This window comes from Parabacteroides leei, from assembly GCF_023369805.1.
In the GTDB taxonomy this organism is placed as follows: Bacteria; Bacteroidota; Bacteroidia; order Bacteroidales; family Tannerellaceae; genus Parabacteroides; species Parabacteroides leei.
This window is the reverse complement of record NZ_JAMBQG010000005.1, coordinates 57,672-288,357: the sequence shown is the minus strand read 5'-3', so window position 1 is coordinate 288,357 and position 230,686 is coordinate 57,672. Positions and strand designations below refer to the sequence as shown.

The following is a 230,686-nucleotide window of genomic DNA, read 5'->3' as shown; positions in this document are numbered from 1 at the left end:
CTGCTAATCGGAGGAGGTAATTATTACAAAATCATGGACCATAAAAACCAGATCATCCGCGAGGTGGAAAGTAAGATACAAACCGATCCCCGCAACCGAATGGATCCGGCGCAACAATTGGATGCAATCCATATCCAAAACTTCTTCGATGCAATCAAAAAAGGAGAAAAGCTAAATGCGGGAATAGAGTCCGGCCACATAAGTACATTACTCGTCCAGTTGGGAAATATAGCCCAATGTTCAGGAGAAAAACTGGAAACAGATCCGACTAACGGACATATCAGAAACAAACAAATTGCGGATAAATACTGGGGAAGAACTTATCAAGAAGGATGGGAGGTAAAATTATGACAAACAATTATCATGCAACAGAAAAAAGACAAGTCATAACAGGAATCATTATCATCGGAATCGTATTCTTTATCATAGGCTTTGTATCATGGGTCAACTCGATACTGATTCCTTACTTCAGGATTGCCTGCGAATTGACAAATTATCAATCATATTTTGTTACATTCGCTTTCTATATAGCCTATCTCATCATGTCGGTTCCGGTTGCCTACCTGTTAAAAAAGACAGGATACAAAAAAGGGATGATGTACGGCTTCTTTTGTCTGGCAGCAGGAGCTTTGCTATTTGTACCCGCTGCACTGGACAGAGTATACTGGATATTCCTTACCGGCCTATTCACGATGGGTACAGGATTGTCAGTTCTGCAAGCTGCAGCAAATCCATATATCACGATCATCGGTCCCATTGAAACAGCAGCCCGGCGCATCAGCATAATGGGTGTATGCAACAAGTTCGCCGGTATCGTTTCACCTATCATCTTTGCTGCAGTCGTGTTGGGGAAAAGCCAGAATATCCTGACACTCGTCGAATCCGGACTCCTCAACGGCATGGAAAAGGAAGCAGCACTCGATGAACTCATACGTGGAGTTATACTTCCTTACAGCATACTTAGCCTCACCCTTCTCACAATCGGATTGTTTATCTATAAATCAAAATTACCGGACATCAACCCTGAAGAGGAGAATGAAGAGGTAGCAACCGCCAATTGTGGAAAAACCTCCGTCTTTCAATTCCCCTACCTGCTACTCGGCGTATTGGCCCTGTTCCTGCATGTCGGGACACAAGTTGTGGCCATAGATACAATCATCAGTTATGCAGGTTCTATGGGCGTAGGACTTTTGAACGCTAAGTTCTTTCCTTCCTATACGCTTGGAGCAACAATTCTGGGCTACCTGCTGGGAATCCTGTTGATCCCGCGTTTTATATCCCAGAAAAATGCATTGATCGTTTGTACGATTTTAGGACTCGTCCTCTCACTGGGAGTAATTTTCACCCATACGAATATTTCCCTACTAGGACATAATGCAGGTTTATCCATCTGGTTACTGGCTTCCCTCGGTTTACCGAACTCTTTGATATATGCTGGTATCTGGCCCCACGCCATCCGGAATCTAGGGCGTTTCACCAAAATTGGTTCATCCATGCTGGTTATGGCATTATGCGGAAATGCCATCCTTCCCCTTGTTTACGGCAAACTGGCAGACATGACTTCTTTGCAAGCTGGATATTGGGTATTGATACCTTGCTATTTATATCTGATATGGTATGCCGTCTGGGGATATCGCATCGTAAGTTGGTCATCAAAAGTATAAATACAAGCACCGACTTCCTATAGCCTAATAACAGTTTCTTCCTGATGAAACAAATGTTTCACCTAAGAGGAACAAATGTTTCACCAGCATGAAACAAGTGAAACAAACGGAAAGATCACGTTAGCTAACAGTATAAATCTAAAATAGTCAATATGATAAATTTAAAAAAGAACAAGCTTACTGTACAGGTATTCCCTGACAGGCAATCTATGGGAAAAAGTGCGGCATCGGATGTTGCGCAGGCTATATGCAAATTATTAAAAGAGAAGGAAGAGATCAATATGATCTTTGCCGCCGCTCCCTCACAAAATGATTTCCTAGCAGCACTCATTGCTGATAAATCGATCGTATGGAACCGGATCAACGCTTTCCACATGGATGAGTATATCGGATTAGATCCCAATGCTCCGCAAGGGTTCGGCAATTTCCTGAGTGAACATATATTCTCGAAAGTAGCCTTCAAACAGGTCTATTATATACAAGTGAAGAAAGACGGTTTTGAAGCCGAATGCGAACGCTATACCCACCTGCTGTCTGAACGAGCGATCGATATCGTTTGTATGGGAATAGGGGAAAACGGACATATCGCTTTCAACGATCCGCATGTAGCCGATTTCAACGACAAAGACTGGATGAAGGTAGTCGACCTTGCCCCCCAATGCAGGGAACAGCAGGTGCACGACGGTTGTTTTCAATCTCTCGACGAAGTCCCCACACAAGCATTCACGCTCACCATCCCGATCCTGATGTCTGCAGCATATACATTCTGTATCGTCCCAGCCTCCACAAAGGCAGAGGCTGTTTACAATACCTTATATGCTCCTCTATGTGAAGAATATCCCTCTACGATCCTGCGCGAAAAAGAAAACGCCCGGTTATATCTGGATATGGAGAGCGCTTCGCTTCTACCTGTAGAAATACAGGAAAATAATTAACAAATCCCTAAAAAGAACAGCTTATGAAACGGAATGTATTATTATTGCTCGTTATCCAGTTTCTTGCCATAACTTCACTTCATCCGCAAGAGATCATCCGATTAGGCATTATCGGACTGGACACCTCTCACTCCGAAGCTTTTATCAAATTAATAAACGGAGAGAGCCCGCAACCAGATTATACCGGTTTCAAAATAGTAGCCGCCTATCCATACGGTTCCAGAACCATCGAGTCCAGTTATAGCCGCATTCCCCAATATACGGAAACAGCCCGGAAACACGGAGTAAGTATAACTTCATCGATCTCGGAACTTCTGAAAGAGGTAGACTGTGTATTGTTAGAAACAAATGATGGGACTTTGCACCTCGAACAGGCAAAAGAAGTGATAAATAATGGTAAACCCCTATTCATCGATAAACCGGTTGCTGCACAGTTATCCGATGTACTGAGTATCTACGGAATGGCAGAAAAAAAACAGGTTCCCATTTTTTCATCATCGGCATTACGCTTTTCCCCCCGGAACTTGGAATTAAGAGCCGGAAACGGACCGGAAGGGAAAGTCGCCGGTGCAGACTGCTACTCTCCCTGTACGAACGAACCCTCACACGCCGGATTTTTCTGGTATGGAATTCATGGAATAGAAATATTGTATACGCTGATGGGGATCGGATGTACATCTGTCTCCTGCACCTCGAACGAAAGCACAGACCTGGCTGTCGGACTATGGGAAGACGGAAGAATAGGAACCTTTCGCGGGCTACGGAACAGTGCACATACATACGGTGGTACGGCAATCTGTACAAAGAAAGTTGTACCCGCCGGAGGATATGAAGGCTACGAAGGACTGTTGAAGTCCATCCTTACTTTTTTCCGTACGGGCATAGCACCTGTCAGTAAAGAGGAAACGATAGAGATATACACATTCATGGAAACAGCCAATGAAAGTATCCGGCAAGGCGGCAAGCCTGTGAATACAATAGATATTTATGAAAAAGCATTATCCTCAGCAAAGGATTAGGAAGTTTATTAATCTTAAAAGTACGATGGTATGAAAAAAATCAACAATGCAAAAAGACTGGTATTAAATCTATTAGTTATGGCCTTCCTGCTTACGACCATAGTACCGGTTTTCGCAGAAGAAACAATGAACAACACTTCTGCTATCGAGCAAAAACAAACAGTAACAGGTACCGTCACCGACAACAACGGTGATGCGATACCAGGTGTAAATGTAATGGAAAAAGGGACTACCAACGGAGTGATAACCGATGTCAACGGCCAATACAGCATAAGTGTAACGAATGAAAATTCGGTGTTGGCCTTTTCTTTCATCGGATATGTCACCAAAGAAGTTCCCGTAAAAAAACAAAGGACCATCAATGTATCCCTAACAGAAGAAGTATTGAATCTGGAAGAAGTAGTCGTTGTGGGCTATGGTGTCCAAAAGAAAAGAGACCTGACAGGTGCAGTGACCCAAGTTAAGGCTACTTCACTGGAAAAGGAACGTCCGGCTACCGTACAAGACATATTGAGAGCAAATGTTGCCGGATTGAATATCGGGCTCGACAACTCAGCCAAAGGAGGCGGTAGTATGGAAATTCGCGGGAAACGCTCCATCAAAGCCAGCAACGAACCTTTATTGGTTGTAGACGGTATTATTTACTACGGCAGTCTCGATGAGATCAATCCCAATGATATCGCCCAGATCGACGTTTTGAAAGATGCAAGTTCGGCAGCCGTATACGGAGCGAAATCAGCAGCCGGTGTCGTGCTGATTACAACGAAAAAAGGATCTGCCGAAAAACCTACCGTTCAATTCAATGCCAGCGTAGGTATCGCAACCCTGGCAAAGAAGATGGACGTATACAATCCCAAAGAATACCTCGCCTGGAGGGAAAATGTACAGGAAAGCATTTTCGAAGATCATAAACCGGGCGAATTCTCGAACCCGAACAATCTCCCGGCAGGAGTAACCCTGGAAGACTGGATCTCCTACCGCCCCACTACCGGCAATTATGAATACGATTGGCTGGTCCGACTAGGATTATTTGAACCGGAAATCGATAATTATTTCGCCGGAAGAACATTCGACTGGTATGATGAGACCTACCAGAAAGCATTTCGCCAGGATTACAATGTCAATATCTCCGGAAAGAAAGATAAAGTAAGTTACTACTGGTCACTAGGATATCTTAACAACGAGGGTATCGTTATCGGCGATAAATACAAATCCTATAGAAGCCGCCTGAAACTGGATTTCGACGTCACCAGTTGGTTCTCCGCCGGTGTGAACGTACAATATTCTTACCGCGACCAGGGAGCCATTCCACGTAGTGTAAACCAGATATGGGCAAATACCCCTTACTCCACTCCTACTGATCTGGATGGAAATCCAATGCTTTATCCGACAGGAATAGACAACGCAAGTTCCATCAACTCGGCCTACAATGATTCATTCATTGACCGTTCCGCTATACGTAACTCCTTCACCGGGACAATGTATGCAAAAATCAAACTACCATTCGGTATTTCATACCAGGTGAATTTCTCTCCGCGCCTGTTACTGTACAACTACAGGAACCACCGTTCGTCACAGCATCCCGTATGGAAATCTTTCGGAGGAGATGCCGAACGAAGAAGTGAAATGGCATATAACTGGCAGGTGGACAATCTGATCCGTTGGGAACATACCTTTGCAAACAAACACCAGATGGAAGTCACGTTATTACAGAATGCCGAGGAAAACCAAGCCTGGCAGGAAATACAGACTACCCAGCAATTTGCACCCAGTGACGTGTTGGGATATCATCGGATGCAGGCGGGTACAGTCCCCGCCATTTCATCCAACGATACCAGAAATACAGGGGACGCCCTGATGGGCCGTGTGTTTTACTCATTCGACAAGAAATACATGCTTACAGCCTCCATCAGACGTGACGGTTACTCTGCATTCGGTGTATCCAACCCACATGCCACCTTCCCTTCCGTTGCCCTAGGATGGGTGTTTACAGAAGAACCGTTTTTCAAATTTTCTGCAATGGATTTCGGTAAGCTCCGTGTCTCATGGGGTAAGAACGGGAACAGGGATATCGGTATGTATGCTGCTTTAGCAGAAATGAATACCGACCAGTATCTATACCAGACGCTAAACGGTAATATTAATTTATCGAACTCTGTATATGTAAAAACAATGGCTAATAAAAACCTGAAATGGGAAACAACGAGCTCCTTTAACTTCGGTCTCGACTTCGGTATTCTCGACAGCCGCATTTCAGGAAATATCGATGTATACAAAATGACGACCTCCGACTTACTGATTAACCGCAGTCTGACAGAAACGATCGGCTTCGGTGAAGTAATGGCCAACCTGGGTGAAGTACAGAATACCGGGTTTGAGATCGCTTTGAGAACGCTCAATATTGATAACAGGAACTTCCAGTGGAATACCACCTTCAACTTTTCCCTGAACAGGAACAAAGTAAACCATCTATACGGTGATTACGAAAACATTCTGGATGACAACGGAAATGTAGTCGGCCGGAAAGAGATGGACGATATCAAAAACGAATGGTTTATCGGGAAGGATATCAGTTCTATCTGGACATATAATGTAACCGGTGTATGGCAGGAAAACGAAGCTGAACAAGCCGCAGAGTACGGTCTCCGACCCGGCGACATGAAGATCAAGGATGTGGACGGTAATAAGATTTACGATAACAATGACAAGGAATTCCTTGGCTACAAGACCCCACGTTTCCGTTGGACCCTGCGTAATGAATTCACCCTATTCAAAAACTGGAATCTCTCTTTTATGCTCTATTCATATTGGGGACATAAGGCTCCTTACCAGCGTGCAAAACATTTTGAAGCAGGCACACTGACAAAAACAAACTACTTCAAAATCCCATACTGGACTGCCGAAAACCCGACGAACGAATATGCCCGCCTGTATTCGGATGATAAAAATATCGGTGCTAATTTCTACCGTTCTCTGTCATTCATTCGCTTAGACAATATCTCGGTCGGCTATACCGTACCCAAATCATTCCTGAATAAATTCCATATCGAAGGTATGAACATATACGGTACGATCAAAAATGTCGCATGTTGGGCTCCCGACTGGGAATACTATGATCCCGAAGCCTATAATCCGGACAGCCCGAACACAGTAAGCAGTACCAACCGTACTTACACACTGGGAATCAATGTAACATTCTAATATTTAACTCAATAATACGATTCAGTCATGAAAAAAATAATATATGCAGCACTGACAATAATACTTCTGGCTACAAGTTGTAGCGAATCCTGGTTGGAACCGGATCCACTGTCATTCTATTCACCGGGTAACACCCTGATTGATAAAGAAGGTATGCTGAGCTCCATCACCTCCTGCGACCGTTTATTACGTGAAGAGTTTGTGGGACAGCACGCCCCTCTACTTACCGCTATGATTTTTTCGGAACAATGTGTATTGGGTACAACAGACATCTCCGGACCTGCTCAGAACCTAAATGAGAAAATTCTACCGACAGCCAACAATAACTGGGATCAGACTAATCGCATGTACTGGTATTGGACAAACGATTATTTGGGGATACGCTATGCCAATACCGTTATTACCCGGATAGACGATGCGACATACAGTTCTGAAGCCGAACGTAACAATATTCTGGGTATGGCTTTATGGCACAGAGCCTTCCGGTATTACCGTCTCTGCATGTTATTCAATGACATACCGGCTATCTTCACAGAAGTGGAAACACCAGTCACCAACCTCTGCTCTGTTGAACGCGACGGCATACTAAAGAAGATCAAGTCGGATACGGAGTTCGCAGCTCAATGGGTTGCAGAAAACAATGACAGGGGCCGTGTGTCCAAAGGAGCCTGCTACCAGTTGCTGGCAAAGATATGTCTGACACTGGGTGAATTCGATGAAGCAATAAAGGCAGCCAGTTCCGTCATCAATGACGGACGCTATAGCCTAATGAGCAACCGTTTCGGTATCGATGCCTCTGATAATTCCAAAAATGTTCTTTGGGACTTACACCGCCCACTGAACAAAAACAGTACGGAAAACAAGGAGGTATTATTGGCTACACTCGACCGCTACGAATATCAAACAGCCAAATCCTCCCAAAAAACATTGTCTATGCGCAACTTCGTCCCGTTCTGGGCCAATACGACCAACCGTATACAAACTCCTGACGGGAAACCTGGTATGTCCGACAAACGATTAAAGGAACCCGAGTTGGATTATAACGGCATCTATGGCCGTGGAATCGGACGCTGTCGCCTGACTTGGTACAGTTCGAATGGAGTATGGGACGACAGTAACGACCTGCGCCATGCCCCCGGTAACTGGATGAAAATGACCGATCTCGTCTATAATAATCCGGATCTCAAAGGAACTCCATATTATCACCAACCGATACGTTTATGGAGCGACGACGGACAGCTATTATGTATCGACACGCTAAGAAACTGGGGCGAATGGGCTCATTACAAATTATACATTGAAGAACCCGACGCAGCCACAGCCGCCCAATATAACGGAGGTTATTCGGATATGTACATTATGCGCCTGGCTGAAACTTACCTGTTACGTGCAGAGGCTTATTTATGGAAAGACGATCCTGCTTCGGCAGCCCGCGATATCAATGCAGTACGTACCCGTGCCGGCGCCGCTCCGTTAAATGTTGGAGAAATAAATATGGAAACTCTGTTGGACGAACGTACCCGCGAACTGCTATACGAAGAAAATCGCAAAATCGAGTTAACCCGTATCGCATTGTTATATGCAAGAACAGGTAAGTCCGACTACAAAGGAAGAACCTATAGTATGGCCACATTGTCACAAAATAACTACTTTTACGACCGGATTATGGATAGAGGAAACTTCTATAACAAAGGGGTGAAAGCATTGAATGGGGCAGAATTTAAAATGAGTCCTTACCATATCTGGTGGCCGATACCACAGAACGATATCGATGGTAATTCATCCGGACGAATCAATCAAAACCCCGGATATACAGGAGCAGAGTTGAATATAACACCATTGGCAGAAGTTCCGGAAACAGGCTTATCCACTCTATAAATATCAAATTATAAACAATCATGAATATGAAAAACACATCAACAAATCCTATACATAACCTAAGGTATATATGGATACTGATACTACTTACCTTCGCGTTATGTCCATCTGTTTATTCATCGCCTGAGGCGATGAATAAACAGGATTTCACCATCAAAGGTTTCCACATCGATCTCCGTTGCGAGGTGATGACCATGCCTGCTTTGAAAAGCTTTGCCAAAGAACTGGCTGGCTTCGGCATCAACACGATCATTATGGAATGGGAAGGTTCTTTTCCTTACGACAAACATGCAACCATCTCCAACAAATATGCCTATACACGTGAAGAGGTAAAGTCGTTTATCTCCTACTGTACCTCACTCGGTATCGATGTAATCCCGTTGCAAAACTGTTTCAGCCACTCCGAATACATTCTCCGCCACAACCGATATGCTCATCTGAGAGAAGACAGGAAAGAGGTATCACAGGTATGCCCTTCAAAAATAAACGAATGCAAACCCATATTCACAGAAATATTCAAGGAAATGGCCGAACTGCATCCTTCCCGTTATTTCCATATCGGATGTGACGAAACCTATTTGTTAGGCAGTTGCAAAGCATGTGCTGAAAAAGTACAGAAAGAAGGCAAATCGAAACTCTTTGTCGATTACGTAAAGGCTATGTGCGAAATTGTCGAATCAATGGGAAAGCAACCTGTCCTTTGGGCTGATATCATCCTGAAATACCCGGAAGCACTGAATGAATTACCTAAAGATATTATCTATGTCGACTGGAATTATGGCTGGGACCGTAATCATTTCGGAAATATGGACAACCTGTTCAATGCCGGAGTGACTTTCTGGGGAGCCCCATCCATCCGAAGCCATCCGGATAATATCTATCTGACACAATGGGAAAAACATTTCAACAACCAGAAAACATTTATACCTTATGCCCGCCAAGCCGGTTATCAGGGAATGGTCATGACTTCCTGGTCCACATCCGGAACTTATGGGTTCAGTTACGATACCGGCTGGGAAGTCATCGAAATGTTTCCTGTCAGATATGTATATCCGTTATCAGGCTTCCGAATCCTGGTTGCAGCCTACGGGGAATCTCTAAAAAACAACACTCCTATCGACCCGCAGACATTTGTCGTTAAATACGGGCAGGAACGCTTCGGTTTTACTTCACAAGAAAGCGAAATACTGTGGCAAGCACTGAAAGCACCACAGGAAACGGTCACTCGAGGAAAAGATCCCAAAGGAAAATCTGTCCAAGAGATGAAAACTGATGCCATTGCCGTGCAAAGACAATTATCTGCATTGCAACCGAAAAAAAATAATACAGAGTTCGAGCATTTGCGTCTAATGAACGATATACGCGTACAATACCTGATTTTTAAGGAGATAGAAAACAGATACCAGTCAGACCGATTTGAACGGAAGAGTACTAAAACATTCCTGAAAGAACTGGAGCCGCTGATCCGGGAAGCAAAGATGCTGGACAAACGTTTCCTCACCTTGAACAAAGGATTTCTACACGACGAAGAGATCGCAGAAATAAACCGTACACGCAATGAGAAATTATATACGATGTTCGAAACACTGAATAGAATCGTAAATTAAACCTTATTTCCTATGGCTTCAGAAGATGGATTAACCAGACGTAATTTCCTGGCTGGCATAATGACTATGGGCTTGGGCAGCAGCATCGGCTCCGGTTTACTGCTCACCTCCTGTTCGGATAAGGAAAAACAGATTTCTTTGCATCCCGTCAACGAGCTATATATACCGGAACTTCCGGATAAAGCGATTGACGGAAAACCGATAAAGGCAGCATTAATAGGTTGCGGAGGGAGAGGTATCGGAGCAGCTTTCAACTTTTTAGAGGCAGGGGATCATCTGTCGATAATGGCTTTGGCGGATCTTTTCCCTGATAAACTGGAAACTGGACGGCAACGACTGAAAACAGGAAAAAACGTGGATATCCCTGACGAATTATGTTTTACCGGCTTCGATGCCTATCAGAAGGTCTGCGAGCTACCTGTCGATCTTGTATTGATAGCTTCTCCCAACTGTTTTCACCCCGAACAGATGAAATATGCCATAGAAAAAGGGAAACACGTCTTTGTTGAAAAACCGGCAGCTATTGATCCGGCAGGTTACCGCACCTTTCTGGCAGCAGCTAAACAGGCTCTAAACGTAGGTATCAGTGTCTTACCCGGTACACAATACCATTTCGACCGCCAATTTGTCGCTTCCTTCCGGAAAGTACAAGAAGGAATGATCGGACGGATCATATCCGGATATGTCTATTACCACACGGGACGCGACCAGCACATCGTACGCCATCCCGAATGGACAGATATGGAATACATGATTCGCGGCCATTTCAACTGGAACTGGGTAAATGGCGACCAGATCAGTAATATGCTGGTTCACTGGATCGATGTATTTAACTGGTTCTCTATGTCTAAACCGATAAACGTCATAGCTTATGGCTCCAGGATACGTAAAAATATCGGGAATGTATACGATAACTTCAGCATGCATTTTGAATACGAGAATGGGGTCACATTAGATGGCATGGTACGGAGAATCGATGGTTGCGACAACGGAGCCGGTATCATCATCCACGGAGAGAAAGGCTCCTGGCACAGCTGTGACTTTTCCATTCGGGACAGGAACGGTGAAGTGATCTGGCAATACGACCGTGAAGAAGCAAAAGCTAAGTTCAAAGTACATGATATGTACACGCTCGAACATATCATGCTGATAAACCATATTCGGGAAGGGATAGTTCTGGATATAGCGGAAACAGCCGCTACGTCCGCCCTAACCGCTGTCATGGCACGTGAATCAGCCTATTCAGGGAAAAAATATACCTGGGAGCAAATAATTTCTTCACCACTGAATACGCTACCGGAAGAAATTGCGCTGGTCGATGTAGACTTGAAGAAGTTTGAAATACCTCTTCCTGGCATTACTTTTACAAAAGACGAATAACCGGTTATCGAATAGATAAATTAAAGAAGAGACTGCCCTCACATTACCGGACAGTCTCTTTTTCTTCTGTGTTAAAGATTAATGTCCCCCTGTCTCTCCATCTTTGCTCAACACAATATTACGTGCTACATACGCCTCATTGCCGGCTGCATCCGTGCAATAGACCATCAGGTGATAATTTCCTTCTGTTGCGTTGGCCGGTATCTCTATGTCATGGTGATGGATATGCGTATTCTTCTGGCCTGATACATCCCATGACCCGTTAAATGCAAAAGCGACCGTCTCGCCTGTCGCCGCTTTCGTATGTTCGTGCCCGTCGAAGTTATTGTGTATCTCGACCTTATAAGAGCCAAGCATCACATTATCCGACAGATCCATTTCAAAATGAATGGAAGAGCCCGGCTTCAACATCGCTCCCTCTTCGGGTTCGATCAGGTTGATGACCGGCTTTGTCGTGTCGCCGTCCTTTTCATCGTCCGAACAAGATACAAACAAGGCAGCTACTGCCAGAATACTAACTATCGATAGATAAAATGCTGTTTTCATTTGAGTAATTTTTTAAATGGAATCTTTATTAATAACTGGAAGTTACGTCCCGGCTCCGGGATCTCTACCTTCCGATAAAAACTGAGGTGATTGTAATATTTCGTATTCAGTAAATTCCGGGCAGACAGAGTAACCTCTATATCCGTCCCGCCCATAGGAATACGGAAGCCGGCACCCAGATGCAACAATTGCGCACCCGGCGTGGGATCTTCATTCCGGGCTACCCGGTTCTGATCGGCTATATACTGATGCTCCACATAAAAACGCATCCGTTTCTTCTCCCACGAAAGCGTGTTCCGCAGGGAACCCGGGGGAGAGAAACTAAGCGGTATATGTTCGTCACAGTTGTAGGTGTAGACATACTCACCTCCCAATTCATAACTGAGATGCAACGGCAGATCGACCTTTGCCGAAAGTTCCCCACCGGCAAAAAGAGCCTCGGCTCCCGTATAGCGGTAAATCTGCCCGGCATGTGGAAGTACGGACCATTCGCCGGTCGGCTTCAAATAGATATAGTTGCTGAACCAACTGACAAACGGAGAAAAGGTAACCGAAAAGAACTTTCCAAAGAAGGAATAAGCCATATCCAGCTGCCAGCCCCGTTCGGAGTCCAGGTTCGGGTCGCCCTGCTCATGCCGGAAAGTGCCGTGATGCACCCCGTTGGAGGCCAGCTCGTTCGCTCCCGGCAAACGGAAGCTATGCCCTACATTGACTTTCACCAGATGCTCCCTGGCCGGCGACCAGACAACACCCAACGAAGCGGAGTAATCGCCGAACCTCCTGTCTACCGCATGGCTGCGTACCTTATTCCCGTCGATGACTGCCTGGTCGTAACCTTGCTCTTGAAGATAAGTAGCCAGATAAGCATCCGTGAAAGGGCTGATATCCGTTTTACCTATATCATAACGCAGTCCGCCGCTGACAGACAATACATCCGTCGGTTTATAAGTAGTCAGCCAGGAGAAGCCTGTTGTAAAACGAGTATATTCCGGCAGCAGGAACGAGTACCCCGAAATGGTATTCCGCTGGTACTGCAAGTCCCAGCCGGCGCTATGATCCCAAACCTGAGAACCGGTAAGCCGCACTTTCACTCCCGAACTGAACGTATTCAAGGTAAAAGCCAACTCTTTGTCCGGATCTATGTCGGGCACAGGCTGCGTGCCGTAATGGGTATGGAACAAGCTCCATTCCTCCCGGTGGTTATTCTGGTATCCCAGATCCCACTGAAGCAATAGCTTCTCCCAGGCATACTCCTGATGGGTAGTCACCTTCAGGTGATTGACAAAACTGTAAGGCAGCTCGATGTTCCGCGAGCTACCGTCGTCCTCCACCCGCAACGGATCAGGAATGCCGTGAGCACCCGGAAAGAAACCGACCTTCTGATAAGCGTTGCTGACCGCATAATTTCCCATATAACCGTTCTTCCGGTATTGGGTAAATAAGCTCGCATCACGCTCGAAGCCGGCCGTATTCTTCAACCGGCGGTTATATACAGGAATCTTCTGAGTCAGGTAGTTGATCGTATCCGTCGGGATACGGTAATCGCCGAAATGCTGTTCCGAATAACGCAGTTTCGTGAACCAACGGTCTTTCTTCACACCCAGCATCAGGGAGCCGCCGAACAGCCCGTTGACCGACTTTCCCAGCAAATCCACCTCACCGAACACCTGGTCGTCAAACGGAGGCGCCGCCTGGGTAATCTCGACCACCCCGCCCATCGCATCACTCCCGTACAGGAGCGAAGCCGGCCCTTTCCTTATGTTAACCTGTTCTACATTGAAAGCATCTATTTCAAGCCCGTGGTCGGCTCCCCACTGCTGGCCCTCCTGCTTGATACCGTTCTCCGTCACCGATACCCTGTTGAAGCCCATACCACGAATCACCGGTTTCGAAAAACCGGAACCGATATCCATCGAATGAACCCCGGGAAGTTGTTCCAGGGTCTGCATCAGATTGCCGGAGAAATGCTCTTTTAGAAATTCTTTCCCAACCACATCCAAATGGAGTGTCGTATTCTTGTTCCGCAGATACTGGTAGTTTTCAGTAACCACAATCTCGGAAAGCGACACACTTCGGAGCGAGTCGGGATCTTGGGCATGAAGGGTACCTATACAGCATACCACCAGCATACCCGGAATTATTCCGATACGCATAAGTTGACAATTGAAAATTGATAATTATAAATTGAAAATTAACGGGATGCCGAATGGCATCTGTCAACAACAGGCAGGCGGAGCACGGAGATTAGGTGAATAAGAAAGCTGAAAAACCTTCTTACCCGGGAAAGTAATACGCTCGACAGGACTGAGCGCAAGTATAAAATGTAAATCAAGTGAATACGATTCGAGGAACGGCGAAAGGAAGAAATTACAAATCAGACAGTGGTCGGGGTTTTGAGAATGTTCTTCCCCTTCATCGGCATGCGAAGCAGTGCAGCAAGTCACCTCTTTCAGTTCATGCCTATGCGCGATCTTCACGACGAAGAACGGAAGCATGACCAAAAGCAATGACCACGCCAGGAATACCTGTTTTCTTCTTTCTGCCTTCACAATGGGTCTGTTGGAGTGATAAATAATCCTTATTGCCACGACAAATATATAGATATTCTCTTTCCCGCTGTAATCATTAGATGCTAATTATTGCCAATAAACAAGAATATCTTACTTTTGTGTGGCAAATACAAATAAGAAATGCAGATCATACCCAAAGCTAATACCTTACGCAAAAGCGTACTCTTATACCGGGGCATACGGTACCGCCGCGGTTACGGGGTGCATTCGCCTTTCGTCTTCAATCTGATAACGAAGGTGATCGAGGAACGTTGTTCGTATTATAGCTTTTACGATATAGAGCTGATCCGGAAACAGCTTCTTTTCCGGAACGATATCATTACCTATCCGGACAGGCAACAGAAAGGGAAACTGCGCCGCCGTACGATCGGAGAAATAGTGGAACGCGAAGCGATCAAGCCCAAACACGGGGCATTGCTCTTCCGGTTAACCAACTATTTCAAGTCACGGAATATACTGCAACTGGGTCCGTCGATGGGATTATCCACCCTCTACCTGACCTCCTATGCACCCGGATTAAAATGTATCGCCCTGGAAAATGTACCGGAGTTCGCGCCTATCGCCCGGATCGCTTACGAAAAAGGGGCTCACAACCCGATCGACCTGCGTACCGGAACAAACAATGAACTGCTTCCTCAAGCGCTGGAAGAACTAAAACAGGTAGATTTTGTATTTTTTAATAGCTTATATGAACAACATAATAACGTTTGGTTGTTTAATGAATGTATTAAGTATGCACACGACGGCTCAGTCTTTGTCTTTGAGGGCATCAAAGCCAGTCGTAAAATGAGGGAATTTTGGAAAGAAGTCTGTACGCATCCGGAAGTGACAGTAACGATCGACCTCTATTCGATGGGTATCGTATTCTTTAATAAGAAATTGCATAAACGCGATTATATTGTTTACTTCTGACGGCGGTACTGTAAGGGCGGTTCGCGAACCGCCCCTACCAACGACACTATATTAAGAATATCGAATAAAAAAAGAAGTATATGAAGAAAAGTATTATTTATACCGGTGGCGGTGATAAGGGCAAAACATCCCTCGTAGGAGGCCAACGGGTATCAAAGGCGCACCAGCGCATAGAAAGTTATGGTACGGTGGATGAGCTGAACTCATTCATCGGATTGCTTATCACCGCCCTCGACGACCAGGCGGATATCGATTTTCTTTCTTTTATCCAGCATAAACTGTTTACCATCGGTTCTTACCTGGCTACCGACCAGGAAACGACCGAGCTGAAAATAGAAAGCAAAGTCACCCCCGAAAGCATCACCCGTATCGAACGTGAAATAGACCGCTTGGACAGTGAGTTGCCCCAGATGAGAAATTTCATACTGCCCGGAGGAAGCCGTTCGGCCTCGCTGGCACATGTCTGCCGTACCGTCTGCCGTCGCGCAGAGCGCCAGATCTATCGCCTGGCCGAAACAAATCCGGTGGAAGAGCCTGTACTTATTTTCATGAACAGACTATCTGATTATCTGTTTGTTCTGGCCCGGAAAGAGTGTATAAAGAATAATGGCAAAGAAATTATTTGGGATTATACTTGCAACTAAGAAATATTGTTTTATTTTTGCGGAAAAAATGAGAACCTGACTGTCTTCGGACAGTTGTTAATACTAGACAACTATGTATTGGACATTAGAGTTAGCTTCAAAACTGGAAGACGCACCCTGGCCTGCAACCAAGGACGAGTTGATTGATTATGCACAACGTTCCGGTGCGCCACTGGAAGTGATTGAAAATTTGCAGGAAATGGAAGACGAAGGCGAGATCTACGAATGTATGGAAGACATCTGGCCTGACTATCCAAGTAAAGAAGACTTTTTCTTCAACGAAGAAGAATATTGATGTGCTGTAAACACAACGTATTGAAATAAAAGCGAGGTAGTGGGCCTTCAAGGTTCCCTGCCTCGTTTGTTTTTTTGCGATAAATACAATTTATGCCTTTTTGCTGCGTTATTGTAGGGGTGAAACCTATTTCGCCACGTTAGTTATAGTTTAAATGAAGAGAGTCTTCTTGTTTATTATTGCATTGATTACCTGTACGGCCGGCGTGCGGGCCCAGGACGATGTGCAGTTAAGCCAGTACTTTTTGGGCATGGGATATTACAACCCCGCCTATGCCGGAACGACAGGAGACTTGAACATGCTCGGCTTCTTCCGCCAGCAATGGATCGGCATGCCCCAGGCGGGAACTTCCTTCTTCGTGATCGCCGATATGCCGCTGACGTTCGGAAAAACAAACCACGGCGTAGGACTGGTTGTCAATACGGAAAGTATCGGGCTTTTCACGAATACAAAAGTCGCCGCCCAATATGCCTACAAACAGAAGCTGTTCGGAGGAACATTAAGCATCGGATTGCAGGGAGGTATATTCAACAAAGGTTTCGACGGAACAAAAGTATATATCCCTGAAAGCGATTATCACCAGCAGGAAGACGAAGCAATCCCCCGCACCGCAGTACAGGCCATGGCCCTCGACGTAAATGCCGGTGTTTACTACACACACAAGAATTTTTACGTCGGTTTCGGAGCTACCCACCTGACAGCACCGGAGATGCAGTTCGAAGAAAATGCTTATACATACCTCTCTACCGGATTAAATTTGACAGGTGGATACAATATTCAATTTAATAATCCGTTGTATGAATTACAGCCTTCTGTATTCCTGAAGACGGACATGCAGACGTTCCAGGCGGATATCACCGCCCGGATGGTATATAATAAAATGTTTAACGGAGGTCTTTCCTGGCGTGTGAATGAATCGGTAGTAGTATTATTGGGAGCCACATTCGGCAGATTGCAAGTCGGATATGCTTACGACTTCCCTACCACGGCGATATTAAAGGCAAGTACCGGCAGCCACGAGGTGGTGGTAAGGTATCAGTTGAAGTTGAAGAAGACAAAAACAGGAAAGAACAGACATAAAAGTGTACGTATATTATAGTATATGAAAAAAGTATTATTAGTACTTATGGCAGTAGCCTTGCTTACCTCATGCGGTAAATCCCTTTCCGGAGCGGGAGGAGAAGTTACCGGGGTACGGTCAGTGGCTTTTAATGAACCCTCGCCTTATGGCATGGTTCTGATCAAAAGAGGTTCGTTCGAAATGGGACCGGCAGACAAAGACTCGTTGTGGGGGATCAATCCTGAAACAAAAGGGGTTTCTTTCGATGCCTTCTGGATGGACGAAACAGAAATAACCAATGCCAAATACCGTCAGTTTGTCTACTGGGTACGCGACTCAATCATCCGCGAACGCCTGGCCGACCCTGCTTATGGTGGCAACGACCTGTTCAAGATCACCGAAGACCGGTATGGCGAACCCGTGACTCCGCATCTGGACTGGAGCCGTCCGATCCCCTGGAAACGGGCGAACGAAGACGAGTTGCGCGCTATCGAAAGCGTATACTACGTACATCCGATCACCGGAGAGAAACGTCTGGACGAAAAACAGATGGTCTATAAATACGAATGGTACGACTATACATCGGCCGCCCTTCGCAAGAATCGCCTAGATCCGGGCGAACGCGTGCGCAACACCGACATCCAGGTTAACCCGAACGAGATCGTAACAATCTCGAAAGATACGGCCTACATCGACGATGACGGTAATATCATCAACGAAACCCTTACCCGTCCGCTCAGCGGCCCCTGGGATTTCCTCCATACCCGCATCGTAAATATTTATCCCGACGAAACCTGCTGGATAAACGACTTCAACAATGCTTACAACGAGCCATACATGCGTATGTACTTCCAGCACCCGGGATACGACGATTATCCCGTAGTAGGTGTCTCCTGGGAACAGGCTACCGCTTTCTGCGTATGGCGTACAGATATGTTCAAACAATCCCTGAACTTCCCGTCCGGACAGGCCATCGAGCCGTTCCGCTTGCCGACAGAAGGCGAATGGGAATATGCGGCACGTGCCGGAAAGAACGAGAACAAATACCCCTGGGCAACCGACGAATTGCAGAACGCCAAAGGCTGTTTCATGGCAAACTTCAAGCCCGGAAAAGGAAACTATACGGAAGACGGACACCTGATCCCTTCACGGGTAGGTTCATTCGCTCCGAACGAATTCGGCCTGTATGACATGGCCGGTAACGTGGCGGAATGGACATCCACCATGTATTCGGAATCGGGCCCGAGCCAGATGAGCGACATGAATCCGGACCTGCGCTACAATGCAGCCAAGGAAGACCCGTATGCCATGAAAAAGAAGGTGGTACGCGGCGGTTCATGGAAGGATGTAGCACAGTTTATCCGTTCGGATATGCGCACATTCGAGTTCCAGAACGAAACACGTTCGTACATCGGTTTCCGTTGCGCACGTACACAAGTCGGGTTCTCCCGTTCAAAAGGAAAGAAGTAATAACGTAGGGGCGGGGTCTGCCCGCCCTCTTAAAAATAGAAACATACAACATTATGGGAAAATATAGAAGATATAAAAACAGAATAGAGATGTTCCTTTCCAGCGACATGGGAAAGAGAGTACTGAACTTCTGTTACAGCTGGGGAGCATCTATCGTTATTATAGGTGCCTTGTTTAAGTTGCTGCACGTGCCATATGCAAACTGGGTATTGGGTATAGCCATGACGGTAGAAGCACTGGTATTCTTTATCTCTGCCTTCGAACATCCTTCGAACGAATATCACTGGGAAGAAGTATTCCCGGTTCTGAAATCAAAGAACCCGATGGACCGTCCCGACTTCGCAGGCACAGGTGTTGCCGGCCTGATCAACTCGGAAGACAACCTGGAAGACGATAATTCCGGCAAAGGCATCAACATAAATGTCGGCGCGGCAAAGAAAGCAGCTATCGCAGGCGACCTGGGAGGAGCTTCCGTACTGAGTAACCTCGATGTCAGCGAAGAAGACACAAAGAACCTGAGCGAAAGCATCAAGAAACTGAGCGGTGCAGCCGAACAGATCTCCAAGATGGCCGAACTGACCGAAGCTACCCAGAAGTATCTGGAACAATTGTCGGGCATGTCCGAAAACATGGAACGTTTCAGCCATGTCACCAACTCGCTGACCGATGTTTCAGACACATTGCTTAACTCATATAAGAGTATCACCGACAATTCGGACGGTATCAACCAGAACTCACGCGGTTACGTACAGCAGATGGAAAACCTCAACCGCAATATCTCCGGTTTGAACACTATCTACGAAATACAATTGAAAAGTATCAGTTCACAGATCGAATCGATCGAACATATCAACGGCGGCCTGAACCGTATCCGCGAAATGTACGACGGCTCGGTAACCGACAGCTCGGTCTTCCGCAACGAAACGGAAAAGATGACCCGCCAGCTGGCTGAACTGAACCAGGTATACAGCCGCTTGCTGCAAGCCATGACTGTCAATATGGGTGGCGCCCCTGCTTATCAGCAACCGGCTCCGCAGCCCCAACAGCCACAGCCTGCTTACCAGCAACCGACAGCCTATCAGCAGCCGTACCAGCAACCGTACGGGTATCAGCAACAGGCTCCGTATACAAACAATCCCGGCCAGCAACAAGCCGGTAGATAACAAACAAACGAAACTGAAGAAAAATGTCTGGAATAGCAAATAATCCCAACTCGCCCCGTCAGAAGATGATCAACCTGATGTATCTGGTGTTCATCGCGATGATGGCACTGAATGTGTCGTCGGAGGTTCTCGATGGTTTCGAGTTAGTGGAAGACAGTTTACGAACGTCTATCGATAACTCGTCCCACCGAAACGATATCGTGTCCGGCGAACTGGCAGCCTATTACCAAAGTAACCCCGAAAAGGTGAAAGAATGGTACGACAAAGGCAAGCAGGTCAAGACGGCTTCCGACAGCCTGTATAACTATGTACAGGAACTGAAAGAGCGTATCGCAGTCATTGCCGACGGAAAGAATGCCGACGTAAATAAGATCGACCATAAAGACGACCTCGAAGCCGCTTCACGTGTCATGCTGGCACCGGTCACCGGTGAAGGCAAGAAGCTGCGCGAAGCTATCGACTCTTATCGTTCCATGATGGGAGAAATGGTGGAAGATACCGCCAAGACCCGTGTCCTGGAAGCGAGCCTGAGCACAACCCCTCCCCACAAAGCCGGTATCAATACCCGCACATGGGAAGAGGCCCTGTTTGAAAATATGCCGGTAGCGGCTGCCGTTACTTTATTGACCAAGCTGCAAAGCGATATCCGTTATGCGGAAGGTGAAGTACTGAATAACCTGTTGAACAGCGTCGATGTAGGCGACTATCGTGTGAACCAGATGACGGCACAGGTCATCCCGGAAAGCCAGATCGTTATGCGCGGAGGCCAGTACAAGGCAAACATCGTCCTATCGGCTGTCGACTCTACGAAACGTCCGACCGTATTTGTCAACGGTAAAGAACTGCCGGCCGAAAGCCGCGGTCAGTTCACTACTATCGCAGGAGCCCCGGGAACTTATCCTATCAAGGGATATATCGAAATGCCGAACAATGACGGCAGCATAATGCGTCAGAACTTCGAAAGCGAATATTTCGTGACCGAACCGAGTGCCACCGTTGCACCGCTATTGATGAACGTATTATATGCCGGTATCGCCAACGATATGCGTATTGCCGTACCGGGTGTACCGAGCGGAAACATAACAGCTACCATGACAAACGGAACCCTGACCCGCAAAGGCGATATCTGGGAAGCCCGTCCGTCGAAAGTAGGAACCGACGCCGTTATATCCGTCAACGCACGCATGGCCGACGGCCGCAGTGTGGAAATGGCAAAGAACACCTTCCGTGTACGTGCCCTGCCCGACCCGATGCCATACATCGAGTATAAAGACCAGAACGGCAACGTTCGTAAGTTCCGCGGAGGCAACATGACCAAGCGTAACCTGGTCGAAACAGAAGTCCTGCAGGCTGCTATCGATGACGATATATTGAATATCAAGTTTGACGTATTACGTTTCGAACTGTTGTTCTTCGACTCTATGGGAAATGCAATTCCCGAGGTATCCCAGGGCCCCCGGTTCTCGGATGGTCAGAAAGACAGAATACGTCGTTTAACAAGAGGCAAACGCTTTTTCATAAGAGGTGTAGTAGCCAAAGGCCCCGATGGTCTGGAACGTACCCTCACACCGATCGAAGTCATTGTAAATTAAATGTAGGGGCGGTTCGTGAACCGTCCCAAATAAGGATATAAAATATGAAACGTTTTTATTACATACTGGCAATTGCAAGCGCTCTGTTCTTCACAGCCACCTCGATTCAGGGGCAGGAAGAAACAAGCAACACCCAGCAACGGGCAAGAAGAAGCCCGCAGGCCACCCGCGGAGAACGGGCTTCTGATAAAAAAGACACCGGTATTCCCGAACTGACCGTACGGGCACAGGATATGAACGAGCGTATGACACAGGAAGTGGGTAACGCCCGGTGGATGCGTGTCATGCTACGTCAGATAGACCTGATGAAAGAAAAGAACGCTCCGTTGTATTATCCGGTTACTCCGATGAACGGACAGATGAACCTTTTCTCCATCATCTTCAGTCTGATCAGCGAAGGTAAAATAGATGCGTACCAGTATGAGGACGGTTACGAAGATTTCAGCGAAGGCAATAAGATAGACCTGAAAAAGATGCTCGACAGTTTCGGCATCTATTACGAAGAGGTTCCCGGAAGAGGAACTGAAGGGACTACATTCGTCATCAACGAAAGCGACATACCTTCTGAAACCGTTCGTAGTTATTACGTAAAAGAGGCTTGGTATTTCGATCAGAATAACTCCGTCTTCGATGTAAAGACACTGGCTATCTGTCCGATCATGACAAGTTCGGGTGATGTGGGTGAAGTCACCATGCCGATGTTCTGGGTTCCTTACGAAAGTATCCGTCCGTATATCAACACCGCATTCATCATGACGTCCAACATCAACAATGCCATGACGTTCACCATCGATGATTATTTCCGCCGCCGTATGTTCGAAGGAGATATCATCAAGACACAAAACCTGATGAACCTGCCGTTGCAGGCTTATTGCCCTACTCCGGACTCATTGAAGAGAGAGCAGGATCGCATCGAAGGCCAACTGGTAGCCTTTGAAAAGTCTCTCTGGTTCCAGCCCGACACAACCCGGGTAGAAGACCCGAAAGCTGCTAAAAAGGCAACCAAAGCCTCAGCCCGCGGACAGAAAGGAGCCACTACCGAAAAGGCAGTCAAAGAAAAGACAGTCAAGACAAAAGCTCCGAAAGCCCAAAACTCCTCTCCGGTTCGTAGCGTGCGTCGCAGAAGATAAAAAAAGATACTCCCTTCCATAGTGTCGGGAGTACCTTTTCCCCTCTCGAGAGGGGGCAGGGGGTGTGTTAGAACATCCTCAACAACCAGCTCCCCGCAGCATAAATCATCAACGCGTATCCGGCTGTGACGGCAAGCTGCTGCCGGAACTCTCCCCTGAACCGCTTCCGTACCCCGAGAGTGTCAACAACGCCCCGATGCAGGCCAGGACGATTTCGGTACGGTCCGCCCACGAGGCCGTCATCCCCAGTATCACCAGGTACCACACGAGCCACTTCCGGCTGATTGTCCGGCATAGCCACTTCTTCTTTTTTCCCATCTGTCTCCTTCTTTTTAAGGTTCAACAAAAAGCCCAACAGGGCCCTGATAAATTGCAGGATTTGTCTTAGTTTGTTCATTGTTGTTGATTGTTTGTTATTATCAATTGTAAGAGTCACAGTTATTATCAGAAATGAATGTCGTGTCGTAGGTAGGGGCGGTTCGCGAACCGCCCTTACAGGCGCCGTCATAACGGAACAGGTAGGTTCGACCGTAGGGGCGGGGTCTGCCCGCCCTTCTTCACCGGTTGTTATATTATTGTCGCAAAGGGCGGGCAAACCCCGCCCCTACAAAACCTGTCATTTGGGTTCAATATTTTCTAACCTCACGCCACCTCCCCCTGTACCCAATCATACATATCTCTTAAAGAGGCCACCTTTTGGGTAATAGCCACCAGGTTACGGCGATACTGTTCACGGTTATCACCGTTCTGTTCAGAGATGTAAGGGCTGTAAGCGATCTCTTTGGCATAAGCTTCGGGGCGCTGGCTGAAACTCCAGGCACGCGGGTAACCGGTAAAGATCAAGCGGGCAAAATCGAGGAAAGAAAGCTCCGGAGAGGCATAATGCCGGAAACGGAGTGTTCCGTGCGGGCCTTTTACATCCGCCACTGCTCCATACCAATAGTCATTCGCAGCACCGTAGCCCATGATCCCGAAATAGTTATGATGTTCCGTTGCCAGGGAGGAAGTCCCCCACCCGCTTTCGAGCGCGCCCTGCGCCAGAATGACCAGCGGGTTCATGTGAAACACTTGTCCGGCCTTTTCGGCAGCCGGCAGGCAACTCCGTAAATAATGTATCTGCTTATCCATAATTGATCGCTTTTTAGTTGTATATCAATATAATAATTCGTATATTTATTCTGTTCAAACCTTCAAATACAAACCGTATGGAAAATTCATTCAATCAGAACAGAGTATGGGGCTGGGGCGAGCTTGCCCTCCAATATTTTCCCAACATATCACAGAAAAGTGCAACAATGCAACTACTGAAATGGGTACGCGTAAGCGACAAGCTCGTCAGCCAGTTAGAGTCGTCAGGATGGCATCCCCGTAAGAAATACCTTACGCCCAGGCAAAAAGACTATATCGTAGAACACCTGGGCGAACCCTGAAGCAGGAAGGAACAATAGCTATTCGATTACCGGACGGTCGTCTTCACCATCGCCTCCTCCTTCCTCTTCCTTCTTCTCAGACGGGTCGGGAATACGTTCGAATGCATAGTTATTCATCGACTCTCTCAATACCTTACCGGGTCGAAACACGATCCGCTTACTTTTGATCAGCGCCTGGTTGAACTCCTTTTTCGTCTGCGTTCCTGTACTGCCGAACTGCAACTGGAAACTACCCAGTTCGCCCACCTGTACGATCTCCCCTTTCCCCAGGCTACGCTTCATCACATTGACCAGTTCGTCCAGAATCAACTTCACATCCCCGGAAGAGGCCGTCGAAGTCATCGAGATCAGGTCACACAATTCATACACGTCGCATACACCCGCCGCCTTCGCATTGGCATAATACAACTGACTCCCTTCCACAGCATCCTTGCGCAGGTCCTTACGCAACACCAATTTGTACTTTGCTGGCATAATCATTCAAATTTAAAGTTAAACATCCTGTTTATTAATCACATAACAAAGATACGACCACCCCTTTCCGCCCGGCGGAAAGGGGCGGAAAGACAGAGAATAAGTGGAAAGACAGGGAGAGATAAGGAATAAACGCCTATAGGAAAGTGATCGGGGAAAACACGCCCGGAATATAAAAATACCCTATAAGGTAACCCAAGCTACCCTATAAGGTATCAGACTTTCCCCTATACCCTGTTGCAAGTCTCCCTACAGGGTAAAACGCTGGACATCAGGAGATATGAAAAGTTTAGGACAGAAAAGGACAAAAAGGACACCGGCACAGTTTTCAGACAGACACCCGTTTTCAGACAGCCCCGCAGCCATCGTTCAGGCAGCGGGAGGGAGGTTCTTACGGTAAACGCCGGCAGAGAGGCGGGTGATATACAGCGGTTCCAAACGGGAAAGATGGCGTCGTACGGTACGGTCGTTTATCCGGGCGGCCTGGCTCAGGGTATAAAGTTCCGAGAGGGTGAACCGCTCGGGCAATTGTTCGAATATCTGCCGGAAATAATCGGGACAGGTAAGCTCCGGGATCTGAGAGGCTTCTTCCAGCTGTGTCATCAACAGGCGGCTGTGTTCGAGGCAGACATCCACGATCGACAGGGCGGCATGAAAATGGGCGGCACTGCAATACCGCTCGTCTACCCCATAATCGAGCGAAGCTGCATCGAGCGCCGTAAAGAGCATGCAGAGACGGTAGGCTATCAATCCGTGACGCTTCACCACACTCAGGAAATGGTCGCTACCGAAAAGATCGGTTTCACGCAACAGGCAACTGAAATGCACATTCAGTTCCTGCCATTGCTGCGGGGTGAGCCGCACCTGCAGGCGGCGTTTACGCAACAACAAGGCCATATCCAGCACCCGTTCGGAAAGCGTACCCAGATGGAGCTCGAACTCCCGCGCATCGCCGGCCGACGAAACATCCTGCCACACGGCTTCGCTACGGCAGGTGTATAACAGCAGACGGCTCACCAGGCCATTTTCGACATCCGGCACCAGACGGGAGAATTGTCCCGGCGTGCCGGCCAGCAAGATAGCCAGGCGTGGATGTTCGATACGGATCATTTCGTTATCGGTCTTACGCGACGAGGCCACAGGTTCGTGATGAAAGGCCTTGCGCAACAGATCGTCGAACAGGCCGTAATCCTGCTTACCGGCACTTATCAGGGTGTCGATCTCACTGTCGGCCATCAGTGCCCCCAAGTCGCCGTTTTCGGCCAGGTGAACCAATAGCTTCGCCTTGGTGATCTGGGTAGGAATAAAGAAATAGCAGGTGGATGCTTTCTGCGGGGCATCGGCCACCCGGACCGCCTTTTTCGTGCGGCGCGATTCCGCTTTCTTCAACTCCCACTCTTCGAGGGCCTGCAGGTAGTCTTGCTCCTTGCGCCCGGTTTCCGTCTCGATCAGTGAAGCATAGCGGTCGGCCAGACGTCGCATATCGTTGATACAACCTTTGCCGTTGGCAGCAGGGGCAATCTCGACGGTATAGAGATGGGGATAGACGCGCTTGCGGTTATATACGCCCCACACGCCGGGCAGACAGGCACTGAGCACGGTGCAGGCCGCCAGCAGGGCCATGTCGCGTTCGCGGGGATCGGTGTAGAAACGGAGGGCATCGCCCAGCAGCGGGGGAAGCTGCGAGGTGATATTTTCAGGGAGAAAAGGGGTACGACGGCGAAGCTCCTCACCTGAAATTGTGCCGGTGTCCTTTTTGTCCTTTTCTGTCCTAAACCCGGCAGGAGCCACCGAGTATTCGGGTTTATTCCCCTCATACGCAGAGGATAACGCACTTTTTATTTCTTCGGCCGAGAAGTCGGAGGCTTGCAACAGGGGGATGCAAAAAGCCGCCGTTTCATCCAGCGGGAAGCCCTTCCGGTTAGCTTCGCAGCCGAGGCGGTAGACCGTCTGGTTGCGGTTGCCTTCCGCCATCGGATGACGGGCCAGCCATTCCTCAACAAAGAGCTGCACGGGTGAAAGGGAGGCGACAGTGAAGACCTCCGCCTCCGGATTATACCAGGCCTCCGGATCATCGCTCACATAGCAACAACGGCAGATGTCTTTGCAGACACGGTCGCACGCCAGTCCCGACAGCTGTTCGTAATAGGCAGCCACAGCGGTAAAGGCATTGATATGCATTTCGCGGTCGGTATCCACCCGCACGAACACTTTCAGTCCTTCGCCACCGGGGCTGACGAACAATCCCAGTGTGTACTTCTGCGCCCGAAAGAGGGCGGCCAACCCGGAAGGGTCGGCCACATGGTCGAAGTCGAGCCCTGTAACCCGGGAGTAAATCTCCAACTGGTCGGCCCGATGACCGCGACGAAACACCCCCGAAGGGGTGAAACCAGGCAGCTGTCCTTTCAGCTTTCGGGCTTCTTCCTTACGTCCTTCAGCCAGGGCGGCACGGTAAGCGGTTATCTCATGCATCCAGCGGCGGGTGCGGATCAGGATAATGATCTCTTCCAATGAACGGGATTCTGATGCAGGTAAATACAATTTGTGAAAAAAGGAAACAGCGGGTGTTGTATTCATAATAAATTGTTTTATGGCAACTAGGCCGGTTTAGTTGTCTACAAGATACCCAATTCCATACTTGCCACCAAGCATACGAAATGACCGCTTCCGGCACTCCCCAACACAACGCAAAGGCTGTATAACAGGCCTTGCAGCAATGGTTTCCTGCCGAAAACGGTCGATCGGTATGCGGAAGGGGGAAAAATTTATTTCCCGAATCTTTCGGCATCTTCCGACATATAGTAATAACGCTCCACGGTAGCGGCATCGACCTCAAAGTCGAAGATGGCATACATCAGGCGATAAAGGCGGCCATCAGGGTGTGCTCCGGCACTTTCCTTCAACATCCGGTCGATGTGTTTCATTCCGAAAGCGACCTGCTGATGTCGACCGACGGGTACGGGCTGACGGTCTTCAGGATAAATCACTGCAGCCCCGAGGCGTTCGGCCAGGAGCTTCTTATAGCTTTTCAGCTTCCGTTCGTTACTACGCGACAATTTGCCGTCGTTTTGTTTCACCTGGCGCAACCGTTCGATCTCGCCATGCAGTGCATCCAATGAAAGGGATGCAGGGGTTTGTTGTTTTTTTTCATTTGGAAGTAATTGATGTAATTATTATCAAATACGAAACCCCGGAAGACGAATCCCCCGGGGCTTGTTTTTGTCTGTTGTAGCTCTTCACAGAGATCGAACAGAAGAACTTTATTTCATTACTTTAGTATTAATACTGACTGCTTATTCGCCCATCGCGGGCTAATTAGTTGATTCAAGTACAGGCATCAACCGCGCAGTCAATTTAAATTTATTGATTATAAATAGTTTCTTATTTTACGATTGCTTTAACAGCTGCTTCGCCTTCTACGGCTACTACTACTACACCTGCAGGTGCAGAGATTGTAGCGTTATCAGAAGAGATTACTGTGTTAGCTACTGTCTGGCCAAGAACGTTAGTGATTGTAACAGTCTTGCCTTCGGCACCCTTGATGATGACTGCACCTGTAGTTGCTACTACCGATACTTCAGAAGCTGTGATACCTTCGTTGGCAACAGGATTTCTGGTTTCGTCTTCGTTCAAATTGAAGATGTCACCGGCATCTTTTCCTTCTTCTACCACTACTGTACCGTTGATCCATTTCAGGTAACCTGTGTTAGATACAACATCCTTTACATCCAGGTCACCGTCTTTCCAGTTCTTTCTCTGAGTCTGGATCTTGAATGTTCCGGCTGCATAATCTACATAATGGAATGCGAACTTAGCAATGTTGAAATCAGGTGTTCCCAATTCAAGTTTTACGTATTCGCCGTTGTTACGTTGGATATACAATGTATCGTTCAGGTGGTAACCGTCTACGAATGCCAACTTAGCACGTACTTCACCGGCTTCGTTTTTGTCGATATACGGGTTGTTACTATGCAGGTGTTTTGCTTCGTATACATTTGCCGTATCCATCAGGTTAATCAGGAAGCGGCCTTTCAGGTAATGACTCTTCACTGCATCCGGACATGGTTTGCCGTTGTTGTGTTCGTCTCTCCAAGCCTGCGTGTTGTGTTCCGGGTTAAGCGGACAAACAGCGTCGGTTACTTCTGCTGCATTCACTGCCAACAGATACTGGTAGCGAGTGTTTTCACCGCCTTCACGATTTACATAAGCGGTATCTACGAAGATAGCCGGGTTGATGTTCTTGAACTGATTTACGTTGTCGATATTCAGGAAGCTAGGAGCCTGGCCTTCTACCAATACGCTTGCGTCACGTTTTTCGTAAACTACCTGTGAGTCGTTTTCTTCACGATAGATACGGATTGTATCACCCATCGATACCTTACGGTATTCAGGTACGTTAAGAACTTGTACTTTCATCAGGTCATTACCCTTTACAGAGTAGTTTGCAACGTTGTTCAACAGGTTCGTTGAGCTACCGGCATAGATCTTATTGCTAAACGGATTGCCATAAGGAGCTACAGTATTATCTGAGTTCTTCTTATCCATATCCAGCGTTACGAAATGATATGTGCTGTCGGGACGCATCTTCAATGCGAAACGAGTAGCATTGGCTTCTACCTTGTTCTTATCGCAGATATAGAAATCGCCTGCTTCCAAAGACTCGTCGTTATACTTCACATATTCGCTGTTGGCAGCATTCTGGAACAGATACGGAAGGATTGCCAAGGTGTCGGGAACAGAAGTTACCTGATCATTCTTGATAATGCTTACATTACTGATTACAAGAACGGTGTCGATCACAGCATCTTTCACTGTTTTACCGTCAACCGTCCAATCTTTTTTGTCGATAGACAGATTCCATTCGCCGGCATTGTCTACATTACCATCCATACCGATCTTATGGGTTCCCTGGTTTTCAGCCCAATACATCTGCTGAGTTACATTTCCTACCTGGTTTAATGCGCTCAGGTGGTAACGTTCGTTGCGCAACTGGTTGTCTTTGGCTACCATGAAACCATCATATTTATTGATGTCTTTCACGTATGACAAACGGATCGTGTCTCTGTAAGATACTTCTTTTCCGCTAGCGTCGGTTACCTTAAACACATACTCTACAGAATATACATCCGGAGTATCGGTAGTATACAGATTCACCACTCCTGATTTAACTGTCGGCTGTTCACGGTTAGTGAAAACGATCTTACCGTCTGCACCAGAGATAGCCCACTGAGTTTCAGGAGAACCGGCCAATACTTCGGTATTCAGAGTTGCATAACCCATTCCCATATTACCATTGCTATTCAAACCTACGGTCAAAACTTTACCGAAACGATCCAGATTACCATTAGCACCTGTTACTTTCTTCGTATTTGCATAATGGATATTAACGAAGCGGCCACCCTTAACCAAGTCTTTAATCTTAGCTGTTTTGCTGCTTCCGGCTACTACATAAGGATATACATCTGAATCGGCTTTACCGGTAGTTGTTGTCAACAGGTATTCACCTTCTACTTCGGCAATGTATAAACGACCTCTAGACGTAGGATTATCAGACTCCCAGCCGCGACTACTCAACGACACTTCAACAATCAAATCCTTACTGTCAGAACCCGAGTCGTGAGAAATACTGAACCACGAGCCATATGCTTGTACTCCAGGACGAAACAACTCTTCCTCAGTAACAAGACCAAATTTGTAACCTCTCGTATATTGTCCCTTACCATTCAGATCACTACTTTCTGTACCCCAAGTCTGGTTTAATTCTTCCTGAACAAAGTTCTTTAGTAAAACAACATACTTACCTTCTGCCGTTTTCAGTTGATACACACCATTTAACATACTTACAGCCGTCAACTTGCCAGCAAACGCTTCAGCACCCTTGATCGTGGCATTCTTATCTTTTGCCACATCGATAGTCAAGCTGAAACCGCCACCTTCTATACTGTTCAACTCTTCAGCAGTGTAAGCTTGGGCAGGAGCTTCGTAAAGTCCCCAGGTAGCAACCGCAATACCCATACCAGCATCAGTAGTAGGAACACCGTCTTTTGAGTGAACAGGTTTATTCCCTTTATTCAGCAATACAAAACCATTGTTGTACTTTCCGTCATTTTGAACAGTAAACAATTCACCATCCAAGTTCAGGGTATGACCGGCTTTGTTCTTGAATTGATAACTGCATGCTCCGGTTGATGAAATAGATGTTTCTGTTACTTTCCAAAGAGCATTGTCACTAGAAGAGGCACCAGCAATTACTTCCAAAATCGTTCCATCATAAGCTACAGAGCCCGTCCCATTCGCCGACAGCAAATAATAAGTATCTTTATTAATGCTGGATACCAATTTCTGACCGGATAAGTTTTCCTTTGCCGGATTGGTTATTGCAGATAATGTATTAACAACTTCGCCATACGTATCTGTTCCACTCATTAAAGTAGGAGTCGGACCACTAAAGACGAAAGAAAACTCAGAACCTGATTCAGTTACAGCCCAAGAAGCGGTAGCAGCAGCCTTTGATACCATCGGCTTCACCGTTAATTGACAAACCTTTTCTTTTGCATTGGATAATGCCAAAGAGGTATATTTACCATCTTTTAATGTCCATGAATAAGCCTCTGCCGTATTGGTTGTAGGAGCAACTTCTGTTTCTACTACGACTTTGCCTTTAATCATCACGTATTTACCTGCCACCTGAAGATAAGTAGGAGTGCCGATTGCTTTTGTATCAGCTGTTACATTGACAGTCTTACCGTCTGCTGCGATCTCCACACCTACTACACCAGGCAGTATAGGCTGTTCGCCTGCAGCTGCTTCTGTTTGCCAGAAAGCGATTTCGACAACGCCATCGGTAGTTTCATCACTTTTGTCAGCAGTAATCAGCTTAACAGCACCGTCAGCTAAAGAAAGTTCTTTAGTGTCAGTATGCAATTCGCCACCGGCTGTATAAGAAGTGAAGACAACAGCGTCTTTAGCGTCTTCTGCTAAAACCAATGCACCTCCATCCTCTGCAACAAACCAACCGTTGTAGTCTTCTTCGTCTGCTTTAATTGACAGTGTAAAGCCACCTTCTACTGCATTGACAGTCCAGATGTCTTTAGTAGCATCAGTAATTTCTGCAGAACTCCCTTGCTTCAATTCGTAAACTGCAGGAACCTCAGCTGTGTATTCTGCGATTAAAGCATAAGTACTCTCCGCATCAATTGCGTCGTTTACTGATCCAGTAGTTAATGCAATCACCTGACCGACAGCATCGGCTACAAGAACAATACCTTTTGCGGCATCACTCTCAGATCCTGTAAAATAAACCAAAGCTGTTCCGTTTCCAAATGAAGGAGCAGCACCTTCCCCAACGGTCAAGGTTGCATCTGATCCAGCGTCCTTCACCAACTTTCCCTCAGCTATCTTCAATGCTACTGCATCAGCAGCATCCAATGATAATGTAGCATCGCCTTTTAGATAGGCTACTACATCATTACCTTCACCATTCAGGAGAGCCAGGTTATATTTAAAATCACCTTCTTCACCCTGAATTGCAACCAATTTCCATTTTGTAGCAGTAGCCCAATCTGTAGCGGTGACGGCTGTCTGTGTTGCTGCCTCTGCAGGAGTACCTGTCCCATCTTTAAGACCGGCAGTCAAAGCAACAGCTTCATCTGTCAGCGCCGTACCAATGGCAAAAGAAGATTCCGCCGCAGGAGTTAGCCCCTTAGTCAGCGTCACCACCTTTGCATCTACCGTCGAAAATACACCGGCTGCCAGTAAGACAGCCACCAACGTAGAAAACTTTTTGTTCATAATTCCTAATTTAATATTAATAATAGTGTTTTTGAAAAACTCGCTCATCAACGGATTCATCAAGGCTGATTATAGCTAATGACTAGCTAAAACGTTCCTTTTTTCTCGTCATTCTTTCCCCTATGATTTGACTTCGTGTAGGAAATGTCGAATTTTATCCTAACTTTGCTGTCCTATTGATAATAAAGCATATAGGTTGAGTAAAAAATATAGGAGAAAGTATTGCCTATTCAAAAGTTATGTCTACTTTTGCTGACGAGAAAAAAGGAACGTTTATTTTAGTCACTACGCAGAGTTCGTAACAACCTATAAAACTACACCTTAGAGTTTATTTTCAGCCACTACAACCAGCAGTAAAAGAAGCTTTTGACCATTTATAACTCACTAATAATCAGCATACTTGATTTAGACTCTTCAAAAGAGATTGTTAAAAAAGGAAAATCGAGCCTATTTTAAGAACAAAAAAGGGCCATCGCTTGAAACGACAGCCCTAATACATTATAATATAGATAAGGATCTTACAGATTATTGATTTCTTCTTCGTGTCCTTGAACATGCCCTTCGACATTAGCATAATCCACAATATTCTTGCAGTCACGATATATCTTAAAGCCCCGGAAGACGAATCCCCCGGGGCTTGTTTTTGTCTGTTGTAGCTCTTCACAGAGATCGAACAGAAGAACTTTATTTCATTACTTTAGTATTAATACATACCACTTATTCACCTATCACAGGTTACTTGGCTATTAACTCAACAATCAAACACGCCACGTGGTATTTATTTATTGATTATAAATAATTTCTATTATTTTACGATTGCCTTTACAGCAGCTTCACCTTCAACAGCTACAACAATGATACCTGCAGGAGCAGAGATCGTTGCGTTGTCGGAAGAAATAACTGTGTTCACAATTGTCTGTCCCAAGATATTGCTGATAGCAACTTTCTTGCCTTCAGCACCCTTGATGATTATTGCACCGGTTGTAGCCACAACTGATACTTCAGAAGTGTTGATACCTTCGTTAGCCACCGGAGAAGACATGCTTTCTACAGCAAATTTCATTGCACTGGCATAGTTGTCAGTCAAAGTAACGAAGCCATTGTCCATCTTCAGGTATTTCTTGTTCTCTACGCAACGTACTACGTAGTAGTCATCAGATTCATCGTTTCTGAAGATATTGAACTTGAAGTTGTTCAAGCCACCTAATGTACCTTCACCGTCAAGTTCTTTAGCTACATTCACACGAACATCGTTTACTACGGTATTCAATGTATCAGGGCTAACCAATGTTGCTGCTTTGAACATTACTTTGTAAGTATCTTCTCCTTCGATTTCATAGATATTACCAGGATTGGAGTATGTTGCAGAATCTACTGAGTAATACATAAACAATCTGTCTGTTGAGCCTTTCAGGTTGTGAGATACAAAGAATGAAGGCAGGGTAGCCTTTGAATCGGCTGTATCCAAAAGGAATGTCAAATCTTCGTCAGCAACAGTCTTGATAGCCAGGTTTGCTTCGTTGCTATCAGTCATAGAAAGGTAACCACCTGTTCTAGCTTTCAACGCTACATTCTGCTGTTTTGCTTCCAGAGAGAAACCGATAGCTTTAGTCAACAGGTAAGATTTAACATCTACTGATCCTGCAGTTGTATATGGTGTACCATCCGCTTCGATCTTTTCTCCTTCTTCATTCACAGATAAAGAGGTAGCCCAAGCTGTTCCTACTGCATTGATATACGGGTTGGAACTTTCGTTAAAATCCTTTGAAGGATCTGTCAAAACACTAGCCGGCATAATAGAAACCGAACCATTCAGATTTTTCTTAAGAACAAACTGAGGAGCATCTTTCGATTTATTGATTTTTACAAAATTTGCAGCCGGATCGTTTGACAAATAGTAGGATGAACCGATAGTTAAATCCATCAATTTAATAGCATAAGTACAATAAACTACTGAATCACCTTTTGATTTCACTTCATGTTTAAACGCATCACGCTTGTAAGCATAATTGTTTGTGATATCATTGATTTCTCCACATTTAATAAACTCGAACAAAGCTGCTTCAGAAACAGACGACGTAGGTACAGTCAAGGAACATTCTGAAGCTTTAAACTTAGTTGCTGCGTACATTTTTGATGAACTTGCAGAATTATCCTTTGCAAATGCAATAGTTCCGTATACGCTTGTTTCTTCATTATTTACAAAACCATCATACTTAGTTACACTAACCGGAACCAGTTCAATTGTTTTACGAACTAAAGAAAGGTCTTTAGAGGAAACAGAAGTACCCTCTTCGTCATTATATGAAAATACAATCTTTCCATTCTTTACATTTCCGGCATCAAATGTCAATGCTGTACCCAGGGTAGCTGTTACATCGGCTCCCAGCGCGTAAGCGCGAGCAGAAGCTACATAATATTCACCCTCTTTCTCTGTGTTGTACAGTTTTGCAACAAAGAAGTTACCTGTTTCACGGTTAGTGAAAGTAATAGTCTTATTTTCTTCATTGACATCAGAAACTACAAACTGCGACTGTGGGGCAGTTGCATCGATTAAAGAAGCAGGATATGCCAGATACTGGAATTCTTTTGCAGTAGTGGTGCTAGTTCTTCCCACTGTCAGATATTTACCTCTTTCTTCTGAAGTTATTCCACTCAGGAAACGGATATTGTAAACAGTTTTACCCGTGTTATTAATCAAAGTCAACGGATCAACAACATTGGCATCGGTGAATGCAAAGATGTATTGAGGATCACCGACAACAGTAGTCAATGTACCCAGACTATGAATAGTGTAAGTACCGACCTGTACTGCCTTCTGACCATGATCAGGTTTGCCAGCTTCTTTCTGGAAACGGAAATTTTCAATAGTGATTGCATACTTATCTTCGTTATTCATACTTGTTGTCACTTTGAAAACAGCATTCAGGATAGAAACCTGTGTTCCATTCGTCATATCTTCTTTCAAAGTCGTTCCTGTGTAGAAGTTGAAGTCTTTACCCATCATTGTTGTGATAGCAAAGTTCTTACCATCTTTCTGTTCATCTTTATGTGTCTCTGCCAATAGGTTTTCGCTGGAGCTTAAAGTGATGAATGTACAAGCTCTGAATAAAGATTCTTCTGCCGATGTAATTACAGTTACATCATCCAACTCTTTCGGCCATGATGTTGCCAGATAAGTACCTGCAGGGATTACGCGACCTTCACCCGGATTAATCAGAGCGTCAAACTCTGCTTCCACCTCAAAAGCTTTGATATGGTTCTTTTCGAAGATGTTGTTATCAGTAGCAATTTTATCGGCTTTGAAAGAGAAGAAACCAGTCACTTCATCATTCAAATCTTCAGCTGTCATAACAACAGTCGGAACTGCGAAGAATTGAAGTTCCGCACCTGTTGCATCAACAGTAAAAGCTCCACTTGCTAATTTCAAAGCATTCGTGTTCGCTGTTGCATCCCCATTATAAGGGGTAAACTTGAAACCTGTAGCAGCTACAATCTCTCTTTTATCACTAGATTTAGCTGGAGAAGAGAATAAGCTAACGTATGTGTCAACAACAGCTTCTGCATCATCAGCAGCAATCGCTTTCAATGATGTTGCTGAAATATTATTAACATCAGGATTAAACACTACTTCCTGTTTAGTTCCTTTGTTAACCAGCTTAAAATAAGCAGAGCCATCAGGGCCATTAGCTACTGTAACAACCTGAAACAGATACAAATCATTGTGCAAATAATCATCAGAAACAGCGTCAGAGGCTTCTTTGCCTTCCAAAGAGGTGAATGTAGCATTTTCATATTTACTACCTGCAGTAGTATTTGTAACTTCCAATGCTTTCAGATACTCTGAACCTTCTTCCCCTGCAGCCGCAGGTAAACCAATGTAATAATACTTGCCTAAATCGGCACTTTTAGCTAAATCAACAGTCACCGACTTCGGGGTCGGGTCTGCTGCATTAGCACTACTAAACAACGCACCTACCATCAGTAGACCTGCTGTCATCAGTGTAGAAAACTTTTTGTTCATAATTTACAATTTAATATTAATAATAGTGTTACTTAAAAAGCCTTTTATCCTCAAGAAATAGAACGCCTCCCAAAGAGAATGACTAGCTAAAACGTTCCTTTTTTCTAGTCATTCTTTCCCCTATGATTTGACTTCGTGTAGGAAATGTCGAATTTTATCCTAACTTTGCTGTCCTATTGATAATAAAGCATATAGGTTGAGTAAAAAATATAGGGGAAAGTATTGCCTATTCAAAAGTTATGTCTACTTTTGCTGACGAGAAAAAAGGAACGTTTATTTTAGTCACTACGCAGAGTTCGTAACAGCCTATAGAACTACACCTTATACTTTATTTTTAGCCACTACAACCAGCAGTAAAAGAAGCTTTTGGCCATTTATAACTCACTAATAATCAGCATACTTGATTTAGGCTCTTCAAAAGATATTGTTAAAAAAGGAAAATCGAGCCTATTTTAAGAACAAAAAAGGGCCATCGCTTGAAACGACAGCCCTAATACATTATAATATAGATAAGGATCTTACAGATTATTGATTTCTTCTTCGGAAAGCCCGGTACACTCAGCAATCAACTTAATGGGAGTACCTTTTTCTTTAAAGCTCTTGGCAATAGATATTTTTTCTTCTTCGCGTCCTTCTTCGCGTCCTTCTTCGCGCCCTTCAACAATTCCTTCAGCACGCCCTTCAGCATGTCCCGCTGCACGTCCTTCGACATTGGCATAATCCACAATATTCTTGCAGTCACGATACACCTTAAGCGCCTCATCGTATTCCAGGCGCTCCTCCTTGGTAAGATTGGCTATACCGGCCATCTTTTCCAACTTCTCGAATAGTTGTTTTTGTGCCTTGAAAGGCATACGCTCCAGTTTGTCCATATTCTTTAATACATATAACCACATTTCAAAAGGGGTCTCACATTCATCCTCTTCTTTTGTAAAGAAAGGCATTTCAAGATAGATCTGACGCATCTTATCGCTGAACTGTTTACCGCTTTCCCTATCTGCCAGAATAATATCCGTACGCAGTTTTCCGGTTCGGCCCGATTTGAAGTTCAGCAAAAAGATTCCGTATACCGGATAAAGTCCGAATTTCCACTCAGGGCCTCGTTGTCCCTGTTCACAGACTGCACGACAAAGATAATATAATCCACGTTCATAAAAATAACACTGGGATGCATTTTGTACTTCCACAATAAAAACAGAACCTTCCGCATCTTTACACTTCAGATCGAATATGGCCCCACGTCCTTCTATCGACTCGGAAGGAAGTTCCACATTCAGGAAAGTAAGATCGGTGATACTGCGTTCGCCATCGAACAAATCATTCAAGAAATCGATCAATAAATCCTTATTGATCTCCTGTCCAAACAGGATTTTAAAGCCCCTGTCAACCCAGGGATTGATAAATTTACTCATAGCCTTTTACGGTTTTGATAGTTAATAATACTAGTTAAATAAGGATATTCATATCCTCACGTCAAATATATGATATTTATTCGAAATAAAAAAGCTTTATTACAAACTTATCCGTTATCTGTCCATCCATTCCTTAAACTCAGCAACACGTTCACGGCTGACGAGTATATCCTCCTTTTCTTTCCGGTTGCCGAGTACAATCTTTAACCGGTTGGACGAATAAGCAACAATGTCCTGGATCGCATGGAAGTTTACAATGAAATTCCGGTTAACCCGGAAAAAGAGCACAGGATCTACCAGTTGTTCGATCTTATCGAGCGAATGGTCAATGGCATACTCTTTTCCGGTATCGGTCCGGATAAAGGTGTTCCTTTCCATAATAAAAAAACAGCTAACGGATAACGTTTGCACCGACCTGTAATGCTCGCCGACTTTGATCAGAAACCGTTCCTTTCTTTGGGAATGCAACTGGCTTATTATAGACTCGATCCTGAAATAATCGATCTGCCGCCGATGAAAAGTATTGAATTTTTCCAATGCGGCACTCAAAGCGTCCGGGGCTATCGGTTTCAGAAGATAATCGACACTGTTTACTTTAAATGCCTTCAGGGCATATTCATCGTAAGCAGTTGTGAAAATAACCGGAGTTTGTATTTTACATGTTTCAAAGATTTCGAAACTGATCCCGTCTTCCAGTTGTATGTCCATAAAAATAAGTTCGGGTGCCGGATTTCTAGCCAACCAGTTGATAGCGTGCTCGATCGACCCGAGCACGCCAATAACCTCTATTTGCTTGTCCGCCTCTTCCAATAAACGGATTAGTTTATGGGCCGCCGGACGTTCGTCTTCTATGATCAGTACTTTCATTTCAGATGCTATTGATTGGTAGCTTTACTGTAAACTGGTTGTTATCAGCCTCTATTGTCATTTCTTTTCCCATAATCAGCTTTACCCTTTCTTTCAGATTGGTTAACCCTGTCCCGGGAGTACTTTTCAACGTATTCCTTTTTTGTATGTTATTGGTAATGACGATAAATGAATCTTCTTCATTATGGATAACAATCCTTAGGGGATTCTCTTCAGAAGCCGCATTATGCTTGAGGGCATTCTCGACCAATATCTGCAAAGAGATAGGGACTATACTGTACTTTTCAGCATCCCGGATATTCATTTCCAATTGAATCTTGTCCCCGTCGCGTTCCTTTTGGAGATCGAAATACCGACTGACAAATCTTATTTCGTCTTCCAGCGGAATCAGGTCCGTTTCCTCATGATCCAGGATATACCTGTAGATACCGGCTAACTGCTGAATATAGCAATCCGCCTTTTTAGTATCCACGTAGATGATTTCAGAGAGCGTGTTCAGACTGTTGAACAGGAAATGAGGGTTGACCTGTGTCTTAAGTGTCCGGTATTTATATTTCAGGTTTTCTTCCCTCAGCTCTTGTTCGCGGTCCACCGCTTGCCGCCAGATACTGTAAAAGAAGAAAGCGGAAGCCATCAAAGCGCAGACAGAGTAATATTTGATGGTCTGCGGAAACTCCACCTCAAACAAGTTCTTTATAAAGTGGGTGGTATCCAATCCCATAATCAGATAAAATACATAGATCTGTAAACTGATAACAATAAGAGAGATCAGCAAGATGATAAGCATAAAAACAAGGAATACCGGTACAATGATCTTCTTTACTTTCCTGATCGGCATAGACAAGTAGTAACCGAAAAACCAGTTGCTGATACCCAGCGAGACCCAAACTAGAATAGACATAGTAGCACAGAGGAGTACCGTCGACAGTTGGAATGGATTTCCGGCTGTCCACCATTTAAAAATCAGGGCAAACAAGATGTTAAATACCAGTACCCCAATAAGTAATTTCAGTTTTTTGTTCTTTTTCATGTTCTTACAAATTTAATCTTTTTTATTCACTTTTCAACGAGTGTAAAGTAAAGGGGAAGAAACCGGTTTATATAATTATAGTTGCAGAGTGGTGGTTTTGTGTTGCCGAACCGTTTTGCCCGGTGTTTGAACCGGAAAAGACAGACTCGGTTTCGATTAAATCATTTCTTATATTCCAAAATAAATAAACGATATTCCAAATTTCATTTATGAGGACAAAAGCCACCTTGTCTTTGTGTAATTAGTTTTAAATCTTTAACTTGCGCACCCTAACAAGATTTATTAATGAGTAAAAAACGTTATGAAAAAGAATTTATCTTACTATTTACTGTTACTTTTTTGTGTCTCCGGACTATTTGTTTCTTGTGGAGACGACGATGATGAAAAACCCACTATCGGCTATTCCGGAAAAGACATAAGCGGAGATGCCGGGATTGCCCGCGATAAAGAAACGAAAAAAGCCGTTTTGAGCGTGACTTCCGATAAAGCATGGGAATTATATGCAGGTTCTACTGCAGAAGATATCGATATGAATACTCCTTGCCTGACCGGCGATGGAAAAGGCTCGTTCGATTTGAGTGTCGATGCAGGAAAAAGACAAATATTCTTATTTAAGAATTCAGAAGGTCAGGCTTTGTTGGCTGAAACTCTTTTGCCTGTTCATGGATATAACTTCAGAGATCTGGGTGGCATAAAGACCAGTGATGGTAAATTTGTACGCTGGGGAAGATTGTTCCGTACCGACGAAATGAACAAACTAGATGATGCCGATCTTGCTTATCTAGGAAGTACAGGATTGAAAACAGTAGTCGACTTCCGTACCGAGACGGAGAAGGAAGGGGGACTGGGTGGTATGTTACCGGCAGCTCCTGACAAATTGCCATCTACGGTAAAAAACCCTTATAATCTAGAAATCAATGCCGGTAATATATTTTCTGATGAGATTATCGGAAGCATATCGAAAGGCCTTAGTGAGGAAGAAACTGCTCAGATCATGATAGATGGTTATATCGAAATGGTAAGTTATGATGATTATGTGGCCAAGTACAAAGAATTTTTTAAATATGTACAGGATGCTAATTCACTACCGTTAAGTTACCATTGTTCGGCAGGTAAAGACCGTACGGGAGTGGCAACCATGCTTATTCTATCAGCTCTCGGTGTAGATAAAGAAACGATAATGAAAGATTATATGCTAAGCAAGGAATATATTAAAGGTAAGTATGATTCATATTTGAAATACTATCCTCAAATTGCCCCGTTAGTCACCGTCGATGAAAAATATCTGAATGCCGCCTATAATAAGATAGACGAAAAGTACGGTTCCATGACCAAGTTCCTTACTGAAACTCTGGGTGTGGATCTCGATAAAATGAAACAGTTATACTTATATTGATCATTTATAAATACCGATTATTCCATCTGCGGTGATCGTCTCGGCACTAATACTGAACTTTCTGCAACTACCGTTATTGTAGAACCTGATACTGGCTTTACCTTCTTTATCAGGGATAACCGAAGGATTCCAGTAGAGCGTACGGCGGTAATCCGGTTCCGGTGGGAGGATGGAATAATCCGGACTATAAAATTCTTTAACCTGGCTGTAACCTTCCAGCCAGGTTTTTCGTACCCCTTTACCTGCATCCGTCGGGATCTTATCTTCCGGAAATGTCTCAATGAAAACAACGCAACTATAAAACTTGTCTACTTCCAACGGAGACATCCTAGGGTCTGCATATCGACACATTATAGAAAGATCCTCATTGATATAGATGGATTTGATGGCTTCTAGCCGTATCAGTTTATATTTGTTGTAATCCATTTCAGTAGCCATGGTCGGTTCGTAGTTCACAACAAAAAGGGGCATTCTTCCTTTATATTGCAGGTATTCATCCTGCCGGGAGAAGGTTTTCCTGAAATTGTTATTCATGTTTATCATCAACTCATGTATATCTTTTCCGATATACTTTCCTTGGTCTGTAATATCGTCCCATTCCGACTGTACATCATAATAAGCGATTGATTTGGAACGGTTGTTGAATATATCCTTTTCCCGTGATCTCTTTTTAGCAGTTACGGTCACTTCATCCAGGCGAAGGACTCTCTCTTTATTACCTGCTTTACTCAAGGAATCCTCGTAAGCTGTCAGGAAAGCATCGATATCTTCTTCCGGCTCCTGAGTGTCAGGGATTTCTTCCGAACCGGATTCTGCCGTTTGTTCTTCTTTTTTATCAGCGAGAGTTACCTGCATATCTTCATAGCGATATCTTTTAGGCTCAGGTGTAAAAAGCCGATCCAATATGATCCGGTAGTCTTTTTTCTTTCCTTTCTCGCTTACAGACAAGATCATATTCCATTTACCGGTTATATCGGCCTGGAAAGCAAACTGCCCCAGACTGTCCGTTACAAATACATCGAAGGCACTAGTTGCCTTCTCTTCTTCACCTCTTTTAAGCAGGAAAGAAGATACGGTTACGTCGCGTTTAGGAATTTTCCGGACAAAGGAAACCACCTGGCCGTGCATCTCGATACCTTGCTCCGGCCTGTACTTCAAATCCAACGGTTCTACTCCGGCCATCTGCTTCCAAGAATAACGTCGCCAACCTTGCACCATCATAAGCAGGTCGAGAGATGAACGATGGATGGAATCATCCGCTTCAAAATAATAAGACGGATTGTGGACGTATCCTTTTATGTCGGACATAAGCAGTAAGTCTGTCAGGATATTGCAGTCCGACTTAACTTCATTCATACCATCCCTCACCGATAAAGAAAAGGGAGATTGTACCGGGTTCTCTTCCTGATCGGTCACGGTAAACTCCATGTCGACAGGTTCATACGGATCGTATGTTTCTTTTACAGTTTTCGCTTTAATAGCCAGCGGCTTTTCTTTATTATTAAAAATCAGACGGTCACAAAGTATTTCTCCATTACTGTTGAAAACTACTATTTGTGATACACCGGAAGGCAATATCGTTTTGTCTACCTTAAAACAGAGCTGTTCACTATGAAGTACATTGGCAAGGCAATAGTTATACAGCTTGCCTCTGCAAATGATGACCATTCCCAACATATCGGCGGGTGTCTGTTCATTCTTTTGTAAAGAGATTTCGAGACTATCAGGGGAAGAAAGGTTGTCTACCTGTAAGCAAAATCCTTGTGGTAGAGATTGAGGCATATCGCATTGGTACTTTTTACCGTTATAGTCAACTATGGCTTTTTGTTTACCCCCATGTGGAGTGTAATTAAAGAAACCTTTCCCCTCGTGTGTTACATTAAAGCCGACGATTTCTTCTTTGTCTTCATTTATAATCTTTCCGGTTGCATCCAGCGGATTACCGAAAGCATCTGTTATTTCAAATGCGATACGGGAAGGGACATCCTGGATCAGGTTTCCTCCCTCCGGATAAAACTTCAGGTTTACCTTTTTCCCTTTTTGAGGCTTTTCCCGCTTCTTCGGATATTTACCGTAGCCGTATTTCAGCATATCTTTTTCCTCATAGTGCCCTTCTGTTTTCGGCTTATTGAATACCGGTAACAGGCGGGAGAAGATAGCATCTTCGCCAAAGTTCAACATATATTTTGTGTAGGCACGGACTTCATAGAAACCGGAATAAAAAGGAAGTTGCCCTAATGTGAAATCACCGTGGCACTGTCCATTCTCGACTTTCAGTACCCGTTTATCTATGATTTCACCACCAGGGTTTAACAACTCGACATATAAGGTCTTACTTAACTGGGTTGCCTCATGCAACTCAGAAGTAACCACATAGCATTTAAACCAAATGTTATCGCCCTGATAATAACAGGTATTATCAAAATGCAAGTAGACTTTCTCACGGGGTATATATTGCGAAAACTGATCCGTAGCACGAATATAACGGGTGAGTTTGTTGATCACACTGTCTGCTTCCTGCCCTGAGACCTGAAGGCTAAACAGCAAAAGAAAAATATAACCGATAACTCTCCGGAGTGTTTTCATGCGAACTTCATATCTTTCAGACTTGTTATTACTTCAGACCCGCTTTTTAAAAGATCGCAGCTGTTATGCCCTCCTGCATAAAGAATGCAGTTTACACCTAAAGCTTTGGCTACTTCCGCATCGTGTAATGTATCTCCGATAATCAGTGTTTTATCCGGATTCAATGCATTGTCTTCTATCAACTTCCGTCCGATCCCCACTTTCCCGGTTGCGTAGATATCACCGGAACCATATATTCCTTTGAACTTTGCAGTCAATTGAAAATGATCGAGCATTCGTAGCAAATCATCTTTCCCGGCTGCTGACAATATATATTGATTGATACTTTTAGTATTGATCACATCCAGAATGAAGGGAACATCAGCGTGTAACGCTATCTCTTTCTCATAGCTTTTATAGCGTTCCATATATTCAGCAGAAACATCTTCGATCGATTCTTTTTCAAAATCAATACCGATTTGAATATGAAACTGTTTGACAGGAAAGCAGAATATATCCCGATAGGTATTTAAATCCAGTCGAGGCAAATTTCTATTTAAAAGCATTTCATTGATAACCCTAAGGTTTACATCCACATCATCCAAAAGTGTCCCGTTCCAATCCCAGATCAAAGTGTCTATTCCGAATAGCCTCATTTTTTATCGCTTATTATTGTTTTTACTTATCCTCACAAAAAACATGACTGACAAAGATATACAGATTCCCATTATAATCTCGTACCTCCGATCATATAGTGAAGTCTTATTTTTTATATTTACCACCACCTCTTAATACTGATTGTATAAATACCAAGTGAAGTTTTTTTGTCGTTTTTATTAATAAACAATATCTCTCTTTCTGATATTCAATTCTTCTCTTTATATTTGCAGTGTGTCTGATCAGGTAAAGCGTTGCCGCTTACACAAATTTATTAAAAAACATAAGCGTTTAAAGATATTATCCCTACTTTGAAATCTCGACAATTTCAACAACACTGGATAATAGGCAACTTAAAAACGCTCATGTTCTTTTACTTGTTATATACATCTTAAAGATATTGATCTATAGATCTATTATATAGGTAAAGAGCGTGGGCTGTTGTTTATATCAGTGTTGTGGGCAGTCGAGAGCCTCAAAGTCGGATATATCAACAGTTCTCACGCTTCTTTATTTATCAACTATCCACTTTGGGAATTGACGGATAGCTTAGAAGGACATTCTTTTGACCTTTGTGGATATTAAAAAAATGTATACATTTGAATTTTCAATAAATAATAAATTGGTACAGTTGAAAAAGAAAGACACTAATATTCAGTCCATTCTTGAAGACTTGTCAGTAAGAGACTCTGAATTTGCTTTCAAATCGCTTTATACTTTTTATTGCGATCGAATAATGAGGTATCTTATCATGTATATAAAATCCCCTCAGATAGCAGAAGAACTTCTTTCTGATGTTTTTTTTGCCCTTTGGGAAAATAGAAAACAGTTATTAGAGATAAATAACTTCGATGCTTATATTTTCCGGATCGCAAAATTTCGGGTACTAAACTATCTCCGGGATAACAAATCCCGAACAGTCGATTTAAATGAGGTTCCAATCGATTTGTTTGCCTTTACAGAAACAACGCCTGAAGATGATTACATCTCCCACGAGTTGGTCAATGCAGTCAATAATGCCATCGAACAACTACCTACAAAATCTAAACTGGCATTCAAATTAGTTCGTGAAGATGGCATGAAATACAAAGATGCAGCAGAGCATTTGGGTATTTCTGTAAAGACGTTAGAAGCCCAATTGACATTCGCGATGAAAAAAATAACGAAATTATTCAATATCGATTAAGGGTAAAATTCAATTTCCGTTACTTATATAAAAAGTATCAGAAATTATATGGATCAGGATATAGAGCAAATCATATTACGCAATCTTTCAGGAGAAGCATCATGCGAGGATACCATCATGTTTTCGGATTGGTTATCTTCTTCGACAAAAAATAAAGAAAGCTTTCTGAAAATAAAAAAATATTGGGATGCAGAGATTACGGGAGCAAAACTTCAAGATCCGGAAGCAATTTACAACAAACTATTAGATAAAATCCGGAAAACGGAACGAAAGAATATAGTCCGTAAACTATGGATAAGATATGCCAGTACGGCAGCTATTGCCATTATTATCGGTATTACCGGATATTGGATAGGGGAATATCAAAGTATTACACCTGTACAATACTATTCCTACATTACCGGTAATTCCATCTCTTCATTCGAACTACCCGATGGAACTGAAATATCATTAAACAAAAACAGTACCTTGTCTTATTCCAGTGAATATGGAAAAAAGATTCGGGAAGTGTCTTTAGAAGGAGAAGGTTTCTTCTCTGTTACAAAGAATAAAGCCAAAGCCTTTGTCGTAAATCTGAATGGTGCAAAAATATCAGTCCTGGGAACAGTCTTTAATGTAAAAAATTATAAGAAAGAAGATATTACAACCGCCACTCTGATTGAAGGATCGATCCGTTTCGAAACACCGGAACAACAAGTTCTTTTAAAACCGGATCAACAACTTGTTTTTAACAAATCCAGCAATAAGATAGATATGCAAAACGTTTCAACTAACTTAGCCATTGCTTGGAAAAATCATTTGATAAAATACAAATCGATCCCCTTCAATGAATTTCTGGATATGCTAAAAAAACAGTATAATGTAGAGATCATTCTCTCTAATGAAAACCTGGGTAATCAGAAAGTAACAGGTTCTTTCGATGAAAGTCTGACGATCGATCAAATCTTCGACCTAATGAAGAAAAACCTTTCTTTCAAATGGAAGAAGCAAGGTGGTAAATATGTGATCAATTAAAATGAATATTAATCAATAAACAAAGAAAGGAGCATGAAAACACAGAAAAGATAAATATTATACTATTAGAAAAAGCAAACCGGCCATTCTTGGAGGAAGCAGCCGGCTTGGATTCGAGAGATTAACCGCTCAATTCGTGTTACTGGTAATAACATGGATCGACAATTAGTTAACTTAATTCATTTACAAAAATATGAAAAATATATGGATCAACGAAATCTCTTTAAAAAAAGAGATCAAGCGTCTATTACTTCTTATGAAAATCACATTTATTATTTTGTTTATATGTATTTTCCAGTCACAAGCAATTACCTCTTATGCCCAAAATGCTACTATTTCTATTGAAAAAAAGGAGGTTACATTAGAAGAACTCTTTAACGACATAGAGGAACACAGTGAGTTTTTATTTAATTACCGGGATAGTGATGTCAATCATATTAAAGCAAAGGTAAGCATAAAGAATGGAAATATAAGGGAAATTTTGACACAGGCCTTGAATAATACAGGCTTATCTTATTCGATTAACAACCGACATATTACAATATTCAAAGCACCTAAAATCGTAAAGGAAGATAAGAAAATAATCTCTGGAAATGTAAAAGATCATGCTGGAGAACTCTTATTAGGAGTTTCTATCGTGCTTAAAGGAACGTCTATCGGAACAGTAACAGATATAGACGGTAATTATTCTATAGAAGTTCCGGACGATCATGCAATATTAATTTTTAGTTATCTAGGTTACAGCACCAGAGAATTATCAGTAAAGGGGAAAAACCGGATAGATGTTATTTTAATCGAAGATACGCAGAAATTGGACGAAGTGGTGGTTGTAGGTTTTGGTACACAGAAGAAAGTGAACCTGACCGGATCTGTTGGCACAGTAAATGCCGAGGCCTTGGAATCAAGGCCGGTACAAAATGCCGTACAAGCCCTGCAAGGTATGGTGCCTGGATTACAGATATCGACAACCAGTGGTACTTTAGACAAAAAAATGGATATGAATATACGTGGAACAGGTACTATTGGTGAAGGATCAGAAAGTGGCCCACTTGTATTAATTGATGGTATGGAAGGAGACATTAATTCTATCAATCCACAGGATATTGAAAACATATCTGTGCTGAAAGACGCTGCCGCATCCTCCATTTATGGTTCACGCGCTCCTTTCGGCGTTATTTTGGTAACTACCAAAAGCGGAAAAAGTGGCAAAACTACAGTAAATTATAACAATAACTTCCGATGGGGGAGTCCAGTAAAAATGCCGAAACAAATGGATTCATATACATTCGCTACTTTTTATAACGATGCTTGTATCAATAAAGGCGATGGTGCTTACTTTAAACCAGATCATTTACAACGTATTAAAGATTATCAGACAGGCAAGATATCAACTGTCAATCTGGCAAACGGCAACTATTGGTTCGATGGTTATGCACAGGGTAATGCCAATACCGACTGGTATGATGTTCTTTACCGCGATCAAACTTTCTCACAAGAGCATAACCTGAGCTTGAACGGAGGATCGGAAAAAATCAATTATTACTTGTCGATGAACTACCTGGATCAAAATGGTCTCATGGAATTCAATCAAGACACTTACAATCGTTATACAGCTACGGCAAAAATTAACATAACATTAACCGACTGGGCAAAAATCAATTACAGTTCCCGCTTAACTCGTGAAGATTTCGGCCGCCCTTCCGCACTGAAAAGTGAATTATTCCGTGACTTGGCTCGCCAAGGATGGCCCACATTACCACTATATGACGATAACGGATATATGTTCTCTTCTCCCTCTCCTGCTTTAGCTTTAAGAGACGGTGGACGTGATAAAACACAGACAGACAATATCTATCAGCAAGCTTCATTGATTTTGGAACCGATTAAAAACTGGATAACTCATGTAGATTTCAATTACCGTATCCTTTCTGCTAATCGCCACTGGGATAAACAATATTTGTACAATCATGATGTAAATGGCAATCCATACGTCTATGATTCCAGTTCAAACGTCCATGAAGACCAGAAAAAAGAAAACTATATGAACATAAATGCTTATACTGAATATTCTTATAATCTGGAATCAGGACATAACTTCAAGGGGATGATCGGTTTTCAAACTGAACAATTGAGATATACAGAGTTTGGTCTACAACGTGATGGAATCATTATACCAGGACTACCGGAAGTTGATATTACTACGGGCTTGGATTATTATGGAAATGTAATAACTCCGGCAGTAAATGGCGCACGCAAAGCTTGGTCTACTGCCGGATTTTTTGGACGCATTAACTACGATTATCAAGGGAAATATCTAGCTGAAGTTAATCTACGTTATGATGGGACATCCCGTTTTCGTAGAGAACAACGTTGGAACTGGTTTCCTTCATTCTCTTTAGGATGGAATATGGCACATGAAGAGTTTTGGGAACCATTTACTGATTACGTAGGAACTTTAAAAATCCGTGGGTCATATGGAGAATTAGGGAACCAAAACACAAAGGAATGGTATCCTACATATCAGACATTGATTGTAAAAGCCAGTAATGGTGAATGGTTACAAAACGGAATGAAACCCAACACTGCGGAAGTTCCCGGATTGATCAGTTCTACCTTAGGATGGGAACGTGTACGCAACTGGAATGTCGGTTTTGATTTTGGAGCTTTTAATAACCGTCTGACCGGATCTTTTGATTATTACAACCGTTTGACACTCGATATGGTAGGACCTGCTCCAGAACTACCTTATATCCTGGGATTAGAAGTCCCCAAAACCAATAATACCGACCTGAAGACCTATGGTTTCGATCTGGACATCAGTTGGAACGACCGATTAAAGAATGGTTTAGGATATGATGTTAAATTTATTCTTTCAGACTCTCGTACTAAGATTACACGCTATCCCAATCCGACAAATACACTGGATAAGTACAAAGCCGGCGAATTGATGGGGGATATCTATGGATATGAAACGATCGGAATAGCTAAATCGAAGGAAGAGATGGATCAGCATCTCGCTTCACTTCCAAACGGGGGACAAAATGCGTTAGGAACTAATTGGGACGCTGGCGACATTATGTATAAAGATCTGAACGGAGACGGTAAGATTGATAACGGCGGTAATAAGTATAACGATATGGGGGACATGAAGAAAATAGGTAATAATACTCCCCGTTATTTATTTGGACTTGATCTGAATGCTTATTATAAAGGTTTTGATTTCAGGGCCTTCTTTCAAGGAGTTATGAAACGCGATTATTGGCAAGGAAGTCCTTACTTTTGGGGAATTTCTAGCCTTTGGCATTCTACAGGTTTTGTTGAACACACTGATTACTTCCGTGCTGAACAGTCAAACGATCTAACGGCTAACCTTGATGCTTACTATCCACGTCCAGTATTCGATTCAGATAAAAATAAGCAAAAACAAACTTCTTATTTGCAGAATGGAGCTTATATTCGTTTAAAAAATATCCAATTAGGCTATACTCTTCCGACAGTCATGACACATAAATTCTATGTATCAAAATTACGCATATTTGTTTCCGGTGAAAATTTATGGACAGGAACCTCGCTAGCAAAGATGTTTGACCCAGAAACTATTGGAGGTGGTGATGACACTGATAAAAATGGTAATGCCTATCCATTATCTAAAACAATCTCTTTCGGTATAAGTGTAACTTTATAATAAAATAAATGGAATCATGAAACTAGTCAATATATTTAAATATATAGCGGGAGTCGCTTTACTCGGAATATTCGGTTCATGCAATGATTATCTGGACCAGGAGCCAAAATCCACAATCTCCCCGGAAAAATATTTAGTGGAAGAAGCACAACTTGCTTCTTATGCAAATGGATTATACAAAGATGTACTACCCAGCCATGCTTATGGTTATGGTCTTTTTGGTGAAGATAAAGATACAGATAACCAGGCAAGCTTCAGTTATAATGATCGGTTTATTTCCGGACAGTGGAAAACAAAACAGTCTCAGAAAATGGATGACGATCCTTACCGTTTCAAATTCATTTACAGTTGCAACTATTTTCTGGAAAACGTGTTACCACGTTATAATGAAAAAACACTTTCCGGTGATGATACAAAAATCCGCCAATATATCGGTGAAATCTATTTCTTACGTGCACATGAGTATTTCAAACGTTATCAAATGTTTGGAGATTTCCCCATCGTGCGTAATACAATACCAGATCAAATGGAACCTTTAGTGGAAAGTAGTAAACGATCCCCACGTAATGAAGTTGCTAGATTTATTATATCTGACCTGGATTCAGCTATTATGTTGATGGGATCAGGTGCAGGTACAGATAAAACACGTATTAACAAGGAAACTGCATTATTACTAAAATCACGTGTTGCTTTATTTGAGGGCACTTGGCTGAAATATTTTAAAAATACAGCATTCGTACCCAACGGCCCTGAATGGCCAGGAAAAAGTAAGGAATACAATGCCAACTACCAATTTCCAACGGGAGATATTGACAAAGAAATCAATTATTTTCTAACACAATCGATGGAAGCGTCCAAAGAATTAGGAGACGGCGTCACTTTAGTTGAAAATACAGGTATAGTGCAACAATCTGCAACTGAAGCTGCCAACCCTTATATGGATATGTTTTCAGCAGAAGATATGTCCAGATACAGTGAAGTGTTACTATGGCGTCCGTATAGCAAAGCACTGGGAGTTACGCATAATGTCGTAACCGCCGGACAGCACGGTAATTACGGCATAGGATTGACACGTGGTATGGTAGAAAGCTTTTTAATGGCAAACGGTTTACCCATTTACGCTGCTACCAGCGGTTATAAGGGAGATGAAACAATTGCTGACATACGCAAGGACCGGGACTCTCGCCTCACGATCTTCCTAAAAGAACCGGGACAAAAAAATATCTTATTTGAAGCTGCAGAAGGGGATATGGCCGTACCCGTTGAACCGTATCCGGTTATTTTGAACAGTAATCCAGAAAAAGGATATTCTACCGGCTATGCATTACGTAAAGGAGGTAGCTATGATCAAAAGCAATGTGGTAATACAGTAAACTATACAGGAGCTATGATATTTCGTGGGACAGAAGCTTTATTAAATTATATTGAAGCTTCCTATGAAAGAGACGGTGCCTTGGATGGAACAGCCCAGAATTACTGGAGACAAATTCGCCAACGTTCTCACATCGATCCTGATTATAATAAAACAATTGCAGCAACTGATATGAGCAAGGAAGCGTCAAATGATTGGGGTGCTTACTCTGCAGGAGAATTAGTGAACCCAACGCTTTATAACATACGTCGTGAACGTCGCTGCGAATTGATGGCTGAAGCATTGCGGTATATGGACTTACGTCGATGGAGAGCAATGGATCAAATGATCAAAACTCCATATCATATCGAGGGGTTCAAAATATGGGGAGAGATGCAAAATTGGTATAAAAATGAGGATGGAACATCACAATTGATTTATGGTATGGATAATGCTACATCGAATGTCTCGGAACCGACAAGAAGTAAATATCTACGCCCATATGAAAAAGTCAACAATTCCATTGCGAAAGATGGCTATACATGGTCTATGGCTCACTACCTGACTCCATATAATATTCAGCATTTCGATATAACCTCAGGAGAAGGACAGATTGAAAATTCACCTATCTATCAGAATCCATATTGGCCTACTGAAGCTAATATGCCTGCAATCAAATAGAACTAATAAAGAAATAAAAATTAAACGGTTCACACCTCTTTCTACAGAAAGACCATGTGAACCGTTTTTTATATCTAATGTCGGATCTTACTTTCCCAACTCCTTATTATAAACCGCCTCATCATTAATAATGCGAAGAGCCTCTTTAAAGCTTTCGTTATCATCGTTTATAATCTGGAAATACTCGGCCATATCATACAAATCGCGGGCGATCAAGGCCTTTATCTGAAGGGTGATAAGAGGTTTGGAACGATTGTATTGTTCTTCGTTGAACTCGATCTTTTCACCTTTACCCAATTCGATCAGTTCCTGTAATGTTTCTTCCGGAACGGTAAAATCTTTTTTGTACTGACTGAATTTCGGATATTTTTTGTTCATCGCGGCACGGTTACGGTCCAGATAACTCATGGATACACGGTTTACCAGTCCGGTAGCAACCAGGCTACGATGATAATCCGTATAACGGGTCGTGTCGACCGGAATAAAGACGTCGGGCATGATACCGCCACCACCGTAAACGATACGTTTCGTCTCCAGTGTATTATATTTCATTGAATCCGGGAAATGGATGCTGTCGGCACTCATCAGCTCGCCACGGTTGTAGCGGTCGATCAGGTCGTGCTGGTAGTCTTCCAGTTTGCCGTTCTCATAATGTTTTTGGATGCTTCGTCCGGTAGGCGTGTAATAACGGGCAACCGTCAAACGAATCATCGAGCCGTCCGGCATAGGGATCGGTTTTTGTACCAGTCCTTTACCGAATGTACGGCGGCCGACAACAACACCACGGTCCCAATCCTGTACGGCACCGGAGAGGATTTCGCTGGCAGAAGCAGACGATTCGTCCACTAATACCACCAGACGACCTTCTTCAAAATTGCCTTTGGCTGTAGATTTTGCTTCATCGCGCGGCTGTTTGTTTCCTTCCGTATAAACAATCAGTTTGTCTTTATCCAGGAATTCATCCGCCAGTTCGATGGCGATGTTGAGATAACCTCCGCCATTTCCCTGCAGATCGAGGATCAGGTTCTTCATTCCCTGTTTTTGCAGTTTAGCAAGCGCCTCACGGAACTCGTCAGCCGAAGAAGCGGCAAAACGGTTCAGTTTGATATATCCGGTCTGCTTGTCTGCCATATAAGCGGCATCCAGGCTGGTTACAGGTATCTTGCCACGAATAATCTTGAACTCGATCAACTCCGGATTCTTATTACGCAATACTTTTATGCCGACTTCGGTTCCTTTCGGACCACGCAAGCGTTTCATAATGTCGGTAGTCTTCATTTTAACACCGGCTATCAGGGTATCGTCAACCATAATGATACGGTCGCCGGCCACTAGCCCTACCTTTTCAGAAGGTCCGCCGGGGATTACCTGGATAACATATAATGTATCGGTCAACATGTTGAACTGGATGCCGATACCGTCGAAGTTACCTTGTAGAGGTTCGGTCATTTCTTTTGTCTCTTCCGGATCCATGTAGTTTGAATGTGGGTCCAGTTTTTCCAGCATACCGATAATCGCATCTTCCACCAACTTGGAATCATCCACCGGATCTACATAGAGATTCGAGATGGCATACAATGCCATGGATAATTTGCGGGCATCCTGATTCGGTTTCTGGGCCACTGCCGACGTGATAGCAATCATCGCGACAAGCAGGGAGAATAGGATTCGTTTCATTTTAAATCTTTTATTTCGTAAATTGTCAATATAAGTTCGTACCCTTTGGCACGAACTGAGAAATATCTTTTCCATAACGCAGCAGTTCGCGTACGATACTGGAGCTGATATGTGTATGTTCGGGTTCGGTAAACAGGATAAATGTTTCGATACCACTCAGTTTACGGTTTACGTCGGCAATACTTTTCTCGTACTCGAAATCGTTTACCGTACGGATACCGCGTAAGATAAAACCGGCCCCCACTTCCTCTGCAAAATCAACAGTCAGTGAGTCGTACGACATTACCTTTACTCTCAATTCCTCCTTATACAGGTTTTCGATCGCTTCCAACCGTTCTTTGAGAGGGAAATAGGTTTGTTTCTTCTCGTTGACACCAATAGAGATAATAATTTCATCCACCAGAGCCAGTCCGCGACTTACCAACGATTGATGTCCGATGGTGAAGGGATCGAAAGTTCCGGGGAACAAAGCAATACGCTTGTTCAGTTGACAGGCGACTGGTGACAGGTGACCATTTTTGTCGCCGTCAATTTCTACTGCACTGCTCTGATTGTTGCGTGTAATACCTTTATTTTCCATATTGTTTCTTTTCAAACTGCCAACTGCCACTCGTCAACTGTCAACTAACAACATCTTCTTCAATAACCAGGTTATCAATGATAAAGTTCTGTCTTTCCATGGTGTTCTTCCCCATATAGAATTCGAGCATATCTTTTACCAGGTCTTCTTTTTTCATTGTGACCGGATCCAGGCGTATATCTTTACCGATAAAATGTTTAAACTCGTCCGGTGAAATCTCTCCTAACCCTTTAAAGCGGGTAATTTCCGGATTCTTCCCTACAGCCTGTATAGCCGCCAAACGCTCTTCTTCGCTGTAGCAGTAATACGTTTTCTGCTTATTGCGGACACGAAAAAGCGGGGTTTGCAGGATATAGACGTGATTACGTTTGATCAGGTCGGGGAAGAACTGCAAAAAGAAGGTGATCAACAACAAGCGGATATGCATACCATCGACATCGGCATCGGTCGCGATGATCACTTTGTTGTATCTCAATCCGTCCAATCCGTCCTCAATATTGAGGGCTGCCTGCAAGAGGTTGAACTCCTCATTTTCATACACGATCTTCTTGGTCAGGCCATAACTGTTAAGCGGTTTACCACGCAGACTGAAAACAGCCTGGTAGTTCGGATCGCGGCTCTTGGTGATAGATCCGCTGGCCGAGTCGCCCTCGGTAATGAAGATGCAGCTTTCTTCCGTACGGTCGCCTTTGAGATCGTTCAAATGGATACGGCAATCGCGTAATTTCTTATTGTGCAGGTTAGCCTTCTTAGCTCGTTCGCGAGCCAGTTTGGTAACACCGGCTATAGCTTTACGTTCTTTTTCCGACTCCAGTATTTTGCGGAGCAAAGCCTCCGAAGTGTCTACATTTTTATGTAGATAATTATCCAGTTCCTTCTTGATGAAATCACCCACGAATTTGGCGACTGTCGGTCCGTCGGGGCCTATATCCTTCGACCCTAGCTTTGTCTTTGTCTGGCTTTCAAACACAGGCTCTTCTACTTTGATACTGATAGCGGCAACAATACCGGCACGGATATCAGAGTATTCGAAGTTCTTGTTATAATATTCTTTGATCACACGCCCCAGTGTCTCACGAAAAGCAGAAAGATGTGTTCCCCCCTGCGTCGTGTACTGCCCGTTCACAAAGGAATAATATTCTTCACCATACTGGTTGCTGTGGGTGATAACCACTTCTATATCTTCACCGTTCAGATGAATGATCGGATATAGCGGCTCAGTAGTCATATTCTCGTTCAGCAGGTCTACCAGACCATTACGGGAGTGGAATTTCTTACCGTTGAAGAGGATGGTCAATCCGGAGTTGAGGAAGACATAATTCTTCAGCAGACTTTCGATGAACTCGTCTTTATACTGATATTCCTTAAATATTTCGCGGTCGGGGATGAAATAGATCGAAGTTCCGTTCGCCTCGGCAGTAGGCTGAATAGCCGACTCTTCGGTAATGAGCGCCTTGCTGTATTCCACCCGTTTGCATTCTCCGTCGCGAAAACTGGTAATAAGGAAATAGCTGCTCAGAGCATTTACCGCTTTGATACCGACACCGTTCAATCCGACAGATTTCTTAAATGCCTTGCTGTCGTACTTAGCACCTGTATTCATCTTACTGGAAACGTCGACCACTTTTCCCAGAGGAACACCACGGCCATAGTCCCTGACAGAGACGGTTCCTTCTTCTACGGTTACTTCTATGGTTCTACCATACCCCATCATGTATTCGTCGATGGAGTTGTCGAGTACTTCTTTCAGCAATACATAGATACCATCATCCGCATAGCTGCCATCTCCCAATTTACCAATATACATACCTGGGCGCCGGCGGATATGTTCCATCCAATCCAACGTCTTGATATCGTCGTCATTATACGCTGTCGGTTGTTGCATTGTTGAATTCAGTTCTTCCATAGAAAATCCTTATTTTAATTTTTTAATAAAAGCTCTTCTTGTTTTATGATGTTCACGTTTGAAATAATCCCATTGGGCCTGTACGGCATTGTTGCTTGCCAACTCCGGGTTACTTTCGGCATATTCGACTCCCAAGCCGATATATACTGGAATAAGATCATTGAACAGCAGTGCATTTACTCCCTTGTTCTGATATTCCGGCAATACTCCAGTCAAATACAGGTCGATTACTTTCGGTTTTGTTTTCAATGCTTTCAGCAGATGTATCCATCCGAAAGGGAACAAATGTCCTTTTGCCTTCTGCATAGCATGCGAGAGACTGGGCAGTGAGATTCCAAAACCGACTACTTTGTCATCTTCTTCCCTGATAATAAGGGTTACCAGATCCAGGCGGATCATCGGGATATACATTTTCACATAATAGTCGATCTGCTTCTGCGTCAGCGGAGCAAAACCATATAACGGGGCATAAGCCTCGTTCAGTGTTTCAAATATCTTCTGTGCATACGGCCATATCTCTTTCGTTTTCTTAAACTTCATGGTTTTCAGACCATATTTCTTTTTCACGATCTCTCCGATGCGCAAATGCTTCTCGGGAACACCTTCGGGTATATATATCTTAAACTCGTGCCAGTCCTGATCCTTCTCATAGCCAAGACGCTCCATATGCTTCGGGTAATAAGGATAATTGTAGATCGCAGCCATTGTCCCGAGTTGGTCGAAACCTTCTATCAACATTCCCTCATGGTCCATATCGGTAAATCCCATCGGACCATGAACTTCGTTCATACCTTGTTCAACGGCCCACTTTTCAACGGCACCGAACAGGCTGTCTACTACTTCCGCATCATCGATGAAATCGAGAAATCCGAATCGGGCACGTTGTTGCTTCCACACTTCGTTACTGCGCCGGTTTATCATTCCGGCGATACGACCTACTATTTTATTGTCTTTGTAAGCCAGATAATAGACAGCATCGCAGACTTCAAAAGCCGGATTCTTTTCCTTATCTAACGTAACCATCTCCTCTTCAATCAACCCCGGTATATGGAAGGGATTGTCTTTATATAAATCGATATTGAACTTAACGAACTTCTTAAGTTCTTTTTTGCTGGTAACTTCTTTAATTACTACACCCATTGGTTATTTTAATTAGAACGGCAAATTTACATAATTAATTCGTTAGATCGACCGTTTACAGTTAAGATTAGGACTTTTAACACCTACGTTTTCCGCTCTTGACATCCTCGAAAACAGAGCGGTTCCTGTACAAAAGTTACTTTATTACGACAATTTAATCCGTTTTCTACCAATATTAATAGGCTTTGATCATTCAGGAATTCATAAAATACGTTATATTTGCATTTAATAACAGGCAGTGAAATAGATTATTTACCATGAAAAACTTAATAGGATTACTTATGTTGACAATACCTTTTATTACAGGCGGATGTTCATCCGAGCTGAAAACTATCGAAGCAAACCTGGCATTTAAAGCCGAAGCAACAACCGGCGAAGGCTCTATCTGGCATCCGGATAGAAATACATTGTTTTGGGTAGACATCGAAGGAAAAACATTATATGAGTTTTATCCGGATAAGCAAGACTGTAAAACATGGGAGTTCGACCGTATGGTATCTACGGTTGTGCCTGAAACAGATAGTACGGTGATCGTATCCCTTCAGGACGAGATCGTAAGAGTGAACCTGAATGATAGTAGCCTGACGCCGGTCGCTCCGATACCGGATCAGGAAGGAAGGGTTCGCTGCAACGATGGGAAATGCGATCCGGCCGGACGCCTGTGGATAGGAACGATGGGATTCGGTGCACCCGAAGGTGCCGGAACACTGTACACCGTTGTTCCCGATGGAACTGTAACGACCAAACTGAACAAAGTAACGATCTCGAACGGCATCGTATGGTCTGCCAACAAAAAGTATATGTACTACAACGATACGGCAACAGGAAGGGTGGCCCGTTACCGATATGATGAAAAGACGGCTGAGATACTCTTTGACGGGGTTGCTGTTCTCATGGGGCCCGGTACAGGGTCTCCCGATGGCATGACGATCGATAGCAACGATAATCTTTGGGTCGCTCAATGGGGCGGTTACGGTGTCTATTGTTACAATCCGTATACGGGAGAACTGCTGGCAAAAGTAGAGGTGCCGGCTCCTAATGTCGCTTCCTGTGCATTCGGCGGTAAAGACATGAATACGCTCTACATTACAACGGCACGCGCCGGACTTTCGGACAAACAACTGGAAGAATACCCCCTTAGCGGTAGTCTTTTTGTTTGTAATCCGGGAGCAAATGGTCCGGAGCCATACCGGTTCAAATAATAACAGAACAGACAATATAATTTAGCCTGTTTGTAAACAGTATCTCGATTATAATTGTTTATTTTGTAGGGAGATGTTATATCTCTTATTTAATCACGAAAGAAATATATGACGAAAAACAAATCCGGGAAAAAGGACAACAAAGAAAACAAACCGAAAAAGAACAAGGCTAAGCGCATGAAAAAAGAAGCCATGCTGCATTCTGTCATGTCTGTTTTCCAGTCCTCTCCCAAGGAACCATTTAATTATAAACAGATAAGCAAGCTGATCGGTGTGGAAAGCCAGGTCCAGAAGCTCCAGGTGGTGGACCTTCTGTATGATCTTTCAGCCGAAAACTTTATTACGGAAATAGACCGTGGCCGCTATCGGTATAACGGCTTGGGAACAACAGCCGTCGGTACATTCGGACGCCGGAGCAACGGAAAAAACTCATTTATTCCGGAAGATGGCGGAGCACCTGTTTTTGTGGCCGAGCGAAACTCGGGACATGCCATGGACGGCGACAAGGTGAAGGTACAGTTATTTGCTAAACGCAAGGGAGCTGAACCGGAAGCCGAAGTGATCGAGGTACTGGAAAGCCAGAAAAAGACATTTGTAGGCAAGTTGCAGGTAACGAAAGGTTTTGCCTTCCTGATTACCGAGAATAAGACTTTGGCCAATGATATATTCATTCCGAAAGAGAAACTGAAAGGAGGAAAGAACGGCGATAAAGCGATTGTACGTATCGTGGAATGGCCGGAAGATGCCAAGAACCCGCTCGGAGAAGTAGTCGATATATTAGGCGTAGCGGGTCAGAACACAGCAGAGATGCATGCGATCCTGGCCGAATTCGGTCTGCCGTATGTATATCCCGAAAACGTAGAAAAAGCAGCCAATAAGATACCGGACACTATCCCGGAAGAAGAGATTGCCAAACGCGAGGACTTCCGCGATGTCCTGACTTTCACCATCGACCCGAAAGATGCCAAAGACTTCGACGATGCTCTTTCTATCCGCAGGCTGGATAATGCGAATTGGGAAGTAGGCGTACATATCGCCGACGTAACTCATTACGTAAAGCCGGAAAGCCTGATCGACCGCGAAGCGGAAAGCCGTGCGACATCCGTCTATCTGGTAGACCGTACGATCCCGATGCTACCGGAGCGACTCTGTAATCAGATTTGCTCATTACGACCGGACGAAGAAAAGTTAAGCTTCTCCGCCATATTCGAACTGGATGAAGATGCCAATGTGAAGAAATCGCGTATCGGACGTACAGTGATCAAGAGCAATCGCCGTTTTACCTACGAAGAAGCACAAGAGGTGATCGAAACAGGTGAAGGCGATTATAAAGACGAAATACTGAAACTGGATGCACTGGCTAAAAAGCTGCGTGAGAAACGTTTCAAAAACGGAGCCGTCAACTTCGACCGCTTTGAAGTAAGATTTGAAATAGATGAAACCGGAAAGCCGATCAGTACTTATATCAAGGAGTCGAAAGATGCCAATAAACTGATTGAAGAGTTCATGTTGCTGGCAAACCGCACAGTAGCAGAGTTCGTAGGTAAAGTGCCAAAAGGGAAAACGAAAAAAACGTTCGTTTATCGTATCCACGACCTGCCGGACCCGGACAAGTTGGAAAATTTTGCGGCCTTTATCCGCCGCTTCGGCTATAAGATGAAGACGGAAGGTAATAGCAAACTGGATATTTCCCGCAACCTGAACCGTTTGCTCGACGAAGTGCACGACAAACCGGAAGAAAACCTGATTGAGACACTGGCTATCCGTTCGATGCAAAAAGCCCGTTATACGACAGAGAATATCGGCCATTACGGTCTGGCTTTTGAATATTATACACACTTCACCTCGCCTATCCGCCGTTATCCGGATATGATGGTACACCGTTTGCTGGAACGTTATCTGGCAGGAGGGCGTAGCGTGGTAAAAGCGAAATACGAAGATATGTGCGACCACTGCTCTACGATGGAACAGGTGGCAGCGAATGCCGAACGTGCTTCTATCAAATACAAGCAAGTCGAATTTATGCAGGATAAGTTGGGAATGGTATTCGATGGTGTGATCTCCGGTGTAACCGAATGGGGATTATATGTCGAGCTGAACGAGAATAAGTGTGAAGGCCTTGTTCCCATCCGCGACCTCGGTGACGATTTCTACGACATGGATGAAGAAACATACAGCCTGATCGGCCGTCGCAAGAAACGTCGTTTCCGCCTGGGTGATCCGGTGACAGTGAAGATCGCAAATGCAAATCTGGAACGTAAGCAGCTAGACTTTATGTTGATGGAGTAAGGTTCCAATAAACATAGAAAAGGGAATAGAGACAGACAATCTGACTTCTATTCTCTTTTTATTTTGTTTTGTATTCATTCTTTTACCAATAGATCAATCCGAGCACCCCGCACCCGATCAGTGCCAACCCCAGTAAAGCATAAAAGATGCGTGCACCTTTTCTTCCGAATTTGTTTACAAAGGTTGCGGCTCCACTGGTTTCGAAATACCAGTCGAAATTGAAGATAGCGGCAATCAGAGAGAATGCTCCAAGAGCGATGAAAATAGCCAACAGGAAGTAATCGGTCGGTTCCATCTCTATTTACTTTATTTCTACGGTTCGCGATCCGTCCGGATTTTCACTGATCGTTACATCCACCACATCACCAGGAAGCAGGTCTTCGATTTTTTCCGGCCATTCGATAAAGCAAAGAGCACCGCTATAGAAATAATCTTCCGTACCGATATCTTCTGCTTCACTCAGCTTATTGATCCGGTAAAAGTCGAAATGATAGATCAGTTCGCCGGTTTCGTCACTACGATATTCGTTGATGATGGCGAATGTGGGGCTATTGATAACATCCTCCACACCCAGTTCTTCGCAGATAGCCTTTATGAAAGTAGTCTTCCCCGCTCCCATATTACCGTGGAAGGCAAAAAACGTACGGTCGTCCATGCCGGCAATAAATTCTTTAGCGGCCTGGCGGATCGTATCCAGATTCTCAATTTTGATTATACTCATGATGTCTTTCGATAATGTTCTTTTGTTATGTTCGCAAAGGTATAATTAAATTGACAATTGATAATTCACTATCGATAATTATTTAGGGATCATGGTAATGAATGGCACCATCATTTCCTCCATGGAGATTCCTCCGTGCTGGAATGTATTCTTATAATAAGATACATAATAATTATAGTTGTTCGGGTAAGCGAAGAAATCGTCGTTCATTGCGAAGATATACTTACTGCTCAGATTAGGAGAAGGAAGCCCCACCTTTTCCGGATCGCGTACTTCGAATACTTCTTTCGGGTTGTAGTTGAGGTTTTTGCCTACTTTATAGCGGAGATTGGTGTTTGTATTCCTGTCGCCCACCACCTTTATAGGATTATCTACGCGGATCGTCCCGTGGTCGGTCGTAACGATCACTTTATATCCCTTATCGGATATACGCCTGAACAGCTCCAGGGTTGTAGAATGCTGGAACCACGAACGGGTCAGGCTACGGTAAGCCGCCTCGCTTTGTGCCAGTTCGCGGATCATCTTCATTTCCGTACGGGCATGCGACAGCATATCCACAAAGTTGAGTACTACGACATTCAACTGGTTATGGGTCAGCGACGAGATCATATTCAGTAGCTTTTCGCCATACTGCGAATCGTGCACTTTATTATAAGAGAATGTATATTTCTTACGGAAACGGTCTATCTGTGTCTGGATCAACGGAGCTTCATTGAGGTTTTTCCCTTCTTCGCTCTCCTCGTCAACCCACAAATCCGGAAACATCTTTTCTATCTGCAAAGGCATCAGGCCGGAGAAAATGGAGTTACGGGCATATTGCGTGGCAGTCGGAAGGATACTGTAATACAGCCCTTCATCGAAGGTGAAATATTCAGCCAGCAGATCCTTTACTACACGCCACTGGTCCAACCGGAAGTTATCGATCAGGATAAAAAAAACCTTTTCATCGTTATCCAATAACGGGAATACTTTTTTCTTAAAAAGATCCGGACTCATCAAAGGGCGTTCCGCCGGATTCTGTATCCAGTTCACATAATTCTTCTTTACAAACTTACCGAAAGCATTGTTGGCCTCTTCCTTTTGCATGCGGAGCATATCAGACATCTGGGTCTGGCTGCTTTCGAGCTCCAGCTCCCAGTAAACCAACTTTTTGTAGAGTTCCATCCAGTCGTCGGTAGTCAACGAATCGTTGATCTGCATACCGATACGGCCAAACTCCTGCTGGTAACCGACAGTGGTCGTTTCCGATATGATTACATTCTTATGTACATTCTTCTTGATGGAAAGGAGAAGCTGGTTTGGATTGACCGGCTTGATAAGATAATCGGCAATCTTATTCCCGATCGCCTGGTTCATAATGCTTTCCTCTTCGCTTTTGGTAACCATCACGACCGGGACATTCGGGTTGATCTCCTTAATGTGGGCAAGTGTTTCCAGACCAGTCAGACCGGGCATGTTCTCATCGAGGAAAATAATATCGAACGATTGTTCCTTGCAACAGTCGATAGCATCCTGCCCGCTGATTACCGGAACGACTTCATATCCTTTATCCTGCAAAAACAAAATGTGAGGTTTCAGCAAATCGATCTCATCATCTGCCCAAAGTACTCTGTCTTTCTTTACTGCCATATTTATTACCTTATTAATTCTTACAAATTTAACTGGAATAGTTTACATAATAACGGTCTGTTGGGGCGTTTTGTATATTATCCGCTGTTTTTTTACGGTCTTTTATACCCTGTGTATTAAAATTGTGAACTGTGTTTTTAATTCTTTTTCATCGTATAGTCTGTAATCCCTAAAGCCTCGTAGGCCTGAAGCAATGCCTCATCGTTGTCGGAGATCATCAGCAGTTTATCGCCCTCCATCAGAACCGTATTTCCTTTGGGGATAAAATAACGCCCGTCGCGCATCACCATTACCGCCAGCGTATGGTCGGGCAGGGTAAACTCCATCAGCTTGTTGCCATGCGTCAACACTTCCGGTGTAACATCGATCTCGCTCATGGCACTCTTTATACCTTCCGGCAGCTCGATGCCGAATACATCCTTGCGCTCCGGTTCATCGATCAATCCCAGCCACTTGGCGGCCTGTGTTACGGTCGTTCCCTGGATAAGCAGGGAAAGGATAGTGATAAAGAATACCACATTAAAGATCAATCCGGCATGTTCTACTCCCGCAATCATCGGATAGGTGGCGAAAATAATCGGCACGGCCCCGCGAAGCCCCACCCACGAAATATACAATTTTCCTTTCGTCGTAAAGTTCTTATAAGGAAGCAGGCAAAGGAATACGCTTATCGGACGAGCGAAAAGGATCATAAAGATACCGACTGTCAGCCCGATCGGGGCAACCGGCAACAATTCGTGAGGGTTAACGAGCAATCCCAACGTAAGGAACATCACGATCTGCCATAACCAGGCAAAACCGTCGAAGAACGTACCAATACTCTTTTTATGAACAATCTTGGCATTTCCAACCACCAGCCCTGCAATATAAACGGCCAGGTAACCATTCCCCTTGCACAGCGTAGTTGCTGCGAAGGTGAAAAAAGCAGTGGCCAACAATAAGATCGGATACAACGACTCGTTGTCGATATCGATCTTGTTGATGATAAGTACGGCTAATTTACCCAACAGGAAACCGGCTATAGCGCCGACCGACAACTGGATAATCAGCGATAGAACCGCATCACCCAGATTCATCCCGGCTGTTTGTATATAGGCGATCAACAGTAAAGTAAGCATATATGCCATCGGGTCGTTACTACCACTTTCCAACTCCAGCGTGGGACGCAAACGTTGTTTCAGATAAACTCCCTTACTCCGGAGAATGGAGAATACGGATGCCGAGTCGGTAGACGACATAACAGCCGCCATCAATAACGATTCGGGAAAGGTCAGGGTTTCATACCCCACAACAAACTTCGATATATAATATATGAAGCCTCCTGTGATAAACGTAGTAGCCAACACTCCGATCGTGGCCAGGATGACCCCTTGCGACGCGATTGGCTTAATCTCGGATATCTTCGTGTCCATACCACCTGAAAACAGGATGATACTCAACGCCAGCATACCGATAAACTGTGCAATATTCGGGTTACTGAACTGGATTCCCAGCCCGTCACTACCAAATAACATACCGACTCCCAGAAAGAGCAACAAAGCGGGAAGTCCGAAGCGATAACCTGCCTTACCGGCAAAAATACTGAAAAATAAAATGACGGAAGCAATCAGCAAGATTCCCTCCGCATTATGCAGAATTTCTAAATCATGGAACATAAGCGGAAACGGTTTACTCTAATTATCCTTCAAAATAACAAAAAAAAGCTGAAACGACAATGGAATGAATGCCGAAATATCTGGCTCATATACTGACTAATAAATATATTACGTATATTTGTCGGGATAAAATTAACACTATGCATAAAACACAATTATTCGCACTATTGTTCATGCTTCTGATAGGGACAGCATGTAACAAACAACAGCACTTCATCTCTGACAATGCATTCAGGGCGGAAGTAGAAAAAGATTTCCAAGCCAAACAGGCAGCTTTGCCTGACGGAGATCTGTTCGCAGTTTTCAATCAGGAAATGACACCGCAGGAGAAGGAGGCACTTACCTTCCTGTATGCCTACATGCCGATTGGTGACATCACCGACTATGACGGGAAACTCTATCTGGATAACATCCGCAGTTCTTTCCAGGCCAAACAGGAAATGCCCTGGGGCGACAGCATTCCGGAAGACATCTTCCGTCATTTTGTCCTGCCGATCCGTGTGAACAACGAGAATCTGGACGAAAGCCGCATGGTCTTTTTCGACGAACTGAAAGACCGTGTAAAAGGAATGTCCCTCTACGATGCCGTATTGGAAGTGAACCACTGGTGTCACGAAAAAGTAATTTACACCCCTTCCGACGCCCGTACCAGCTCGCCGCTGGCTTCTGTAAAGACAGCTTACGGACGTTGTGGTGAAGAGTCGACCTTTACAGTTGCCGCACTTCGCTCGGTCGGTATCCCTGCCCGCCAGGTATACACTCCGCGCTGGGCACATACCGACGATAACCATGCCTGGGTAGAAGCCTGGGTGAACGGCAAATGGTACTTCCTGGGTGCCTGCGAACCGGAACCGATCCTGAACCTGGGATGGTTTAACGGCCCGGCATACCGCGGTATGCTGATGCACACCAAAGTATTCGGAAAATACAACGGCCCCGAAGAAGTAATGCTGGAAACAGACGGCTACACGGAAATTAACGTGATCGATAACTATGCCCCGACAGGCAAAGCCATCGTAACGATTGTAGATGCGGACGGCAAACCTGTTCCCGATGCCGATGTAGAGTTCAAAATCTATAACTACGCCGAGTTCTACACCGTTGCCAACAAGAAAACCGATGCCGAAGGAAAGACCTTCCTGACTGCCGGTAAAGGCGATATGTTCGTATGGGCCACCAAAGACGGTAAGTTCGGTTTCGATAAAGTATCGTTCGGTAAAGGCGATGTGACTATCAAACTCGACAAGAAACCGGGTGATGCTATTGAAGCTATCGCTTTGGATGTTATTCCTCCGGTAGAAGGATCTATCCCTGCCGAAGTAACTCCCGAACAGAAAGAAGCCAACGCCGCACGCCTATTGGAAGAAGATGCTATCCGTAATAAATATGTAGCAACCTTCTATACCGAAGAAAAAGCGGAAGCACTGGCAAAAGAACTGGGCATCGACCCGCTGAAGACTTCCGACTTTATGATCGGCAGCCGTGGCAACTGGATGGAGATCGAAAAGTTCCTGCGCGAAACTCCGGCCGACAAACGCCCGGTAGCGATGGCACTCCTGGATGTAATTTCCGCCAAAGACCTTCGCGACACACCGGCTTCTGTCCTGGCAGATCATCTGAACAACACCGAAGTGGTTAATTCCGACCAATTCAACCGATATGTACTTAATCCGCGTGTTGCCAACGAATTCCTTTCACCTTACCGTAGCTTTTTCATTGCCAACATAGACACCGAACTGGCAAAACAGGCCAAAGAAGATCCGATGGCATTGGTCGATTGGGTGAAGAAAAACATCACGATCAAGAACGAACTCAACTCGCAACGTATCCCCGTCATGCCGATGGGTGTGTTCAAATCACGTGTTGCCGATACCGGATCACGCGACATCTTCTTTATCGCCGTAGCACGTAGCCTGGGTATCCCGGCCCGTATCGAACCGGTAGCCCGCAAGGTGCAGTTTATGAAAGACGGCAACTGGATGGACGTAGACTTCGAAGCAGCTGTCCAGACCACTGCAAAGCAAGGAAAGGTAACGGCTACTTATGCCCCGATCAAAGCATTGCAAGACCCGAAATATTACAGCCATTTCACTATTGCCAAGATACTTCCGGATGCTAAATTACAGACATTGAACTTCCGCAGTGCAAGTACCGACATGGGCGTAGGTACAACCTGGAGCAGCCTGTTGAAGAAACCGCAGCCTATCGACGAAGGTAACTATATGATGGTGACCGGAACCCGTATGGCCAACGGTAGCGTACTGGCCGAAGTATCTTTCTTCAACGTAGAGCCGGATAAGACAACGGATATCAAACTTGAAATGCGTGAGAACCTGGAAGAAGTACAGGTTATCGGTAATTTCAACTCCGAAAATAAATTCAAACGTGCCGACAACGGTGAAGAAACCAGCGTACTGGCTACAACCGGACGTGGTTACTTCGTAGTAGCTATCCTCGGAGCCCGTCAGGAACCGACCAACCACGCTATGCGCGACATCGCCGCCGTTAAGAAAGACCTTGAAGAATGGGGACGTAGCATGGTTCTCCTTTTCCCGGATGAAAAAGGTTACAACAGCTTCGATCCGAAAGAGTTCGGCGACCTGCCTAGCACAATTACATACGGTATCGACTCAGACAACCATATCCAGAAAGAGATCGCATCAGCCATGAAGCTACAGAATGCCAGCCAGCTGCCGATCTTCATCATCGCCGACACCTTCAACCGTGTGGTATTCGTATCCCAGGGATACACCATCGGCTTGGGTGAACAGTTGATGAAAGTGATACACAAACTGTAAGAAACTTATAGTATATAAATAATCAGCCCCGACTGCCGGTATGTTTCAAGCTACCGGTAGCCGGGGTTTTTATTTGGCATATCGCTCCGGCTCCATGCCGACAATTCGATATCGCTGCTCCTATAAAAAGGTTTTGCCATAGTAGTGGCAGAGCCTTGCCATGCCTTTGGCAGACTTTTGCCACTACTATGGCAAGACTCTGCCAAGCGCATGGCAAAACATTGCGTTTTAAATGGCAAAAGATTGCCATTACAAATGAAAAAGAGTTTTATCTAAATAATGATTTCGAGGAATGACCGAACAGTACAATGAACATTCCATACAAAATTCAAAAAGACCATATTCTTAAAAAGGGAGAAGTATTATAAATCAGCAATCATCTTATCAATGGCTGTTTTTACCATTGGCAAATCATTCTTCATAACATCAAAAACGACTTCTGCATCAATATCAAAATAATGATGAGCAATAATATCTCTCATTCCCATTACACCTTTCCAGTCTATTTCCGAATAGCCGGATAATAACAGCCTATTGGTTTCTTTATCTATTCGCTTTACGCTTTCACCTATGGCTATCAACAACATACAGATACTTTCCATTCTTTCAACACCGTTAGGGGTATTTAAAAAATCATCTGAAGAGAGTATTGTCTGCGATCTTTCCAGTATTCTATCGATGGCTATTCTTATCTTAACTAAAGAAGAATGGAGCAATTCTTTATCACACATAAATCCCCTCCTTCTCTATTCTACTTTTCAGTAAGGTATCCATACGTTCACGTAAACGTACTATATCGACATTACAACCAAATAGTGCCTGCAAATCTTCTTTTATATGGACTAATGCAAACATACTTGGTTTTGAAGTTTCCAAATAAACATCAACATCACTCCCCTCTGTTTGCTCCCCTCTGGCAACAGAGCCAAATATTCCCATACGAGTAATACTATACTTAGAAGCATTTTTAGCCATATAGTCACGTAAGAGGTTTATATATTCAGATGTAGATTTCATATCCATTCATTTACCAGAAACAAAGATATATATTAATCCTGAAAGAACAAGTAGCATTAAAACAAATGAGTCTGACAAGTAGGGAAAGCAATACATTATAATTATATTCTATATATCGCTCTTCTCCCCGTACTCTTTGATCTTCTCTTCACAGATTCGTTTCGTAATATCCCTAAGCAATTTGACTTTTGGGATAAGGGCATCCACATCCTCTTTTGTAACCACAAAATATGGATTGTAACGAGCTTCTACATAGGCTGATTTTAGCAAGGTAAAAAGTCGTTTCTCTTCAAGAGTGTTTTGTGGAAAAACAGTATTCAAATCAATAGAATACCTTTTAGTGGAAGAAGATAACTTAGAAAGATTGTGTTGTTTGTTATTACGTAAAGTAAAAGTCAAACGAATGGCATAATAAAAGTTTTCACAGGCTTGATGTAAATAAAATGATGACATTTGATATCTCTCCCTTCCTTTATTCGTTACAGCATCATCCAAAAAGAAATTTCCTTTTTCAAACTTCTCATCAAAATACACCTGAGCCTGCTCCTTTATCTCCGCAAAGTTAAGTTTACGACGACGAGCCAGTTTATATTTTCCGCTGTTATACAGAACTACCCCTTCCTGCTTAATTTGAGTATAGAAATATCGTCCCTCTTCTAAGTATTTATTAAGCAACTTAATATCATCGTTGATAAACTGGACAGGAGTGTCGCGGTCAAAATCCTTTCCGGCGAAAAAGACATCTTCTACGTTATCCAGAACTGTTTCCGCCTTCTTACTGTTGATACCGCTCGTTACCACATAGATATCATAATCGGATATTTTAACGGTAGGAATACCGCCATCTTCAATCCGGACACTGCGCCGCACATAATTACCTCTAGCATAACTGCCATACAGAATTATAAACTCCGTCTGAGGTAATCGCTTCAATATCTCTTTAACGAGAAAATCCAAATCTTCCTGTTTGTCCTTGGGCAGATAAGCTATCGAGTTTTTCATTATGCCTATGTATAACATTAAATACGCAAATGTATAAAAAAAGCGGGATTGGCTTTTACTTTTTAATCCTAAATCATATATTTGCACCACGTTCCTGTTTTTATTTGTTTTGTTTGCCAATACAAAACAAATGAGTCTGTATAATACAGGTAATTAGAATCTTATAATTATTAATATCGATCTGTTTCTCCGAATCAGATCTAAAAGGAACGTACTATATGGACAACAATAGAACTGTTGGGATAAATATTTATTCCATCATACTTCAACAAATTATCTCCCTATTAAACCTGTCGTTATCAGATATCAGACAGAAATATATAAACTATCCGCACTGTCTGATGGATTATTTTGAGAAAGAGACTGAAGAAAAATCAATCGAAATACGGTTTGATCAGGAAGAAATCACGATCACCTGCTCATTTAATGAGGATAGTAAATGTACATTCATATATTTATTCACAGATAAATACGAGTTCATAGAAAAGTTTATATCTTTTTTGAAAGATACATACGACTATGACTTTATTAAAAACAGATGGAGAGAGCCCACTTGTTATATACAAGTGAAAGAGATCAGTCATTTACCTAACGACATCTGCCTGATATTTTATTCCATAATACAATAAAAGCGACAAGCAACAAAAAAATCCTCCCGAACGAATTCGGAAGGATTTTGCATTTTGTGCGGCTGAAGGGACTCGAACCCCCACGCCGTGAAGCACCAGATCCTAAGTCTGGCGTGGCTACCAATTACACCACAGCCGCATTTGGATTGCGGTGCAAAGGTAATTCTTTTTTATTAATTTGCAAGTTTTTCAGAAGACATTTTATTTTTTCGGCTTGCAATCGGTTCGGAGATCGGATAAAAATGCCATATTGTTGCCTCTATATCCGGATCAATACCAAACTCCATATGTTCTTCTTTATCAACATTCAATCATGGCCTATTTGTCAAAAAGCTTCATCTGTCCCGTTATCTCATCGATAATATCCGAGTTACTCTGATCGGCTCCGGCATCTGTCTCTTCTTCCTCCGGACCGATATCAATACCTTCCCCAGCCGGTTGTTCCGATGAAGCGAACCGGGTCGGCTCCAACTCATTGACAGTTTCAACCTCAAAGGTCGAAATTCGTTTTCCTTTAGCTTTGAAACCTTTTACACCGATAAATTCTTCCGCATCGAGCACCATCGCTTCACGGAAACTGTCATGTCCACCGAATATGACTTCAATACGGGGATACATTTCGTCGGTAAGCAATAACAGACGGCTCTTGGGATTTTCTCCCAGGAAATTCTGCTTACGGCTGCCGGCTTCAAGCTGGAAGCGTTTGAGGTAAGGATATTTCTGGTCGGCATCATACAAAGCAGCCGTCCAGACCTTATTGGAGTCGAATTTCTCAATGATCTGTATATTATCTTCGTAGTGATTACTAAGATCAAAGTTGGTCGTATAGAAATCGCCGTTACGCAAAATCACCAGGATCACATCGTCGCTCTGGAATTCACCCAGCTCATCACCGCGTCCGTCATAATTCAGGCGCAATACATCCCAGTCGAACCAAACCTGGCGTCCTCCGAGGGTCGAACTACCCTTCTGTTTCAGGCTGATCTTATGCACATCGGCTTTCGTCAGGATATTTCCCATCGAACCACGTCCCTTGATGGCGATCTCACTGAAATCTTTCTCAAAGACGAGCAACTTCTGACGGGGTTTCGGTTTCAGTATTACTTTAACCGTTTCTGCTTCACCATTCGGATTGGCACTGAAATAGAGCACGCGCGACCCTTCTGTTCCCTTGGTTACATCGTATTCCTTATCGCGCGTCACTCCGGTTACGGCAAAACGCTTAATAAAGTTATAACCGGCTTTTCCATCCCGGTAAATAACATTATAGATCGTACGGTTATCGTTGCGCTTGAATACATTCAGGTACAATACGTCTTTACCGACAAACATCTTATCGCAGACTTTCACGATCTTATAAGTTCCGTTACGGTAGAACAGGATGATATCGTCGATATCCGAACAGTTACAAACATATTCGTCCTTTTTCAAACTCATGCCGATAAAGCCTTCGGCACGGTTGATATATAGTTTTTCGTTTGCTTCCACCACCTTGGTAGCTTCAATCGTGTCGAAGTTACGCACCTCAGTCATACGCGGATGATCTTTGCCGTATTTTTCTTTCAACATAATAAACCAGTTGATGGTGTATTCTACGATATTGTCCAGATGATGATTGATCCGTTCAATCTCTTCCCGTATCTGTGCGATCAGGGCGTTACTTTTTTCCGAGTTGAATTTGAGGATACGTCCCATCTTGATCTCCATCAGTTTCAGGATATCTTCGCGGGTCACTTCACGGATAAAGTCCGGCTTAAACGGAGTCAGGCGCAGGTCGATATGAGCGATCGCTTCGTCCATATCCTTCGCATTTTCAAATTCCTTATCTTTATAGATACGTTCTTCGATGAATATCTTCTCGAGAGAAGCGAAAAACAACGTTTCTTCCTGTTCCGATTTATGGATCTCCAATTCGGTACGCAGCAGATGCAACGTATCATCCGTTGAATGGCGCAACACATCACTGACCGTGAGGAAGTGAGGCTTGTTATCCATAATCACACAACAGTTCGGCGAAATACTGATCTCACAATCCGTGAAGGCGTACAAAGCATCGATCGTCTTATCCGACGAAACGCCCGGAGCGAGGTGCACCAGGATCTCTACGCCTCTGGCTGTATTATCGTCTACTTTCTTAATCTTGATCTTCCCTTTGTCATTCGCTTTCAGGATCGACTCGATCAGGGAAGAGGTCGTTCTTCCATAAGGAATTTCACTGATAACTAATGTTTTGTTATCCAGCTTTGTTATCTTAGCACGAACTTTTACGGAGCCACCGCGTTCGCCGTCGTTGTATTTCGTTACATCGATAAAACCGCCTGTCTGGAAATCAGGGTACAAAGTAAAATCTTCCCCCTTCAGATAGGAAACAGATGCATCGATCAATTCATTGAAATTATGTGGCAGTATCTTGGATGAAAGGCCGACAGCGATACCCTCCACGCCCTGTGCCAACAGCAAAGGGAATTTTACAGGGAGAGTGACCGGTTCTTTGTTACGCCCATCGTAAGAAAGCTGCCAGGTAGTCGTCTTGGGATTGAATACGGTTTCAAGAGCAAACTTAGAAAGACGTGCTTCGATATAACGGGGAGCCGCTGCACCGTCGCCGGTCAGGATGTTACCCCAGTTTCCCTGACAGTCGACCAACAAGTCTTTCTGTCCCAACTGTACCAGGGCGTCGCCAATAGAGGCATCGCCATGAGGGTGAAACTGCATGGTATGACCGACAATGTTAGCAACTTTATTATACCGTCCGTCGTCCAGACGCTTCATAGAGTGAAGGATACGACGCTGCACCGGCTTCAATCCGTCGTTGATATGCGGCACGGCACGTTCCAGGATTACATACGAAGCATAATCCAAAAACCAATCCTGATACATCCCCGAAAGATGATAGGATACGCGACCTTCCCCTTTTCCGGGTATTCTATATTCCGAATGTGTAGCAGCATCAGACTGCTCATTGGGTTGAGAATCTGTATTTGTTTGCTCTATTTCCTCGTTTTCGTTTTCCTCTGTGAAATCTTCAATATCCTCTGGTTTCATAAACTTATATGGTGCTCTTTCTTCTTTTTCAGCCTCTAACCGGAAAACTATTTCCAGCGTGTAAATATACGAAATATTGGCGAGATAATAAAAATCCACAATTGTTTCAGCGAGATATCTGATTTCTCCCTATATTTGCCCCTTCAAAAATACGATCATGCTCACACTCGATAAGATTTATCAGGCATCTTTTGCCCTGAAAACGGTTATCCGTCGCACGGACCTGATCAGTGCACCTAATATCAATCCGGAGTCACATATCTATCTGAAACCGGAGAACTTACAGATCACGGGATCATTTAAAGTCCGTGGTGCCTGCTTCAAAATCTCACAACTTACGGAAGAAGAGAAAGCAAAAGGCGTTGTTGCCTGTTCTGCCGGCAACCATGCCCAGGGAGTTGCACTGGCAGCGACCACTCATGGCATCCAATCTCTTATCTGCTTGCCGGATAATGCCCCGATCTCTAAAATAGAAGCCACCAAATGGTACGGGGCAGATGTCTGCCTGGTAGAAGGCGTGTATGACGACGCTTACCAGAAAGCCTTAAAATTACGAGATGAAAAGGGATATACCTTTGTTCATCCTTTCGACGATGAAGATGTCATTGCCGGACAGGGAACCATAGGACTGGAACTATTGGAACAATTGCCCGACCTGGATGCCGTGATCGTTCCGATCGGTGGCGGCGGACTGATCTCCGGAGTTGCTTTTGCGATCAAGCATTTGAATCCGAATGTAAAAATATATGGTGTACAGGCCAGCGGTGCCCCAAGTATGCAGAACTCGATCGAACATAACAAGATTGAGCGTATGGGATTCGTTCGTACCATCGCCGACGGTATTGCCGTAAAGGAGCCGGGCGAACATACCTTCGAGTACTGCCGTAAGTATGTGGATGAAATTGTGACAGTCAACGATGACGAGATATCGACAGCTATCTTGGCATTGATCGAACAGCATAAACTCATTGCCGAGGGTGCCGGCGCGGTAGCTGTTGCAGCTGCGATGTTCAACAAAGTTCCTATCAAAGGGAAAAAAACGATCTGCCTGGTTTCGGGCGGAAACATTGACGTAACGATTCTGTCACGTGTGATCGGACGAGGTTTACAGAAATCCGGTCGTTCTTACACCATGACCATCGAACTGGTCGATAAACCCGGACAATTGCAACACGTTTCCGAGATCATTGCCAGCACAGGCGCAAATGTAGTATCGGTCCACCATGAACGGGTAAGCCACACCGCAGATATTAACGGTTGTTACCTCCGCCTGGAAATGGAAACCCGTAACCAGGAACATATCGACCAGATACAATATACGCTGACGGCAGCAGGATATAAAATCATTCCGGGATAAGTAAGGATTTTCATCAAAAATGAACACTATTGCTCCTTTACCGATATTGTCTTTATCCACTTTTAATATTTTCTTTTTTTAATCTCACAAATTTTCTTTTTATTTGTGCCGTAATATCTATTTACGAAGGGGATAATGAGTATGAAAAAACAAATTAAGGAAGAAATAGACCTTCTTTACAAGACATATGTAAATGATCTTTTTTCATATGCTTTGAACCTGGGATTTGACCGGGATACATCCATGGATGCTATTCATGATGTATTCTATAAAATATGCTCGGATGAAAAAATACTTGATAAAATCGTCAATATACGTTTTTATCTTTTGCGTGCATTGAAAAACCGCCTGCTTGATATTTATAAACAAAAAAGGGACGTTGTTGAATTTTCTACAGATTCCGAAACAGAAGAAATCCCCTTCAACATTCACGTAACAGTAGAGGATCTCATCATTGAAGAAGAGGAACAGGATATAGTCCGCGCAAAAGTAGAACAGCTACTTGAAAGCCTGACTGACCGTCAGCGTGAGATTATTTATCTCCGTTACTCTCAGGATTGTGATTATGAAGAAATAGCACAACTCATGCACATTACTGTTCCCGCTTGTAGAAAATTGTTTCACAAGGCCATCATAAAGTTAAGAAAAAATCCATATTCCGCCATTCTATTGCTTATTTTGCTCAATTGAATATTTTTTTCAAAAAGTAGGGTATAAAAAAAATTGTTCATCGTCTATATCTATAAACGAGAAATAAAACTTTATTCATAATCCAGCTATACTATTAATATGACAACTATCAAAAACTATAAAGATTTCCTTCAGAATGCCGATTTCATCCTTTGGAGGTTAACAGGAGACAGCTTTCTGGAAACCTACTGGGAAGAATTTATTGAAGAGAATCCGACATTAAGTAAGGAAATGAATAAGGCTATTAAAGAATTTTCCAAAATAAAACTCAACAAAAACACCCTAACAGAAACAGAATATAATGCATTACTGAAGCGGATACATGTTTCGTCATCACAAATTAAATCTTCCAAATGGTTACGTCAATTTATACCATATGTAGCTGCAGTCTGTTTTACTTTGATTATCGGGATATCGTTCTATTTTATAAAGTCAGCACCGGAAAAAATAGAATTATTATCAGAAAACATTATTGTCGGTGAAAATCTGGATGAAAAAGATATCTACCTTATTACAGATGCAGGAACAACAACTTTCTCACAGAATGTCCACGTACAAGTCAATGAAAATGGATCAACTATCGTACAGGAGGCTGATGGAAATAAATCTACTATCATTGAAAAAGAAAAAAGTACAATGAACAAATTGGTTGTTCCTTATGGGAAACGATCAAAACTTGAACTTTCAGATGGGACAAAGGTTTGGTTAAACTCTGGATCAACCCTTGAATTTCCATCTGTTTTTACAGAAAAAACCAGAATAGTTAACCTGATCGGAGAAATGTATATAGAAGTCGCAAAGAACCCTCTACGACCATTTCTTGTCAATACGCCTGATATACAAGTGAAAGTATATGGTACAACATTCAACATTTCGACCTATCCCGATAACAGTCCGCAATCTGTCGTCCTCGTGGAAGGTAGTGTCGGAATAAAGACTGAATCAGATAAAGAAATACTTCTCATCCCTAATGAAATGTTTGCTTATCAAAATCACAAATGGAGTAAAAGTGAAGTAGACAATACCAAATATATAAGCTGGAAAGACGGATACATTGTATTGGATAAAACACCTATCGAGGAAGTTTTAAAACAAATAGAACGTTATTACAATCTATCCTTCAAGATCGATAAAAATCTTGATCTTCAGTCAAAAACCTGTACCGGGAAAATCTATTTATCTGATAATCTGGACAATATCATGACAACGATATCGTTACTTTCTTCCACGGGATACCAACGAGACGACAAAACCATTTACATTAATATAAACCCTTAAAACAAATGCCTATGAGATAATACTGAATATAACTTACAAAAGGAAATCGGACGATACTACGAATATCGCCCGATCCGATGACAATTAATTACTTATATCAGTAACTAATAATTTAAAATCATGCGAATATAAGCAACATTTTTGTCATCAGAAAAAAATTAGTGTCAATTAATTTCAATATTAACCTAATGCTACTATTCTTAATAGCATAAAAAAATCAAATATGAAATAAGACCAATAGTAAACAGGTTGCTATTACTACGAATAATATCAACAGGAAACAAAACGACTTATATAGAATTACTAATAATTTAAATCATACTATTTTATGAATTATTCTTTATCGGAGGTAATAAAAGTACCTCTGCACTATAAACATATATACAGAAAAATGAAAGTATCTGTCCTAATAATGATAGCCAGTATATGTTTTGCTTCAGCCAATAACATACACTCACAAAAAGCCGGGCTCTCTTTCCATTTCATGAATACACCGATTAAACAGGTGATAAATGAAATTGAGAAGAATAGTGATTATGTATTCGTACTCGCAGATAACATAGGTAAGGAAACCGAGAAGAAAATAAACATAACTGTTAATGACACGAATGTGGAAAAACTTCTCGATTCTGTACTGGCAGAAACAGGTCTGTCTTATCGGATTATAGACAAGCAAATCGTTATATATAAGAATAAGACTAAAAGAGGAATACCTGAGAAAAGATCAACGGTAGAAACGAACACTCAATCTGTTAAGATCCAATTAAACGGAACCGTTACAGATACCAACGGAGAGCCGCTAATAGGAGTCAGTATCCAGTTGAAAGGAACAACCAGTGGAACAGTGAGTGACGCGAACGGGAAATATTCGTTAGAAGCAGAAGCTGGAAATACATTGATCTTTTCCTATGTCGGTTACACCATGCAAGAGGTCCGTGTTGGTAATAAATCTGTTATTAACATACAGCTGGCAGAAGATACACAGACTCTAAATGAAGTAGTAATCGTTGGTTACGGTACATTAAAAAAGAAAGAAGTAACTTCTGCCGTGGAAACGATCCGACCTGACAAATTCAATGCCGGAGCCAGCCGTAATCCATTGGACTTGATCCAGGGGAAAGTGGCAGGTCTTACAATGACCCGTGCATATGGAACTAACCCGAATCTGGATCCAAGCTACCAGTTACGCGGTGTTACTTCCATCAGTGGAGGCAAATCCCCTCTGATTGTGATTGACGGCATTCCCGTCAGTTCTGGTAGCGGAAGAGGTTATATGAGCCTGGTTCAGCAAGACGATATCGAGTCTTTCAGCGTTTTAAAAGATGGTTCGGCAGCAGCGATTTACGGAACACGTGCCAATGCAGGTGTCATCCTTATCACAACAAAGAAAGGAAAAGCAGGAACGGCCCAATTTGACTATTCCGGGTATGTTCAGCACGAAATGGTAGCAAACAAGCCTGACTTTTTAAATGCCGATGAATTCAGAGGATTAATCAAAGAGGGTATAATTACCGGAAATCAGGATTATGGAGCATCAACAGATCTTTATGACGAGTTAATCAATAAAAACAATTTTAGTCACTACCACAATTTATCTGCATCCGGTGGTACTGCCAACACAAATTATCGTGCTTCAATTTACTTCAATGAGGCTCAGGGTATTGCTAAAGAGAACGGGAACAAGCAGTATGGAGGTAGAGTCAATATCAATCAGAAAGGTTTGCAAGACCGGCTTACCATGTCATTAAACCTAGCGACTAATTTTAAGAAAGAAAACAGGAACGGAGGTAGTGGTAATGACTTCGAACAAGCGATCCAACGGAATCCGACAATGCCTCTTTATAATGAAGATGGTTCATTTTACGAAATAGTTGTTTCAAACAGCTACAATCCCATGTCACGCCTTGCTTATCGTACCAATGAACGCAACCGGCAGACAACATCAGCTGATCTAAAACTAAAACTTGATATCATTGAAGGGTTATCAGTCTCTGCCTTTGGAGCACATTTGAGAGACAACCACAATGAGCGTTATTATCGTTCATCCAAAGATTTTGATAATCGGGTTGGTACGCTTTATCAAGGAATGGGATACGCCTCCAAAGCAAACTTGCTTGAATGGACCAATACCTTCGAATCAACCATCGACTACCGTAAAACATTTAATGATAAGCATACTATAACCGGATTGCTGGGATATAGTTACCAGTATTCGACTACAGAAACATTTAGTGCGAACAACAATGGATTTACAACTGATGGATTTGAAGATTGGAATTTAGGTGCCGGTAGTGCTATTCAAAACACAAGTCTGCCACGTCCGGAAATGGCCAGTGCCAAAGAAGATAATAAACTAATTGCTTTCTTTGGTCGGGTAAACTATTCTTACGCCGATAAATATCACTTCCAGGCTATTCTCCGTCATGAAGGATCTTCCCGTTTCGGATCAAATCATAAATGGGGAAATTTTCCCTCTGTATCTGCCGGATGGTCAATTAATGAAGAGGAATTTCTGAAATCGGTATCCTTCATTGATGAACTAAAGCTACGTATAGGATATGGTGTAACGGGTAACCAGGATATCAGCAACTACCTGTCTCTTGTCACACTCGAAACTGGAGGTGTCTATCCGCAAAACGGTATCTATTACCAAACTTATGGCCCAGGAAGAAACCCGAATCCGGATCTTCGCTGGGAACAGAAAAAGGAGCTGAACTTTGGTTTGGACTACTCGTTACTAAACTATCGCATTACAGGTTCTATTGATGTCTACAATCGAACCACACAAGATTTGCTCTATAAATACAAAGCTCAACAACCATCATTTGTACGTGATGAGATTTTTACCAATGTAGGTTCGATCCGCAGTTCCGGCGTTGAAATCCAAATATCAGCGACTCCCCTTGAAGGCAAAGATTTCCAATGGTCTATTGATTTAGCAGCCAGCACCGGTTCGAACAAACTTACAAAACTCTCTAATGAATTTTTCTCACTGGGCTCCAACTGGTTGTCATTGTATAGTCTTCCTGCCCCTGGTGCACTGGGATATGCCATTCGCCTTGATGAAGGGGGCAAAATCGGTAATTTTTATGGAAAACGTTTTGCTGGTCTGACGGAAGACGGAAAATGGTTATTCTACAAAGCAGACGGAAGTACAGCCCGTGCCTCTGAAATGAACGAGAATGATAATACTATCATTGGCAATGGTGTTCCTAAAGCACAAGTATCCTTAGGTAATACATTCAGGTATAAAGGATTTGATCTTACCATACTGTTAAGAGGTAAATTCGGTTTCGACATTTTGAATCTGCCAGATCTTTACTTCGGAAACAAAAAATGGCTACCTCAGAATTTGTTAAAAAGTGCAATCACCAAACATAATGATCTGAATGATGATCCGCAGTATTCAGATTATTACATCGAAAAAGGAAATTTCGTGAAATTAGACAATCTGACTTTAGGTTACAATTTCAAACTAAAAACTCCTTATATCAGAAATCTGAGGATATATGCAACTGGAAGAAACCTTTTGACTATTACCGGATATAGCGGTGTCGACCCGGAAATACAAGATACCGGTATCGAAGATCCAGGTATTGATAAAAGAGACTTTTATCCTAGCACCCGCTCTATTGCTTTTGGTTTGAATATTGGATTTTAAATTTGAATTATTATGAAAAACAAAATTAAAAAAGTTACTTTATTTATTGCCGCTGGAATAATTGCCACAGGCATAAATAGCTGTACTGATTTGGACGAGAAAATCTATAGCGAATTAGATAAAAACAATTTTTACAATAATAAAGTAGAAGTCATGCAATCTGCTCTGAGATCTTTTACTCACTTGGCAGCATGGATAGCACCAACCGGATGGAGTGCCTACTTTTATCATTCTGAACTTTCTTCTGATCAATTGGCATGGCCACAAAAAGGACGGCACGGATATGATGGCGGTGACCATTTCCGTCAACATTATCATACCTGGACCGATAATGAGAGCCGTATGCGTACGGCATGGAGCCTGATGTGGACCGGAGTAGGCTATATCAATTCATCCATAGCCGATTTAAGCGGGATCAATTATGCTTCGTTGGACATATCCGACAGCGAGATGGAAACGATTCTTGCCGAACTTTACGTATTAAGAGCTTTCCATTATATGAAAATCATGGAACTTTGGGGTAATGTTCCTATTGTGACCACTGTAGGTGAACCTTTGAATCCACCCACACAATCACGGGATGAAGTTTTCGCATTTATAGAAAAAGAGCTCGAAACGTACGTACCAAAACTCCTTCCCTACTCACAGGAAATAGTCGGACGAGTATCACAAACAGCAGGTTATGCCATGATGGCTGAATTATATCTGAACGCAGAGTATTTTGTAGGTACTCCCATGTGGGATAAATGTATTGCTGCCTGTGATAAAATCATAAGTGGAGAGGCCGGAGGACTTCATAATGGTAAAGCAGAGTTAGCAGACGACCTACTCGATACCTTCGACAACACAAACAAAGATGCTAAAGAAGCGCTGTTTCAATTAGCTTATAGTCAAAAAGGAGGCTTCGCATTCAACTGGTCAGGATTCTTCTGCGGATTTAGTAATACAGGTCCAATCCTAAATGTAACCTATGATGGATGGAATGGATTTGTTGTTATCCCTTCTGCATTTGACGCTTATGCTGAAAATGATTTACGGAAAAAAGAATGGTTCCTTTTTGGCCCGCAATTTAAATATGGGACCGATGAGCCTGTTTACGGAGTGGAAGAATTTACCGGCCAACAATTAGTATATGTAAACTCTATTCGCCGTGAAAGCCAGGGAGACTTTACCAGCGAAGGAGGAATGGATCAGGGAGAAGAAAATAGTGGTGCCCGTTTTAATAAATATAAAAGCGGAACGGTGAACGATCCGAATTACTGGGAGAACCATTATATACTTTATCGTCTTACCGAAATCTATTTCTTTAAAGCAGAAGCGCTTATGCGTAAAAATGGAGGTAAGGCATCTCAGGAAGCCGTTGATCTCGTCAATGCTTCCCGCAAACGTGCTTTTACTTCGGAAGATTGGGAAGCAAACCAGTACACAACCACTACACTGACTTTAGATGAGTTACTTGCAGAAAGAGGCAGAGAATTTATCTTTGAAGGAAAACGCCGTACAGATCTTATCCGGTTCGGAAAATACACAACAGCTAGTTGGTGGGATCATAAACCAAGTAACGACAAAACAAAAGAGCTCTATCCTATCCCTTTCCAGCAGATTGAAACCAACCCCAATCTGATACAAAATCCGGGATATTAAATGATTTTCTTTTAATAAATCAAGGTTACAATATTGGCAATCAATATTGTAACCTTATACACTATCGGTTTTTATTCAACTAATTCAATAAAAATGAAAATGAAACAATTATTAAAAAAATTGATTTACGTCATAAGCTTAATAGGGTCTACCATATTGATCCAGGCACAAGACCAAACAAAAGTCGATTGGGAACAGATATCTTATCTATTGGGAGAACTGGAGACAATGGATGTCGCATCTGTAAGATTAGCCTTCGAAGAGATGAAAAAATCCCCTGGCTATGATATAGAAAAGTTTGAACCCAAAATGCGGGAACTGGAAGCCCTTGGAAATTGGGTCCCCAATAGGCTCCCGGCAGGCAACAGCTGGGCCATAGGAAGAGCAAAGCGAGCCATTGATCTTCGTCGGGAAATATTATTATCCAATCCTTTGCTGGACAAGGACAAAATTATAGCAGTACGTTATCGTCTGGGGAAATCAGCTCCCTATGTTATGGCACCTTCTTTGGGAACACAACAGGATAACTGGACCAGCCAGTTCTCAGCCTATCGCGAAGGCTACAATGCCGAGCTGGTAGAGATCTCTAATTTGCGAGACCCCAATAAAGCGTTGAATATAAGAACTATTTATAAACCGGAGCATGATGGTGGTATAACAAATGTTGTTCTAAATTGGGATGCGGAGAGAATTCTATTCACAGCAACAGATACTAATAAAAAATGGCATGTATTTGAAGTTAACCGGGACGGTTCAAATTTCCATCAGGTGATCAAGATTGACGAACCCGATCTCGAATTTTTTGATGCAACCTATATGCCAAACGGGAAAATAATAGCAATGACCAATATTGGTTATCAGGGTGCTGCATGTGAAGACGGAAGTTATGAAACAGGAAATATGATCGAGTATAATCCAGAAACAGGAGCCATGAGACGCTTAACATTCGATCAGGATGATAATTGGCATCCACGCGTGATGAACAATGGCCGGCTGATGTATACACGTTGGGAATATACAGATTTAACCCACTACTATTCTCGTTTCGTTATGCATGCTAATCCAGACGGAACAGAGACAAAGGCTTTATATGGCAGCGGAGGATGGTTCCCTAACAGTATTTTTGATGCAGAGCCCCTCCCCGGCAGAAACAGTGCATTCGTTGCCATAGTTTCAGGTCACCACGGAACAGCTCGCTCCGGTCGTTTAATGCTTTTCGATCCGACTAAAGGACGCAAAGAATTGGATGGGATCATACAGGAAATCCCTTTTAGCAAAAGACCAATAGAACCGTTGATAAAAGATCAGCTAGTAGATGGTGTATGGCCACAATTCACAAAACCCTGGCCTCTGGATGATAAGTTTTTTCTGGTCACCGCTAAATTAAACCTCAGGTCTCCTTGGGGTATCTACTTGGTTGATATATTTGATAATATGACCGAAATAGCTCTTCTTGAAGAAGACGGATTCATTAATCCCATAATGGTGACACAGCGACCGGTTCCCCCTATTATTCCTGAAAAAATAAACCTCGAAAAGAAAGAAGCTACATTCTTCATTCAGGATATTTATCAGGGAGAGGGTTTACCGGGAGTACCTGTCGGAACCGTTAAGAAATTAAGGATCTTTGCTTATGAATACTGCTACGTAAGAACACCGGGAAACCATGCGGCACAAGGAATACAAAGTGGTTGGGATATAAAACGCCTTTTGGGCGAAGTTGAAGTCGAACCTGACGGCTCAGTAATGTTTACAGCTCCAGCCAATACACCTATATCCATACAACCGTTGGACTCCGAAGGACGAGCTCTGCAATGGATGCGAAGCTGGACTACCGGAATGCCGGGAGAACTCGTTTCGTGCGTAGGATGTCATGAAAACCAAAATACAATTCCCCTCCCTAAACGGGTAATGGCTTCTACGAAAAAAGCTAAACCATTAGAACTACCGGAAGGAGGCACACGCTCGATTACTTATGAACTGGAAATACAACCCATATTGGATAGAGCATGTATTTCGTGTCATAATCAGGACAGTCAACTGGATTTCAGAGGAAATATCTACGTAGAGAATATTCTTACAAATCATAAATCGAATCGAGACCAAGAGCTAAAGACATCGACCAGTTATCTGAATTTACATCCTTATGTAAACCGTCAGGGGCCGGAAGCCGATATTTATGTAATGAAACCTTATGAATATCACGCTTCAACAAGCGAGCTTGTCAAAATATTAAAACGAGGTCATCATAAGGTTGAATTAACAGATAAAGAATGGCGAACCATTTATGCATGGATTGACATGAATGCTCCATTCCATGGTAAGTTTGTAGATAACTTATTACCCGGATGCCCAACCAACCAGTATGACCGTCGCATTGAACTGGCTAATAAATATGGAAATGGAGCAGGTGTTGACTGGAGGAAAGAATTATCTGATTATTCTGACTATCTGAAGCAAAAAAAAACGGAAACTCCCCTGGTTACACATACGGTTCATCCGACTTCTGATTATAAAGAAGTAAAAGTGGAAGGATGGCCTTTTACAGCAGAAGAGGCTAAAAAAATGGTCAATGCTTCTGAAAATAAAAAGAAAGTAGAAATAGCTCCGGGTATTATTATAAATTTTGTACGTATTCCTGCCGGTAAATTTGTCTTAGGGAATAACAAACAAGGACAAAATAACAATGCACCTCAATCTGAGGTTGAAATAAGTAAACCATTCTGGATGGCAGAAACAGAATTGACAAATGAACAATATAATGTAATTTTCCCAAAACATGATAGCCGGTATATTGCTCAGTTCTGGAAAGATCATGTTCAACCCGGTTACTCGGCTAATCGTCCTAAGCAACCTGTTATTCGTATTTCCTGGAATGAGGCAATGGAATATTGTAACAAATTAAGCGATCAGACAGGACTTCACATTACATTACCTACTGAGGCTCAATGGGAATGGGCCTGCCGGGCAGGCTCTGACAAAGATATGTGGTACGGACCTTATAATACAAACTTTGCGAATTACGATAATATGGCCGATTCCCAATTAAGTAATATGGCTGTATCCGGTGTAGACCCGACTCCGATGCCCCATCATTGGAATGAATTCAAATGGTATAATTTTATACCAAAAGATTCAACCGTAAACGATAGGAATATGATAGTTACCGATGTTGCAAAATATCAACCTAATCCATGGGGGCTTTACGATATGCATGGGAATGTAGCAGAATTCACTCGTTCCAGTTATGCAGCGTATCCATATAATCCAAATGCTCAGAGTGATCTTAAAGTCTATCGTGGAGGTTCATGGATCGACAGACCTAAAAACTCAACATCTTATTCCAGAAATGAGGCTTATGCCTGGCAACCATTGAATAAGGTTGGATTCAGATTGATAATAGAGGATTAATGATAAAGTGCAGAAAAATGCAGACTATATTGATTATTCATAAAACAAGTCTGCGTTTCTCTGCATCTTCTGCATTCGGTTTAAGTATGTGAATGAAGTCATAACCGCCAGTGACGATATAAAGATTATAAAACGACTTTGCTTTCTTTTCCCATTTCAATCACCATCTTTCCTCCTTTCAATACCTCTTCTTGCGGAATCCGGAAACCATTTACCGGTTTACCGTTCAAGGTAACCGATTGAATATATTTATTCTCTTTGGATGCGCCGGGAGCTTCTATCACAAAAGTCTCGCCGCGGTTATATTTTCCATCCAGCCGGATCGTGATTTTGGGATAGCGCGGAGAAGCCAATTCATAGTATGGCTTTTCAGAGCATCCGCCATCCATCTGAAACAAACCGAGAGCACTCATGACAAACCAGCTACTCATCTGTCCCAGATCCTCATCCCCCGGATAAGCGTCGTAAGGGGTTGTTCCGTAATACTGCTCCTGTATCGCCCGTATCCATTTTTGCGTCAGCCAGGGAGCACCTGCCCAGTTAAATAGGTAGGCAACTTCCATAGATGTTTCATTTCCGTGGTTGATAGGGAAAGCGGAAAAGTTATCGCCTGCCGCATTAAAATTGGCATGCGCCGACTGCTCCATCGCTTTATCCAAACGGCTTATAAAACGGTCTTTACCGACCATACCGATCAATTTATCCGGATTATGGGGAACGAACCAGGAATAATTGAAGGCATTTCCTTCGGTAAACCCGGGTGTATGATACGGATCGAAAGGCTCTACCCAGTTACCGTGTTCGTCTTTAGGACGTATAAATCCGGACTTCGGATCAAACAAATTAGACCAATTATTCGAACGTTCATCAAACAGTTTAAAGTCATCGGTCTTTCCCAATACTTTAGCCATCTGTCCCAGACACCAGTCGTCGTAAGCATACTCCATTGTATTAGAGACAGTTCCTTTCCCTGCGGGAATATATCCATACTTCATATAAGGAACCAGGTTCTCAACTCCGACAGTTCCACCACCTTCATACTTCTGAGGAGGTGTTGTCATCATCTTTTTCAGACCGTCATATGCAATATTCAAGTCAAAGTCACGTATACCGCTTTGCCAGGCTCCCAGTATCTGGGAGATCGGATGCATGGCAACCATCACACCGGTATGTTCTATCCCGGCAGGATCCGTATTGAACCACCCGCTATTCTGATAAAGCTGAATAGCCGAACGTGCCCACTTGCCGGATATTTCCGGAGCCATCAGATTGAATAACTGTTGATTATTCCAGAATGTATTCCAATATTCACCGCTCACGATACAATCGTCCGGTTTCTCCAACTGCCTGATCCTTTCATCTTCATCCATAAAACGTCCATCGACATCGCTCCAGGTTGCTTTGGCTGCTAACGCACGGTAAAGGTTGGTATAGAACTTCTTCTTTTGCAGATAATCATCCGTTTCAATCGCTATTCTTCCCAGGTATTCATCCCAGACGGCACGGGCATTGTTCACTACTTTCTCAAAATCCCATCCAAAAGGATCAACCAGTTCCTGTTTCAGGTTATTCCGTGCCCCTGCCATATCTACCAGAGAAACACCGGAACGGACTAAGATTTCTTCATTCTCTTTCGTCTTATAATTCAGAAATATACCGACATCACCTTTGCCTTCTATCCTGGTGATATTCTGCTTGATTTCCGCAGGGGTTTCAAACTCGTGATTCCTGTTCCATCCGGGGATATAACCGGTTACCGGCTGAACGCCTTCGTTCACCCATCCGCCCATCGAGTCGAAAGGTTTGCTGAACTGGAGAACGAAATACAATGTATAACTCTGTTCCAATGTATATCCGGTAAATGCATTATAATAAGTAGCATAACCTTCTATTTCCGTATCGCTGACTTTCGTTACACAGGCATTGACCAAATTATGCGGGTACTCGTTAGGCGTAAACATATCTATCAAAATACGGGCGTCTTCCCTGGCAGGGAAAATATATCGCTGCAAAGCTGCACGGCGGGTTGCCGTTATATCCGCTTGTATCTTCGTATCCGTCATATAAACGGAATATTTACCTATCTCAGCCTTTTCCGATGATTTGTCAATCCGGGAACGATAGCCTTCATCAGGAAAATCTTCCCTGCCGGGATTGACTTTCAGTTCACCACAGGTCGGTTGCATCAGGAAACCAGTCATCGTCCAATCGCTGAAATGGTTGAAGCCCATGATATTTTCTATAGTATATTCATATCCGGCTTTCCATATCTCGTCCTGGTTATCGGGAGCGATCTGCACCATGCTTAAAGGGAGACTTGGCCCGGGTTTGAACATCCAACGGGAATTCCCCGTGCCCATCAGCAAGTCTACATCATCCGAATAAGAATGCAGCGGTTGTGAACTACGGATCACTTCACCTTTATAAATAACATCTTTGCCATCCCGGATTGTAAATTGCAGCTTTTCTTGTTTGCTTTTTACCTGTGCGGCCGGCATCAATATCTCCTGGATACTTTCCCCCACCTCAATCGTTCGTGATACCGGAGCACATCCTTCAACCGTGAAAGTCAGCTTTTTGGGTGCATCAAACTGATTCATATCTACCAGAACCGGCTGCATACGTTCTCCGTTCTCTTTCTGATATTCAAACGGTGCCGATTTAACGGAACGTATCAACGAAGAAGACGCTTTCCCCAGTTGTACAGAGGCCGGTGTTTCCAACCGGATACAATCGAAAATAACCCATGTGCCTTTAATGGTCCCCAGCTGGATCTTATTCATACCGGAAGTAAGCCATGAAGAAGGGAATTGTATATGTACCTCTTTCGCTTTTCCTGTTCCTTTATTTTCCAGAAACTCCGCAGCACTCTCCCCGTTCAGTTCTTCTTCGAACCGATGGCCGTTGACCTCGACCCGTATTTTAATCGGTTTACTGTTATGCGCTCCGGTAAAAAAGAAAGTAAGAGAACATTCCCCTTTCCCGGCCGCTTTGTCCAGATTGAAATAGACAGAAGGGAAATGTCTCGGATGAAATCCGGCCCAGTATCCACCGCCAGCCCAGCTATCCAATGGACCCGGCAAAACATACGGCCAATGTTTTTCAGGAGTAGAATATCCTACATAAAAGGATTTCTCTCCCCCGAAATTCGCCAGAAAACTTTTGTAATTATCCGGATAGAGGGCAAACTCCGCTGCGGAATTGTCCTGTCGGCCTATTTCGAACAACACTTTATCGGTAGCAAAGAGTTTCAAGGAACAAAAGATAAGAATGAAAATCAGACATATACTTCTCATGGTCTTCTTAATTAATGAGTTCTTTTTCAGAAAATACAAATATATGGCACCTTATCCAGCCGATCATTATACTATTCACTGATTTTATTGAATAGAATTATTCTGTCATCTACAGATTATAGGGCACAAAAAAAGCACTACTCATGTAGTGCTTTTTTCTATTCTATCAGTTTTTTGTTATACATTATAATACTCTTCCCAACCTTTACGCGGCGGTTGTCCCACCAGCATTTGATTAGCGAAAGAGTCGTTTACAATTTCTTTTGTATCACGATCGAAAACCAGTTTACGATTCAAATGCTGAGCCAGAACACCCAGGCAGAACACCTGGCTTAACGGACCAGCAATGGAGAACGGCGAACGGGTCTTTTCTTTACCCTGGCAAGCCAACAAGAAGTTTTCGTAATGGTTAGACGGACTTTTTTCATATTCCGGCAGTTTCGGATTCATATCTTTTGCAATCTGATCCGGAATAACAGACAGTGTACTACCATGAGAACCACCCTTAAATGTAAGTGTCTTTGAATAGATTTCCTTACCTGGATTCAGTTTCATCAATTGCAGTTTACCACCGGCAACGGTCGGAATATTCGGATCGACATCAGATGAGCCGAAGTTCTCCGGAACTGCCGGAATATTATCCAAACCATCATACCAGGTAACATCTACAGCCGGCATATTATTCCTTTCGGGGAATTTAAACAGAATGGTAGACGACATCGGATAGAAAAATGGATTATGGTCTTTCAGATATAACGGATTTACTTCGGAAGGCAAGCCCAAATCCAGGAACTCGTGAGCCGTATCCAGAATATGTGCTCCCCAGTCTCCCAGCGCCCCCATACCGAAATCATACCAACAACGCCACTGTCCCATATGATAATCATGATTATAATCATGATGCTGCACTACGCCCAACCAGGTATCCCAATCCAATGTTTCCGGAACCGGTTCACCCATCGGCATATGCTTGATGTTCGGATTCCATCCGTGCCAACGGCGCGGAGAGTTCATATGAGCTGTGATGGCAGTTACATCCTTGATCAATCCGGCCTCTTTCCAGGCTTTGAACTGGAAGTAATTTGCTTCGGAGTGTCCCTGATTACCCATCTGTGTAACGACACCGTATTTCTTTTCGCCTTTCATCATCAACTCCACTTCATGGAAAGTACGGGCCATCGGTTTTTCAACATATACATGTTTGCCATGAGCCATAGCTTCGATGGTTATAGGGAAATGGGCATGGTCTGGAACCCCCACCGTAACAGCATCTATCTTATCTGCCATCTTATCGAACATCTGGCGGAAATCCTGGAAGCGTTGAGCTTTCGGGAACATAGATATAAGTTCTTGCGTATGCTTAGCTCCCATATCCACATCGCAAAGAGCTACCACATTACATAAACCTGTTTTATACAACTCCTTGGCAATCTCACCTCCCCGGTTACCAATGCCAATAAACGCAATATTTACTTTTTCGTTAGGACTAACGAAAGGTACGCCAGGAAAGGCATTAGCCTTTGAAGGTATCCAAAACGACGGGATAGCCGTAGCTGCAGAAAGAGCCAATGCCCGCTTCAGAAACGAGCGGCGTGAAATGTCTTCTGATCTCATGGTATTTTATATTAGATAAATTAAGTCTGTTTGCGCAAACATCAAAAACATCAACTATGCAAAAATAGATATTTTTTGTTGATATGAAAGGGTTTATAGAAGAAAATTCTTAAATTAATCCAATAATATTGTTATCATAGAATAATTTTATCCGCATAGTAAGGCCGATTCTTCTTTTTGTTTTTGCCTGTCGATAATTATGAGCAGGCTTGTTGATAATTGTCGACAGGCTTGCACACAATTGTCCGCAGGTTTGCCGATAATTATCAACAAGCGATTAGTTTGGAAACCGAATCTGTTTACTACATATAGTAAATCAACTCACATCACATAGTAATTACCAGATATTCTGCGTTGTATGGCTATTTAATGCCTCTTCAATCCTCTGCTTATAAGCTTCAGCTCCTGCCGCTATATTTCTGGAAGCATCCCCACTACCCATTCCATAGACAACCAGCGGTGTATTCCAGACCATCCCGGCATGTATCGCACATCCCTGATAAGGACGCAAAAGTTCATCCATTGTAAAACAATTCCGTCCACCACTACGGTAAGCTGCATACTCAGACCCAGTTGTCGTGACGATCTGCAACGGTTTACCGGCTACGGCAGGTGTCTTCGCCAACGAAGTGAAGACTTCATCCAACCACCTTTTTAAAAGAGAGGGAGCAGACATCCAGTGGAAAGGAAACTGGAAAATAACCATAGAGGCATCAGAAATAATAGTGCTCCACACATTTACATCAAAAGATTGATCCCGGTATTCATATAAATCATAGAGCATTACACCATCTATATCTTGTACCGCATCTGCCAATGCCTTGTTTGCCTGTGACTCTTTCAAGTTAGGATGAGCCAAAAGAATCACTACTTTTTTCGAACCGTCATTCATAATATTGTATTTTATAGTGTAAAAGTGCTGATTGATTATTATTTTACAAATATAAACAAATTCATAAATCACTGATAAAAAATTAAGAGTCAGATTTTCGTTTTTGATTAAATAACAATCACTCCCAGATAATTGATTTTTGAAAAGAGAAAGAATTAGAGACGGATCATTGATTTAACATAAATATACACACATACTTTTTCATATACCGTTGATTAAAATTAAATACAAATCAGTGATCCACAAATATATAGTTACTTTTTGATAATTAAAAAAATGATATTGTTCTAGTAGAACTCATTCGTAATTTCTGTTAAGAACAGATTCTAAGTTAACATTCATACTTTTGATCTCCTTGAACAATAAACCAATTACAACTAATTTGTTACAAAATTAACTCTTTTAGCATATGCTCCCCTCTTATTAACGAATTTAAAATTGATTTAGCCTATTTTGGCTATTGCAAACTGCTGTCATTTTGATAGAATTCCATAGTTCTACTAGAACTACAACAACTTTAAATATGCTAAAACAAATATACACACATCTATTTTTCACTTATAAATCAAACGCTTATGTCTAAAAGATTAAAATTTCCGAGCTTGATTTTGCTTGCCGGTGCATTAGTATCTCCTTTTGGAGTCTATGCAGACGTGTTACCCGACAAGCAAAGTGTGAACATTTCCCAACAAAACGGGAAAATAACCGGAATCGTAGAAGATTCAATGGGACCGGTTATTGGAGCTTCAATCGTTATTAAAGGAACCACAAGTGGAATCATGACCGACATTGATGGCAAATTTACGCTAAACGATGTCAAAAGAGGTCAAGTGTTACAAATCTCTTTCGTAGGATACAAAACGAAAGAAATTGCTTACACCGGCCAAACAACGCTAAAAGTATTTCTGGAAGAAGACTCACAGGCATTGGATGAAGTTGTAGTAACCGCCTTGGGTATGTCGCGTGACAAAAAATCATTGGGTTATGCCATGACCGAACTGAAAGGAGATGAAATCGCCAAAGTAAACTCTCCTAACCCGATTAACGGTTTGCAAGGTAAAGTTGCCGGTGTACAGATCAACATGGGTAACTCCGGTCCGCAATCTTCACAACGTATCATCATCCGTGGTAACACTTCCTTGGGAGGTAACAACCAGCCGATTTTCGTTATCGACGGTATTATCATCGACAATGAAGTAACAAAAACAGGGGCAGGACAAGACTGGGGTAATGACCTGAAGAACCTGAATGCCGATGACTTCGAATCGATGTCTGTATTGAAAGGTGCTGCCGCAACCGCTTTGTACGGTTCGCGTGCTTCCAACGGTGTGATCCTGATCACTACCAAAAAAGGTCGTAAAGGTGAAGGTATAGGAGTTTCCGTTTCACATACACAGCAATGGGAAAACATCTATGCGACACCGGATTTACAAAACGAATTCGGTTCCGGTTCTTCCCCCGTATGGGCACTGAATGACGATGGCAGTGAAAACCGCTACACTTCTGCCGGCCGTAGCTTCGGTCCTCGTTTCGACGGCAAACCGTTCTATGTGGATGGCCAGGAAATGATCTATTCCGCCAAAGACAACAACTTGAAAAATCTTTATCAGACCGGACACTACATGAACACCAACGTTGCTTTACAAGGTGGTTCCGAAAAAAGTGCATTCCGTTTCTCCTATTCAAACCTGCAATCAGAGGGGTTGACTTTCAACAACGAATTCAAGCGTAATTCATTCAGTTTAAACGCATCCCACGATATCAGTTCCCGCTTGAAAGCAGAAGGCGGATTTTCCTATATCGAATCGACCGCCCAGAACCCGACAAGGCAGGGAGGTTCAGGCTCTCCGATCTATGACTTCATGTACAGCATCGCCCGCGAATATGATACAGATTACTGGTTGAACAACAAAAACTATATCAGTCCGGCCGGCGACGGTTATAACTCACTGGATCCGTATGGTTATTCCAAAACGATCTACGACTATCTGGAAAACATCTATACACAGGACGAAATGAGTGTACGTGCTTTCCTGAATCTGGATCTTAAACTATTGGATTGGTTGTCATTAAAAGTGAAAGGCGATATTTACAAGCTATATACAACCAACGAATCAAAAGTAATGGCTACAGGTGCCAGCAAATACGACGGTGCGGCATACAAAATCCATGAAAACAAGAAAGACCAGTACAAAATTACCGGTATGTTGACTGCCAACCATTCTTTCGATGATTTCAATATCAGCGGTAGCGTGGCAGTAGAACAGTGGGATACCAAAAGGGGATACCACAAAACCAACTCGGAAAATGGCTTGCGTGTTCCAGGTTTGTTCGATATGACAAACTCCGTTAATAAAGCGACAACCGAAGTCAGATATAATACTGACAGAAAACGCATCAACTCCATCTACGCTTTTGCCAATATGGATTATAAAGGCGTTTATTTCCTGGATATAACAGGACGTAACGACTGGTCGTCTGCATTGATCTACGAAAACGGAACAGGACACACTTCTTACTTCTACCCGTCGGTAGGTGCTTCCTGGTTGTTTGCCGAAGGTTTACGCGATGCGATACCTGAATTTATCTCTTTCGGTAAACTGAGAGCTTCCTATGCTATCGTAGGTAACGACTGTGCTCCTTATCTGACAACCGGTACGGGTTATTATGCATTCGACAACACATTCGACAACCAACTCAACGGTGGTACTTATCCTTATTACAAATTCGACAAAGACGAATTACCGAACTTAAATTTGAAACCGGAGAAACAACACTCCATCGAAATCGGTTTGGATATGCGTTTCTTTAAAAACCGTCTCGGCTTCGACTTTGCATGGTATAAGACCAATACAAAGAACCAGATCCTGGCATTGCCGATCGCATCCGAATCCGGTGTTTCAAAACGTTGGATCAATGCCGGAGACATCCAGAACAAAGGTATCGAATTATTGATTACCGGTACTCCGATCGAAACGAAAGACTGGCGCTGGGATTTGTCTTTCAACCTGACGCGCAACAGAAACAAGATCATTTCTCTGTTTGAAGGCGTTGAAAAATACCAATTAGTAGGAGGTGGTACAGATACACAGGCATGGGCTACCGTTGGCGGTGCTTACGGCGATATCTACACTTCTTATGCCTACACACGCAACGAAAATGGTGAAAAGCTGTTGAACGCAGACGGTTCTTATCCCCGTTCAAATAAAAGTGAGAAAATCGGCTCTTTGCAGCCTAAATTCTTATGGGGAGCCAATACTTCCGTAAGCTGGAAAGGCATTACGTTGAATGCTGTCATCGACGCTCGTTTCGGCGGAGATGTCTTCTCGGCAAGTTATTATTATGGTATGAATTCGGGTAACGTTAAATCTTCATTGGCAGGCCGTGACACACAATACGGCGGTTTACCTCGTACATTGAGTGACGGAAGAGTGGTCAATGACGGTATAATTCCGGAAGGCGTATTTATCCCTGGTACGGAAATCAAAGGGGTAGATGTTTCCGGTAAGAGCTATCAGTATGCCTACGATCAAGGATTGGTCGACCCGTTATCTGCTTACAAATATTATGACAACGTGTACAGTTGGTCCGGAGGTATCCGTGAAGAAGGTATCCACAAATGTTCATGGATCGCATTGCGCGAAGTTTCCGTACACTGGCAATTGCCGAAAAAATGGGTGAACAAAGCCTACATCCAGAATGCAAGTATCGGCTTAATGGCCCGTAACTTAGGATTCCTGTATAACAGTCTGCCGGACAATATCCACCCGGAAGGTTTGAACACATCTTACAGCTCTGAATATATGGAAAGCGGTGGTGCCGTATTCTCACGCAACATTGGTTTCAGTGTTAATGTTTCATTCTAATCACCTTTATATAATCAAGTAAAATGAAAAAAATTAAATATTATATTCTCGGAGCGTTAGCTTCCATGGCTGCATTAAGCTCCTGCGATGCCGACTTCGTTGAAATCAATAAGAATCCAGATACGGTATATGAAGTTGATCCGGAAGTATTCCTCTATCAGATTGAAAATGTAATGTGTAATGCCGGAGAAACATGGTCGGACTCATATGCCTGCCGCTTGAGATGGATGCAGTATTGCGCCGGAATCTGGGGATATAGCACCACGAACTTCACCGAATGCGCCGGTTTTTCCGGATCGTTATACAGCAACTATGTAAATGCCGGCAAATATGCCCGTCATATACCCTATTATGTCAAGACCAATATGCCGGAACAGGAAGCCGCTTACAGCGACTTAACCGAAGTAGCCCGTATCCTCCTGATTACAAAAGGTATCCAAGCATCCGACGTGTACGGTTCTTTGGTGTATACCGATGGCTGGGGAACCCGCAACGGTAACGTGGAAATTCTTGAACCAGCTTTTCAAACTCAGGAAGAGTTGTTCACGATCTGGAACCAGGAATTGAAAGAGGCGGCCAATAAACTGTCGACATCCACCAACCAGGTGACTTTCAAGAATTATGACCTGGCTTATAGCGGCGACATGAACAAATGGGCAAAAGCGGCTAATGCCGTTCGTCTGCGTATCGCTTTGAGATTGTTAAAACAGAAACCTGAAGAGGCAAAAGCCATTGCACAGGAAGTATTATCTTCCGGCAACATTTTCAGCAGCATCGACGATAGCTTTATCCTCTATTTCGATAACTACTGGACAACCCTAGGCGACTGGCACTCTGTCATTGACATGGACCGCGCTTCTTCTGCTTTCATGGCTTACTTACTGAAATATAATGACCCAAGAAAACGCCTGTTTTTCCAAATCAATAATTTGACTCCGGAAAATGTAGCCGCATTCAATGCCAAAGAGACAACAACTCCTGCGCAAATCATCCCGACTCATTTAGGCCGGTGGGCCGGTGGTAGTGTAAGTTACGACAAATGGGCTACCGATTCCTGCCGCACATCCCGTTATCTGGACGATATCGACATGCGTCCGATGAACAGACCTCAAACTCGTTTGTGGAAAGGTGCACAAGACAATGGTAGTGCCGGTGGCTGGATTCCTTTAGTGACATACGCAGACTTCTGTTTCATGGCTTCCGAATTTACGCTGGACGGCGTAGCCAACAGCAAAACAGCTCAGGAATGGTATGAAGAAGGAGTAAAAGCCTCTCTGAGACAATGGAGCAAAATTGCCGACTACTGCAAAATCAACGATTACGAAGCTGTCACAGAAGCAGAAATCGAAGCATTCCTGAAACAGGATGGTATCGCATGGAACAGTTCCATGGCTAAAGAGCAGATCTACTGCCAGACTTGGGTAGAACATTTCAAGAATAACAGTGAATCATGGGCCATGTACAAACGCACCAACTATCCGAGCACTACATCTACATTGGTTACCTGGGAACCGATCAATGTATACGGAGAATTGCAGCAAGTACCGCGCCGTAAAAAGTTCACTATGCCTGCCGACGGTTCTGCCAACTATGCCAATCAGGTAAAACGCCTTGAAGACATGCAGAAAGAATCGAACTTCGGTCGTCTGGACAGCGAGTTCGGTCGTATCTGGTGGGATAAAGAATAAACCCAGAACTAAATATTCAACATAATTATTGATGGTGAAGGGTGACCGGGATGGTCACCCTTCTTTATATGTATTAACTAATAAGCCGCTGGAAATGCTGTAACTTACAGAAAAAATCATTTACTTTGCAGGTTGATAATAATTACATATACTTATGGCACAAGAAGATGTTTTCAAGAAATTAGTTTCACACTGTAAAGAATACGGATTTGTATTTCCATCTTCGGAAATATATGATGGTTTAGGAGCAGTGTATGATTACGGACAGTATGGCGTAGAGCTGAAAAACAATATAAAGAAATACTGGTGGGACAGCATGACCCTACTTCACGAAAATGTAGTAGGTATTGACTCCGCTATTTTTATGCACCCGACTATCTGGAAAGCATCCGGTCATGTGGACGCATTCAACGACCCTTTGATCGACAATAAGGATTCAAAAAAGCGTTACCGCGCAGATGTTCTGATCGAAGATCACCTGGCTAAGATCGACGAAAAGATACAGAAAGAAGTAGATAAGGCAGCTAAAAAATTTGGTGAAGCATTCGATGAAGTTCAATTCCGTGCCACCAACGGCCGTGTATTGGAAAATCAGGCCAAACGCGACGAGATACATACCCGTTTTGCAAAAGCACTGAACGATTCTAACTTCGAAGATCTCCGCCAGATCATCATCGATTGCGAAATAGCCTGTCCGATATCAGGAACACGCAACTGGACGGAAGTACGCCAGTTCAACTTGATGTTCTCTACGGAAATGGGCTCTACAGCCGATGGTGCTTCTAAAATATACCTCCGTCCCGAAACGGCACAGGGAATTTTCGTAAACTTCCTGAATGTACAGAAGACAGGCCGTATGAAAATTCCTTTCGGTATCGCCCAGATCGGTAAAGCATTCCGTAACGAGATCGTTGCCCGTCAGTTCATTTTCCGTATGCGTGAATTCGAACAGATGGAAATGCAGTTCTTTGTTCGTCCGGGTGAAGAAATGGAATGGTTCAATATGTGGAAAAAGACTCGTCTGAGCTGGCACAAGGCTATGGGATTAGGTGAAAAGAAATATCGTTACCACGATCACGAGAAACTGGCACACTATGCTAATGCAGCAACAGATATCGAATTCGAAATGCCATTCGGTTTTAAGGAAGTGGAAGGTATCCATAGCCGTACGGACTTCGACCTGAGCCAGCACGAAAAATTCTCCGGTAAGAAAATGCAATATTTCGATCCGGAACTAAATAAAAGCTATACTCCGTATGTTATCGAGACATCTATCGGTGTTGACCGTGTGTTCCTGAGCGTTATGGCCGGTTCATATTGCGAAGAAACACTTGAAAACGGCGAAACCCGTGTGGTATTAAAATTACCGGCAGCCCTGGCTCCTATCAAACTGGCCGTATTGCCACTGGTAAAGAAAGACGGTCTTCCTGAAAAGGCAGAAGAAATCATCAACATGCTGAAATTCGATTTCCGTTGCCAGTATGATGAAAAAGATTCTATCGGTAAACGTTACCGTCGTCAGGATGCTATTGGAACCCCGTACTGTATTACAGTTGACCATGATACTTTGAAAGATAATTGCGTAACAATCCGCTTCCGCGACACGATGGAACAGGAACGTGTAAGCATCGACAAGTTGCACGACATTATCTCTGAAAAGGTAAGTATGAAGACGTTATTAAAAAAGATAATTGAATAAGTACATGAAGAAGTACCTGCAAATCGCGTTGATGATTTTTTGTATATCGGCTGTTTTTACCTCCTGTAAAGATGACGATAATAATGATGATGCACTTGTCGAGGCATATAAGTTGGAAAATGAACAAGCTTTCCAGGCAAAAGCCAATGATCCGGATTACATACAAGTAAAAATAACTGGTAATGGAGACGGTTTTGTTTACGCTAAAAAGCTAAAAAATGGTGATGGTCCGGCAATCTACTTTAACAGCCGCGTTACTGTTTATTACAGAGGTTGGCTGGCCAACAGTACCTCCGCTGATTATTTCGATAAATGCGAGTTTGAAGATGGGGCACCTGCTAAATTTGCAGTAAGTTCCTATTCGGCAAACTACAATCAATATAACAATCCTAACGGCTATTCTGCACCGATAACAGGCTGGACAATTGCTTTGCAAAACATGGTTGTAGGTGATAAATGGGAAGTATGGATTCCTTATGGATTAGCTTACGGAACAAGCGACCGGAAAGACAATGCCGGAAATGTTACAATTCCTGCATACTCTACTTTAGTTTTTGAAATTGAAGTAATGGAACGGACTGCTGAAGTGGCAGGCACTACTTAATCGTTATTATACAATAAAAAGGAGTTGCGTCAAAAGTCAGCAATAGTTTTTTGACACATCTCCTTTTACATTTCACAATCAAAATCCGATTAACCTTTTAATACGCAACACCTTAAAACCGTCTTTATGAGAAGAATCCACTATCTATACTTGCTAATGTTTTTCTGTCTGCTACAGCTTGATGCAACCAACAGAAAGCCATTCAACTATTACTTTTCGCATATTTCAAGTAAAGACGGCCTATCGGAAAGCCAGGTAAAAGTCATATTGCAGGATAGTTATGGCTTTATGTGGTTTGGAACCAAAAACGGATTGAACCGTTATGACGGCACCTCCATCCAAACCATCAACTGTGATGACTATATTGCCGGCAAAGGAGACCACAACATTTCTGCTCTTTTCGAAGATGAAAATAAAAAACTTTGGGTAGGTACCGATAGAGGTGTTTATATCTACGATCCAATATACGATCTGTTCACTTTCATAGACTTAAAAACAGAAAATGGAGAACAGATGGGGAACTGGGTTGCTAAAATCATCTCCGATCATTCAGGAAACATCTGGGTACTTATTCCCGATCAGGGAGTTTTTCGTTATAAAGACAATAAGTTATACTACTACGCAATTACCAATAAAGATAATATCAAACGGGAAAGTCCCAGTGCAATCTGTGTCAGAGAAAATGGAGAAGTATGGATCGGCACTGTGGGTGTAGGCCTTTTCCGCTATGATCCAAAAACAGACTCATTCGCTCAATATCATACCGACAAGGATAATAACACGCTGATGAATCAATATATCTTCGCCATGTGTGAATATGGTGACTGGATCGCCCTGGCCATTCATGACGGCGAATTAAAGAAATACAACCCAGATACGAATGTCTTGCAAACAGTAAAAGCACCAGGTGTACATTATACCGTATTACGCGATGTCGCTTGCTTCGACCAGAAAAAACTTTGGGTCTGCTCTCACGCCGGCTTGTTCATCATTGACGAGAGTCATGAGAAAGTGACTCATCTGCAGGAAGACCTGATGCACTCGTATAGTTTATCCGACAATATTATTTTCTGTATTCATAAAGACCGGGAAGAAGGCATCTGGCTTGGAACTAAATTCGGAGGTGTCAACTATTTACCGAATCATCAGCTTTTATTTGAAAAATATGTTCCGTCAAGTTCGGAAAGTTCCCTGAACACCCGACGTATCCGAGAAATCGTAGAAGTTCCGGACGGAAAGATCTGGATCGGTACGGAAGATAATGGTATTAATATACTGGATCCGGAAACCGGAGAAGTTAAGCAACTGCAATATCCGGCAGCCGAACGAAAGAACCACCTGATGACCCATTCCATGACCACGCACAACAATCAGCTGTACTGTGGCCTGTTCAAACAGGGCTTTGACATCATCGACTTATCCACACAATCGATAAAGCATTACAGTCCCAAAAGCCTGAACATCGATGAAGAAAGCGTTTACGCTCTTTTAGTCGACAGTAAAGGCCAAACCTGGCTGGGAAACGGCTGGGGATTATACCTGGCAAAGCCCGGTACGCTGGATTTCAAGAAAATCAACGAAGTAGGCCTCGACTGGATCTTTCACATCATGGAAGATAGTAAGGGCCGGATATGGATCGCCTCCATGGGGAGCGGGATATGGAAATTTACTCCGAATGACCATTCTTTTAAAAAGTACAATCATGAACCGAAAGATTCAACCAGCCTGAGCTCAAACTCCGTCAGTTCCTCCATGGAAGACAGTAAAGGACAGATATGGCTCTCTACCGACCGAGGTGGTATCTGCCGATATAACGAAAAGGAGGATAACTTCACCACATTCTCCAAAGAACAAGGCTTACCTGATGATGTAGCTTATAAGATACTGGAAGATAAAAATCATAATTTATGGTTTGGAACGAATAAAGGACTTGTAAAATTCAAACCAGAGACCGGAGATATTCGTATATTTACAACTCAAGATGGACTAATCGGAAACCAATTTAATTACAATTCAGGGCTAAAAGCAAGCGATGGAAAGTTCTATTTCGGAACGATTGACGGATTAATCGCCTTCAACCCTGACGATGACGAACAAAATGACTTTATTCCTCCGATTTATATCACTAAATTCAGCATATATAATAAAGAAATAACTGTTCATACGCCCAATTCACCTCTAAGTAAAAGTATCCTGCATACTAACCGGATTGTATTACCCTACGACCTGTCAAACATCAGCTTTGATGTAGCTATACCTTCTTATTCATCTACTCGCAACAAAGAATGCTTTTACAAAATGGAGCCACTGGACAACAACTGGATAAAAGCGAATAGCAATCAAAATATATCCTACGCCAAACTCCCCCCGGGGGAATTTATATTCCATGTAAAAGGAACACAGGAAGAGTTAGCAAACGCCCAGTCGACAACTTCGCTCCACATCACGATCCTTCCTCCTTGGTGGCTATCTGTCTGGGCCTACATTATCTATACGATACTGATATTGTGCCTAATATATGGATGGTTTCGTTGGTACAAACAACGTAAGGAACGGCAGATGGAAGAAAAGCAAAAGCTTTTCGAAATAGCCAAAGAAAAAGAGCTTTATGAAGTAAAAGTGGAATTTTTTACACAAATCGCCCACGAAATACGTACCCCTTTAACTCTGATCAATAGTCCATTGGAGACAATTCTGGAAATGGATATTCAGGACAGCAAAATCAAACGCAACCTGAATGTAATTGCCCAAAACACGAAACGCTTGCTCGAACTGGCAAGTCAATTACTGGACTTCCGGAAAATCGATGCCAATAAATTTAAAATGGACTTCATTTGGGTAAATGTCGGAACCTTACTCAAAGATACGATCCTACGCTTCGAACCGACTATGGTACAGCAGAAAAAGGAACTGTCTATCACCATCCCCGATAAAGAGGTCATAGCCGCCATCGACCAGGAGGCTGTTACTAAAATATTGAGTAACCTGCTAAACAATGCCCTTAAATATTCAGCTCATAAAATCAAGGTCGAACTACAACAGGCGGAAACCACCTTCAGTATCCGTATCACCAATGATGGAAACCGGATACCAGCCGAACTCAGTCAGCAGATATTTGAACCATTCTATCAGATCAACAAAAAAGAAAAAACATCTACCGGAACCGGTATCGGTCTACCGTTAGCTCGCTCATTGGCTATGCTCCATTCGGGCAATCTCTCATTGGATACGGAAGCAATCGACAATTCATTTATATTGACTCTACCTCTTACTCAGGAAAAAGTCAGACAACAGGAGAGTTCCGCTCTTCAGGAAGAGTTCATTTTCTCCGAAGAGGATACTAATATTCATATTGAAGGCCGGAATTATACCCTTTTGCTTGTAGAAGATAATGATACCATGCGTTCATTTCTTGCTGAAAAATTACAAGAGTTTTTTATTACCGAAACTGCTCCAAACGGAAAAGTAGCCTTGGAGATCCTGAGCGAACATCCTGTCGATATTGTTGTTAGCGATATCATGATGCCTGTCATGAACGGTCTCGAACTATGTAAAGAAATGAAAGCGAACATTGAGCTCTGTCATATTCCGGTCATTTTCCTGACGGCTAAGAATGATCTCGACAGTAAGATCAACGGCCTGCGCCTGGGAGCCGAAGCTTACGTAGAAAAGCCTTTCTCATTCAATTATCTGGCAACACAGATTTCTTCATTGCTGAATAACCGGCAAAAAGAACGTGAGGCTTTTTCTAAACGCCCGTTCTTTCCGGTCAATAATATACAAATGAATAAGGCCGATAAAGAATTCATGGATCGTATTATTGCCATTATCCACGAAAACATCACAGATGAAAACTTCGGTGTTGAGAAACTCGCAGAAAAACTTTCCCTGAGCCGTTCCAGCCTGTTACGCAAAATAAAGGTTTTATCCGGACTGTCACCCAATGATTTTATCCGTCTGATCCGCCTGAAAAAGGCCGCAGAATTAATGCTCGACGGCAAATACAGAATAGGAGAAATCTGCTATCTGGTCGGCATTAACTCCCCTTCTTATTTTAGTAAAATATTTCAGAAACAGTTCGGATGTACTCCTAAAGACTTCGAAAAACAGAATCAGCCGCCGAATCCTTGATTCCAAAGGATTTGGCGACCTCTGTCTGAGTACTATTTTATTAACTTCAAACATTCAATATCCTGAAAAGAGGAAATTGTCCGGACAAAAAATACGCCTTTTGACAGATCGGCAATATTGACGTCATAGCTGGTTTGCGGAGATAAAGCAGGAAACTGTTTCAGTAACGTTCCCTGCGTCGAGTAGATAAGAATCTTTTTCAATTCTTTTTCCGTCTGTATAAACAAATGATCGTCCTTTACCCAGCCGATTACTTTTTTATCTGGTGTAGTAAGATCGGACAGCCCCGTTCCTCCACCTTTCTTATCTATTCTATATAACTTCACGCCACAATCAGGTAAAGAGAAAGGTATTTCCTCCCCTTTCAATGACACATCCTGACCGGTCCACAACTCTTTGATACCTTTCACATCGGAAGAAGTAATTCCCAACCGGGACAGCTTTATATCCTCCGATACCGACTGGGCATTATAATTAAATGCAGCCACATACGTATAATCATCCGTATCCAGCATAAAGAGACGTTCCCCCCGATTCCTTCCCCAACTATTCTTACCTGAGGCTTTCGCGCCCTCTACCGGATAAAAAGATTTACCGATACGGGCTATATCATTCACATCGGCATTCGTCGCAAACTTCTCTGCCTTCTGACGGGCAGCGAAGTCACCGACACAAGTACCTTTTTGGCTGAAATTATCACCCAGAATATATGTCCCGGTAATAACTCCGGAAGTGATGCGCATACGGTTCTCATCTTCGCTATAAGCATCTTTATGAAGTACCAAGTGATCGGCATCATTAAAGTGATAAACTCTATCGAGCCACCAGCCATAAGAAAGCCCGTTCATTACATATTCGGTATCTTCTTTCGCTCCCCAAGCATCGCAACTGATACGACGAGAGTTCCCGTATTGCGCCGGGAAAGCAGGAGCAATGGATAAAGCCATAAACATATCATCCCCACACAGCTCTGTCAGATACTTCATTCCGCTGTTATACGCCTGTACACCGGTCGTAACATTCTTATCATAATAAGAGTCCGCTTCAAGGATCGCATTGTTCAGAAAGTCAAACTTGATGTATTTATAGCCCAGTTCCTTAAAACGGTTGATGAAATAGCTCATCCGTTCACGGGTTCCGGGATGTGTCGGATCCAAAGCCCTGGAAGCAATCTTTTTAGGCTTTCCGTTCACATACAGGTAAGCCTCTCCGTATCTGTATTTGCTGCCTTCCATCGTGCGGCTGCCATTTTCACCCCAATCAGAGAAAGGTGCCCAATAAATGCCTGGAACCTGCCCGTTATCGACACATTGTTTAGCAAAGGTTTTCAACTGGTCGTCAGTTAGATTATCCCAGTATGAGTCGAGGATCACATAGGCTGTACCGTCATTATTAAAATGATTCGGTTGCAGGTTCGTACTGATATAATCGGAGACATCGAGGACACCGGTAAAATTCAGTTTATCAGCCATTGCTCCCCAACTATTCCAGCCAAAGACATTTCCTTTCGCCCATTTACGGGGAGGAGCAACCAGCGCATTCGCTTCGCCGTACGTCTCAAGTCCTTTGCGCCAGTCATCAAACATTCCGACCAGAATTTTCGGAGATTTCAGTTTCGTACCGGAAATACTGCCGTGGGGTTTCGAACCCTCAGCATCGATATCATGGGTAATACGGTGGCTTATCCCGCCAAAGCATTCCAAGCGGTTCACCTTCTGGTTACCGGAAGTAGAATAACGTATTCCTGTTTTCCAGGTGTCATGTTCTACAGAACCAATCACCAGCCCTTCGCGTGTATCACCCGAATAGATAGAAGTAACCTCGAATGAGACAGAGTCTACCGACAAGGCAAGCGCAGAATAACCGATCCAGGCATCATTATCGAACGGGACGGATAAAACACGGTTGGAAGAATTGGCGTTCAGGAAAGAACTGGCAGTCTCAGTAACAACCGGAGCAATATAATTACTTGACATTGTCGTCTCTGATACAATATACGCTTCCGTCAGGAAGTAATTTTTATCCGGATAGAAATAAAACGATTGCTGCAGAGAAGGCTTTTCACCCTGTGCGGCATAAGTAAACGTATATTTATGTCCGGCACCGAAAGCATCATCAACCGTTTCTTCAAAAAAAGTCGGTGCGGCATATTCTGAACTGCACAATAGCAGATCTTTATCTTTCGCCTGAACAAAAACACCTGCCAGTATGGTCTTTTCCTTATGGATAAAGTCGCATGTCTTTGTTCCTTCATTATAAACGATCTTCCAGTCACCGGAAGTAATCACTTGCTGTTCGCTTGCAAAAGCCTTTGTCCCAAACAGAAGGCTGACAATACCTATTAATAAGTAGTTTCTTATTGAAAAAATCTTCATGATATCTTTTTTGGTCATTAACTAAAACACCGGGCAAAGACATACCTTCCCCGGTGTTTTTCTTCTACAATCCTTTTGCCTTTCTATATTATCTGTAACCAGGATTCTGATCATCGGCAGTCATATCCGGATTCTGTTCGATCTCTACGTTGGGTATCGGATAACGAACGTTGAAATCTTGAATCGTTCCGGAACGTTTCGCCCATTTGTTGCGTGCCTTGATATATTCAACAAACTTACCTGTACGGATCAGATCGGCACGACGCCAGTTTTCTCCCAGGAACTCACGCATACGTTCATCCAGTATTTTGATACGGAAATTATCCTGCGACATGCCTGTATCCCATCGTTTATCAGCCGGAATGCTAAAGTTCCAGGCACGGTTACGTACTTCGTTTACTTTTTCCACAGCCTGTGAGGTCTGTCCCAATTCATTCAGACACTCTGCATAACTTAACAATACATCTGCATAACGAAGAGCCGGAATATTCTTACCGGAGTTCCACATATTATTAATACCCAGACCTGAATGCTGGTCGGTACGGTAGTCTTCATATTTCTTTACATGCGGCTTCAGTTCGTCATGGTCTTCGCCCAAATCTTCCCAGGCAACACATTCCAGGTTCGGCACTTCTCCGTTATACGTAAAGTCGTAACGTATGCTTTCTTCCTTACGTTCGTCGCCATCTTCCCAGATACCACCGTTTTCTACGGTTTCATATCCATATTCAGTGACAACAACATTGTCGTAACCGGCAAAGTAACAACCATCAGTCCACCAGTTCTGTGCTACACGCGAACCGATCTGAAACTGGATCTGGTTACGGTTCGGATTATTGTTAAACTGGAATTCATAGATAGATTCTGCCGTATTCGGCTTCTCGTAATTCCATAGGTCGGCATAGTTCACCAATGAATAACCCATCCCCATTACTTTCTCGAAACATTCTTTCGCCTTGCTGAAATCACGCAAACCGGTTTCCGTCGGAGCCGACATATAAGCCTTACCAAGCATGGTATAACCAGCACCCGAAGTTGCACGTCCGGCAGTATTGTTTTTCGGTGCATATTTAGCAGCTTTTTCCAGATCGTTGATAATAAACTGCCAGACATCGGTCAAAGGTTGGCGGCCATACCCGGTCTCTTCCAGTTTGTTCAGGTCGATGATAGGTATTTCACCCCAATACATTGCCAGTTCATAATCTACAAAACCACGAATGAAAGCAGCTTCACCCAAAAGTTCTGCTTCTTTTGAGCCTTCCGCCAAATCAGGCACATCCAATGCCCGAATGATCTTAGCTGCAGCAGTAACTACAGGGAAACGTTTGTTCCACTGGTCTCTCACCTTTTCATGGAGCGAGTTCAGGTTAGCGTCATAACGGTCGAGAGCCGCCCCTTGTCCACCCCCTTTATGCTGAAGTGCACCACGCTGTATCTCATCAGAACCCATCATCAGAAAACAGGCACGCTCATCCTGACGGGTATTATCGCGCCAAGTATTATAAATACCTTTCAGATTCAGTTCTATAAACTCTACTTCCGAATAGATTTGTTCTTCCGTCAGTGCTTTCTTGTTTTCCTGTGTCAGGAAATCGGAACAAGACGTGGTGATCCCGACAGTAAATGCCAAAGCCAGCAATCCGATCAAATTATATCTCTTTTTCATACTTGTAATCCTTTTAAATCATTAAAAACTAAAGTTCAAACCAAATACATACATCTTTGTCGGAGGATATCCGTAATCGCCTGTCTCTGGATCGAATCCTTTGTATTTGGTTGCACAGAACAGGTTGGATGCGGTAAAGTAAACACGCAGGTTTTCCACTTTGATCTGGCTCAACAACGGTTTCGGGAATGAATAAGCCAATGTCAGGGTAGACAAACGCAGATAGGATGCATTCTGAATCGTATAATCCATATCAGACGGATTATAACGGTTATAACCGCTGGTCGTATTGGCAATCACACGCGGAACGGAAGCACCGGTATTTTCGGGTGTCCAGCGATCCAACAGATCTGAAGAAGCCATACTTGTACCTGTACTGTTGATCAAACCTTCATAGTATGAACTGATCTTCTTTGCTCCGTAAGAATAGTTGAATACAGCATTCAATGTAATGCCTTTATAGTTTAAATCCGTAGCAAATCCACCATAGAACTTCGGATCCTGTTTGCCTACAACGACACGGTCAAGCTGATCGATTACACCGTCAGGAACACCGTCAGGACCGGATACATCTTGCGGGAACAGGTCACCCAGGCTTACATGCTTACCATTAAAGTCAAGATTTTCCCATTCACTGCGGTTCGATTCGTTAGCGATACCGCCTGTCTTATAAGTATAAATGTTATTCAAAGATTCACCCAGGAAGATATTCTTTTCACGCAGGTCATCTTTCGCATTCAGGATCTCTTTTACTTCGCCATACAATTTGGATACCTCGTTCTTATCAAAAGAGATATTAGCATTCACATTCCATGTAAAGTCTTTTGTCTGTACCGGAGTTGCATTGACTGTTACTTCAAAACCGTTATTCTTTACAGAACCGATATTTTCCCATGTTTCGCTATAACCGGAAGTCAGCGGCAAAGAGTGCTTCATTAACAGGTTATCGTTCTTGATAAAGAACCCATCCAAAGAAACATTCAAACGATCATTCAGAAATGCCATGTCAAGACCGATATTGGTCTGTTTCTGTTTCTCCCAAGTAATAGCCGGTGTACCTCTCAAACCGCTGGTAGCATAAGAAGCCTCTCCGTTACTGACAGAAGAGAAATACAATGTCCGGTAGGCATAGTTTTCGATATCCTGGTTACCAACCACACCATAACCAACGCGGAATTTCAAACGGTCTAAAATAGTCTGGTCTTCCATGAATGCTTCATTCGTAATATCCCATGCAGCAGAGAAAGAAGGCAGGATACCCCAACGGTGACCTTTTGCAAATTTAGAAGAACCGTCATAACGGGCTGTAGCCGTCAAATAGTAACGCATGTCATAGTTGTAATTCACTCTACCTAAAACAGACACAAGGGTATTTGCCTTAAAATCAGAATCGAGTTCTTTCTTATCGTTAGCAGCAGCACCTTTCAGGTCATTCCACAGCAAATCGTCACTGGCAAAACGATCACCTTGTGCTTTGGTATAATTTTCTGTGTTTTTGGTTGTACTTGTACCAAACAGGAAATTCATACGGTGTTTGTTGACTGTCTTGTCGTATGTGATTGTATTATCCCACTGCCAGTTCAACTGTGACCATCTTTCATGTTTTGCTCGTGCATCCCCATTATAGTGGCGGATTGCTTCCTGAATATAAGAAGGTGTATATTCGAACCAAGTCTGTGAAGAAACGTCCAGTGCAAATGTTGAACGAATATTCAATCCCTCAATCGGGTTGATATTGATGTAATTGGAAGAAAGGAAACGATTACGGGCACGTTCACGAGCTACTTCCTGTGAGTTGAACGGGTTATAATCATTGTTATTTCCTTCATTGTGCACACGATAGTACAGTGTCAAATAGTCCCATGTATAACGAGTTGAAGGGTCACGGAACGGTTCCGGGTTCAATAATGGGTTTGCATTCAACGCTTTATCGTACACATCATCTGTCGGTAAATTATTTTCCGTACGAGAAAAAGAAGAGTTTGTTCCAATCTTTAACCACGGTTTAATCATAGTCTCCGCATTAATACGACCGGAATATTTTTTTTCTTTTGAATCTCCGATCAATCCGTCGATATTAGCATAGTCGAAGCTAATATAAATATTGTTCTTTTCTGTTGCATTAGAGAAACTTACGGAATGGTTCTGCTGGAAACCGTTGCTGATTACTTCATCCAACCAGTTATAGCTCTTACCTGCGCGATAAGTTGCAAACTCATCATCAGAGAAAGCCGTATTGGTATTCATCAATGTACTGTTTATATAATCCTGACGGTTTGCAGTTGGATTATCATGCATATAACCATTGGCAAAAGCATCTATACGCAAATCAAACAACTGCTGTGCATCCATTGTCTTCGGACGCTGGGTAATTTTTGAGAAACCAACCCAACCGTCGTAAGTAACACGTCCCTCACCGATTTTACCTTTCTTGGTCGTGATAAGAACAACACCGTTAGCACCACGTGATCCGTAAAGGGCTGTAGCAGAAGCATCTTTCAACACCTGAACAGAAGCCACATCGTTCACGTTGATGGCGTTAAAACCACCGTAACCGTTACCCATAACCAAACCGTCGACAACGTAGATCGGGTCTGAACCGGAATTGATCGTATTCACACCACGGATCTTGATACTTGAATCGTCACCCGGACGAGTTCCTTTGGTGATCAAAACACCGGCTACACGTCCCTGAAGAGCTTCATTGACAGTTGTTACCGGTCTTTCTTCCAACACTTTGGAATCCACATGTGCAATAGCACCTGTCAGGTCGCTTTTCTTCATGGAAGCACCAACGATAACTACTTCATCGATCGATTGTGAATCTTCCGAAAGCGATACGTTGATAACCGACTGGTTACCTACTTTCACTTCTTTCGTGTCATATCCTATATAACTGATCACCAACGTAGCGCCGGGCGATGCAGTCAAAGAATATTTCCCATCCATATCCGATATAGTCCCTTGCGTTGTTCCCTTGAGAACAACGCTCGCTCCCGGGAGCGACTCCGACGTTTTAGCGTCGGTGATCGTACCTGTAATTGTTATGTTTTGCGCGAAAACGGTACCGCAACATAATACAAGCATCATCAAAATACTAAAAAGCTTGATCTGTTTCATAATTGATAAATTTAAGAACATTTAGTTGTATCCAATCTTATAAAGCAACGCATCCTTGGCAGGGATCGTCACCTTTAATGTTTCCTTAACAGGTTGTTCATCTCCGCTCCAAAGCTCTTTCACCCGGTAAGTAACGGTTGGTTCCAGACCGAGACGTTCAAGTGAAATTGTGGTGTTCATCTCCTCTTCCGAATAATTAAAGATAGCGAAATAAGACGTTCCGTCTGCATCATGATGAATAAATTGATTTTCAGAACGCTCTCCGTTTCCTTCCACCGGAGTAAACGAAATGCCTTTAGCGACAGCATTTACCTCCGGATTGGTCATGAATTTCATAGCACGATCTTTATCTATTTGTTTTCCGCCTTTACTGAAATCATCCCCAACGATATACAAACCGGTAATGGCACCGGAAGTCATACGGGCACGGTTCTCACCTTCGGTCGCTTCACGCAGCACCAGATGGTCGGCATCATTATACTGATACACTTCATCCTGCCACCAACCGTAAGAAAGGGCATTCAGTGTATACTCAGTATCCTTGATCTTATTCCATGCATCGCAGGCGATACGACGTGAATTCGCGTAATGGGCAGGGAATACAGGAGAAATCGACAAATTGATGTACATGTCACCGAAATATTTATTCAATAACTGCATACCGTAGTTGTAAGCCTGGATACCTGTCCGGATTTCCGGATTATACCATTTGTCGGCTTCCATGGCTCCATGCGTCATAAAGTCCATCTTCACATATTTGAAACCGCAACGGTGGAACAAGTCAGAAGTCTTCTTCATCATCTCCTCGATGGCCGGATGAGTCGGGTCGATCGCATAAGCGCCGTCCAGTTCCTGAGGCTGACCGTTTGCATACAGATAGACATCTTTATACTTATAATCAGGAGCATCCTCGATGGTCCGTTCCGGATGTTTACCCCAATCGGTAAAAGGCGTCCAGTACACACCGGCAATCTGTCCGTTTGCCGCACAATGATCTACGAAATCTTTCAGTTCCTCATCTCTAAAGCTGTTCCAGCCGGAATCGAGACCGATCGTCACATTGCCGTCCGTATTTACAAAATGATTGTTCTGCAAATTATTCTTGAAGAAGTCGGATACTTCCAACGCCTTCTGGTAAGTCAGATTAAACTGAAGTGCCCCCCAACTGTTCCAGCCGAAAGTAACGGCACCCGGCCATTTCTTTACAGGAGCCACCACCGCATTTGCTTTTCCGTATTCTTCCAGTCCGGCACGCCAGTCGTTAAAGAAGCCGACAAATACTTTCGGGGATTTTACTTCTTTACCTTTCAGTGCACCATGTGCTTTCGAATCACGTGTCAACGTATCGGCTACACCTCCGAAGCAGACCAGCGAACCGATATTATTACGGTCACCCTGAGTCATATCGATACCGGTTTTCCAGTCGGAATGTTCCACCGAACCGATCACAAGACCTTTACGGTCATGGTTATTAAATACGGTTGCCACCTCATAACTGCGTAACTTATCGAAAGTCAGCGGATGAGACTGGTAACGGATCCAGCAATCGTTATCGAAAGGTTGGAACAACGCACGGTTATCCCCTTCGGCAAGCAAAGCAGGCATACGGTCGACGTTGACCGGAGCCATATAATTCGATTCGACATCGGCATCCCCTCCCTGAAGAGTGAATTCCGTCAACAGATAATCTTTCTCCGGATAGATGTAGAAAGATTGTACCAATGTAGGCAGGTTACTGTCGGTATAGGTGACCTGCAATAATGACCCCTCGCCGAAAGCGTCGCTGATAGCGGTTGCTTTCGACCGGCTATTCTTGTAGTCACGAGTAGTGACCAATCTGTCGCCCAGTTTATATGAGGCGTAGACTCCATCGGAAAGAAGCTGATTCTCTTTCTCGATACGATGGCCTTTCTGCGCCTGATCGTAGCTGACCGTCCATTTCCCCGAAGAGACGGATGGTTCACCACAGGACACAAGCAGGGCGAGCAATAATAGCAGATTTAAATTGATGAGTTTCATGTATTGATAATTAAATGTGTGTTTTCAAATGTGGTCCGGCTTTATTCCGGACAATATCATTGCTCTGTAATCAATAGGACAGTACTTTCATACGTATTCCCGATCTTCAGGCTGATGCCGGCATTCATCAGATAATCGCCGGGGAAGACCTGGCCGTCTCCATAAAAGGTACTGTCTCCGGCTTTGTTCAATTCAGTAATCTTATACATTTTAGCCGGATCCAGTCCTTTCAGTTTGGTCTCAAAGAATGTCGTACGTCCGTGGTATTTCAGGCTATAAGCAAAAAATACCGATTCCTTTTTATCTTTCGATATATACATATGCGAAGCCCATCCGTTTCCGTCGTAAGGAGATTTGAGACGATAGAGGTCGCCCAGCTGTACGATCGGACGGATACGTTTATAGTTCCTGATAGCCTGTTCTGCAAAAGGCAATTCATCGCCGGTCAGATCCTTCGGCTGCAACTCCATACCCAAACGGCCTGTCATGGCGACATCGAAGCGGAACTTTAGCGGAGCCATCATACCTGTCTGATGGTTCGGAGTGGTCGACACATGCGAAGCAGTTGCCTTTGCCGGAAAGAAAAGATTCGTACTGTATTGGATGAATATACGATCAAGCGAGTTGGTATTATCGCTAGCCCAGAACTCATCATGATATTTCAAAGCACCGAAGTCGAGACGACCGCCACCGGAAGAACACAACTGGATCATAACATCCGGATGTTTTTCACGAATCCGCTCATAAGCACTGTACAGTCCTTTTGTATACTCGATCCAGAAGTGGGTCTGATTTTCTTTCGACAAATAGTCGGAACCGAAGTTATCGACATGACGGTTTGCGTCCCATTTAATATAGGAAATATGAGGAGATAGGGCAATCACATCGTCGAAAGTCTGTACCACAAAGTCCTGTACAGCCGGATTGCTCAGGTCGAGCAACCATTGGTTACGCATCGGGATAATATCCCGCTTGCCGCTCTTCACGATCCATTCCGGATGCTTTTCCGCCAATTCGCTCTTCGGGCTTACCATTTCCGGTTCAATCCAGATACCGAATTTCAGACCTTTATTTACAGCGTATTTCGCCAGGTAGTCGATACCACGCGGCAGTTTCTTCTTATTCACCTGCCAGTCACCCAGACCGACTTTATCCGAGTTACGCGGATACTTATTGGCAAACCAGCCATCGTCTAATACGAACATCTCGACACCGAACCCGGCAGCATCATCGATCATATCTGTGATCGTCTTCTCTGTGAAATCAAAATAGGCACCTTCCCAACTGTTCAGCACGATCGGCAATTCCTGATCGCCATGAGCCAGTGCATAGTTACGCGACCAGTCATGCAGATTTCTGGAGACCTGTCCTTTACCGGCAGAGCTGTAGGTCCATACCATCTCCGGAGTCTGCAAGACTTTACCCGGTTCCAGGTTATAAGTAGAGGCAAAATTATTCATGCCGGTCAGTATATGCAGCATGCCGCATTCATCTATTTCAAAAGAATTCAGATAGTTTCCCGACCAAGCAAGGGAACCGCCATAGACTTCACCCATATCTTCATAAGCCGGTCCGTTCAGAGAAAGCAGGAAAGAAGAGTTTTCAGACTGTGTAGTCCGTACCCCTTTCTTAGACTCTATCCGTTTGACACCGGAAGTCAGTTGTTCCTCCACCAACTGCATTTCGGAAGCCCATGCACCATGAAAATGCGTCAGATAATAGGAATCTGCATGTAAAGGGAGATAAGCGGAAGATACATTTTCGACTGCCAGACGGCTATTTTCCTGATGGGAGATCGAAACAGACTGGCAGATCACATTCTCTTTCTGGTAAGCAACGAAGTTCAGATTGACAAAAACCGGATACAAAGGATCTTTCAGCCGGATCACTGTTTCGACTCTGTTAGCATCGACATTCTTTACCGAATGATCTGCATATATTAATTCGGTAGTCTGAACACCGTCAGTATGTGTCAGCTTCAGTGCCGGATTCAGGAAAAGACGACCTCCGTAAGCAGGATAGATTGCCGGAGCATAACCGATACCATTATCCGGCTGTTCTTTATACTTCTTAGTAAGGAAAGGGGAAACATGCTGGAACTTATCTCCAAAATAGTTATATACTACCTTTTTATCCGGAGAGATAGAAAAGACCATATTTAAGTCGTTCGTAGAGACGGATATGATATCCGCATCTTTCTCCTGGGAAGATACATTCATACACCCCAATAAGAGGGCTACAGTTAACAATAGTGCTTTCATGTCTATCAGTTTTATTTTACTTATTCAAGGTTGATGGTGCAAACTAAGCCAATAAACAGAAGCTGGAAAAGTACGGATTCGCCAATTATTTGTATTTATGCACTTAATTCATAGAAGACTAATAAGATTGCAACATTTACGTCATTTTTTGACGCATTTATAACAAGGGTAAAAAACAAAAAAGGTTTGCATCCATAAATGCAAACCCCTATAAAACATTAAAGGCTGTCTCACGACAACCCCTAACCAATTTTGTTAACCTTAAATCTAATACTATTATGAAAAAACCACAATGCAAAGATAAGCCCTGAACAAGGGTTTGTCAAGTCTTTTACAGACAATATATGTTAAGCCTTACGAGCTTTGTAGCTAAAAATTGTTTCCGAACACAAATCTTTATACAATACAGACAAAAACTGCTAATTTTAACAGTTAAAGCGAGGCATTTTATAAAGAAAGCCGCTCTTTAAGCAACCTGTATCCGGTCAGGCTGGCACGCAAGCAGACACCTGTCTTCAGACGTACCTGGTAACTGTCTTTGCCGAACAATTCCACACGGATGATCTGATCGCTGTTCACGATACAGGAACGGTGAATACGAATGAAAGAGTTTTCCGGCAAATGCGTCTCAAAATATTTCATTGTTTGTTCCTTGACATATTGACCTGTCGAAGTGAACAGCGTCACATAATCGCCGCTTGCCTGGATATAGAGCAACTCATCCAACTGGATCAGATGGATACGTGTGCCGTCTTTCACAGAGATACGATCCAGCAAAGTTTCTTCAGGTGGCAATGACGTTTCTGTCTCAAGAGAAACAGAAGAATCCTCGGACGGGTCCTCTTTCCGAATCTCTTTCCAGCGAATAAAATACCACTGAGCCAGAATGATCCATACTAACAGACCAAACAGAAAACGAAAAGGGATCGTGGAGGCAAACCATTCCATCCGATCGGGGCAAATCAATGTCCCCACCATATACCCTCCTATAGTAGAAATCGCCAAGACACCGATGGTCAATGCGATCTGGGCCTGTATCGGGCGCAATACTCCGGTAACATACCAAAGCAGAAAACCGGAAACAGAGAATAACCCTACCGAGACCAGACTGTCCAGCCAGGCAACAAGCCACCCCGTATGTTCGTAGTAATACAACAACAAGGCTCCTATGCCACAAGCTATCAACGCCAACGTGATACCGGCAATCCTATAAAAGACAGAGTTTATAAACGGATGCGTCTGCATAATCAACTTTTGAATTCAATTCCGCCGAAAGTTGTATTTCCACGTACTACTAACACATGTTCTTTATCCATATCTACAGAAGCATTGAAGCGTTTATCTTCAATTCCTCCCATCAGCGGACGGACATTAAAATGAAGTCGCCAGTCATTGGGCACATATATTTCCACCCCGGCAAACGTACAGTCGATGTCAATATAGGTTCGCGGACCTTCCAGCTTTGTTCGTCGCAGATCCAGAACGGTTCCTCCGAACAAAACCTTGATCCGTGCCCCTTTGAAAACCGGTTCCAGAATGATCTGCTCCACGGAGCTAAACGTATTATCCGATTCCACATAACCGTCTATATTGACAAATTCACTTTTTGTGCCAGCGTCTGCCCCGTTCCCCGTCGCCTCCCCTCTATTTCTCCCATAAGCATTGTTTTTCTTTCGTGGCGAAAAGAGGATCACGATACCGGCCAACACCAGGAGCAGCGGCCAAATAGTCATACCACTGCCATCCATCCAATCCAGTTCCGGCATCAGAAAATAGAATCCGAATAAAAAGGTGATCAACCCTCCGACATACTGGCGGGAGAAAAAGGAAAAAACTCCGACATACATAACCAGCATCTGCCAGGATACTATAATATCAAAGATATCGGTTGCTATCATACCCATATTCTTCAACAGCCATACAATCCCGACTACGATAAACGGGATTGCCCAAAAGATGTTTTTTCTAAAAGCCATAATCTATATTGTTTAAGTGTTTGGGACAAAAGTAGGTATCAGACATCTCCCGAACAAGAGAGATACGCTCTATTACAGGCAAATATCGGTGAACTGCCGATAATTACCGATAAAAAAGGATATTATTTACTCTTTGCCGCAAACTTTCTATTTATACCGGCAGATAACAAACACAAAAGGGAACAGAAAGCGACCAGTATACAAATAAGAAAATGCAATATCAACTATCATACTATCATTCTTCGACTTATTCACCATATTATCAATATATTAGATTATGATAGTTGCTGTTTTCAACTATCATTCAACTATCATACATCTATCATCATCCATTTAAAAACAGAAAAGGCTATAACCTTTTTTGAGCAGATATATGGCTAAAAATCAACAATATAGTAATAAATATGTTTTGCCACCCGGGTCTCAATGATCCCGACACCCGGATGTGAGCATCGTCGAGATGGGGGTGTGAAAAGGGGTGAGACCGGCATCTCAGCAAGTAAGAGTAAGCACTTCCATGAAAATATACTATAGCTTTTGGAGAAAAAGCAGGAGGGACGCGAAGAATGCAACCCCTATAAACAATTAAAGCCTGTCTCACGACAAGCCCTAACCAACTTTGTTAACCTTAAATCTAATACTATTATGAAAAAACCACGATGCAAATATACAGCTTAATCCAAATTTGTCAAGGAGTTTTATGCTAAATCATGTTTCGTGTCATATAAGAAAAGCTAACAAGCTTCAATATGTTTATTTTTTGCTTCCGAAGTGTTAAAATAAACACTTTTTGTTCCTATTTCTTCTTTAATATGCGTTGCGCACAGTCGGATAATACAACGATCGCTCCCGCAATAATCGCCGTGTCTTTGATCACCAAACGGCCTGCTCCCGTAAGCAGCGGGAAACCGTGTTCGCCACTTCCCAGGTCCGGAACCCATACCTCCGGCGTAGTGACGAGAAACGACAAGGTACCGATTGTCATTATAATGGCCAACAAGGAGCCTACCAGTCCAATTTTAGGAGAAAAGATACCCAGGAAGGTTAAGATACCGATCGCCATGATCATAATACCCAGCCCGTGAGAGAAACCATACGTATTGTTTTCTACATGCCACTGATGTTTAGCTTCGTTGAATTCACCTTCTTTCAGTTTATATTCTTTATATTCCGGTGCGCTTTTAGTATAGAAGAAGCTCATAAACGGGCTGTTTGCCACGAAAGGGACAATCCCTTCTGCTTCATAATTCCAGAACTTCAAACCGCCGATCCATACGAAGATGATCAGGATAGCTATGCGGATCAGGTTAATACCCAGCTTCTGTGAAGAAGCTGCCAGGTTCAGAAACGTGTCGAATAAATCTTTTAGTTTAGTAGTCATGTCTTTCTTTGTTTATCAGTTTAACTTATGATGCAAAGGTCCGACATTTCTACCCTATGGGAAATGGCAATTCTACCGGATAATTTGACAATTATTCCCTAATACGCAACAAAGCCGGTTAACAGAGGCATATTTCCTCGCTAACCGGCCTTATTACAACGAATTATTTTTAATTGCGGATGCCCAGTTCTACCAGTTTCTGTTCGTCCAGAGCATACTTCCGTTCGATGCTTTGCAACAAGTCTTCGCTGATATTCAGCGGGCGGTTCAGCTTCTTCATTTCGCGGTATCCTTTATATACCTGGGTAATCATCTTACGTGGATTGAAAACCAGTGAAGAAGTGATCCAACAGCCATGCGTACACCAGCAGTTGGCCGTATCGCCGTGACCGATAGCAGCAATCTCCTGCTTCATGGCATCACTCTGCATGATCTTACTGATATTACAATCGTAATCCTTCACATTGCCGAGCGGTTCACGAAGCTCGCAGGCACGGAAACGACCGTCGTAGTCGATAACCAACGTTGTTTCCCCCGCCGTACAGTCCATGCCCCAGGGTGTCGGATGATCGATATTGGTTGCACGTACATTATATAATGTACGAATAAAGCCCAGATAGAAGAAACGGGCGATAGGCTTCCTGAAACCGCCGGTTTCTTCCGCCATCCGTTCGCCATATACATTATATATAGGTGCCACCTGGTCCTGCAAAGCACGCAAGGTAGGCTCGGTAAGCACTTTCACTCCGTCATCGCGTGTCATTCCGCGGGCAGCTTCGATGATATGGTTGGAAAGATGGAATCGACCTAACACCCAAAGCATCAGATCCTGTACCTCTTCCAGGTTATATTTTGTAATTACGGTGGCTAGATTCTTCAATACCCTGCCGTCGTCGGCAAAGTTCTCTTCAATCATCTTCAAGGTTCCCATCGCTTTGTAGAAGTTACCGGGAACGCCACGTTGTATATCGTGCGTATCACCAAAGCCGTCCATAGAGAGGCTCAGGTTAATATTCAGTTCCGGACAATTCCGGCGGATTTGTTTTACCCAGGCAATAATCCGTTCGGGTTTCAATCCGTTGGTAGGAATGTTCACGTCTTTTATCTCGTTATTCTTGTAGAACATTTCAATGATCTCGGGTAGTTCTTCACGCAGGGTAGGTTCCCCCCCCGATACCCATAAGCGATTGAATTGTCCGGCCGTTTCCGATATCCTCTTTATTTCGTCAAAGGTCAGGTCTTTTTCCTTCTTATCCATGTCCTCGGCATAGAAACACATTTTACATTTGGCATTACACCGTCCTGTGACAAACAGGAAGATAGATTCTAATTTTCTGTTTGTGCTCATCGCCCTGAAAGAGCTCTTTGTTCGTTTCGTACTCATTGCTATTATTGATTAGATTTCTCTATTAGTATTAGCTCCCATTTCTTATTTAGCAGATAGACAAATATATACATTCCAATTAGAACTATCGGCCAGACCTGAAAACATTCGCAAATTTCAACTATTATATAGCGCAAAACAATCTCCATTTGTGGGATTCAATGTTCTATTTTTAAGAATATCGACTAACGAGTCTAAATAGTCTTATATTTGTACGTTCAAAATATAGTGGAGATAACAACATGGAAGACAACATTCCTAAATTCGACATTCCTCTGGATTTTATTGTCGGAGACAGTATTACGGGTGAAATATTAAATCAGTACGGTCGCTTTCCCTGCAAGATCAAAGCCGGCATTTTCGTGCTTTGCGTACAAGGAACCGTACGGGCCACGGTCAACCTGACCGAATTCCTAATCAAGCCAAACGACTTCATAACACTTCCCCCGGGATGTTTCATCCAGATACATGAAGTATCCGATGATGTCAAACTTTGCTTTGCCGGATTCTCTTCTACTTTTGTGAGTCATATTAACTATATCAAGACGATTACAAACTATCTGCCTGTTATCTTCGACTGTCCGGTCATGCCGTTGCCCGAACAGGTATCCGTATTATACCAGGAAGCTTTTTCTCTATTGATCAAGGCTTATTCTATGCCTAAGACTATTGATAATAAAGAGATTATAAGGTCTGTTTTCACGATCTTCATGCAGGGAGTTATCGAGTTGTACAAAAATCATACGCCTTACAGCAATGCTCCGATGACACGCAACATGGAGATATGCCGTGAGTTCGTACAGCTGGCAATGGAAAACTACACGAAAGAGCATAGCGTTTCTTATTATGCCAAAAGGCTTAACATTACCTTGCAACATTTCTGCTATGTGATAAAGAAAGTCAGCGGTCGGACGGCGTTGGATATCCTGAGCAATATCATTATCATGGATGCAAAAGCACAGCTAAAATCGACCGATATGCCGGTTAAGAAGATCGCATTTGCCCTAGGATTCGACAACCTGTCGTTCTTCAATAAATATTTCAGACAACACGTGGGAATGACTCCTCAGGAATACAGAGAAAGCTAAAAAAGGGATATGCCGGATGCAAACCTCTATAAACAATTAAAGCCTGTCTCACGACAAGCCCTAACCAAACTTTGTTAACCTTAAATCTAATACTATTATGAAAAAACCACAGTACAAATGTACGGATCTTTCCAGAAGTAGCAATAGTTAAAATGCTAATTAGTGTTGTATAGCACATAAGAAAGGCTAACAAGATTCAAGATATTTATTATTAGATTTCGAAATGTTAAAATGAGGCATTCGTTTGTGAAATAACACACCTCCTGTCCCCTCTCCAGAGGGAAAAAATTGGCATTGGCCACTATTACAAAACAATAAAAAACAGGGCATAAAAAAAGAGGCGCTACATAAAGCAACGCCTCTCAAGCAATACATATATATAATGTATATTAGTCTTGCAACTTAGCAGCAATGAATTCGCGGTTCAAACGAGCGATGTTGCTGACAGAGATATTCTTCGGACATTCCATTTCGCAAGCACGCGTGTTGGTACAGTTGCCGAAGCCCAGTTCGTCCATCTTGGCAACCATTGCTTTCGCACGACGAGCAGCTTCTACCTTACCCTGAGGCAACAGAGCCAACTGGCTAACCTTTGCAGAAACGAACAGCATAGCCGAACCGTTCTTACAAGCAGCAGCACAAGCACCGCAACCGATACATGCAGCAGCATCCATAGCCATTTCAGCATCTGCACGAGGGATAGCGATTGAATTGGCATCAGGTACACCACCTGTGTTTACTGATACGAAACCACCAGCCTGGATGATTTTATCGTAAGCATAACGGTCTACCATCAAGTCGCGGATTACCGGAAAACCGGCAGAACGCCACGGTTCGATCGTAATAGTTTCGCCATCATTGAAACGACGCATATAAAGCTGGCAAGTAGTTGCGCCAGTTGCAGGTCCGTGCGGATGTCCGTTTACATACAAAGAACACATACCGCAGATACCTTCACGACAGTCGTGGTCGAATACGATCGGCTCTTTACCTTCACTGACCAAACGTTCATTCAAAATGTCCAACATTTCCAGGAAAGAAACACTCTGATTGATTTTGTCTATTTGGTAAGTCTCAAATTGTCCTTTATCTTTCGGACTTTTCTGACGCCAAACTTTAAGTGTTACTTTTATATCTTTATCCATGATTCTAATTTTTGTGATTGATGATTATTACTTCTTGTAGTTACGTGTTTGAGGAACAACGAACTGATAGTTCAAATCTTCCTTCAGCATAACCGGGTCTTTGTCTTCACCCTGGTATTCCCAACAAGATACGTACATGAACTTATCGTCATGACGCAGGGCTTCGCCTTCCTCGGTCTGGTGCTCTGTACGGAAGTGTCCTCCACAAGATTCGGCACGATCCAACGCATCGTGTGCCATCAATGTACCAATCTCAATAAAGTCAGCCAAACGCAATGCTTTATCCAACTCTACGTTCAGATTATCGGCTTCACCCGGGATATATACATTACTCCAGAACTCTTTCTTCAGGTCTTTCAACATCTGGATCGCTTCCTGCAAACCTTTTGCATCACGTGCCATACCTACGTGTTCCCACATGATATGACCCAGTTTCTTATGGATAGAATCTACCGACTCTTTACCCTTGATACTCATCAATTTCTTGATACGGTCTTTGATACCCTTTTCAGCTTCTGCAAACTCAGGCAGGTCGGTGCTGAAACGCGGAACCTGGATCTGGTCTGACAGATAGTTCTGGATTGTATAAGGCAATACAAAGTAGCCATCGGCCAATCCCTGCATCAACGCAGAAGCACCCAGACGGTTAGCTCCATGGTCAGAGAAGTTAGCTTCACCGATAGCGAACAGACCCGGAATAGAAGTCATCAATTCATAGTCAACCCACAGACCACCCATCGAGTAGTGCAATGCAGGATAAATCATCATCGGAGTTTCATATGGATCGTCGTTGGTAATTTCTTCGTACATGTCGAACAAGTTACCATATTTTGCTTTCACAACATCCTTACCCAGACGGTTGATAGCGTCGGAGAAATCGAGGAATACGGCCAAACCTGTGTTGTTCACACCGAAGCCGGCGTCGCAACGTTCTTTAGCAGCACGTGAAGCCACGTCACGCGGAACCAGGTTACCGAATGCCGGATAACGGCGTTCCAGATAGTAGTCGCGGTCTGCTTCAGGAATATCTTTACCTTTCTTGGTTCCGGCCTGCAATGCTTTTGCATCTTCCAGTTTCTTCGGAACCCAGATACGACCGTCGTTACGCAATGATTCTGACATCAAAGTCAACTTAGACTGATAGTCACCTTTCACCGGTACACAAGTCGGGTGGATCTGCACCATACAAGGGTTAGCGAAGTAAGCACCTTTCTTGTAGCACTGCCATGCAGCAGAACCGTTGGAAGCCATTGCGTTGGTAGACAGGAAGAATGTATTTACATAACCACCTGTTGCAACAACTACGGCATGAGCGGAGAAACGTTCGATCTTACCGGTGATCAGGTTACGTGCAATGATACCGCGAGCACGGCCATCCACCTTAACAACGTCCAGCATTTCGTGACGAGTGTACATCTTTACTTTGTTCAAACCGATCATACGGCTCAAAGCAGAGTAAGCACCCAATAACAACTGCTGTCCGGTCTGACCGCGGGCATAGAACGTACGGGATACCTGAGCACCACCGAATGAACGGTTATCCAACAGACCACCGTATTCGCGAGCGAAAGGAACACCCTGTGCCACGCACTGGTCGATAATAGAGTTTGACACTTCAGCCAGACGATAAACGTTTGCTTCGCGGGCACGGTAGTCACCACCTTTAATTGTATCGTAGAACAGACGGTAAACAGAGTCTCCATCATTCTGATAATTCTTTGCAGCATTGATACCACCCTGTGCAGCGATAGAGTGTGCACGACGGGGAGAATCCTGGATACAGAAATTCAACACATTGAATCCCATTTCTGCCAGAGAGGCAGCAGCAGAAGCACCGGCCAGACCAGTACCAACTACAATTACGTCCAGGCGACGTTTGTTTGCGGGATTCACCAGTTTCTGATGATCTTTATAATTTTTCCACTTCTCAGCCAACGGGCCCTGAGGGATTTTAGAATCTATCTGAGTCATAATGATTTATTTTCAATTGTTACACCTTAAATTAATGTCCTGCACAAACAGCTACATAATCACCGCCTACACCATTCAGGTAGAATACGATAGTAATAATAGCAAAGATCACGCAAATAGCAGTGGCTACGATCTTTGAAATGCAGATCCAACGGTTCATCCAGATTGTGTTATTCCAACCGATTGTCTGGATAGCGCTCCAGAATCCGTGAGTCAGGTGGAACCACAAAGCTACGTACCATACCAGGTAAAGAACTGTGTTCAGGATATTACCCTGGAAGTAGTAGTTGATAAACGCTGCACCGTCCTGAGGAGATACGGTAGTCGTTCCGTCGCAAAGAGTTACTGTGTGATTGCCCAGAAGTTCGGCGAACATCATCTTATACCAGAACTGGCTGAAGTGCAACACCAGGAACAGGACAATGATGATGCCCAGTACCAGCATGTTCTGAGATGCCCATTCCACTCCTTTCGGACGAGCGTTGATTGCATAACGGTCGTTACCACGAGCCTTACGGTTCTGGAGTGTAAGAAGAACTGCATACACAAAGTGAATCACAACGCCTGCTGCCAACACCAATGTTGCTGCAACGGCATACCAATTAGCTCCCAACAATGAGCAAATCATGTTATAGGCTTCTCCCGAGAAAGCAGCCGCCACATTCATTGACAAGTGGAACAATAAGAACAAAACAAGAAAAAGCCCTGTAATACTCATTATCAGCTTTTTCCCGATAGAAGAATTAAGTAACCACATAAGATAATAATTTAAGTTATTTAATTGTTTTTAAAGATTCGTTTCAACCAGCTTAATTGTCACGCAAAGGTATGCTAAATACACGTATCACGCAAACGATTAAAGAAATATTTCGCCAATTCAAGCCATGCATTTCGGTCGAAAGAAATCCCGCATTATCCGCCCTGCAATAATTAACATACATATTCCGTTTTGTATCAATAAATAATCTATTTTCACCGAACAATTAATGACTCTGTATGCTACATCATAAAATACTGTGCCTCACACTAGTCACGCTCTTTGCCACCACTATTTCCTCACAGGAAAAAGATAGCGCAACAGTCGTGCACTCCATACATGAGTTCGAAAGGACTTATGATAAAATAACAGAGAATAAAGCATTTAAAATACTGCATATACCGGTACCGTTATTTGCCATATCAGCATTGACCTACAATCAGGGGAACAAGTTCCGGACCATGCGGAACACCTACGTTCCGAACTTCCGGTATCACTACGACGATTTCCTGCAATATGCACCGCTGGCGGCCGTAATAGGCATGAAGCTGGGAGGTGTGGAAAGCCGCAGTTCGTGGGAACGGATGCTGGTATCGGATGCTTTCTCAGCCTCCTTGATGGCACTCATGGTAAACAGCATGAAATATTCCATCGACCGCACACGCCCCGACGGCTCATCGAACAATTCTTTCCCTTCCGGGCACACGGCCACGGCATTTATGGCTGCCACCATCATGCACAGGGAATACGGACTTACCCGCAGCCCTTTATACAGTATCGGCGGATATACCATAGCCACCGCCACCGCCTTCAGCCGACAATTGAACAACCGTCATTGGCTGAGCGATGTATTGGCCGGGGCAGGAATCGGGATATTATCTACTGAACTGGGGTATTTCCTGGCCGATCTCATTTTCAAAGACAAAGGGTTAAACCTGCCTGACAGGATAAGAGAGTCTGCCCCCAAAGGCGGCTGCCCTTCCTTTCTCGAGTTTGGCGTAGGATATAGCATTATAAACGGAAGTATCGAGATTGGAAAACAGATCCGCCTCACTTCACCGGGAGCAACTCATGTCAGTGTGAAAGGTGGCTATTTCTTCAATCCCTATATCGGCATTGGTGCTGAAGTTACGGCCCTTACCAGTCCGATGGCTTTTGACATGTCGTTATACAACGGATCTTCCCCTTCGGAGAGTTATAATATCATACGGGTTCATGCCGATCCGACAGGCGTATTTACTTTTACCGGCGGTCCCTATTTCTCTTTGCCTGTGGCAGGAAAGTTACTACTGGGAACTAAGTTCCAGGCTGGCTACTCCCACTTTTTGGGAAATGAAGTTGAAATCGATATACAGGATAAAATGCCCCCTAATATAATCAAAAAAGATATCATCTTTATGAAAGGGGAAAGTAGTAACGGCCTCATCATGCGTACCGGCATTTCCGCAACAGGTATTATCAACCGGAATCTGGGCATCCGCATGTATGTGGATTACGATTATACTTCGCTGAATGCTCCTTACCGGATATTGTCTAATCCAGGAGAAGAAAAACCTGTATATGGCGATCTCCATTACAGCAAACATAAGATGCATTACTTTACGATCGGTGCTGCTGTAACCGCTTTATTCTGGTAAAAGCGACTGTTCACACAGAGCCAACAAATTGTATACATGCAACAATATTTATCAATAAGCACGTGAAATACTAATAAATACGAAACATATAAAGTTTTTACGACAACTTCGTAATGTTATTTACGAACATTTCGTATGTTTGCTTCATAAACATAAAAGCAAATACCATGAAAACAAATGTATTTATCAGAAGCATCCTATGCTTACTCACGGCATGCCTGTTTCAACTAGTAAGTGCACAGTTGCCCGTTGCCGAATATCAGCCGGGGATAGCAATCCTGACAGGTCAGATCAAGAACTTCAACCCTGAGCAGAACCTGGATATCCGTTGCTCAGCCCCCAGCCTGATAATGATGCGAACCGATCCTATATTTATACAACCGGACAGCACTGGACATTTCCGTCAAAACGTCGCACTGAAATATACAACACAGGTTAGAGTCAAAATAGGAAAAGATTACCTGTACCTGCTGATGTCGCCCGATAACAAGGAATACCATTTGTCGATCGAAGCGAATGAACAAGGAGCCCAGATGCCCATTCGCATTTCCGGGCCGTACGCAGAAATCAACAACAGTTTCAACTTTAAGCTGAAACGACTGTCTATAAACATGTTCGTCCCCACAACCTGCGAACTCACCCCAGACCAGTATAAAGAGACATGCCTGCAAGACCTACTGAAAATAAATACGGAAAACAACAGTCTGCCGGACATCAGTACGGAAGCAAAAAAACTAATGGAGTTAACCAATGCTTTCGAATGCCTTGAGAATCTGAACCGCTGCAAATACGCAATGATCTATTCCCGCATACAAAAAGACAATCTGCAACGTATGGTAGCGTTCGGACTTTACAAAGATTTCCGGTTACCCGACAACTATTTCGACTACCTGAAAGAAATGCCTTTGAATGATCCGGAAGCACTACTATGCTACAACTTCAGCAATGCAATTCCTTTTCCCGGCGATTATCAAACATATCAGGACGAAGATGAATATTACAAGTACATATTGGCATATGCTCCAATGACCCAGGAAGAAAGAGATATGATAAACGACTACATTAAAAACAGGTATAAATCTGACAACTATCCTCACGGCAATGAAGTAATGGCTATCAGTATGAAATACGAAAATATCTACCAAAAGAAACAAGATACTGATCTGTTGGAATTGAAAAAAAGACTATCCTCATTGGCCGGCCAAGAACATTCTATGATTACAGAATTGGCAGACATTCGTTTTGCCTATTTTCAATTTAGGAATTTCAAACCGTTGACAGCACAGCTGGAAGCTTATTACGGACAATCTCTCACCAACCCACTCTGTATCAATTTGCTGAACGACACCAACGAAAGCATGAAACCCAAAAAGAAAATACAGCCTAAAGCAGGTTTCATTCTACGCGACAATCCGGACTGCACAGCCGATCAGGTACTGGATGCCATCATCGAAAAGAATAAAGGGAAAATACAGCTTATCGACATGTGGGCTACCTGGTGCGTCGGTTGCCGGCAGACAATTAAAGAATACGAACCTTTAAAGAAAGACTTCCCCGATGTCGCCTTCGTATACCTGACAAACGAAACATCCCCATTGGATTTATGGAAAAAACTGATCCCCGATATTGCAGGCGAACATTACCGCCTGGGCGCCAAACAATGGGACTATCTATGGACCCGCTTCAAACTGCAAGGTGTCCCCTACTACCTCATCATCGATGAAAAAGGAGAGATTAAAGATCAATTCATTTACACCAACAAGAAAGAAGTACAGAAGAAATTAAGTGAATTAGTTAGCCGGTGAGTCGGAAGAATTGAACTTTTTTAGCTATGTTTGCAAATGCATAATTAAAAAAGGCAATGAAGACACTGGTACACACTGAGAAAGAACATATAGAAGAGATCATCCGTAGCTGCGACGTCTGTTTCGTCGGTCTGGCAGATACGGATGGTACACCTTACGTTATTCCTATGAACTTTGGCTATCGCGATGGTGTTATTTATTTACATTCTGCCCAGGAAGGTCGCAGCATTTCTATTTTGGAGCGTAATCCGAAGATCTGTATCACGTTCAGTACCGATCACGACTTGGTATTCCAGCATCCCGAAGTAGCTTGCAGCTATCGTATGCGTTCGAAAAGCGTCATAGCTTGGGGAGAAGTACGGTATGAAGAAGATTTCGATAAGAAAGTGGAAGCCCTGGATATTATTATGAAACAATATTCAGACAAAGAATTCCGTTATTCAGACCCGGCAGTTAAAAACGTAAAGATATGGCTGGTAGACCTCGATGAAGTAACATGCAAAGAGTTCGGGGCACCACACAATAAATACTAAACATTTAATAGAATGAGTATATGAAGAATTTGTTAGCGATATTTTTAATGGCAATCCTGTTCGTTTCATGCGAAGGGCCACAAGGTCCTCCGGGAGAAAATGCCGAACCGACTTACTGGATCATAGAAAATGATATAGAAGTCAAATCAAGTGACTGGCAACTCAGCAAAAATGAAGCCGGAGAACCAATCTATACATACGATTTTAGGATCAAAGACAAAGATTATAACCTTTATATGAAAGCTTACGAAAACGGCTTGGTTACCAGCTATATGTACCTGGATCACAAAGACGATAAACTGGAAGCACAAACACCGCTTCCCAATCCTGTAAACCGGCAAGACAAAGACGGCAACCAATGGACAGAAACCTACTCATACGATTACACTATTGACGGATTTATCATCTTCAAAGTGTCGATCTCTGATTTCTATCTCGATCAAAAGCCGCCGACGACATATTTCAGAGTAGCTTTAACCTATTAAAAGTACACATATATCAGATATTTAATGTACTTTTGCCCAAAATAAGATTTTCAAAATAATGGGATTGCAAAAGCATAGCAAGGTACTGAATGAAACAGTAGAGAAGCTTTCGGACGAGAGCTCATACAAACAACTGTTCCATGCATACCGTGACGAAGAGGCATTACCTTCGGGAGAAGTACTGAAGGACATCATAGACCTGTGCCGCGCAATCCTGTTCCCGGGCTACTACGGGAATGCGCGGATCAATAAACAAACGATCCGCTTCCATACCGGAGTGAACGTAGAAACCCTGCATACCTTGCTCTGCCGGCAGATCTATGCCGGACTTTGCCTGGCTGATACCAGCTGTACTTCCTGCCCGGAAGAAAAAATACAAGCCCGTGCGGAAGCACTAACCGAAGCATTCATCGCAACCCTTCCGGAGATGCGAAGCCTGCTCGCTACCGATGCCGAAGCCGCCTACAACGGCGACCCCGCTGCACAGAACATCAGTGAAGTGATATTCTGCTACCCCGGGTTCCGGGCCATCTGCAACTACCGTATCGCACACCAGCTCTATAAGCTCCGTGTCCCTTTCATCCCCCGTATGATCACCGAAATGGCTCATTCCGAAACAGGAATCGACATTCATCCGGGAGCTGAGATCGGACACTATTTCTCTATCGACCACGGAACAGGAACCGTGATAGGCGAAACCAGTATCATCGGGAACCGTGTACGTATCTTCCAGGGCGTCAGCCTTGCCGGAGAGAAATTGCCCCCCGACGAAAACGGGAATGCCATCCGCGGCGTAGCCCGTCACCCGATCCTGGAAGACGACGTAACAGTCTATTCCAATGCTACTCTGCTGGGCAGGATACGGATCGGCAAAGGAGCGACGGTCTGTGGTAACGTCTGGATCACCGGCGATGTTCCTCCCGGCGACGTGATTACGCAAAATAAAATAACTAAATAAATATCTTTTCTTACAACGCACACAAATGAGTAACGAAACATTTGACATGGTGGCCAAAACCCTATACGGGTTAGAAGAAATACTGGCCGGTGAGTTATTAGCTATTGGCGCTAACGATATCGAAATCGGACGCCGGATGGTATCTTTCACAGGAGACAAAGAAGTGCTTTACAAAGCAAACTTCTACTGCCGCACCGCACTGCGCATCCTGAAACCGATTTATCGCTTTAAAGCCAAAGACGCCGATACGGTTTACAAGGAAGTAAAGAAAGTAGTATGGGAAAACTACATGTCACTGGACAAGACCTTCGCGATCGACTCCGTGATCTATTCCGACGATTTCAACCATTCAAAGTTCGTTGCCTACCGCACGAAAGACGCGATCGTCGACTATTTTATGGAGAAGCACAACAAGCGGCCTTCCGTACGTGTGAATAATCCGGACTTATATATCAACATACATATCTCGCACAACGACTGTACACTGTCGATCGACAGTTCGGGCGAGAGCCTGCACAAACGCGGCTACCGTGTCGAGCAGACAGAAGCTCCGTTGAACGAAGTACTGGCCGCCGGCATGATTCTGAAGACCGGCTGGAAAGGCGAGACGAACTTCGTCGACCCGATGTGCGGTTCCGGTACGTTGCTGATCGAAGCGGCCATGATCGCCCTCAACATCGCTCCGGGTATCCATCGCAAAGAATTCGCCTTCGAGAAATGGATCGATTTCGACCAGGAACTGTTCGACCGCATCTACAACGACGAAAGCCGGGAACGCGAGTTCACCTTCAAATGCTATGGCTCGGATATCAACCCGACAGCTATCGAAATTGCCCAGAAGAATATCCGCAGTGCCGGACTGGTTAAATACATCGACCTGCAAACACTGCCCTTCCAGCAGTATGCAGACGCACCGCAACCGGGTATCATGGTAACCAACCCTCCTTACGGCGAACGTATATCCAGCCGCGACCTGCTCGGACTTTATACGATGATCGGCGAACGCATCAAACATGTATTCACCGGTTATAAAGTATGGATACTGAGCTACAAAGACGAATGTTTCGACAAGATCGGCCTGCGTCCGAGCGAGAAGATGAAACTGATCAACGGTTCGCTCGACTGCGAATACCGTTGCTACGATATCTTTGAAGGAAAGAACAAAGATTATAAGAAAGCATTGAACGAAGAAGGAGGGGAAGCATCTTCCGCCCCACGTCCTAAGACGGAGTTCCCCAGAAAAGAATATGGAAGCCGGAACAACGACCGTCCTGCCGGCCGCCCTAATTTCAAATCCGACCGTATGGATAGTCCAGCCCGCCGTTTTGCCGCCGCCCATAGCGAAGATGAAAGCGAACGCGCTTCGGCAGCTCCCGGCAAGCGTTTCTTCGGCGAAGAACGGGGAGACGGACGCCCGGCCCGCAAACAATTCGGTAGCGAACGTCCGGTTCGTCCCATTTTGCTGAAAGCCGGCGAGAAACGTCCGGTCAAGATGCGTTACAAAGACGAAGACGATAAGTTCTCGAAGAACAGAAAGGATTTTGGAGACAGAAAACGTAGAGGTGGAGAAGGACGCTCATTCAAGAAACCATTCAAAAGAGGCACTGATGATTTTAAAGACAAATTCGACGATTAAACATCTGCTGCTCCTTTGTATGTTCGCTTTATCTACACCTATGGCATTGATGGCGCAAGACAAACAGTTTACTTTACACGACCTGATCCCCGGAGGGAAAACGCACAGCCGCTTCGTTCCGGAAAACCGGTCGCAGTTGCAATGGGTCGGCGACGACATGTATATATATGTAGAAAAGAACAGCGTAATAGGAGCCAAACCGAAACATTACCCGGAGATACGTGTCAGCCTCTCCGGGCTGAATGAGGCGTTACAGGCTGCCGGACTAGATACTGTGGGACGTATGCCGTCTTTCTCGGTACCTTACAAAGACAAACAGATACTGGCGTTCACCTCCAAGCAGCACCGTATCCATTACGATATGCAGCAACATAAGGTGGTAGCCGACTACAAGCTGGACCGAAAATGGAGCAATTACGAGTTCTGCCCGGCCAACAACTACCTGGCTTTCACGGAAGGCAACAACATACAGATCCTTTTGCCGGAGAACCGACCGGAGATTGTTACACGTGAAACAAAAGACGGTATCGTGTGCGGACAGGCCGTTCACCAGCGGGAATTCGGCATCAACAAAGGCCTATTCTGGTCGCCGGAAGGTGACGCCTTGGCTTTCTACCGCATGGACGAGAGCATGGTGACCGACTATCCGATCGTCAATATCGATGCCCGCTGTGCAAAGGTCGAACCCGTTAAGTACCCGATGGCAGGAATGAAAAGCCATGAAGTGACGGTAGGCGTCTACAACCTGGCAAGCGGCAACACAGTCTGGCTGAAAACCGGTACCCCCAAAGAAAAATACCTGACGAACATCGCCTGGAGCCCTGACGGGAAAAGCATCTATATCGCGGAATTGAACCGTGACCAGAACGAAATGCACCTGGTACGCTACTCTGCCCTGACAGGCGAAAAGGAGGCCGACCTGTTCACCGAAACAAACGAACATTATGTCGAGCCACTTCATCCCGTACTCTTCCTGCCCAACGACCCGGATAAGTTCATCTGGCAAAGCCAACGCGACGGATACAACCATCTTTACCTGTACGATACGACCGGCAAGCTATTGAAACAGCTCACCAAAGGCGAATGGGTTGTCACGGGCGTAAACGGCTTTGATGCCAAAGGCGAAAACCTCTTCCTCACTTCCACCCAACCGCACATGCTGAGTTCGTTCAGCTACGGGACACCGATGAACGTGAACGGCTGGAGGCTAAACCTGAAGAAAGGCGACACACAGCTCCTCACCTGGAGCGCCGGCCTGAAAAGCGTGCATACCCTGTCCGTGAGTCCTTCCGGGAAATATGCGATAGATAGCTACGAAGCCCCTAAGATACCGCGTAATATCGACATTGTACAAACGAAGGACGGAAAGGTACTCGAAAACCTCCTGACCGCTAAAAACCCGTACGAAGGCTATGCGATGCCTGAGATAGAAGCCGGCATACTAAAGGCTGCCGATGGCACGACCGACCTGCATTACCGCCTGGTAAAACCTGTCGGACTGGATGAAAACAAGAAATACCCGACCATCGTCTACGTCTACGGCGGCCCTCACTCGCAACTGGTTACAGGCGGATGGCTGAACGGCGTAAGAGGCTGGGATATCTATATGGCACAGCGCGGATATGTAGTCTACACCATCGACAACCGGGGAACTTCGAACCGGGGATTTGCTTTCGAAAGCGTAATCCACCGCAACCTGGGAGTGAACGAGATGGCCGACCAAATGAAGGGTGTGGAGTACCTCAAATCGTTGCCCTACGTGGATGCCGACCGCATCGGTGTACACGGATGGAGTTACGGAGGCTTCATGACGACCAACCTGATCCTGACGTATCCCGATGTATTCAAAGTCGGTGTAGCCGGTGGCCCGGTGATCGACTGGAGCAATTACGAGATCATGTACGGCGAACGGTATATGGATCGTCCGCAGGATAATCCCGAAGGATATAAGAATGCCAACATGAAGCTGAAAGCAGGCAACCTGAAAGGCCACCTGCTCCAGATACACGGCGACATCGACCCGGTAGTGGTATGGCAACACAGCCTCGGCTTCCTGAAAGCCTGCGTGGATGCAAATACCTACCCTGATTATTTCGTATATCCCCGTCACCAGCATAATGTGATCGGCAAAGACCGTCCGCATCTGTATGAGAAGATTACACGATACTTTGATGATTATTTAAAATAAATTACGACGATATGAACATTCTGTTATTAGGCTCCGGCGGCCGCGAACACGCAATAGCCTGGAAGATTGCCCAAAGCCCGAAAGTAGACAAATTATTCATTGCCCCCGGCAACGCAGGTACTGCGCAGGTGGGAACCAATGTACATATCAAGGCAGACGATTTCCAGGCCATCAAGGATTTTGTTCTGGCAAACAACGTGGGCATGGTAGTTGTCGGCCCGGAAGACCCGTTGGTAAAAGGTGTCTACGACTTCTTCAAGAACGACGCTTCCCTGACCGGTATCCCGGTGATCGGTCCCTCTAAAGCCGGTGCACAGCTGGAGGGCAGCAAAGACTTTGCCAAGGCTTTCATGATGCGTCACAACATACCGACAGCCCGTTACAAGAGTATCACTGCCGAAAACCTGGAAGAAGGCTATGCCTTCCTCGAATCGCTGGCAGCTCCTTACGTATTGAAAGCCGACGGACTGGCGGCCGGTAAAGGTGTATTGATCCTCGAAACACTGGAAGAAGCGAAAAAGGAACTGGGCGACATGCTGAACGGTATGTTCGGCGATGCCAGCAAGACAGTCGTTATCGAAGAGTTCCTGACAGGTATCGAATGCTCCGTATTCGTCATGACCGACGGCACAAACTACAAAGTACTTCCGGTAGCCAAAGATTATAAACGTATCGGTGAAGGCAACACAGGCCTCAACACCGGCGGTATGGGTGCCGTTTCCCCTGTTCCTTTCGCCGATGAAGCCTATATGGCAAAAGTGGACGAACAGATCATCCGTCCGACCATCGAAGGACTGAAAGCGGAAGGGATCGACTACAAAGGTTTCATCTTCCTCGGCCTGATTAACGAGAACGACCCGAAGGTGATCGAATACAACTGCCGTATGGGTGACCCGGAGACGGAAGTAGTTATGCTCCGTATCCAAAGCGACCTGGTAGACCTGCTGGAAGGCGTAGCCGAGGGTAATCTCGACAAGCGCACACTGACGATAGACCCGCGTGCCGCCGTTACCGTTATGTTGGTGAGCGGCGGTTATCCCGAAGCCTATGAAAAAGGCAAATTGATCTACGGCCTGGACGATGTTCCATCCGACAACATCCTTTTCCACGCCGGCACCGTTGCCGCGAGCGGCCGTATCATGACCAACGGGGGACGCGTCATCGCCGTCAGCTCTTACGGAGCCGACAAGGAAGAGGCCCTGGCCCGCTCTTTTGCCGGTGCAAAGAAAATACTCTTCGACAAGAAGTATTTCAGAAGCGATATAGGGTTCGATTTGTAAACAAAGATGCAAGGATCCTACAGTTACACACGCAGGCACAGTTTATCCGGCACAGGTACATTCGTTGCCGTGTTACTGGCCTGTGTCGTATGCTGGGTAATCAGCTACATGAATTCGGTGGGATATCCGGTATATGGCGAGGTGACTGCCCCTCCGTTGTGGAACGCCATCTGCCAGGTACTGCCCGGCAAGGCTTTCACCTACGGCATCGGTATATTATTGATGTTCGGAGGTGCTTTCCTGATCCACCGGGCCAACTATATACTGGTCCTGATCCGGGAAAAGACGCTGTTGCCTTTTCTCTTTTATGTACTGTTCATCAGCACCAATCCGGACTTCCTCCCGCTGAAATCGACTTCGCTGGGTGTATTTTGCCTCATACTGGCTATCTACCAGCTATTCATGTCCTATCACGACCCGGAAGCCAAAAGCAACGCCTACAACGCGGCACTGCTCATCGGTGTAGGTAGCCTGTTATGGATTCATATCCTGTGGTTCCTGCCGCTGTTCTGGATGGGGATGTATAACTTCAGGACATTGAACCTGCGGACCTTCCTTGCCTCCCTATTAGGGGTCGGCACGATCTACTGGTTCCTGTTGGGCTGGTGTGTCTGGTTCCGCGACTTCACGCCGTTCACGATCCCGTTTGCCTCCCTGCTTAAGATACGTTTCCTGGTTTCACAGGAGATCGGGCTATTGGACTGGATCGGTATACTCTGGGTAGCCTTCCTGACAACCGCTTCCGCCATCAACATTATTACACATGAGTTCGAGGATGTCTTGCGTACACGCCAATTCTTATCCTTCCTGATCGCCATGTCGGTATGGGCATTCGCCCTTTATTTCCTTTATGAGCAGGCCTCCGAAGAGTTCCTGGAAACAGCTTGTGTGCCTGCCTCGATACTGATAGCCCATTTCTTCACCGTTATGCGAGGTAAGATCATCTTCTGGATGTTCTATTCGACAATTGTACTTTTTATTTCCCTCATGATATTACGTCTATGGAATTTCTTATAGAATATGGATACATCGGGGTGTTTATCGCCTCATTCCTGGCAGCTACCATCTTGCCCTTCAGTAGTGAGGTAGTACTGACAGGTGTGCTGCTGGCCGGCTCCTCCTACTGGCCCTGCATGATCGCCGCCACCCTGGGTAATTTCCTGGGCGGTATGAGTTGCTACTGGCTCGGTATGCTCGGCAAAGTGGAATGGATCGAAAAATACCTCAAACTGGATGCCAGGAAGCTGCAAAAGGTACAGGATTGGATCGCGGGGAAAGGCTCCTGGATGGGCTTCTTCGTCTTCCTGCCCGGCATTGGCGACTTTATCGCAGTGGCGCTGGGTTTCCTCCGCGCCAACATCTGGATCGTCGCCATCTCCATGTTCCTGGGCAAAGCCATCCGCTATTGGGTGTGGATGGAGTTCGTTTATAAGGTGCAGGGGTGGCTATAAGATGCCGGTATTTATGGGATGCGGATGATTACACCGGTAAAGACATTCCCACGGCGGACGTAGATGGGATAATCTTTCCGGTAATACGTATAGTTGCAGGTAACCGTTAATTTTCCACCGTCGATCTGCACATCGAACATATCGTCAGTCTGATAGTCGAATTCCACATCATCCGGGAATTGCATTTCCACGACATTATCGGAAGAAGATATCTCAGCGACAGTTTTACCGTATTCCGGCAAATCCTGAGAGTCGGGATAGAGAGAAGCATATTTTACCACGGCTCCCACATTGACTGAGGTTCCCGTATTCGAAACATCCTTCATGATCGCCGATTCGACATAAAACTGATAGTAGGCAGCTCCCACCATCACAGCAACCTTCCCTGAAGGAAATTCCTTTATCGTCTCCTCATCAAAAGCCTGGTAAAGGTATCCCGGCAACACGGCCGCTTTCCGCACAAGCCCGTCTCCCACCCTGGGAGGAACGACTTTGCCGATCCCGCTTGCTCCTCCGAGCTCCACCAGCAGGCACGACGAAGTGCTGAAATTATTTTCATCCGTGATATAGATATCCGAATTGCCTAACCGGGTACGCCCGTTATCTTCATTTAGCATATTCAATGTAGTAATATTCTGCAAGTCTACGGAATCATCGTCATCGGAACAGGAAGCTACTAAAAACACATTCGCAATGAACAAAAGTTGGAATAACAGATTCTTTTTCATCTTTTATTAAATTCTAGTTTTACAATAGGTAAAAGTTCTCAAAGATATTTATATTATCAATGACCGAAAGCTTTTCTCCTCTAAAAAATAATAATATATCCCGGCCATTTCATCTCCCCGCACTTCTCCATTGCGAAGCCGGCATACCGACATGCTTGATAAAAGCACGGCTGAAAGTCTTCACCGAGCTATATCCTGTCGCACCTGCAATCTTCCCCAGCGGCCAATCCGTATGATCCAGCAGGTCTGCGACAACCAGCCAACGGTATTTCTCGATCCATTTGTCGGCGGGCAGTCCGGTCAGAGCCTTAATACAACCCGACAGTTCCGTGGTTGTCAGATTCAGCTTCTTCGCATAAAATCCCGGATGATGGATCATGTAATGGTGAACCATCTCGACAAAAAGGTCGAAAAACTCGCTTCCCGTCTGTTTATTATAGACGATCCCCGTTTGCATGCCGTGCCAAAGCTCTTCCTCCGTTGCTTCACGCCCGAGGAAAGAGATGAAGATATCTTTCGGAGTATATTTACGGTATTCTATTTTCATGATAGTATCTTTTTGAGGAGATTATTCTATTTTACACACACAAATTCGTTCCCACAATATCCAGAAGACGAATTTATACATTATTATTCACCCTTGGATTAATCAGAGGACTAATTACAGAGATATTATTCACCCTTCTAAAAATGCAAGAACGAATTATAGATCACAAATTCGCCCTTACACTATTGAGGGAACGAATTTACTTACTCAGCCAACCACTTATTCAGCTGTGTCAATATCTGCTCCTTGATATCCTCCGGCATATTGCCGATACGGGCACGGTGGCTGCCGCGAGGCTGGAAGTAGACCTGCTCGTTCACTTTGCCTTTAAACTGAGGGACATGGGCAGCACTCCAGGGGTCGATCTCGCCATAGATGAAGATCATCTTCGGGTCGTTATCCTTCAGAAAGTTATATATCTTATGATAGAGGGCAGGACGGAATTCCACCTTGTCGACCAACTCTTTGGGTAGCATAATGCGGTTGAGGTAACCTTTGCTGCTGTCGATGGTCAGGTATTTCTTGAAAGGCTTCGTGTCGTAACCGTAGTAACCCAGTTCGCGGGCAGCCTGTACGAAGAAAGAGATGTTGGGCTGGTTCTCGGCAAAATAGTCGGGACTGCTGATCTCCATCAGATGCTTGAACAAAGCCGGACTGTCGGAATGCAAAGAAGGGATGACGGATACAGGAGTGCCCCATTGCCAGAGGGCAAAGGGATATTCCAGTACGCAATAATCGAGCACTTCGGCCATCGGGATGCGGTATTCCAGGTTCTTATCTTTGGAGAAAGCTTCGAGCAAGGGAAGCATTTCGGCTTTACGCTTCAAGACTTCACGCTGGAAGTCTTCTATCTTCCGGCGTTCCTGCCGGGTACCGACCTTGCGGAGGAAAGGCTCATGGCGGCCGTCTTCAACGCCTTTACACAACGGACCGACGTAAGGGACAGAGATATCCACATCATCGGGAAAAAATGCACGGTAAAGCATAGTGGTCTGGCCACCTTTACTGATACCGGTGCTGATCCATTTGCCGGTATACAACTGTTTGAACGTCTGGTTGACGTTGTGCAGGTCGTATGCCGAGTTTTCGGCAGTCAGGTAATCCCAGTTACAAGGCTCGGGGGTCGACTCGAGGAAGTAACGGTATTCTACAAAAATAAGGTTGGCATCGAGCAACCGGGTCAACTCTTCCTGATATTTGGGATTGAGAGCGTAAGCACCACCGTAGCCCTCGGTCACTATAACGGTGGGCCGGTCGAAACCGACATGCCCCACAACGACACGCTGGGTGAAGGTTCCGGCGGAAGGATCTTTCGGGTCTACTTGTTGGGTGATGCGCACCAGGTACTTTTCCGGATAGACATCCGATTCGAGTTGTTCGATACCGCTGATCCCTTTAAGGGCAGCGAGTTTCTCTTTCAGTTCGCCCGGAGCGGCAAAGGCAACCAGGGTACAAAGAAAAGAGAATAGCAAGAGGTTGAATGTTCTTCTCATGGTTTATCTTTTTTGTTATCGATATCCTTCTTCTTGCTGATCGTACGGATCAGCCCTTCATATTTCGCCCGTTTGACGGCCGACCCGGCAAAGATACGATTATAATCTTCACGGGAAAAGTTCTGCAGATTCTCTTTTTGAAGGGAAAGAAAGTCGGGCGTAGGACGGAAAGCCTCTTCACGCGTGGGCCGGGCGAAACGGTTCCAGGGACAGACCTCCTGACAAGTATCACAACCGTAGAGGCGATCGCCCAGACGGGCAGCGTACTGCGAAGGGATATCGCCTTTATTTTCGATGGTGAGGTAGGAGATGCATTTGTTTGCGTTCAGACGGCAAGCACTTTCGAGAGCACCCGTCGGACAAGCATCCAGGCAACGATGGCAAGCGCCGCAACGGTTCTTCAGGGGACTGTCGTAATCGAGTTCCAACGTGGTGACGATCTCACCGAGGAAGAAGAAAGAGCCTTTACCGGGGATGATAAGGTTGGTGTTCTTTCCGATCCAGCCGAGGCCGGCTTTCCAGGCCCAGTAACGTTCAAGAAGGGGGGCGGAGTCGGTGAAGGCACGGGCTTCCGGGGCGGGCGCCTGGGAGAAGGCAGGGAGAAGCTCTTCCGTGATATATTGCCAGAGTTGGCGGAGCTTGTCCTTTACTACAATATGGTAGTCTTTTCCGTAGGCGTAATAGGAAATGCGGGGAGCATCGGGGGATTGTTTCTGTGCCGGATAATAGTTGAGGGCGACGGAGATAACGGAGCGGGCACCTTCCACCAGGCCGGTGGGGTCGAGACGGATATCCCGGTAGTTCTCCATATATTTCATTCCGGCATGGTATCCTTCGGCTATCCACCGGTCAAAAAACAAAGCTTCGGTGTCTGCGGAAGAAACCTCTGCTATTCCGCAGGCATCGAAGCCTAATTCTTTTGCTTTCTCCTTTATACTGATAGATAGATTCATTCGAACACCTTGAACGTATACCCTTCCTTCTGTAGCCATTCGATGGCGCGGGGCATGGCTTCACGCATGTTGCGCTCGGCTTTGAGGGAGTCGTGGAAAACGATGACTGAGCCGTTGCGGGCATAGTTCTTTACCACGTTGAATACACCGTTGGGAGTCATGTGCGGACTATAATCGCGGGTCACCACATCCCACATGATGATCTTGTACTTCTTCCTGAGGGCCACTACCTGCGGGAAACGCATATGTCCGTGCGGCGGACGGTATAGGTCGCTGTGGATATATCCGGCAGCTTGCTCGATATCATCCAGGTAGTTCTTCGTCCAATACTGAAGCCCCTGAATATGGTGGAAGGTATGATTGCCTACCCGGTGTCCGCGATCGAGCACCATCCGGTAAACTTCAGGGTGTTTGCGGACATTATCTCCTACACAGAAGAAGGTAGCTTTCACGCCATATTTGTCGAGTATATCCAAGACCCAAGGGGTAACCTCGGGAATAGGACCGTCGTCGAAGGTGAGATATACACACTTCTCCTTGGCCGGTATCCGCCAGATTACCCCTGGGAACAGGACCCTGTAAAACCAGGGCGGTTGTTCTATAAACATACTTTATTATTCTCTGCGAACCGAACCGTAAGCCATCCGGTAGTTGTCAAACTCTTCCTGATACTTCTTAGCAAATTCGGGATTATAATGTTTGCTGACTGCCAATACCTGCTGCATGACGGCCAGATTATGTTCCAATTCTCTTGTCACAGAGGCCAGCTGAGACGGTTTCAGACGGAAGAACCAGTCGATATTGCGCATGGCATTCTCGGCAATTCCGGTAAATACCTCTTCAGCCTTTTCATCCTGGTCGAGGGCATAATAAAGCTCACCCGTAGAAAGTGCGGTGTAATCCAACGGCACGTTTTCCGGAGGCAATACTTCCATACACTTGTTCAGTACGTTCAATGCTTTCTCGTTCTTACCTTCTTTCACCAGGTCTTCGGCCAGCTTATTGAACAGAGCCATACGGTAACTCTTACACATACGCATCACGTTCTCGTCGATATAAACACCCGGTTTGTCTACGCCACCCCATTTGAACTTGTTCATGACGTTATCATACATCTTCTCCGTGTTGGTTCCTTTGTTTGCATTCTTCGGCACGATCTGGTAAGCCAGACCTGTCTGTTCAAAGTAACCGTCCAGGCCGACGAACTGGTCGGGGTTCACAGTGATTGCATAATAAATAGGACGTTCCCAGTCGTTTGTCTGCAACATATCCAGGATCATCAGTTCCTGTTTGCCCAGTGCGTTCTTACCTTTCAGGTCGATCGTCATTTCCTTCAATAAGCCGGTAGAGTCTGTTGCCAGACCTTTGGCTACGGCTGTAGCGGAGTCAACCTTATATATAAGCGTTTCAGATGGGATATAGTCGAGTTCCTGGCTGATGCCCGGTATCTTCTTGAACTTCGGATCATTGCTGCGGACGAAATTCAGGGCCGTAGACAAATCGATCGGTTTGTCGGTCATCGGGAATACATAAGCTGCATCGCGTGTACCCTGTACATAATCCGCACGATCCCATGAGATGGGCAGTGGAGCCGACTCATAAGCCTGTTTCTTCATCTGGTCGATGTACCAGTCGGTTTGCAGGTAGCTGGTGTTACATACACGGACATCTGTACGGATACCTTCCACCTCCTGGGCATACCACAGAGGGAATGTATCGTTATCGCCATTGGTGAAGATCACAGCATTCGGTTCGCACGACTCCAGGTAGTTAGCACCGAAATCACGGCAGACGTAACGTCCCGAACGATCATGGTCGTCCCAGTTCTGGCTGGCCATCTGGATCGGCACGAACAGACAAAGTACAGTTGCCACAGAACCGGCCACTACCGGCGACATCTTGCCATACCGTTGTATCAGCTTGGCCAGTGCCGCGACACCGAATCCGATCCAGATACAGAACGCATAGAAGGAACCAGCATAGGCATAGTCTCGTTCACGCGGCTGGTAAGGAGTCTGGTTCAGATAAAGCACGATGGCGATACCCGTCATAAAGAAGAGGAAGAAGGTGATCCAGAAGCTCTGGATACCACGCTGTCCGGAATAAGCCTGATACAACAACCCGAGGATACCGAGTAGAAGCGGCAGCATATAATAGACATTGTGTCCCTTATTATCAGCGATATCAGAAGGCATATTATCCTGCGGACCGACAAGCACTTCGTCGATCGCCTTGATACCGGTGATCCAGTTACCGTTCAAGACCTCGCCATTCCCCTGGATATCGTTCTGACGTCCGGAGAAGTTCCACATGAAGTAGCGCCAATACATAAAGTTGAGCTGATAAGCGAAGAAGTAACGCAGGTTTTCGGCAAACGTCGGTTTCATCACGGTTACGTTTTCACCGCAACGGTTAAACTTCACCGGTTCTCCCTTGAACTGCGACCATTCCTTATAAGCTCCCACATGGGCATCGACGCTGCTGTACATACGTGGGAAAAGCATACTCAACTCGTCCACATACTCATAATCGACATCATGACGTGAGATATAATATTTATCTTTCTCGTTCTTGTCTTTCTTGATCACGCGACTCCATACGGCTTCACCTTCCTTGGTTACAGGAGAGCAGTTACCACCCTGGTTTTCACGTTTCACTTCCGAAGCAAAAGTCTGTCCATACAACAACGGAGTCTTACCGTACTGTTCACGGGCCAGGTACGAACGCAGGGTGAATATATCACTCGGTGCATTCTGGTTCATAGGAGTATCGGCCGTAGCACGGATCATGGTCAGTGCATAGGAAGAATAACCTACTACGATCACCATCAGGCATACCAGAACCGTATTCAGCAATTTGATATTTACCTTTTTGCTCATGAACAGGTAAGCTGTCAGCGCAGCCGTCAGGATAACAGCCAGTACATAACCGCTTCCGATGAACGGAACACCTACCAATACGATAGCCGCGATAAAGGCGATCTTCATTCGCACGGGATGAACCTCGTCGCGCATTGTTTCCCAGATAGACCAGATCAATACGCCTGCCAGTACAATCACATAGGCAAACACACCCGAGTTGTAAGGCATCCCCAATACGTTGACAAACAATAGTTCGAAATAACCGCATACCTCAACCAGTCCCTGAACGACACCATACATCATCAAAGCTACGATGGCAAAAGAAACCAGCAGTGCATAGATGGTACCTTTCATCGTCGGGTTCGGGAATTTCTTATAGTAGTAAACCAATACGATGGCCGGGATACAAAGCAGGTTCAACAGGTGAACACCGATACTTAATCCCATAAGATATGCGATCAGTACGATCCAACGATCGGCATGAGGACGGTCGGCGGCCTCTTCCCATTTCAGGATCAGCCAGAATACAAGGGCTGTAAACAGGGATGAATAGGCATATACTTCACCTTCTACCGCACTGAACCAGAATGTATCGCTAAAGGTATAAGCCAATGCGCCTACCAGACCGCTACCCATAATAGTGATCATAGTACCCAGAGAAATTTCATTCTCATCGTTCACCATGATCTTGCGGGCCAGGTGGGTTATACTCCAGAACAGGAACAGAATAGTCAGTCCGCTGAACAGCGCCGACATGGAATTTACCATTTTAGCCACCGTAGCAGTGTCGGATGCAAGCTGTGTAAACAGATTGGCCGTCAACATAAAGAACGGTGCACCGGGCGGGTGCCCTACTTCCAGTTTAAAAGCCGAAGAAATGAACTCACCGCAATCCCAGAAACTGGCAGTGGGTTCGATAGTCATCAAATAAACGGTGGAGGCGATCAGGAATACGATCCATCCCAGCACGTTGTTGATTAGTTTATACTTTCTCATACGTTTGTATAAAGTGTGATAATTAATTGTCTAAAAAAGCTATCCTAACGCAGACAGTCGGCCGCAAAGGTAAGCATTTACGTTTAATACCAACGCCCTAACACTCTATAAATTGTATTGAAGAGATTAGAATTATATTAAAAAACCGCTGATATTTAGCTGACAAAACCTGTCCGCTTTATGACATTGTATGACACCAAATGTCATACGGATCATACATCTTAATTATCAGGTTTTATACAAAAAAAGCCCTACTTTATCGATCCGGTTAGTTCCGGTAGATTATTAAAAAAATAACTTCCCGGATTTATTCAAAATCCGGGAAGTTATTTTTACGCTTTATCTATTTCTATAGAAACAGTTACTTGATCTTCTTTACCTTATTCAGTGTCTTATAAACAGAATAAGCCCAGAAATTACGAAGTCCGAATCCTCTGGCTCTCTCTGTAAATTGCTTATTCAAGACAATATCCTTGGTTGCGATATCAAATACAACAACATTATAAGTTGCCTGGCCTTTCCCTTTATTAAGTAGTCCGGCGATGAATACGGCGCCATATCCCTGGGCACTTCCGGCATTAAAATGGCGGATATGTTCTGTAATTTCTTCATCAGTCAATTCATAACCAGCATCCGGGGCAACAAAACCGGCTTTCTTTATCTGTTCGATAAGATCCTGGACAGTTGTCAGGTCTAATGTTACTTTTGCATCGAAAGCCTTATCGAGATCATACTTTTTCGGTTCACGCTGAAAAAGAGTATTGATTCCATAAAACGCATCTTTAAACTGTTCTGTCGTTTCATCGGCACCATACACCTTGGCCATAGAAAAATCCACACCGAAAAAAGTCAGTTTTTCTATGTCTTTCAAATTTGTTTTATCCTGTGCATTCACAAGGCTTGCCAGAAATAAAAACATCAATACCATCAACTGTTTCATACGATTACATTTTAAATTAGTACTAAATTATCGCAAATCTATAAATTTTATTGCTTTCCTGCTCATCTGCGGCATCTGAATTTTAGCCACATAATCAGGAGAGGCAAACTGAATGGTAGGTGCCACCCGTACTTTCGACCGGAACAGATCCTTGATTTGCTTGGCGAAAGCCTCCGTTTGCAGATCGCTTCCTACCCGGATCAGGATATCGTCAGTCCCCAGATCATTTGTATAGACTTCCACTACATAATTTTTTACTCCGGGAATATTGTCGAGTATATCATATAAAGCCGGTGGATAAAGAGTGGTTCCTTTATATTTTATCATTTGTCCCTTACGCCCCAATACCGAACTAAGCCGCATCGTATTCCTCCCGCAGGAACATGGCTCCGTATAATGATAACAGATATCGCCTGTTTTAAAACGGAGCAGAGGCATTCCCCGTACACCCAGTGTGGTGATCGTCACTTCACCCGCTTCTCCTTCTGCAACAGGCTGGTTCTTATCATCCAGAAACTCAACAATGATCAACTCCGGCTGCAAATGACCTCCCCGGCATGCCTCGCATTCTGTAAAAGAGGATTGCATCTCCGTGGATGCATACGTGGATTGCAATAAGGGGGTCTGCCATTTTTCATGTATACGTTGTCCCAATGTATTCAGGGAGAAATCAGGATTACGTAAAGCCTCTCCGATACAAATAGCTTTCCTTATGGAAGAATTATTATAATCGATCCCATTAGCCTCCGCATATTCGATCAGTTTTATCAGGAAAGAGGGAACAACCATACAGAAAGAAGGATGTATCCGATGGATTGTGTCCCACTGTAATTCAGGTATCCCGTTACCGACGCGAACGACTCCCGCCCCCAGTTCACGGGCTCCCATATAATAGGCCAGGCCTGCCATAAAACGCCGGTCGAGCGTGGTCATCAACTGCATGACATCCTCCCGCGTGCACCCCGCCGTTGTAAACGAAAGATATTCGTTATAAGATAAACGGTCCAGGTCGCCTGAAGTCAATACAAATGTAACCGGATCACCTAATGTCCCCGAAGTTGTCACATAATCGATAATCTCAGCTTTATCCACACAAACAAAATCTTCATTATGCAGTTGCAGGTCTGTTTTTGTCGTAACAGGCAATTGCTGTAAATCTTCCAATGTGCGGATACAGGATATATCGATCCTCTCCTCGCGGAACATACGTTGATAAAAGGCCGAACGCCTGTTCAGGTATTCCAGTTCATCGGCAAGCCGAAGTTCCTGATACCTTTTGATCTCCGCAGGAGTTTTGAATTGTATGTCGCTAAACTTCTCCATTTCGTTTATTTTTTAATTCTTTTTTCCAGTACAATACGTTCTTCTTCTTTTGGTATTTCTTTCGTCAAAGCGGTCTGCCAACAGGATGCAGCCTTATCCTCCGGACCGAACAGATGATAATAATCCCCTGCCAACTGCCAGGTATAATAGAATTCCGGGTTGGATAATATGAACTGATCGACCGTTCCTTCATCGAGAGGGATACCGTTACCGATACTGTGGCGAATCTCCTTCGCCAACTTCTTATAGGTCAATAATTGCTGATAAACCGGACTATTCAAAAAGGTATCCGCAGGCAAAGAAAGGCTATCGATGCATAATTCTTCCGTATCAAACGGATGGGCAAAAATCGCATTCAGATCATAAGCCACATACTCACCCAATTGCCAAGGAGCAGTCGACACCCACATCAGTCGTTTAGCCGGTTCAAAGATCACCGAATGATGGGCTATAAACTGGTTGAGTGCTTTCTCGTTGGTTAATCCGATATTCCGGTCTTCCTTTCCGAACCGGTTACGTAATATAGATGCAGCTTTCGAAGCATCTACCGGGATATTTTCATCCAACAATTCATCCAATCGGGCATACCGGTAAGGACTATCGGAAGTGGCTATATTCTCCTTATTCCGGACATCATCTTTAAATGTGTCCGACTGATAATGGTTCGTACAGATAATACGATTTGTTTCCGAACGAAACAGGGCGATCTGATCGGTCGATTTCTCAATGATGGCAGCCTTCCCGTCTTTTGCCGAACCAATCAATAAAGACTCGGCAACAAAAGTTCTATGTTTCTGTGCAATCGCATACGCTTCTTCTATGGTGGAAGCATATTGAAGGATTTCACGTGCCAATAAAGAGATAGGCATGGCAGCCGATACCGGCATGGTCGATTTGGCAGCATTGATGGTAACTGTCAGTCCCGTTTCATTCATCCCCGACAACACACCGGTCATCCCCGCCCAACCTACGGATGCAAAACAGTATCCATCGGATGGCCGATAGAACGAAACCAGTTTATTACGGGCAAAATCATCGCCTACATAAAAGTCGAAATTACGCCCGATCAATAAAGTCGAATCCGCACTTTCATTTCCCCAGACACCAAAAGAGCTACACCCGACCAGCATATAGTCCTGCATAGCATGGCCGATATCATGTGCAGCATGATAATTCAACTGACGTTCGTAAGGAGTACCGATCGCATCATATTCGTGAGAGCAGGAAAGAGAAATTCCATAGATTTCCGTCCGGTATTCTTCCGGTATGTATTCTCCCAGATTACGGTTAAACAGGATCAGGAAAAAACGCAGGAACTTCAGATAACTGTCCGAAGGTATGATCTGACGTATCTGATCGACAAAAACCTCTTCCTGATAATGGAGCAAATCTTCTGCCAGTTTCCCGAAAGCAACTCCCCTTTCGGCTGGATTCCCCTGCAACGACATTTCCCACAACCCGCTTTTGCTCTGCCGTAGATGATTCGGGCCATACGTACGCAAGCTATCTGTTTTTACCAGAGAATAAACCGGCAGCGATTGTATATCGATAACAGGTTGTTTCATATCTGCCGTCAGGAAAAGGACAGAGGAGGCAATCAAAAGCAGTCCGATAAAACAGAGAAAGGACAGGGTCAGGTATTTTATTATCTTCTTTATTTTCATATCAGGCATCTCCTATTTTCCGGGCGAGATATTCCGCCCCTAACAATTCCGCACAAGTCAGCATCGAAGTCAATGTTACCCCTAAAGCGCCATGTACATTCAAGCTTTGTCCGGTCAGGAACAGATTGGGTATACGCGTACGAGGTGGGATCAATGTTGTCAGCGGATTTTTATAATTCTTCATAATTCCATAAGCCGAACCACCAGGGGTTCCGGTATAATCCCTGTAAGTAAGGGGCGTAGTAGTCACTATTCTCTCGGTATTCTGTGAAATACCCGGACAATATCGTTCGGCAAAAGCAATTAATTGTTGTGCCTTTTGCATTTTAAACTCTTCATAATCAGCACCACGCTTTCCCACAGTCGTATCTTCCCAGTTTTTCACTTCCGACAGATACATGGGAGAAAGCAGACAGATCACATCGGTATACTGTTCCTGGACAGAAGAGGGTTGCATCGAGACCATACAAGTATTAATCCGGGTATCTTCGGGATACCGGGTGTTATACCAGGCATTCTGATCTCCCAACAAAAAGAGATTCCGGTTACAATACCGTGTACTCTCCCGTTTCTGAAGCAGATAGACAGAAAACAATCCGTATGAATTAGGCAAATGTTGCAAACGGGATAGAGTAGCCTTCCGTATCAACGGAGATTTCTCCACCAGACTCAACGTATTGAAAGGATGCAAGGAAGAGATAACATACCGGGATTCCAGTTGTTCCGAATGATTAATCTCTACGGTTCTTATTTCGTTTCCGGATAAACAGAGCTTACTTACTTCCGCACCGGTCAACACTGTTCCTCCATTCTGCCGGATCATGCCTACCAAGGCATCTGCCACCTGCATACTTCCGTCGACAAAGCGCCAGGATCCCTGAAGATACGAATTCGTTATGATAGCATGATGATAAAAAGTAGAAACCGACTGCTCACCACCATACAGCAAAACACTCCCGGACAAAACCTGCTGTAAAGTTTCATCCGGAGTAATCTCCTTGATCTGTTCCCAGGCAGAGACATAAAAATTATCCATATTGCCGGAAGACAACTTTCCTTTCCTCAACTGTTCCACACTGATCGACCTACCGACAGCATCCAACATATCGACATAGCGGTAAAGTGCCTCTTTTTCTTTCGGGAATTCACGGGCCAACGTCTCCGCAAACCGTTCATGTCCCATAGCAAAAGGATAAAACTTATCCTTGTAGCAGATCATATCGAAAGCCTCTTCATCCATCCGTCGCATCTTCAACTTATCCATTATTCCGAAATAAGTAAAGTATTGCCGCATAATTTCACCCTCATCCATACTGCCGATATAATGAATGCCTGTATCCAACATCCTGCCATACCGTTTAAAAGATTGAAAACAACCACCGGGTAAAGGATTCTTTTCGAGCACACAGACATTATACCCTTCTTTACTCAAAGTTACGCCACAAGCCAGACCACCCAGTCCGCTTCCTATGATAATAACATCATATCGACTACTATTGCTCATGTGCACTCTCCTTTCTTCTCAGAACATAGATCGTATTGGATGTAAAACGATCATTAGCCTGCTGCTCTATCTCCATCCGATGTCGTTCTGCGAGCCGGATAAACATTTCATGCGTTGGAAAATAAAGATCATTCTCTCTTTTATTGAATTCCAGTAAACGGGTAGAAAGTAACTCGGTAAACCGGGTTACCCGGTGTTTAACCGTACCACCGGCATCACCGTCACGAATAACTAATATTCCACCCGGCAATAACTTACCAATGCAGGCTTCCAACAAACGTTCCTGTGACGAATAATCCATATAATGGAGCATATCATTCAGTATAAACACATCACTGAACGGGAGATCATAGTCTACCGCATTGGCACAAACAAAACGGGTACGATCGTTCCTGGAGAAATTATGATTCGCAACGGCAATCTTATCCGCATCGTAATCAATACCCAGAACTGTCCGTTCTTCCGAAAGCATGGCAAGCATATAAGAGAGCGGCCCCAAGCCACAACCAATATCCGTAATCCGGGCTTTACGCGGAATAATCCGGTTAAAAAACTCATATTTATCCTCCATGAGGACTTTAATACGAATATACCATTCCTCAACCGGACCTTTATAAATATAATTAGCAACCAACTGCCTGTAAAAATAAGGATTATCCGAATTTGAATAAATATCACAAGTCTCCTGGTAGGCATTACGGAAAGCAGCAGCAATGGTTTTCGAACGTTCCTGGTAGGTCACGCCAAAACTTGTATCAGTGTTGGCTATACGGGGCAATATACGGGTACACAATACCCCTCGCTTCACATAAAACGGCTGCCGTTTCGAAATAATCATTCCCGTTCCATAGAGAACGACCGGCAGTATATCCAACTGCAATTTCTCAGCCAGATAAAAAGCTCCTTTATGAAAGCGATGTACCTTACAGTCTGCTGAACGTGTTCCTTCCGGAAAAACAACCACCGAATATCCCTGCGCAACCTTATCACGAAGATGATGTAAGACTTTCTCATACCCATCCTCCGTCTGCACAAAATCGGCATATTGCACGATCTTTCCAAAAACAGGGGAATGCCATACCCACCTGTTCGTTACCATCACCAACTTCGGTGCCAGGGAAAGCATGACCAGTATATCAACAAAAGACTGATGGTTAGCAATAATCACCGATGGTTTCTCAAAAGTTTCATTACCCGGATTTATTTTCTCACGCCGGGCTATCCAGGCAGCTTTCAGGAAAATACGCAGCATATACATCATGATCCGGCTGAACAGCTGCTTTTTCCTTTTCCTTCCTGCAGGTAGCAATATCAACAGAAGCGCTACTCCCATCATCAATAAACAGCCGGTGACAAACAAGCCAAAAAACCACACTGTGACCAGAAGCGCGGACAAAGTATATGGAAAATTTCCTTTTGAGGCAGGCCGGGAAATAAAAAAACGGAACAAGATCGGTAAGATCGTATAAGAAACCAATACGACAGAGATCATTCCCAGGATCGAAATTACCGAGATCGACTGTAATGCAGGATGTTTCGCAAAAACCAGTACCCCAAGCCCTACAACCGCAGTGAACGAAGAGAAAAAGATAGCTGTCTTATGGGAAGTAAGCATCTTCTTGCCCGTCCGGTATTCCTGTTGCAGACCATCCATGATAAAAATACTGAAATCATCTCCCAAACCGAAGATAAAGGTCGAAAGGATGATATTCACAATATTGAACTGCGTTCCGGTTACTGCCATCAACCCCAGGATGATTACCCAGCTGACAGCCATCGGGGTAAAAGTCATCAACGTCAATTCGATCCGTCCGTACGAGATCAACAAAGCGAAGAAGATCAGAAAAGAAGAGATATAAAGAATCAGATAAAAGTCATCGTTGATAGCAGAGACCCACTTATTGGCAAAATACCCCCGATCAAAAATCACCAATCCGTCATTATCGGCAAAACGGTCATAGACAAACTCTTTATCATCCTCATTCAAACGAACCTGCGTGATAAACATGGAAAGTGAATCGGCTGAAGAGGCCCAACTATCCAGTAGCGGCAAAGAAGAATCGCCGGAAGTAAAATCGCAAGGAGCATATTGTTTATCCAGAAGAGCAAAGAAGTCATCAAAAGTATCGGCCCGGAAATGATATTTCCCGGCTTTCTCCCTGATTTCTTTATCGACCAATGCTTTCCGTTCAGCTGTCCAGTAGCTGTTCCAGCGGTCGATACGCCGCTGCTGTTCTGCATAAGGAATAAATATTTTTTCTGCCGAAGCAAATTCTTTAATCTTTCCTTCTGTTTTCAACGTTTCCAGTTCACGATTCGTTTCCGCATAATGCTGTAATCCTTCATCAGAAGTATTACCTACCGAAACGAAAAGTGTGGTTTTATTATCCGACTGGAAAAGATTGTTCAAGCGCTGTTCTGCCGCCTTCAGGTTAACCGGTTCGAAGCTCAGATTCATCATATTACTGTCGAACGTCACCTTTCCCGACATATAAAGGGACAGGAAAAAGACGATCACGATCGTAATGACCAACGGCTTATTTTTTTCATAAGCATATCCGTTGATCTTCTCAATAATACGAAGCACCCGGCCGGCCTCTTCATGTCCTTTCTTTATCTTCAGGAAATGCGGTAGGAACACCAGGCAAAAAAAGGTTGTCCCGATCAATGCCAATGAAGAGAACAAGCCAAAGTCACGTAATAGGTCCGAACTGGTGAAAACCAAGCCGAAGAAAGCTCCGACCGTTGTAAAGCTCCCCACTGTAAGCGGATAGGCCAGTTCCTCGATCAACTGCCGGATGGACGAGACATGATTAAAATGCGACAATACATGGATCGAGTAACTCAGTGCCACCCCAAACACAGCAGCACCCGCCCCGATCGCAATGGCCGACACAGCACCTTTAATGAAAAAGATCAGAGCCAGTGAAAATACAGCTCCATATAATACAGGCAGTATGATCAGGATCACAGCCGAACGGCTTTTGAATACCAATGTTATAAAACCGATAATGATGATCAGGGCGATCGTCATGGTCAACATGGTATCCGATTTGATCTGCCGGGCATTGTAGACACCGACCGACGGTCCCCCGAAATATTCCGCTTTCACACCGGGATAGGCGTTCATCGTTTCTTTCAGCTGCTTTTCGATCGTATCGATCAGGAATTCGTTTTTTCCGGTACTGCCCGTCCCGTAATGCGGAGTAATAAAAAGCAACAGGGTCGACATATCCTTTGAAAAAATATGCCCGTCATACAACTCATAATTAGCCGTCATCTGGAAATCGCGCAGTTTTTCCAGAGAAGAAGTACCCAGACCTACCGGGTCACGGGGCAGAATATTCTTAAGTGCCACTCCTGCCGGAGAAAGCAGATTCAGATAATTACTACGCATACGGCGTTCAATTCCATCCGGGGTCAATACGGAATCCATGCGGACATAATCAGCCTCCGTCAAGAAGACAGGCAGGTTATCATAAATCAATCCGGTCACCTTCCCTATCATATTCTCATCCACCTCCGCAAATATATCCGTTATATACTCGGTTCCGGCCTCTTCCAGCAAACTATCTTTCAGATTTTCTCCTGCCTCAATCAGGCGATCGGAAGAAACCGTGCCGGATACCGTATCGGCAGACGACAACATAACGATGATCTTATCTTTGATCTTTAGGTTTTGGAATACAATCTCCGTATTCCGGGCATCCTGCGTATCAGGGAAAAATCGGGTTACATCTTCTTCAAATTTCACCTGTACGGCAAAGAAAAGCAATAACAGGGAGCTACCGACCAGTAGCAGGTAACGGACAGCCAGATGGCGTTCCAGGTAATTATATATATGGATAAACAGCTTACTCATCCGGCAGAACGCTCAGGCTTCCGGAACAACGAAAGCAACGTTAGACAAACAACACCGGCAAATAACCCGCAAATAACGGCAAAAACCATACTTCCGGCCAGATACTGAACGAACGAATCCTTGATCGTATCGAATGTCACTTCATATACACTCAGCTTTACAGGACGATCCAGTATCCACCCTCCCGTCACATAACTCCCGAATAACAGGAAGGGAATCACAGGAGGGATACTGATATTCGATGCAACGATCGTGATCACTTTGTTCAACCCCATCAAATGGGCCAATATACCGGCAACAATCATCTGGTATCCCCAGATAGGCACAATTCCCATAAAAACACCGAACATAACCGCTAATGCGATCCGTATATTCGACTCCGGGGAATGAGTGATATTCTTAGATATGAATTTCTTTATATTCTCCTTCGTTACGCTTCGTACACATTTCCAGGGCCAGAACCATAACAAAGCAACGGTTACAAGCACTGAGTTCAATAAACTGATCCGTGTAAAATCCCGCAACGGGCGAAAATGACTGACCCGCTCCCCTGCCGGTGGATAAAACACTTTCACCGGAACATTCGCAACCCGTATATTCCGCCAGGCAGCCTGTACGATTATCTCCAGTTCGTATTCGTATTTCGTCGTGAAAAGACGTACTTTCTTCAACTTGTTCAAAGGATAAAGCCTGTAACCCGACTGGGTATCAGTTAAGCGGATACCTGTTTCCAGTGTAAACCAGAAATTAGAGAACTTATTGGCAAAAGTATTTTTTCCGGGCATATTATCAGAAGCCAGATTACGGGCCCCGATCAATAGACTATCCGGATGCAATTCTATCTCTTTCAGGAAAACGGGGATATCGTCTGCATAGTGCTGTCCGTCCGAATCGAGTGTAATAACATAACGGTAACCGATCTCCATAGCTGCTTTCAGTCCGGTATTCAAAGCATACCCTTTTCCCCGGTTTTTCGGATAGCTGATAACACCGATCTCGGAGAATCCTTTCAGCACTTCCGCTGTATGGTCTGTGGAACCATCGTTTACCACTATAACAGGAAATGAGTAAACCAATACATCCGTGAGGACCTGGCCAAGAGTAATAGCATTGTTGTACGTTGGAATCACAATAGCCAATTGCCCCTCCCGTCGGAAATGATCCGGAAATGTATATGTAGTATCTGTTACCATTTATTCGTTATTACTCCGCAACAATCGTTGCTTTTAGTTTGAGTACAGTCGTCTCACCTGCACTTGCAATAGCCTGTAGCCTGTTGGTATTGCCTAAAGAGAATGCAAACGTAAGAATGCCATGTTCCAACGGGTTCACAACAGAGAGGAATTTACAACTATTTATAGCTTGAAAACGCACCGGAGTATTCAACACCATCGATACGCATTCTTTCACTATGCGGAGCATACAAACACCGGGTACCACAGGCATACCCGGGAAATGCCCTTTATAAACATTATGCTCCGGATTCAGCCGAATTACACAAGTATATTCTTCATCTTGTCCCGCAACGGTTTCTACTGTATAAAAGTCAGTCAACATCCCTTTTACTATGCATTTAGTGGGACAAAGGTAGGGAAGTTTTTCTATTATTTTGGTCTGTATCGAATCTTTTTCAGAGTATTAACCCTTCTCTCACAAGAGTTCCTACTCTAAAAACAAGACTAATCTTTATTATTTCAGCTTTGTTTTTTTAATAAAGAATTTAGCCAGCTCTCTTCCTGCCTTGGCGTACGTTTCCTGTACGCGATAGCCTGCAGTAAAATCGGTTCCCCAGAAATTATTTGCGGAAGCATTACGAATCTTTATAGAAGCGACCTGCTCACCTGTATCGATCTTCTTTACCTTACAGCTCAGGTCTACCGATGCATTCTGCCGCATAACGCCGACATTCCAACCCGGTTCGGTGAAATCCGTGTTAATCTCAATCACATAGATAGCACCTTCCGTTCCGGAGGTGATGCCTTTTTCTCCCATGTATTTATCGAATAGTTCCAGAAACTTAGGTTCAAAACGTTCCTTACGATCGTTAACCCATGCTTTTCCCCATTCATCGCCCTTACCGGCTTCTTTCTCATTATAGTCGGTGATTTTCTTGTTGACATATTCACTTTCCGTTAGTTTTCCGACTAACATCTCGTTATACGAGAAAGTGAATTGCAGTACAGGGGCTTCTTTTACAAAGTCTATTGAACCGGAAGTCAACACGACACTTTGTGAATAAGAAAATGTCAGGATACTAAATAGGACAACTAATGTTATCAATACTTTTTTCATACTTTAATAAGTTGTTTGTTACTAATTTCAAAAATATATAGCTTACATAATCTTAGGTAAATCCTACTTTAAGGCATCCAAACCGATAGAAAGCCGTAATCCCGTATGTCTGATACGGAGCATTTCTATCCCGGTAGTGTCGGGTAGGGAACGGAAAGTTGTTTTACGAAGGCCGGCTCCCAACTTGATCTCTTGTATGCGGTTTGTTATATCGTCCACACGATAATATCCTTGGAAGCCGGGCAGGAACAATTTATAAACAATATCTGTTTGTGGTTTTGTACAGCTATAAACGACTGCTTTATTTTCAGGCTGTACGTTTAAACCGAAGAGGACCGAGAAATCACGATAAAACAGGTCGAGTATCTTCTTTTTATTCAATGGTTCGATACAATGATGTACTACTAAACCGCCCCTTCCGATTTCCAAATCGAAAAGGCTCAATCCGAAATGGGTGCTGAAAAGCGTACGGAAGGTTCCCTGATCCGTTTCCTTGACCAATAACAGTCCGCTGAAATGCTTCCGCATGAAATCGATCGTCATATTGTATTTACACAACCCGGCAGAAGCATCCACCATAGGAAGAAGTTGTTCTTTTCCTATCAGTAATGTTTCCCCTTTCCGGCAGTCCCGTGTGATGGACGGAGCGCACGAACAGCAGATCAGTAAAAGACAAAGACTAACGGATAACAAACTTTTCATCACCGGTCAGTGTATTATATTTCTGATTTGTAAAGTGATATTCGGTATAATCTTTTGCATTCTCCGACAGGCGCAGCGTTTGTACAGCCATATTTTTCTTATCTATCGAGATAACGATCTCCGAGATATAAGCCTGTACACTTTTAGAAACCGGACGTATCTTAACCACATAAAGAGAAGGCGACTCATAATATTCCAACTTATACGCCGATGTCATGCTACTCAAATCGCCAACCATACAGGCAGCCAGCATCCCTTTCATTTCATTCATCATCTGGTTGGAACCCAGGTTGACGACATTGCTTTTCCCTTCGGATACGATCTTTAGCTTTTGGCCATTGATAATAATCTGATAATCGACCGGTAAGGTATAATCCATCCGGATCATATTCTCCTGTTTATAATAGAAACGCCCCTTCGAGAAAACCTTCTCATTAAAAACATCCAGAAACTTCTCCTGTGTAAAATCACTTTCAATAGAAGAGAGCGAAGCCGCTTCCTTCTTCAGCCGCTCCTGGAACTCAGCTGTCGAAACCAATGGTTTCAGATCCTTTTGAGCCGCCATTGGCAAATAAAAGGCCAGAAGCAACAACAGGCATATATATTTATTCATTATCATACTCTTTTTCAAACGGACGAGGTAAATAAAACATTGTATCGAGAGGAATGACCTCATAATCGATTGTCTTTAAATATTCCAGTAAACGAGCCACCAGAGAGGCACAGCCGGGCAGGCGATCATGCAACAAGATAACGGCCCCCGGTTCGATCTGCCTGATGATACGGCGAAACACCCTATCTTCAGACTCTCTCCGCGTATCAAAAGAACGAATGCTCCATCCGATTATTGTATATCCCAGTTCATCCGTCACGCGGGCGATAGTAGGATTCGTTACCCCAAAAGGAGGACGGAAAGCTGATAACGGGTCTGCATACGTGTACAAGGCATCTTCACCTTTCAAGATTTCATCATACATCTTCTTGAATGAAAGAAACGGGAACGTCCAGGAGTGTTTGTGAGTATGGTTTCCGATATAATACCCTTCCTTTACCATACGCTTGAAGAGTTCCTGGTTTTCCAATACTTTTTCCCCTACACAAAAAAAGGCGGCCGGTGCCTGATACTTCTTCAGAACATCCAACACCTGCGGCGTATGTTTCGGGTCAGGGCCGTCGTCGAAGGTGAGGCAGACCACACGTTTATCGGTTTCTCCCTTGCACAAGGCTTTCACATATACTCCCGAACGAATGCTGTAAGAGGCATAAAACAGAAAACCTCCGACACAAACCAATACGACTATCAATAGCAGCCATCCCATATATTACCCTTTCTTTATTAATAAAAACGAATGATTGTCCAGGAAGGAATTATACAACAAAACGGAGCCGGGAGAACCGGCCTCCTGCATCCGGGTACAGGCATACCACAGAGCAAACGACATGGCTGTCGGGAACTCTCCGCAGTAACGTTTATACTCATCCGGCAAGACCACAGAGGCATCCATAGCCCCATTCCGAAGCAGAAAAGCTTCCATACGCTTACCGATCTCTTCCTGCGTGAAAGAGCCGCTGAACAACTCTATATCCCGAAGCTCCGCCATACATTCCGACGATGGATTTCCCGACAACAGAAAGAAAGCCGCCCCTTCGCCCGGCTTTGCCTTCTTCCAAAAACCCAGACGGCCGAGAATGGCCTCCAAGGCCGGTGTCATTTCATCGACAGCTCCGACCAGCACAGACGAAGCTTCCCCTTCCTGCAAAAGTAAAGCCGCATCCAACAAAGCACTTTCCAAAGAAAAGGCACGATGTACGTAAGTCGTATTATAACTATGATTTCCGGTAAGCAGAGCGATCTGTGCCCCGATCGTATTAAAGGTAGACTGGATAAATGCCGTGGGAGTAAGCAGTTCCTCGTTATGCTCCAATATCGTATTCATAAACTTCTCCGTATCGGCCAGGCATCCCAGCCCTGTGGCGGTCAGGATCGCATCCACAGGAACAGCCGTTTCCCCGATACATTGCAATCCGGTTGCCACCCCCATACGAACCATACGACTCATACGGCGGCGAAGGGTTGCATTGGGGATCAGGAGTTTGTAGTCAGGTTCCCTGAGCTGGCAACCATCGGTTGTCCGTTCAAAAGAGGCTGCTGTTTTTTCTATATAAACCGGCTTTGTAAACATAGTCTATCGATCGAATTGCTGGAAAAGCAGGGAAGCATTGTTCCCTCCGAAACCAAAGGAGTTAGATAATACAGAGCGAAGAGTCAATCCTTCCTGATAACGGGTAACAGGGATCAATCCTGTTTCCTCTACCGGAGCGGAGAAATTCAGGTTCGGATAGAGAATACCGTGTTTCAGGGAAAGCACACTGAATACAGCTTCAATCCCACCGGCAGCGCCCAACGTATGGCCGGTAAAGGCTTTCGTAGAACTGAACGGCGGTATCCGGCCTTCGAAAAGGCAGAGAATAGCCCGGCTTTCAGAAGCATCATTATTCAGGGTCCCTGTTCCGTGGGCATTGATATAGTCTACCTCCTCCGGTCGCACCCCCGCTTTATCCAGGGCACCTTTCATGGCAAGGAAAGCACCGGTGCCTTCATCGGAAGAAGCCGTCTGGTGAAAAGCATCGTTGACATTCGCATAGCCGGACAACAGGCAATAGGGAGGATTGGCAAGAGTTGCTTCCGATTGAAGTACCAGGTAACCGGCACCTTCCCCCAGATTCAACCCGGCACGCGAGCTATCGAAAGGGCGGCAAGGCTCCTTGTCCAGGATCATCAGGGAGGCAAAGCCATTTAAGGTGAACTTACACAAGGCATCCGTCCCGCCGGCAATCACCACATCGAGCATTCCCTGCCGGATCATCCGGGCTCCGAGCATAATTGCGTTGGCGGCAGACGAACAGGCCGTACTGACCGTTGTCCGGAACCCGGTAATTCCCAGGAAAGAGGCGATCCGTTCCGTACTGTCGCCGGCATCGTGCGAGGCGACATATCTTAACCGTCCATGTGTCGGATTGGCGCGGAAAGAAGGATAAAAAGACTCCGTCAAGTCCATTCCCCCGGTAGAGGAGGAAGAGATCAGGCCGATACGTAATGAGTTATGCGGATCGGACAAGTCCAGCCCGGAGTCGGCCAAAGCCTCGAAGGCCGCCGTCATCCCCAGTAAAGCGGTACGCGATAATTCGGCGGATGCCGGAATACCGAGTGCCTGCTTCAATTCCTCATTCGTCCGCTTTACTTCGGATACAGGTTCTTTATGCGAGGTAGGAAAGAGCGTAACAGGTCCCAGCCCATTCCGCCCGTCGCGGAAAGCACAAAGATGTTCCTCCACATTCATGCCGATACCCGACACGCAACCGATACCTGTGACGCCTATTCTCATTTCGTGCGGTTGGCAGTGATATAGTCAGCCAACGTTTTTACAGAGTAGAAGATAGATTTCCCCTCCCCCGGATTCGCTATACGAATACCATAGTTACGTTCGAGTATCAGCATGATTTCGAGGGCATCGATCGAGTCGAGCCCCAATCCTTCATCCCCGAAAAGAGGCGCTTCGTTTTCGATCTCCGCCGGGGTTATGTCTTCCAGGTTCAGCGATTCGATCAGCGATTCTTTCAATTCCTGCATTAATTGTTCCATATTGTCTGTTCTATATTATTATTCGTTTGAAATTATTTTTGTTCCAGCCAGTCGAAACGGGCTTCATACGTTTCGCCCAGCAGTTCGCACCAACCGGTCAGGCAGGCGCGCAGCCGCCTCTTTTGCATCACCAGCCGGGCATATTCCCTGATAAAGGACTCCGGGTAGCGGTCGTTGATAAAGAAGGTATTCTCCCCCTGTATCTTATACCGGATGCAAAGTTCGCCCATCACCACATTCGGCAAGGTGTAGACAAACACGGCCGGGCTGGCTTCCCGATCGCCCATCGTGTCGATAAGACGCTGATGCTTCCGGTCCGTATCCAGCGAAGACGAGGCGTTCCCCAACACGATCCCGACTTCTCCCGGAGCATAACCGGTAGTTCCCCCGTTCTTTGCGAAAAGACAGGCTGCCGCTATATATCCGAGTTTACAAAGATCGTCCATCTTATAAAACTTACGGTCATCCAGCGATAAAAAGGTATAGGCTGCGCGGATAAATGTTGCAAAAGGGAGGGACGGGTCGGCAGCGAAAAGGATTTCTCCGTCGAGAAGTATCTTTCCGTGAGCGATCGACACCTGCCGGCAGGAAAAAGAAGCCGTCCGGCGGGCGGAAAGGTTCTTTTCTACGCTGGGAAGCTCGCCGGCGGGCGGAAAGGTCATTTGACCATCGGGACAAGCTTTCCCACGGGCGGAAAGGTCCTTTTCTTCACAGGGAAGCTTTCCGAAGGAGGGAAAAGTTTCTTTTTCTTCGGGAGAAGCTTTCCGACCGACGGCGAGCTTGTTTTCTTCACAGCCGAGCTTTCCGCCCGGCGGAAAGGCCAAAACGATAGCAGCATTACAGCCGCCGAAGCCGGAAGCGGTCTTGACACAATGTTGCATCCCGATCGTCCGGTGCGCAGCACTTACCGACAAAGGAAAAGGAACACCGCAGGTTTCAAACCCCAACGTCGCGAATACTTCTCCGCTGCGAAGCTGCTCCATACAGGCGATCGTTTCGATGATGCCGGAAGCCCCGAGCGTATGTCCCCAGTACGGCTTCAGACTGTTGAGCGGCAGATGATCCAACCCGGCCAAATGAAGCGCTTTCGACTCCATCTCGTCATTATACAAGGTAGCCGTCCCGTGCGCATTGACGAACGAAATGGCATCCGGCCCTAAACCGGCCTCATCCATTGCCTGGCTGATCGCATAATACAAGCCATCACCGGTACGCGAAGGCCCCGAGATATGATTGGCATCATTCGTTATCGCCCCTCCACGGATAATCACGGGGCGATATTCTTTCACCCGGTGCGGGTCGGAGGTTATGAGCAGAGAACCGCAGGCTTCCCCTAGCGACAGGCCGTCGCGTATTTCGTCGTAGGGCCTGCATATCTCCGGGCTGACTGATTTAAAAGATTGAAAGCCGGTGACAACGAAGCGGGTCAACAGATCCCCCCCTGCCACCAGTATATGTTTATAGGCGCCTGCCTCTATCAGCCGCGAAGCGACTACCAGTGCCGAAACACCGGAAATGCAGGCATTGGAAATGACAATCGGTTCGTGTGTGAAATGGAAATAAGCGGCTACCCGTTCGGCCATGCCGTAAAGCGAAGGATCGGGACTATCCGTCGGCAGCCCGGTATCCGGGGCGAAGGCCAAAGCGTCGATATTGCCTTTTGTAGTCGACAGGATAAGTCCGCACGCAGGATCGGAAGGATCGATACCGCTTTGACGGATCGTGTCCGACAAAGAGAGGATGAATAATTGCTCCATCCGGGTGTACCCGTCCAGCTTCTGTGCCGAAGCGGCTTCTTTTAAACGGGTATCGTCAATACATGCAGCCAGGAAAGGAGTGTCGAAAAGAGCAGTGTTTTCTACCCGTTTGATACCCGAGTGGTACCCGCGGATATGGGAGAAATTCTCTTCCCTGCCGAAGCCCAGCGAACTGATGATGGAGCCGGCCGTTATATAGCTGTTTACCGGATCTTCCATTTCTCTTTCCACTTTTTATAGAAGTCCGGATTATTCAGTTCCAGTAATCCTGTCGCTTTGTTTACGAAGACCTGGATGCTGGAACCCGTAGCCACCACAGTCTCGTCGCTTTCCCGAAAGATCACGTATTCAAAAAGTATCTTAGCCGCATCCGTCCGGATATAGCGCGTTTCCACAATCGCAGACTCGCCGTACTTGAGGAATTGCTTGTATTGTACGTCCAGTTCGACGATCGGCACTACATAACCGGCATCCCGTATATCCGTATAACCGATACCGTACTGTCGCCCGAAAGCCTCCCGTCCGTCTTCCATATAACGGACGTACTCCCCGTGCCAGACAACCTCCATCGAGTCTACTTCGCTGAATCTGACCCGCAAGGTCGTGCGGTTGGTAAGGGCAGCCTCTTGTAGTTTTCTCCGTTTCATGCGTCTTTCTTCAAAAATATTTTAAGCTGACCTTCGGCGACCGGATTTCCGTTCACCTGCACGGTGGCCGAGATCAGCGTGATATCGAATATCTCCTGTTCTACCCGGATCGTGGTCCGCAACTCATCCCCGACCTGCGGCAACGTCCGATAGTTCATCTTATCGACCGAGCCGATAAAACCGACCGGCACCTCTTCGCCGGCATTCTTATACAGATAACCCACCCGCACGGCTGCCGATTGGGCGATATGTTCCGTAATGCCGCATTCATCGAGCCGTCCGTCCTGACAGAACAGGTTGGAGGCTTCCACCTTCAGCCCGGTATACGAACCGGTCTCGTCCATACCGAAGAAACGGTCTACCATCACGATCGGCGGACGTTGCGGGATCAGTTCCAACAGCTCGTCGCCGGCCAACAGAGGGGTATCGAATGAGATTGCAGCCATATTCATTTGAGTTTACATTGCATAATACTATGCCCCAGACCGAGCCCGTCGTGCATCCGTTCGATCGTCAGTCCGGCTTTTTCCACCAGGCGGGCCATATCGCCGGAATAATACATCTTGCTGTTGCCATTGGCCATTGCCGTGAAATAAAGGCTGATCTGCGCCAGACAATAAGAGGCCGTCTCGAAACGCTGGCGGTCCCAGAATGTCTCCATGATATACAGGCGGCTGTCGGCGTTCATCGAACCCGCGGCGCGTGTCAGGATACTCAGTACCTGCTCTTCCGAGAAACAGTCGAGGAACTGGCTCATCCAGATCGCATCGAACGGTTTCGGAAAACGGGTCTCCTCATCCAACAAGTTAGCAGCATACCCGTGAATACGGTCCGCCCCTTCGAGCTCCTTTGTCTGCTCCCGCATCATTTCCAGCTGCTGGGGCAGATCCATAATGGTGACCTCCACTTCCGGTGACCAGGCTACACATTGAGTCGCCCAACGCCCGGTATTGCCACCCACATCCAATAACGTACGTACCGACCCGGCGAAAACAATCTCCAACGCCTGCTTAAAGGAGTTGTCGGAATAGAAATGGTCGAAGCCGAACCAGCTCTCCTGCACCTTTTCGGGCAGGCTGGACAAACCTTCGTAGACGGTCGGCCAGTTGCCGAACACTTTCAGGCCTTCGGGCTTGCCGGTAAGCAAGGCCTCTTCCAGGTGGAAAAGTCCCAGATAGTTCACGTCGTGGTTGAAATCCATATTCACCCGTGCCATTTCATCGTTCAACAGGAACCAGCCGGCTTTCCCGAGGAAGAAACGGTCGTCTTTCAACAGGATGGTCCCGATCGTCAGCGACGATTCCAGCAACACCTGCACGGCATAACGCGAAAGGCCTGCCTTTTCTACGATCTCATCCATTGTCAGACCGTTCTGCGCTTCCCGCAGCATGCCGAATATCCCGAATTTAATCATCAGGCGCGACACCTGGAAGACTACCGGGCCAAAAGCGATCTCCTGCGCCAGGCGTTGTGCCTGTACTGCCGAAAAACGATCCTTTGCATATATTTCTTTTTGAGGAGATGATAATTCCATGTTCTCTCTTATTCTATCTCTTATTTCCAGAAGTCATAGTAATTAAACCACTGTTCCGGATATTGTTTTACAACCGATTCCAACGCCGATACATACTGCTTCAGCAATTCCTGCCCCGGCACTTTCCCTTTGACACGCTTCTCCGGCTGTGCCAGTACAAAGTTAAACTTATAGCGCATGCCCTTCTCACGGACAGCGAAATAAAATACGACAGGCACTCCCAGGCGGGAAGCCAACAGGAACGGCCCTGCCGGAAAAGAGGCCTCTTTCCCGAGAAAAGTCGCTGTAAAGACCTGCGAGCCCTCCACATAACGGTCGCCCTGGAAACAAACATATTCTCCTTTACTCAATACATCCCTGATCCGGAATATATGTGTCAGGTTATCTTCATTCACAGGAATGACCTTGTAGTTCTTCCCATTGGTATTCTTTTCCAACAGTTCTTTGATCTTCTGATATTCGGCATCGAACATCACGATATTCATCTTCTTCCCGTATTCATCGAAAAAAGGAGCGCCGATCTCCCAGTTGCCTACATGGGCACCGATCATAACTACTCCTTCGTTTCCGTTCAATACCTCCAGGAAATCCTGATACTGCGTACCGAAATCGAAGGTATATTGTTTGTCCATCCCTGCACCGACTGCCACCTTATCGATCAGGGTTTGCCCCAACCGGTAATAATTGACCAACAGAAAACGGGCGGAACGTAGACGTCCATATCCTAACCGCTGCCGTGCATATCCCCGGATCGCCCGGGTCGCCTTCGGGGCAAACGGGACAAAGTAGACCACAACCAGACAAAGAAACGCATACGCCGCCTTTACTCCCAGTCCTTTTATCAAGAGAATAAAGAAGAGGTACCCGAAAGAACCTCCACGCGTTTTACCTTTCCAGCCTGTATCGTTACTCATTCACACGTGAGTCTATGAAATCGTAAAAGTCCTGGAATGTTTTAATCCCGACAAAATCCTGTGCCTTCAATGTAAACCCGAAGTTATGTTCCACCAGTACGACCATGTCCACCAGGTCGAGACTGTCCAGTTCGAGTGTCTGCATCAACGGGGCATCGGGCTGTATCAGTTCAATATCTATTTCGAACTCTTCCGATAGTTTCTCGTTTATTTTTTGAATTAATTCTGTATTTGCCATTTGTTTGCTTATTGACTACTAAGATTTGAATTTCGTGATTATTAATGTAGAGTTGGTCCCTCCGAAGCCAAACGAGTTGGACAGGAAGGTATCGAATTCGAGTTGCTGAGTCTCCGCCGGGATATTCAGTAAAGCGGAAGCCTCGTCCGGTTCCGTAAAGTTCAGGTTGGGAGCGATAAATCCGTTCTGCATCATCAACATGGAATAGATCACTTCGCTTGCGCCTGCCATCCACATCTCATGTCCGGTCATCGACTTGGTAGAAGCCACATACGGAGCTGCTTCCCCGAAAACTTCCGCAATGGCTTTCGCCTCGTTCAGGTCGCCTAAAGGGGTGGAAGTGGCATGAGCATTCACATACTGTATGTCGCGGGCTGCCATACCTGCGTCTTTTAATGCCATTTCCAATGAACGCCGCGGACCGTCCACGTTCGGGACGGATATATGTTCGCCGTTGGAAGAGAATCCGTATCCTACCACTTCGCCCAGGATATTGGCACCTCTCCGCTTAGCCGACTCGTAACTTTCTATAATAACGGTCGCACCTCCCCCGCTGGGAACCAGGCCATCGCGATCCTTGTCGAACGGACGGGAAGCCTTTTCCGGCTGATCCTCCCTGACAGAGAAAGCGGCCAGTCCGTCGAAACTACCGACGGAATACATATTCACTTCCTGCGCTCCCCCGCATACGATACAATCCTGCATACCCGACCGGATCAGGAAATAGCCCATACCGATCGCATGCGAACCGCTGGCACACGCTCCGGAAATCGTAAAATTAACCCCGCGCAATTTGAAGATAACCGACAGGTTCATGGTGACGGTCGAGTTCATGCTCTGAAAGATAGATCCCGAACCGACCAACGCCGTATTCTTTTTTTCGCGGATGATATCCACCGCATTGATCACAGGAGCCGTACTGCTATCGTTACCGTAAAGGATACCGACCTCATGATTCGACAGATACTCGTCGTCTATCCCGGCCTGTGCTAAAGCTTCCGCAGTAGCCAAATAGGCATATTCGCCCTGTTCGGGAAGGCCGAGACGCTGTCTGCGGTCGAGTACGCCTTTCAGATTCGGCTTATCCAACAGGCCGGTCAATGCCGAACGATAGCCGAACTCTTTCCGTACCGGGTCGAGACCAATACCTGACTGCCCTTTATATAATGATGTTTTTACCTCCTCCTGATTCTTTCCGATGCAGGAGTAAATACCCATCCCTGTTATTACAACTCTATTCATAAATCTTTATATCAGGTATATAACCCACCGTTTATAGAAATCACCTCTCCTGTAATATAAGACGCAGCAGGCGAAACAAGGAAAGCCACCAGGTCGGCCACCTCTTCCGGTTCGCCGAAACGACCGGCGGGAACCAATTTCTTCAATTCGCCTTCATCCAGGTCTCCCGTCATATCCGTACGGATAAAACCCGGGGCCACCGCATTTACCGTGACTTTCTTTTTGGCTACCTCCTGGGCCAGTGCTTTGGTTGCCGCAATAATTCCGCCTTTAGCTGCCGAATAGTTGGTTTGCCCCGGCATTCCTTTGATACCGGACAGGGAAACGATATTGACAATTCGCCCGAAACGTTTCACCAGCATGTCCTTCAATAAAGGCTGCGTAACGTTAAAGAAGCCGGACAAACTGATGTCGAGTACCCGGTGCCACTCTTCGCCGGTCATCCAAAGCAACAAGTTGTCTTTACGGATACCGGCATTGTTGATCAACACTTCGATATAAGCATCCGGATGCTTATCCATCCACCCGCTCAGGGTGGATGCCACCGATTCAGCGTTCGTAACATCGAATTTAAGCAACTCGCCATCCGAACCTTTCTCACGTATCAACTGCAAGGTCTGTTCTGCTTCCGCATCGTTGTTTTGGTAGTTAACCAGAATAACGTATCCCATCTCCGCCAGCTTCAAACTGACGGCACGTCCTATTCCCCGGCTTGCGCCTGTCACTAATGCGTATTTCATACAATTGGTTCTATATTCTTATTCTTCAACCAGTCGACCATTGTCGCTATCTCTTTATATTTAGGCGTATCTTCGGTAAACACAGGGAAGAAGCTACGTATTTCATTGTAAATATCCCGGGTACGGAGCGATAGCTTATCCTGTATCTTCAGGCAATCTACGGCCTGTACGATAGCCATATAATGGATTGCCATCACCTGATAGCCATTTTCGATAACAGTTTTGGCAATCAGGGCCGAGTTTGTCCCCATGCTAACGATATCCTGGTTATCATTATTGTTCGGAATGCTGTGTACATACATCGGATTTGAAAGCGTCTGGCTCTCGGCCGTTGTGGAAGTGGCCGTAAACTGAGAAGCCTGCAAACCGTAGTTCAATCCCAGTACACCCAGGTTGACAAACGGAGGCAAGATACCGTTAATACGATCATGGAAAAGATAATTCAACTGTCGTTCGGTAAGCATCGTCAGTTTCGTAACGGCTATTTTCAGTTTATCCATTTCAAAAGAGATATAGTCGCCATGGAAGTTACCGCCATGATATACATTTTCAGTCTCCGGGTCGACGATCGGATTATCACAGGCCGAATTCAGTTCGTCTACCAACACTTTTTCCGCATTGAGCATTTCGTCCAGGACCGGACCCAGGATCTGCGGAACACAACGCAGTGAGTAATAAGGTTGCACCTTGTGTTCAAAAACCTTTTCGGTATGACGGCAATAGAGTTCGTTTTCCCGTTTACGCACCGAGCTGCTTCCGGCTACCCATTCACGCATGGCACGCGCTATCGTTTGTTGTCCCTGATGTTGCTTCGTTCCATTCAGGGCAGGCGACATAAAATCATCGTATGAAGAAGCGATCTCATTCATCATAACAGAAGCGACCACCGACCAGGCCAGTAATTGCTTTGCATAGATCAGGTTGACCATACCGATACCGGTCATCACCGAAGTCCCGTTCGTAACAGACAATCCTTCGCGGATTTTCATGGTGAACGGCTTCAGCCCATTCTCCTTCATTACCTCCGCCGTATCGCAGCATTTCCCTCGATAGAACACTTCTCCTTCTCCGATCAGGGTCAACGCCATGTGAGCAAGCTGCACAAGGTCGCCACTGGCCCCCACACTACCATGTTCAGGAATGTAAGGGCAAATATCCCTGTTGATAAACTCGACCAACAACTCTACCAATTCCACATGTACACCTGAATACCCCTGTAGGAAAGTCATCAGCCTGGCAATCATTGCCGCCTTGACATACAACGGAGACAACGGGGCACCCGCGCCCGTCGAGTGACTGCGTATGATATTGTATTGTAATTGTTTCAGGGAATCATCCTCAATGCGATACTGAGCCATCGGCCCGAAACCCGTGTTTATACCATAAATGATCTTATCCGCCGAAAAACTTTTCAGAAAAGTATAACTGTGGTTTACTTTTTCCAAGGCTTCTGCGGATAATGTAAGTGTCTTTTGCTGGAACAACAAGGCCCGTACATCATTCAGGGTTAAGTTAGCATCCGGGTTATATAATATATCCTTCAACATATGCATCTTTATATTCTCGTGCAAAAGTAGTTCTTTTGCTCAAGTATACAAAGCTAAGTAGCACTTTAACTTAAAGTTATAAGCATCATATCTGTCATTACAGGCTTTTCCTCAAAAAGATGAAAGTCAAAGATGAATAAATCAATAAGATGTCACCGCACTCCAGCTACCCGACACACTCAGGTTATCCACGCCAAGCAATGGTAAATTGACAGGAACAGAAATCGTAATATTCTTTATCGGAGCCAAAACTAAGTTTAATATACCGCCAAGCAAAGGTATTCCTCCCAGTATGCCATCTATATTTGCAATATTTCCAAGTTTCACATTCAGCGTAAGCGAGTGATTTCCATCTGTTTGTTGTGTATACGACTTAAGACGCAAGTCCAGAAAAGAATAATCGGCTTTATAACGCCTGTTCGTTTCCACATTGGCCGTTACAGGATCTGTAATGTCTATAAAGGCACCATTCAACAAAAGGGGGCCGTCGATAGTATTCTCGATCAGAAAACCGGATATGAGCCCGTCACGTATGGCACTGATGCGCCGCACATCGAAACTTCCATGAAAACCGCGAATAAGAATATCTTTTTCATCATATACTGTTCCACCGGTAAAGTTAAACCTGAAACGATTCACTCCGGAATAATAGTCTATCACATTATTATTCAAGTCTACCGACTTTGGAAAATTATTGATACTCACAATAGCCGTACGTGCAGAGTCTCCCACCCAGGGATTCAACAAGACTCCAAGGCCACTCAATGCACCTTGCTGAGTCGTATTTCCTGTCAACGCCATCCCGATCTGATTTACCAGTTGCTGTAGCAAAATATCATAAAGAGCATTCGTTACAGGGATCAGCAAAGCATCGGCTACAGCATTTACTGTCGCATCAAGAAGCGAAAGGGCCGGGATCTGCTTCAACAAATATCGCAATGAGCCCGGAGCGGTTCCTCCCACTGTGGTTTGTATATAATTCTTATACTGTATTTGTGTGACGATATTATTAACAAGTTGATTCAGGGCTGTCTGTGCATCCACAAAATTACGATGTACCTTAAACATTCCGATGATCCGTTGTAACACAATATACGGATTCGGCGTGGTAGGTGAAAAACTCACCTTCGCCTCATAATATTCCGAAGTATCGGAAAAAGGTCCACTAGGTAATACGATACGGGCATCCGACATCTGCCCTTTGTAATTAAGTAGTACATCTGCCACTCCTTGTCCTCCTCCCGTAACCGGATAGGGGAATAGGTTCTTATCCGTGTTTGCCAAAAAAACAGCCGTATAGACTCCCTTTGGCAAAGTATCTCGTATAGCAGGTAATGGCCAGGTAGTTGTTCCGGAAGTCAGAGGCAGCACCTCTTTTTCCTTTACAAACATCCCCGATTCATTATAAACAAGGTAACGAAGATGACGAACCCGCCCATCCAGGCCACTCACAGGAGTTCGGCTCATACCGCTCTCCGGTGAGAATGTCACTACAAAATATCCCTCCGGGACAACACCCGAACCTCCGTCATCAGGAGTCTCTGTCGGCTTTTCCGTTTCAACAGGCACCAATTCTTCCTTCTCACAGGCTGCAAAAAGCAAAAGCGGAAGCAAACCGACCCAAACAAGAATAAATGTCTTCATCTTCGTTACTCTTTTAATAGTTTTGAATACCATCCCAGGCATTATCGTCCAGATTAATATTATAGGACAAAGTAAAACCCAGGTTGATTTTGTTGTAATCACCATCAATCCGCACCCAATGGTTTGGTGAAAATATAATTCGATTGCCGGAGACTACATTTGGAACATCCGCAATCTTTACCGTATACTGTTCCGTAATACCCGCATAAATCACATCCAGGTACAAAAGGGTTTTACGTGCATCCAAAGTAGGCAACATAAACATGTTGAATGTAACTTTCCCCGATACGGGAGTCAATAATCCCAGCGTCCTTAATCCGGTATCCCCGACAACCTGCCATTGGACAGGAGTACCATCGGCAGCCTTCACTGCTGTTACCAGTTGTTCGGCTCTCAAACGGATAGAAGTCACATAGGCGGGAATATTGGTGATATTCAGCGTTAAACCACTGGAAATCCGGGTTAACGTCCCTTTTATATTATTTATCTGTTCTGGCTTAAATAATCCTCCAACCAAAACAGCCCCATTATACCCATTACCCATACAAGAAAAAAGTTCGGGAACATCCGGAGCATTGATCAATTTCAAATTCACATCAGCCAAAGTTGACGGCCGACCGGTTATTCCCAGATCGAAACGTCTCCCGGAAGCTGTCGGATTAACGAAATCATAATCATTCCGATTATAACCTATCACCATTAACTGGTATGTGGAGCCGGTAGACATCCGGAGCATGGCCGTATTCAAAGGAAATGCATTTATATCAATCTGTTTGGCGGCTGTATAATCCGGTACGAAATTAACCGGATCATTCGCCAAGGATTCGTTCGTCTTTTTAAACGGCAGGATCAATACCCGATTCACGGAAGGGGTAGCGTCTCCCAACGCACGGGTAAGATTGCCCCCTTCTTCCATGATCGACAAAGGAACAGAAACCGTTCCGACTTCCTGATCGAAAGGAATATCATCCGTAGAACACCCTCCCAGCCATAAAGAAGCCAGGAGAGCGGCCCAAAAATAAACATCTGTTGTCCGACGCATAATATTCATACGACATTCAGTTTAAGGAGTCTGCAAAACCAAATCGTGAATAGCAATCCAGTTAGGAGAAATAGTGATCGTGATTGTTTGATCTGTCAGCAAATCGATCGGGTTATCGTCATCATTCGGATCATCCGGATCCCCAACAGTACTGCCCGAAGTCACTTTCCTACCTAATGTATAGAAATGATTGGCCAAAATATCGAAGCTCGTTCCCGTTCCGGGAGAAGAAACCGCCCATGTCCTGAGAGCTGTTCCGCTCGCATCATACAAGCCCAAAGTCATTGTAATAGCATTAACAGGAACCAGATATTTACCACTAAGTTGTGAATTCGCCACTTTGACAACACCAGCACCAGCCGTATTTCCGGTATAAACATCATTTGCCGTTCCTTGTGTAGAAAGGTCGATATCAATGATATTGTACGGAGTGGTTCCTGCTGTCGATCCGGCACCTGTAGAAAGGTTCGTCACTTTGTTGCTGGTCGAAACCGAAAGCCGAAGGTACTTAACTGTAGTTCCGTCTACTGTTGTCGGTACATTCTTGAAATACCCCAGAACACCGGCTATTTTACGGGTCATCTGGATACTGACACGACTACCCTGAGCAATGATCGTGTAAGGGGTAGAACCAGCGAAGATCTCAGTTTCATCACCTGTCGCGGCAATAGTAGCCACCATGTCTTCAAACTTAGTGCTGGAAACAGTAGGCGATGTTATCGTAAACTGATTATCTGCTCCGACCCCTACCGCCAGAAATTTATAATCACCCATAGTCAGCTTGTTCTCTTCCGGAACGGAAAAACGTTTAAAAGTCGTTCCATCCGTCCAGCCTGCGATATTGTATGATTTCTCAAACAAATAATCAGCACCACTGCTCTTAAATGCATACACATTCACCTCCGTAACATGCTGCGTAGCCTCCTGGCTATAAACCGGAGCACGTGTCACCGAGCCACTCTCTATCTCATTCACTGCTGACAGTTCAAAAGTCACTGAACCATTTTCACTCTCTACTGGATCTGCATTGTCTTCATTTGAACATGAGGCAAGCATTAGTAAAGAAATTACTGATAAAAAAACAACACTTTTCATAAGCCGAAAATTATTAAGTAAATAACTAGAAAAAAGAAAATATTATTTGGTGTTTAAGATATCCAACTGATGAACCATAGTCCATTCTTCATTAATATACGTCCATATCTCCAGAGCGCCGGTAATTTTATTATAGTTAGCCTCTATAGCTGTTATATAATTCCGTTTCATAACAAGAAGTATTTCAGGAACAACAAGTTCTTTAGATGCATCCGTAGCCGTGTTGGAAAAGAACCGAAGATGCAATTTCGAACTTCCTCCCGTTACAGAAGGCGCCAGCATAGTCTCAATCAATGGTTTAACAGGCCCTGTTTTGAGAACGGTCGTATTTCCCATATACTTCAGGTAAGGATCTACCGTATCATATAATGAGGTAACTTTTTGTTCTACCTGCGTTATCCCGGATGGAAAATTCGAGCATAACAAAAGTAAATCACCTTTAGCCCTCTCCAACATTAACAAATCAGAAAAAGTTTCAGAAGTAAAAGAGATATTTTTATTGGCAACATACGTATCTGTCAACTCATTACCGTTATTATGCAACATTCCGGTTGTCATTGCCGTTTCCGATTGTATGTTACCCCATACAGTAAGATTATAATCACCCTGAGGTATATTATTGAACTTAATTGTATAAAACTGGTCACCATCACTTAACGCATTATCTAATTTTTCTTCAACAATTTTCCCCGTTTTTATATCGCGTAACTGATAATATATCGTACCTATAAAAGCACGATAAGGTAAGTTTTCATCTTTTTTTACTAGCTGAAAAACACTTTCTATATTTGAATAATTCTTATCCTTTACATATACTTTTACAGTATGTGTTATCACACAATCATCCATATCTTCTTTTATGCAAGACGAGAACAAAAAAAGCATACCAATGGCATGAAGAAAATACACAATTCTTCTCATAACAAAACAAATTTATCTTGTGATTAACTTAATACCTAAAATACCGACCAAAGTCATTTTAAACACCAATAAAGGACAGAGGAAGTATATTTTTTTCGATTTGTATATAGAACAGAAGATGTAAAAGATTTGTTTAAAAACAGAATCTCCTTTTTGGTTAAAAATCAGCCCTTTAAAAGTTAAAGTAATATATATCCGATTTCACATATAATTATAGTGGAAAACCATTAAAAACACCTTGGAAGATAAAGGAAATCAGACAAAGAAATCGAAAGGTAACAAAAAAAGAATAGAGCTTATATAAAATATAAACTCTATTCATCCAATTTTACGACTAACTAAATCTGTTAGTTCCCCATACACTCAAAAAACTTTTCAAACATCTTATTGCTTATAGACTATTACCTCCTTCTTTTTCAAATACTCCATGCAGGTGGTCGCCCCATTGATTTGTCAGATCGAGAACATAAGTATCCGCATCAAAGCCACCTAAATCAATCATAGCATAATCTGTTTCTGAAGCCGAAACTTTCGCTTCGTAAAGAATAATTCCATCTTTCGATATACGTACAACTATATCAGAACGTTGACTGGAACTTTGAATAGATAAGATATCTCCATTAACAAAAGCAGAAATAGGGACTTTTGCAGAAGCAGAACGATGCCCTTCTGTCCACCAGCCACCAAATGTAACTACAGACATTGTCTTTGCAGATAAATCCTGTACTATTAATCCACTAAAAATAAGTACAAAAAATACACATACAATCCATGTAAACATTTTTTTACCCTTTACCATGATTTTAATTATTTAAAATGATTAATACATAGCAAAGATATATGTTTTACAACAAACAAGGAAAGGATCGACGTGGACATCCACAAACCACAAATGGCTATATATAAGACAATTACAGATTGCCATATTCGTAGAATACGGACAAATCATTTTTCAATATTCCCAAAGAAAAGCATCGACTGAAATTTCCCTATCCAAGGGAGTAATCAAATGCTGGCTGATTCGTTCTTTTAAACGTTGTTTCCGTTTAGTTACGGAAGAAGGGGAGATTCCCGTTAATGTAGCTATAACGGAGTTGCCCAAATGCAATTTTATCAGACAACAAATCCGGAGATCACTATCCGTTAATGTGGGGAAGTCTTTCTGCAGGCGATAAGTTAAATCCTCATAGACCATATTCACTAAATCGAAGATTTCATTCCACTTATCATCTGTTATATAACGAGGAGATACTGCCAGGTTATTTAACGTTTCTATCCGTTTAACCAATTCATTACAAAGAAACTTTTCACGGTCATGTAAAACCGTATTTTGAATTGCCAAACACTCATAAGTCTCTATCTCTATTCCTTTTTCTTGTAACTTATAAATGTAATTCTCTATATTCTCCTGTAAAAGCTTATTTTGACCAAGTAGTGATTCATTCTTTTGGCGAATACATTCAATTTCAAAAATCCTATCCTGCAAAGACTCCTGCAATTCCGTATTCTCTTCTATTTGCAGAGATAACGATTTGATCAGATCTTCATTTCTCCTGATATCTACCTCATTCTCACGCAAATGAACCAAATGAGACTGTAACTGCTTTTTCGTTTCCTGAACATCACGTTCTTTACGCAACAATTTACGTTGGTAAACAAATATCAATGAGCCGATTAGTATAAGCAATAAGATCAGAATAGACAAAGCACTTTTTATAAAATGACTTTTCTGAATCAACAATTGATTATTTTCATTTAAAAGCTTTTGCCGGTCATACTTCACCTGTATTTCAGTCACCTTCATACTACGATTTATATTCTCTACCGAATCCATATACATTCGATATAAATCATTATGTGCTATTGCTTCTTTATATTTTCCGAAATCACGATACAAATAGTATAATTCCTGGCTTGCATTTCTTTTGACATATACATTCGTGGTATTCAACGCACTTTCTAAATAATAATAAGCTGAATCAAACTGTCCCATCAACCGATATGTCTCTCCTATACCTAAACGTATCTGAGAAAAATCAAGAGAGCCAGACCTTTCATCTATACCTAACGATTTTACCTGATAATACAAGGATGAATCCAACGCCCCCATTCTGGTATATGCCATTGCTATTTCTGCACAAGCCGAAATTAAAGCCCTTTGACTTCGACATTTTTCAGCAATACCTATAGCTTCTTTATAATAACCCACAGCTTTCTCCATATCTCCACAGATAATAGAAGCACGCCCCAAATAAGAAAAAGAATATGATATAGTACCACTGTCTCCTAATAACAGTGAATAATCATGGGCAAGCTTATAGGCCTCAGTTGTTTGAGTACATAAGTCTCTGTGAAGATATAATGTTCCCAGATGGGAGTTTATCAAACAGAGTAAATTATAATCCTTTGTATTCTTTGCCACATCCCGTGCACGCAAATAGAAAGTAGCGGCCTCCTCCGCCCTATTCATATCAAAGTTTACACGCCCTTCATAATATAATGTAGTAGCCTTCCTTACCGGGTCATCCTGTTTTTCGAAATATTCGAGTGCTATATTTATTAAAGAATCTGATGTATGCTTTATGTAGTTTTTATCACGAGCCTGTGTCGTAAGCAAACACCAGGTAGCATACTCTAATTCATTTTCTGGAGCTGGTATCTCCATTGAATCAAGAATAGCCAGAGCACTGTCCGGATGGCTCTGCATTAATGAATCGGCATGCACCAACTCAGACGGCAACACTTCAAAGCGTTTATTACACATCACAAAGGTTAACAGACAGAGTATAAGGTAAAAAGCGCTTTTCATTCGTTTGTTGTGTGTTATTCAAGGTGGAAAATTAGTAATTTTTCCATTAATTCAGGTACTATTATATAGATTATATCATAGAAGTAGGCTTGATTTCTTGATTCCCAAACTCACGTTCCCGAGTTTTCTCATCCGGAATAAGGTAAGTAACCTGTATATACACTTCCTTTCCTTGCTTTAAAGCGACAAAACCAATCTCTTGGTTATCTTTCTGACCCACATAATAATTTTTACCCACTCGGCGTTGGCTGGTGAGCACTTTAATAATGCCTTTACCAATAGATTTTATCAACCATAACTCATAAACAATAGCAAATATTGTCACATATAAGTTATGTTTAAATGATCTCTTCAAATTTTTTTTCTTATCTGGCTCAATCTTTGTGGCGTTACACCGATGTAAGATGCTAAATATTTTAGTGGTATATTTTTAGGTTGTCCCTGCCTCAGGGAGAAATACGAGTTTGCGAATTCACCCGGGAAGGAAAACCAAAATGTTATTTCCTTATCAGGATCTCCTTCGGCTTCTTTTGTCCAATAGCGTAGAATACCACTTTCGATAAAATATAGATACTTTTCAAAATCACCTATCTGAATAGCAAATTCATTTTTTTTTATTTCCTGACGCTCAAAATGGTCACAAAAAAATTGTTGTTCCTCTGATGTTAATCGTACCCCTCTATTTATAGAGTCTATTACATTGATCGATTGTTCTATTAATAATGCGATGTTCGATGTTTCCATGATATTTTAGTTAAATATCCCAATTGGTCACTTACCAAAAGGAGATGGGTTAATTGTAACAAAGGTATCGCATTATCTTATACACTATTTGTATTCATTTCAACATAATAACAAATAGTATAGTACCGATACGTCTTTTGGAGAATTCGGAACTATCTGGCGAGAACATTACAAATCGAACGATAATTGGAACTATTGCTTTGAAGAACGTGGTTCCGGGCTGGAAGACTGGAGTCTGATGAATCGGATCAATCAGATTATAAAACAGTAAAACAAGGAACATATTGTCATTCGCTAAAGAGACAGCGGAAAGATGCATCGACTGGCAGAATATCTTCAATTCTATCGACAAACAAATAAAGTATTGTACAAATATTCCATAATTATCCCTACGTGGGGAACAATTCCCTACATTGTGTTGTATATTTGTCTTTATCCTTTTTGGTTGCCGATAATTATCGACAGGCCTGCTTACAATTGTCGACAAGCTTGTTCATAATCATCAACAGGCTTGCCCACAATTATCGACAAGAAATTATGTCGGCAGGAAACCAGAGTGACATCACATTGTTTTTACAGACACATTAGTATAAAACAAGAATAAGAATGGGAATAAAATTCAAAGTGCATGAGACTCCGCAGCCGAAGAGCCGGCAAGGGAAGAAATTAAGTCATGCACGGGCAGTATCCGACGGTACAGCGAAAATGGACTATCTATGCAAAATGATCTGCTCCCGGTCTACAATCTCCTCGGCAGACGTAAAAGCGGTGCTCGACTCTTTTGCATGGGCCATCACCCTATGCCTGGAAAGCGGTCAGCATGTGGAACTGGAGGAACTGGGATATTTCTCACCTTCACTCCGTACCCAGCCGTCTGCCGACGGAAAGAGAATGACGGTTATGGTGGACGGAGTAAATTTCCGTTGCTCGGAAAAGCTGAAAGAAGGATTAAAAAATGCAGAACTCGAACATGTTAAGACTCCGGCTAAACTGACACTCGACGAACGGGAAAAGAAGATGTTGGACTTCCTGCAACGAAACAAGCGGATTTCAACACTCGATTATGCTGAATTGAATGGTTGTTCGCGTTATCGTGCCGTTGCCGACATAAAACGATTTGTCGAGAAAGGTGTTCTTTCCAAAATAGGAGGCGGAACGCATGTCATGTATGTATTACCGATTAATAATGAATAAACTAATTAATAACCGAATGAAACAAAAACAATTTTTAATCTTTTCCCTGTTAAGCTTCTTCTGCCTCTTCCAACTGGCAGCACAACAGGAAATGCAACCACTGCCTATCGATCCGCAGGTTCGCTACGGTAAGCTGTCGAACGGATTGACGTATTATATCCGTCACAACGAACTACCTAAAGAGCGAGCCGACTTCTATATTGCGCAAAACGTAGGCTCCATATTGGAAGAAGAGAACCAGCGCGGACTGGCACACTTCCTGGAACATATGGCTTTCAACGGATCAAAAAACTTTCCGGATAAAGGGATGGACGAATTCACCGAGAGTGTAGGTATGCGCGGCGGCGAGAATTTCAATGCTTATACCAGCTTCGATGAGACAGTGTATATGATCATGAATGCTCCGGTCACCCGTGAAAGCGTAGTAGACTCCTGCCTGTTGATTCTGCATGACTGGTCGAACTTCATCACACTGGCCGATTCCGCCATAGAGAAAGAACGGGGCGTGATCCGTGAGGAATGGCGTACGCGTCAGGATGCGCAGGCACGTCTCTGGGAGCAGCAACTGCCGAAGATGTATCCGGACAGCCGTTATGCTCACCGCATGCCGATCGGAACGATCGATGTGATCAACAACTTCAAACCGAACGAACTACGCGACTACTACCACAAATGGTATCGTCCCGACCTGCAGGCCATTATCATTGTTGGAGACATCGATGTCGATAAAGTGGAAGCAGCTGTTAAAAAGATCTTTGCCGATATCCCGGCTCCGGTAAATCCGGCTCCCCGCAAAATGTTTGAAGTGGCAGACAACGATATGCCGCTAATCTCCATTGCTACCGATAAGGAGGCCTCGAACACGATCCTGTCTATCTTCTACAAACATGAAAAGATGCCGCAGGAGATGTATGGTACGATTGCCGGAGTGGTAAAAGATTATATCCAAAGCGTTGCAGCCACGATGATGAACGAACGTTTCAACGAAATGGTGCAGAAAGCCAATCCCCCCTTCGTTGCAGCACAAGCTTCAGACGGCGATTATATGATATCGAAGACAAAAGGTGCCTGGTCGGTAGCCGCATTGGTTAAAGACAATGAAGTGGACTCTGCCATGAATGCGCTGGTCACAGAGACAGAACGCGTAAAACGTTTCGGTTTCACTCCTTCTGAATACGACCGGGCCCGTATCAACGTGCTCAAACAATACGAATCGCTTTACAACGACCGCGACAAACAACGTAACAGTGCCTTCACCAACGAATATGTACGCCACTTTACCGAAGGTGGATATATTCCGGGTATTGAAACGGAATACGCGTTGATCGGGCAGATCGCCCAGGCTGTCCCGGTTGAACAGGTCAACAAATATATCCAGGATATGATCGGCGAACGGAATATCGTTATCAGCCTGACCGGCCCGGAAAAGGAAGGTGTCACTTATCCTACCGACGAACAGCTGCTCCGCGATTTTATGAAAGCGCAACGTATTCCGGTAGAACCTTATAAAGAAACACTTTCGAACGAACCTTTAATCTCGGAACTACCCGCCCCGGGTAAAATCACGGAGAGCAAGGAAGATCCTTTGTTCGGTGCCACCGTACTGACCTTAAATAACGGGATTAAAGTAGTACTGAAACATACCGATTTCAAAAAAGACGAGATCATTATGACGGCAACCAGCCCGGGCGGAAGCACCTTATTCGGAAATAAGGATATCGACAACCTGAAAGTATTCAACGAAGTCATCGACCTGGGTGGCTTGGGAAATTTCTCGGCTATCGACCTCAACAAGATGCTGGCCGGCAAGAAAGTATCCTGCTCTACTTCACTGGGAATGGATAGCGAAAACGTGAACGGCTCATCCACACCTTCCGACCTGAAGACGTTATTCGAGTTGATCTACCTCAATTTCACGGCTCCGCGTATGGATGAAGAAGCGTACAAATCTTTTGAAAACCGTATGATCGCCCAGTTGAAAAATGTGGAACTGAATCCGATGGTAGCCTTCAGCGACTCACTGACGAAAGCGATCTATAATAATAACCCGCGTGCCATGCGTATCGATCCGGCCGATTTCAAGAATATCAGTTATCCGCGTATCATGGAAATGTACAAGGAACGCTTCGGCGATGCCTCCGGTTTTGTCTTTACTTTCGTAGGAAACATCAATACCGACAGTATCCGTCCATTGGTGGAACAATATCTGGCAACTCTGCCTGCCAACGGTAAAATAGAACAGGGAAATGTAAAAGAGGTTCCCCCCATCCGTAAAGGTGAATACGTAAATCGTTTCAAACGTCAGATGGAAACCCCGAAAGCTTCCGTCGTAAACTTCTATTCCGGAGAAATGGATTACAACCTGGAAAACATCATCACGGCCACCATGTTGAAACAGGTGCTCGACCTGGTGTATATGGAAAAGGTACGTGAAGAAGAAGGCGGTACATACGGTGTACAGACCTCTGCCCGTATCTCTTCTTTCCCCAAAGGACAAACCTTCCTGCAGGCTTATTTCGACACCGATCCTGACAAACGGGAACAGATGAACACAATCGTACGCAACGAACTGAAACGTATCTCCGATATCGGTCCGCGTCCGGAAGATTTCAAAAAGACGCAGGACAATATCCTGAAACGTCATGCAGAGAACCAACAGGAAAATGGTTACTGGCTGAATACGCTGGATAATTATTACTACAAAGGATTCGACGCCGCAACGAAATATGTCGAAACAGTCAACAGCATCACTCCTGCCAAAATACAGGCCTTCACCAAAAAGCTACTTGGCCAGGGAAATAGTATCGCGGTGGTGATGGAGCCGTAATACGATATAACATTCGCCAAATTTAAAATAAGAAAGTATCTCATACGAGTTCTGTCCTATTTTAAATTTGGCAATTTTATTGAAATATCACTTTGTTTATTTTACTTTTGTACAGAAAACTACGAATATGAGAACTTTATCTTACTTATTTTCTATCCTTATTGTCTTTTTGTGTATCAGTTTTAATGGATATTCGCAAGAATTGACAACCGAACTAAACACTGGTTATAAAGTGGGAGATTATGAAGTGTTTGTATTTACCGAAGGTTCAGGAGATGCGGAGACGGGCTTATTGATAGACGCGCCAACAGATATAACCGCTAAATATGCTCCAAACGGAACCTTCCCGATCGCAACAAACGTTGTATTGGTAAAAGGGAAAGGCAAGGTATGGCTCATAGATACCGGCTACGGATGGAAAATTTTCGAGCAAATGAAGAATCTTGGTATTGAATGCCAGGATGTAGATCAAATACTATTGACACATATGCATGGAGACCATGTAGGAGGGATGCTGTTGGATGGAAATCCTGTTTTCGTAAACTCATCGATAGCCGTAGGCGACAAAGAACTGGCTTATTGGAGCAGTGATGTAGAAATGAACAAATTCCCGCCCGACCAGCGCAAAAATTTCCATACAGTGCAGAAGATAAAGGAACAATACGGTACGAAAGTCAAAACAGTACAAGCTCTTGCGCTCGACGGGGATTACGGTGACGGCATCTTCCCGATAGAGGCCTACGGACATACCCCGGGACATATAATGTATCTCATCTCCGACGGCGGCGAAAAGCTACTGGTATGGGGAGACCTGACACATGCCCTGGCTATACAGATGCCACACCCCGAGATATCGGTAACCTATGACGTCGATCCCGACATGGCACGAAAAACACGCCTCAAAGTGTTGGAATACCTAGCCGACAAGGACATCACTGTAATAGGAATGCATGTTCCGGTTCCACAACCGGGAAAGATTGTGAAAGATGAAATTTCCGGAGGATACAAGTTTTTATCAAAAGTTATCCGGACAGGGAAATAGTATTCATTAGATTATATCAGTGAAAAGTTATACTATCAGATGAACTCCTAAAGATAAAGGAAGGAGAGTCCATTATTTGTTTTTTAAATAGCTTCATTTTCTGAGAATTACAATTATCTATGACTATAACGATTCTATTTTTGTCTTCCAATATCCCCCAATAATCAAGATTAAGGTTATTCAGTTTTATTTGATTCTCTTTCTTATAAATAACTACGTTTAGACTATCTACAATTTGCATTAAGGCATTATATGAATATTCACAAGATTGTACAATAAACTCACTACCTTCCAACATCTTTACTAAATCTTGTTTGTTTTCTATTGTATCTCCTGTAACCAAAATAGTCAAAACACCATCACTATTATTATAACTACCACCATAATAGTCAGGAAGTCTATTTTCCAATGTCATACGCTTCAATATTTTAATATATTGTCCTGTTATATTCAGCTGCCTCATACGTATCTCATTCTTCGCATATTGCTCATTTTCAAGCATTGAAAAGCCAATAAAAGTATCATTCTTGCATGAATACTTTATTTCTCCTGGACATATATCAGTATCAGACTTAGATTTATCACGACATGAGTAATACAAAAAAGAAAGAAAAAATATAATAAACTTCACCTGTTGTCTTATTCCTAGCTTCATAGACACCTACTATATTAATTAGAATCTGAATATACAATACAAAAATTATTAGATAAACCATCCTATTTTCCTCTTAGGAAAGTACAAGTAAATTCAACCTAAAACCTTTTCTAACAAGCATAAAAACAATATTATTTATTCCATTATTGCAGGTCCCGATGAATTTTCAAATACAAATACAGGAGCATTCATAATTTTTTCCTTAAATAAATCTATTTTCGTTTGATTACAATCTTTCAACTTTATATAAATACTATTTTTATGAATACTTAAGCCAAATTGTTTCAATCCAACTTCCTGAATAATACTATCATTATCAACATTTTTATAAAAAGAAACAAGCTCATTCAAAATAGACTTCAGCATAGAATAAGAATATTTTCCCGATTGCACAAGAAAATCATTTCTACCGATCTTTTTAGCTATTGCTTTCCTATGCAAATTCGTATCACCAACGATAATAATTACAACATTTTTAAACTCATCAATATAAAGTCCTCCACAATAATCCTGATATCCAAAAAGAGAATTATCTCCATCTATTTTACAAAAAGAAGCTATACTATTAATCAACACCAAAGCATCTTTTTCACGGTTTAGTAAAACCTCACTGTTTACTGAGACTTGCTCTGAATTATTCTGCCTCTTGCCACAAGAAAAAATAAACAAGAAAATTATAATACAGATAACACAATTTTTCATATCTTATTTTAATTATAAAATACAAGTGGGGAGAACTCTCCCCACTCATTAGTAGATAATCTTAATACATTGTGAGATTTAATACTCTATTTATTTCACTACCCTTTATAAAATATCTTTCTCCATATACCGATGCTGCACAATGAATACCCAAAGGTTTATTATAACTGTCGTAAACAACACCTCCACTATCACCTGGGCCACTGGCGTAGTTTGTTCTTACAACATTTGTAAGATAGACCCTTTGAGTTGATCCAGTTGAACCTATTTTAAACTCAAATTCTCCATTGTCGTCCACATCTTGTATAGAACCACTAGAAGCTCTTTGTGTAGTTGCACCCTCCATATAGACACTACCACCTGACCACAAATTACCTAAAGAAGAAGCTAAAGATTTATTTCCGTATTGTGTTATTTGTCCAATAGTACTGCCAGAATAGACTTCACAAAATGCTGCATCAACGCTTCCTGACATTGTACTTGATAAACAGGTTCCTATTTGCATTCCATTATGATAAAGTCCCGTACCACTATAAGGAAGAAAATGTGAAGACACAACAATACCCGGAATTCCATACTGTTTTGCTCTGTATCCTATTGAAGCCAACCCCGTCAATGTACTTGGAGTGTTCCATACTGCCCCACCCGGTTTTAAGTTTGCTTCAAAAACTGGAACTCCATTACTTTTTTTGAAAACAAAAGTAGGAGAGTCTAAAACAGTTTGTTTAAAAAGACTTATCTTATCTGCTGATAAATCTTCCAGTTTAATATTAATTCTATTCTCCACAGTGTTTAGAGAGAACGCACGCATCGTTGTTGCATCAATAGTCGCTCTATTATTTTCGTCCAGATACAAAATTTTTAATTCTTCTATTACTTTATTTAATTTTCCATAAGAGTAATCACAAGATACAACCAAAATGTCGCTACTTTGTGTCCGTTTAACAAAATCTTTTTTATATACCGCTGTATCCCCTTTAACAAGAATAACAAAACGTTTATCTTTATTAATATAGGCACCACCATAATAATCGGGATATTTTGGTTGTTCTCCTGACCTAGTTTCTACTCTTGGAAACGATTTCAACAAGTTTTCTCCTAATATTAAGGCTTGTTTTTCGGTCTCCACCAAGCTCTGTTCAATTACATTCACATCCTCAACTGGATTATCCATTAAATTATCCGTACAGGATACTACTAACAACATGGCTATTAATGCCAATAAACTGAATAATGTTTTTCTCATGACTTTCCCTTTTAATATTGATACTATTCAACAAACATACGGGTATATTGAGAATACATTACTACTTCAAAATTCAAATATACGACAGTAAAATGAATCTATATTAATAAATACAAGAGATTCCCATATTTTTTTCTTTTTCTGTTTAATGGTTCAGACATTATTCTAACTTTGTACTGGAACATTGAAAAATACAGCTCCACACAAACACAATCCGTTTAGCAAAAAAGATATTATGGATCGCATACATAATGTTGCTAGTAACAAATTATCCATCAGTCAATATTTTGATTTTTGGTGGATAGAAGAAAGAAGTAATAGAGTGTTTGTTTTTTTGAATAAATTTGATGATGGAGTAATTGCAGAATTTAAACAAACGGCATCAGACTCACCAGCCATTGAATTTAAACAATCTCCAGGCAGAATACAAACTGAAGCATCTCTTTCTCCAGGTCAGCTTATTTCAGGAACCATGTCAACTCCAAGTTCTGTAGGATATAGAGTAACCAGATATGGTCAACACGGAGTTATTATGGCAGGGCATACAACTTTTAAGAATGAAGTATTTCGCGTCAATGGTATAAATGTTGCAAAATGTGAAATTAGTTCAGGTTTTTTATTACTATATAACTATCTGATGAAAGAATTTAAATATCTAGAATTAATACTTATTTGTTTGTTTTTTTCATGCAAAGAGAGTAATCACACTAAAGAAAAAATTATCGAGAATAAAAATGTGATTAAAAACATAAAATCAGACAAACAAGGAAATGCAGAACAAGCAGTTCAAGAACCGGCATTTAATGATTACCAAGAAATTAAAAAACTTTTTGGGAATGGAGATAAGCTACGTCTATTAAAAACGAAAGATTATCCATCATATTATGGAGGATCATATACTAATAAAAAAGGTCAGCTCATAATATTCATAACTGGAGATACCTTAAAAGCAAAAGAGATCTTTAGCGAAAGAACAAATAAGACAAATACTATTTTTCAGAGTTGTGAGTATTCTTATCGAACTTTGAATAAAATCATGGACACTATAAGTTACAAAACAAATAACAAAATACCCACGTCAAAATATCTTGATTATTGGTGGATAGAAGAAAAAGAAAATAGAGTTTTCGTCTTCCTAAATAAATTGAATGATGAAGTTATATCAGAATTCAAACAAAATATAATAGATTCACCAGCTATTGTTTTCAAAAAATCATCGGGAAGAATTGTTTATGATTAATATATTAAAGATATACAAAGTATGAAACAAGTCTTCACAATATTGACTATATTACTATTCCTTTGTTACTGCACAAACCCTGACAAGGATAATTCTATTAACTCAAATCCGGATTTGGCTCAAAAAAAGTTTTTAGAGCAAAAGAATAAGTCAGAGGGGGAAGCTTATCCCCTTAAACCCGAATATTGGCCAAGAAGAATTTCACTGGCATCATATAGAAAAAACTTATTAATAATCAGAGATTATTATAGAGAAAAGAAAAAATACCCAGATTTCTATGGTGGGAGCTTTACCAATGATGATTATAATCTTATAATTTATATTGTAGGAGATACTTTAAAAGGAAAAAAAGAAATGGCTAAAATTCTTAATAGTACAGGATTTTCTATCAAATCATGCAATTTTTCATATAACCACCTAACAAAGGTAGATAGTATATTGACCAAATTCCTTCAAGACAAAAAAAACAGTTCTATGATTGATAGTATCAAGATAGTAAGTCATATGCTGAATTTTAAGGACAATCACATATCTGTAAGACTAAAAGAATGTAATGATACTATTATAAATATCTTTAAAAATAATATTTTAGATGATAAATGCATTGTCTTTATAGAAGATAGCTCCGATGTTGTTCCTGTGATAATATATTAATTTTTTCATCTTTACTCCCCACAAAATGAATCTACATTAATAAATGCAAGGCCTTCTCATAAATTTTTCTTTTTTTGTTTGACGGTTCAGACATTATTCTATCTTTGTGCTGTGGCTTTGAAAATACAACGCCACACAGTCTATTGAGCAAAAGAAAAATCGTATGGAGACAAATATAGCCTTACTAATCGAACAATCCGTAAACACACTCGACTCCTTAAACAGAGGTTTACGACTAACCCCAGAAGAACAATTATTTTTCATTATGAAGCAATAAGTCTGTTGCATATATGAAAATAATCAATGTGGATGCTAAAATAAGAATAAATCAATAAGTTAAAATATTTTGTATTTATATTTTTTGCCAAAATATAATAAGCTTCACCTGTTGTCTTATTCCTAGCTTCATGGATACCTACTATATTATTAGCATCTGAATATATAACACCTCCACTATCACCTTCGTTACAACTATATCTTACCGCAGTAACATTAGTGATCGTAACGCTCATTCCACCTACTGTACCTGATATAGTTAGATTTGTCGGGTTACAGCCCCCATTAATAACCACTAACCATACCTTCCATATTAACTATGCTATTTACTCTCATAGTTTCATCTCTATTGGATAATACATTTCTTTGTGTTGTGACATTACTAGCAGAGAAAAAAGCTCCAGTAGGAACAAATGCGGCATCTACAGCACCATAAACTTGCAATTTACTCGTATATCCAACTAATTCATTATAATAATATACCGGAACATTTAACCTTTTCGCTACATGTCCTGACATAATAAAGCCCGGAGCTCCATTAAGCAACGCTCTATAACCCATTGATCCTTCTCAATATTAATCTTCAAGGGGAACTATTTCTGTTTTAGGAACTGGTTCAACATCATAATTACCATCTTTTGTTTTTACTATTCTCAATAGACCTTCTTTGATTAATTCATCCCAGGAATCGACTAGCATTACAATAAACTGAAAAAGGTCCTCAGCTATATTAATTTCGCTGCCTGATTCAATTTTTAAAACTAGTTTATCATTTCGTAAGGTTAGATGTTTTTTAGCTCGTTCTAGTGCAAGAGTGTAAATAACCTGATTATATGCACGATCTTCCACTAAACCAGTATGATAGTTAATAGGAGCTATCGCATCATCAGACATAGGCCGCTTGGTCATGAGAAAATCAGAATCTGTTATGAAAGCTCGTACTTTATACGCATTTTCCCATGCTCTTTTATTCGCAAACTCAATCATAATATTTTCTTGTTCATTTTCTTCGCGAGTTGTAATATCCTTCTGCGAATCAAAATTCTCTTTACCCGAATCTTGTGAATCATCATTCAATACAATTGAGTCTGACGTAGTTGAAAGATAATATTCACTTTCCGCTTTAAGACAACGCGGCTTTGTAAAGGTATAACTTATTCTATATTTACCTGGTCGATTGTCAAATATAGAGAATTTTGCTTTAACTTTACTTTTCGCAGGTAGCTTCCATAACATATGGACTGGGACAAACCTAGGTGGAGTTTTCGCGTTTTCCCATCTCCCAATACTATCGTTATAATATTCACGAGCAATATCACCACTACCATAATAAGCATCTTCATCCGAGTGATTTATAAGAACAATAGGTATTGCATTAGATAAAACAGAGAATGTATCAGGAACTATTATCAATTCATACACTGTTGTATCCGAAAGAATTGAAACAGGCATTATTACTGCTTTATAATCAGAAATTATCCGCTCTTTCTTTTTTTGTACACAACCGTACAAAAAGAAGATAATTGAGATTATTATATAAATAGCTTTCATATATGCAAAGATATAAAGGAAGTTCATTCTAATGGGTATATGCCTCAACCAGCTGTTGTTTACCAAACATTATAGCTGATTGATCTTTCACCATGCGTTTGATTGTAGAACGATTTTCTTCTGTATCATTACGAAGTACTACCACTACCCGATTCTCTTCATTAGAAACATAAATATTATCTGTATCAACTTCATGATTACACGTGTATAACGTCTTTTTCAAACGTGCCAATTCATTATATGAATATGTACATCTTTGAAGAACCAGATTTCTAACACTTATCCTTTGAGATATATCAGTTAAGGCTTGAATAGAATCTCCAGTAAAATTTATAATTAACTTTAACCTTCCATAATCTACAAAAGCACCACCATAATAATCAGGATATTTAATTTCATCATAAGGCATGATATATAAGTGTTCCATAATACTTGTAGACAAATGGTTCTTAGGTAAAAAGGAATTTAAATACTCGATAAAGTTATAATTGATATCCTTTATTGTCTCTACTTCATTATTCCTAGGCTCACATGCGAAAAGAGATAAAAGTAATACATTAATAAATATATAAATCTGTTTCATATAAAAAGAATAAATGTGGATGCTAATATAAGAAATAAATTAAGAGACTAAAGTCATTTTTCATTTATATCAACCTTTTCCTAAAGAAATCATTGTATCTTAATATACATATAGCATACTAAGATACAAATAATTAATATTTAATAGCCACTCACACTAAAAGCTGAGTTTATATTTGATGCTTTGGTTACATATGTTACTCCACTGGAACCTCCTTCAACTATTCCTATTATATTTGCAGAACTTCCACTACGAGCATATGCAGGACCACCACTATCACCATGACCTGCGTATATACTAGTCGCAATATGATCCGTTAAATGGACATTATCATCCTTTACTGTAAACTGTGCACTTGTTGAGGTGATTAAGCCTTGAGTTTCACCAGAGACAGCTCCATACTTATAAATATATTGACCTACAACAGCACTTTGGACTGTTGATGTAAGTGTAACACTTCCATTACCTATACGGTTAGAAAAATTCACATATCCTGTCGACTCACAGTATGCAGCATCTATATTACCTCCATACTGTACTTTGTCACATCTTGCAATCTGTACCCCGTTATCTGTAATCATTTGATTTGTGGATTTTACAGCATGTCCTGCAGTTATAAATCCATCAGAACCATACCAAGAATTTACACGGTAACCAAAAGTAAAACTACCATAAAAACCAGATAGTCCATAACCAGGATAAGGATCAACATATTTTTGAACCTTTTCTTCAGTTTGAACAAATGTTATAGCAGGAGAATCTATAATCTGAGATCTGAACTCATTAATATTCGATTCACTACAATTTAAAAGTTTTACTTCAATACAATTTTCTTTATCCATTATACTAACAACTGCTATATTATCCATAAGAGTCGGATTCGCATTACTAATGATGTAATCTGTAATTCGAAAATTTATCTCCAATAATTCATTATATGAATAAGTACAAGATTTAGTAATACAGTCATCTGTTCCTGTAGTAGTTAAAATAGTACTTCTTCCTTGAATTGTATCCCCAGTAACATAAACGACCAATTCTTGATTTTCATTAATATAACAACCTCCATAATATTCTGGATAATTTACATTAGAATTAGATTTTGTTCTGCCTGATTGAAAAGAAGATATTAATCTATCAAAAGCATCTAAGGCTTTGCTTTGATCTACTAATTTAACATCAATCATAGAACTGTTTTCCACTTTCTCATTTTTCGTGTTCAGATTATCAATTATATCATCCGAGCAAGACGGCATAAGAAAAGGCGCCACCATTAATAATAAAAATAGTTTCTTTTTCATGTTAATCCTTTATTAATTAGACATACACCAAAATTAACGCATTTAAATTAGTTGATTATTGAACCTATCTTCATAAAGCTCATAATTTCATGAAAATAAATGAATTAATAATCTTATCTTGTAATAATAGGAGCATAATCTCCATAATTTATAAACAGTAATCAATAATATAGAACAAAGACTATAAAGCCATGATAAATCATAGTACTTTTGTATTCTTGTTATTCAACATATAAATTATGAAACAAGTATTTATAGCATTGATCATATTACTATTTCTTTGCAACTGTACAGGTTCTAAAAAGGATAGTTCGATCAATTCAAATCCAGATTTAGTTCAAAAAAAGATTTTGAAACAAAAGAATAAGTCAGAGGGGGAAGCTTATCCCCTTAAACCCGAATATTGGCCAAGAAGAATTTCACTGGCATCATATAGAAAAAATTTCTCGAAAATCAGAGATTATTATAGAGAAAAGAAAACTTTTCCGGATTTCTATGGTGGAAATTTTACCGATGATGATTATAATCTTATAATTTATATCGTAGGAGATACTTTGAAAGGAAAAAAAGAAATGGCCAAAATTCTTAATAGTACAGACTTTTCTATCAAATCATGCAATTTTTCGTACAACCACCTGACAAAGGTAGATAGTATATTGACCAAATTCCTTCAAGACAAAAAAAACAGTTCTATGATTGATAGTATCAAGATAGTAAGTCATATGCTGAATTTTAAAGACAATCATATATCTGTAAGACTAAAAGAATGTAATGATACTATTATAAATATCTTTAAAAATAATATTTTAGATGATGAATGTATCGTCTTTATAAAAGATGATCCTAGTGCTCCTATAATAGCAGATTAAATATTCCATCTTTACTCCCCACAAAATGAATCTACATTAATAAATACAAGGCATTCTCATAAATTCTTCTTTTTTTGTTTGACGGTTCAGACATTATTCTATCTTTGTGCTGGGGCTTTGAAAATACAACGCCACACAGTCCATTGAGCAAAAGAAAAATCGTATGGAGACAAATATAGCCTTACTAATCGAACAATCCGTAAACACACTCGACTCCTTAAACAGAGGTTTACGACTAACTCCAGAAGAACAATTATTTTTCTGTGAACACTTTAAACGGGAAGAAATAAAGAAAAATGAGTTTTCTATCAGAATCGGTGATTATGAAAACTATCTTTACTTTATAGAAAAAGGCATTCTTCGTTATTGGACTACTACCAGCCATAATGACCCCGATAAAGAAATCACCTTTTGGTTTTCCTTTCCTGGGGAATTTGCAAACTCATATTTTTCTCTAAAGCAGAAAGAACCTTCTTGCATAAATATTCAGGCTCTGACTAATTGCGTAATCTGGAAACTGGCAAAGCAAGATTTAGTCGATTTATATGAAACCTCATTGAATATAAATAAAATAGCACGAATCGTTCTAGAAGATGCTTTAGTTCGGAAAATTACTCGAGAAATACAATTATTGGGATTTTCATGTGAAGAAATTTATAAAGAACTTATTATAAAAAACAAAGAATTCATTCAACAAATCCCATTGAAATATATAGCCTCTTATATAGGAGTTACTCCCCAGACATTAAGTCAGATTCGCAAGAAAACACATTAATTTATAAATAAGACTGTTTACCATATGCAAAACAAATAGATGATTATATTTCATACAGACATCAGATCCAACATCTGCCCTACCGCATTATCTCGTTAACAGGTTCAAATGATTACCTGGGACTTTCACATCACCTGGAAGTCATTGAGAAGGAATAAAAGCCCTTAAGCAGTACGGAGCAGGGGTAGGAGCCAGCCCTCTGATTGGTGGTCATAATCTCCTGCACGAGCAACTGGAACAGGAAATCGCCCGTTTTCTGAAAAACGAGTACGCGATAATATACCCCTCCGGCTATGCATACAACCAAAGATCTGGATGAAACTTTAGATATTCTGAATCAATTAAGTACACATATAATCTTACGAAAAAGTAACTAAAAAACAAATAAAGAGGATAAATTCATCCTCTTTTTTTATCTTTGATCCGTAAACCTTAAATTAGACAACAATGTATATCAGGATAATACTATTATTTATCATTCCTTCATTCGTTTGTTCAGGATATGCCGACGGGCAATCAGTATCCGATAACATCGAAAAAATGCTGCAAAGCCTTGACTCGCTCCTTGCTGAAAAAGAGACTTTTGTCGTTGCCAAAGAGAAGCGGATCGAAGAACTGAGAAAAATGGAACAGAAAGTCCAAACGGAAGAAGAACAGTACTGGATGAACAAACTGTTCTATGAAGAATTTATGGTATACGACAGCGATTCGGCATTAAGTTACATACAGAAAAACCTGAATATCGCCCGGAAACTGAATAATCTGCAGTGGATAGCACAATGGAATATCGAACAATCTTTTATATTATCGGCTACCGGATTCCTGAAAGAAGCACTGGATGCCTTGAATGAGATAAATGTAGATAATCTGTCATCTTATACCAAAACGGATTATTACGGACAGATGATGTATCTTTATTCGCATTACGGTCAATATTCCGGGGAAGATTCCCAGCAAAGTATACTTTATTATGCCCAGGAAAAGATATACCGAGATTCCATTTTTTCCAGTATACCGGATAATCATCCCTATTATCTATGGTACAGAGGATGGCAGTATAACGGAACTCCTATGGCAGAAGAGGTAAAAGAACAGTTGAGATTATCGCTGGCTTCTGCTTCGTTCGATTCCAGGAAGGAGGCTATGAATGCATATATTTTAGCAATAATGAATAGAGACGAAGGTAACGAAGAGGAATATCTTCGTTACCTCATCTTATCAGCCATGGCTGATATCCGGTCGGCTAACCATGATATCGCATCATTGGAAGAACTGGGAAAAACCCTTTTAGAAAGAGGTGCCACAGACCGCGCCTATTCTTATCTCAATTATTGCCTCGGATGTGCACAGTTATACAAAAACAGAATACGTATGATCGGTATTTCCTCTGCATTGGACGCCATCCATAAAACCTATGAACAAAGAAATAAAAAACAGGAAGCCGATTTACGCCGGTATCTATTCATCGTAAGCACGTTATTATTAGTTCTGCTTGCAGCCATATTCTTCATCGGATTACAAATGAAACGGCTGAAGGAGTCACGAAAGAAACTGAACAAAGCCAACCAGAGCCTGAATAAACACGTCGAAGAACTGGAACAGGCTCATGGGCAACTGGCCGAAGTGAATAATCAGCTCCAATCATTGAACGAACAGTTATTGGAAACCAACAATAAACTGACGGAATCAAACTATGTCAAAGAAGAATATATCGGTTATGTATTCAATATATGTTCAAACTATATCAGTAAACTCGATGAATACAGGAAAAATATAAACCGGAAGATCAAAACCGGAATGATAGACGAAGTGAAAAAGATGACGGATAGTTCTTCAATGGCTTCCAATGAACTAAAAGAATTTTACCGCAATTTCGATGCCATCTTCCTACATATCTATCCGGATTTTGTTTCCGACTTTAATGCATTGCTCGAACCGGATAAACAGATCATGCCTAAAGAAGGAGAATTATTAAACACCGAACTACGTATCTATGCATTAGTCCGTCTGGGGATCAGCGACAGTGTAAAAATAGCCGAATTCCTCCATTGCTCTGCCCAGACAGTCTATAACAACCGGCTGAAAACACGTAGCAAAGCAATCGTACCCAAAGAACATTTTGCAGAAATTGTAAAATCTTTAGGAAAAATAGAGCGCTAAAATGGACTTGAAAGCCTCCTTAACCTTATAAAACAACTTACTTTTTATTGGTATATAAAATTTATAAAAAGCTATGGATCAGCAATATAATAAATACATTAATTTACTTCTGCTGTTTACCAGACTATTGAAGCCCACAAACCACACTTTACTTTTGCAAATACAATAAAAGTAAAAAACAATTAGTATGTTAACTTTAAAATGTATTTATCTTATGAAGAACATTTTATTTAAACGGAGGTATTATGGAGGTATCATCCCCATCCTATGCCTGTTATTATTATTCCCGACACTTACATTCGCCCAGAAGTTCACGATCAGTGGACAAGTAAAAGACACCCAGGGCGAACCAGTCATCGGTGCAAATGTTATTATAAAAGGAACGACCAACGGAACCATTACAGACCTGGATGGTATGTTCTCTATTCCTGACGTTGAGCAAAGCTCCGTCCTGGAAATCTCTTTCATCGGTTATACACCTCAACTGGTAAAAATTTCTGACAACAAACCGTTAGTCATAACACTGGCAGAAGACAGTCAGGCACTGGACGAAATTGTCGTTGTGGGTTATGGTGTTCAGAAAAAGAGTGTGGTAACAGCGGCTATCAGCCGTGTAACAGCCGACGAACTGAATGCAGCCAAGCCTTCCCGTGTGGAAGATGCGCTGAAAGGAAAAGTTTCCGGTGTACAGATCACGCAAAGTTCCGGCCAGCCGGGATCAGATTCTAAAGTGCGTATCCGTGGTATCGGAACGGTCAATAACAGCGATCCGTTATATATCGTAGACGGTATGCCGGTAGACGGTGGTATCAACTACCTGAACCCGGTAGATATCCAGTCTGTTGAAATTCTGAAGGATGCCGCATCGGCAGCTATTTACGGAGCCCGTGCTGCCAATGGTGTTGTACTTGTAACGACCAAGAGCGGTAAAAGCGGTAAAGCGACGATCAACTACGATTTCAGCTACGGATGGCAGAATCCCTGGAAAAAGAAAGCAGTCCTGAACGCACGCGAATACATGACTATTATGAACGAAGCACAGGTGAACGACGGAAACCCTGCTCTTTACTCGCAGGAAGAAATTGCTTCCGCAGGTAACGGGACCGACTGGCAGGATGCCACTTTCAACTATGATGCTCCGGTTCAGCAACATCAGGTAAGTATTAACGGCGGTAGCGACAAAATGCAATATTTCCTTTCTTTAGGCTACTTCAATCAGGAAGGTATCGTAGGCGGCGACTATGGTAAATCAAACTACGACCGCTGGAGCCTTCGTTCTAACTCTACCTATGAAGTGTTTGAAGCACAAGATCGCAAATTCCTCAACAAACTGAAGGTAGGTGTCAATATCGGTTATTCCAGAGGTACGAATTCCACTGTCGAATCAAACTCGGAATACGGTTCTATCCTGGGTAGTGCCATCACGTTCTCTCCCCTGGTTCCCGTTTATGCCAACGAAAAAGAATCAGCTGAGATCCTGGAAAAATACCCGACAGCTGTCGTAGACAAAAACGGACGTGTATTTTCTTTGCCGCCTTCCGGTTATCAGGAATTGGCCAACCCGGTTGCCCAGTTGAATGCTCCTTCCGTAACAAAAAATAATGAAGACAAGTTCGTCGGCTCTTTCTGGGCCGAACTGGATGTACTTCCCGGACTGAAGTTCAAAAGCAGCTATGGTGCCGACCTGGCATTCTGGGGGGCCGACGGATATGGTTTCGAATATTATATGGGCTCTATGAAGAAAAACGAACAGAGCTGGGTACAAAGCGAAATGAACCGTGGCTACAGATGGCAGGTAGAAAACGTATTGACCTACAATAAAACATTCTTTGAAAAGAACAACCTGACAGTCGTTTTAGGACAGTCTGCACAAAGATACTCAGTTCGCAAACTGGGTGGTAGCGACTACGACTTGCTTGAAACAGACCCGAACAAGGCCAATATCAACTCTGCTACCGGCAGCCGCGACGACGAACGTACATGGGGTGGCACGGATGGTTACAACTTTACCGCCCTGGCTTCTTATTTCGGCCGTATCGATTATAACTACGACGAACGTTATATGTTACAATTCACAATGCGTCGCGACGGTTCTTCCCGCTTCGGACCGAATCATAAATGGGCTACATTCCCGGCATTGTCTGTCGGTTGGAATGTGTTGAACGAACCTTATATGCGACAATTCCAGAGCGACGTATTCAATTCTATGAAAGTACGTTTCAGCTGGGGTAAGAACGGTAACGAGAATATCGGTAATTTCCGTTATACAGCCCTGATGGACGGTGGACAAAACTACTATTTCGGTGGAGGTTACAGCGTAAAGGATAACGGTAAAACCGGAACAATGCAATATGGTTCTTCACCGGCAGCTATTGCCAATCCTAATATCAAATGGGAAGAGTCGGAACAGATCGACCTCGGTTTCGATGCCCGCTTCTTCAATAACGGTTTGAATTTCGGTTTCGACTATTTCAAGAAGAAAACGAACGGAATGTTAATGGATAAACCGATCCCAAGCTACGTAGGACAAAGCGCCCCGATGAGTAATGCCGGAAAAATGCAGAACTGGGGACTTGAATTCGAACTGGGCTGGAAGTCTTCTGTCAAAGATTTCAACTATTCAATCAGCGCCAACGCTTCTTACCTGAAAAACAAGCTGATCGACCTGGGTAACGCTTCCGGTCTGGCTACTTACGAAAGTGCCGGTGCATCCGGAGTAGGTGAATATGTACGGGCTACCAACGGGGATGTATGGCCCTACTTCTACGGAATGAAAACGGATGGTATCTTCCAGAATTGGGACGAAGTAAATGCCTATACGAACGATAAAGGCGAACTCTTACAGCCGAAGGCACAACCCGGTGACGTTCGCTTCGTAGATACGAATAAAGACGGAGTGGTAGATGATACCGACAGAACAAAGATCGGTAAAGGGATGCCCGATTGGACATTCGGTTTGACACTGGGCGCAGACTGGAAAGGATTCGACCTGAACCTATTCTTCCAGGGAACTTTCGGAAACGATATATTCGACTTCGCACAACGTGGCGATATCCCGGCAATGAACCGTCCGACATGGATACTCGACAGATGGATGGGTGAAGGTTCTTCCAACTCTATCCCCCGCATGACAGCTCAAAACCCGAACGGAAACTGGCGTTCTTCCGACCTGTATGTAAAGAACGGATCTTATGTACGCCTGAAAACAGCCCAGCTGGGATATACCCTGCCTACTATATGGACTAAGAAAGCGTCCATACAAAGACTAAGGGTATACGTATCGGCAGAGAACCTGTTCACATTCACCGGTTACGACGGTTTCGACCCGGAACTGGCCTCCGGCAATTATACTACGATCGGTGTGGATAAAGGTATCTATCCGCAATCAAGAACGATCTCTTTAGGAGCTAATATCACTTTCTAACATTTAAACGTATTTATCATTATGAAAAGATATAAATTATTCGCTTTTGCATCTCTTTTGGCGGCTGCAGTCATGACCACTTCCTGTGGCGACGATTTCCTGACAGCCGGGCCGACAGAAAAGCCGGAAGCCGGTGCAGCCGCAACCGAAGGAACGATCTTGTCCAGTTTGGGTTCGGCTTATCAGATCCTGATGTTTGACAGTTATGCAAACAACAATTATAATGCTGTGTTACTTATGTCCGACCTGCGTTCCGACGACTTGTTCAAAGGGGGAGGCGATGCCGGCGACCAGCATCAATTATATGTACTGTCGCAATTCAGTTCCAGTGCGGCAGAAACTCTCGACGGATTGTGGAGTATCTATTTTACCGGCCTGGCACGTGCGAACAATGCGGTTATTGCCTGCAAAAATGCAGTGAATGTGACGGAAGAAAAAGTGGCCCAGTATACGGCAGAATCTCATTTTCTGCGTGCTTACTATACGCATCTGTTATGGAAATTCTGGGGAAATATTCCTTACTTCGAAGCTCCGCTGGACGATCCTTACCTGGCACCTCAGATGAGTGCAGACGAAATATACCAGAAAATAATGGCCGACCTGGAAATAGCCTGCGGAGAAGGTATGCCGATGAAAGTCAGCGGAGCCAACCTGGGACGTGCCAACAGAGCTGCCGCCCTGATGTTGAAAGCACGCGTAGTGATGTATCAGAAAGATCAGTCTAAATATGCCGAAGTAGCCAACGATATGGCCACGATCATCAAAAGCGGCGATTACGAACTGATGGATGATTTCGATGCCATGTGGTTGGACGAAAATGAATTCTGCAAAGAATCCATCTTTGAAAGCAACCAGTTGCCGGAAGGTAAAACCTGGGATACTGGCTGGCAGGGATATGGTACGAACTTACCGGCATTTATCTCTCCGAATGAACTGAAAGATCCTGACGGAGTGTTCAAAGGAGGCTGGGGATTTGCTCCTGTCCGTTTGTCCGCTTACCAGATGTACGAAGAAGGCGACCTGCGCCGCGATGCCTCTATCAACGACTGGCGTCAAGGCAGTTATTCAAAACGTTTCCAGGATACAGGCCTGTTCCAACGTAAATATGCTGCCCGCGAAGGATACAACCCTCCTCCAGGCGACCAGGATCTGAATTACTGTAATAACCTGCGTATTTTCCGTTATGCCGAAACACTGTTGAACTATGTGGAATTGGTGAAGATGGGAGGTGCTCCCGAAGCTCAGGGCGTAAGTGCAGATGAATGCTTCAACCAGATACGCCGCCGCGCCTTCGGTACTGATAAACCGATTGCCGCCACAGCCCAGAATATCAAGGATGAACGCCATAAAGAATTCCTGGGTGAAGGAATGCGCTTCTGGGATCTGGTTCGCTGGGGAGATGCTCCGAGTGTGCTGACAGAAAACAATTCCGAGTTCAACTCTGTCCGCACCTTTGAAGAATGGATGAAATATCTTCCTATTCCTCAGGGAGAAATGACAAAGACGCTGGGAACCGAATTCGAATTGAAACAAAACGGTAACTGGAAATAACCGAGTGGCTAACACGATAAAACAGACAATAATATGATAAGAAATATATTCAAATCAGGAATCATCGTCCTAATGGCCATTTTGGCGATGACCTCTTGCGACCCGCAAGACAATGATGACCATTCATTAGGTGCAATGCCCGAAGAAAGCCAGTTGGCTTTCTCCGCCACACCGAAAAGTGAACAACCGAACGTGATCGCACTGAAAAATGAATCGAGTATAAAAGGTGTCGTCACCTGGGATATGGGAGACGGATCGACCGCCAAAGGAGAAACGGCTGATGCGAAATATCCGTTTAAAGGTACTTATGTGATCTCGATGACCATGTATACTACCGGAGGATCGGCAACGATCACAAAGGAAGTCACGGTTGCACAGGACGATATGTCCTTATTGAACACTCCTATGTACAACGCCCTGACAGGAGGTGCCGAAAATCTGCAAGGTAAAACCTGGGTATTCGACCAATATCATAGCGGACACTTCGGAGTCGGCCCGAGTACCGACGAAGCGCCTTCATGGTGGTCGTGCCCGGCCAACGGCAAACTGGAATCGAGCCTTTATACCCAGGAGTTTACATTTATCCAGGTGGGAGTAAAAATGATCTGGAAAAACAATGGGTATATCTATACGAATGAAGCGGGTAAAAACGCATTGGGAGGTACAGCCGTTGTTCCCCCGGCCGGAGACTTTGACGTAAAGTATGAACCTAAAGACGCATATACTTTTACATTGAATGAAACGGGTAAGACGATCACACTGAACAACGGTGCTTTCTTCGGCCATTATGCAGGAACATCCACTTACGAGATCCTGAGCCTGACAGACGACGAACTGTATCTGAAATGTACCAGTACCGTTGAAAGCGGTAATGGTTGGTGGTATCGTTTCATTCCAAAAGAAAAGAACGTAAAACCCGAAGTGGAAATTAAGCCTGTTACATTGGTTGAAGATTTTGAGAAAGATAAATTATCCGTAGAATTCATCCCCGAAAAGATGGGAGATATGGAACCTGTCTATTCGAATCCCGCACCGGTCGGCATTAATACGTCTAAAAAGGTATATCTCTACCAGAAATCGGAAGAGTTCTATTCCAACATATCATGGGTATCGGAAGATACTAAGTTCGACTTGTCGGAAAATAACAAGATTCGTATGAAAGTATATATTCCGTCTTACAACGATTATACGACCGCTGCTGCCGTTGCAGGCGATTGGATCACAGTCAATAAACTGCAGAAACAGGTTGTTGTCAAATTGCAGAATACCGAAGCAGGCGATAATGCATGGGAAAGCCAGACTGAGATTGTAAAAGCAAATCTGGAGACCGATAAATGGATCGAACTCGAGTTTGATTTCAGCACGGTAAAAGACCGTACCGATTATAACAAGGTTGTTATCCAGTTCGGTGCAGAAGGTCACGCTGCCCCAGGAATCTTCTTCTTCGATGATTTCTCTTTCAATAAATAAGTAATAAACAACAGATAGAGAGTTGGTAATACAGCAACTCTCTATCTACTCATTCAAAACGGGAAGATGAAATATTCAATCACATAATGACCACCATGAAAACATACAAATTAAATATCTTCTATGCCGGACTGCTGGTTCTTTCCATGATGGCATGTAGCCAGCCTTCCGGAGCAGGGAAAGGAGACACTGTTGAAAAACAGGTAGAAGAACTGCTCGGCAAAATGACCTTACCCGAAAAGATCGGTCAGATGAACCAGTTGAGCCCGTTTGGCAGCATGGATGAAATTGCAGGCCAGGTTCGTAAAGGAGAAATCGGTTCGTTACTGAATGTGACGGACCCTGAAAAAGTTAATGAGATACAGAAAGTAGCGGTGGAAGAATCCCGGCTGGGTATCCCCCTGTTGATGTCGCGTGATGTCATTCACGGATATAAAACAATATTCCCAATACCCCTGGGACAAGCCGCTACCTTCAATCCACAGATCGTGCAGGACGGAGCCCGCGTAGCCGCTATCGAAGCATCTGCCGACGGTATCCGCTGGACGTTTGCCCCGATGATCGATATCTCACGCGATCCCCGCTGGGGACGAATCGCTGAGAGTTGTGGCGAAGATCCATATCTTAGCTCCGTCATGGGTGTAGCTATGGTGAAAGGTTTCCAGGGCGACTCCCTGAACGATCCGACCTCAATAGCCGCCTGTGCCAAACACTTTGTCGGCTACGGAGCAGCAGAAGGAGGACGCGATTATAATTCGACATTCATCCCCGAACGCCAGTTGCGTAACGTCTATTTTCCTCCGTTCGAAGCAGCAGCAAAAGCCGGATGTGCCACCTTTATGACGTCTTTCAACGATAATGACGGTGTTCCTTCGACAGGAAACAGCTTTATCTTGAAAGATGTACTGCGCGATGAGTGGAAATACGACGGTATGGTAGTTACCGACTGGGCTTCGACCGCTGAAATGATTTCCCACGGCTTCTGTAAAGACGAAAAGGAAGCTGCCTTGAAATCCGTAAATGCCGGAATCGATATGGAAATGGTCAGCGGCACCTTTATCCGCCACTTGGAAGAACTCGTAAAAAAGGGGCAAATATCGGAAGCGGCCATTAATAATGCAGTACGCAACATCCTTCGTCTTAAGTTCCGTCTGGGACTGTTCGACAATCCTTATGTAAACACAGACCAACATGTAAAATATGCACCCGAACACCTCGCCAAAGCCAAAGAAGCAGTAGAACAATCGGTTATCCTGTTAAAGAACGATCGGGAGACCTTACCTTTCACCGATAAGATCCGTACCATTGCGGTCGTAGGCCCGTTGGCGGATGCCCCTCACGATCAGATGGGGACCTGGGTATTCGACGGAGAAAAAGCACATACTCAAACCGTACTGGCAGCGTTGAAAGAGATGTATGGCGACAAGGTACAGTTTATCTACGAACCCGGATTGGGTTACAGCCGCGACAAGAGCACAGGCAATATTTCCAAAGCTGTAAGTGCTGCCACACGTGCGGATGCCGTACTGGTATGCGTCGGAGAAGAGTCTATTCTCTCGGGTGAGGCTCATTCTTTGGCAGATTTACACCTGCAAGGAATACAGAGCGAACTGATTGCCGCCCTGGCAAAGACAGGAAAACCTCTCGTAACAATTATCATGGCAGGTCGTCCGCTAACGATCGAGCAGGAAGTAAACCAGTCGGATGCCGTTCTCTACGCTTTCCATCCGGGAACTATGGGTGGTCCGGCTATTGCCGACCTGCTTTTCGGTAAAGTGGCACCGAGCGGTAAAACGCCGGTTACCTTCCCGAAGATGGTAGGACAAATACCTGTTTACTATGCCCATAACAACACAGGTCGCCCCGCCTCCCGCCAGGAAACGCTGATCGATGCTATTCCGCTGGAAGCCGGACAGACTTCACTGGGCTGTACCTCTTTCTATATGGATGCCGGTTTCGATCCCCTGTTCCCCTTCGGTTACGGATTGTCGTACACCACATTCGGATACGACAACCTGCAACTGGCAACCGATAAGCTGGCTGCCAACGGAACACTGGAAATCAGTTTCGACCTGACTAACACCGGTAAATATGACGGGACAGAAGTGGTACAATTGTACGTACAGGACACCTTTGGCTCTGTTACCCGTCCGGTCAAAGAGTTGAAAGGTTTCCAACGCATTTCCCTGAAGCAGGGTGAAAAGAAAACCGTCACCTTTTCTCTCCCGGTCGAAGAACTGGCATTCTGGAACATAGATATACAGAAAGTAGTAGAACCGGGCGAATTCAATCTCTGGGTCGGCCCCAATAGTGCAGAAGGATTACAAACAACATTCACAGTAGAATAACAGATATGAAAAAGAATATATATTTAATGATCCTGCTTCTGCTGGTATCCTTCACCGGATGCCGGCAGGACGCTGCAACAGCAGGTACGGATACGACCGATATGCCCCCGGAAGCATTTATGCGTATATCCGGTACCGACCTGGTTACTCCAAAAGGACAGAAGTTTTTCATCCAGGGAACCAATCTCGGGAACTGGCTGAACCCCGAAGGTTATATGTTCGGCTTCAGCAAAACGAACTCACCGGGACGTATCAACCAAATGCTTTGTGAAATGGTCGGCCCCGACTTTACCTCCGAGTTCTGGAAGGCTTTCAAAGACAATTACATCACCCGCGACGACGTACGGTTCATTGCCGGGACAGGAGCCAACACCATCCGTCTACCTTTCCATTACAAACTCTTCACCGATGAAGATTATATGGGACTGACTTCCAACCAGGATGGATTCGCCCGCATAGACAGTGTGGTCAACTGGTGCCGGGAGACCGGGTTATACCTGATCCTCGATATGCACGATGCACCGGGCGGACAGACTGGCGATAACATCGACGACAGCTACGGTTATCCCTGGCTCTTTGAAAGCGAAGCCAGCCAGCAACAGTTCTGCGATATCTGGAAGAAAATCGCAACGTATTACAAGAATGAACCCGTAATCCTGGGCTACGAATTGATTAATGAACCTATCGCCCCCTATTTCAATAATATGGAAGAACTGAACGCCAAGCTGGAACCGTTATACAAACGGGCTACAACCGCTATCCGTGAAGTGGATACCAACCATATCATCCTGTTGGGCGGTGCCCAGTGGAACGGCAATTTCCGTCCGTTCACCGATTCCACCTTTGACGATAAAATCATGTATACCTGCCACCGTTACGGCGGCGAAGCCACAAAGGCCGCTATCCAGGAAATCATCGACTTCCGCGACCGTGTGAACCTGCCTATGTACATGGGAGAGATCGGACATAACACGACAGCCTGGCAAAATGCTTTCTGCCACGTCATGCAGGAAAACAATATCGGCTGGACTTTCTGGCCTTATAAAAAAATCGACGAATCATCTTTCGCCGGTATTAAAGCTCCTGAGAACTGGGATCGTATCGTTGCTTTCTCAGAAGCTCCCCGGGCTACTTATCAGGAGATACGCGAAGCTCGTCCGGATCAGGAAGAGGCAAAAGCGGCTCTGATGGAATTTATAGAGAACAGCCGGTTACAAAACTGTATCATTCAGAAAGAATACATCCGCTCACTAAGTTTAAAAGCACAATAAAACGACATGAAACTGATTAAGTATATTGCCTGCTCCCTGTTGTTACTTCCTGCATTTGCCCAGGCACAACAAAGCATTCCGGTTTACCTGGATAACAATAAACCGATAGAAGAACGTGTGGAAGACGCCTTATCGCGCCTGACACTCGAAGAGAAAGTGGCATTGACACACGCGCAATCCAAGTTTTGTTCTCCGGGGGTGGCACGTTTGGGTATTCCCGAATTCTGGATGACCGACGGCCCTCATGGCATTCGTCCCGAAGTTTTATGGGACGAATGGGAACAAGCCGGATGGACCAACGACTCTTGTGTAGCCTTCCCGGCACTGACCTGCCTGGCTGCTACCTGGAATCCGAAAATAGCTTTATTGTATGGAAAGAGTATCGGGGAAGAAGCCCGCTACCGTAACAAAACGGTGCTGCTGGGCCCCGGTGTGAACATGTATCGCTCACCATTGAACGGACGTAACTTCGAATATATGGGCGAAGACCCTTATCTGGCCGGAAAGATGGTGGTTCCCTATGTACAGGGCGTTCAACAGAATGGTGTGGCAGCCTGTGTAAAACATTATGCACTGAATAACCAGGAAGTAAACCGTCATACGACCAACGTTATTGTAGACGACCGTGCCCTGTATGAGATCTATTTACCCGCTTTCAAAGCCGCTGTTCTGGAAGGGAAAGCCTGGGCAATCATGGGTTCTTACAACCTATACAAAGACCAGCACGGTTGCCATAACCAGTATCTGTTGAATGACATCCTGAAAGGTGAATGGGGTTTCGACGGCGTTGTCGTTTCCGACTGGGGAGGCGTTCATAATACACAACAAGCCATAACCAACGGGCTCGATATGGAGTTCGGTAGCTGGACCAACGGATTATCCAACGGGGCAAGTAACGCTTACGATAATTATTACCTGGCAGATCCCTATCTTCAGTTGATCCGGGAAGGTAAAGTCGGCACAAAAGAACTCGACGACAAGGTAAGACGTATCCTTCGCCTGGCTTATCGCACGAATATGGATAGAAACCGTCCTTACGGGTCACTTTGCTCAGAAGCACATTTTGCCGCTGCCCGTCAAATCGGTGAAGAGGGTATCGTCTTATTGCAGAACAAGAATAATGTACTTCCTATCGACCTGAACCGCGCAAAGAAAATAGCCGTTATAGGTGAAAATGCCGTCAAGATGATGACCGTAGGCGGTGGTTCTTCTTCCCTGAAAGTGAAATACGAACTCTCTCCGCTGGATGGTATCCGCAAGCGAGTAGGTGATAAAGCCGAAGTCGTTTATGCACGTGGTTATGTAGGCGACCCGAGTGGTGAATACAATGGAGTGAAGTCCGGACAGGATCTGGAAGACAACCGTTCGCCGGAGGAATTAATAGCCGAAGCCGTGGCTGTAGCCAGGGAAGCCGACTATGTGATCTTTATCGGCGGTCTGAACAAGAGTGCACATCAGGACTGCGAGGATGCAGACCGCAAGGAATTGGGTTTATCTTACGGACAGGATCAGGTAATAGCTGCCCTGGCTCAGGCGAACAAAAATCTGATCATGGTTAATATTTCAGGGAATGCCATCGCCATGCCGTGGGTGAAAGAAGTACCGGCCATCGTACAGGCGTGGTATCTGGGCTCGGAAGCGGGAAATGCTATTGCTTCGATATTGCTGGGAGATGTAAATCCATCCGGTAAGCTGCCGTTCACTTTCCCCGTCTCTTTACAGGATGTAGGTGCACACCAGTTGGGTGAATATCCGGGCACTCCCAGAAACGACGGTAGCAACCTGGTAGACGAGAAGTACAACGAAAGTATCTTCATTGGCTACCGTTGGGCAGACAAACAGAAAACCAAACCGCTTTTCAGCTTCGGCCACGGCTTGAGTTACACGACATTCGAATACGGAAAAGTAACAGCCGATAAGAAGACGATCGCAAAAGACGAACCTATCACTTTCACCCTGACCGTAAAAAATACAGGTGACCGCGAAGGGGCAGAAATCGTACAGCTTTATATCAGCGACAAGAAATCATCACTCCCCCGCCCTGTCAAGGAGCTGAAAGGTTTCCAAAAGGTTTACCTGCAGCCGGGAGAAGTAAAACAAGTATCTTTCACCATCGGTACGGATGCACTGAGTTTCTTCGACGACGGTAAGCACGAATGGGTAGCCGAACCGGGACAGTTCGAAGCATTGATCGGCGCATCGGCAACCGACATCCGCAGCAAAATGGCATTTGAATTGAAATAACCAATCCCCCTTTTCTATATTTTGTCCGGATATATTGCTTAACGGCACATATCCGGACTATTTTATATGTATCCTTATCGGATCACTCCGGTTTCATTCGCCTCAGATATTCAGAAGGCAGAACACCGAATTCTTCTTTAAAGCACTGGCGGAAATAAACAATGCTGTTGAAACCGACCATAAAGGCGACCTCAGAAACATTATATTTCCCTTCAAGCAATAAACGTTCGGCATATTGCATCTTCACCTTTCGGATATATTCGTTGGTAGAAAGTCCCGTCAGTGCTTTCATCTTCCGGTAAAGCGTAGAGTGGCTCATGCACATCTTATCAGCCAGGTAACCGATATCGATCTTTTCAGACGACATACGCTCTTCGACCAGCTGATTGATCTTTTTCAGGAACTCATTATCCAGCTTGTTCAACGACTCTTCGATAATAGCACGTTTATCACCGACACCGGAGATTGAACTGAATCGTTCGGCCAGCTTTTTACGTGTATCGAGCAGGTTCTGAATACGACTATGAAGCAATGTAGCACTAAACGGTTTCGTCAAGTACGAATCGGCACCTATCAGGTATCCTTCCTCTTTATCCTGCAATGAATCTTTTGCTGTCAGCAAAACGACAGGGATATGGCTGGTACGGAGATCTTCCTTCAATGTTTTACACATATCCATCCCGTTCATCACCGGCATCATAATATCGCTGACGATAATATCCGGTATATAGTTGAATGCCTGTTCCAACCCCTTTTCCCCATTCTCTGCCGTTTTAACATCGAAAGTATCAGAGAATGAATCGACAATATAATCGCATATATCCTGATTATCTTCCACGACCAATAAAATACGCTTTCCGCTACCCGAAGGCTCGGGAAGAACCTCCTGTATTTCATCCTCTTTCGTTTTCTTCTTTTCATTCGAATCGGCATGAAGAACATGCGGATATGTGTTATCGGTCAATAAGCTGATATAGAAAATACTTCCTACATTCAACGCGCTTTCCACCCGGATATCGCCTTCATGAAGTAAAACCAGATTTTTTACCAATGCCAGGCCGATACCCGTCCCCGAAGCCTGGTGTCCGCTTCCTTCCTGATAATAACGATCAAAGATGTGCGGAAGCGCTTCCGCACTGATACCGTAACCGGTATCGCTCACCTTTATTTCTGTCTTGGCAAGCCCGTCGCGCATGACATTGTAAAGACTCAGGGTGATAACACCTTTATCCGTATATTTGACCGCATTCGAGATCAGGTTGTCGAGGACGATCGTAATCACCTCCTTATCGAAGAACAGGGGCATATCCTCCTTCTCCAACTCGATATGGAACTCTATGCCGGGTTTTCGGTTCAGTTCCTTGTATTTCAGGCCGATCTCATAGATCAGAGCTGCTATATTCCCACGGCTGACACAGAGCTTCTTGTTCTGCGTCTCCGTCTTCCGGAATTCAAGTATCTGGTTGATCAGGTTCAACAGGCGGATCGCACTCTGGTGGATCACGGATATCTTTTGCGAATCGCCGGAAGAGAGCGTGTTACGCTTCAACAAATCTTCCAGCGGCCCTAATATCAGGGTAAGCGGTGTCCGGAGTTCGTGGGTGATGTTCGTATAGAAACGAAGACGTTCGTTATTCAGTTCCTGTTCCTGTTCATGTTTCTTTTTTTCCAGGTTATACAAAGACTCCATTTCCACCTTCCGCTTATAGGCATAAGAGATCAGAAGTAAAGTGAGAAGTGCCAGAAGGAGATAAAAAGTTTTCGCCCACCAGGTAAGAGCCAACGGAGGAGTAATACATATATCCAGCCCCGTGATATCTTCCGACCATTCCTGGTTCCTTATGCGCGTTTTGACCAGAAAACGGTAATCGCCGGGAGGTATATTACGAAAAGTCACGTTATTGGGATCGGTAACGGTATACCAGGCATCTTCGAGCCCTTTCAACATATAGGCATATTCTACCTGATTGACTAATGCGTAATTCCGTATATTGAAGGTGATATTGAAACTGTTCTGCATATAGCTCAGTTTCACCTTCGATTGTCTGTCGATAGGAACTTCCTGCTCACTGCTACCGGTATTTCCCAGCGGACCGAATATTTTCATTTCCGTAATAACGGCGGCCGGAGCTTCCCGTTTCTCCAACACCAAAGCCGGGTTGAAATGGCATAATCCGTTGATAGAACCGAAATAGATCTCCCCACCCTGGTCTTTCGCTACACTCCCGCTCATAAAGTTACCCATAGGCACATCGTCCCAATGGTCATAGTTATTGAAGACGACCTGATCTTTCAGGAGGCAACTGATACCTTTGTTGGTACTCAGCCAGATATTACCCATGTTATCTTCCGTTATGGCACGTATATGCGTATTCATCAACCCTTCTTCCCGGCGATAAACCTTATAATCCCAACCGGATGACGGGGAGAAACAGACCAGACCTTCCCCCGTTCCGACCCATACGTTCTGCCGGCTATCTTCGTAAATGGCATTGATCGTATTGGAAGGGAAGAGATTTTCTATACTGAATGCTTTGAAGTTTTGCAAATCGCCATCGCTTACTCCCAGTCCACCGCCAAAGGAACCGACCCACAAGCGTCCGCGGGAGTCTTTCAGCAGGCTTCTTATCAGATTGTTTTCAAAGGAATAGTGTCCTTCTATCTTTTTATCGGCAAGATCGACCTTATAAAAGCCGTTACTGGTACCGATCCATAACATGCGGTCGTCATCCTCATAGAAAGCACGCACATCCTCTTTGGCGATTTCAGGAAGGATGTTGCGACGAAAAGCCTTTGCCTTCGCATCATAATAGTTCACTCCGCTATTAAACATTCCGAACCACAGATTACCCTCCGAATCACGCAGGGCTGCCAATACGGAATTGCCGAACGTATCGTTGGTCTCTTCCTGGTAAAGGGCTACCCGCGTTCCTTTATCAAAGACGTTGATCCCACCACCATCGGTTCCGATCCACAACTTACCCTGACCGTCCACACAAACGCTACTAGCCGTTTTATTATTCAGGCGACTCACAGAACTCTGGTCTGCCGAATAGTAATATCCTCCGAACTGCGGCGATTCGTAACTCAGGAAATTGATACCGCCTCCCCACACACCTGTCCACACGTTTTTGAACGAATCCTGAAAGATACATCTCACACTCGAATTGGACAAACTATAACCGTCGTCCCCTTCGCAGATATAATGGAACCGGGACTGTTCGGGCAACTGAAACAGGCGTTGCGTCAAATCCATAACGGCAATTCCGCCAAACTCCATGGCAATCCATAACTTATTTCCATCGAGTTGCCGGATATCATAGACATAATGCAAAAGGTTCTTATCCGAATTAAAAGGGATAAAGTTCTCCGACTCCGGGTTATACAAGGCTATACCTCTATTGGTTCCGACCCAGATATTATTATTCAAATCCTTGTAGACACACCGTACTTCATTACCCGGCAAGCTGTTCGGATCCGCTGGATCGTGCATAAAATTCTTTACCCTCTTTTCTCTGACAGAAAAGACACTGAAGCCATGGTGCACATGCCCGATATATAATTTCCCGTTTCCTCCGTCCGCTACCGACCAGATGTTATCACTGACCAACTCCGGTACGGTTTCTTTATTATAATGGGTGAAATGACCGGTTGCCTTATCCAGGTAATCGATACCTTTCCAATAAGTCGCAATCCAGAGATTACCGTCGGATGCAGCAGCGATATGGGTTACGTCGTCCGTAATAAGACTTTCCGGGATCGTATCGCTATGCCGGTAGATGGTAAAAGTATCATTCGCATAATCATAGGCATTCAACCCGGTTCGCTGCGTTCCTATCCACAGGACAGAATCTTCCGGGTCGTCGAGCAGGTGGTTCAGTTCATTCCCCGTAATGCCGTACCCGTCTTCCGTTTCGTTTTTATAATAAGTGATGAAGCGTGTCCCGTTGAACTTATTCAGGCCTTCTTCCGTGGCAAACCACAAAAAGCCTTCTTTATCCTGGGCAATACTGACCACATAGTTGTTGGATAATCCTTTTCCGATACCTAGTTGTCTGACTGCATAAGGTTGTGCCGACAAAAGGACAGGAAATAGTAGAAGATAAAGTAAAAATCGGATTCTCATGGCATTCGTTTTCTATTCCAATTCAAACATACAAAGAAAATCCGTAATTAAGATACACGAATCGTTCATTGCAAGATTTGCGCCTCCTGATTGCACGATTTACCCATACTTATAGAAAATAAGATCACTTATCTTTGTATTAAGTTAAAAATGTAAACAATACATTTCTAAGAGTATAAAGTAATCAATTAGTTTAACTTTAAAAACAATATTTATGAAGACGCATCTATTTAATGCCCTGTTACTTTGGGCATTTACATCGTTGGCTTTATGGACAACAGGATGTAGCGACGACGACGGCTATCCTGACGTAGACGGACAGAGCCCCGCTCTGACCTTAACAAGTGACCATATTCAGACCGCAGCCGGACGAAGCTTCACAATCAAGGGAACAGTCAGCGACAAAGATGGTATCGCCGCCATCAACCTCGAATGCTCCGATCTCAATCTCAACAAGACGATCGATCTGATCGAAATCTATGAGAAACCTCTCGAAACATACGACCTTAGTTATAGCTTTGCTATCCAGAAAGAGGAGATCGGTGAACAGTTCACCGTCAAAGTTACTATTATAGATGTAGGCGGACGGTCCGTATCACAGGATGTGTTGGTAACGATGGACGGCGACTTCGAGAACCCGACATTTACGGTATCTCCCGATGCGAGCGTCACCGTACTTATCAAAGCAGAAACCAAATTCAACCTGCGTTTCTCTGTCAAGGACGACCGGGCATTGGATTGCGTAACGGTAGAAATCCCGGGTATCGACGGTTATTCCCCCCGCAAGTTGGAGGTTAATGGTGAAAAGACATTCGAATTCTCTGAGAAAATCGCATTACCAAGCATTATACAGGATTATAATGTAACGATCACAGCTGCCGACAACGTTGGAAATACATCCGTTATAAAGAGCGTTATTTCCGTATCCGAATTACAGGACTTCGAAAAGATGTATCTGGCCGATGTAGCAACGGTTGAAGAACTGAACAGCGATGTATTCGGTGTACCTATGCGTATCGAACATACCGGCGCTTACGAATATAAAGCGAATTATTACAGCCAGAAGGCTAACACCGAGATCTTCTTCCTGCCGCAAAAGAGCGACTTCGCCCCGATCTGCTTCGGCCTGGACCCGGAAGACGATAACAAGCTGACGGACGATCCCGAAACGGCCAAACCGATCGTTCTGGAACAGGCGAACGTTTATTACGAAATCACACTCAATACGATGGAAGGCACTTATGCCATACGTAGTTATTCCATTCCGGAAGCTATCGACCCGCTACCTCATGCACAAGGTTCGATGCTTCTCGACCAGTGGGGCGACGGCAGCACGCTTACCGAATTCTATATCGGTTATACCACCACCGGCCCATCCGCCGTACAACGTTTTACACAGGATGCTACCAATCCGCACCTCTTCTATCTGGAAGATAATCTGGAACTGACCGGAGGTGAATCGATGAACTTCATCATCCACAACTATCACTCCGACGGCTGGTGGAACTACTGCACATGGCGTACCGACAATTCGGCAGAACCCGAAACGTTCGATTACTATGGCAGTATAAAAAACCCGGCATGGACAATACCTAATACGACACAGGATAACTGGGCTAAACCGGCCGTAAATGTGACAGGTTCGTATAAGTTCTACTTCGATGCACATTTGGGAAGAGCTAAATTAGTCCGAGTAAATTAATCTATAATATTGAAACTGGTTATGAGAAAGCAATTATTAATAACATGTCTGTTACTGTTGGCATTATGTGGTTATGCACAACAGATAACAGTCAAAGGAATAGTAACTTCCGCTACCGACAGCGAACCGCTGATCGGAGCTACGATACAGATCAAAGGTGCCGGTAGCGGGACTATAACGGGTATCGACGGTGATTATACATTGGCAAATGTCAACCCGAATGCGACACTTATATTCTCATCCATAGGTTATGAGACCCAGGAGGTCCGCGTCAACGGGCAACCGACAGTCAATGTTGTCATGAAGGAAGCGAGCGAGTTGCTCGACGAGGTAGTAGTGATCGGTTATGGTGCCGTGAAAAGAAGTGACCTGACAAGTTCCATTTCTACTGTGAAAGGGGAACAGATCACGGAAATGACTACCGGTAATGCGATGGATGCCCTCCAGGGGAAAGTGAACGGCGTGCAGGTCACCAGTGGTGGTGGCCCGGGCACCCAGCCCAAGGTATTGATCCGTGGTGTGACGACAGTCAACGGTAGCGACCCGTTGTATGTAGTAGACGGAATGCCTGTCGGTACAAACATCAACTTCCTGAACAGCAACGATATCGAATCGATGGAAGTATTGAAGGATGCTTCTGCGGCTGCCATCTACGGTACACGTGGCTCCAACGGTGTTATCCTGATCACGACCAAGAAAGGGTCTGCCGGAAAGACACGCTTCAACTTCAGCACTTCAGTCGGTTTCCAGACAATTGCTAACCCGAATATGGCTAAGGCTTCGGAATACGAACAGGTATTCAAAGCCCGTTATACCAACGACGGACGTACTCCGATATGGAACAGTAAAGACGGTATCACCGATGCCGAAGGTACCGATTGGTGGGATCAGGTCGTGAACAAGACTGCGCTCGTACAGAACTATTCATTCGGCCTTTCGGGTGGTAATGAAAAACTGGTCTATAACCTGAGCCTGGGATATTTCCGCAATAACTCCCAATATGATGTAGGTTACTGGGATAAGATCAATGCCCGCCTGAACACGGAATACACATTCAACAAATACGTGAAAATGGGATTCGATATGGCTCCGCGCGTAGAATCGTGGGACGATACACCCAACCAGTTCGGAGCAGCTATGTCGATGGACCCGACAACTTCTGTTTTCAAGCCAGAATCGGAATGGGTCGACAATATGTACAGCAACTATGCACGTTCCAACAACAATGAGACAGTGAACCCCGCCGGTGCAATCTCACGCCAGAATGCACATTCCCGCGAGTACGGATTCATCGTGAACCCTTACTTACAGATCACACCAATGAAAGGCCTGACTTTACGTACCCAGTTCGGTGCCAATGCACATATCCGCCGTTCGGACTCATTCACACCGAAGTACTATATCCATTCGCAGGAAAAATCAGATTTGAGTAATGTATCCCGCGAAATGCAGGAATGGCTCGACTGGAACTGGACAAACACGGCTAACTATATGACTACCATCGTTCAGAAGCATAACCTGAATGCGATGGTCGGATTCACGGCAGAACGTTTCGCCGCCTATCAGATGAAAGCGGGTCGCGACGAAGTACCTAACAACTCGGACAACTTACAGGAAGTAAATGCCGGTACCATCGTAAAGACTGCCGAGGGTAAAACCTCCTACAATACGCTGATCTCCTATCTGGGACGTCTAATGTACAACTACGACAGCCGTTATTACCTGACAGCATCCGTACGTGCGGACGGTTCTTCCAAGTTCCCCACAGGAAACAAATATGCCGTATTCCCTTCCGTATCAGCCGCCTGGCGTGTGATCGGCGAAGAGTTCATGGCAGACCAGAAGATATTCAACAACCTGAAACTCCGCGGAGGCTGGGGTCGTGTAGGTAACCAGAATATCGACAACTCCGCTTATCTGACCCTGCTAAATGCAGCCGACTATGTGTTCGGTTCGAATGCCGATCGTGTGAGCGGTACTTCCGTCTCCTCCGTAGGTAACAATACACTGAAATGGGAAACAGTAGAAGACTGGAACGTAGGTGTCGATATGTCTTTCCTCGATTCACGCCTGGACGCAACATTCGATATCTACCAGAAGAAATCGACAGACATGCTTTATAAGAAACAGAACATTTACGCCGTGGGATATCCCGATTGGAACAGCCAGGTGTGGATGAATATCGGTAGCATGAAGGCTAACGGTTGGGAATTGAGCCTCAACTGGCGCGATAAAGTAGGAGAATTCTCATACAACGCTGGTATCAACTTATCGTCTGTAAAGAATAAAGCAATCAAGTTCTCCGGTGACGGTGCCGTCCTTACCGGTGCTTTCAACCAGGATCAGATCATCCGCAATGAAGACGGCGGCGAAATCTCCCGCTTCTACGGTTATGTGGCAGACGGACTGTTCCAGAACTGGGATGAAGTATATGCCCACACCGACGAACATGGAACACTGATACAGGCAAATGCACAGCCCGGCGATATCCGCTTCAAGGATATGAACCACGACGGTATACTGGATGAAAACGACAAGACCTGGATCGGTAACCCTTATCCCGACCTGTTACTCGGATTCAATATCGGATTCAACTACAAGAACTTCGACTTTGCCGCCAACTTCTACGGAACATTCGGCAACGATATCTATAATACGACCAAAGGGCTGTATGCCGGAACCAGCGGCTCGAACGTATACGCCGGAACATTAGGCAAGGTTTGGAGCGGTGAAGGTTCCAGTAATGATATCCCGCGCTTGTCGGTAAACGATACGAACCTGAACTACACACGTGTATCCAGTTTCTATGTGGAAGACGGTTCTTACATGCGTTGTAAACTGCTTCAGCTAGGTTATACTATTCCAAAGCATTTGCTGAAGGGCATGGACCTGCGCGTTTCATTCTCTGCTCAGAATCCGTTCACGATCACCGGTTATTCGGGTATGGACCCGGAACGTCCTCAGATCGGTAAAGACGGTAGTGTGATCGAGACCGGTATCGACAACATCGCTTACCCGAACCCACGTACATTCTTATTCGGTATTGACTTTAAATTTTAATCCTTTTAGAACATGAAAAAGATAATATATATAATCGCATTGATCACCTCGGTGACATTTGCCGGATGCTCCGATTTCCTGAAAGAAGATGTAAGGGGACAAGAGAACCTCGATACCTATTTCCAAACGGATGAAGAAGCCGAATCATTCCTTACCGGTTGCTACAGTGCCCTGACTTATGGCGGCTGGTGGCAGATCAACAAACTATGGCTGTTGTCGGAAATGTGCAGCGACGACTGCTGGATGGGAAACACGGCACAAGACCAGGGGGACTATATCTCCGTAGCACATTATCAGGGTAACGGACAATCGAACGAAGCGATCGCCAACTTCTGGCAATACCGCTACAAAGGTATTCTGCGCTGCAACATTGGCATCGAAAGAATCCCCGAAGCTTCTATCCTGGATAAAGAGAAACAAAATAGACTGGTAGCCGAAGCCCGGTTCCTGCGTGCTTTCTATTACTTCGAACTGGTTAAGAACTTTGGAGACATACCTCTGGTTACCGGTTTTGTCATGCCGGAAGAGGTAGAAGGTATTACCCGCAGTGAAGCAAGCGCTATTTATAAGTTTATTGAAGACGACCTCGTGGCTGCTTCCGAAGTGTTGCCGCAACGTAGCGGATATGCCGACACGGAACTGGGACGTGCTACCCGTGGCGCTGCCCTGGGACTTTTGGGAAAGGTCTATTTGTATCAGGATAAGTGGCAGGAAGCCCGCGATGCTTTCAAAACGGTTATCGACGAAGGAGAATACGACCTGCTTGCCGACTTCGGCGATGTATGGTCGATAGACCACAACAACAGCAAAGAATCATTGTTTGAAGTACAATTCATGTACAGTGAAACATACGCTTTGGGTGGTTCCCTGTCTGTTATTACCGGTATGCGCAACTCGAGTGACCCGGATGACGGTTGGGCATGGTGCCAACCGACAAGCGACCTCGAAAACGCTTATATCAAAGCAGGTGACGACGAACGCCTGAAATGGACGATCATCAAGACCGGTTGTACCGAAATAGCCGGAGAAGACAACTTCGACGTATTCGCTGAGAACTCCAGGAAGATGGGTAGCTACGATACGTATATCAAAAAATACGGCTGGGATGAGAATTGCTGCATCGTCGATCCGGAGAAACATAAATCTGCCCGTATCAACCGGAAATTCTTTGTACCTTATGCCAAACGTCCGGCTAACTACAATACGGACAAGGTTCCTTTGAACCACCGAATCTTACGCTATGCCGATGTATTATTGATGTATGCCGAAGCCTGCAACGAGCTTGGCGATGACGTAACGGCAAGAACAAGCCTCAACAAAGTTCGCAGCCGTGTTCACCTGCCGAATGTAACGGTCAGTGGCAACGATCTGCGTAAGGCTATACGCACGGAACGCCGTTTGGAACTGGCACTGGAAAACAACCGTTTGTATGATATCCGCCGTTGGAACGACGACAACGGAAAGAAGACGATTTGTAACCTGATGGGACAGAACGGTTCGTTCGTCCTGTATAATACAGGATCAAATGCTGACATCTACGAATCGGAAAATCAGGGTGAACCCAGCAACAAAGGTATCTCATTCAATGAAACCCGCGATCTGCTGTTCCCGATCCCACTATATGAGATAACCATGTCCGGTGGTTCCATCACACAGAACCCAGGCTGGAATTAAGTATCAGCAGTTCAGGACACTAGTATCAGACCCAATAGCACTACTGTGCTATTGGGTCTGATACAGTAGTGCTACCAACACCAGCACAATAGTGCTATTAACACCGAAAATATCAACCATGATGACATTCAAATATATCCTCTGTTTACCATTAATAGCTACTCTCCTGGCTTGCAGCGACGACGGTCCGGACACTCCTGCCCCCGGTACCGACGAACCGGGCACAAGCGTAGAGAAATCCGTATCCATCAATGCCGGGCAGACCTTTCAGACCCTGGCGGGATTCGGTGCATCCGATTGCTGGATGCCTGCCTATGTGGGTAAATACTGGACTTCCGGCCGCGACAAGATCTGCGAATTGCTTTTCTCTTCCGAAATACAATCCGGCAATCCCAAAGGCATCGGCCTCTCCATGTGGCGTGTGAACCTGGGAGGCGGAAGTGCCGGACAAGGCGATGACAGCGGCATCGAAGACAAATCCCGCCGTGCCGAATCGTACCTGACGGATGATCTTTCATTCGACTGGACACGCTGCGAGGGACAGCGTTATTTCATGAACCGTGCCAAAGAGTTCGGTTGTGAAAGTATGGTTCTTTTCAGCAATACACCTCCCGTACAGTACACCTACAACGGCAAAGGCTTCTCCAACCGTGGAGGAACTTCGAACCTGAAGAGTGAACACTATACCGATTTTGCGGCTTATATGGCCGATGTTGCCCGGCATTACCTGAACGAAGGATATCCCGTAACACATATCTCGCCGGTCAACGAACCGCAGTACAACTGGGAAAGCGGCCAGGAAGGAAGCGGCTGGACGAACGACGAAATCGCCCGGCTGGCACGCGAACTCGACAAGGAACTGACACAACGTAATCTGTCAACCGAAATACTGCTCGGCGAATCCGGCGACTGGGAATACCTGTATAAAATCAAGAACGACAACAACCGAAGCAACGTTCTCTCCGCCTTCTTTACCGCTGGTTCTTCCGCCTATGTGGGTGATCTGGAACATGTAAAGAAACGGATCTGCGGCCATAGCTACTGGACCGACGGTACCTGGGACGACATGCGCAACGTTCGCGCACAAGTTGCACAGGCGGCACAAAAACAGGACATCGACGTATGGCAAAGCGAATGGAGCATGCTGGGCGACGGATACAGTTCATCCGAATTTGCCGGATATGACGCAGCGACCAAAATGGATATCGCCCTCTATATGTCCAAAGTGATACATAACGACCTTACCGTGGCAGGGGTATCTTCCTGGAGTTACTGGACCTCGATGGATATGCCCCGCTGGGGACACAAGAACCGCTTTCTACTGATTGCATTGACTCCCGTAGGAGGGGTCGAAGGTGATGTAGAACAGGAAGGCTCCTACCAGGCCACCCCTACGCTTTGGGTACTCGGTAATTACAGCCGTTTCATACGTCCGGGATACCGCAGGATATCGTTGGAACTGAATGAGTCACACAGCTTCTTCGGTTCGGCATGGATATCACCCGAAAGTGACAAGATCGTTGCCGTCTACACCAACCTGTCGGAAAAAGGTGTCCGCCTGAATGAAACCCATACAGGCTGGAACAATGAGGTAAAGGAAGTTACGACCTATACCACCACCGCCAATAAAAATCTGAAGGAAAGTACCGTGACTAATAGTCAGCAGGTGATTTTGGATGCAGAAAGTGTGACTACAGTTGTGTATAATTTTAAATAATTGTTTGATATGAAGAATGTTCTATTTGTAGCCATTATCTCCGTAATGGCTTTCTTTACAACCGTCCCGGCAGACGCACAGGTTTCATTTGGCGACCCTCTGAAATTCAACGATGGATGGTTATTCCGCCTGCAGGATGATTCTACTGCCGTCGGAACAGATTACAATGACAGTGAATGGCGAAAACTCTCTCTACCACACGACTGGTCTGTCGAAGGCCAGCTATCCCCATCACTCGCCAGCTGCACCGGTTATTTGCCCGGCGGGATAGGGTGGTATCGCAAGCATTTCAATATTACGGACAAGGCAGCCCGTCATTATATTTATTTCGAAGGGGTATATAACCGTAGCGAAGTCTATCTGAACGGTCACCTGCTCGGCAAACGCCCGAACGGCTATATCTCCTTCCTTTACGACATGACCCCTTACCTGAAAGAGGGCGAGAACGTATTGAGCGTACGGGTAGACCACAGCCGCTATGCCGATTCCCGCTGGTACACCGGCTCGGGCATATACCGTGACGTATGGCTGGTCTCCGCTCCTGAAATACATTTTGCCCAATGGGGTATCGGCTGGCATGCCACCTCCCTGACCGACCGACAGGCTACCGTAGCCGTCGATATGGAAGTGGAAAAAAACAGAGCGACAAGTGATAAACTCGAAGTTTCAGCCACCTTATACGATGCTGACGGCAAACAAGTGGCACAACGCCGCACCCGTGTTTCCAACGGAAAAGAAGGTATCACCAAAGAAACGCTCACACTGAAAGTTGCAAAACCTACCCGCTGGGATCTCGACCATCCGTATCTCTATACACTGGAAACCGAATTGCTCTGCAACGGAAAACGTATAGACGGCAGCAAAACCAATGTCGGGCTTCGTACACTGGACTTCGACCCTAATAAAGGATTTGCCCTCAACGGCAACTGGATGAAGGTGAAAGGCGTCTGCCTGCACCATGATGCGGGCGTACTCGGCGCCGTTGTTCCTCCCGAAGTATGGCAACGCCGCCTGACCAACCTCAAGGAGATCGGTGTGAATGCCATCCGTATGAGCCATAACCCGCAGGCTCCCGTCGTTTATGAACTGTGCGACCGTTTGGGTCTGCTCGTCATGGATGAAGTGTCCGATGAATGGGAATTTCCGAAACGTAAATGGATCAAAGGATGGAATGTAGGCGAACCGGGATATGACGGTACCTATGATTTCTTTGAAGAATGGATCGAACAGGACATAACCGATATGGTACGCCGCGACCGCAATCATCCGTCCATCTTCCTGTGGAGTATCGGTAATGAAGTGGATTATCCGAACGACCCTTACTCGCATCCTATCCTCGACGGTTCGACGATCAACCAACCGATGTTCGGCGGTTACAAGTCGGATGCTCCGGATGCCATGCGTATCGGTGTTATTGCCCAACGCCTGGCTGCCCGTGTCCGCTCTGTCGATACCTCCCGTCTCGTAACCGGAGCGCTGGCGGGCGTAATCATGTCAAACCAGACGGCTTATCCTGATGCCATCGATGTAGTAGGATACAACTATACGGAAGACCGTTACGACGAAGATCATGCCACCTATCCCGACCGTGTCATCTACGGCAGCGAAAACGGCTCCGGACTGGAAGCCTGGTATGCCGTCAAGAACAAAGAGTTTATCTTCGGACAATTCATCTGGACAGGAACGGATTACCTGGGAGAATCAGGTGCATGGCCTTCCCGAGGACTGAATACCGGACTGCTTAATTTCGGTAGTTTCGCTAAGCCCCGCGGACATTTCCGTGCTTCGCTATGGGGTGAAAAACCGGTAACGTATATCGGCACCTATCCCAAACGGGAATATCTGTCGGCAGATGCACCGGATATCTGGAATTACAATCCGGGACAGGAGATACGGGTAGTTTGCTATACCAACGCCCCGCAAGCACGTTTGTTACTTGATGGAAAAGTGGTAGGTGATATAAAACCTTACGACGAAAAGACAGGGATCATCCATTGGGATATTCCTTACCAGGCAGGCGAACTACGCGCGGAAGGTTGCGACAAAGAAGGAAATGTACTTTCGAACTACGTGATCCGGTCATCCGGTCGCCCGTATGCTCTTCGTGTCAGTGCAGACCGCACGACGCTCTCCCACGACCGGGCTACGGCACACCTCTTTATCGAAGTTGTCGACGAAAACGGAACGATCGTGAAACTGGGTGACAACGAGATCACCTGCGAGATCAAAGGGCCGGCACGCCTCCTGGGACTCGAAGGCTCCAGCAATACCGATATGACCGATTACACCGACAATCGCCATCGTATTTACCAGGGCCGTCTGCTGGCGTATGTACAGACCACAGGAGAGAAAGGACAGGCACGTGTGAAGTTTACTTCACCGCTGTTACAAGGGACTGAGATAGTACTGAGTGTAGAGTAGAGAACACTTTAAAGATATAAGGGAGGCAGAATCTAAGACCCAATGATAGGTCTTAGGATTCTGCCTCCCTTAATACATATTACCATTATTCAGCGACAAAAGTATATACATTGCCACCGAAGTCGACAGCAATCAGTGCATTGCCTGAAACAGCTACCGAGCCGAATACCGGAGCACCTGTCGCATGTTTCCACACCAGTTTCCCGTCTTCTTTATTCACTCCGTAGATAATTCCGTCGGAAGCACCTACATAGACTGTATTTCCTGCCAGTACCGGACTGGTTTCGATGGTGGCAGCCGGTTTACGGGAGTAAGGAGAAGTGAAGACTAATGCGTCGCCGGTAGCAAACTTCCATTTCAGCTCCAGTGTCTCGTTATCCAAAGCGATCAAACCGTCTTTAGCAGAACCGAAGATGATTTCTTTATCCGTCAGTAAAGGAGTAGAGGTAACATCCACGCTGAAAGGTAACTCCTTACGTACAACCACACGGCCGGTATTAGCTTCCAGGATAAAGAAAGACTTATCTGAGATCAAATACAATAAGTGACCATGAACAGCAGCCGAGGCACCACGATTACGCAGACCGTTGGTGTTAGCAGTCCATTTTAATGCTCCGGTTTTCAGGTCGTTGCCGTAGAGGGCATTCCATTGGGATGAGCCGATCAGCTTGTCACCTGCAACAGAGAAAGTTGTAGTTGTCCCTTCTCCTTGTCCCCAATCCTTATTCTGCCAGATCACTTTACCATCTTTCGTTTCGATAGCACAAAGACCTTTGCCTGTTCCTGCATAAACAATACCATCGGAGGCAACCAGACCTTCGATCAGAGCAGGCAGACCGTTTATCGGCAACTGTTTTTCCCAGCCAAGTTTGCCGCTTTCGGCATTAATAGCATACAAATAACCCTGTGCATCCTGTGCCAAAACCTGACCATTATCTATAACGATCGTATTTTTAATGGAGTTGCGTACCGGATATTTCCAGATCAGTTCGCCGGTCTTACCGTCGAGGGCATATACATGAGCCTCCCCTTTCAGGTTTTCATCCACAGAAGCAATATAGATCTTTCCGTTATAAACCAGAGGCGATGTCATATAAATATTTGCTCCTACATTCTTGATCCAAGCCATCTGTAAAGGCTGGTTCAGTGCAGGTTGAGCCGGTACGGCATGTTGAGGATTCTCCAACAGGTTCACCCAGTTACCACCCAGTTTCACCTCCGCAGGAGCAGCATGGTAGGTAAAGGCACTTTCTGTTTCTGCAGTTTCTCCGTTATTAAAACGGGCTTTTATCTTTAAGGTAACAGCTTTTCCCTCCTGTTTGGCAGTCAAAGGAACTTCGGCATTCCACGACCAGTCGGTAGCTTGTTGCAGTTTCTTGTTATTGAACAGGGCTTTACCATCTATCAAACAGGTATAAGTTACCTCTTTTACCGGAGTCACAGAGGAGTAGACATTCACAGCCAAAGGTACGGCACCCGAAGCCAATACAGGTACCTGTCCCTCAACCGGGGAGGTTATCCGAATCTGTTTATCCAGATAAGTATAACGAAGCTCGGAAACGAAATCTCCTTTCTTATCGACATGAAGGACACGGAAAGCACTGGTCGAGTGATCGATACCACCTTTATCTAACGTTGCCGTAGAAATAGAATATACATCTCCCTGCTTCTTCATATAATTGATATGCCAGTGGCCGTATACCCAAGCCTTCAGGTTATGTTCATTCAGGTTGATCTGCTCCTGGTCGTTGATTCCGAAAATAAACTGGTCGCCATACGTCAACAGGTCATGGTTGAAAACGACGATCGGCTTACCTTGCGGAACCTGTGCCAGATCATTTTTCAGCCAGCGATAGACATCTTCTTTCGTATAACCGGGTTGGTAGTCACCACCGGCCATCGGAGTCACGATATAGTGTGTACTACCTGCATCGAATGAATAATAGACAGGACCGTAGATACTTTCAAAAAGCTCTTCACCATATTTTCCCTTCACCAGGTCATGGTTACCGATAGCATAAAACATCGGGCAATCCATATTGGCGGTATTCATCATTTTGATATGTGCCTTCAAGCCTTTTTCATAGCAGATATCGCCTGTGTGCATAATAAAAGCGACCTGTTCATTGGCTGCATAATCACGCACATTATTTACCCAGTCGCCATGATTCTCCGTATTGAAGATCTCGGTATCAGCGATATGGACATATTTATGGCTACCGTCTTTCTTGATACCGCCGCTATAAGGCTGCAAACCGAACTCATACGCTTTCTGTTCGCCGTCGATACGGATATAATGTTTGTTATCCGTCTTATATCCTGAAGGAGTGGTGATAAAGATAAACCGTTCACGAGGATGTCCCGGTAAAGAAAAAGAACCGTCGGAAGCCGTTTTCACGACACTCAGCCCGTCGGAGACAGCAACACCAGCCATCGGTTTCTCTCCCTTATCAAAAACTCCGTTATTGTTCTTATCTACAAAGACCCGTCCAGTATAGGCAGCACTGGCAGAGAATGCCACACAGCTCAACAGGGCAATGTTCAGAAATGTTTTTTTCATGTGATTGACTTGTTTATATTTAGAATGTTAGTTGTAAATCTTCTATCCAGGGCACTAAAGGTTGCGACCGGTCGGTAATACCCAGTTCTTCGGGACCCGGAGCAATGAACTCGCTCTTTACTCCCTTCAGATCCATACCTTTATCTGTCAACGTAACGATCCCGTAAAGGGCATCTTTATAAGGCAGCGTATATTTCAAAGCCGGTCTCTTCTGATTGATCTCATCGCTGAAACGTTCCGGACAGGCATATTTCTCGCCTACCCATTGATTGGAAGCACTGTTGATCTGGATATAGGCTATGCCGTTGATCTCTTTCATATAATTCGTATGGTCGTGCCCGCTGAAAGCGACTGCTACCTTTTTATATCCGGCGCGTTGATTTTCCTCTTCAAAGATTTTCCGGATATCTTCACGGTTCTCTGAAGAACACTCAAAGCTTTGATGGGAGAAGATGATACAACGTTTGTCGGTAGCCTTCAGGTCTTTCTTCAGCCATTCCATTTGTTCTGGATCTACCAATGAGATCTTTTCCGCTTTATAATAGTTTCCTTTATCATATGGGAGATAGTTTTCTCCGTCATATATATTGTTCGGATCGAGTACGATAAAATGAAAATCTCCCTTATCGAAGGAATAATAGGGGCTCTGCATCCCCGTAAACCGGATAAATTCTTCTTTCGAACAATTATCCATATCATGATTTCCAAATACCATATGTTTTTCACCGGCATAATCCTGCCACAGTTTCAGGAAAGGTTTGTTTTCTTCTTTCGGCATACAGAAGTCACCGAGTTCGATGATAAAGTCAACCTGACTTTCCTCTGCAACCCGTAAGAAAGTACTTAAACGTTCTTCCGCATCATGCGCAATGTCCTGATGAATATCAGATATGATAGCAAATGTTACAGGCTTCGTATCTTGCTGGCAGGAACTGAATCCCAGACAGATAAGCAGGGATAAGAATAAGTGTTTCATCATGATTATTTCTTAATTTTAAAAGTTGTCAAAACAAATCCGTGATCGGAAGCATAGAAGAAATCGTCTCCTTTAAAAGAGAACGTTTTACCCAGAATATTATCATAGCATTGAGACTCTACCGCCTGTATCGTCTTTCCCTGATAATAGATGAAGTCGATACGATCCTGCCGGTTCACTGTTTCCAAAGAATCAGCATCTGTCAGCCAGGTTGTTCCGATGTTCTTCACCGGGTCAGGATTGATCTCGCGGAAACTGTCTTTGAAATTGGCTGCCTCCATCTCTTTGGAGACCGTCCAGTTGACCACAGCACCTCCATGATTGTACATGTCTTTAGTCGCTTCCGTCCAGTCCAGGTGAGAATGACTGTTGAAATCGCCTCCCATAATGACAGGAATACTATCAGTCTCAGCAATCACAGGTTTCAGAACACCCAATATTTTACGTATCTCGTCGTCGCGTGTTCCTGCATCGTCCCATGCCAGTATTTCTTCTTCCGACTTATCGGTAGGAACCAAACGTTCATCAGGTAAATAATGGATCCAAGTATCGAACAAACGAACCGGCGTCCCATCCATATCTATCTCCACTCCTCCAAAATTGAAAGTATCGATCACATCGGGATAAGAATATTTTTTTACGATCGGATAACGACTAAAGATACAAAGATTACTAGATATCAGATAATGTTCGTAACCGAGCGAATCTGCAATCATCGGTGCTGCCCCATACGTCTCAACCATTAGGATAACATCTGCCTGGCTTTTCTTCAACACGCCGATGATGCCATCACAAGCTTTTTGTCCATAAGCTTTTGAGTGACCTGCATGCCAGATATTCCAGGAAAGGACAGTGAGTTGTTGTTCTTTTTCCTGTTCGGAGCAAGAAGATAATAGACTTAGAAGTAGTATTACAGATGTAATGCTGATAAGAATTTGTGCTTTCATGTATATAACTTATCGATATTAAGATAATTCAACCACAAAGATAGAAAGATAAAAGTGATTCAAAAATATATCTCAAAAGTCTGTATCCGTTACAATGTCGGATACAGCTTTTGAGATATAAGAATAATTTGTTTTACCTACAAGTAAAAGCGTGATGAATTATTGCTTCCAATATTGGTTCTGAACCAGATTCGGATTATAAATCAAGTCCTCTGTTGCAATCGGAGTATAGTAATATTTAGGTTCTATAAAATTCCAACGGCCAACCTGTGAAATCATACGGACATATCCCTTATTCCCATTGGTCAGCGAATAAGTATTGCCTTCCAATATTTCAACTTGCAGATTGTATTTATCCTTATCTTCCTGCGGAATAGCATCTGCATCAGCCTTTGTAGCAACAATCGCATAATCCGGTTGTCCATCGCCGGTTACATCCAAATAGCCAGGTTCCAGATAAACGCCTTCCGGCACGTTAGCCAGCAGTTTACCACACCCCCAACGTCTTAAATCACCATAGCGGAAACCTTCACATGCCAGCTCAATACGGCGTTCGCGACGTATTTCATAAACAGCACCCTTTTGTGAAGAAGCGACATTCGCATAACGGTTGGCCTGTACCGGATCGATGTTACTCAGCCAGTCGACCAACGAAGCACGCGGCATACCTACACGGTCACGCAACAGATTGATTGTCCGATCCACGTCGTCCTGTGTCAACTCACCCAATTCAGCTTTCGCTTCGGCATACATCAACAAGACTTCGGCATAACGGATCAGAGGGAGGTCTGTATAAGAATTACTCCAAGTAATTTGATCAGCCGTGCGAGGTGAGAACTTCACCTGTGGATAACCACCCATCGTCAGTTTCGGACGATATGCATCTACTTTGTCTGCCCGAACAAAACCCGGTGTCATAAAAGTCTGTCGCATACGCGGATCACGATTTTCAAACACTTCTGTGAACTTCTTAGTCGCATAACCCGGCACATCCTGGAAACGTTTTGTCTTTCCATCTTCCACTACCAGATAGTCTTCCATCAAATCACGTGACATACTGGAATTGAAGTCGAACAATGATCCTCCGGCATTATGAGTACGGCCCAACGCCTTATCATAATCTTCAAAGATAATCATCTCTTTATTGCCACTCAAATCCTGGCTGCAGAACATAGCTTCATAAGCATCTATATCGCCAGACTTGGCTGTCGACAATTCGTACATCCCCGAATCCATAATCTTTTGGCAAGCATCTATCACCACCCGCAAGAAACGTTCGGAGTCATTCAGATTCAATTCCGGATGATATTTACGCCAGCAGCCTTCATCCAGAGCAATACGAGCCTGCATAGCCAAAGCACCATTCTTAAACCAACGTGTCCGGCTGGTTCCGGCTGTCATATTATTAACGGCAAACTCCAAATCCGCCATAATAGAGTCTACAACCAAGGCGCGAGGATCTTGTGTCTTATAGAGCAACTCCTTGTCTGTTGTCTGCAAATCACGGCTATACCAAGGCACATCTGAGAAAGACAAAACTTTGTCATAATACAATTTCGCACGGAACATACGAGCCAATCCGATATAATGGTTGATTTCCGTAGGATCGCCTTGTGCCTTACCGGCTCTGGCCAACATAAAATTAACATCCCGAATATCTTCCCAATCCCAGGTGCTCCGGTTATCAGGATTAACCTCTCCACGCATCATGCTGTAAATATCCTTACTTTCCGTATAAATCATATTATCGGAAGGAGCATCCGAGTAGCCGGAAGTAATCTTTTCATACAAACCGTTTGTATAGGCTTCCAAGTCACTTGTGTTGTTGAAAAATCCATCTTCCGTGATTGAAGTTTCCGGATGTTTTTCCAAAAAAGAGTCGTTACATCCGCTTAAACTTAAAAGACCGATGCACCCGAACATCCATATTTTTATATTATTCTTGATCATAACTTATGTCTTGCTAAAATTAGAATGTAACATTTAAACCGAAAGAATAGGAACGCTGCAACGGATAAATCTGTCCGCCCAAACATTCCGGATCCATCTTATAGTATTTGTAGAGACCTGTGATTTCACACAGGTTATCGCCGGAGAAGAAAATACGAAGACGGCTGATATTAGCCTTTTCCACCCATTTCTGCGGAAGCGTATAACCAAACGTCAAGTTCTTCAGACGGGCATAGGCCGCATTTTGCAAATAACGTGTCTGCGGAATAGCCAATCCTCTGTTAGCGACATAGGCCTGGTAAGACTTGACACGCGGGAAGAATCCATTCGGATTTTCTGTTGTCCAATGGTCGTTATAATTACCATACGTAAGATTTGTCCATGGATCATAATACATACCCCAGAAATACGGGTCGCGGGTCGGATAGTAATCCTTTTTCATAATACCCTGTATAAATATGCTGAAATCGAATCCGTTCCAATCACCATTGGCTGTGAAACCGAAAGCATAACGGGCCTGATCATTACCGATGACCTTATAGTCACCATGGTCGGCCAATGTGTTGGCACCTTTATTGATCTTGCCGTCGCCGTTCAAGTCCTTATATTTGACATCACCCGGAGCCATAGGCGGTGTACCGGGATACGGATCGACTTCTGTATGGTCGGCACTGTTGTCGATATCTTCCTGAGAAGTAAAGAAACCATCATTCACCAATCCCCAGATTTCACCCCATTCTTTACCTACATAATGATCGCCCAAACTACCTGTTTCATTGGCATATTTTGTGATCTTAGAACGACTGTCGCCGATATTAAAGCTCGCGCCATAGTTGAACGGCTTGCCTGCCAGTTTAAACTGGTCACGCCAGCTGATTGTCAAATCCCAACCGGTAGTCTTCAAGTCGGCCGCATTTTCCAGCGGAACAGCCGTACCCAATACTGACGGCAGTTTCGCACCGCTTCTCAACATGTCTTTCGTACGACGGATATAACCATCAACTGTTGCCGTCAAGCGATTATTGAAGAAGTTGACATCCATACCCCAGTCGGAAGTCGTCACCGTTTCCCAAGTCAAGTCGCCGGCTACCAATCCCGGAGAAGAAACATAGACAGGCTGCTTGCCATCCAATATGACTTTCGACTTATCGGAACCCATTGTCGCCAAATAGGGATAATAGTTGTCTTTCAGATATTGATTACCCAAACTACCGTAAGAAAAACGTAATTTCAGGAAGTTAACCACATCTCTAAGAGGTTCAAAGAAACCTTCCTGTGAAATAACCCATGCAGCAGATCCGGACGGGTTGAACACAAAGCGGGAATCTGTCGGGAAACGTGAAGTGCCGTCATAACGGGCATTCACCGCTAGAATATAACGATTATCATACGTATAATTCAAACGACCGAAAACACTTCGGAAAGACAATTCTCTGATACGTTGAGTAACAGTCATGTCGCCCGTAGCCAAATTAGGTGTAGGCAGTCCGTCTGTAATCAGCTCCTTGCGCTGGGCATACTCATAAGATTCAGTCCAGCTTTCCTGGTTGTAACCCACCATAGCCGTGAAATCGTGCTTGTCATTAAACAACTTATGGAAAGTTGCATATGCATCGAAAGTAACCGTTGACGCTTCCGTATTATCGAAGAAAGCGGAAGAAACCGAGTTCTGATACAGAATAGGAGTTTCCGGACCTTTCCGGTAAGGGACGGACAACTGTGCACCGTCCTTATTGTTCCGGTTAGCGACATAAGCAAACGAACCGTTAACAAAAAGAATATCTTTAATAATATCCAACTTAGTCGTAAACTGCGTTGTCAAAGTAGTTTTGTTTTCTTTCTTACGTCCGCCTTCCGCAAAACGCCCCATGATAGCGGCACCATCTTCAGTATAAGAACCATCCGGATTCTTTATAGGCACCAACGCATTACGACGGTTTACAGCCCAATAATAATCATCCCCCAAGAAGTAAGGAGCATCATAATCGGAAATTACCAAACTGGTATTATTGCCCAACGTCCACCAGTCAGCCAGTTTGAAGTCCAGTTTGGAACGAAGATTGTATCGATTGAACTTATCTGTTCCTTGCGAAACCATACCGTCCTGGAAGTTATAACCGGCAGAGAAATAGTAGTTCAAACGGTCGGTCTTTCCGGAGACATCGACAGTGTGGTTCGTTGAGAATGCCAGGTTCTTATAGGCTTCGCCAAACCAGTCGGTCTGACCGAAATAAGCATAAGTTCCATCCGGCTTCAGGAAATAAGGAGATACGCTCGGATCAGACGAAACACGCTTCGCATATTCCAATTCTTCCTGATTATGGTTCACACCCCACGGATAATAGAAATCATTGCGTGCTGTTGCCACCGTATAAGGATCTGTAATCACCTCTGCCATACTACTCAGCTTACGCATAGCAAAATTATTACTATAATTTACGGTCAGTTTTTCCTGTCCCGCCGTCTTCGTTGTCACCAAAATTACACCGAATGCAGCACGTGAACCATAGATAGCAGCTGAAGCGGCATCCTTTAAGACTGAAATACTTCCAATATCGGAAGGATTCATACGGTTTAACTCTTCCGAGGTAGAGACAACGCCGTCAATAACAATTAACGGGTCACCACCATTGATAGAGGTTGTACCACGTATGTTAAAAGTAGGAGAGTCCGTTGCCTGACCGCTACCAATCGAAACAGTCATGTTAGCTACTGACCCCTGCAAGGCTTGTCCGACTGTCAGGACCGGACGGTTTTCCAGTACTTTTGTTGAAACAGTTGCCACAGCTCCGGACAAGTCCACTTTCTTCTGTGTACCGTAACCGATAACGACAACTTCATCCAACGATTCACTATCTTCACTCAAAGTAATATTTACCGCACTTTTCCCTTTCAACACAATATCCTGTGTTTTATAACCGA

The 230,686-nt window shown here is 44.0% G+C and carries 159 protein-coding genes, 1 tRNA gene and 1 pseudogene (2 of these 161 only partly in view); 68 read left to right on the top strand and 93 right to left on the bottom strand.

Annotated features, from left to right (window positions below; translation table 11 throughout):
* The 8 genes from M1P97_RS10125 to M1P97_RS10090 form a co-directional block, all read left to right on the top strand.
* Nucleotides 1-351 carry the final stretch of a Gfo/Idh/MocA family protein gene (locus M1P97_RS10125; protein WP_249389006.1) on the top strand. Its footprint begins 990 nt before the window's first position, so 351 of the gene's 1,341 nt are visible here — the last part of the coding sequence; the start codon falls outside the window, past its left edge; the stop codon is at nt 349-351.
* Nucleotides 348-1,664, top strand: a complete 1,317-nt coding sequence (locus M1P97_RS10120; RefSeq protein ID WP_249389005.1) for a sugar MFS transporter — start codon at nt 348-350, stop codon at nt 1,662-1,664. The genes M1P97_RS10125 and M1P97_RS10120 overlap by 4 nt, the downstream gene beginning before the upstream one ends.
* Before the next feature lie 143 nt (nt 1,665-1,807).
* Complete coding sequence (locus M1P97_RS10115) at nt 1,808-2,599, top strand: 6-phosphogluconolactonase (protein ID WP_394803898.1); 792 nt, start codon at nt 1,808-1,810, stop codon at nt 2,597-2,599.
* A gap of 23 nt (nt 2,600-2,622) precedes the next feature.
* Nucleotides 2,623-3,618: a Gfo/Idh/MocA family protein gene (locus tag M1P97_RS10110; RefSeq protein WP_249389003.1), complete on the top strand. Its 996-nt coding sequence runs from the start codon at nt 2,623-2,625 to the stop codon at nt 3,616-3,618.
* 30 nt (nt 3,619-3,648) lie between these two features.
* Nucleotides 3,649-6,819, top strand: coding sequence for a SusC/RagA family TonB-linked outer membrane protein (locus M1P97_RS10105; RefSeq protein ID WP_249389002.1), 3,171 nt, complete (start codon nt 3,649-3,651; stop codon nt 6,817-6,819).
* 27 nt (nt 6,820-6,846) lie between these two features.
* Nucleotides 6,847-8,697: a RagB/SusD family nutrient uptake outer membrane protein gene (locus M1P97_RS10100; RefSeq protein ID WP_249389001.1), complete on the top strand. Its 1,851-nt coding sequence runs from the start codon at nt 6,847-6,849 to the stop codon at nt 8,695-8,697.
* A gap of 26 nt (nt 8,698-8,723) precedes the next feature.
* A complete protein-coding gene (locus M1P97_RS10095; protein ID WP_249389000.1) occupies nt 8,724-10,304 on the top strand; it encodes a beta-N-acetylhexosaminidase in 1,581 nt (526 codons plus the stop codon).
* Nucleotides 10,305-10,316: 12 nt separating this feature from the next.
* Nucleotides 10,317-11,684: a Gfo/Idh/MocA family protein gene (locus tag M1P97_RS10090; protein WP_249388999.1), complete on the top strand. Its 1,368-nt coding sequence runs from the start codon at nt 10,317-10,319 to the stop codon at nt 11,682-11,684.
* A gap of 78 nt (nt 11,685-11,762) precedes the next feature.
* Here M1P97_RS10090 and M1P97_RS10085 read toward each other — a convergent pair whose 3' ends face one another.
* From M1P97_RS10085 to M1P97_RS10075, 3 genes are all read right to left on the bottom strand, one after another.
* Nucleotides 11,763-12,230 carry a DUF4625 domain-containing protein gene (locus M1P97_RS10085; RefSeq protein ID WP_249388998.1) on the bottom strand — a complete coding sequence of 156 codons (468 nt, stop codon included), beginning with the start codon at nt 12,228-12,230 and terminating at the stop codon, nt 11,763-11,765.
* The gene (locus M1P97_RS10080) at nt 12,227-14,383 is read right to left on the bottom strand and encodes a TonB-dependent receptor (protein ID WP_249388997.1); all 2,157 of its coding nucleotides are present in this window, start codon (nt 14,381-14,383) and stop codon (nt 12,227-12,229) included. The genes M1P97_RS10085 and M1P97_RS10080 overlap by 4 nt, the downstream gene beginning before the upstream one ends.
* A gap of 63 nt (nt 14,384-14,446) precedes the next feature.
* Complete coding sequence (locus M1P97_RS10075; protein ID WP_249388996.1) at nt 14,447-14,779, bottom strand: hypothetical protein; 333 nt, start codon at nt 14,777-14,779, stop codon at nt 14,447-14,449.
* Nucleotides 14,780-14,920: 141 nt separating this feature from the next.
* Between M1P97_RS10075 and M1P97_RS10070 the strand changes: the two genes are divergently transcribed.
* The 8 genes from M1P97_RS10070 (at nt 14,921) to porN (ending at nt 23,066) form a co-directional block, all read left to right on the top strand.
* Nucleotides 14,921-15,712 (top strand): O-methyltransferase, encoded by a 792-nt coding sequence (locus M1P97_RS10070; RefSeq protein WP_249388995.1) that lies wholly within the window; start codon nt 14,921-14,923, stop codon nt 15,710-15,712.
* An 80-nt stretch (nt 15,713-15,792) separates the two neighbouring features.
* Complete coding sequence (locus tag M1P97_RS10065) at nt 15,793-16,356, top strand: cob(I)yrinic acid a,c-diamide adenosyltransferase (RefSeq protein WP_195370328.1); 564 nt, start codon at nt 15,793-15,795, stop codon at nt 16,354-16,356.
* Between the two features lie 73 nt (nt 16,357-16,429).
* On the top strand, nt 16,430-16,651 hold the full coding sequence (locus M1P97_RS10060) for a DUF2795 domain-containing protein (protein ID WP_005633363.1): 222 nt from the start codon (nt 16,430-16,432) through the stop codon (nt 16,649-16,651).
* A gap of 154 nt (nt 16,652-16,805) precedes the next feature.
* Complete coding sequence (locus M1P97_RS10055; protein ID WP_249388994.1) at nt 16,806-17,750, top strand: PorP/SprF family type IX secretion system membrane protein; 945 nt, start codon at nt 16,806-16,808, stop codon at nt 17,748-17,750.
* A 3-nt stretch (nt 17,751-17,753) separates the two neighbouring features.
* Nucleotides 17,754-19,181: a T9SS ring complex lipoprotein PorK/GldK gene (gene porK, locus M1P97_RS10050; protein WP_195370330.1), complete on the top strand. Its 1,428-nt coding sequence runs from the start codon at nt 17,754-17,756 to the stop codon at nt 19,179-19,181.
* A 53-nt stretch (nt 19,182-19,234) separates the two neighbouring features.
* Nucleotides 19,235-20,344: a type IX secretion system motor protein PorL/GldL gene (gene porL, locus M1P97_RS10045; protein WP_249388993.1), complete on the top strand. Its 1,110-nt coding sequence runs from the start codon at nt 19,235-19,237 to the stop codon at nt 20,342-20,344.
* Nucleotides 20,345-20,367: 23 nt separating this feature from the next.
* Nucleotides 20,368-21,936, top strand: a complete 1,569-nt coding sequence (gene porM, locus M1P97_RS10040) for a type IX secretion system motor protein PorM/GldM (protein WP_195370331.1) — start codon at nt 20,368-20,370, stop codon at nt 21,934-21,936.
* A gap of 44 nt (nt 21,937-21,980) precedes the next feature.
* Nucleotides 21,981-23,066: a type IX secretion system ring subunit PorN/GldN gene (gene porN, locus M1P97_RS10035; RefSeq protein WP_195370332.1), complete on the top strand. Its 1,086-nt coding sequence runs from the start codon at nt 21,981-21,983 to the stop codon at nt 23,064-23,066.
* A gap of 67 nt (nt 23,067-23,133) precedes the next feature.
* On the opposite strand, the gene M1P97_RS10030 is transcribed toward porN, so the two are convergent.
* Nucleotides 23,134-23,502 carry a hypothetical protein gene (locus M1P97_RS10030; RefSeq protein ID WP_249388992.1) on the bottom strand — a complete coding sequence of 123 codons (369 nt, stop codon included), beginning with the start codon at nt 23,500-23,502 and terminating at the stop codon, nt 23,134-23,136.
* A 206-nt stretch (nt 23,503-23,708) separates the two neighbouring features.
* A complete protein-coding gene (locus M1P97_RS10025; protein ID WP_249388991.1) occupies nt 23,709-24,194 on the bottom strand; it encodes a glucosaminidase domain-containing protein in 486 nt (161 codons plus the stop codon).
* Between the two features lie 77 nt (nt 24,195-24,271).
* Between M1P97_RS10025 and M1P97_RS10020 the strand changes: the two genes are divergently transcribed.
* Nucleotides 24,272-24,496, top strand: a complete 225-nt coding sequence (locus M1P97_RS10020) for a DUF4248 domain-containing protein (RefSeq protein WP_075560192.1) — start codon at nt 24,272-24,274, stop codon at nt 24,494-24,496.
* Nucleotides 24,497-24,514: 18 nt separating this feature from the next.
* Here M1P97_RS10020 and M1P97_RS10015 read toward each other — a convergent pair whose 3' ends face one another.
* From M1P97_RS10015 to M1P97_RS09980, 8 genes are all read right to left on the bottom strand, one after another.
* A complete protein-coding gene (locus M1P97_RS10015) occupies nt 24,515-24,970 on the bottom strand; it encodes an HU family DNA-binding protein (protein WP_195370334.1) in 456 nt (151 codons plus the stop codon).
* A 369-nt stretch (nt 24,971-25,339) separates the two neighbouring features.
* Complete coding sequence (locus M1P97_RS10010; protein WP_249388990.1) at nt 25,340-27,547, bottom strand: DUF3987 domain-containing protein; 2,208 nt, start codon at nt 27,545-27,547, stop codon at nt 25,340-25,342.
* Nucleotides 27,548-27,735: 188 nt separating this feature from the next.
* Entirely contained in the window at nt 27,736-28,086 is a 351-nt protein-coding gene (locus M1P97_RS10005; protein WP_249388989.1) for a hypothetical protein, read from the bottom strand.
* A gap of 265 nt (nt 28,087-28,351) precedes the next feature.
* Nucleotides 28,352-32,761 carry a DUF6383 domain-containing protein gene (locus tag M1P97_RS10000; RefSeq protein WP_249388988.1) on the bottom strand — a complete coding sequence of 1,470 codons (4,410 nt, stop codon included), beginning with the start codon at nt 32,759-32,761 and terminating at the stop codon, nt 28,352-28,354.
* 805 nt (nt 32,762-33,566) lie between these two features.
* Nucleotides 33,567-36,785, bottom strand: coding sequence for a DUF6383 domain-containing protein (locus M1P97_RS26365; RefSeq protein WP_317242647.1), 3,219 nt, complete (start codon nt 36,783-36,785; stop codon nt 33,567-33,569).
* Nucleotides 36,786-37,303: 518 nt separating this feature from the next.
* Nucleotides 37,304-38,197, bottom strand: coding sequence for an Rpn family recombination-promoting nuclease/putative transposase (locus tag M1P97_RS09990; protein ID WP_249388987.1), 894 nt, complete (start codon nt 38,195-38,197; stop codon nt 37,304-37,306).
* A 114-nt stretch (nt 38,198-38,311) separates the two neighbouring features.
* Nucleotides 38,312-39,064, bottom strand: a complete 753-nt coding sequence (locus M1P97_RS09985; protein WP_249388986.1) for a LytR/AlgR family response regulator transcription factor — start codon at nt 39,062-39,064, stop codon at nt 38,312-38,314.
* Nucleotide 39,065: 1 nt separating this feature from the next.
* The gene (locus M1P97_RS09980) at nt 39,066-40,094 is read right to left on the bottom strand and encodes a sensor histidine kinase (RefSeq protein WP_249388985.1); all 1,029 of its coding nucleotides are present in this window, start codon (nt 40,092-40,094) and stop codon (nt 39,066-39,068) included.
* 301 nt (nt 40,095-40,395) lie between these two features.
* On the opposite strand from M1P97_RS09980, the gene M1P97_RS09975 reads away from it, so the two are divergent.
* Nucleotides 40,396-41,490: a tyrosine-protein phosphatase gene (locus M1P97_RS09975; protein WP_249388984.1), complete on the top strand. Its 1,095-nt coding sequence runs from the start codon at nt 40,396-40,398 to the stop codon at nt 41,488-41,490.
* Here M1P97_RS09975 and M1P97_RS09970 read toward each other — a convergent pair whose 3' ends face one another.
* Both M1P97_RS09970 and M1P97_RS09965 read right to left on the bottom strand, forming a co-directional pair.
* Nucleotides 41,491-44,076, bottom strand: a complete 2,586-nt coding sequence (locus tag M1P97_RS09970; protein ID WP_249388983.1) for a hypothetical protein — start codon at nt 44,074-44,076, stop codon at nt 41,491-41,493.
* Nucleotides 44,073-44,711: an HAD family hydrolase gene (locus tag M1P97_RS09965; RefSeq protein ID WP_249388982.1), complete on the bottom strand. Its 639-nt coding sequence runs from the start codon at nt 44,709-44,711 to the stop codon at nt 44,073-44,075. Before M1P97_RS09965 ends, M1P97_RS09970 begins: the two co-directional genes overlap by 4 nt.
* A gap of 632 nt (nt 44,712-45,343) precedes the next feature.
* Between M1P97_RS09965 and M1P97_RS09960 the strand changes: the two genes are divergently transcribed.
* The 4 genes from M1P97_RS09960 (at nt 45,344) to M1P97_RS09945 (ending at nt 52,629) form a co-directional block, all read left to right on the top strand.
* Nucleotides 45,344-45,898 (top strand): RNA polymerase sigma-70 factor, encoded by a 555-nt coding sequence (locus M1P97_RS09960; RefSeq protein ID WP_249388981.1) that lies wholly within the window; start codon nt 45,344-45,346, stop codon nt 45,896-45,898.
* 48 nt (nt 45,899-45,946) lie between these two features.
* Nucleotides 45,947-46,912, top strand: a complete 966-nt coding sequence (locus M1P97_RS09955) for a FecR family protein (protein ID WP_249388980.1) — start codon at nt 45,947-45,949, stop codon at nt 46,910-46,912.
* Nucleotides 46,913-47,105: 193 nt separating this feature from the next.
* Nucleotides 47,106-50,597, top strand: coding sequence for a TonB-dependent receptor (locus tag M1P97_RS09950; RefSeq protein WP_249388979.1), 3,492 nt, complete (start codon nt 47,106-47,108; stop codon nt 50,595-50,597).
* 16 nt (nt 50,598-50,613) lie between these two features.
* Entirely contained in the window at nt 50,614-52,629 is a 2,016-nt protein-coding gene (locus M1P97_RS09945; protein ID WP_249388978.1) for a RagB/SusD family nutrient uptake outer membrane protein, read from the top strand.
* An 87-nt stretch (nt 52,630-52,716) separates the two neighbouring features.
* On the opposite strand, the gene M1P97_RS09940 is transcribed toward M1P97_RS09945, so the two are convergent.
* Genes M1P97_RS09940 through M1P97_RS09925 form a run of 4 tightly spaced genes read right to left on the bottom strand, consistent with a single transcriptional unit; the run spans nt 52,717 to nt 57,932 of the window.
* Complete coding sequence (locus tag M1P97_RS09940; protein ID WP_249388977.1) at nt 52,717-54,306, bottom strand: S41 family peptidase; 1,590 nt, start codon at nt 54,304-54,306, stop codon at nt 52,717-52,719.
* Between the two features lie 25 nt (nt 54,307-54,331).
* Complete coding sequence (gene coaD / locus M1P97_RS09935) at nt 54,332-54,886, bottom strand: pantetheine-phosphate adenylyltransferase (RefSeq protein WP_394803895.1); 555 nt, start codon at nt 54,884-54,886, stop codon at nt 54,332-54,334.
* 40 nt (nt 54,887-54,926) lie between these two features.
* Nucleotides 54,927-56,792, bottom strand: coding sequence for a DNA topoisomerase IV subunit B (locus tag M1P97_RS09930; protein WP_195370355.1), 1,866 nt, complete (start codon nt 56,790-56,792; stop codon nt 54,927-54,929).
* Between the two features lie 9 nt (nt 56,793-56,801).
* Nucleotides 56,802-57,932, bottom strand: coding sequence for a hypothetical protein (locus M1P97_RS09925; protein WP_195370356.1), 1,131 nt, complete (start codon nt 57,930-57,932; stop codon nt 56,802-56,804).
* A gap of 281 nt (nt 57,933-58,213) precedes the next feature.
* On the opposite strand from M1P97_RS09925, the gene M1P97_RS09920 reads away from it, so the two are divergent.
* Both M1P97_RS09920 and rnr read left to right on the top strand, forming a co-directional pair.
* Nucleotides 58,214-59,134: an SMP-30/gluconolactonase/LRE family protein gene (locus M1P97_RS09920; protein ID WP_249389031.1), complete on the top strand. Its 921-nt coding sequence runs from the start codon at nt 58,214-58,216 to the stop codon at nt 59,132-59,134.
* Nucleotides 59,135-59,242: 108 nt separating this feature from the next.
* Nucleotides 59,243-61,423, top strand: a complete 2,181-nt coding sequence (rnr, locus tag M1P97_RS09915; RefSeq protein ID WP_195370357.1) for a ribonuclease R — start codon at nt 59,243-59,245, stop codon at nt 61,421-61,423.
* A gap of 82 nt (nt 61,424-61,505) precedes the next feature.
* On the opposite strand, the gene M1P97_RS09910 is transcribed toward rnr, so the two are convergent.
* The 4 genes from M1P97_RS09910 to M1P97_RS09895 form a co-directional block, all read right to left on the bottom strand.
* Entirely contained in the window at nt 61,506-61,718 is a 213-nt protein-coding gene (locus M1P97_RS09910; protein WP_075559483.1) for an immunity 17 family protein, read from the bottom strand.
* Nucleotides 61,719-61,724: 6 nt separating this feature from the next.
* Entirely contained in the window at nt 61,725-62,144 is a 420-nt protein-coding gene (gene tsaE, locus M1P97_RS09905) for a tRNA (adenosine(37)-N6)-threonylcarbamoyltransferase complex ATPase subunit type 1 TsaE (RefSeq protein ID WP_249388976.1), read from the bottom strand.
* A gap of 78 nt (nt 62,145-62,222) precedes the next feature.
* Entirely contained in the window at nt 62,223-63,773 is a 1,551-nt protein-coding gene (porX, locus tag M1P97_RS09900) for a T9SS response regulator signal transducer PorX (RefSeq protein WP_249388975.1), read from the bottom strand.
* 137 nt (nt 63,774-63,910) lie between these two features.
* Nucleotides 63,911-65,428: a potassium/proton antiporter gene (locus M1P97_RS09895; protein WP_249388974.1), complete on the bottom strand. Its 1,518-nt coding sequence runs from the start codon at nt 65,426-65,428 to the stop codon at nt 63,911-63,913.
* A gap of 140 nt (nt 65,429-65,568) precedes the next feature.
* Between M1P97_RS09895 and M1P97_RS09890 the strand changes: the two genes are divergently transcribed.
* Nucleotides 65,569-68,226 carry a transglutaminase-like domain-containing protein gene (locus M1P97_RS09890; protein ID WP_249388973.1) on the top strand — a complete coding sequence of 886 codons (2,658 nt, stop codon included), beginning with the start codon at nt 65,569-65,571 and terminating at the stop codon, nt 68,224-68,226.
* Nucleotides 68,227-68,588: 362 nt separating this feature from the next.
* Here M1P97_RS09890 and M1P97_RS09885 read toward each other — a convergent pair whose 3' ends face one another.
* The 3 genes from M1P97_RS09885 to M1P97_RS09875 form a co-directional block, all read right to left on the bottom strand.
* Nucleotides 68,589-68,957: a HepT-like ribonuclease domain-containing protein gene (locus M1P97_RS09885; protein ID WP_249388972.1), complete on the bottom strand. Its 369-nt coding sequence runs from the start codon at nt 68,955-68,957 to the stop codon at nt 68,589-68,591.
* Nucleotides 68,950-69,243 (bottom strand): nucleotidyltransferase family protein, encoded by a 294-nt coding sequence (locus M1P97_RS09880; protein WP_249388971.1) that lies wholly within the window; start codon nt 69,241-69,243, stop codon nt 68,950-68,952. The genes M1P97_RS09885 and M1P97_RS09880 overlap by 8 nt, the downstream gene beginning before the upstream one ends.
* A gap of 108 nt (nt 69,244-69,351) precedes the next feature.
* A complete protein-coding gene (locus tag M1P97_RS09875) occupies nt 69,352-70,245 on the bottom strand; it encodes a HEPN domain-containing protein (RefSeq protein ID WP_195370362.1) in 894 nt (297 codons plus the stop codon).
* Between the two features lie 218 nt (nt 70,246-70,463).
* Here M1P97_RS09875 and M1P97_RS09870 point away from each other — a divergent pair, with 218 nt between their 5' ends.
* Nucleotides 70,464-70,874 (top strand): hypothetical protein, encoded by a 411-nt coding sequence (locus M1P97_RS09870; protein WP_249388970.1) that lies wholly within the window; start codon nt 70,464-70,466, stop codon nt 70,872-70,874.
* Between the two features lie 57 nt (nt 70,875-70,931).
* Here M1P97_RS09870 and M1P97_RS09865 read toward each other — a convergent pair.
* Together M1P97_RS09865 and M1P97_RS09860 are read right to left on the bottom strand one after the other, a co-directional pair.
* Nucleotides 70,932-71,013, bottom strand: a tRNA-Leu gene (locus M1P97_RS09865).
* Nucleotides 71,014-71,192: 179 nt separating this feature from the next.
* On the bottom strand, nt 71,193-73,799 hold the full coding sequence (locus tag M1P97_RS09860; RefSeq protein ID WP_394803897.1) for a DNA gyrase/topoisomerase IV subunit A: 2,607 nt from the start codon (nt 73,797-73,799) through the stop codon (nt 71,193-71,195).
* Between the two features lie 277 nt (nt 73,800-74,076).
* On the opposite strand from M1P97_RS09860, the gene ilvA reads away from it, so the two are divergent.
* The 6 genes from ilvA (at nt 74,077) to M1P97_RS09830 (ending at nt 85,960) form a co-directional block, all read left to right on the top strand.
* Nucleotides 74,077-75,276 carry a threonine ammonia-lyase gene (gene ilvA / locus M1P97_RS09855; RefSeq protein ID WP_249388969.1) on the top strand — a complete coding sequence of 400 codons (1,200 nt, stop codon included), beginning with the start codon at nt 74,077-74,079 and terminating at the stop codon, nt 75,274-75,276.
* A gap of 141 nt (nt 75,277-75,417) precedes the next feature.
* Entirely contained in the window at nt 75,418-75,966 is a 549-nt protein-coding gene (locus M1P97_RS09850; protein ID WP_229058330.1) for an RNA polymerase sigma factor, read from the top strand.
* A 99-nt stretch (nt 75,967-76,065) separates the two neighbouring features.
* Nucleotides 76,066-77,244, top strand: coding sequence for a FecR family protein (locus M1P97_RS09845; RefSeq protein WP_195370366.1), 1,179 nt, complete (start codon nt 76,066-76,068; stop codon nt 77,242-77,244).
* 412 nt (nt 77,245-77,656) lie between these two features.
* Entirely contained in the window at nt 77,657-80,905 is a 3,249-nt protein-coding gene (locus M1P97_RS09840) for a TonB-dependent receptor (RefSeq protein WP_229058331.1), read from the top strand.
* Between the two features lie 12 nt (nt 80,906-80,917).
* Nucleotides 80,918-82,549: a RagB/SusD family nutrient uptake outer membrane protein gene (locus tag M1P97_RS09835; RefSeq protein WP_195370367.1), complete on the top strand. Its 1,632-nt coding sequence runs from the start codon at nt 80,918-80,920 to the stop codon at nt 82,547-82,549.
* A gap of 99 nt (nt 82,550-82,648) precedes the next feature.
* A complete protein-coding gene (locus tag M1P97_RS09830) occupies nt 82,649-85,960 on the top strand; it encodes an SUMF1/EgtB/PvdO family nonheme iron enzyme (protein ID WP_249388968.1) in 3,312 nt (1,103 codons plus the stop codon).
* A 125-nt stretch (nt 85,961-86,085) separates the two neighbouring features.
* On the opposite strand, the gene M1P97_RS09825 is transcribed toward M1P97_RS09830, so the two are convergent.
* From M1P97_RS09825 to M1P97_RS09815, 3 genes are all read right to left on the bottom strand, one after another.
* A complete protein-coding gene (locus tag M1P97_RS09825) occupies nt 86,086-89,256 on the bottom strand; it encodes a GH92 family glycosyl hydrolase (protein ID WP_249388967.1) in 3,171 nt (1,056 codons plus the stop codon).
* 177 nt (nt 89,257-89,433) lie between these two features.
* The gene (locus tag M1P97_RS09820) at nt 89,434-90,870 is read right to left on the bottom strand and encodes a Gfo/Idh/MocA family oxidoreductase (protein ID WP_195370370.1); all 1,437 of its coding nucleotides are present in this window, start codon (nt 90,868-90,870) and stop codon (nt 89,434-89,436) included.
* Between the two features lie 337 nt (nt 90,871-91,207).
* The gene (locus tag M1P97_RS09815) at nt 91,208-91,762 is read right to left on the bottom strand and encodes an NAD(P)H-dependent oxidoreductase (protein WP_195370371.1); all 555 of its coding nucleotides are present in this window, start codon (nt 91,760-91,762) and stop codon (nt 91,208-91,210) included.
* A gap of 575 nt (nt 91,763-92,337) precedes the next feature.
* On the opposite strand from M1P97_RS09815, the gene M1P97_RS09810 reads away from it, so the two are divergent.
* From M1P97_RS09810 to M1P97_RS09790, 5 genes are all read left to right on the top strand, one after another.
* Nucleotides 92,338-95,628, top strand: coding sequence for a SusC/RagA family TonB-linked outer membrane protein (locus M1P97_RS09810; protein WP_195370372.1), 3,291 nt, complete (start codon nt 92,338-92,340; stop codon nt 95,626-95,628).
* Nucleotides 95,629-95,651: 23 nt separating this feature from the next.
* Nucleotides 95,652-97,316, top strand: coding sequence for a SusD/RagB family nutrient-binding outer membrane lipoprotein (locus M1P97_RS09805; protein ID WP_195370373.1), 1,665 nt, complete (start codon nt 95,652-95,654; stop codon nt 97,314-97,316).
* A gap of 154 nt (nt 97,317-97,470) precedes the next feature.
* Nucleotides 97,471-99,015, top strand: a complete 1,545-nt coding sequence (locus tag M1P97_RS09800) for a glycine--tRNA ligase (protein ID WP_195370374.1) — start codon at nt 97,471-97,473, stop codon at nt 99,013-99,015.
* Between the two features lie 4 nt (nt 99,016-99,019).
* Nucleotides 99,020-99,619 carry an FKBP-type peptidyl-prolyl cis-trans isomerase gene (locus M1P97_RS09795; RefSeq protein WP_195370375.1) on the top strand — a complete coding sequence of 200 codons (600 nt, stop codon included), beginning with the start codon at nt 99,020-99,022 and terminating at the stop codon, nt 99,617-99,619.
* A gap of 126 nt (nt 99,620-99,745) precedes the next feature.
* Nucleotides 99,746-103,750: a hybrid sensor histidine kinase/response regulator transcription factor gene (locus M1P97_RS09790; RefSeq protein WP_394803894.1), complete on the top strand. Its 4,005-nt coding sequence runs from the start codon at nt 99,746-99,748 to the stop codon at nt 103,748-103,750.
* A gap of 32 nt (nt 103,751-103,782) precedes the next feature.
* On the opposite strand, the gene M1P97_RS09785 is transcribed toward M1P97_RS09790, so the two are convergent.
* The 9 genes from M1P97_RS09785 to M1P97_RS09745 all read right to left on the bottom strand — a co-directional run bounded on the left by M1P97_RS09785 (nt 103,783) and on the right by M1P97_RS09745 (nt 119,932).
* Nucleotides 103,783-106,125 (bottom strand): alpha-galactosidase, encoded by a 2,343-nt coding sequence (locus M1P97_RS09785; RefSeq protein ID WP_249388966.1) that lies wholly within the window; start codon nt 106,123-106,125, stop codon nt 103,783-103,785.
* 88 nt (nt 106,126-106,213) lie between these two features.
* A complete protein-coding gene (locus M1P97_RS09780) occupies nt 106,214-107,791 on the bottom strand; it encodes a RagB/SusD family nutrient uptake outer membrane protein (RefSeq protein ID WP_195370378.1) in 1,578 nt (525 codons plus the stop codon).
* A 21-nt stretch (nt 107,792-107,812) separates the two neighbouring features.
* Nucleotides 107,813-110,911, bottom strand: a complete 3,099-nt coding sequence (locus M1P97_RS09775; RefSeq protein WP_249388965.1) for a SusC/RagA family TonB-linked outer membrane protein — start codon at nt 110,909-110,911, stop codon at nt 107,813-107,815.
* A gap of 21 nt (nt 110,912-110,932) precedes the next feature.
* Nucleotides 110,933-112,930, bottom strand: coding sequence for an alpha-galactosidase (locus M1P97_RS09770; protein ID WP_195370380.1), 1,998 nt, complete (start codon nt 112,928-112,930; stop codon nt 110,933-110,935).
* Nucleotides 112,931-112,986: 56 nt separating this feature from the next.
* A complete protein-coding gene (locus M1P97_RS09765) occupies nt 112,987-115,191 on the bottom strand; it encodes an alpha-galactosidase (RefSeq protein ID WP_195370381.1) in 2,205 nt (734 codons plus the stop codon).
* A 447-nt stretch (nt 115,192-115,638) separates the two neighbouring features.
* Nucleotides 115,639-116,436, bottom strand: coding sequence for a LytR/AlgR family response regulator transcription factor (locus M1P97_RS09760; RefSeq protein WP_195370382.1), 798 nt, complete (start codon nt 116,434-116,436; stop codon nt 115,639-115,641).
* A gap of 2 nt (nt 116,437-116,438) precedes the next feature.
* Nucleotides 116,439-117,167 carry a LiaF transmembrane domain-containing protein gene (locus M1P97_RS09755; protein ID WP_195370383.1) on the bottom strand — a complete coding sequence of 243 codons (729 nt, stop codon included), beginning with the start codon at nt 117,165-117,167 and terminating at the stop codon, nt 116,439-116,441.
* 796 nt (nt 117,168-117,963) lie between these two features.
* Nucleotides 117,964-118,548 carry a DUF417 family protein gene (locus M1P97_RS09750; RefSeq protein WP_075559504.1) on the bottom strand — a complete coding sequence of 195 codons (585 nt, stop codon included), beginning with the start codon at nt 118,546-118,548 and terminating at the stop codon, nt 117,964-117,966.
* Nucleotides 118,549-118,717: 169 nt separating this feature from the next.
* Nucleotides 118,718-119,932 carry a radical SAM protein gene (locus M1P97_RS09745; RefSeq protein WP_195370384.1) on the bottom strand — a complete coding sequence of 405 codons (1,215 nt, stop codon included), beginning with the start codon at nt 119,930-119,932 and terminating at the stop codon, nt 118,718-118,720.
* A gap of 242 nt (nt 119,933-120,174) precedes the next feature.
* Between M1P97_RS09745 and M1P97_RS09740 the strand changes: the two genes are divergently transcribed.
* Complete coding sequence (locus M1P97_RS09740) at nt 120,175-121,020, top strand: helix-turn-helix domain-containing protein (RefSeq protein ID WP_195370385.1); 846 nt, start codon at nt 120,175-120,177, stop codon at nt 121,018-121,020.
* 389 nt (nt 121,021-121,409) lie between these two features.
* On the opposite strand, the gene M1P97_RS09735 is transcribed toward M1P97_RS09740, so the two are convergent.
* The 3 genes from M1P97_RS09735 to M1P97_RS09725 are packed head-to-tail and all read right to left on the bottom strand — an operon-like array spanning nt 121,410 to nt 124,893.
* Complete coding sequence (locus M1P97_RS09735) at nt 121,410-122,165, bottom strand: succinate dehydrogenase/fumarate reductase iron-sulfur subunit (protein WP_122362168.1); 756 nt, start codon at nt 122,163-122,165, stop codon at nt 121,410-121,412.
* A gap of 27 nt (nt 122,166-122,192) precedes the next feature.
* Nucleotides 122,193-124,136, bottom strand: a complete 1,944-nt coding sequence (locus M1P97_RS09730) for a fumarate reductase/succinate dehydrogenase flavoprotein subunit (RefSeq protein WP_075559508.1) — start codon at nt 124,134-124,136, stop codon at nt 122,193-122,195.
* 31 nt (nt 124,137-124,167) lie between these two features.
* The gene (locus M1P97_RS09725; protein ID WP_122362167.1) at nt 124,168-124,893 is read right to left on the bottom strand and encodes a succinate dehydrogenase/fumarate reductase cytochrome b subunit; all 726 of its coding nucleotides are present in this window, start codon (nt 124,891-124,893) and stop codon (nt 124,168-124,170) included.
* A 239-nt stretch (nt 124,894-125,132) separates the two neighbouring features.
* Here M1P97_RS09725 and M1P97_RS09720 point away from each other — a divergent pair, with 239 nt between their 5' ends.
* The 10 genes from M1P97_RS09720 (at nt 125,133) to M1P97_RS09675 (ending at nt 136,866) form a co-directional block, all read left to right on the top strand.
* Complete coding sequence (locus tag M1P97_RS09720; RefSeq protein ID WP_195370386.1) at nt 125,133-126,530, top strand: phosphatase PAP2 family protein; 1,398 nt, start codon at nt 125,133-125,135, stop codon at nt 126,528-126,530.
* A gap of 167 nt (nt 126,531-126,697) precedes the next feature.
* Nucleotides 126,698-128,335, top strand: coding sequence for a TlpA family protein disulfide reductase (locus M1P97_RS09715; protein ID WP_249388964.1), 1,638 nt, complete (start codon nt 126,698-126,700; stop codon nt 128,333-128,335).
* A 56-nt stretch (nt 128,336-128,391) separates the two neighbouring features.
* Complete coding sequence (locus tag M1P97_RS09710) at nt 128,392-128,868, top strand: pyridoxamine 5'-phosphate oxidase family protein (RefSeq protein ID WP_195370388.1); 477 nt, start codon at nt 128,392-128,394, stop codon at nt 128,866-128,868.
* A 20-nt stretch (nt 128,869-128,888) separates the two neighbouring features.
* A complete protein-coding gene (locus M1P97_RS09705; protein ID WP_195370389.1) occupies nt 128,889-129,353 on the top strand; it encodes a hypothetical protein in 465 nt (154 codons plus the stop codon).
* Nucleotides 129,354-129,411: 58 nt separating this feature from the next.
* Nucleotides 129,412-130,311 carry a serine O-acetyltransferase gene (locus M1P97_RS09700; protein WP_195370390.1) on the top strand — a complete coding sequence of 300 codons (900 nt, stop codon included), beginning with the start codon at nt 129,412-129,414 and terminating at the stop codon, nt 130,309-130,311.
* Between the two features lie 25 nt (nt 130,312-130,336).
* Nucleotides 130,337-131,947: a THUMP domain-containing class I SAM-dependent RNA methyltransferase gene (locus M1P97_RS09695; RefSeq protein ID WP_249388963.1), complete on the top strand. Its 1,611-nt coding sequence runs from the start codon at nt 130,337-130,339 to the stop codon at nt 131,945-131,947.
* Nucleotides 131,919-134,135, top strand: coding sequence for a S9 family peptidase (locus M1P97_RS09690; RefSeq protein WP_249388962.1), 2,217 nt, complete (start codon nt 131,919-131,921; stop codon nt 134,133-134,135). Before M1P97_RS09695 ends, M1P97_RS09690 begins: the two co-directional genes overlap by 29 nt.
* Before the next feature lie 11 nt (nt 134,136-134,146).
* Nucleotides 134,147-135,415, top strand: coding sequence for a phosphoribosylamine--glycine ligase (gene purD / locus M1P97_RS09685; protein ID WP_249388961.1), 1,269 nt, complete (start codon nt 134,147-134,149; stop codon nt 135,413-135,415).
* Between the two features lie 6 nt (nt 135,416-135,421).
* Nucleotides 135,422-136,432 carry a hypothetical protein gene (locus M1P97_RS09680; protein ID WP_195370393.1) on the top strand — a complete coding sequence of 337 codons (1,011 nt, stop codon included), beginning with the start codon at nt 135,422-135,424 and terminating at the stop codon, nt 136,430-136,432.
* The gene (locus M1P97_RS09675; RefSeq protein WP_249388960.1) at nt 136,417-136,866 is read left to right on the top strand and encodes a YqaA family protein; all 450 of its coding nucleotides are present in this window, start codon (nt 136,417-136,419) and stop codon (nt 136,864-136,866) included. The genes M1P97_RS09680 and M1P97_RS09675 overlap by 16 nt, the downstream gene beginning before the upstream one ends.
* An 11-nt stretch (nt 136,867-136,877) precedes the next feature.
* Here the strand turns inward: M1P97_RS09675 and M1P97_RS09670 are convergent, their stop codons facing one another.
* The 37 genes from M1P97_RS09670 to M1P97_RS09490 all read right to left on the bottom strand — a co-directional run bounded on the left by M1P97_RS09670 (nt 136,878) and on the right by M1P97_RS09490 (nt 177,248).
* Nucleotides 136,878-137,594, bottom strand: coding sequence for a DUF5036 family protein (locus tag M1P97_RS09670; protein ID WP_249388959.1), 717 nt, complete (start codon nt 137,592-137,594; stop codon nt 136,878-136,880).
* A gap of 109 nt (nt 137,595-137,703) precedes the next feature.
* Entirely contained in the window at nt 137,704-138,141 is a 438-nt protein-coding gene (locus M1P97_RS09665) for a helix-turn-helix domain-containing protein (protein WP_249388958.1), read from the bottom strand.
* A gap of 203 nt (nt 138,142-138,344) precedes the next feature.
* The gene (locus M1P97_RS09660) at nt 138,345-139,634 is read right to left on the bottom strand and encodes a S28 family serine protease (protein WP_249388957.1); all 1,290 of its coding nucleotides are present in this window, start codon (nt 139,632-139,634) and stop codon (nt 138,345-138,347) included.
* A complete protein-coding gene (queG, locus tag M1P97_RS09655) occupies nt 139,631-140,587 on the bottom strand; it encodes a tRNA epoxyqueuosine(34) reductase QueG (RefSeq protein WP_195370398.1) in 957 nt (318 codons plus the stop codon). The genes M1P97_RS09660 and queG overlap by 4 nt, the downstream gene beginning before the upstream one ends.
* Entirely contained in the window at nt 140,584-141,195 is a 612-nt protein-coding gene (locus M1P97_RS09650; RefSeq protein ID WP_249388956.1) for a polysaccharide deacetylase family protein, read from the bottom strand. The genes queG and M1P97_RS09650 overlap by 4 nt, the downstream gene beginning before the upstream one ends.
* Nucleotides 141,196-141,201: 6 nt before the next feature.
* A complete protein-coding gene (locus M1P97_RS09645) occupies nt 141,202-144,444 on the bottom strand; it encodes a glycosyltransferase family 117 protein (protein ID WP_195370400.1) in 3,243 nt (1,080 codons plus the stop codon).
* Nucleotides 144,445-144,805: 361 nt separating this feature from the next.
* On the bottom strand, nt 144,806-145,384 hold the full coding sequence (locus M1P97_RS09640; RefSeq protein ID WP_195370401.1) for a hypothetical protein: 579 nt from the start codon (nt 145,382-145,384) through the stop codon (nt 144,806-144,808).
* 27 nt (nt 145,385-145,411) lie between these two features.
* Nucleotides 145,412-146,707, bottom strand: a complete 1,296-nt coding sequence (locus tag M1P97_RS09635) for a phenylacetate--CoA ligase family protein (RefSeq protein WP_195370402.1) — start codon at nt 146,705-146,707, stop codon at nt 145,412-145,414.
* Between the two features lie 5 nt (nt 146,708-146,712).
* On the bottom strand, nt 146,713-148,371 hold the full coding sequence (locus M1P97_RS09630) for a C45 family autoproteolytic acyltransferase/hydolase (protein WP_249388955.1): 1,659 nt from the start codon (nt 148,369-148,371) through the stop codon (nt 146,713-146,715).
* Between the two features lies 1 nt (nt 148,372).
* Nucleotides 148,373-149,875 (bottom strand): phytoene desaturase family protein, encoded by a 1,503-nt coding sequence (locus M1P97_RS09625; protein ID WP_195370404.1) that lies wholly within the window; start codon nt 149,873-149,875, stop codon nt 148,373-148,375.
* Entirely contained in the window at nt 149,865-153,737 is a 3,873-nt protein-coding gene (locus M1P97_RS09620) for a 1-acyl-sn-glycerol-3-phosphate acyltransferase (RefSeq protein ID WP_249388954.1), read from the bottom strand. Before M1P97_RS09620 ends, M1P97_RS09625 begins: the two co-directional genes overlap by 11 nt.
* Complete coding sequence (locus M1P97_RS09615; protein ID WP_249388953.1) at nt 153,734-154,930, bottom strand: DUF2062 domain-containing protein; 1,197 nt, start codon at nt 154,928-154,930, stop codon at nt 153,734-153,736. The genes M1P97_RS09620 and M1P97_RS09615 overlap by 4 nt, the downstream gene beginning before the upstream one ends.
* A 10-nt stretch (nt 154,931-154,940) precedes the next feature.
* Nucleotides 154,941-155,294, bottom strand: a complete 354-nt coding sequence (locus M1P97_RS09610; RefSeq protein ID WP_249388952.1) for a hydroxymyristoyl-ACP dehydratase — start codon at nt 155,292-155,294, stop codon at nt 154,941-154,943.
* Nucleotides 155,295-155,426: 132 nt separating this feature from the next.
* The gene (locus M1P97_RS09605; RefSeq protein WP_249388951.1) at nt 155,427-156,029 is read right to left on the bottom strand and encodes a hypothetical protein; all 603 of its coding nucleotides are present in this window, start codon (nt 156,027-156,029) and stop codon (nt 155,427-155,429) included.
* Between the two features lie 63 nt (nt 156,030-156,092).
* Complete coding sequence (locus tag M1P97_RS09600; RefSeq protein ID WP_249388950.1) at nt 156,093-156,731, bottom strand: hypothetical protein; 639 nt, start codon at nt 156,729-156,731, stop codon at nt 156,093-156,095.
* Nucleotides 156,709-157,344, bottom strand: a complete 636-nt coding sequence (locus tag M1P97_RS09595) for an outer membrane lipoprotein carrier protein LolA (RefSeq protein ID WP_249388949.1) — start codon at nt 157,342-157,344, stop codon at nt 156,709-156,711. Before M1P97_RS09595 ends, M1P97_RS09600 begins: the two co-directional genes overlap by 23 nt.
* Complete coding sequence (locus M1P97_RS09590) at nt 157,337-158,050, bottom strand: polysaccharide deacetylase family protein (protein WP_249388948.1); 714 nt, start codon at nt 158,048-158,050, stop codon at nt 157,337-157,339. Before M1P97_RS09590 ends, M1P97_RS09595 begins: the two co-directional genes overlap by 8 nt.
* Before the next feature lie 3 nt (nt 158,051-158,053).
* Nucleotides 158,054-158,914, bottom strand: a complete 861-nt coding sequence (locus M1P97_RS09585; RefSeq protein ID WP_249388947.1) for a beta-ketoacyl synthase chain length factor — start codon at nt 158,912-158,914, stop codon at nt 158,054-158,056.
* A 3-nt stretch (nt 158,915-158,917) separates the two neighbouring features.
* Nucleotides 158,918-160,117, bottom strand: coding sequence for a beta-ketoacyl-[acyl-carrier-protein] synthase family protein (locus tag M1P97_RS09580; RefSeq protein ID WP_249388946.1), 1,200 nt, complete (start codon nt 160,115-160,117; stop codon nt 158,918-158,920).
* On the bottom strand, nt 160,114-160,374 hold the full coding sequence (locus M1P97_RS09575; protein ID WP_195370413.1) for a phosphopantetheine-binding protein: 261 nt from the start codon (nt 160,372-160,374) through the stop codon (nt 160,114-160,116). Before M1P97_RS09575 ends, M1P97_RS09580 begins: the two co-directional genes overlap by 4 nt.
* Before the next feature lie 32 nt (nt 160,375-160,406).
* A complete protein-coding gene (locus tag M1P97_RS09570) occupies nt 160,407-162,350 on the bottom strand; it encodes a beta-ketoacyl synthase N-terminal-like domain-containing protein (protein WP_249388945.1) in 1,944 nt (647 codons plus the stop codon).
* Nucleotides 162,335-162,778 (bottom strand): acyl-CoA thioesterase, encoded by a 444-nt coding sequence (locus M1P97_RS09565; protein WP_195370414.1) that lies wholly within the window; start codon nt 162,776-162,778, stop codon nt 162,335-162,337. The genes M1P97_RS09570 and M1P97_RS09565 overlap by 16 nt, the downstream gene beginning before the upstream one ends.
* Nucleotides 162,775-163,224 carry a hydroxymyristoyl-ACP dehydratase gene (locus M1P97_RS09560; protein ID WP_195370415.1) on the bottom strand — a complete coding sequence of 150 codons (450 nt, stop codon included), beginning with the start codon at nt 163,222-163,224 and terminating at the stop codon, nt 162,775-162,777. The genes M1P97_RS09565 and M1P97_RS09560 overlap by 4 nt, the downstream gene beginning before the upstream one ends.
* A gap of 2 nt (nt 163,225-163,226) precedes the next feature.
* A complete protein-coding gene (locus M1P97_RS09555; RefSeq protein ID WP_249388944.1) occupies nt 163,227-164,312 on the bottom strand; it encodes a methyltransferase in 1,086 nt (361 codons plus the stop codon).
* Nucleotides 164,313-164,332: 20 nt separating this feature from the next.
* Nucleotides 164,333-165,226: an LpxL/LpxP family acyltransferase gene (locus tag M1P97_RS09550; RefSeq protein ID WP_249388943.1), complete on the bottom strand. Its 894-nt coding sequence runs from the start codon at nt 165,224-165,226 to the stop codon at nt 164,333-164,335.
* Nucleotides 165,219-165,464, bottom strand: coding sequence for an acyl carrier protein (locus M1P97_RS09545; RefSeq protein WP_075559539.1), 246 nt, complete (start codon nt 165,462-165,464; stop codon nt 165,219-165,221). Before M1P97_RS09545 ends, M1P97_RS09550 begins: the two co-directional genes overlap by 8 nt.
* Nucleotides 165,465-165,482: 18 nt before the next feature.
* Nucleotides 165,483-166,706 carry a beta-ketoacyl-[acyl-carrier-protein] synthase family protein gene (locus M1P97_RS09540; protein ID WP_249388942.1) on the bottom strand — a complete coding sequence of 408 codons (1,224 nt, stop codon included), beginning with the start codon at nt 166,704-166,706 and terminating at the stop codon, nt 165,483-165,485.
* Between the two features lie 11 nt (nt 166,707-166,717).
* Complete coding sequence (gene fabG, locus M1P97_RS09535) at nt 166,718-167,446, bottom strand: 3-oxoacyl-ACP reductase FabG (protein WP_249388941.1); 729 nt, start codon at nt 167,444-167,446, stop codon at nt 166,718-166,720.
* Nucleotides 167,443-168,993, bottom strand: coding sequence for an HAL/PAL/TAL family ammonia-lyase (locus M1P97_RS09530; RefSeq protein ID WP_249388940.1), 1,551 nt, complete (start codon nt 168,991-168,993; stop codon nt 167,443-167,445). Before M1P97_RS09530 ends, fabG begins: the two co-directional genes overlap by 4 nt.
* A gap of 141 nt (nt 168,994-169,134) precedes the next feature.
* Nucleotides 169,135-170,637: a FimB/Mfa2 family fimbrial subunit gene (locus tag M1P97_RS09525; protein WP_249388939.1), complete on the bottom strand. Its 1,503-nt coding sequence runs from the start codon at nt 170,635-170,637 to the stop codon at nt 169,135-169,137.
* A 13-nt stretch (nt 170,638-170,650) separates the two neighbouring features.
* Nucleotides 170,651-171,688, bottom strand: coding sequence for a hypothetical protein (locus M1P97_RS09520; RefSeq protein WP_195370422.1), 1,038 nt, complete (start codon nt 171,686-171,688; stop codon nt 170,651-170,653).
* Nucleotides 171,689-171,700: 12 nt separating this feature from the next.
* Nucleotides 171,701-172,774 carry a FimB/Mfa2 family fimbrial subunit gene (locus M1P97_RS09515; RefSeq protein ID WP_195370423.1) on the bottom strand — a complete coding sequence of 358 codons (1,074 nt, stop codon included), beginning with the start codon at nt 172,772-172,774 and terminating at the stop codon, nt 171,701-171,703.
* 42 nt (nt 172,775-172,816) lie between these two features.
* Nucleotides 172,817-173,695, bottom strand: coding sequence for a FimB/Mfa2 family fimbrial subunit (locus M1P97_RS09510; protein ID WP_195370424.1), 879 nt, complete (start codon nt 173,693-173,695; stop codon nt 172,817-172,819).
* A gap of 391 nt (nt 173,696-174,086) precedes the next feature.
* The gene (locus tag M1P97_RS09505; protein ID WP_249388938.1) at nt 174,087-174,494 is read right to left on the bottom strand and encodes a DUF3244 domain-containing protein; all 408 of its coding nucleotides are present in this window, start codon (nt 174,492-174,494) and stop codon (nt 174,087-174,089) included.
* A 153-nt stretch (nt 174,495-174,647) separates the two neighbouring features.
* On the bottom strand, nt 174,648-176,504 hold the full coding sequence (locus M1P97_RS09500; RefSeq protein WP_249388937.1) for a coiled-coil domain-containing family 149 protein: 1,857 nt from the start codon (nt 176,502-176,504) through the stop codon (nt 174,648-174,650).
* Between the two features lie 70 nt (nt 176,505-176,574).
* A complete protein-coding gene (locus M1P97_RS09495; protein WP_249388936.1) occupies nt 176,575-176,829 on the bottom strand; it encodes a hypothetical protein in 255 nt (84 codons plus the stop codon).
* Nucleotides 176,830-176,855: 26 nt separating this feature from the next.
* Nucleotides 176,856-177,248, bottom strand: a complete 393-nt coding sequence (locus M1P97_RS09490) for a Crp/Fnr family transcriptional regulator (RefSeq protein ID WP_195370427.1) — start codon at nt 177,246-177,248, stop codon at nt 176,856-176,858.
* Nucleotides 177,249-177,390: 142 nt separating this feature from the next.
* On the opposite strand from M1P97_RS09490, the pseudogene M1P97_RS26270 reads away from it, so the two are divergent.
* From M1P97_RS26270 to M1P97_RS09475, 4 genes and pseudogenes are all read left to right on the top strand, one after another.
* A pseudogene (locus M1P97_RS26270) lies at nt 177,391-177,519 on the top strand (DUF3863 domain-containing protein); the annotation flags it as partial.
* A 335-nt stretch (nt 177,520-177,854) separates the two neighbouring features.
* Nucleotides 177,855-178,442, top strand: coding sequence for an HU family DNA-binding protein (locus M1P97_RS09485; protein WP_195370428.1), 588 nt, complete (start codon nt 177,855-177,857; stop codon nt 178,440-178,442).
* A gap of 16 nt (nt 178,443-178,458) precedes the next feature.
* Nucleotides 178,459-181,269 carry a M16 family metallopeptidase gene (locus tag M1P97_RS09480; protein ID WP_249388935.1) on the top strand — a complete coding sequence of 937 codons (2,811 nt, stop codon included), beginning with the start codon at nt 178,459-178,461 and terminating at the stop codon, nt 181,267-181,269.
* A 127-nt stretch (nt 181,270-181,396) separates the two neighbouring features.
* The gene (locus tag M1P97_RS09475; protein ID WP_249388934.1) at nt 181,397-182,311 is read left to right on the top strand and encodes an MBL fold metallo-hydrolase; all 915 of its coding nucleotides are present in this window, start codon (nt 181,397-181,399) and stop codon (nt 182,309-182,311) included.
* A gap of 16 nt (nt 182,312-182,327) precedes the next feature.
* Here M1P97_RS09475 and M1P97_RS09470 read toward each other — a convergent pair whose 3' ends face one another.
* From M1P97_RS09470 to M1P97_RS09460, 3 genes are all read right to left on the bottom strand, one after another.
* A complete protein-coding gene (locus M1P97_RS09470; RefSeq protein ID WP_249388933.1) occupies nt 182,328-182,966 on the bottom strand; it encodes a hypothetical protein in 639 nt (212 codons plus the stop codon).
* Between the two features lie 135 nt (nt 182,967-183,101).
* Nucleotides 183,102-183,668 (bottom strand): hypothetical protein, encoded by a 567-nt coding sequence (locus tag M1P97_RS09465; RefSeq protein WP_249388932.1) that lies wholly within the window; start codon nt 183,666-183,668, stop codon nt 183,102-183,104.
* Between the two features lie 61 nt (nt 183,669-183,729).
* The gene (locus tag M1P97_RS09460) at nt 183,730-184,914 is read right to left on the bottom strand and encodes a S1 family peptidase (protein WP_249388931.1); all 1,185 of its coding nucleotides are present in this window, start codon (nt 184,912-184,914) and stop codon (nt 183,730-183,732) included.
* A 235-nt stretch (nt 184,915-185,149) separates the two neighbouring features.
* On the opposite strand from M1P97_RS09460, the gene M1P97_RS09455 reads away from it, so the two are divergent.
* The gene (locus M1P97_RS09455) at nt 185,150-186,154 is read left to right on the top strand and encodes a hypothetical protein (RefSeq protein ID WP_249388930.1); all 1,005 of its coding nucleotides are present in this window, start codon (nt 185,150-185,152) and stop codon (nt 186,152-186,154) included.
* Nucleotides 186,155-186,175: 21 nt separating this feature from the next.
* Nucleotides 186,176-186,808, top strand: a complete 633-nt coding sequence (locus M1P97_RS09450) for a hypothetical protein (RefSeq protein ID WP_249388929.1) — start codon at nt 186,176-186,178, stop codon at nt 186,806-186,808.
* 561 nt (nt 186,809-187,369) lie between these two features.
* Here the strand turns inward: M1P97_RS09450 and M1P97_RS09445 are convergent.
* The 4 genes from M1P97_RS09445 to M1P97_RS09430 all read right to left on the bottom strand — a co-directional run bounded on the left by M1P97_RS09445 (nt 187,370) and on the right by M1P97_RS09430 (nt 190,519).
* Nucleotides 187,370-187,645 (bottom strand): hypothetical protein, encoded by a 276-nt coding sequence (locus M1P97_RS09445; protein WP_249388928.1) that lies wholly within the window; start codon nt 187,643-187,645, stop codon nt 187,370-187,372.
* 15 nt (nt 187,646-187,660) lie between these two features.
* Complete coding sequence (locus M1P97_RS09440; protein ID WP_249388927.1) at nt 187,661-188,635, bottom strand: hypothetical protein; 975 nt, start codon at nt 188,633-188,635, stop codon at nt 187,661-187,663.
* Between the two features lie 28 nt (nt 188,636-188,663).
* A complete protein-coding gene (locus M1P97_RS09435; protein ID WP_249388926.1) occupies nt 188,664-189,218 on the bottom strand; it encodes a hypothetical protein in 555 nt (184 codons plus the stop codon).
* A gap of 140 nt (nt 189,219-189,358) precedes the next feature.
* Complete coding sequence (locus M1P97_RS09430; protein ID WP_249388925.1) at nt 189,359-190,519, bottom strand: S1 family peptidase; 1,161 nt, start codon at nt 190,517-190,519, stop codon at nt 189,359-189,361.
* A gap of 239 nt (nt 190,520-190,758) precedes the next feature.
* Between M1P97_RS09430 and M1P97_RS09425 the strand changes: the two genes are divergently transcribed.
* The 9 genes from M1P97_RS09425 (at nt 190,759) to M1P97_RS09385 (ending at nt 206,631) form a co-directional block, all read left to right on the top strand.
* Nucleotides 190,759-191,388: a hypothetical protein gene (locus M1P97_RS09425; RefSeq protein ID WP_249388924.1), complete on the top strand. Its 630-nt coding sequence runs from the start codon at nt 190,759-190,761 to the stop codon at nt 191,386-191,388.
* A 163-nt stretch (nt 191,389-191,551) separates the two neighbouring features.
* Nucleotides 191,552-192,163: a Crp/Fnr family transcriptional regulator gene (locus tag M1P97_RS09420; protein ID WP_249388923.1), complete on the top strand. Its 612-nt coding sequence runs from the start codon at nt 191,552-191,554 to the stop codon at nt 192,161-192,163.
* A gap of 447 nt (nt 192,164-192,610) precedes the next feature.
* Entirely contained in the window at nt 192,611-194,323 is a 1,713-nt protein-coding gene (locus M1P97_RS09415; protein ID WP_249388922.1) for a DUF6377 domain-containing protein, read from the top strand.
* 214 nt (nt 194,324-194,537) lie between these two features.
* Nucleotides 194,538-197,747 (top strand): SusC/RagA family TonB-linked outer membrane protein, encoded by a 3,210-nt coding sequence (locus M1P97_RS09410; RefSeq protein WP_249388921.1) that lies wholly within the window; start codon nt 194,538-194,540, stop codon nt 197,745-197,747.
* Nucleotides 197,748-197,768: 21 nt separating this feature from the next.
* A complete protein-coding gene (locus M1P97_RS09405) occupies nt 197,769-199,298 on the top strand; it encodes a RagB/SusD family nutrient uptake outer membrane protein (protein ID WP_195370439.1) in 1,530 nt (509 codons plus the stop codon).
* A 33-nt stretch (nt 199,299-199,331) separates the two neighbouring features.
* Nucleotides 199,332-200,768 carry a PKD domain-containing protein gene (locus M1P97_RS09400; RefSeq protein ID WP_249388920.1) on the top strand — a complete coding sequence of 479 codons (1,437 nt, stop codon included), beginning with the start codon at nt 199,332-199,334 and terminating at the stop codon, nt 200,766-200,768.
* A gap of 95 nt (nt 200,769-200,863) precedes the next feature.
* Nucleotides 200,864-203,116, top strand: coding sequence for a beta-glucosidase BglX (gene bglX / locus M1P97_RS09395; RefSeq protein WP_249388919.1), 2,253 nt, complete (start codon nt 200,864-200,866; stop codon nt 203,114-203,116).
* A 5-nt stretch (nt 203,117-203,121) separates the two neighbouring features.
* Nucleotides 203,122-204,387 (top strand): glycoside hydrolase family 5 protein, encoded by a 1,266-nt coding sequence (locus tag M1P97_RS09390; protein ID WP_195370441.1) that lies wholly within the window; start codon nt 203,122-203,124, stop codon nt 204,385-204,387.
* Between the two features lie 6 nt (nt 204,388-204,393).
* Nucleotides 204,394-206,631 carry a glycoside hydrolase family 3 C-terminal domain-containing protein gene (locus M1P97_RS09385; protein WP_195370442.1) on the top strand — a complete coding sequence of 746 codons (2,238 nt, stop codon included), beginning with the start codon at nt 204,394-204,396 and terminating at the stop codon, nt 206,629-206,631.
* Between the two features lie 82 nt (nt 206,632-206,713).
* On the opposite strand, the gene M1P97_RS09380 is transcribed toward M1P97_RS09385, so the two are convergent.
* Nucleotides 206,714-210,757: a hybrid sensor histidine kinase/response regulator transcription factor gene (locus tag M1P97_RS09380; protein ID WP_249388918.1), complete on the bottom strand. Its 4,044-nt coding sequence runs from the start codon at nt 210,755-210,757 to the stop codon at nt 206,714-206,716.
* Between the two features lie 214 nt (nt 210,758-210,971).
* Here M1P97_RS09380 and M1P97_RS09375 point away from each other — a divergent pair, with 214 nt between their 5' ends.
* The 5 genes from M1P97_RS09375 to M1P97_RS09355 all read left to right on the top strand — a co-directional run bounded on the left by M1P97_RS09375 (nt 210,972) and on the right by M1P97_RS09355 (nt 221,331).
* Nucleotides 210,972-212,459, top strand: a complete 1,488-nt coding sequence (locus tag M1P97_RS09375) for a hypothetical protein (protein ID WP_249388917.1) — start codon at nt 210,972-210,974, stop codon at nt 212,457-212,459.
* 21 nt (nt 212,460-212,480) lie between these two features.
* Nucleotides 212,481-215,519, top strand: a complete 3,039-nt coding sequence (locus tag M1P97_RS09370) for a SusC/RagA family TonB-linked outer membrane protein (protein ID WP_249388916.1) — start codon at nt 212,481-212,483, stop codon at nt 215,517-215,519.
* 12 nt (nt 215,520-215,531) lie between these two features.
* Complete coding sequence (locus M1P97_RS09365; protein ID WP_249388915.1) at nt 215,532-217,193, top strand: RagB/SusD family nutrient uptake outer membrane protein; 1,662 nt, start codon at nt 215,532-215,534, stop codon at nt 217,191-217,193.
* A gap of 121 nt (nt 217,194-217,314) precedes the next feature.
* Complete coding sequence (locus M1P97_RS09360; RefSeq protein ID WP_249389029.1) at nt 217,315-218,910, top strand: glycoside hydrolase; 1,596 nt, start codon at nt 217,315-217,317, stop codon at nt 218,908-218,910.
* 9 nt (nt 218,911-218,919) lie between these two features.
* Nucleotides 218,920-221,331 carry a sugar-binding domain-containing protein gene (locus tag M1P97_RS09355; protein ID WP_394803893.1) on the top strand — a complete coding sequence of 804 codons (2,412 nt, stop codon included), beginning with the start codon at nt 218,920-218,922 and terminating at the stop codon, nt 221,329-221,331.
* A gap of 85 nt (nt 221,332-221,416) precedes the next feature.
* On the opposite strand, the gene M1P97_RS09350 is transcribed toward M1P97_RS09355, so the two are convergent.
* The 5 genes from M1P97_RS09350 to M1P97_RS09330 all read right to left on the bottom strand — a co-directional run.
* On the bottom strand, nt 221,417-223,891 hold the full coding sequence (locus tag M1P97_RS09350) for an outer membrane protein assembly factor BamB family protein (RefSeq protein ID WP_249388914.1): 2,475 nt from the start codon (nt 223,889-223,891) through the stop codon (nt 221,417-221,419).
* A gap of 19 nt (nt 223,892-223,910) precedes the next feature.
* The gene (locus M1P97_RS09345; protein ID WP_249388913.1) at nt 223,911-224,870 is read right to left on the bottom strand and encodes a metallophosphoesterase family protein; all 960 of its coding nucleotides are present in this window, start codon (nt 224,868-224,870) and stop codon (nt 223,911-223,913) included.
* A 2-nt stretch (nt 224,871-224,872) separates the two neighbouring features.
* Complete coding sequence (locus M1P97_RS09340) at nt 224,873-225,814, bottom strand: endonuclease/exonuclease/phosphatase family protein (RefSeq protein ID WP_249388912.1); 942 nt, start codon at nt 225,812-225,814, stop codon at nt 224,873-224,875.
* A gap of 159 nt (nt 225,815-225,973) precedes the next feature.
* The gene (locus M1P97_RS09335; protein ID WP_195370450.1) at nt 225,974-227,764 is read right to left on the bottom strand and encodes a RagB/SusD family nutrient uptake outer membrane protein; all 1,791 of its coding nucleotides are present in this window, start codon (nt 227,762-227,764) and stop codon (nt 225,974-225,976) included.
* 19 nt (nt 227,765-227,783) lie between these two features.
* Nucleotides 227,784-230,686: the 3' portion of a TonB-dependent receptor gene (locus M1P97_RS09330; RefSeq protein WP_249388911.1), read on the bottom strand. The gene runs 562 nt beyond the window's last position; the window shows 2,903 of its 3,465 coding nt (coding positions 563-3,465); the start codon falls outside the window, past its right edge; the stop codon is at nt 227,784-227,786.

Bases quoted from the DNA above. Each gene is read 5' to 3' on its own strand.
- porM (WP_195370331.1), top strand. From the start codon at position 20,368: ATGTCTGGAATAGCAAATAATCCCAACTCGCCCCGTCAGAAGATGATC.
- M1P97_RS09635 (WP_195370402.1), bottom strand. From the start codon at position 146,707: ATGGAGAAGTTTAGCGACATACAATTCAAAACTCCTGCGGAGATCAAA.
- ilvA (WP_249388969.1), top strand. From the start codon at position 74,077: ATGCTCACACTCGATAAGATTTATCAGGCATCTTTTGCCCTGAAAACG.
- M1P97_RS09500 (WP_249388937.1), bottom strand. From the start codon at position 176,504: ATGAAAAGCGCTTTTTACCTTATACTCTGTCTGTTAACCTTTGTGATG.
- M1P97_RS09465 (WP_249388932.1), bottom strand. From the start codon at position 183,668: ATGAAAAATTGTGTTATCTGTATTATAATTTTCTTGTTTATTTTTTCT.
- M1P97_RS09925 (WP_195370356.1), bottom strand. From the start codon at position 57,932: ATGGGTGTAGTAATTAAAGAAGTTACCAGCAAAAAAGAACTTAAGAAG.
- M1P97_RS09775 (WP_249388965.1), bottom strand. From the start codon at position 110,911: ATGAAACAGATCAAGCTTTTTAGTATTTTGATGATGCTTGTATTATGT.
- porK (WP_195370330.1), top strand. From the start codon at position 17,754: ATGAAAAAAGTATTATTAGTACTTATGGCAGTAGCCTTGCTTACCTCA.
- M1P97_RS09540 (WP_249388942.1), bottom strand. From the start codon at position 166,706: ATGAATAGAGTTGTAATAACAGGGATGGGTATTTACTCCTGCATCGGA.
- M1P97_RS09585 (WP_249388947.1), bottom strand. From the start codon at position 158,914: ATGTTTACAAAGCCGGTTTATATAGAAAAAACAGCAGCCTCTTTTGAA.
- M1P97_RS09430 (WP_249388925.1), bottom strand. From the start codon at position 190,519: ATGAAAAAGAAACTATTTTTATTATTAATGGTGGCGCCTTTTCTTATG.
- M1P97_RS10015 (WP_195370334.1), bottom strand. From the start codon at position 24,970: ATGCCAGCAAAGTACAAATTGGTGTTGCGTAAGGACCTGCGCAAGGAT.
- M1P97_RS09415 (WP_249388922.1), top strand. From the start codon at position 192,611: ATGTATATCAGGATAATACTATTATTTATCATTCCTTCATTCGTTTGT.
- M1P97_RS10085 (WP_249388998.1), bottom strand. From the start codon at position 12,230: ATGAAAACAGCATTTTATCTATCGATAGTTAGTATTCTGGCAGTAGCT.
- M1P97_RS09755 (WP_195370383.1), bottom strand. From the start codon at position 117,167: ATGGCTTTTAGAAAAAACATCTTTTGGGCAATCCCGTTTATCGTAGTC.
- M1P97_RS09725 (WP_122362167.1), bottom strand. From the start codon at position 124,893: ATGTGGTTACTTAATTCTTCTATCGGGAAAAAGCTGATAATGAGTATT.
- M1P97_RS09355 (WP_394803893.1), top strand. From the start codon at position 218,920: ATGAAGAATGTTCTATTTGTAGCCATTATCTCCGTAATGGCTTTCTTT.
- M1P97_RS09480 (WP_249388935.1), top strand. From the start codon at position 178,459: ATGAAACAAAAACAATTTTTAATCTTTTCCCTGTTAAGCTTCTTCTGC.
- M1P97_RS09770 (WP_195370380.1), bottom strand. From the start codon at position 112,930: ATGAAACTCATCAATTTAAATCTGCTATTATTGCTCGCCCTGCTTGTG.
- M1P97_RS09485 (WP_195370428.1), top strand. From the start codon at position 177,855: ATGGGAATAAAATTCAAAGTGCATGAGACTCCGCAGCCGAAGAGCCGG.
- M1P97_RS09795 (WP_195370375.1), top strand. From the start codon at position 99,020: ATGAAGAAGTACCTGCAAATCGCGTTGATGATTTTTTGTATATCGGCT.
- M1P97_RS09440 (WP_249388927.1), bottom strand. From the start codon at position 188,635: ATGAAAGCTATTTATATAATAATCTCAATTATCTTCTTTTTGTACGGT.
- M1P97_RS09975 (WP_249388984.1), top strand. From the start codon at position 40,396: ATGAAAAAGAATTTATCTTACTATTTACTGTTACTTTTTTGTGTCTCC.
- M1P97_RS09895 (WP_249388974.1), bottom strand. From the start codon at position 65,428: ATGTTCCATGATTTAGAAATTCTGCATAATGCGGAGGGAATCTTGCTG.
- M1P97_RS09980 (WP_249388985.1), bottom strand. From the start codon at position 40,094: ATGAAAAAGAACAAAAAACTGAAATTACTTATTGGGGTACTGGTATTT.
- M1P97_RS09335 (WP_195370450.1), bottom strand. From the start codon at position 227,764: ATGATCAAGAATAATATAAAAATATGGATGTTCGGGTGCATCGGTCTT.
- bglX (WP_249388919.1), top strand. From the start codon at position 200,864: ATGAAAACATACAAATTAAATATCTTCTATGCCGGACTGCTGGTTCTT.
- purD (WP_249388961.1), top strand. From the start codon at position 134,147: ATGAACATTCTGTTATTAGGCTCCGGCGGCCGCGAACACGCAATAGCC.
- M1P97_RS09875 (WP_195370362.1), bottom strand. From the start codon at position 70,245: ATGAAAAACTCGATAGCTTATCTGCCCAAGGACAAACAGGAAGATTTG.
- M1P97_RS09805 (WP_195370373.1), top strand. From the start codon at position 95,652: ATGAAAAAAATTAAATATTATATTCTCGGAGCGTTAGCTTCCATGGCT.
- M1P97_RS09350 (WP_249388914.1), bottom strand. From the start codon at position 223,891: ATGAAAAAAACATTTCTGAACATTGCCCTGTTGAGCTGTGTGGCATTC.
- M1P97_RS09510 (WP_195370424.1), bottom strand. From the start codon at position 173,695: ATGAGAAGAATTGTGTATTTTCTTCATGCCATTGGTATGCTTTTTTTG.
- M1P97_RS09680 (WP_195370393.1), top strand. From the start codon at position 135,422: ATGCAAGGATCCTACAGTTACACACGCAGGCACAGTTTATCCGGCACA.
- M1P97_RS09955 (WP_249388980.1), top strand. From the start codon at position 45,947: ATGGATCAGGATATAGAGCAAATCATATTACGCAATCTTTCAGGAGAA.
- M1P97_RS10070 (WP_249388995.1), top strand. From the start codon at position 14,921: ATGCAGATCATACCCAAAGCTAATACCTTACGCAAAAGCGTACTCTTA.
- M1P97_RS10025 (WP_249388991.1), bottom strand. From the start codon at position 24,194: ATGGATAAGCAGATACATTATTTACGGAGTTGCCTGCCGGCTGCCGAA.
- M1P97_RS09765 (WP_195370381.1), bottom strand. From the start codon at position 115,191: ATGAAAGCACTATTGTTAACTGTAGCCCTCTTATTGGGGTGTATGAAT.
- M1P97_RS09850 (WP_229058330.1), top strand. From the start codon at position 75,418: ATGAAAAAACAAATTAAGGAAGAAATAGACCTTCTTTACAAGACATAT.
- M1P97_RS09490 (WP_195370427.1), bottom strand. From the start codon at position 177,248: ATGGAAACATCGAACATCGCATTATTAATAGAACAATCGATCAATGTA.
- coaD (WP_394803895.1), bottom strand. From the start codon at position 54,886: ATGGAAAATAAAGGTATTACACGCAACAATCAGAGCAGTGCAGTAGAA.
- M1P97_RS10100 (WP_249389001.1), top strand. From the start codon at position 6,847: ATGAAAAAAATAATATATGCAGCACTGACAATAATACTTCTGGCTACA.
- M1P97_RS10095 (WP_249389000.1), top strand. From the start codon at position 8,724: ATGAAAAACACATCAACAAATCCTATACATAACCTAAGGTATATATGG.
- M1P97_RS09820 (WP_195370370.1), bottom strand. From the start codon at position 90,870: ATGAGATCAGAAGACATTTCACGCCGCTCGTTTCTGAAGCGGGCATTG.
- M1P97_RS09660 (WP_249388957.1), bottom strand. From the start codon at position 139,634: ATGAGAAGAACATTCAACCTCTTGCTATTCTCTTTTCTTTGTACCCTG.
- M1P97_RS10065 (WP_195370328.1), top strand. From the start codon at position 15,793: ATGAAGAAAAGTATTATTTATACCGGTGGCGGTGATAAGGGCAAAACA.
- M1P97_RS09630 (WP_249388955.1), bottom strand. From the start codon at position 148,371: ATGAAAATAAAGAAGATAATAAAATACCTGACCCTGTCCTTTCTCTGT.
- M1P97_RS10055 (WP_249388994.1), top strand. From the start codon at position 16,806: ATGAAGAGAGTCTTCTTGTTTATTATTGCATTGATTACCTGTACGGCC.
- M1P97_RS09580 (WP_249388946.1), bottom strand. From the start codon at position 160,117: ATGAGAATAGGCGTCACAGGTATCGGTTGCGTGTCGGGTATCGGCATG.
- M1P97_RS10020 (WP_075560192.1), top strand. From the start codon at position 24,272: ATGGAAAATTCATTCAATCAGAACAGAGTATGGGGCTGGGGCGAGCTT.
- M1P97_RS09785 (WP_249388966.1), bottom strand. From the start codon at position 106,125: ATGAAGATTTTTTCAATAAGAAACTACTTATTAATAGGTATTGTCAGC.
- M1P97_RS09455 (WP_249388930.1), top strand. From the start codon at position 185,150: ATGGATCGCATACATAATGTTGCTAGTAACAAATTATCCATCAGTCAA.
- M1P97_RS09340 (WP_249388912.1), bottom strand. From the start codon at position 225,814: ATGAAAGCACAAATTCTTATCAGCATTACATCTGTAATACTACTTCTA.
- M1P97_RS09420 (WP_249388923.1), top strand. From the start codon at position 191,552: ATGGAGACAAATATAGCCTTACTAATCGAACAATCCGTAAACACACTC.
- M1P97_RS09970 (WP_249388983.1), bottom strand. From the start codon at position 44,076: ATGAAAACACTCCGGAGAGTTATCGGTTATATTTTTCTTTTGCTGTTT.
- rnr (WP_195370357.1), top strand. From the start codon at position 59,243: ATGACGAAAAACAAATCCGGGAAAAAGGACAACAAAGAAAACAAACCG.
- M1P97_RS09360 (WP_249389029.1), top strand. From the start codon at position 217,315: ATGACATTCAAATATATCCTCTGTTTACCATTAATAGCTACTCTCCTG.
- M1P97_RS09790 (WP_394803894.1), top strand. From the start codon at position 99,746: ATGAGAAGAATCCACTATCTATACTTGCTAATGTTTTTCTGTCTGCTA.
- M1P97_RS26365 (WP_317242647.1), bottom strand. From the start codon at position 36,785: ATGAACAAAAAGTTTTCTACACTGATGACAGCAGGTCTACTGATGGTA.
- M1P97_RS09815 (WP_195370371.1), bottom strand. From the start codon at position 91,762: ATGAATGACGGTTCGAAAAAAGTAGTGATTCTTTTGGCTCATCCTAAC.
- M1P97_RS09730 (WP_075559508.1), bottom strand. From the start codon at position 124,136: ATGACTCAGATAGATTCTAAAATCCCTCAGGGCCCGTTGGCTGAGAAG.
- M1P97_RS09890 (WP_249388973.1), top strand. From the start codon at position 65,569: ATGCATAAAACACAATTATTCGCACTATTGTTCATGCTTCTGATAGGG.
- M1P97_RS09825 (WP_249388967.1), bottom strand. From the start codon at position 89,256: ATGAGAAGTATATGTCTGATTTTCATTCTTATCTTTTGTTCCTTGAAA.
- M1P97_RS09800 (WP_195370374.1), top strand. From the start codon at position 97,471: ATGGCACAAGAAGATGTTTTCAAGAAATTAGTTTCACACTGTAAAGAA.
- M1P97_RS09830 (WP_249388968.1), top strand. From the start codon at position 82,649: ATGAAACAATTATTAAAAAAATTGATTTACGTCATAAGCTTAATAGGG.
- M1P97_RS09950 (WP_249388979.1), top strand. From the start codon at position 47,106: ATGAAAAATATATGGATCAACGAAATCTCTTTAAAAAAAGAGATCAAG.
- M1P97_RS09435 (WP_249388926.1), bottom strand. From the start codon at position 189,218: ATGAAACAGATTTATATATTTATTAATGTATTACTTTTATCTCTTTTC.
- M1P97_RS09375 (WP_249388917.1), top strand. From the start codon at position 210,972: ATGAAGACGCATCTATTTAATGCCCTGTTACTTTGGGCATTTACATCG.
- M1P97_RS09750 (WP_075559504.1), bottom strand. From the start codon at position 118,548: ATGACTACTAAACTAAAAGATTTATTCGACACGTTTCTGAACCTGGCA.
- porX (WP_249388975.1), bottom strand. From the start codon at position 63,773: ATGGCAGTAAAGAAAGACAGAGTACTTTGGGCAGATGATGAGATCGAT.
- M1P97_RS09880 (WP_249388971.1), bottom strand. From the start codon at position 69,243: ATGAAATCTACATCTGAATATATAAACCTCTTACGTGACTATATGGCT.
- M1P97_RS09475 (WP_249388934.1), top strand. From the start codon at position 181,397: ATGAGAACTTTATCTTACTTATTTTCTATCCTTATTGTCTTTTTGTGT.
- M1P97_RS09695 (WP_249388963.1), top strand. From the start codon at position 130,337: ATGAGTAACGAAACATTTGACATGGTGGCCAAAACCCTATACGGGTTA.
- queG (WP_195370398.1), bottom strand. From the start codon at position 140,587: ATGAATCTATCTATCAGTATAAAGGAGAAAGCAAAAGAATTAGGCTTC.
- M1P97_RS09625 (WP_195370404.1), bottom strand. From the start codon at position 149,875: ATGAGCAATAGTAGTCGATATGATGTTATTATCATAGGAAGCGGACTG.
- M1P97_RS09520 (WP_195370422.1), bottom strand. From the start codon at position 171,688: ATGAATATTATGCGTCGGACAACAGATGTTTATTTTTGGGCCGCTCTC.
- M1P97_RS10090 (WP_249388999.1), top strand. From the start codon at position 10,317: ATGGCTTCAGAAGATGGATTAACCAGACGTAATTTCCTGGCTGGCATA.
- M1P97_RS09590 (WP_249388948.1), bottom strand. From the start codon at position 158,050: ATGGGATGGCTGCTATTGATAGTCGTATTGGTTTGTGTCGGAGGTTTT.
- M1P97_RS09990 (WP_249388987.1), bottom strand. From the start codon at position 38,197: ATGAGTAAATTTATCAATCCCTGGGTTGACAGGGGCTTTAAAATCCTG.
- M1P97_RS09425 (WP_249388924.1), top strand. From the start codon at position 190,759: ATGAAACAAGTATTTATAGCATTGATCATATTACTATTTCTTTGCAAC.
- M1P97_RS09555 (WP_249388944.1), bottom strand. From the start codon at position 164,312: ATGGAATTATCATCTCCTCAAAAAGAAATATATGCAAAGGATCGTTTT.
- M1P97_RS10010 (WP_249388990.1), bottom strand. From the start codon at position 27,547: ATGAATACAACACCCGCTGTTTCCTTTTTTCACAAATTGTATTTACCT.
- M1P97_RS09740 (WP_195370385.1), top strand. From the start codon at position 120,175: ATGGAAGACAACATTCCTAAATTCGACATTCCTCTGGATTTTATTGTC.
- M1P97_RS09930 (WP_195370355.1), bottom strand. From the start codon at position 56,792: ATGGAAGAACTGAATTCAACAATGCAACAACCGACAGCGTATAATGAC.
- porL (WP_249388993.1), top strand. From the start codon at position 19,235: ATGGGAAAATATAGAAGATATAAAAACAGAATAGAGATGTTCCTTTCC.
- M1P97_RS09760 (WP_195370382.1), bottom strand. From the start codon at position 116,436: ATGCAGACGCATCCGTTTATAAACTCTGTCTTTTATAGGATTGCCGGT.
- M1P97_RS09525 (WP_249388939.1), bottom strand. From the start codon at position 170,637: ATGAAGACATTTATTCTTGTTTGGGTCGGTTTGCTTCCGCTTTTGCTT.
- M1P97_RS09705 (WP_195370389.1), top strand. From the start codon at position 128,889: ATGAAGAATTTGTTAGCGATATTTTTAATGGCAATCCTGTTCGTTTCA.
- M1P97_RS09965 (WP_249388982.1), bottom strand. From the start codon at position 44,711: ATGAGGCTATTCGGAATAGACACTTTGATCTGGGATTGGAACGGGACA.
- M1P97_RS09560 (WP_195370415.1), bottom strand. From the start codon at position 163,224: ATGGCTGCAATCTCATTCGATACCCCTCTGTTGGCCGGCGACGAGCTG.
- M1P97_RS09675 (WP_249388960.1), top strand. From the start codon at position 136,417: ATGGAATTTCTTATAGAATATGGATACATCGGGGTGTTTATCGCCTCA.
- tsaE (WP_249388976.1), bottom strand. From the start codon at position 62,144: ATGAGTATAATCAAAATTGAGAATCTGGATACGATCCGCCAGGCCGCT.
- M1P97_RS09985 (WP_249388986.1), bottom strand. From the start codon at position 39,064: ATGAAAGTACTGATCATAGAAGACGAACGTCCGGCGGCCCATAAACTA.
- M1P97_RS09945 (WP_249388978.1), top strand. From the start codon at position 50,614: ATGAAACTAGTCAATATATTTAAATATATAGCGGGAGTCGCTTTACTC.
- M1P97_RS09840 (WP_229058331.1), top strand. From the start codon at position 77,657: ATGATAGCCAGTATATGTTTTGCTTCAGCCAATAACATACACTCACAA.
- M1P97_RS09610 (WP_249388952.1), bottom strand. From the start codon at position 155,294: ATGTTGACTGACTTTTATACAGTAGAAACCGTTGCGGGACAAGATGAA.
- M1P97_RS09400 (WP_249388920.1), top strand. From the start codon at position 199,332: ATGATAAGAAATATATTCAAATCAGGAATCATCGTCCTAATGGCCATT.
- M1P97_RS09650 (WP_249388956.1), bottom strand. From the start codon at position 141,195: ATGTTTATAGAACAACCGCCCTGGTTTTACAGGGTCCTGTTCCCAGGG.
- M1P97_RS10000 (WP_249388988.1), bottom strand. From the start codon at position 32,761: ATGAACAAAAAGTTTTCTACGTTGGTGGCTGTCTTACTGGCAGCCGGT.
- M1P97_RS09700 (WP_195370390.1), top strand. From the start codon at position 129,412: ATGGGATTGCAAAAGCATAGCAAGGTACTGAATGAAACAGTAGAGAAG.
- M1P97_RS09710 (WP_195370388.1), top strand. From the start codon at position 128,392: ATGAAGACACTGGTACACACTGAGAAAGAACATATAGAAGAGATCATC.
- M1P97_RS09920 (WP_249389031.1), top strand. From the start codon at position 58,214: ATGTTGACAATACCTTTTATTACAGGCGGATGTTCATCCGAGCTGAAA.
- M1P97_RS09640 (WP_195370401.1), bottom strand. From the start codon at position 145,384: ATGAAACAGTTGATGGTATTGATGTTTTTATTTCTGGCAAGCCTTGTG.
- M1P97_RS09365 (WP_249388915.1), top strand. From the start codon at position 215,532: ATGAAAAAGATAATATATATAATCGCATTGATCACCTCGGTGACATTT.
- M1P97_RS09605 (WP_249388951.1), bottom strand. From the start codon at position 156,029: ATGAAAAAAGTATTGATAACATTAGTTGTCCTATTTAGTATCCTGACA.
- M1P97_RS09940 (WP_249388977.1), bottom strand. From the start codon at position 54,306: ATGAAACGAATCCTATTCTCCCTGCTTGTCGCGATGATTGCTATCACG.
- fabG (WP_249388941.1), bottom strand. From the start codon at position 167,446: ATGAAATACGCATTAGTGACAGGCGCAAGCCGGGGAATAGGACGTGCC.
- M1P97_RS09385 (WP_195370442.1), top strand. From the start codon at position 204,394: ATGAAACTGATTAAGTATATTGCCTGCTCCCTGTTGTTACTTCCTGCA.
- M1P97_RS09620 (WP_249388954.1), bottom strand. From the start codon at position 153,737: ATGAGTAAGCTGTTTATCCATATATATAATTACCTGGAACGCCATCTG.
- M1P97_RS10080 (WP_249388997.1), bottom strand. From the start codon at position 14,383: ATGCGTATCGGAATAATTCCGGGTATGCTGGTGGTATGCTGTATAGGT.
- M1P97_RS09595 (WP_249388949.1), bottom strand. From the start codon at position 157,344: ATGAATAAATATATATGCCTGTTGTTGCTTCTGGCCTTTTATTTGCCA.
- M1P97_RS09665 (WP_249388958.1), bottom strand. From the start codon at position 138,141: ATGAAAATAGAATACCGTAAATATACTCCGAAAGATATCTTCATCTCT.
- M1P97_RS09885 (WP_249388972.1), bottom strand. From the start codon at position 68,957: ATGTGTGATAAAGAATTGCTCCATTCTTCTTTAGTTAAGATAAGAATA.
- M1P97_RS09645 (WP_195370400.1), bottom strand. From the start codon at position 144,444: ATGAGAAAGTATAAACTAATCAACAACGTGCTGGGATGGATCGTATTC.
- M1P97_RS09780 (WP_195370378.1), bottom strand. From the start codon at position 107,791: ATGAAAAAGAGATATAATTTGATCGGATTGCTGGCTTTGGCATTTACT.
- M1P97_RS10105 (WP_249389002.1), top strand. From the start codon at position 3,649: ATGAAAAAAATCAACAATGCAAAAAGACTGGTATTAAATCTATTAGTT.
- M1P97_RS09810 (WP_195370372.1), top strand. From the start codon at position 92,338: ATGTCTAAAAGATTAAAATTTCCGAGCTTGATTTTGCTTGCCGGTGCA.
- M1P97_RS09910 (WP_075559483.1), bottom strand. From the start codon at position 61,718: ATGGAACCGACCGATTACTTCCTGTTGGCTATTTTCATCGCTCTTGGA.
- M1P97_RS09835 (WP_195370367.1), top strand. From the start codon at position 80,918: ATGAAAAACAAAATTAAAAAAGTTACTTTATTTATTGCCGCTGGAATA.
- M1P97_RS09390 (WP_195370441.1), top strand. From the start codon at position 203,122: ATGAAAAAGAATATATATTTAATGATCCTGCTTCTGCTGGTATCCTTC.
- M1P97_RS09515 (WP_195370423.1), bottom strand. From the start codon at position 172,774: ATGAAAAGTGTTGTTTTTTTATCAGTAATTTCTTTACTAATGCTTGCC.
- M1P97_RS09445 (WP_249388928.1), bottom strand. From the start codon at position 187,645: ATGGGTTATAGAGCGTTGCTTAATGGAGCTCCGGGCTTTATTATGTCA.
- M1P97_RS10110 (WP_249389003.1), top strand. From the start codon at position 2,623: ATGAAACGGAATGTATTATTATTGCTCGTTATCCAGTTTCTTGCCATA.
- M1P97_RS09600 (WP_249388950.1), bottom strand. From the start codon at position 156,731: ATGAAAAGTTTGTTATCCGTTAGTCTTTGTCTTTTACTGATCTGCTGT.
- M1P97_RS09690 (WP_249388962.1), top strand. From the start codon at position 131,919: ATGATTTTAAAGACAAATTCGACGATTAAACATCTGCTGCTCCTTTGT.
- M1P97_RS10060 (WP_005633363.1), top strand. From the start codon at position 16,430: ATGTATTGGACATTAGAGTTAGCTTCAAAACTGGAAGACGCACCCTGG.
- M1P97_RS09745 (WP_195370384.1), bottom strand. From the start codon at position 119,932: ATGAGTACGAAACGAACAAAGAGCTCTTTCAGGGCGATGAGCACAAAC.
- M1P97_RS09345 (WP_249388913.1), bottom strand. From the start codon at position 224,870: ATGATGAAACACTTATTCTTATCCCTGCTTATCTGTCTGGGATTCAGT.
- M1P97_RS09670 (WP_249388959.1), bottom strand. From the start codon at position 137,594: ATGAAAAAGAATCTGTTATTCCAACTTTTGTTCATTGCGAATGTGTTT.
- M1P97_RS09530 (WP_249388940.1), bottom strand. From the start codon at position 168,993: ATGTTGAAGGATATATTATATAACCCGGATGCTAACTTAACCCTGAAT.
- M1P97_RS09405 (WP_195370439.1), top strand. From the start codon at position 197,769: ATGAAAAGATATAAATTATTCGCTTTTGCATCTCTTTTGGCGGCTGCA.
- M1P97_RS09505 (WP_249388938.1), bottom strand. From the start codon at position 174,494: ATGGTAAAGGGTAAAAAAATGTTTACATGGATTGTATGTGTATTTTTT.
- M1P97_RS09380 (WP_249388918.1), bottom strand. From the start codon at position 210,757: ATGAGAATCCGATTTTTACTTTATCTTCTACTATTTCCTGTCCTTTTG.
- M1P97_RS09715 (WP_249388964.1), top strand. From the start codon at position 126,698: ATGAAAACAAATGTATTTATCAGAAGCATCCTATGCTTACTCACGGCA.
- M1P97_RS09370 (WP_249388916.1), top strand. From the start codon at position 212,481: ATGAGAAAGCAATTATTAATAACATGTCTGTTACTGTTGGCATTATGT.
- M1P97_RS09565 (WP_195370414.1), bottom strand. From the start codon at position 162,778: ATGAAACGGAGAAAACTACAAGAGGCTGCCCTTACCAACCGCACGACC.
- M1P97_RS09550 (WP_249388943.1), bottom strand. From the start codon at position 165,226: ATGAGTAACGATACAGGCTGGAAAGGTAAAACGCGTGGAGGTTCTTTC.
- M1P97_RS09545 (WP_075559539.1), bottom strand. From the start codon at position 165,464: ATGGCAAATACAGAATTAATTCAAAAAATAAACGAGAAACTATCGGAA.
- M1P97_RS09470 (WP_249388933.1), bottom strand. From the start codon at position 182,966: ATGAAGCTAGGAATAAGACAACAGGTGAAGTTTATTATATTTTTTCTT.
- M1P97_RS09615 (WP_249388953.1), bottom strand. From the start codon at position 154,930: ATGGTAACAGATACTACATATACATTTCCGGATCATTTCCGACGGGAG.
- M1P97_RS09410 (WP_249388921.1), top strand. From the start codon at position 194,538: ATGAAGAACATTTTATTTAAACGGAGGTATTATGGAGGTATCATCCCC.
- M1P97_RS09720 (WP_195370386.1), top strand. From the start codon at position 125,133: ATGCTACATCATAAAATACTGTGCCTCACACTAGTCACGCTCTTTGCC.
- M1P97_RS09575 (WP_195370413.1), bottom strand. From the start codon at position 160,374: ATGGAACAATTAATGCAGGAATTGAAAGAATCGCTGATCGAATCGCTG.
- M1P97_RS10120 (WP_249389005.1), top strand. From the start codon at position 348: ATGACAAACAATTATCATGCAACAGAAAAAAGACAAGTCATAACAGGA.
- M1P97_RS09735 (WP_122362168.1), bottom strand. From the start codon at position 122,165: ATGGATAAAGATATAAAAGTAACACTTAAAGTTTGGCGTCAGAAAAGT.
- M1P97_RS09460 (WP_249388931.1), bottom strand. From the start codon at position 184,914: ATGAGAAAAACATTATTCAGTTTATTGGCATTAATAGCCATGTTGTTA.
- M1P97_RS09570 (WP_249388945.1), bottom strand. From the start codon at position 162,350: ATGGAAGATCCGGTAAACAGCTATATAACGGCCGGCTCCATCATCAGT.
- M1P97_RS09450 (WP_249388929.1), top strand. From the start codon at position 186,176: ATGAAACAAGTCTTCACAATATTGACTATATTACTATTCCTTTGTTAC.
- M1P97_RS09870 (WP_249388970.1), top strand. From the start codon at position 70,464: ATGGACAACAATAGAACTGTTGGGATAAATATTTATTCCATCATACTT.
- M1P97_RS09845 (WP_195370366.1), top strand. From the start codon at position 76,066: ATGACAACTATCAAAAACTATAAAGATTTCCTTCAGAATGCCGATTTC.
- porN (WP_195370332.1), top strand. From the start codon at position 21,981: ATGAAACGTTTTTATTACATACTGGCAATTGCAAGCGCTCTGTTCTTC.